General features: G+C 59.0%; 189 protein-coding genes and 53 pseudogenes (1 of these 242 cut by a window edge). 108 read left to right on the top strand and 134 right to left on the bottom strand.

All coding sequences use genetic code 11. The features are described from left to right. The 4 genes and pseudogenes from BA011_RS39455 to BA011_RS39440 all read right to left on the bottom strand — a co-directional run. A protein-coding gene (locus BA011_RS39455; RefSeq protein WP_065284785.1) for a RiPP maturation radical SAM C-methyltransferase crosses the window boundary here: on the bottom strand, positions 1-461 show its 5' portion. Its footprint begins 1,489 nt before the window's first position; the window shows 461 of its 1,950 coding nt (coding positions 1-461); its start codon is at positions 459-461; its stop codon lies beyond the left edge, outside the window. Beyond that, complete coding sequence (locus BA011_RS39450; RefSeq protein ID WP_151343800.1) at positions 458-1,942, bottom strand: radical SAM family RiPP maturation amino acid epimerase; 1,485 nt, start codon at positions 1,940-1,942, stop codon at positions 458-460. Before BA011_RS39450 ends, BA011_RS39455 begins: the two co-directional genes overlap by 4 nt. A 53-nt stretch (positions 1,943-1,995) precedes the next feature. Then, positions 1,996-2,352, bottom strand: coding sequence for a hypothetical protein (locus BA011_RS39445; RefSeq protein ID WP_065284784.1), 357 nt, complete (start codon positions 2,350-2,352; stop codon positions 1,996-1,998). Between the two features lie 1,200 nt (positions 2,353-3,552). Next, positions 3,553-4,522 (bottom strand): annotated as a pseudogene (locus tag BA011_RS39440) (IS5 family transposase). On the opposite strand from BA011_RS39440, the gene BA011_RS39435 reads away from it, so the two are divergent. Continuing rightward, positions 4,490-5,023, top strand: a complete 534-nt coding sequence (locus tag BA011_RS39435; RefSeq protein ID WP_420493459.1) for a UPF0149 family protein — start codon at positions 4,490-4,492, stop codon at positions 5,021-5,023. The pseudogene BA011_RS39440 and the gene BA011_RS39435 sit on opposite strands and share 33 nt — an antisense overlap. Before the next feature lie 137 nt (positions 5,024-5,160). Here BA011_RS39435 and BA011_RS39430 read toward each other — a convergent pair whose 3' ends face one another. Continuing rightward, positions 5,161-5,739, bottom strand: a complete 579-nt coding sequence (locus tag BA011_RS39430; RefSeq protein ID WP_065284782.1) for a helix-turn-helix domain-containing protein — start codon at positions 5,737-5,739, stop codon at positions 5,161-5,163. A gap of 119 nt (positions 5,740-5,858) precedes the next feature. Here BA011_RS39430 and BA011_RS39425 point away from each other — a divergent pair, with 119 nt between their 5' ends. Together BA011_RS39425 and BA011_RS39420 are read left to right on the top strand one after the other, a co-directional pair. Then, a complete protein-coding gene (locus tag BA011_RS39425) occupies positions 5,859-6,590 on the top strand; it encodes a carbonic anhydrase (protein ID WP_065284781.1) in 732 nt (243 codons plus the stop codon). A 175-nt stretch (positions 6,591-6,765) separates the two neighbouring features. Continuing rightward, on the top strand, positions 6,766-8,148 hold the full coding sequence (locus BA011_RS39420; RefSeq protein ID WP_065284780.1) for a transposase: 1,383 nt from the start codon (positions 6,766-6,768) through the stop codon (positions 8,146-8,148). Between the two features lie 140 nt (positions 8,149-8,288). Here BA011_RS39420 and BA011_RS39415 read toward each other — a convergent pair whose 3' ends face one another. The 3 genes and pseudogenes from BA011_RS39415 to BA011_RS39405 form a co-directional block, all read right to left on the bottom strand. Continuing rightward, complete coding sequence (locus tag BA011_RS39415; protein WP_065284779.1) at positions 8,289-9,041, bottom strand: IS6-like element ISRle6 family transposase; 753 nt, start codon at positions 9,039-9,041, stop codon at positions 8,289-8,291. 104 nt (positions 9,042-9,145) lie between these two features. Further along, positions 9,146-9,577: pseudogene (locus BA011_RS39410) on the bottom strand (plasmid maintenance toxin (PemK-like)). After that, positions 9,564-9,839 carry a type II toxin-antitoxin system Phd/YefM family antitoxin gene (locus BA011_RS39405; RefSeq protein ID WP_065284778.1) on the bottom strand — a complete coding sequence of 92 codons (276 nt, stop codon included), beginning with the start codon at positions 9,837-9,839 and terminating at the stop codon, positions 9,564-9,566. Before BA011_RS39405 ends, BA011_RS39410 begins: the two are co-directional and overlap by 14 nt. Before the next feature lie 77 nt (positions 9,840-9,916). Here BA011_RS39405 and BA011_RS39400 point away from each other — a divergent pair. Beyond that, a pseudogene (locus tag BA011_RS39400) lies at positions 9,917-10,702 on the top strand (integrase); the annotation flags it as partial. 89 nt (positions 10,703-10,791) lie between these two features. Here BA011_RS39400 and BA011_RS39395 read toward each other — a convergent pair. The 6 genes from BA011_RS39395 to BA011_RS39370 form a co-directional block, all read right to left on the bottom strand. Then, positions 10,792-11,439 (bottom strand): hypothetical protein, encoded by a 648-nt coding sequence (locus BA011_RS39395; RefSeq protein WP_065284777.1) that lies wholly within the window; start codon positions 11,437-11,439, stop codon positions 10,792-10,794. Between the two features lie 92 nt (positions 11,440-11,531). Beyond that, positions 11,532-12,077 carry a hypothetical protein gene (locus BA011_RS39390; RefSeq protein ID WP_065284776.1) on the bottom strand — a complete coding sequence of 182 codons (546 nt, stop codon included), beginning with the start codon at positions 12,075-12,077 and terminating at the stop codon, positions 11,532-11,534. Between the two features lie 166 nt (positions 12,078-12,243). Next, the gene (locus BA011_RS39385; RefSeq protein ID WP_065284775.1) at positions 12,244-12,885 is read right to left on the bottom strand and encodes a hypothetical protein; all 642 of its coding nucleotides are present in this window, start codon (positions 12,883-12,885) and stop codon (positions 12,244-12,246) included. A gap of 63 nt (positions 12,886-12,948) precedes the next feature. Then, a complete protein-coding gene (locus BA011_RS39380; RefSeq protein ID WP_064244975.1) occupies positions 12,949-13,557 on the bottom strand; it encodes a hypothetical protein in 609 nt (202 codons plus the stop codon). Between the two features lie 164 nt (positions 13,558-13,721). Continuing rightward, a complete protein-coding gene (locus tag BA011_RS39375; RefSeq protein ID WP_151047551.1) occupies positions 13,722-14,408 on the bottom strand; it encodes a hypothetical protein in 687 nt (228 codons plus the stop codon). Between the two features lie 143 nt (positions 14,409-14,551). Further along, positions 14,552-15,631 carry a helix-turn-helix domain-containing protein gene (locus BA011_RS39370; RefSeq protein ID WP_065284774.1) on the bottom strand — a complete coding sequence of 360 codons (1,080 nt, stop codon included), beginning with the start codon at positions 15,629-15,631 and terminating at the stop codon, positions 14,552-14,554. Between the two features lie 250 nt (positions 15,632-15,881). Here BA011_RS39370 and BA011_RS39365 point away from each other — a divergent pair, with 250 nt between their 5' ends. Beyond that, complete coding sequence (locus BA011_RS39365; RefSeq protein ID WP_065284773.1) at positions 15,882-16,868, top strand: IS5 family transposase; 987 nt, start codon at positions 15,882-15,884, stop codon at positions 16,866-16,868. 335 nt (positions 16,869-17,203) lie between these two features. Here the strand turns inward: BA011_RS39365 and BA011_RS39360 are convergent, their stop codons facing one another. From BA011_RS39360 to tnpC (BA011_RS39310), 11 genes and pseudogenes are all read right to left on the bottom strand, one after another. Next, on the bottom strand, positions 17,204-17,485 hold the full coding sequence (locus tag BA011_RS39360; protein ID WP_151047549.1) for a hypothetical protein: 282 nt from the start codon (positions 17,483-17,485) through the stop codon (positions 17,204-17,206). A gap of 198 nt (positions 17,486-17,683) precedes the next feature. Beyond that, positions 17,684-18,352 (bottom strand): annotated as a pseudogene (locus BA011_RS43920) (IS1595 family transposase); the annotation flags it as partial. A gap of 48 nt (positions 18,353-18,400) precedes the next feature. Further along, a pseudogene (locus BA011_RS39350) lies at positions 18,401-19,022 on the bottom strand (IS6 family transposase). Between the two features lie 249 nt (positions 19,023-19,271). After that, entirely contained in the window at positions 19,272-20,840 is a 1,569-nt protein-coding gene (locus tag BA011_RS39345) for a hypothetical protein (RefSeq protein ID WP_065284771.1), read from the bottom strand. Positions 20,841-20,955: 115 nt separating this feature from the next. Continuing rightward, positions 20,956-21,702 (bottom strand): annotated as a pseudogene (locus tag BA011_RS39340) (DUF4158 domain-containing protein); the annotation flags it as partial. 54 nt (positions 21,703-21,756) lie between these two features. Beyond that, positions 21,757-22,458, bottom strand: a complete 702-nt coding sequence (locus BA011_RS39335) for an IS6 family transposase (RefSeq protein ID WP_065284682.1) — start codon at positions 22,456-22,458, stop codon at positions 21,757-21,759. A gap of 9 nt (positions 22,459-22,467) precedes the next feature. Continuing rightward, positions 22,468-22,908, bottom strand: a complete 441-nt coding sequence (locus BA011_RS39330; protein WP_237352869.1) for a hypothetical protein — start codon at positions 22,906-22,908, stop codon at positions 22,468-22,470. Further along, the gene (locus BA011_RS43915; protein WP_237352771.1) at positions 22,905-23,165 is read right to left on the bottom strand and encodes a tyrosine-type recombinase/integrase; all 261 of its coding nucleotides are present in this window, start codon (positions 23,163-23,165) and stop codon (positions 22,905-22,907) included. The genes BA011_RS39330 and BA011_RS43915 overlap by 4 nt, the downstream gene beginning before the upstream one ends. Before the next feature lie 142 nt (positions 23,166-23,307). After that, positions 23,308-24,504, bottom strand: coding sequence for an IS256 family transposase (locus BA011_RS39320; protein ID WP_065279141.1), 1,197 nt, complete (start codon positions 24,502-24,504; stop codon positions 23,308-23,310). A 92-nt stretch (positions 24,505-24,596) separates the two neighbouring features. Next, complete coding sequence (locus tag BA011_RS39315) at positions 24,597-25,493, bottom strand: tyrosine-type recombinase/integrase (RefSeq protein ID WP_237352772.1); 897 nt, start codon at positions 25,491-25,493, stop codon at positions 24,597-24,599. Between the two features lie 51 nt (positions 25,494-25,544). Then, the gene (gene tnpC / locus BA011_RS39310) at positions 25,545-27,122 is read right to left on the bottom strand and encodes an IS66 family transposase (RefSeq protein WP_335727701.1); all 1,578 of its coding nucleotides are present in this window, start codon (positions 27,120-27,122) and stop codon (positions 25,545-25,547) included. A 90-nt stretch (positions 27,123-27,212) separates the two neighbouring features. On the opposite strand from tnpC (BA011_RS39310), the gene BA011_RS39305 reads away from it, so the two are divergent. Next, entirely contained in the window at positions 27,213-28,196 is a 984-nt protein-coding gene (locus BA011_RS39305) for an IS5 family transposase (protein WP_065284677.1), read from the top strand. Between the two features lie 261 nt (positions 28,197-28,457). Here the strand turns inward: BA011_RS39305 and BA011_RS39300 are convergent. Further along, positions 28,458-28,985: pseudogene (locus BA011_RS39300) on the bottom strand (IS6 family transposase); the annotation flags it as partial. 132 nt (positions 28,986-29,117) lie between these two features. Further along, positions 29,118-29,576, bottom strand: a complete 459-nt coding sequence (locus BA011_RS39295) for a nuclear transport factor 2 family protein (protein WP_151343799.1) — start codon at positions 29,574-29,576, stop codon at positions 29,118-29,120. A 310-nt stretch (positions 29,577-29,886) separates the two neighbouring features. Between BA011_RS39295 and BA011_RS43910 the strand changes: the two are divergent. Both BA011_RS43910 and BA011_RS39290 read left to right on the top strand, forming a co-directional pair. Next, positions 29,887-30,012: pseudogene (locus tag BA011_RS43910) on the top strand (IS6 family transposase); the annotation flags it as partial. A 210-nt stretch (positions 30,013-30,222) separates the two neighbouring features. Next, on the top strand, positions 30,223-31,458 hold the full coding sequence (locus tag BA011_RS39290; RefSeq protein WP_151343798.1) for a trans-sulfuration enzyme family protein: 1,236 nt from the start codon (positions 30,223-30,225) through the stop codon (positions 31,456-31,458). 176 nt (positions 31,459-31,634) lie between these two features. Here the strand turns inward: BA011_RS39290 and BA011_RS45915 are convergent. Further along, positions 31,635-31,790 (bottom strand): annotated as a pseudogene (locus tag BA011_RS45915) (IS6 family transposase); the annotation flags it as partial. A gap of 141 nt (positions 31,791-31,931) precedes the next feature. On the opposite strand from BA011_RS45915, the pseudogene BA011_RS39280 reads away from it, so the two are divergent. Next, a pseudogene (locus BA011_RS39280) lies at positions 31,932-32,237 on the top strand (winged helix-turn-helix transcriptional regulator); the annotation flags it as partial. A gap of 421 nt (positions 32,238-32,658) precedes the next feature. Here the strand turns inward: BA011_RS39280 and BA011_RS44785 are convergent. After that, on the bottom strand, positions 32,659-32,850 hold the full coding sequence (locus BA011_RS44785; protein ID WP_065282935.1) for a hypothetical protein: 192 nt from the start codon (positions 32,848-32,850) through the stop codon (positions 32,659-32,661). 13 nt (positions 32,851-32,863) lie between these two features. Continuing rightward, on the bottom strand, positions 32,864-33,061 hold the full coding sequence (locus BA011_RS39270; protein WP_065282934.1) for a hypothetical protein: 198 nt from the start codon (positions 33,059-33,061) through the stop codon (positions 32,864-32,866). Positions 33,062-33,360: 299 nt separating this feature from the next. Here BA011_RS39270 and BA011_RS45910 point away from each other — a divergent pair, with 299 nt between their 5' ends. Both BA011_RS45910 and BA011_RS39265 read left to right on the top strand, forming a co-directional pair. Further along, the gene (locus tag BA011_RS45910; RefSeq protein ID WP_237352868.1) at positions 33,361-33,630 is read left to right on the top strand and encodes a hypothetical protein; all 270 of its coding nucleotides are present in this window, start codon (positions 33,361-33,363) and stop codon (positions 33,628-33,630) included. Further along, positions 33,573-34,145 carry a hypothetical protein gene (locus tag BA011_RS39265; protein WP_237352867.1) on the top strand — a complete coding sequence of 191 codons (573 nt, stop codon included), beginning with the start codon at positions 33,573-33,575 and terminating at the stop codon, positions 34,143-34,145. The genes BA011_RS45910 and BA011_RS39265 overlap by 58 nt, the downstream gene beginning before the upstream one ends. Positions 34,146-34,184: 39 nt before the next feature. On the opposite strand, the gene BA011_RS39260 is transcribed toward BA011_RS39265, so the two are convergent. The 3 genes and pseudogenes from BA011_RS39260 to BA011_RS46765 form a co-directional block, all read right to left on the bottom strand. Further along, positions 34,185-35,507, bottom strand: a complete 1,323-nt coding sequence (locus BA011_RS39260; protein ID WP_065284768.1) for an NtaA/DmoA family FMN-dependent monooxygenase — start codon at positions 35,505-35,507, stop codon at positions 34,185-34,187. A 68-nt stretch (positions 35,508-35,575) separates the two neighbouring features. Continuing rightward, a pseudogene (locus BA011_RS39255) lies at positions 35,576-35,977 on the bottom strand (ATP-binding cassette domain-containing protein); the annotation flags it as partial. Between the two features lie 170 nt (positions 35,978-36,147). Continuing rightward, positions 36,148-36,852 (bottom strand): annotated as a pseudogene (locus BA011_RS46765) (tyrosine-type recombinase/integrase); the annotation flags it as partial. A 410-nt stretch (positions 36,853-37,262) separates the two neighbouring features. Here BA011_RS46765 and BA011_RS43880 point away from each other — a divergent pair. Further along, positions 37,263-37,973: an IS6 family transposase gene (locus tag BA011_RS43880; RefSeq protein ID WP_151343796.1), complete on the top strand. Its 711-nt coding sequence runs from the start codon at positions 37,263-37,265 to the stop codon at positions 37,971-37,973. 150 nt (positions 37,974-38,123) lie between these two features. Here the strand turns inward: BA011_RS43880 and BA011_RS39240 are convergent, their stop codons facing one another. From BA011_RS39240 to BA011_RS43875, 7 genes are all read right to left on the bottom strand, one after another. Then, positions 38,124-38,708, bottom strand: coding sequence for a hypothetical protein (locus BA011_RS39240; RefSeq protein WP_065284764.1), 585 nt, complete (start codon positions 38,706-38,708; stop codon positions 38,124-38,126). Further along, a complete protein-coding gene (locus BA011_RS39235; protein WP_065284763.1) occupies positions 38,705-40,438 on the bottom strand; it encodes an FAD/NAD(P)-binding protein in 1,734 nt (577 codons plus the stop codon). The genes BA011_RS39240 and BA011_RS39235 overlap by 4 nt, the downstream gene beginning before the upstream one ends. Positions 40,439-40,488: 50 nt before the next feature. Further along, positions 40,489-41,085 carry a TetR/AcrR family transcriptional regulator gene (locus BA011_RS39230; RefSeq protein ID WP_065284762.1) on the bottom strand — a complete coding sequence of 199 codons (597 nt, stop codon included), beginning with the start codon at positions 41,083-41,085 and terminating at the stop codon, positions 40,489-40,491. 215 nt (positions 41,086-41,300) lie between these two features. Further along, positions 41,301-42,299 (bottom strand): IS5 family transposase, encoded by a 999-nt coding sequence (locus tag BA011_RS39225; RefSeq protein ID WP_065284761.1) that lies wholly within the window; start codon positions 42,297-42,299, stop codon positions 41,301-41,303. Between the two features lie 167 nt (positions 42,300-42,466). After that, positions 42,467-42,748, bottom strand: coding sequence for a hypothetical protein (locus BA011_RS39220; protein ID WP_064244956.1), 282 nt, complete (start codon positions 42,746-42,748; stop codon positions 42,467-42,469). 259 nt (positions 42,749-43,007) lie between these two features. Beyond that, positions 43,008-43,826 carry an IS5 family transposase gene (locus BA011_RS39215; RefSeq protein ID WP_065284760.1) on the bottom strand — a complete coding sequence of 273 codons (819 nt, stop codon included), beginning with the start codon at positions 43,824-43,826 and terminating at the stop codon, positions 43,008-43,010. A gap of 115 nt (positions 43,827-43,941) precedes the next feature. Beyond that, complete coding sequence (locus BA011_RS43875) at positions 43,942-44,109, bottom strand: ISAzo13-like element transposase-related protein (protein WP_081374304.1); 168 nt, start codon at positions 44,107-44,109, stop codon at positions 43,942-43,944. A gap of 209 nt (positions 44,110-44,318) precedes the next feature. Between BA011_RS43875 and BA011_RS39210 the strand changes: the two genes are divergently transcribed. Next, positions 44,319-45,299, top strand: coding sequence for a LysR family transcriptional regulator (locus BA011_RS39210; RefSeq protein ID WP_065284759.1), 981 nt, complete (start codon positions 44,319-44,321; stop codon positions 45,297-45,299). 55 nt (positions 45,300-45,354) lie between these two features. Here the strand turns inward: BA011_RS39210 and BA011_RS45900 are convergent. Beyond that, positions 45,355-45,654 (bottom strand): annotated as a pseudogene (locus BA011_RS45900) (DDE-type integrase/transposase/recombinase); the annotation flags it as partial. 275 nt (positions 45,655-45,929) lie between these two features. Here BA011_RS45900 and BA011_RS43865 point away from each other — a divergent pair. After that, positions 45,930-46,367 carry an RT0821/Lpp0805 family surface protein gene (locus tag BA011_RS43865; protein WP_237352866.1) on the top strand — a complete coding sequence of 146 codons (438 nt, stop codon included), beginning with the start codon at positions 45,930-45,932 and terminating at the stop codon, positions 46,365-46,367. A 178-nt stretch (positions 46,368-46,545) separates the two neighbouring features. Here BA011_RS43865 and BA011_RS39200 read toward each other — a convergent pair. The 4 genes and pseudogenes from BA011_RS39200 to BA011_RS46430 all read right to left on the bottom strand — a co-directional run bounded on the left by BA011_RS39200 (position 46,546) and on the right by BA011_RS46430 (position 49,173). After that, positions 46,546-47,295, bottom strand: a pseudogene (locus BA011_RS39200) (IS6-like element ISRle7 family transposase). Positions 47,296-47,379: 84 nt separating this feature from the next. Further along, positions 47,380-47,685: pseudogene (locus BA011_RS46760) on the bottom strand (hypothetical protein); the annotation flags it as partial. Beyond that, positions 47,624-48,424 (bottom strand): anti-sigma factor family protein, encoded by an 801-nt coding sequence (locus BA011_RS39190; RefSeq protein ID WP_065284756.1) that lies wholly within the window; start codon positions 48,422-48,424, stop codon positions 47,624-47,626. The gene BA011_RS39190 and the pseudogene BA011_RS46760, both read right to left, overlap by 62 nt. After that, a pseudogene (locus BA011_RS46430) lies at positions 48,421-49,173 on the bottom strand (sigma-70 family RNA polymerase sigma factor). Before BA011_RS46430 ends, BA011_RS39190 begins: the two are co-directional and overlap by 4 nt. Positions 49,174-49,475: 302 nt before the next feature. Here BA011_RS46430 and BA011_RS45890 point away from each other — a divergent pair. The 4 genes and pseudogenes from BA011_RS45890 to BA011_RS45885 form a co-directional block, all read left to right on the top strand. Next, positions 49,476-49,589, top strand: a pseudogene (locus BA011_RS45890) (MBL fold metallo-hydrolase); the annotation flags it as partial. Between the two features lie 74 nt (positions 49,590-49,663). Then, on the top strand, positions 49,664-50,653 hold the full coding sequence (locus BA011_RS39175; RefSeq protein WP_065284754.1) for an IS5-like element ISRm33 family transposase: 990 nt from the start codon (positions 49,664-49,666) through the stop codon (positions 50,651-50,653). Between the two features lie 100 nt (positions 50,654-50,753). Continuing rightward, positions 50,754-51,497, top strand: coding sequence for a 4'-phosphopantetheinyl transferase family protein (locus BA011_RS39170; RefSeq protein ID WP_064246437.1), 744 nt, complete (start codon positions 50,754-50,756; stop codon positions 51,495-51,497). Positions 51,498-51,841: 344 nt separating this feature from the next. After that, positions 51,842-51,943, top strand: a pseudogene (locus BA011_RS45885) (IS5/IS1182 family transposase); the annotation flags it as partial. 273 nt (positions 51,944-52,216) lie between these two features. Here BA011_RS45885 and BA011_RS39165 read toward each other — a convergent pair. From BA011_RS39165 to BA011_RS45880, 3 genes and pseudogenes are all read right to left on the bottom strand, one after another. After that, positions 52,217-52,966, bottom strand: a pseudogene (locus tag BA011_RS39165) (IS6 family transposase). A gap of 213 nt (positions 52,967-53,179) precedes the next feature. Then, complete coding sequence (locus tag BA011_RS39160) at positions 53,180-53,728, bottom strand: hypothetical protein (protein ID WP_064245965.1); 549 nt, start codon at positions 53,726-53,728, stop codon at positions 53,180-53,182. Between the two features lie 751 nt (positions 53,729-54,479). After that, positions 54,480-54,793, bottom strand: a pseudogene (locus BA011_RS45880) (hypothetical protein). A gap of 231 nt (positions 54,794-55,024) precedes the next feature. Here BA011_RS45880 and BA011_RS43840 point away from each other — a divergent pair. Beyond that, a pseudogene (locus BA011_RS43840) lies at positions 55,025-55,951 on the top strand (helicase-related protein); the annotation flags it as partial. After that, positions 55,952-56,361 (top strand): annotated as a pseudogene (locus BA011_RS39140) (transposase); the annotation flags it as partial. Positions 56,362-56,387: 26 nt separating this feature from the next. On the opposite strand, the pseudogene BA011_RS39135 reads toward BA011_RS39140, so the two are convergent. Further along, positions 56,388-60,869 (bottom strand): annotated as a pseudogene (locus BA011_RS39135) (amino acid adenylation domain-containing protein); the annotation flags it as partial. 42 nt (positions 60,870-60,911) lie between these two features. Then, positions 60,912-62,059 (bottom strand): IS3 family transposase gene (locus BA011_RS39130; RefSeq protein ID WP_130718853.1). Its coding sequence is split into 2 segments (ribosomal slippage): positions 60,912-61,810 and positions 61,810-62,059, totalling 1,149 coding nucleotides; the frame shifts between segments, so codons are not numbered across the junction. Between the two features lie 301 nt (positions 62,060-62,360). Between BA011_RS39130 and istA the strand changes: the two genes are divergently transcribed. Beyond that, positions 62,361-63,914: an IS21 family transposase gene (istA, locus tag BA011_RS39120; RefSeq protein WP_065279982.1), complete on the top strand. Its 1,554-nt coding sequence runs from the start codon at positions 62,361-62,363 to the stop codon at positions 63,912-63,914. A 16-nt stretch (positions 63,915-63,930) separates the two neighbouring features. Next, entirely contained in the window at positions 63,931-64,707 is a 777-nt protein-coding gene (istB, locus tag BA011_RS39115; RefSeq protein WP_065279981.1) for an IS21-like element helper ATPase IstB, read from the top strand. 46 nt (positions 64,708-64,753) lie between these two features. Here istB and BA011_RS39110 read toward each other — a convergent pair. From BA011_RS39110 to BA011_RS39095, 4 genes and pseudogenes are all read right to left on the bottom strand, one after another. Then, positions 64,754-70,168: pseudogene (locus BA011_RS39110) on the bottom strand (non-ribosomal peptide synthetase); the annotation flags it as partial. 365 nt (positions 70,169-70,533) lie between these two features. Beyond that, positions 70,534-72,057 (bottom strand): ISNCY family transposase, encoded by a 1,524-nt coding sequence (locus BA011_RS39105; RefSeq protein WP_065279116.1) that lies wholly within the window; start codon positions 72,055-72,057, stop codon positions 70,534-70,536. 116 nt (positions 72,058-72,173) lie between these two features. Then, a pseudogene (locus BA011_RS39100) lies at positions 72,174-72,518 on the bottom strand (phosphopantetheine-binding protein); the annotation flags it as partial. Positions 72,519-72,747: 229 nt separating this feature from the next. Beyond that, positions 72,748-73,341: a TlpA disulfide reductase family protein gene (locus BA011_RS39095; RefSeq protein WP_237352848.1), complete on the bottom strand. Its 594-nt coding sequence runs from the start codon at positions 73,339-73,341 to the stop codon at positions 72,748-72,750. Positions 73,342-74,119: 778 nt separating this feature from the next. On the opposite strand from BA011_RS39095, the pseudogene BA011_RS39090 reads away from it, so the two are divergent. Then, positions 74,120-75,642 (top strand): annotated as a pseudogene (locus BA011_RS39090) (transposase). Between the two features lie 691 nt (positions 75,643-76,333). On the opposite strand, the gene BA011_RS39085 reads toward BA011_RS39090, so the two are convergent. Genes BA011_RS39085 through BA011_RS39075 form a run of 3 tightly spaced genes read right to left on the bottom strand, consistent with a single transcriptional unit; the run spans position 76,334 to position 79,146 of the window. Continuing rightward, a complete protein-coding gene (locus BA011_RS39085) occupies positions 76,334-77,311 on the bottom strand; it encodes a PDR/VanB family oxidoreductase (protein WP_064245951.1) in 978 nt (325 codons plus the stop codon). Positions 77,312-77,349: 38 nt separating this feature from the next. After that, positions 77,350-78,093 (bottom strand): GntR family transcriptional regulator, encoded by a 744-nt coding sequence (locus BA011_RS39080; RefSeq protein WP_065284253.1) that lies wholly within the window; start codon positions 78,091-78,093, stop codon positions 77,350-77,352. Positions 78,094-78,096: 3 nt separating this feature from the next. Beyond that, positions 78,097-79,146: an aromatic ring-hydroxylating dioxygenase subunit alpha gene (locus BA011_RS39075; protein WP_065284254.1), complete on the bottom strand. Its 1,050-nt coding sequence runs from the start codon at positions 79,144-79,146 to the stop codon at positions 78,097-78,099. 277 nt (positions 79,147-79,423) lie between these two features. On the opposite strand from BA011_RS39075, the gene BA011_RS39070 reads away from it, so the two are divergent. The 4 genes and pseudogenes from BA011_RS39070 to BA011_RS39055 form a co-directional block, all read left to right on the top strand. Continuing rightward, entirely contained in the window at positions 79,424-80,128 is a 705-nt protein-coding gene (locus BA011_RS39070; RefSeq protein ID WP_065284751.1) for an IS6 family transposase, read from the top strand. Positions 80,129-80,323: 195 nt separating this feature from the next. After that, positions 80,324-81,307, top strand: coding sequence for an IS5 family transposase (locus BA011_RS39065; RefSeq protein ID WP_065284814.1), 984 nt, complete (start codon positions 80,324-80,326; stop codon positions 81,305-81,307). 278 nt (positions 81,308-81,585) lie between these two features. Beyond that, entirely contained in the window at positions 81,586-82,044 is a 459-nt protein-coding gene (locus BA011_RS39060) for a nuclear transport factor 2 family protein (RefSeq protein ID WP_151343794.1), read from the top strand. A 132-nt stretch (positions 82,045-82,176) separates the two neighbouring features. Next, positions 82,177-82,389, top strand: a pseudogene (locus BA011_RS39055) (DDE-type integrase/transposase/recombinase); the annotation flags it as partial. A gap of 321 nt (positions 82,390-82,710) precedes the next feature. Here the strand turns inward: BA011_RS39055 and BA011_RS39050 are convergent. Together BA011_RS39050 and BA011_RS45875 are read right to left on the bottom strand one after the other, a co-directional pair. Beyond that, positions 82,711-83,699 (bottom strand): annotated as a pseudogene (locus BA011_RS39050) (IS5-like element ISRm33 family transposase). A 169-nt stretch (positions 83,700-83,868) separates the two neighbouring features. Beyond that, positions 83,869-83,931: a hypothetical protein gene (locus BA011_RS45875; RefSeq protein WP_237352885.1), complete on the bottom strand. Its 63-nt coding sequence runs from the start codon at positions 83,929-83,931 to the stop codon at positions 83,869-83,871. A gap of 350 nt (positions 83,932-84,281) precedes the next feature. Between BA011_RS45875 and BA011_RS39040 the strand changes: the two are divergent. From BA011_RS39040 to BA011_RS39030, 3 genes and pseudogenes are all read left to right on the top strand, one after another. Beyond that, positions 84,282-85,753: pseudogene (locus BA011_RS39040) on the top strand (benzaldehyde dehydrogenase). Between the two features lie 73 nt (positions 85,754-85,826). Beyond that, entirely contained in the window at positions 85,827-86,927 is a 1,101-nt protein-coding gene (locus BA011_RS39035; protein ID WP_065284749.1) for an NAD(P)-dependent alcohol dehydrogenase, read from the top strand. Positions 86,928-86,981: 54 nt separating this feature from the next. Further along, on the top strand, positions 86,982-87,896 hold the full coding sequence (locus tag BA011_RS39030) for an alpha/beta hydrolase (RefSeq protein WP_065284748.1): 915 nt from the start codon (positions 86,982-86,984) through the stop codon (positions 87,894-87,896). A gap of 438 nt (positions 87,897-88,334) precedes the next feature. On the opposite strand, the gene BA011_RS39025 is transcribed toward BA011_RS39030, so the two are convergent. Continuing rightward, complete coding sequence (locus BA011_RS39025) at positions 88,335-89,477, bottom strand: hypothetical protein (protein WP_237352879.1); 1,143 nt, start codon at positions 89,475-89,477, stop codon at positions 88,335-88,337. Positions 89,478-89,738: 261 nt separating this feature from the next. On the opposite strand from BA011_RS39025, the gene BA011_RS39020 reads away from it, so the two are divergent. Beyond that, positions 89,739-90,227, top strand: a complete 489-nt coding sequence (locus tag BA011_RS39020) for a DUF488 family protein (RefSeq protein WP_011654721.1) — start codon at positions 89,739-89,741, stop codon at positions 90,225-90,227. A gap of 8 nt (positions 90,228-90,235) precedes the next feature. Here BA011_RS39020 and BA011_RS39015 read toward each other — a convergent pair whose 3' ends face one another. Together BA011_RS39015 and BA011_RS45865 are read right to left on the bottom strand one after the other, a co-directional pair. Then, positions 90,236-91,045, bottom strand: a complete 810-nt coding sequence (locus BA011_RS39015) for a hypothetical protein (RefSeq protein ID WP_011654722.1) — start codon at positions 91,043-91,045, stop codon at positions 90,236-90,238. A 480-nt stretch (positions 91,046-91,525) separates the two neighbouring features. Continuing rightward, the gene (locus BA011_RS45865; protein ID WP_065284746.1) at positions 91,526-92,173 is read right to left on the bottom strand and encodes a GIY-YIG nuclease family protein; all 648 of its coding nucleotides are present in this window, start codon (positions 92,171-92,173) and stop codon (positions 91,526-91,528) included. A gap of 1,206 nt (positions 92,174-93,379) precedes the next feature. On the opposite strand from BA011_RS45865, the gene BA011_RS44775 reads away from it, so the two are divergent. The 4 genes from BA011_RS44775 to BA011_RS38990 all read left to right on the top strand — a co-directional run bounded on the left by BA011_RS44775 (position 93,380) and on the right by BA011_RS38990 (position 100,614). Further along, entirely contained in the window at positions 93,380-93,556 is a 177-nt protein-coding gene (locus BA011_RS44775; RefSeq protein WP_011654724.1) for a hypothetical protein, read from the top strand. A 190-nt stretch (positions 93,557-93,746) separates the two neighbouring features. After that, positions 93,747-94,715 carry a DUF3991 and toprim domain-containing protein gene (locus tag BA011_RS39000; protein WP_065284745.1) on the top strand — a complete coding sequence of 323 codons (969 nt, stop codon included), beginning with the start codon at positions 93,747-93,749 and terminating at the stop codon, positions 94,713-94,715. Positions 94,716-94,848: 133 nt separating this feature from the next. Continuing rightward, a complete protein-coding gene (locus tag BA011_RS38995; RefSeq protein ID WP_420493461.1) occupies positions 94,849-95,433 on the top strand; it encodes a DUF1419 domain-containing protein in 585 nt (194 codons plus the stop codon). A 90-nt stretch (positions 95,434-95,523) separates the two neighbouring features. Next, positions 95,524-100,614: a DEAD/DEAH box helicase family protein gene (locus tag BA011_RS38990; protein WP_065284743.1), complete on the top strand. Its 5,091-nt coding sequence runs from the start codon at positions 95,524-95,526 to the stop codon at positions 100,612-100,614. A gap of 24 nt (positions 100,615-100,638) precedes the next feature. Here BA011_RS38990 and BA011_RS38985 read toward each other — a convergent pair whose 3' ends face one another. After that, positions 100,639-100,881 (bottom strand): hypothetical protein, encoded by a 243-nt coding sequence (locus tag BA011_RS38985; RefSeq protein ID WP_065284742.1) that lies wholly within the window; start codon positions 100,879-100,881, stop codon positions 100,639-100,641. A gap of 317 nt (positions 100,882-101,198) precedes the next feature. Between BA011_RS38985 and BA011_RS38975 the strand changes: the two genes are divergently transcribed. From BA011_RS38975 to BA011_RS44770, 8 genes are all read left to right on the top strand, one after another. Then, the gene (locus tag BA011_RS38975; protein ID WP_027690612.1) at positions 101,199-101,516 is read left to right on the top strand and encodes a hypothetical protein; all 318 of its coding nucleotides are present in this window, start codon (positions 101,199-101,201) and stop codon (positions 101,514-101,516) included. Between the two features lie 358 nt (positions 101,517-101,874). After that, entirely contained in the window at positions 101,875-103,623 is a 1,749-nt protein-coding gene (locus BA011_RS38970) for a ParB N-terminal domain-containing protein (RefSeq protein WP_065284740.1), read from the top strand. A gap of 91 nt (positions 103,624-103,714) precedes the next feature. After that, positions 103,715-104,611 carry a DUF7007 domain-containing protein gene (locus BA011_RS38965; RefSeq protein ID WP_065284739.1) on the top strand — a complete coding sequence of 299 codons (897 nt, stop codon included), beginning with the start codon at positions 103,715-103,717 and terminating at the stop codon, positions 104,609-104,611. Next, positions 104,611-104,934 carry a hypothetical protein gene (locus tag BA011_RS38960; RefSeq protein WP_186806654.1) on the top strand — a complete coding sequence of 108 codons (324 nt, stop codon included), beginning with the start codon at positions 104,611-104,613 and terminating at the stop codon, positions 104,932-104,934. The genes BA011_RS38965 and BA011_RS38960 overlap by 1 nt, the downstream gene beginning before the upstream one ends. 789 nt (positions 104,935-105,723) lie before the next feature. Beyond that, a complete protein-coding gene (locus BA011_RS38950) occupies positions 105,724-106,308 on the top strand; it encodes a hypothetical protein (protein ID WP_011654732.1) in 585 nt (194 codons plus the stop codon). Between the two features lie 287 nt (positions 106,309-106,595). Next, positions 106,596-107,522, top strand: coding sequence for an ArdC family protein (locus tag BA011_RS38945; protein WP_065284737.1), 927 nt, complete (start codon positions 106,596-106,598; stop codon positions 107,520-107,522). Positions 107,523-108,203: 681 nt separating this feature from the next. Further along, positions 108,204-108,515 (top strand): DUF736 domain-containing protein, encoded by a 312-nt coding sequence (locus BA011_RS38940; protein ID WP_011654735.1) that lies wholly within the window; start codon positions 108,204-108,206, stop codon positions 108,513-108,515. Positions 108,516-108,814: 299 nt separating this feature from the next. After that, on the top strand, positions 108,815-108,976 hold the full coding sequence (locus BA011_RS44770) for a hypothetical protein (protein ID WP_186806652.1): 162 nt from the start codon (positions 108,815-108,817) through the stop codon (positions 108,974-108,976). A 586-nt stretch (positions 108,977-109,562) separates the two neighbouring features. Here BA011_RS44770 and BA011_RS38930 read toward each other — a convergent pair. Continuing rightward, complete coding sequence (locus BA011_RS38930) at positions 109,563-109,757, bottom strand: hypothetical protein (protein WP_064710028.1); 195 nt, start codon at positions 109,755-109,757, stop codon at positions 109,563-109,565. 538 nt (positions 109,758-110,295) lie between these two features. After that, positions 110,296-110,613: a hypothetical protein gene (locus tag BA011_RS38925; RefSeq protein WP_065284811.1), complete on the bottom strand. Its 318-nt coding sequence runs from the start codon at positions 110,611-110,613 to the stop codon at positions 110,296-110,298. 520 nt (positions 110,614-111,133) lie between these two features. Here BA011_RS38925 and BA011_RS38915 point away from each other — a divergent pair. From BA011_RS38915 to BA011_RS44765, 3 genes are all read left to right on the top strand, one after another. After that, a complete protein-coding gene (locus tag BA011_RS38915; RefSeq protein WP_151343791.1) occupies positions 111,134-111,526 on the top strand; it encodes a hypothetical protein in 393 nt (130 codons plus the stop codon). 1,448 nt (positions 111,527-112,974) lie between these two features. Further along, a complete protein-coding gene (locus tag BA011_RS38905; RefSeq protein ID WP_011654735.1) occupies positions 112,975-113,286 on the top strand; it encodes a DUF736 domain-containing protein in 312 nt (103 codons plus the stop codon). Positions 113,287-113,603: 317 nt separating this feature from the next. Further along, positions 113,604-113,774 (top strand): hypothetical protein, encoded by a 171-nt coding sequence (locus tag BA011_RS44765; RefSeq protein WP_167379002.1) that lies wholly within the window; start codon positions 113,604-113,606, stop codon positions 113,772-113,774. 483 nt (positions 113,775-114,257) lie between these two features. Here the strand turns inward: BA011_RS44765 and BA011_RS38900 are convergent, their stop codons facing one another. Beyond that, a complete protein-coding gene (locus BA011_RS38900) occupies positions 114,258-114,566 on the bottom strand; it encodes a WGR domain-containing protein (protein WP_065284732.1) in 309 nt (102 codons plus the stop codon). A gap of 437 nt (positions 114,567-115,003) precedes the next feature. Here BA011_RS38900 and BA011_RS38895 point away from each other — a divergent pair, with 437 nt between their 5' ends. Further along, positions 115,004-115,306 (top strand): hypothetical protein, encoded by a 303-nt coding sequence (locus tag BA011_RS38895; RefSeq protein WP_065284731.1) that lies wholly within the window; start codon positions 115,004-115,006, stop codon positions 115,304-115,306. A 237-nt stretch (positions 115,307-115,543) separates the two neighbouring features. Here BA011_RS38895 and BA011_RS43800 read toward each other — a convergent pair. The 4 genes and pseudogenes from BA011_RS43800 to traC form a co-directional block, all read right to left on the bottom strand. Then, positions 115,544-116,042, bottom strand: a pseudogene (locus BA011_RS43800) (thermonuclease family protein). Between the two features lie 351 nt (positions 116,043-116,393). Beyond that, positions 116,394-118,364: a Ti-type conjugative transfer system protein TraG gene (traG, locus tag BA011_RS38880; protein ID WP_065284729.1), complete on the bottom strand. Its 1,971-nt coding sequence runs from the start codon at positions 118,362-118,364 to the stop codon at positions 116,394-116,396. Next, complete coding sequence (traD, locus tag BA011_RS38875) at positions 118,354-118,566, bottom strand: type IV conjugative transfer system coupling protein TraD (protein WP_065284728.1); 213 nt, start codon at positions 118,564-118,566, stop codon at positions 118,354-118,356. The genes traG and traD overlap by 11 nt, the downstream gene beginning before the upstream one ends. 4 nt (positions 118,567-118,570) lie before the next feature. Next, the gene (traC, locus tag BA011_RS38870; RefSeq protein ID WP_065284727.1) at positions 118,571-118,843 is read right to left on the bottom strand and encodes a conjugal transfer protein TraC; all 273 of its coding nucleotides are present in this window, start codon (positions 118,841-118,843) and stop codon (positions 118,571-118,573) included. A gap of 253 nt (positions 118,844-119,096) precedes the next feature. Between traC and traA the strand changes: the two genes are divergently transcribed. Genes traA through BA011_RS38850 form a run of 4 tightly spaced genes read left to right on the top strand, consistent with a single transcriptional unit; the run spans position 119,097 to position 125,030 of the window. After that, on the top strand, positions 119,097-122,678 hold the full coding sequence (traA, locus tag BA011_RS38865) for a Ti-type conjugative transfer relaxase TraA (protein WP_065284726.1): 3,582 nt from the start codon (positions 119,097-119,099) through the stop codon (positions 122,676-122,678). Next, complete coding sequence (gene traF / locus BA011_RS38860; RefSeq protein ID WP_065284725.1) at positions 122,675-123,241, top strand: conjugative transfer signal peptidase TraF; 567 nt, start codon at positions 122,675-122,677, stop codon at positions 123,239-123,241. The genes traA and traF overlap by 4 nt, the downstream gene beginning before the upstream one ends. Further along, entirely contained in the window at positions 123,231-124,397 is a 1,167-nt protein-coding gene (locus BA011_RS38855) for a conjugal transfer protein TraB (RefSeq protein ID WP_065284724.1), read from the top strand. The genes traF and BA011_RS38855 overlap by 11 nt, the downstream gene beginning before the upstream one ends. A 15-nt stretch (positions 124,398-124,412) precedes the next feature. Beyond that, the gene (locus tag BA011_RS38850; protein WP_018010297.1) at positions 124,413-125,030 is read left to right on the top strand and encodes a TraH family protein; all 618 of its coding nucleotides are present in this window, start codon (positions 124,413-124,415) and stop codon (positions 125,028-125,030) included. A 23-nt stretch (positions 125,031-125,053) separates the two neighbouring features. On the opposite strand, the gene BA011_RS38845 is transcribed toward BA011_RS38850, so the two are convergent. The 4 genes from BA011_RS38845 to BA011_RS38830 all read right to left on the bottom strand — a co-directional run bounded on the left by BA011_RS38845 (position 125,054) and on the right by BA011_RS38830 (position 128,597). Beyond that, entirely contained in the window at positions 125,054-125,671 is a 618-nt protein-coding gene (locus tag BA011_RS38845) for a hypothetical protein (protein ID WP_065284723.1), read from the bottom strand. Beyond that, positions 125,668-125,847, bottom strand: a complete 180-nt coding sequence (locus BA011_RS38840; RefSeq protein ID WP_018010295.1) for a hypothetical protein — start codon at positions 125,845-125,847, stop codon at positions 125,668-125,670. The genes BA011_RS38845 and BA011_RS38840 overlap by 4 nt, the downstream gene beginning before the upstream one ends. 148 nt (positions 125,848-125,995) lie before the next feature. Next, a complete protein-coding gene (locus BA011_RS38835) occupies positions 125,996-126,991 on the bottom strand; it encodes an alpha/beta hydrolase (protein WP_065284722.1) in 996 nt (331 codons plus the stop codon). Next, positions 126,981-128,597 carry an RcgA family putative transporter gene (locus tag BA011_RS38830; RefSeq protein WP_065284721.1) on the bottom strand — a complete coding sequence of 539 codons (1,617 nt, stop codon included), beginning with the start codon at positions 128,595-128,597 and terminating at the stop codon, positions 126,981-126,983. The genes BA011_RS38835 and BA011_RS38830 overlap by 11 nt, the downstream gene beginning before the upstream one ends. A gap of 282 nt (positions 128,598-128,879) precedes the next feature. Here BA011_RS38830 and BA011_RS38825 point away from each other — a divergent pair, with 282 nt between their 5' ends. Beyond that, positions 128,880-129,584 carry an autoinducer binding domain-containing protein gene (locus tag BA011_RS38825; RefSeq protein ID WP_027690598.1) on the top strand — a complete coding sequence of 235 codons (705 nt, stop codon included), beginning with the start codon at positions 128,880-128,882 and terminating at the stop codon, positions 129,582-129,584. On the opposite strand, the gene BA011_RS38820 is transcribed toward BA011_RS38825, so the two are convergent. The 5 genes and pseudogenes from BA011_RS38820 to BA011_RS38800 form a co-directional block, all read right to left on the bottom strand. Further along, positions 129,585-129,884: a transcriptional repressor TraM gene (locus BA011_RS38820; protein ID WP_027690597.1), complete on the bottom strand. Its 300-nt coding sequence runs from the start codon at positions 129,882-129,884 to the stop codon at positions 129,585-129,587. A 200-nt stretch (positions 129,885-130,084) separates the two neighbouring features. Beyond that, on the bottom strand, positions 130,085-131,386 hold the full coding sequence (trbI, locus tag BA011_RS38815) for an IncP-type conjugal transfer protein TrbI (RefSeq protein ID WP_065284720.1): 1,302 nt from the start codon (positions 131,384-131,386) through the stop codon (positions 130,085-130,087). Positions 131,387-131,401: 15 nt separating this feature from the next. After that, on the bottom strand, positions 131,402-131,848 hold the full coding sequence (trbH, locus tag BA011_RS38810) for a conjugal transfer protein TrbH (protein WP_028744199.1): 447 nt from the start codon (positions 131,846-131,848) through the stop codon (positions 131,402-131,404). A gap of 3 nt (positions 131,849-131,851) precedes the next feature. Beyond that, positions 131,852-132,682: a P-type conjugative transfer protein TrbG gene (gene trbG, locus BA011_RS38805; RefSeq protein WP_065284719.1), complete on the bottom strand. Its 831-nt coding sequence runs from the start codon at positions 132,680-132,682 to the stop codon at positions 131,852-131,854. Positions 132,683-132,697: 15 nt separating this feature from the next. After that, a pseudogene (locus tag BA011_RS38800) lies at positions 132,698-133,216 on the bottom strand (VirB8/TrbF family protein); the annotation flags it as partial. A gap of 66 nt (positions 133,217-133,282) precedes the next feature. On the opposite strand from BA011_RS38800, the gene BA011_RS38790 reads away from it, so the two are divergent. Further along, positions 133,283-134,430, top strand: a protein-coding gene (locus BA011_RS38790) for an IS3 family transposase (RefSeq protein ID WP_130718853.1) whose coding sequence is annotated in 2 segments (ribosomal slippage) — positions 133,283-133,532 and positions 133,532-134,430 — 1,149 coding nt in all. Because the reading frame shifts where the segments join, the coding sequence is not laid out codon by codon here. 33 nt (positions 134,431-134,463) lie between these two features. Here BA011_RS38790 and BA011_RS43795 read toward each other — a convergent pair. The 8 genes and pseudogenes from BA011_RS43795 to trbB all read right to left on the bottom strand — a co-directional run. After that, a pseudogene (locus BA011_RS43795) lies at positions 134,464-134,604 on the bottom strand (conjugal transfer protein TrbF); the annotation flags it as partial. Positions 134,605-134,625: 21 nt separating this feature from the next. After that, positions 134,626-135,807 (bottom strand): P-type conjugative transfer protein TrbL, encoded by a 1,182-nt coding sequence (trbL, locus tag BA011_RS38785; protein WP_065284718.1) that lies wholly within the window; start codon positions 135,805-135,807, stop codon positions 134,626-134,628. Next, a complete protein-coding gene (gene trbK / locus BA011_RS38780) occupies positions 135,801-136,001 on the bottom strand; it encodes an entry exclusion protein TrbK (protein WP_028744197.1) in 201 nt (66 codons plus the stop codon). Before trbK ends, trbL begins: the two co-directional genes overlap by 7 nt. After that, complete coding sequence (gene trbJ, locus BA011_RS38775) at positions 135,998-136,807, bottom strand: P-type conjugative transfer protein TrbJ (RefSeq protein WP_011654759.1); 810 nt, start codon at positions 136,805-136,807, stop codon at positions 135,998-136,000. Before trbJ ends, trbK begins: the two co-directional genes overlap by 4 nt. Further along, entirely contained in the window at positions 136,800-139,235 is a 2,436-nt protein-coding gene (locus BA011_RS38770; protein WP_028744195.1) for a conjugal transfer protein TrbE, read from the bottom strand. The genes trbJ and BA011_RS38770 overlap by 8 nt, the downstream gene beginning before the upstream one ends. 10 nt (positions 139,236-139,245) lie before the next feature. Then, the gene (locus tag BA011_RS38765; protein ID WP_011654761.1) at positions 139,246-139,545 is read right to left on the bottom strand and encodes a conjugal transfer protein TrbD; all 300 of its coding nucleotides are present in this window, start codon (positions 139,543-139,545) and stop codon (positions 139,246-139,248) included. Continuing rightward, entirely contained in the window at positions 139,538-139,930 is a 393-nt protein-coding gene (locus BA011_RS38760) for a TrbC/VirB2 family protein (RefSeq protein ID WP_011654762.1), read from the bottom strand. The genes BA011_RS38765 and BA011_RS38760 overlap by 8 nt, the downstream gene beginning before the upstream one ends. Beyond that, on the bottom strand, positions 139,920-140,885 hold the full coding sequence (gene trbB, locus BA011_RS38755; protein ID WP_065284717.1) for a P-type conjugative transfer ATPase TrbB: 966 nt from the start codon (positions 140,883-140,885) through the stop codon (positions 139,920-139,922). The genes BA011_RS38760 and trbB overlap by 11 nt, the downstream gene beginning before the upstream one ends. Before the next feature lie 379 nt (positions 140,886-141,264). On the opposite strand from trbB, the gene repA reads away from it, so the two are divergent. From repA to serA, 4 genes are all read left to right on the top strand, one after another. After that, complete coding sequence (repA, locus tag BA011_RS38750; protein ID WP_018009855.1) at positions 141,265-142,455, top strand: plasmid partitioning protein RepA; 1,191 nt, start codon at positions 141,265-141,267, stop codon at positions 142,453-142,455. Between the two features lie 81 nt (positions 142,456-142,536). Further along, positions 142,537-143,529 carry a plasmid partitioning protein RepB gene (gene repB, locus BA011_RS38745; protein WP_028744193.1) on the top strand — a complete coding sequence of 331 codons (993 nt, stop codon included), beginning with the start codon at positions 142,537-142,539 and terminating at the stop codon, positions 143,527-143,529. Positions 143,530-143,686: 157 nt separating this feature from the next. After that, on the top strand, positions 143,687-144,931 hold the full coding sequence (gene repC, locus BA011_RS38740) for a plasmid replication protein RepC (protein ID WP_065284716.1): 1,245 nt from the start codon (positions 143,687-143,689) through the stop codon (positions 144,929-144,931). A gap of 299 nt (positions 144,932-145,230) precedes the next feature. Then, a complete protein-coding gene (gene serA / locus BA011_RS38735; RefSeq protein ID WP_065284715.1) occupies positions 145,231-146,469 on the top strand; it encodes a phosphoglycerate dehydrogenase in 1,239 nt (412 codons plus the stop codon). A gap of 100 nt (positions 146,470-146,569) precedes the next feature. Here serA and BA011_RS38730 read toward each other — a convergent pair whose 3' ends face one another. From BA011_RS38730 to BA011_RS38720, 3 genes are all read right to left on the bottom strand, one after another. Next, positions 146,570-146,812, bottom strand: coding sequence for a hypothetical protein (locus BA011_RS38730; RefSeq protein WP_065284714.1), 243 nt, complete (start codon positions 146,810-146,812; stop codon positions 146,570-146,572). Between the two features lie 135 nt (positions 146,813-146,947). Then, positions 146,948-148,099, bottom strand: coding sequence for a site-specific integrase (locus BA011_RS38725; protein ID WP_065284713.1), 1,152 nt, complete (start codon positions 148,097-148,099; stop codon positions 146,948-146,950). Between the two features lie 358 nt (positions 148,100-148,457). Continuing rightward, positions 148,458-149,636 carry a site-specific integrase gene (locus BA011_RS38720; RefSeq protein WP_065282908.1) on the bottom strand — a complete coding sequence of 393 codons (1,179 nt, stop codon included), beginning with the start codon at positions 149,634-149,636 and terminating at the stop codon, positions 148,458-148,460. 124 nt (positions 149,637-149,760) lie between these two features. Here BA011_RS38720 and BA011_RS38715 point away from each other — a divergent pair, with 124 nt between their 5' ends. After that, complete coding sequence (locus BA011_RS38715; RefSeq protein ID WP_065282909.1) at positions 149,761-150,714, top strand: DUF1403 family protein; 954 nt, start codon at positions 149,761-149,763, stop codon at positions 150,712-150,714. 2 nt (positions 150,715-150,716) lie between these two features. Further along, positions 150,717-151,412, top strand: coding sequence for an SMC-Scp complex subunit ScpB (scpB, locus tag BA011_RS38710; RefSeq protein WP_065282910.1), 696 nt, complete (start codon positions 150,717-150,719; stop codon positions 151,410-151,412). Between the two features lie 4 nt (positions 151,413-151,416). Here scpB and BA011_RS38705 read toward each other — a convergent pair whose 3' ends face one another. Genes BA011_RS38705 through BA011_RS38695 form a run of 3 tightly spaced genes read right to left on the bottom strand, consistent with a single transcriptional unit; the run spans position 151,417 to position 154,999 of the window. Beyond that, a complete protein-coding gene (locus BA011_RS38705) occupies positions 151,417-152,472 on the bottom strand; it encodes a TniQ family protein (protein ID WP_065282911.1) in 1,056 nt (351 codons plus the stop codon). After that, complete coding sequence (locus BA011_RS38700; RefSeq protein ID WP_065283526.1) at positions 152,469-153,347, bottom strand: TniB family NTP-binding protein; 879 nt, start codon at positions 153,345-153,347, stop codon at positions 152,469-152,471. The genes BA011_RS38705 and BA011_RS38700 overlap by 4 nt, the downstream gene beginning before the upstream one ends. 5 nt (positions 153,348-153,352) lie before the next feature. After that, positions 153,353-154,999, bottom strand: coding sequence for a Mu transposase C-terminal domain-containing protein (locus BA011_RS38695; protein WP_065283527.1), 1,647 nt, complete (start codon positions 154,997-154,999; stop codon positions 153,353-153,355). A gap of 105 nt (positions 155,000-155,104) precedes the next feature. Between BA011_RS38695 and BA011_RS38690 the strand changes: the two are divergent. Beyond that, a pseudogene (locus BA011_RS38690) lies at positions 155,105-155,389 on the top strand (helix-turn-helix domain-containing protein); the annotation flags it as partial. Positions 155,390-155,648: 259 nt separating this feature from the next. On the opposite strand, the gene BA011_RS38685 reads toward BA011_RS38690, so the two are convergent. Together BA011_RS38685 and BA011_RS38680 are read right to left on the bottom strand one after the other, a co-directional pair. Next, on the bottom strand, positions 155,649-156,353 hold the full coding sequence (locus BA011_RS38685) for a DarT1-associated NADAR antitoxin family protein (RefSeq protein ID WP_065284711.1): 705 nt from the start codon (positions 156,351-156,353) through the stop codon (positions 155,649-155,651). Then, on the bottom strand, positions 156,353-156,865 hold the full coding sequence (locus BA011_RS38680) for a DarT ssDNA thymidine ADP-ribosyltransferase family protein (RefSeq protein WP_167379008.1): 513 nt from the start codon (positions 156,863-156,865) through the stop codon (positions 156,353-156,355). Before BA011_RS38680 ends, BA011_RS38685 begins: the two co-directional genes overlap by 1 nt. A gap of 233 nt (positions 156,866-157,098) precedes the next feature. Here BA011_RS38680 and BA011_RS38675 point away from each other — a divergent pair, with 233 nt between their 5' ends. Together BA011_RS38675 and BA011_RS38670 are read left to right on the top strand one after the other, a co-directional pair. After that, on the top strand, positions 157,099-158,250 hold the full coding sequence (locus BA011_RS38675; RefSeq protein WP_151343789.1) for a hypothetical protein: 1,152 nt from the start codon (positions 157,099-157,101) through the stop codon (positions 158,248-158,250). After that, positions 158,247-158,858, top strand: a complete 612-nt coding sequence (locus tag BA011_RS38670) for a GTP pyrophosphokinase (protein WP_065284708.1) — start codon at positions 158,247-158,249, stop codon at positions 158,856-158,858. Before BA011_RS38675 ends, BA011_RS38670 begins: the two co-directional genes overlap by 4 nt. Positions 158,859-158,928: 70 nt before the next feature. Here BA011_RS38670 and BA011_RS38665 read toward each other — a convergent pair whose 3' ends face one another. From BA011_RS38665 to BA011_RS38655, 3 genes are all read right to left on the bottom strand, one after another. Continuing rightward, complete coding sequence (locus tag BA011_RS38665) at positions 158,929-159,411, bottom strand: hypothetical protein (RefSeq protein WP_065284707.1); 483 nt, start codon at positions 159,409-159,411, stop codon at positions 158,929-158,931. 306 nt (positions 159,412-159,717) lie between these two features. After that, a complete protein-coding gene (locus BA011_RS38660; protein WP_065284706.1) occupies positions 159,718-162,252 on the bottom strand; it encodes a DEAD/DEAH box helicase in 2,535 nt (844 codons plus the stop codon). Then, positions 162,249-162,602, bottom strand: coding sequence for a Hachiman antiphage defense system protein HamA (locus BA011_RS38655; RefSeq protein ID WP_186806653.1), 354 nt, complete (start codon positions 162,600-162,602; stop codon positions 162,249-162,251). The genes BA011_RS38660 and BA011_RS38655 overlap by 4 nt, the downstream gene beginning before the upstream one ends. On the opposite strand from BA011_RS38655, the gene BA011_RS38650 reads away from it, so the two are divergent. Beyond that, entirely contained in the window at positions 162,594-163,544 is a 951-nt protein-coding gene (locus tag BA011_RS38650; RefSeq protein WP_072637808.1) for an IS481 family transposase, read from the top strand. The two genes, BA011_RS38655 and BA011_RS38650, sit on opposite strands and share 9 nt — an antisense overlap. On the opposite strand, the gene BA011_RS38645 is transcribed toward BA011_RS38650, so the two are convergent. Continuing rightward, complete coding sequence (locus tag BA011_RS38645; protein ID WP_151343788.1) at positions 163,533-164,249, bottom strand: DUF1837 domain-containing protein; 717 nt, start codon at positions 164,247-164,249, stop codon at positions 163,533-163,535. The two genes, BA011_RS38650 and BA011_RS38645, sit on opposite strands and share 12 nt — an antisense overlap. 424 nt (positions 164,250-164,673) lie before the next feature. Between BA011_RS38645 and BA011_RS38640 the strand changes: the two genes are divergently transcribed. From BA011_RS38640 to BA011_RS45855, 4 genes are all read left to right on the top strand, one after another. Beyond that, positions 164,674-166,089, top strand: coding sequence for a protein kinase domain-containing protein (locus BA011_RS38640; protein ID WP_065284703.1), 1,416 nt, complete (start codon positions 164,674-164,676; stop codon positions 166,087-166,089). Then, positions 166,086-167,234 (top strand): ATP-binding domain-containing protein, encoded by a 1,149-nt coding sequence (locus BA011_RS38635; RefSeq protein ID WP_065284702.1) that lies wholly within the window; start codon positions 166,086-166,088, stop codon positions 167,232-167,234. The genes BA011_RS38640 and BA011_RS38635 overlap by 4 nt, the downstream gene beginning before the upstream one ends. A gap of 109 nt (positions 167,235-167,343) precedes the next feature. Further along, positions 167,344-168,603 (top strand): hypothetical protein, encoded by a 1,260-nt coding sequence (locus BA011_RS38630; protein WP_151343787.1) that lies wholly within the window; start codon positions 167,344-167,346, stop codon positions 168,601-168,603. Next, positions 168,599-168,805, top strand: coding sequence for an FRG domain-containing protein (locus BA011_RS45855; RefSeq protein WP_257785336.1), 207 nt, complete (start codon positions 168,599-168,601; stop codon positions 168,803-168,805). Before BA011_RS38630 ends, BA011_RS45855 begins: the two co-directional genes overlap by 5 nt. On the opposite strand, the gene BA011_RS38625 is transcribed toward BA011_RS45855, so the two are convergent. The 3 genes from BA011_RS38625 to BA011_RS38610 all read right to left on the bottom strand — a co-directional run bounded on the left by BA011_RS38625 (position 168,771) and on the right by BA011_RS38610 (position 171,566). Next, positions 168,771-169,909, bottom strand: a protein-coding gene (locus tag BA011_RS38625) for an IS3 family transposase (protein ID WP_186806533.1) whose coding sequence is annotated in 2 segments (ribosomal slippage) — positions 168,771-169,651 and positions 169,651-169,909 — 1,140 coding nt in all. Because the reading frame shifts where the segments join, the coding sequence is not laid out codon by codon here. The two genes, BA011_RS45855 and BA011_RS38625, sit on opposite strands and share 35 nt — an antisense overlap. Before the next feature lie 273 nt (positions 169,910-170,182). Beyond that, positions 170,183-171,019, bottom strand: a complete 837-nt coding sequence (locus BA011_RS38615; RefSeq protein WP_065284700.1) for an oxidoreductase — start codon at positions 171,017-171,019, stop codon at positions 170,183-170,185. 85 nt (positions 171,020-171,104) lie between these two features. Continuing rightward, complete coding sequence (locus BA011_RS38610) at positions 171,105-171,566, bottom strand: VOC family protein (RefSeq protein WP_065284699.1); 462 nt, start codon at positions 171,564-171,566, stop codon at positions 171,105-171,107. Between the two features lie 117 nt (positions 171,567-171,683). On the opposite strand from BA011_RS38610, the gene BA011_RS38605 reads away from it, so the two are divergent. The 3 genes from BA011_RS38605 (at position 171,684) to BA011_RS38595 (ending at position 174,250) form a co-directional block, all read left to right on the top strand. Further along, on the top strand, positions 171,684-172,568 hold the full coding sequence (locus BA011_RS38605) for a LysR family transcriptional regulator (protein WP_065284698.1): 885 nt from the start codon (positions 171,684-171,686) through the stop codon (positions 172,566-172,568). Between the two features lie 386 nt (positions 172,569-172,954). After that, on the top strand, positions 172,955-173,935 hold the full coding sequence (locus BA011_RS38600; RefSeq protein ID WP_065284697.1) for a 3'-5' exonuclease: 981 nt from the start codon (positions 172,955-172,957) through the stop codon (positions 173,933-173,935). A 168-nt stretch (positions 173,936-174,103) separates the two neighbouring features. Then, positions 174,104-174,250 (top strand): DUF1127 domain-containing protein, encoded by a 147-nt coding sequence (locus BA011_RS38595; protein ID WP_065284696.1) that lies wholly within the window; start codon positions 174,104-174,106, stop codon positions 174,248-174,250. A gap of 361 nt (positions 174,251-174,611) precedes the next feature. On the opposite strand, the gene dinB is transcribed toward BA011_RS38595, so the two are convergent. The 3 genes from dinB to BA011_RS43780 all read right to left on the bottom strand — a co-directional run bounded on the left by dinB (position 174,612) and on the right by BA011_RS43780 (position 176,752). Then, positions 174,612-175,694, bottom strand: coding sequence for a DNA polymerase IV (gene dinB / locus BA011_RS38590; RefSeq protein WP_065284695.1), 1,083 nt, complete (start codon positions 175,692-175,694; stop codon positions 174,612-174,614). 77 nt (positions 175,695-175,771) lie between these two features. Beyond that, entirely contained in the window at positions 175,772-176,449 is a 678-nt protein-coding gene (locus BA011_RS38585) for an SOS response-associated peptidase (RefSeq protein WP_065284694.1), read from the bottom strand. Between the two features lie 81 nt (positions 176,450-176,530). Further along, on the bottom strand, positions 176,531-176,752 hold the full coding sequence (locus BA011_RS43780; RefSeq protein WP_237352878.1) for a hypothetical protein: 222 nt from the start codon (positions 176,750-176,752) through the stop codon (positions 176,531-176,533). 247 nt (positions 176,753-176,999) lie between these two features. Here BA011_RS43780 and BA011_RS38580 point away from each other — a divergent pair, with 247 nt between their 5' ends. From BA011_RS38580 to BA011_RS38565, 3 genes are all read left to right on the top strand, one after another. Next, a complete protein-coding gene (locus tag BA011_RS38580; protein ID WP_065284693.1) occupies positions 177,000-177,755 on the top strand; it encodes an ImuA family protein in 756 nt (251 codons plus the stop codon). A 10-nt stretch (positions 177,756-177,765) separates the two neighbouring features. Beyond that, a complete protein-coding gene (locus BA011_RS38575; protein ID WP_210191788.1) occupies positions 177,766-181,842 on the top strand; it encodes an error-prone DNA polymerase in 4,077 nt (1,358 codons plus the stop codon). 680 nt (positions 181,843-182,522) lie between these two features. Then, positions 182,523-182,759, top strand: a complete 237-nt coding sequence (locus tag BA011_RS38565; RefSeq protein ID WP_081374291.1) for an excisionase family DNA-binding protein — start codon at positions 182,523-182,525, stop codon at positions 182,757-182,759. 48 nt (positions 182,760-182,807) lie between these two features. Here the strand turns inward: BA011_RS38565 and BA011_RS38560 are convergent, their stop codons facing one another. Further along, positions 182,808-183,761 carry a hypothetical protein gene (locus BA011_RS38560; protein ID WP_151343785.1) on the bottom strand — a complete coding sequence of 318 codons (954 nt, stop codon included), beginning with the start codon at positions 183,759-183,761 and terminating at the stop codon, positions 182,808-182,810. Between the two features lie 181 nt (positions 183,762-183,942). On the opposite strand from BA011_RS38560, the pseudogene BA011_RS45850 reads away from it, so the two are divergent. The 3 genes and pseudogenes from BA011_RS45850 to BA011_RS45840 form a co-directional block, all read left to right on the top strand. Then, positions 183,943-184,494: pseudogene (locus BA011_RS45850) on the top strand (transposase); the annotation flags it as partial. A gap of 30 nt (positions 184,495-184,524) precedes the next feature. After that, positions 184,525-185,502: an IS4 family transposase gene (locus BA011_RS45845; RefSeq protein ID WP_237352880.1), complete on the top strand. Its 978-nt coding sequence runs from the start codon at positions 184,525-184,527 to the stop codon at positions 185,500-185,502. A gap of 9 nt (positions 185,503-185,511) precedes the next feature. Beyond that, a pseudogene (locus BA011_RS45840) lies at positions 185,512-185,598 on the top strand (AAA family ATPase); the annotation flags it as partial. Between the two features lie 250 nt (positions 185,599-185,848). On the opposite strand, the pseudogene BA011_RS46755 reads toward BA011_RS45840, so the two are convergent. Both BA011_RS46755 and BA011_RS43760 read right to left on the bottom strand, forming a co-directional pair. Beyond that, positions 185,849-186,197 (bottom strand): annotated as a pseudogene (locus BA011_RS46755) (ISAzo13-like element transposase-related protein); the annotation flags it as partial. A gap of 345 nt (positions 186,198-186,542) precedes the next feature. Next, the gene (locus tag BA011_RS43760) at positions 186,543-187,016 is read right to left on the bottom strand and encodes a helix-turn-helix transcriptional regulator (RefSeq protein WP_151343784.1); all 474 of its coding nucleotides are present in this window, start codon (positions 187,014-187,016) and stop codon (positions 186,543-186,545) included. Positions 187,017-187,090: 74 nt separating this feature from the next. Here BA011_RS43760 and BA011_RS44760 point away from each other — a divergent pair, with 74 nt between their 5' ends. Next, the gene (locus tag BA011_RS44760) at positions 187,091-187,231 is read left to right on the top strand and encodes a hypothetical protein (RefSeq protein WP_186806650.1); all 141 of its coding nucleotides are present in this window, start codon (positions 187,091-187,093) and stop codon (positions 187,229-187,231) included. A gap of 535 nt (positions 187,232-187,766) precedes the next feature. Here BA011_RS44760 and BA011_RS38550 read toward each other — a convergent pair. Then, positions 187,767-188,690, bottom strand: a complete 924-nt coding sequence (locus BA011_RS38550; protein WP_151343783.1) for a LysR family transcriptional regulator — start codon at positions 188,688-188,690, stop codon at positions 187,767-187,769. A 190-nt stretch (positions 188,691-188,880) separates the two neighbouring features. On the opposite strand from BA011_RS38550, the gene BA011_RS38545 reads away from it, so the two are divergent. Together BA011_RS38545 and BA011_RS38540 are read left to right on the top strand one after the other, a co-directional pair. Further along, positions 188,881-190,299, top strand: coding sequence for an MFS transporter (locus tag BA011_RS38545; protein ID WP_167377055.1), 1,419 nt, complete (start codon positions 188,881-188,883; stop codon positions 190,297-190,299). Further along, positions 190,296-191,498: a M20 aminoacylase family protein gene (locus tag BA011_RS38540; RefSeq protein WP_065284688.1), complete on the top strand. Its 1,203-nt coding sequence runs from the start codon at positions 190,296-190,298 to the stop codon at positions 191,496-191,498. The genes BA011_RS38545 and BA011_RS38540 overlap by 4 nt, the downstream gene beginning before the upstream one ends. A gap of 159 nt (positions 191,499-191,657) precedes the next feature. Here the strand turns inward: BA011_RS38540 and tnpC (BA011_RS38535) are convergent, their stop codons facing one another. From tnpC (BA011_RS38535) to BA011_RS38485, 11 genes are all read right to left on the bottom strand, one after another. Further along, positions 191,658-193,265: an IS66 family transposase gene (gene tnpC / locus BA011_RS38535; RefSeq protein ID WP_065279183.1), complete on the bottom strand. Its 1,608-nt coding sequence runs from the start codon at positions 193,263-193,265 to the stop codon at positions 191,658-191,660. Between the two features lie 41 nt (positions 193,266-193,306). Then, positions 193,307-193,660 carry an IS66 family insertion sequence element accessory protein TnpB gene (gene tnpB, locus BA011_RS38530; protein ID WP_018240906.1) on the bottom strand — a complete coding sequence of 118 codons (354 nt, stop codon included), beginning with the start codon at positions 193,658-193,660 and terminating at the stop codon, positions 193,307-193,309. Beyond that, a complete protein-coding gene (gene tnpA, locus BA011_RS38525; RefSeq protein WP_065282368.1) occupies positions 193,644-194,084 on the bottom strand; it encodes an IS66-like element accessory protein TnpA in 441 nt (146 codons plus the stop codon). Before tnpA ends, tnpB begins: the two co-directional genes overlap by 17 nt. 268 nt (positions 194,085-194,352) lie before the next feature. Continuing rightward, positions 194,353-194,958, bottom strand: coding sequence for a hypothetical protein (locus BA011_RS38520; protein ID WP_065284687.1), 606 nt, complete (start codon positions 194,956-194,958; stop codon positions 194,353-194,355). 319 nt (positions 194,959-195,277) lie between these two features. Next, positions 195,278-195,766 (bottom strand): hypothetical protein, encoded by a 489-nt coding sequence (locus BA011_RS38515; RefSeq protein ID WP_064697746.1) that lies wholly within the window; start codon positions 195,764-195,766, stop codon positions 195,278-195,280. Between the two features lie 5 nt (positions 195,767-195,771). Continuing rightward, positions 195,772-196,107: a DUF736 family protein gene (locus BA011_RS38510; protein ID WP_064697747.1), complete on the bottom strand. Its 336-nt coding sequence runs from the start codon at positions 196,105-196,107 to the stop codon at positions 195,772-195,774. Positions 196,108-196,152: 45 nt separating this feature from the next. Next, positions 196,153-196,752 (bottom strand): thermonuclease family protein, encoded by a 600-nt coding sequence (locus BA011_RS38505; RefSeq protein ID WP_064697748.1) that lies wholly within the window; start codon positions 196,750-196,752, stop codon positions 196,153-196,155. Then, a complete protein-coding gene (locus tag BA011_RS38500; protein ID WP_065284686.1) occupies positions 196,749-197,435 on the bottom strand; it encodes an acyltransferase in 687 nt (228 codons plus the stop codon). The genes BA011_RS38505 and BA011_RS38500 overlap by 4 nt, the downstream gene beginning before the upstream one ends. Next, a complete protein-coding gene (locus BA011_RS38495; protein ID WP_065284685.1) occupies positions 197,432-197,881 on the bottom strand; it encodes a hypothetical protein in 450 nt (149 codons plus the stop codon). Before BA011_RS38495 ends, BA011_RS38500 begins: the two co-directional genes overlap by 4 nt. A 7-nt stretch (positions 197,882-197,888) precedes the next feature. After that, the gene (locus tag BA011_RS38490; RefSeq protein WP_064697751.1) at positions 197,889-198,350 is read right to left on the bottom strand and encodes a hypothetical protein; all 462 of its coding nucleotides are present in this window, start codon (positions 198,348-198,350) and stop codon (positions 197,889-197,891) included. A gap of 43 nt (positions 198,351-198,393) precedes the next feature. Beyond that, positions 198,394-198,822 carry a hypothetical protein gene (locus BA011_RS38485; protein WP_151343805.1) on the bottom strand — a complete coding sequence of 143 codons (429 nt, stop codon included), beginning with the start codon at positions 198,820-198,822 and terminating at the stop codon, positions 198,394-198,396. A 131-nt stretch (positions 198,823-198,953) separates the two neighbouring features. Between BA011_RS38485 and BA011_RS38480 the strand changes: the two genes are divergently transcribed. From BA011_RS38480 to BA011_RS43750, 10 genes and pseudogenes are all read left to right on the top strand, one after another. Further along, positions 198,954-199,658, top strand: coding sequence for a lytic transglycosylase domain-containing protein (locus BA011_RS38480; protein ID WP_064697753.1), 705 nt, complete (start codon positions 198,954-198,956; stop codon positions 199,656-199,658). Positions 199,659-199,676: 18 nt separating this feature from the next. Next, positions 199,677-200,030: a TrbC/VirB2 family protein gene (locus BA011_RS38475; protein WP_064697754.1), complete on the top strand. Its 354-nt coding sequence runs from the start codon at positions 199,677-199,679 to the stop codon at positions 200,028-200,030. Further along, complete coding sequence (locus BA011_RS38470) at positions 200,030-200,326, top strand: type IV secretion system protein VirB3 (RefSeq protein ID WP_064697755.1); 297 nt, start codon at positions 200,030-200,032, stop codon at positions 200,324-200,326. The genes BA011_RS38475 and BA011_RS38470 overlap by 1 nt, the downstream gene beginning before the upstream one ends. Before the next feature lie 26 nt (positions 200,327-200,352). Further along, entirely contained in the window at positions 200,353-202,788 is a 2,436-nt protein-coding gene (locus BA011_RS38465) for a VirB4 family type IV secretion/conjugal transfer ATPase (protein WP_065284684.1), read from the top strand. Beyond that, the gene (locus BA011_RS38460) at positions 202,785-203,153 is read left to right on the top strand and encodes a hypothetical protein (protein ID WP_151343781.1); all 369 of its coding nucleotides are present in this window, start codon (positions 202,785-202,787) and stop codon (positions 203,151-203,153) included. Before BA011_RS38465 ends, BA011_RS38460 begins: the two co-directional genes overlap by 4 nt. Positions 203,154-203,162: 9 nt before the next feature. Continuing rightward, positions 203,163-203,864, top strand: coding sequence for an IS6 family transposase (locus BA011_RS38455; RefSeq protein WP_065284682.1), 702 nt, complete (start codon positions 203,163-203,165; stop codon positions 203,862-203,864). 54 nt (positions 203,865-203,918) lie between these two features. After that, positions 203,919-204,461, top strand: a pseudogene (locus BA011_RS38450) (tyrosine-type recombinase/integrase); the annotation flags it as partial. Then, the gene (locus BA011_RS38445) at positions 204,458-205,459 is read left to right on the top strand and encodes a tyrosine-type recombinase/integrase (RefSeq protein ID WP_027664909.1); all 1,002 of its coding nucleotides are present in this window, start codon (positions 204,458-204,460) and stop codon (positions 205,457-205,459) included. The pseudogene BA011_RS38450 and the gene BA011_RS38445, both read left to right, overlap by 4 nt. A gap of 114 nt (positions 205,460-205,573) precedes the next feature. Continuing rightward, positions 205,574-205,693 (top strand): annotated as a pseudogene (locus BA011_RS43755) (transposase domain-containing protein); the annotation flags it as partial. A gap of 22 nt (positions 205,694-205,715) precedes the next feature. After that, positions 205,716-206,057, top strand: a pseudogene (locus BA011_RS43750) (IS5/IS1182 family transposase); the annotation flags it as partial. A gap of 27 nt (positions 206,058-206,084) precedes the next feature. Here BA011_RS43750 and BA011_RS46750 read toward each other — a convergent pair. Both BA011_RS46750 and BA011_RS46745 read right to left on the bottom strand, forming a co-directional pair. Then, a complete protein-coding gene (locus tag BA011_RS46750; protein WP_237352875.1) occupies positions 206,085-206,216 on the bottom strand; it encodes a transposase in 132 nt (43 codons plus the stop codon). A 31-nt stretch (positions 206,217-206,247) separates the two neighbouring features. Continuing rightward, a complete protein-coding gene (locus tag BA011_RS46745) occupies positions 206,248-206,418 on the bottom strand; it encodes a hypothetical protein (RefSeq protein ID WP_237352874.1) in 171 nt (56 codons plus the stop codon). Between the two features lie 260 nt (positions 206,419-206,678). On the opposite strand from BA011_RS46745, the gene BA011_RS43740 reads away from it, so the two are divergent. The 3 genes from BA011_RS43740 (at position 206,679) to BA011_RS46740 (ending at position 209,189) form a co-directional block, all read left to right on the top strand. After that, positions 206,679-207,497 (top strand): DUF6088 family protein, encoded by an 819-nt coding sequence (locus BA011_RS43740; RefSeq protein ID WP_072642647.1) that lies wholly within the window; start codon positions 206,679-206,681, stop codon positions 207,495-207,497. After that, positions 207,494-208,552 carry a nucleotidyl transferase AbiEii/AbiGii toxin family protein gene (locus BA011_RS38435; protein ID WP_065284680.1) on the top strand — a complete coding sequence of 353 codons (1,059 nt, stop codon included), beginning with the start codon at positions 207,494-207,496 and terminating at the stop codon, positions 208,550-208,552. The genes BA011_RS43740 and BA011_RS38435 overlap by 4 nt, the downstream gene beginning before the upstream one ends. Before the next feature lie 232 nt (positions 208,553-208,784). Beyond that, a complete protein-coding gene (locus BA011_RS46740) occupies positions 208,785-209,189 on the top strand; it encodes a hypothetical protein (protein WP_420493466.1) in 405 nt (134 codons plus the stop codon). On the opposite strand, the pseudogene BA011_RS38430 reads toward BA011_RS46740, so the two are convergent. Together BA011_RS38430 and BA011_RS43730 are read right to left on the bottom strand one after the other, a co-directional pair. Next, positions 209,094-209,564, bottom strand: a pseudogene (locus BA011_RS38430) (IS6 family transposase); the annotation flags it as partial. The gene BA011_RS46740 and the pseudogene BA011_RS38430 overlap by 96 nt on opposite strands. Before the next feature lie 282 nt (positions 209,565-209,846). Further along, positions 209,847-209,969: pseudogene (locus tag BA011_RS43730) on the bottom strand (IS110 family transposase); the annotation flags it as partial. A gap of 107 nt (positions 209,970-210,076) precedes the next feature. On the opposite strand from BA011_RS43730, the pseudogene BA011_RS38425 reads away from it, so the two are divergent. Further along, positions 210,077-210,622 (top strand): annotated as a pseudogene (locus tag BA011_RS38425) (IS6 family transposase); the annotation flags it as partial. A 60-nt stretch (positions 210,623-210,682) separates the two neighbouring features. Here BA011_RS38425 and BA011_RS45820 read toward each other — a convergent pair. From BA011_RS45820 to BA011_RS43715, 4 genes and pseudogenes are all read right to left on the bottom strand, one after another. Continuing rightward, a pseudogene (locus BA011_RS45820) lies at positions 210,683-210,964 on the bottom strand (AraC family transcriptional regulator); the annotation flags it as partial. Between the two features lie 55 nt (positions 210,965-211,019). Then, entirely contained in the window at positions 211,020-212,003 is a 984-nt protein-coding gene (locus BA011_RS38415; RefSeq protein ID WP_065283479.1) for an IS5 family transposase, read from the bottom strand. Positions 212,004-212,078: 75 nt separating this feature from the next. Further along, positions 212,079-212,384: pseudogene (locus tag BA011_RS43720) on the bottom strand (transposase); the annotation flags it as partial. 22 nt (positions 212,385-212,406) lie between these two features. After that, positions 212,407-212,526: pseudogene (locus BA011_RS43715) on the bottom strand (transposase domain-containing protein); the annotation flags it as partial. A 124-nt stretch (positions 212,527-212,650) separates the two neighbouring features. On the opposite strand from BA011_RS43715, the gene BA011_RS38410 reads away from it, so the two are divergent. The 5 genes from BA011_RS38410 to BA011_RS43705 all read left to right on the top strand — a co-directional run bounded on the left by BA011_RS38410 (position 212,651) and on the right by BA011_RS43705 (position 217,157). After that, on the top strand, positions 212,651-213,547 hold the full coding sequence (locus tag BA011_RS38410) for a tyrosine-type recombinase/integrase (protein WP_237352772.1): 897 nt from the start codon (positions 212,651-212,653) through the stop codon (positions 213,545-213,547). 92 nt (positions 213,548-213,639) lie between these two features. Beyond that, positions 213,640-214,836, top strand: a complete 1,197-nt coding sequence (locus tag BA011_RS38405) for an IS256 family transposase (protein ID WP_065279141.1) — start codon at positions 213,640-213,642, stop codon at positions 214,834-214,836. A 142-nt stretch (positions 214,837-214,978) separates the two neighbouring features. Continuing rightward, the gene (locus tag BA011_RS43710) at positions 214,979-215,239 is read left to right on the top strand and encodes a tyrosine-type recombinase/integrase (protein ID WP_237352771.1); all 261 of its coding nucleotides are present in this window, start codon (positions 214,979-214,981) and stop codon (positions 215,237-215,239) included. Then, positions 215,236-216,159 carry a tyrosine-type recombinase/integrase gene (locus tag BA011_RS38395; protein ID WP_027664908.1) on the top strand — a complete coding sequence of 308 codons (924 nt, stop codon included), beginning with the start codon at positions 215,236-215,238 and terminating at the stop codon, positions 216,157-216,159. The genes BA011_RS43710 and BA011_RS38395 overlap by 4 nt, the downstream gene beginning before the upstream one ends. Continuing rightward, positions 216,156-217,157 carry a tyrosine-type recombinase/integrase gene (locus tag BA011_RS43705; protein ID WP_027664909.1) on the top strand — a complete coding sequence of 334 codons (1,002 nt, stop codon included), beginning with the start codon at positions 216,156-216,158 and terminating at the stop codon, positions 217,155-217,157. Before BA011_RS38395 ends, BA011_RS43705 begins: the two co-directional genes overlap by 4 nt. A gap of 140 nt (positions 217,158-217,297) precedes the next feature. On the opposite strand, the pseudogene tnpC (BA011_RS38385) reads toward BA011_RS43705, so the two are convergent. After that, positions 217,298-218,776 (bottom strand): annotated as a pseudogene (gene tnpC / locus BA011_RS38385) (IS66 family transposase); the annotation flags it as partial. Between the two features lie 90 nt (positions 218,777-218,866). Between tnpC (BA011_RS38385) and BA011_RS38380 the strand changes: the two are divergent. The 5 genes and pseudogenes from BA011_RS38380 to BA011_RS38365 all read left to right on the top strand — a co-directional run bounded on the left by BA011_RS38380 (position 218,867) and on the right by BA011_RS38365 (position 221,772). Next, positions 218,867-219,850, top strand: a complete 984-nt coding sequence (locus BA011_RS38380; RefSeq protein WP_065284677.1) for an IS5 family transposase — start codon at positions 218,867-218,869, stop codon at positions 219,848-219,850. Between the two features lie 154 nt (positions 219,851-220,004). Continuing rightward, positions 220,005-220,410, top strand: a pseudogene (locus tag BA011_RS38375) (transposase); the annotation flags it as partial. A 56-nt stretch (positions 220,411-220,466) separates the two neighbouring features. Next, positions 220,467-220,598: pseudogene (locus tag BA011_RS43700) on the top strand (transposase); the annotation flags it as partial. Between the two features lie 267 nt (positions 220,599-220,865). Then, positions 220,866-221,486 (top strand): hypothetical protein, encoded by a 621-nt coding sequence (locus tag BA011_RS38370; RefSeq protein ID WP_237352872.1) that lies wholly within the window; start codon positions 220,866-220,868, stop codon positions 221,484-221,486. Positions 221,487-221,490: 4 nt separating this feature from the next. After that, positions 221,491-221,772: a type II toxin-antitoxin system RelE/ParE family toxin gene (locus BA011_RS38365; protein WP_065284808.1), complete on the top strand. Its 282-nt coding sequence runs from the start codon at positions 221,491-221,493 to the stop codon at positions 221,770-221,772. Between the two features lie 67 nt (positions 221,773-221,839). On the opposite strand, the pseudogene BA011_RS38360 reads toward BA011_RS38365, so the two are convergent. Further along, a pseudogene (locus tag BA011_RS38360) lies at positions 221,840-222,049 on the bottom strand (IS6 family transposase); the annotation flags it as partial. Between the two features lie 48 nt (positions 222,050-222,097). Beyond that, entirely contained in the window at positions 222,098-223,081 is a 984-nt protein-coding gene (locus BA011_RS38355; protein WP_065283479.1) for an IS5 family transposase, read from the bottom strand. Between the two features lie 239 nt (positions 223,082-223,320). On the opposite strand from BA011_RS38355, the gene BA011_RS43695 reads away from it, so the two are divergent. Further along, positions 223,321-223,560: a hypothetical protein gene (locus tag BA011_RS43695; RefSeq protein WP_420493465.1), complete on the top strand. Its 240-nt coding sequence runs from the start codon at positions 223,321-223,323 to the stop codon at positions 223,558-223,560. On the opposite strand, the gene BA011_RS38350 is transcribed toward BA011_RS43695, so the two are convergent. After that, complete coding sequence (locus BA011_RS38350; protein ID WP_065283479.1) at positions 223,542-224,525, bottom strand: IS5 family transposase; 984 nt, start codon at positions 224,523-224,525, stop codon at positions 223,542-223,544. The two genes, BA011_RS43695 and BA011_RS38350, sit on opposite strands and share 19 nt — an antisense overlap. Positions 224,526-224,928: 403 nt before the next feature. On the opposite strand from BA011_RS38350, the pseudogene BA011_RS43690 reads away from it, so the two are divergent. Next, positions 224,929-225,287: pseudogene (locus tag BA011_RS43690) on the top strand (transposase); the annotation flags it as partial. Between the two features lie 278 nt (positions 225,288-225,565). Here BA011_RS43690 and BA011_RS38345 read toward each other — a convergent pair. Continuing rightward, positions 225,566-226,603: pseudogene (locus BA011_RS38345) on the bottom strand (IS110 family transposase). A 183-nt stretch (positions 226,604-226,786) separates the two neighbouring features. On the opposite strand from BA011_RS38345, the pseudogene BA011_RS45815 reads away from it, so the two are divergent. Beyond that, positions 226,787-227,146, top strand: a pseudogene (locus BA011_RS45815) (transposase family protein); the annotation flags it as partial. 52 nt (positions 227,147-227,198) lie between these two features. Here the strand turns inward: BA011_RS45815 and BA011_RS38340 are convergent. Beyond that, positions 227,199-228,179 (bottom strand): IS5 family transposase, encoded by a 981-nt coding sequence (locus BA011_RS38340; RefSeq protein ID WP_065284172.1) that lies wholly within the window; start codon positions 228,177-228,179, stop codon positions 227,199-227,201. Between BA011_RS38340 and BA011_RS46020 the strand changes: the two genes are divergently transcribed. Both BA011_RS46020 and BA011_RS46735 read left to right on the top strand, forming a co-directional pair. Then, complete coding sequence (locus BA011_RS46020) at positions 228,163-230,040, top strand: non-ribosomal peptide synthetase (protein ID WP_151343780.1); 1,878 nt, start codon at positions 228,163-228,165, stop codon at positions 230,038-230,040. The genes BA011_RS38340 and BA011_RS46020 overlap by 17 nt on opposite strands. Then, positions 230,007-230,588, top strand: a pseudogene (locus BA011_RS46735) (AMP-binding enzyme); the annotation flags it as partial. The gene BA011_RS46020 and the pseudogene BA011_RS46735, both read left to right, overlap by 34 nt. Between the last annotated feature and the right edge of the window lie 98 nt (positions 230,589-230,686).

Below are 230,686 nucleotides of genomic sequence, written 5' to 3'. Positions count from 1 at the left end.
CGGCGCAGCAACGCGAGCGAGGGAACATGCTGATTAAATGTTGAGGTGCAGCCGACCATAGCCGGCCGTTCCTTCAGTATCTTGCCGCATGTCCAATCGATGAAGCCGCCGATGAGCGAACGCAACTTAAGGAAATTAGCACGAAGCTCGGCCTCACGTTTGTGCGGGCACGGATTGCGCCGGAAATACCGGTCGAGGAAGCGGGCGCGGTCCGTTTCGAAGTCGGGAAATGCGACGCCTGCGAACAGCCAGTCAACAAGCGCTTCCTCCGGAGGGGAAGTCTCAAGCAAATTATAGTCGGAGAGGCCAGTGTATTCCAGAAACCAGATATTGGCATACGCTATCCTCGATCTCAGGCCGGCCTGCGTCAGCGCCGACTTCAGCAGACCAAGCGCCAGCGACGGTCGTTCAACTGCTGACATCGGCATGTTCACCAGCACGATCGGCATATCAGCGCTCATGTCGTGCCCTCGTCACTGCGCCAGGCAAAGCGCTCGTCGAGGTCCTCTTCGAGCAACCCTCTTATGTGCAACTGGTCGAGCTCATCGGCGACTGCTATGGCGCTCGCTCCATCCGTTACGATCCGCGCAACCAACTCCGACGCTGTACAATTGCCACCTGCGATCAGATCGCCAACAGAGATCGAAGGGACGTTCTCAGGCACCTGATACTCCCATCCACACGAGCGGAGGAGGAAGTGATGGCGCTTGGCCTCGTACTGCAAGTCCCCGCGGAAGCGGATCGGCCGGTTGGGAGGTGGGCTCTCGTGCATGTGCTCATCAATCATGCTCTGGACTTCGTCCCGGAACTCATCTGGCGTTCCGAAGAAACGTTCATCCACCGTGCGGTAACCGAGAGGCCAGCGCCTGCTCGCCGGTACTGGCGTCACCAGTTGCACGCGCCGTCGCGGCATGTTTACGAGAAAGCCGGAAACGCAGGCGATCGTCGTGTGATCGCTCTCAGATTCCGCGGTTGCATCGCCGTTTTTGACTGCGCTGAGTTTCTCCTTTCGCGCGCGGGCACGGCCAGCGAAAGCTTTCAGACTTCTCATCTCCTTGCCCTGCAGGACGAGTTCAACGCCCATCAGATCCTCGGGCGAAAATGTCGCGTGGATTTGATTAAGTTGATCCGTGCTCAGCACGGAAAAGCGATTGGTCACGCAACGGTAGCGTTTGAACAGCTCGAGCACGCGCTTGGTGAGTGCCAGATTCTTGAGAGGCATAGCCGTCGTTGTTTGCGGCAATGTGCCGGTAATTTGATAGTAGTCGAAGAGAAAGCGGTCGTAGTCGGGATTATCCATCGGATCTGTGGCGCAGTAGCAGAAGCCAGTGCTCGCTGCCGAACCAAACATTTCGCATGCGACGCCGACCACGCCGCGCCAGAGGTAGGCATGCTCTTTGCTATATTCGTAATAGCCTTTGAACCGACCCGCCGACAGGCCGCAAAACCAGCAGCCCCCGGTGCAGCCTTCGCTCAGCTCGAAAGCAATAACGGGGTGCGTGATCGACTGTGCCGATTTGCCCAACACTTCATCGCAGCGGCGCATTTGGCGCTCGCGCCACGCATGGAAACGAGGGGAAGCAACCGACATATTGCCTTGGTCGCGCAGCATGTCGCGATGGCGCACCATCTCGTCCATATACTCACGCCAAGTTACAGCCAATGGCCACGACGCACACTCCGGCTTGCCATAGAATTTCAGGTAGTTTGAATGCCAGAGCGGCAGCATCTCCATTGGGTCGAGTTCAATCCCGCAGCGTGCCGTTACGCTACGGGGGTTGTCGATGTTCTCTGAAAGCGCGCTCTTGAACGCCACGTCGCCGGCGAGGCACTCTAGGAAGCGCTTGATATGGGCCAGCGTGCGGACCTCTCCAGGTGTCCGCCGGTTAAAGATCTGTCGATAGTGTTCACTAGCAGAGTGCGGCACGAGGTTACCTCCCATTTCCACTTTCTCATCGGTCAGGGGCTGAATGCGCGCCCGCCTTGACTGTTTGGTTAGATGAGGACCGCAGCGACCACGACAATCGCTTCGGCGGCTTCGACGACAGTCGTTGCCGCTTGCGCAGCCTCAACAGCGGTGGTGGCGGCTACAATGGTCTGGACTGCTTTGATAGAGGTCTCAACGTCGGAACGGAGCTTGCCGACAGCTGGATCGGTCTGCTTGTCGGTCAAGCCACCCGGGCTTCTGGCTTTTATGTAACTTTTGGCCTCATCGATCGTGAAATCATAGCCGTGCGTCTTTCCGCTTGCCACCAGTGATGCGAGACCGGTAGCATTCTTTTTCACGTATTCCAGCAGGCTGACGTCTTTCCCCAGATCGCCAACGAAACGCTCTAGTTCAATATCAGACATGTTTAATCTCCTTCACGTATTCCAGCAGGCTGACGTCTTTCCCCAGATCACCAACGAAACGCTTAGGTTCAGTTTTGGACATCTTTAATCTCCAGATCGCCTCGAGTTCAGAAAGCCTTGGCCGTGCGTGAAGCATGACACGTCTTCGGCGCCGCTCCGACCTCGACATCCTCCTCGCGGTGCCGGCGAGTACGTCCACCCCTCTTTGGAACTTGCCGACATTCTCGGCGATTTGCCAGTTCCGCCACTTCCCGCCATGGTTTGTGTCCCTTCACGTGTTCGGTCCAATGCGGTTATCCCGCAACGCGGATGCCGCTGCCGTTCCGCTGCCTCGCAATAGCTCTCAAGATTCGTGCCAATCCGGCCGATTGCGCTGAGGAACAATTTATTTGCTGCGATTTCAGCGACGCGGGCGGAAGAGGCGAAGACGAATGCGTGTCGTGAAGCCGACAAAGGTGACGACGATGTCGTAAGTTGATTGTCATCAACAACCTCCCTTGGCCATGCGCTGTTGGCAAGCTGCAAACTTGGATCTCATATTTCCCTCCGTAGTATTAGTTCCGTTGAACGTGCGAGCGACCATGCTAGTCCTCGCAGGTAGTGTCGCTTTGCCTCCTTCAGGTGTTCGGCCCAATGCGGTTTATGCCGCACTATGGATGGCGCTGGCGTTCCGCTGCCTCGCAATAGCTCTCAAGATTCGTGCCAATCAGGCCGATTGCGCTGACGAACAATTATTTGCTGCGATTTCAGCGACGTGGGCGGAAAATACAGGATTGGGCGAAGACGAACGCGTGTCACGAAGCCGACAAAGGTGACGACGATGTCGTAAGTTGATTGTCATCAACAATCGACCTTACTGGAAGACACTGGTAGGCCAGTGCATCGCGCTAAACTCCTTGGAATACGATCCACTTGCCCCACAGCGATGTCTCCGACGGGATCATCGACTGGATCAAGCGCGACGTCGCAATGACGCTTCCCGTTTCAAATGTATCCGGCCCTGAGTGCGTGGAGTGCTGTTGCAGCAGGTCATGCTGACAGGTCCGCACACGCTGTTCCCAATAAAGAGTTCGGGCACGAAGCCGTATTTCCACAGGATTTACGGCATGTTGATCGACCATTTCGTCCATCACTATGCCAGAGCGTGGCGTTGGTGCGCGGATATGAAATCGAGGGCATTTCGATCTTTGATGTAGTTGGTTATGCCTGCGTGACTTGACGCCGGATAGACTCCGGGCGTCCACATGCCAGCATGCGGTTGAGAACGATGCAACCGATGGCAACCTCGGTCTGTTGAGCCGGAAAGGAGCGGGCCCGCAGGCGCAATCCGATCAGCCCCTTGTATCGTCCGATGGCGGTTTCGATCAGCGCACGCTTGCCGTAGCCGGCGGCTGCCTGCCATTTCAGCCGACCGTCGCTTGCGATTGCGGCAATGTGCTTGTCCCTTTGACCAGGCGGTCCGGTATCACCGCTTACGCGGTGGAATGACGATGTTCGCGGTTGCGCTGTGCTGCAGGATAGACCGATAGGTTGGTTTGCCGTCATAGGCTCCGTCGGCCGTGAACTGGTCGATCTCGCCGTCGATCTGATCGAGCAGCGGTGCCACCTGGGAAGGATCATCCGTTTTCTGGTCTGTCAGCCCATGGGCAATGATCGCGCCACTTTTGGCATCCACTGCCAGATGCAGCTTGCGCCAGGTGCGACGTGATCTGGCGCCATGTTTTTGCTCCAGCCACTGCCCGGCGCCGTAGACTTTCAATCCCGTGCTATCGACAAGCACATGCAGCGGGCCGTCCGGCAGCGGCGGGTTTCGTCGGGCTGATGGCTCCCACTTCTGTGCCCGACGGCTCAGCGTCGTATGATCTGGAACTGGGACTTTCAGCCCCATGAGATCCAGCAGCGAGTGGAGCAATCCCTCGGTCTGGCGCAGCCGCATTGCGAAGACGCAACCCAGCGTCAGCGCAGTCTCAATGGCGAGATCGGAATACTGGGCTTGGCCGCCGCGGGTCTTGCGTCGCGGAGCGCGCCATCCTGCCAGTGCCTCCGGCGTTACCCATAAGGTCAGGCTACCACGCCGGCGCAGACCTGCTTCGTAGTCACGCCAATTCGTCACCCTGAATTTCATCTTTCCGACGTGATGACGACGATCGGCGTTGTGTTTGTACGGCATGGCACTCGGATCAAACTGATTTCGATCCTGCCTGCCTATCGCCAAACCGTTGACAAAGGATCCATGCACCAACGCTTCATCGGGCCGAAGTTCATCAACCCCTATCAATGGATTCCCCTGTTCGCCGGCGAGGGCGCCATGGCCTTGCCGATGGAAACCACAGAGCACCAGGCCGTGCAAACGATCGTCGCCGAATATAACCGCATATCGGCCACGCTTGGGGAAAGGCCGGAAGAATATCGGCCACGCTTCAGTCACATCACCTATTCCCACGACAGCTTCGATTGGCACACCGGCTTCCTCCTCGGAACGGAATTCGCCCCCAGGCTATGGAGCCCGGTCATCCGTGGCCATGCTGTGACCGGTGATATCATCGCTCCTATTCGCGCCCTCTGCGACGCCAAAAAGATAACCCCGCCGGCGGAGATCATCCAGATTGCTGGTGCCGTCATTAAAATTCGCGACTACTTCATGCCGCGGCGCTCAAGGCAGAAGTTCTAAAGCCGACCGGTCTCGGAACCCTGCAAATGTCAACGGAAATACCCCGTGGGCCACTCGTAGCGCTTACTGTTGATCGTGTGGTGCCAAAGGCCTTGTTCCCTTGCGTGCCCATCGCCGGGTGATCTTGTTCTTTTGGCCTATCCGAGCTTCGTCGGCCCACCAGAGCTCAATCTCGACGTTCTTCGGGAGCCTGCCTTTGATTGCTGCCAGTGTGGCGGGGAAGTTTTTTTAAAACTCTCCAGGTCGCCTTCGTTCTGGGCGTAATGGCGCGGGCGGGCAGACAGCTTTGCAAAGCCGAGCGCCTTCAATTCGCGGCCAATGGTCGTTTCATCGACGGATATCCGATATTCTTGGAACAGCCATTGAACAAGATCCTTGCGCCGCCAGCGCACAACGCCATGCACCGCCGGTATCGGGCCACTTTCGACGATCTTTGCCAAAGCCTGGCGATGCACGTCGGAAAGCTTTCCTTGATTGCCGGGTGCTTTGCCATTGATGAGCCCTGACGGGCCACGCGCATTGAAGCGAATAACCCAGTCGCGGACAATTTGCAGGGTCACGCCTCCGATCCTGGCCGCATCGCTGCGGGAATGGCCATCATAGATTTCGGCAAGGGCAAGAAGCCGCCGAGCCTGTGCCGCATCCTTCGTGCCTTTGGCCAACGCCCGAAGAGCCAAGCCGTCGAAGTCATCGCGCAGTGGAAGTCCTGATGTCATCCGCAAACCTCCGTTTGCGGTATTGATTCAGAACTCAACTGATTTGGAAACCTCAAAAAGAGTCACAGATCGCTCACGCTGGTATAAGCTTACCAACCCACCACAAAAGGATCGTGACTATGTGCCTTGCATGCAATTCCACCCGCCTCAACCGCCGCTCCTTCATCACGCTTGCCGGTCTCGCCGGCATTGCGGCAATGGCCGGCAGCTTTGCGATGACAACGAGGGCGTTGGCGTCGGACGCCGCCCCTGCCGTTTCGCCCGAAGAAGCGTTGGCAAAACTTCAGGAAGGCAACGGGAAATTCGTTGCCGATGCCGAAGCCTGCGCGGCGGATTTCGGCAAGCGTAGGCAGGATGTCGCAAAAGGTCAGGCGCCTTGGGCAATCGTGCTCACCTGTTCCGACAGTCGCGTCGTGCCGGAACTAATCTTCGGCGGCGTGACGCTCGGTGAATTGTTCGTGGCACGCAATGCCGGCAACGTGGTCGACACCGATGTGCTTGGCACAATTGAATATGGCACAGAACACTTGCACGCGCCGCTGATCGTGGTCATGGGGCACAAGCGTTGCGGTGCGGTTTCCGCTGCCTGCGACGTGGTTGCCCACGGCACAAAACTCGACGGTTCGATCGGCAAAATGATCCAGCCGATCCTGGCGGTGGCGCTTGCAGAAACTGACCGAGGCGAGGCGTTCATCGACAAGACCGTGCACGCCAACGCATTGAATGGTGCAGAGCGCATCCTGGCGGAAAGCCCGATCGTCGCGCGTCTCGTGGATGAGGGCAAGGTCAAGATCGTCTCCGCCTATTACGATCTCGATACGGGCGTCGTCGAATTCATGCACAAGGCCTGATCTCGACTTTGTACAAAATTCCTCGGGAATTTGGATTTGTTGGTGGCGCAGATATGCGGCGTCCGGCCAGAATAGTGCGTTCGGCAGTCTCATTTTCCATCATCTGACCGGGGTGATTCAATTCGCCGCAGTCGCCTGCCTTGCCTCTTTCGTGTGATCGGATTCGAACCCATGGATGACCGATCACAATGACAATCGCGTCGGACCGGGAGATGCCGTTCCGCACATCCTTCGCCAATGGCTGTCGCCGTTTCGTTTCTGGTTCACTGCACCCAGTTGGGACCATTTGCTGGTTCTGGTGATGGGAGCGATCTTGTCTCCGGGCAAGCGTACGGTGACTGCCTGTTTGCGGATCACCGGTCGCGCCGAGGCGAGCAACTTTGCCGTCTACCATCAGCTTCTCAATCGCGCGCGCTGGAACCCGCGCACGCTGGCTTCGCGGCTGTTGTCGATTGTTGTCGCCAGCCTCGTGCCCGATGGTCCCATTGTGATCGGCATGGACGACACCATCGAACGCCGATGGGGCCCGCGCATTGCCGCCCGTGGCATCTATCGCGATCCGGTGCGCTCCAGTCACGGACACTTCGTCAAGGCCAGCGGCTTGCGCTGGTTGAGCTTCATGATCCTGGCCCCGGTCCCATGGGCAAAGTGTATCAAGGCCTTGCCGGTGCTGACGTTATTGTGCCCCTCGGAGCGATACGACCAGAAGAAAGGACAAAAGCATAAACTGCTGACAGACTGGGCGCGACAGGGCCTGTTGCAGCTCTGCCGCTGGGTGCCTGGACGCGATCTGATCTTTGTCGGCGACAGCAGTTTTGCTGTTCACGCATTGGCGGCGGCACTGCCCGACCGGGCCACTCTCATCACACGCCTGCGCCTTGATGCCAGTCTCTTTGCTCCGCCAGATCAGCGACACGAACACACTCTTGGGCGGCCTGCACAAAAAGGCATGCCATTGCCCAAACTCAGGTCGGTGCTTAACAACCCCAGGACCTCCTGGCAGCGCGTCATCGCGTCAATCTGGTATGGCCGACAAACCGATAAATGCCTCGATATCACGTCAGGTACTGGCTTGTGGTATCGACGGGGAACGCCGCCAAGGCCAATTCGCTGGGTGCTGGTTCGAGACCCGAAAGGCCGCCGGGAACCCCAGGCGTTTATGAGCACCAATACCGACCTTGACCCGACCAAGATCATCGCCTTCTTTGTTCGACGCTGGCAAATTGAAGTGACGTTCGGCGAGACACGCGCTCATCTTGGGGTGGAGACCCAACGCCAGTGGAATGATAACGCCATCATGCGCACGACGCCTTCGCTCCTGGCGCTCTATAGTCTCGTGACACTGTGGGCCGGTGATCTCCTCGGCCAAAACACGCAGCCCTATGCAGCCGCATGGTACAAGAAAACAGAATTCACATTCTCAGACGCGATCGGCGCAGTGCGCCTCGTTCTGTGGAGCGATGATCTTTATCGACACTGCCCGTCAAACCCGGACATGCATAAAATACCTCCCAGCCGTCTGTTCCGAATGGCCGAGGCCCTTTGCTTCGCCGCATAATGTACAAAGTCGAGCTGATCGGCCGACCAATAAGGGGCCTGGAGTAACGCCAGGCCCTCGACGTTCATTGAAGAAGCGGCGGGAGGGGCTTGTCGCAAACTTCCACAGAGGCCTCGGCTATCCCCTGAAGGATGCTATTTTCATGTTTTGTTAACCTTTGTAAGTCCGAAGAGGCGCGCAACCAAATCGTTTTGATCGTCGATCGTCCAGCCGCCGGAAAAGCCGAAGCCTTTTCTCAACGACAGCATCGCCTCGAAACCGGCAATCGTTCGCCGCGCCGTGTTGAAGGATTGGAAGCCGCCGATCTTCGGCATGTTCTTTTTCACACGGAAATGATCGCTCTCAATGCCTTGTTGCAGGTGCTTGGTCACATAGTGCACGGGGTCGGGCTGTAGAAGCCCGTCTTCAACCGAAGCTTTGATCGCCGACGGGAAGGTATTGGCACCATCTGCGCAGATCTTGTTCGGCGACAGTAAGGGTTGATCTTTCAGCGTCTTGCGGAAGAACCGCTTGGCGGCTTCGAGATCTCGCTTTGCAGAAAGCAGGAAATCCACCGGGTTGCCATGCTTATCGATGGCTCGGTACAGATAGCGCCATTTGCCGCGGATCTTAACGTAGGTCTTGTCAATCCGAACCGATCCGCAATGCGGCCGGCGAAACTGGCGAAGACGCTTCTCGATCATCGGCGCATAGCTCAATACCCAGCGGTTGATCGTGCTATGATCGACCTCGAAGCCGCGCTCTTCGAACATTTCTTCCAGATCTCGATAGCTCAGGGGATATCTCAAATACCAGGTGACCGCCTGTACGATCAGCCATGCCTCGAAATGCCTGCCTTTGAAATCATCCTTCGACTGCCGCTTCAGCTTTTCGGCAATAGCATTCAGAATCATCCGTACGCTCCTCAACATTTGGAGCGGAAATTTCTCCTCCGAGGGTCAACATACCGTTAAGCGCAAAAATTTGCGACAGGCCCGACCCTTTCATAGCGCGACCATCATTCGCTGCGTGCCGTCGCCCGGTGACGTTGGTCTCGCGCCAGCGCGACAAACCGGCGTTTGATTTCGTCAAACAGCGCCGGCGGCAGAGGACCGAAGTAACCAGCCTCGGTGTCGATCGGTCTGACATCCGGTCCCGGTCAGACAAACCGGTTGCTTTCCGTCAAAACGATAAAGGATCGCTCGTCGTCCAGTCCGAGGCGCCGTTTCGTCGCTGCAGGGATTTCGATTGCGTCGCCTGGATCAGCGGGCGGCGAATGCGTGATCGGCAGCACCCGCACCACAGGCGTTCCATCATCTTGGGTCGCGACGATCGCCAAGACGAGGGCCGGGCGATCCTTGTCGCCCTCCTCCCGGCCTTCGAGATGCTGCCAATGCCAGAGATAGGAATAGCAGAAAACCCAGCCGACCTTCGGCTCAATCGGCAGCATGCTTGCCCGTCAGTTCGACATTGAGATGATCAAGATCACGCTCCATGTTCGAGGCTTCGATGGCGGCAAGCTCTTCGTCGCCAAGTGCCGTCGTCAGTTCGACGTGACGATCGCGTTTCGCCAGGCGGAGATAATCTTCGTAGGCGATCAAAACCGTGCGGGGCCTGCCGTTCTTGGTGATGATGACAGGCTCGCGCACAGCCGCATCCTGATAGGCTCCGAAATTCTTCGAAACCGCTGCAGCGGTCACCGTGGATGTCATGGCAGAACTCCTTTGTTCAGGAATATACGGGATTTCCGTAACATTTGCAAACGCACCTTGGAATTGGGGCAAACCAGATGACCAAGAAATCCCTAACGACACCGGCGGGCAGCCGGGTCGGTCTGTCCCGCGCCGAACAACTGGACGCACTTGATGCTATCCTGCCGTTCGATCGCCGCGACCAGCTGGCAGAGTTGCTCACCGACGACGATGTCGCCACCCCCAAACATCTGGCTCGCGAGGGCATGGGCGACAACACCATGCGGGCGCTGGCCTCCGATCTTGGCTATCTCGAAGCCTGGTGCAGTGTTACGACCGGCACTCCCCTCCCCTGGCCCGCGCCCGAAAGCTTGCTGCTGAAATTCGTCGCCCATCACCTTTGGGATACGGCCGAGCGCGAAAATAATCCCGATCACGGCATGCCCGAAGACGTGGCGATTGCTCTTCGCGTCAAAGGCCTACTGCGAAGCACCGGGCCGCACGCGCCGGCCACCGTCCGAAGACGGTTGACGAGCTGGTCGATCCTGACGCGCTGGCGGGGATTGACGGGCGCGTTCTCGGCGCCTTCACTGAAGAGCGCTCTGCGGCTGGCCGTCAAAGCCAGCGACCGGCCACGACAGCGAAAAAGCAAGAAGGCGGTGACCGGCGACATTCTTACCAAGCTGCTCGCGACCTGCGCTGGCGACAAGCTGGTCGATCTGCGCGATCGGGCGCTACTGCTGCTGGCCTTTGCTTCCGGCGGTCGGCGGCGCTCGGAAGTCGCAAGTCTGCGGTTCGAGGATTTGACAGACGAGGACCCGGTGCACGCAACGTCCGGCGACCCCACCTCCCCTCTCCTGCCCTGCCTCACCCTCCGGCTCGGCTATCGGTTTGCGAATGCGCACAGCGAATATCTCCTCATTGTACCGTTGACCAGCTCGGAATGAAGCTTTCCACCTTCTAAGCGGCATCCTCAGTGGGTGAGGGCCATCACCAGCCAGTCGTCGTCGGTGAGCGGGTTAAGCATCGCGCGCGCATCTTGCAAGGCATTGCTTTCGTTGAGTTTGCTCCACGCTACCAGCGCCGCTTCGTTGGCTTGCGAAGGCGGGCCGAAGGCAAGCCTGTCGAGGCGCGTGCACAGCGTTCGCGCCATCCGCCCAGGGGTCCAGCCGCCGGTGTGCCGAAACCCTCCTTGCTTGAGCCGAAAGGCACAGCCGGCGGAGCCCTGCAGCATTGCCTCGATCGGCTGCCCGCGGATCAGACAGTCGATCTCGTCGGTCGCCCAGCCGAGCGCCGGAAGTTGGGTCGCTAGCTGGTAGTGGTTCGTATCGCTGCTGGCGCTCAAAGTCGGCAGGGGAACGAAGCCCTTGGCGAGCACCACCAAAGCGGCGAGCCCGGGGCTGATGAATTGCGGCTGCAGCCAGGACGGCGCGGCGCCGTCGGGGCCGAGATAAAAGGCGGCATGAATGTCTTTGCGCTCCGCCAGCGCCGTATACCGGGCAAGCGCCATGTCTGAAAGCCTTTCGCGGTCACCGGTCTCCCATGCCGCCAACAGGTTCGCAATCTCTCGTTCCAAGGCTGGCGTGACAGCACAGCGAAAGGCGTGATGAAGCACTGCCATGTCGAATTCTCCCGTGAAAAGCCGCCGGACATGAAGGCCCGGCGGTGAAAGCTATTGCGTCCGTTGACTCTAAGACCTTGTCGAAGAACCGTCTATTGGGCGCGGCAATTAAGCAGTGTTCCGTTGATGACGGTAACGCCGGAGTTGTCTGTGGTTGCGAGGCTCCGGAAGCCGGCGGCGGCCACCCTGCTAGCCGCGGCATTGGTGACTGCGTTTGTAATTTGAGGTCTTGCGATGCTCCAATGGCCGGGCGGATTGTTGTCGAACCCGATCATCCAGGGAAAAGGCCTCGGCTGATCGGCTGGGGCGGCGTTGACCGGAATGTCCGCGTTGCCGACAGCCGCCTGGGCACCCTCTTGCGGATTGATGAGGTCACCGAGATCGACCTTGACGAAGCATTGAGCCTCCTGCATTGCGGCGCGCGCCGCACCATCGTCCGGATAGTAGAAGAACGACAGGGTGGGCGGGTTACCGCTGACGCCGAAGTTTGCCGCCGTCCATACGACAATCCCCGTCATGGCATCGGCCGTTACCCGGCGATAGACGGAATAAGCGTGGGCGGGGCTTATCGCGCCGAGCGAAACCAGGACGGTAAATGTCACCGCCAGGATGCGGGACCGTAGTTTGCTAATGAGCATGACGTCTTCCTCTTCACGATAGGGAGGGGCGAACGTTCCCCGCGGCATGCCGGGAGCGCTGACCGGAGGCGCATGCCGCCGGACCTGGTATGACGGTGGGCGAAGTCGCGCCGTCCGCCTATTCTTTTGGGGGGGGGGTTAAACGGGCCCAGCTCGCTTCCGGGGTTCAGCCGAAAGGCGGATCGGCGTTCGGCGCTGCTGCCTGCTGCAGAATGTTCTCCGGTGTCAGCACGACGCGCTGCGAGGGCGAGGTCTGACTGAAATCAACGATCTGGATGTTGGTGAGCGCTTCCAGGTCGATCGTCTCACCGACGGAGTAACTGCCGAAGACAACCCAGCAGCGATGACGATGCGGAGTGAATGCGCTCAAGACATTCGCATTGAAATCAACGGTGTAGATGGGCGATTTGCCGACTGCGATGCCGAGGTGAATCGGGAAATCGAACGACCCGCTGAGCTGGCGGATGCTCATCGTCCCTTGAGCACCGCCGGTGCGCAGATTCTGGAACGTCGGCGCTCCGAACGAGTCCGAGGTGAAGTCGATGACGTTTTCGCGATCGGGGTCTGCGGCGATATACTGGTAGGAGGTAAAGGCCGTTCGGCCCCCAAAGGTGCCGCGTTCACCCCAGATGAAACCGACTTCCGTGGACCAGGAGAAGCGCACCTGGGTGCCGGGCGCCGCCGGCCGCGCAAGCCATGCCAGGCTGGTCAGCCGCGACGGCGCAGACGTCTGGGGCGGCACCTGGTAAAGCGCGAAACTGCCATGCAGATTTGAGTTGTTGATGCAGGTGAGTCTGTACTCCGGCATTGCCGTCTCCTGTGGTGTTGGGGAGAAGGGGACGGCGGCTGGAGCAGCCGCCGTCGAAGGGCGTCAGGAAACCGTGATTAGGTTATCCAGACCGAGTGCCGCGGTCCGCGAGGTCAGTGCTCCGCCGTAGGTAACCTCGACGGCTCCGGTCACGTCCTCGATGTCGATGACGTCACCTGTCTCGAAATTGCCGAACATCACCCAGTAGTTGGGATGCGGGGTGAAGACTGCCGTCATGTTCGGAGCAGCCTGGACGGCGAAGGTGCCCGAGCCGGCCATGCCTATGCCGACAGAGGTCCGACTTGGCACGACGTTGGACAGCTGCTGGATAGTCAGCGAGCCCAGGGCGCCGCTGACGGTGGGATTGGCAAAGGTCGTCGCACCCCAGTTGTCCTGCGTGAGCTGAACCAGGTTCTGGCCGTTCGGATCAGCAGAGATCACCTGGGTCGCTGAGAAGTTGATGCCAGGCTGAAGCAGTCCTGTTTCCGACCATACGAAGCTATAGTCGAGGCTCCAGGTGAATTTCACACTGCTACCCGGAGCGGCCGGGCGGGTAAACCAGGCCAGTGAAAACACGTTCCCGGGGACCGTCATAGGCGGAGCCTTCTGGAACACGGCGAAGCTGCCGTGCAGCTGTGAGTTATTGAGGCATGTCAGAGAGTAATTCGTCATTTGCTTTGCCTTTTGTTGGAGCCCGGAATTGCAGGGTGGTAGCCGGCACCGCCTCCGGGGCTGAAGCGGTGCCGGCCCGCCCTCGCCGCCCGGTGGGAGGAATTAGAGCGGCGGGGGAAATGCCCGGCCTGGGAAGGCGGATGCCGGGCAAGCTCGTTGAGCGATCAGCCGACTTGGGTGATCTTATTGTCCAGATCGACTTCGATATGTGCGATGGCCGTGGGGCTGGCCTCGGTCGTGGCATCCTGTTTGAAAGTGGTGGTCGCTGACTGGCTGACGTCCGATTCATTGGCTTCGGGAAACTGGAAGGCGGTGCCGAAGACCACCGTGACGGTCGGTGACAGGTCGGGCTCGAGGGTCAACGACGACAGGCCGGCAGGGATCGCAACAAGGATCGGCGCGGGACCGACAACCAAGCCGATCTGACCGCCCGGTGGGACACCGGGAGCGAATGTCACCTCGATCGCGTTGGCAGGGCCGCCAGCGGTGGCGGTAAGAGTAAACGCACCATCGACCAAAGCCACCGCAACCGTATCCCCCAGCGCGACCGGAGTCCTGTGGGCATTGTTGGGGCTTGTGCCTTCAAGGAGCGCAAACAGGGCCAGCGCGCCGCTTCCACCGTTCCACGTCAAAGTCGTTGTGCCTGCCTGATCTGTCGCATCCGACACCAAGGCGGTGAGGACCTGCGATTTGGGCGGAGGGTTTTTCAATGCAGGCGGAAAGACGCTGAAATACTGAAATCCCGGCACGCTCGACCCATTGGTGGCGGTCAGCTCGAAAGGAACCGCGGCGGCCGATGGCGTGCTGCTTGTCGCAGGACCGGAACTTGTCTTTGCCTTCGTCGTCGACATCAGCATGTTTCCTTTCGGTGGGCTGAGCTGTAGTGCGCTTTTCTCTCTTTATTTGTATTGACGATATCGTTGCCCCTTGCAGTTGTCCCTGGATGAGCGTTCCTAAAACTTGGACGACCGTTCCAAGAAACGCATGCGCAACCTCAACTGGTCCCGAGCATGGCAAGCCAGTCCCCAAAGGAAGCACCGTCGGCGGGTGGACGGAACAGGCCACCCAGACCGGGGTCATCTTGTCGGGCGGCGGAGCGGGCGCCCCGGGGCGACAGTCCGAAGGCGCGTCGGAATAGCCGGCTGAAATGGGCCTCGTCGGCGAAACCCATCTCATAGGCGATATCGCCGATCCGCCGGTCGGCATAACGGGAATCGCAGAGGGTGAGCAGGCAGCGTCGGAGACGGCGCCGGCGGATATAGGCTTCAACACCGCCGCTCGTCGCGAATTGCCGGTAGAGCTGACTGCGCGAAACATGAAGGTCATGCGTCAGGCGAGAAGGGGTCAGGTCGTTGCGATGCAGGTTCTCCTCGATGTGGCGACGCAGGCGTCGTCCGAGATCGCCCTTGGCCTCCGTTGAAGTCGCCGCAGCGGCCGGTCCCAGGCAGGAGGCGAGCAGCTCGGGCACCGATGCTCCGAGAGCCATCATCTCGCCCGGGCTCAGGCGCAGCGCCGCTTCGGCGAGGGCCCCGATTACCCCTCGGACAAAGATTGCCATGGCGGTATCCTGGGCCAGGATGCGACCGGTAACCGGATGCACCGGCGCCATCGAGGCTGGCAGCAACGTGCGCGGCACGATAAGGTGCATGCCCTCGGCGGCCGTCATTGCAAAAGCCATCGGTGCGGATAGATCGAGCACCGCAACGTCGCCCGGCCGCAATCGCCGCGTGGCGGCACCGGCCACTGCGATGCCACCACGCAGGAGGCATGAGATAACGATGTGATCGAGATCGTTCCAAGCGAGGCGCGTTTTGGTGCGCCGATACCGGCCGCCTACCGCGCCGCTCCGGCATAGCAGGAAGGTGCCGAAGTGATGAACTATGAGATTCGCTTGAAAGATACTCGAGGGAGGCTTTTTGGGAGGAGAGCTGTCGAACAGGATATCCAGGAGGGAACGCCATGCATCGAAGGGGGACGCAATGCCGGTCGTGGTGAAGTGGAAACTAGTGATCGCGCCCTGCCCACCCGCCGGACGCGCCAAATCATCGGTTAGCTCTTCCTCGGCGCCCGCCATGATTGTATTTGAATGGTATTACACGACTTTTGCTATACGTATAGAAATTGGAGGACGAGAGTGTTTGCAGTAACCCTAACGCTTCGCAGCTATCGGCCTTTCGCCCATTCCGTTACGTTTCAACTTGGATCATGACGCATCGGCGGCGCGCTCGGGCCCCCCTTGCATGCCGGGCGGCTTTGGTGCATGAATAGTTTCTGAACGGTTCGGCGATAGGCAAACAGGATCGCAATCAGCTTGATCCGAGTGCATGCCGTACAAACACAACGCCGATCGTCGTCATCACATCGCAAAGATGAACTTCAGGGTGACGAATTGGCCGGAGTACGAGGCAGGCCTGCGTCGGCGTGGCAGTCTTACACTATGGATGACGCCGGAAGCATTGGCCGGATGGCATGCACCACGGCGAAAAACGCGAGGTGGTCAACCCCGCTATTCCGATCTTGCCATCGAAACGGCCCTGACCCTGGGCTGTGTGTTCGGAATGCGGCTGCGCCAGAGCGAAGGGCTCATGAATTCGGTGTTCGATCTTATGGGACTTGAGATACCCGTCCCCGATCATACGACGCTGAGCCGTCGGGCACAAACGTGGAAGCTGCCGGCCCAACGAAACCCGCCTCTGCCGGACGGCCCGCTGCATGTGCTGGTCGACAGCACGGGGTTAAAGGTGTACGGCGCCGGGCAATGGCTTGAGGAGAAACATGGCGCCAGATCACGCCGCAACTGGCGCAAATTCCATCTGGCAGTGGATGCCAATAGTGGCGAGATCATTGCCCATAGGCTGACCGATCAGGGCACGGATGATCCTTCCCAGGTGGAGCCGTTGCTCAGCCAGATCGACGGCGAGATTGACCAGTTCGCAGCCGACGGAGCCTATGATGGCAAGCCAACCTATCAGACGGTCCTGCAGCACAGCGCAACCGCGAACGTCGTCATTCCACCGCGTTCGACGGCGGTGGAAAGCAATGGTGATACAGGGCCACCTGATCAAAGAGACAAGCACATAGCGGCGATCGCAAAAGACGGTCGGCTGCAATGGCAGGCGGCCACCGGCTACGGCAAGCGTGCACTGATCGAAACCGCCATCGGGCGATACAAGAGGCTGATCGGGCGACGTGTGCGGGCTCGTTCGTTCGCCACCCAGCAGACAGAGGTCGCCATCGGTTGCATCGTTCTCAACCGCATGCTGGCATGTGGACGCCCGGAGTCTGTCCGGCGTCAAGTCAGGCAGGCATAACCGACAACATCAAAGGCCGAAATGCGTTCGATTTCATATCCGCGCACCAACGCCGATAATCACCCATGCCGAAGATCGGCGGCGGCGCGAGCCTCTTTCAAGAGGTCATCCATGCTGCGGGTGCCAACCTGTGAAGAAGCCGGAGCCGCAAAACTGGCCCGCAAGCGGCTTAACTGCTCGTCGCGGGGCAGGGCTTCCCATGCGGCAAGCTCGGCCTCGGTCGGGGTTGCCGACGGCATAACATCGGGGAAAAAGTCTGTCGTTGTTGTCATTATGAGAGTTTAACACAAGTGACGAAAAGCTTCTACCTGTTCCATGTGGTGCCGCGAGGGCGATCAATCCGGACGCAAAACCTCAAACCGAACCACACCGTCAACATCGCGTGGCGCTTCAAAGTTCTTACATAATTCACCTGCGAGCAACGGCTTTCCATTACTCGAAACAATGGCAACATTCATAACTGTGGCGAACGTCTGAGCCTCGCCGCCATGCCAAAAAACAACATGGGGTCTACCGCCAACGCTGGTTATACCATCCAAGCCGCAACTTATCTCATCCCCCTCATGGTCGATGTCCACGACTTGAAGAGGAAAAGCTTGCTCCGAGTAGCCTGCCATGGAGTCTTCAATGAGCGTAAGCGTAACATCATTAAATCGCATATTTGTCGGCCTCAAAGTAACCAACGCCAGACAACCAACTTGCCCGGTGTAACCTCCTATAGCGGAGGTTCCCGCAAAATGCGGGCTAGAATCCTGTCGCGTTGTGCGGTCATGGGCGCAGCGGCAACATATTCGTCCGCCAATTGACTGTCAACGGCGCTGGGACCAGCGGAAGCCGATTTCATGGAAATACAGGTCGGCGAGCTGCGGGCTAATGTGATGAAAGACGCCTGTTATGGTTCGGCGAACACGGTCATTGAACCCTTCGACTGAATTGACGTGGACGGCATCGCGAACATATTCGCGGCTGGAATGATTGACTGTTTCGTGTGTGGCAAAGCTCTCGCCCATGGCAACGAACGCCTTTGCCTCGTCACTCATCAAATGTGCCCGAAGCTCTACCTGCGGAGCAACGGCGCGCACGGCGGTGCTCAAGGAGAGGTCGCGGACGACAGTGGCACGGGCATCGCCCGCGGGAGAGCCGGGAGTGATTTCCGCCGGACGCTGCACAATCGCCATGACCGGTGTCTTTTGTGTCTTTGCCTGCCCCTTGCGGCCTCTTCCGGGTGATGGGGCATCGGGCTGCCGCTCAGGCTTGCCACCGAGATAGAAATGATCAAGCTCAATCGTGCCGTCGAGCATGTGTTCACGCGCTACCATGAGGCGCAATGCATGACCGATCCTCCAGGCCGTTGGCTGGCTCACCCCGAGAGCCTCGGCCAGACGTACCGAGGATAAGCCCTTATCAGACTGCAGCAATAGCCACATCGCCTTGAGCCATGTGCGTAAAGGAAGCTTCGTGGCATGCAGGGGTGTGTGTGGTGTTGTCACGTTAAGTTTCTCTGGCTGGAAAGGTCAGCGGCTCGTGGATATTCAGGCGACACAGGCCGCAATTTTCCATGCATCGAAAGCTTCGAGCCGATGGTAGCGAATTGTTTGCGCGGCGCGGCGACGGGACGGAACTGAGCTGAAAAGCAATTGCGGGTCGCTGAGTGCATGGAGACGAACCGTTGCAACGTGCCTGGTGATCGGTGGCCTTGCATGGTTCGTTCCCGTTTTCGAAACGGCAGAAGGCTGTTCTCGGCCCGATTATTGAGGCCCTTGTGCGACCAATGGTCAAGGCCGGGTGCCACTTCCGCCTTTGCTGCACCGTAGGAGCGGAGCTTATCGGTGATGATCCGTTTGGGAGCAAAGCCATAGCGCTTCATTAACGCCACCAGCACGCGCGTCGCTGCCCTTTTATCACGACGACTTCGTCCAGATACCAAATATCGCCGGGGCGCGCCTGCCGCCGCCGCAAGTTGCGTGCGATCTGGGGTCCGAACTTGGCGATCCAGCGGCGGACTGTCTCGTATGACACGTCGATTCCACGCTCGAGCAGCATTTCCTCAACTTCACGCAGACTAAGGTTGAACCGCAAATAAAGCCAGACCGCGTGAGAAACGATCCGTGGCGGAAAACGGTGACGCTTGAAGCTGATATCTCGTGAATGCATCGCCGAAATCTACGCCCAACCCGTCAGGCAGGCAACCGCAGCCCAGTTAACGTGACAATACCATTCGCCGCACTCGCTGCATAACTGTGTCCAGCGATGGCCGCTTCTGCGGCCTTTTAAAAAGTTTGCGACAAAACCCCTAACTGTTCAATTTGGGTGTGCTGTCATGCCGAGTTGTTCAATATCTCGTTTCCGACCCAAAATAAACAGGATTCAACGGCCGCAACCCGTTCATTGACGATGTAATGCTCACCACGGAGATCCGCCGCCTGCGTCCAGTGTGGTCATAACGATGTCTTCCATAAGCGGGATGTCCTGTAGAGGATGCTTGTGCATCAGCGCGAAGGCTGCGGCTGCCAATGCTTTTGACATCCGCTCCTTCTTAGCCGATTTGAGAATGATCGCGGTTTGCAGAAATCGTCTCGCCCAAATGTCTCGCCGGCCCTCGAGAAAGGCCCAGATCCTTTTTTCAACAGTCCGCACTGAGCGAGAGCCCTGGATGATGCCGCGTGTTTCTCCTGTGTCTTCAAACCAGCTGTCGGTGAACGGGACAAGCGCATCCAGTGCGGACGCATTGCGGAACATCCGATCCAGTTGTGCCACTGTCGCATTCTGGATTTCCTTTTGCGGATCGACGTGATCCAGCAAAGCCTGCAGATCCCTTTCCTGGGGCCGCAATTGGCTCAGGCTGCAAGCCTCCATGACGTCAATGAAACCTGGCGCTGGTGGGTGGCCGTTTTCCATCCCATCCGCCAGAGCCGCCTCCAGCAGCAGTTCGGCAGTCATTCGATCTATTCGAACGCTGTTTGCTTCCTGGCGGGCATAGGAGATAATGTTGGTTGCTTCGCGCTTTGAACGGCAACGAATGACAAAGGCATCCTTGATGCCGTATCCGGTCTTTAACAGGATCATCGCGACAAATGTCCGGGCTTGCAGTTTTCCGACAATCGTCAGGCCTTGTGCTCCGACACCGTCAGCGGTGGTCGCCATGATGTCGCTGACTATCGGCTCCGCTCTGTTTTGATTGGAAGCATCTGCAAAACCTTGTCGGCGAGCCAGCTTGCCGATGTCATCGATAACCGCCCGGGCGGCACTCGCCGGCAGCCAGCCACGAATAATCGGCAAATAGGATGCTGTTTCAGGCTGCAGCTCCCCGCGCATGAGCCTTTCTCGTAGGCCGGCAGCCACGGCCTCCCGGGTCAATGCTGCACCAGACACCAGCCAATAGAGCGCGCAGCGTTCCAAAAAGGGATTGTCGAGGCCCATAAGATGATGAATAAACCCAGCTTTGGCCTCCTCCGGCATTCCTGCCGTCATCTCATCCAGGCCACTGAAGAACTCATACGCGCCACCGCCTTCAGCTTCAACTTCTGCCGCTAAAACGGCAAGCGCGCCATCAAGATCCGGCATCGGGATCTCGTCGGCGGCACTTTCGCCCTCCGGATCGAGCATCAGTATGTCTGGCACGGGCAGACCGGCACGCCGATACAAGCCAGCGATTTTCAAACGGTGAAGCGGTTCGAAAGCGTCGGCGGCAATGCGAGCCTTGATCGCCTTCTGCGCATTTTCCAGGAAGGCCTTTCCATATGGGCTGTCATTCTCGATGCCCATTCGCGCCTCATCCAGCAGCAATCCGAACAAGGTTGCCGCATCCGGACGATCGTCCATGGACTGCATAACCTCCGCAACGATGGCGTCGCAGGCCATGTCATCGGCCAGGAGATCATTCTTTGCTCTCTCGAAATAAAACTGGAACTGTGCCGACGACAACCCGTGCTGGTAGAGAACATTCAGGCATGATTCAGCAATTTTAACCATTGGCATCTCCAAACATTATGCCGCCAGCCGATCAAAATCGATCCGACTATTCAAGTCGAGATCGAAACGGCCATAAGGATTGACGTGACTGTAGATCAGAGGCGTGAGGCCGCGATAGTCTTCCGGCGCCATTGACCCGCTCGATATCCTTGGCGATATCGCCGACCACCTTACGTTTCGAACGCGTCCCGATCTTGTGGACCGTCTCGATCAGCAGATCGACCATCGCGTCCGTGAGCTGCGCTTGCCGTGACGAAAGATAAATTGCGTACAGTCCGATTTGTTTGGCCGAAGGGTGCCGCCGCATCTCCCAGGCCTTTTCGCCGGCGACACGGCGAACGATCTGTTCCACCCATGCCTTCCCCGTCGTTGTCAGGATATCTCCGGGCAGCGCGAGCGTCTGAATGAAGGCGAGCTTCTCCGTTATGCCGAGGATGTTATCGAGTGAGGCTTGGCCGGCATCACCTCTCATCGTATTGAAACCGGTCATGCCGTCCGCATCAGCAATCGACGCTTCCATCAAGGCCACCGTGCTTCCCGAAAGACGATCGCCTGTCCCGGTCAAGCAGCTATCGAGATAGTGCTGCCGTCGCGAAAGGACAAGGCGTTCCAGTTCTTTCGGCGACGGACCATAGATGCATCTGTCCCGGCACCACAGAAAAACCTGCTCGAGCATGGCGCCAACCGATTGCCCGGTCGGGCACAGTTCGCCCGCGATCCACGATGTCAGCTCTTCACGATCGGTGCGCTTCAGCCGTCGAAAGCCAAGATGCTGTAAAATCTCGGCGCAGTGCCGGCGAGCAGTCCGGCCGAAGAAATCATACTGGTTCACGGCGTCACATTCGACGCCAAGCTGTTCGGACGGTGTTGTCACGTTAAGTTTCTCTGGCTGGAAAGGTCAGCGGCTCGTGGATATTCAGGCGACGCAGGCCGCAATTTTCCATGCATCGAAAGCTTCGAGCCGATGGTAGCGAATTGTTTGCGCGGCGCGGCGACGGGACGGAACTGAAAAGCAATTGCGGGTCGCTGAGTGCATGGAGACGAACCGTTGCAACGTGCCTGGTGATCGGTGGCCTTGCATGGTTCGTTCCCGTTTTCGAAACGGCAGATGGCTGTTCTCGGCCCGATTATTGAGACCCTTGTGCGACCAATGGTCAAGGCCGGGTGCCACTTCCGCCTTTGCTGCACCGTAGGAGCGGAGCTTATCGGTGATGATCCGTTTGGGAGCAAAGCCATAGCGCTTCATTAACGCCACCAGCACGCGCTTCGCTGCCCTTTTATCACGCCGCTTCTGCAATATCTCTTCGAGAACGGTGCCATGTTGATCGACCGCACGCCAGAGCCAGAATTTCTCTCCAGCGCATTTCACGACGACTTCGTCCAGATACCAAATATCGCCGGGGCGCGCCTGCCGCCGCCGCAAGTTGCGTGCGATCTGGGGTCCGAACTTGGCGATCCAGCGGCGGACTGTCTCGTATGACACGTCGATTCCACGCTCGAGCAGCATTTCCTCAACTTCTCGCAGACTAAGGTTGAACCGCAAATAAAGCCAGACCGCGTGAGAAACGATCCGTGGCGGAAAACGGTGACGCTTGAAGCTGATATCTCGTGAATGCATCGCCGAAATCTACGCCCAACCCGTCAGGCAGGCAACCGCAGCCCGGTTAACGTGACAATACCAGTGATATGTCCAGCGCCGCAGAGCGTTGGCCGGCGGCAACGACAGTGCCGCCGCCAAAAGTGTCTGAATCTCGATCTCGCTATAGATGTAGGGCTTTGTCCGCCGTGCCGGTGCTACAGCGTCGCTTGGTAGCACTTCTGTCAAAGGATCGAAATAACTGAGGTGCTGTGCAAAGCAGCGCACATCAGACAGGCGGATGGACCAGCTTGGCTGCCGGCCCATCGAGGTGACCCACTCCATTGCCAGATCATTCGTGATGGTCTCGGCGCCGCGGGATTCCATGAAAGCGACGAACTCCGACAATCGTTTTGCCGGACCGTCATATTTGTATCCCAGCCCTTGGCGCATGCCGATGTAGCGCTCAAACGCGGTGCCAAGCCGGCTCATTGGACACCTCCCGGCCAGGGTAGGCTCAGTTCACGCAGCTTATCAATATCGAGCTTGGCATAGATTCTTGTACTGTCGATGCTTCGATGGCGGAGCAGTTGGCCGATCTCAGCAAAGCTGGCGCCCGATCGCAAAAGGTCAGTCGCAAGGCTGTGGCGGAAAAGATGGGCGCCGTGATGCGCATAGCCTTCAATGTCGGCCTGTTCGAGTGCTTGCTTAGCGATCCACGTGATGGCGCTGCCAGATGTAAAACCCACGTGCGGGGCGAGTGTTCGTAGGAAAAGTCGTCGACATGCCGAGGCTGGACGCCCATGTCGGATATAAGCGACGAGTGCTGTTCCGACGTCGTGACGCGGTTATGTGCGTCAAGTTCAGCAAAAAGGGCGGTCATGAGACTGGTCATGCGGCATTGCGGAGAGCGAGTTTCTTATGCTCTCTGAGATCGTCCATGTTGATGTATCGATTGGCCTCCATCCAGTTTTCGTGGGTTTCGACGGCAAGGGCCCTGACCAGGCGCAGGCAGCTTTCGGTGTTGGGAAAGATGCGCACGACGTAGGTTCTACGACGGATTTCCTCGTTGAGGCGCTCGAGCATGTTGGTGCTCTTGAGATGCTTGTGGTGAGTGCGCGGTAGCCGGAAGAAAGTGAGCGTCTGCTCGATGGCTTCCTCGACCCAGCCGGTCAGCCGTGGATATTTTCCCGACCATTTGCCAAGCCAGGCGGAAAGATCGGTTTTCGCCTCGGCGAGATCGCGCCGGTCGTAGATCCATCGCAGTTCCTGCAGGCAATCGTCGCCGTGCTTGCGTGGCAGATGGTCGAGCGCATTGCGCAGGAAGTGCACATAGCAGCGCTGCCAGGCGGCTTCCGGAATGACTTCGCCGATCGCCGCGACGAGGCCGGCATGATCGTCGGAGACGACGAACTCGACACCCTTGAGGCCGCGGGCTTTCAATCCCAACAGGAAGTCCTTCCAGGCCGAGCGGCTCTCGCGGCCGGCCATCTCGACGGACAGGATTTGCCGCCGGCCGTCCCAGTCGATGCCGACGGCGATCAGCACCGCCTGGCTCCTGACGACGCCGCCCTCTCTGACCTTCTCATAACGGGCATCGAGGATGAGATAGGGAAAGGGCTCTTGAAGCGGGCGGCAGGCAAAGGCCTTTAGGCTTTCATCGAGCCGCTTGTTGATCGCCGAGATCGATGAGGCCGAGAACGCATGCCCGCACAGTTCTTCGGTGATCGCCTTGACCTTGCGCGTCGACACCCCCTGCACATACATCTCGGCCAGCGTGGCGACCAGCGCCCGCTCCGAGCGCTGGTAGCGTTCGAACAGCTCGGTGGAGAAGTGTCCCGAGCGGTCCTGCGGCACCCTGAGTTCCAACTTGCCCACCCGCGTTATCAGCGTGCGGCCGTAATGGCCGGAGCGGTAGCCGAGCCGCTCGGGCGTGCGTTCGCCTTTCGCGGCTCCCAAAGCCTCGTCCATCTCGGCTTCAAGGACCTCCTGCATCACCGCGCGCAGCACCTCGTGCAGCCCATCGGGGTTCGAAAGCAGAATGTCTTTGACGGTAGCAACAGCAGTCTTATCTTCTGTCTTGGTCATGGTGGCGTTCCTTCCAGGGAATCAGGTGACGTTGAACATCACCAGCCTGCCATGACCGCCCCTCTCAGTGAATTTGCAGAACCTTCCGCACACTACCCGTGACGCAGCGGCATAGTCGCTTGGCGTCGTCCCTTTCCGTGTACGAGGATCGTGCCCGACTGCCAGTCGATATCGTCAAGATTGAGGTTGGAAACTTCGCTGGCGCGCAAACCGAGCTTGGCGAGGATCATCAGAACCGCGTAGTCCCGACGACCCATTGCCGTCGTCCGATCACAGGCATCGAGAACCTTCTGGACTTTCTCGGGCGGGAGAAATGTTGGAAGGCCGGCAAGTCGCCAGCGGCGGATGGACGGCACACAGCCAGCGAGCGGCATCGAGATGAAACCCTTCAGATGCAAATAGCGCAGGAAGGCACGCACAACCCCGCACATGGCTTTGCCACTGTCGGCGGAACCATCGAGCGCATGTCGCTCGACATAACCGATCACGGTCTGCGGGGTGAGCGCTGCAAACCCGTCTACGCCTAAAGGGCACACCTCCCGGAGAAATCGAAGCGACAGAAGCTTGTGGCTCCCCATAGTCGCGGCGGCGAGCCCTCTCTCAGTCGAGAGATATTGCCCGAATACATCGACGATCTTCTCGTGCTCACTGCGCAGAATCGGAAGTGCGGCTGGTATTAAGCCTTTCTCCCGTAACGCCAAAAGCAAGCGGCGGAGTGCCGATCGATCGCCCGAGTCGGGCTTCCAGTGCTTGAAACGATGCTCAAGAAAGCGGTCGACGTGAACCTCGCTTAAATCCTGCGGAGCATGTCCATTGCCAACATGCCAGTCCATCAGATCCCGAAACAGGCTCAGCGAGCGCCACGTGCAATGCCGACCCAAACCTTCGTTCGACATTTTGGCGGCGTAAACGCCCGCAAACTCCCGATACGGACCATAGACCAGCTTCCGGTATAGGGCGCTGCGATTCAAATAGTCAGTTGCGTTCATGTGTCCTCTCCTTCGCGTCAACTGCGACGGAGAGACCCTAAACTATGCCGACTAGCTGCCCGCTATGATGCCGGAAACGTTGGCAAAAAGTTGATTAATCGGCATAGTTCGACGGTCGGCATAAACGGCGTTATGCCGCGCGCGGCATAAGCAGGTCTGAAGGAGCGTGGCGATTGTCGCCCAGGTCCTGCCCCCGCCGTCGCTGCCGGCGAAGAGGGAGTTCTTTCGCGTAATTGTCTGGGGCCCGATCGCGCGCTCAACGATGTTGGAGTCGAGCTCGATGCGACCGTCGGTGAGGAAGCGTTCGAAGATGGAGCGACGCGAGGTAGCATAGCGGATCGCCTCGGCAAGCTTCGATTTGCCGGAGATCCGCGGCAGGGTTCTTTGCCAAAGGTCGAAGAGCTCATTGACGACGGCAGCAGATGTCTGCTGACGCGCCGCGGCACGAGCGTCAGGGCTTTGCCCGCGGGCAGTTTCTTCGACCTGCCAGAGCTTTGCCATCAGCTCCACCGTTTCGGTGGCGATCTTTGAGCTTTCCGAGGCGTGGAGCTCGTAGAACTTGCGTCTGCTATGGGACCAGCAGCCGGCCAATATCACTCCGTCATTGCCGCCGTCAGATCGGGCAAGCTTGTTGTAGGCGCCATACCCGTCGACCTGAAGGATGCCACGATAGCCATTCAGATGCCGGGCGACACGATCGCCAGCGCGGCTATCTTCGAAGCGATAGGCGACCATCGGCGGGCCACTGCCGCCAAAGGGTCTGTCATCCCTGGCATAGGCCCACAGCCAGGCCGTCTTTGCCGATCCGGATCCCGGCGCGAGCGTTGGCAACGTCGTCTCATCAGCGAAGATACGCTCGGCCTTCTTGACCTCGGCGAGGATGTAATCGGCCAGAATGTCGAGCTCGAAGCCGAGCTTGCCCATCCATTGCGCCATCAGTTTGCGATCGAGATCGACCTTGTCGCGGGCATAGATTGCCTCCTGCCGATAGAGCGGAAGGCCATCGGCATACTTCGAGACCGCGATCTGGGCCAGAAGTGCTTCCGTCGGAATGCCACCCTCGATGATGTGCGCGGGCGCCGATGCCTGGACGACACCGTCTTCGTTTTTGAAGGCATACTTCGGCCGCCGGGTGACGATGACCCGGAACTTCGCCGGCACGACATCTAGCCGTTCAGAGATGTCTTCTCCGATCAGCACCTTCTGCTTGCCGGCATGCTCAGGCAGTTCATCCGGCTCGATCACCACTTCGACCCGCTCCAGATGAGGTGCGAAGCCCTTGCGCGGCCGCGGCTGACGTTTGCCATCCGGATGGGCTGCGCCCTTGGTGACCTGGGCCCGGATCGCGGCGATGCCGGTCTCAATCTCCTCAAAGACAAATGCCTGCTGTTCATCGTCGATGCCTGAAGGTCCAAGCTTTTCCGATCGTCGGCCAAAGCGAGCACGATCGAAGGCTTTCAGGATCTGGGTCAGTCGTTCGATGCGTTCATCAGCATCGGCGTTTCGCGCCTTCAGATCTGCGACCTCGCTCTCAAGAGCATCAGTCCGCGCCGCCTTGTCAGCCATGGCAAGGACCATAGCCTTCAGTGTCTCTACATCATCCGGGAGCTGCAGATCGGGCGGCGTCATGAGGCCTACCAGAGAGCGTTGGTGCATGGATCCTTTGTCAACGGTTTGGCGATAGGCAGGCAGGATCGAAATCAGTTTGATCCGAGTGCCATGCCGTACAAACACAACGCCGATCGTCGTCATCGCGTCGGAAAGATGAAATTCAGGGTGACGAATTGGCGTGACTACGAAGCAGGTCTGCGCCGGCGTGGTAGCCTGACCTTATGGGTAACGCCGGAGGCACTGGCAGGATGGCGCGCTCCGCGACGCAAGACCCGCGGCGGCCAAGCCCAGTATTCCGATCTCGCCATTGAGACTGCGCTGACGCTGGGTTGCGTCTTCGCAATGCGGCTGCGCCAGACCGAGGGATTGCTCCACTCGCTGCTGGATCTCATGGGGCTGAAAGTCCCAGTTCCAGATCATACGACGCTGAGCCGTCGGGCACAGAAGTGGGAGCCATCAGCCCGACGAAACCCGCCGCTGCCGGACGGCCCGCTGCATGTGCTTGTCGATAGCACGGGATTGAAAGTCTACGGCGCCGGGCAGTGGCTGGAGAAAAAACATGGCGCCAGATCACGTCGCAACTGGCGCAAGCTGCATCTGGCAGTGGATGCCAAAAGTGGCGCGATCATTGCCCATGGGCTGACAGACCAGAAAACGGATGATCCTTCCCAGGTGGCACCGCTGCTCGATCAGATCGACGGCGAGATCGACCAGTTCACGGCCGACGGAGCCTATGACGGCAAACCAACCTATCGGTCTATCCTGCAGCACAGCGCAACCGCGAACATCGTCATTCCACCGCGTTCCACGGCGGTGGAAAGCGGTGATACCGGACCGCCTGGTCAAAGGGACAAGCACATTGCCGCAATCGCAAGCGACGGTCGGCTGAAATGGCAGGCAGCCGCCGGCTACGGCAAGCGTGCGCTGATCGAAACCGCCATCGGACGATACAAGGGGCTGATCGGATTGCGCCTGCGGGCCCGCTCCTTTCCGGCTCAACAGACCGAGGTTGCCATCGGTTGCATCGTTCTCAACCGCATGCTGGCATGTGGACGCCCGGAGTCTGTCCGGCGTCAAGTCACGCAGGCATAACCAACTACATCAAAGATCGAAATGCCCTCGATTTCATATCCGCGCACCAACGCCGGATTGGCCACGATGGGCCTGGGTTATGCCGCAGTCGACAGGGTGATTTCCCGCCACGTGCTCATGGCGGCGTTTTGCAGTTTTCGATATTCGGCAGTGGTCGTCTTCTTGCGTTGAAGATGGAACAGGTTTGCGATCGGGCCATGCATGGAGATGAAGCGCGGGCATGCCCTGCCGACTTGAACCGGGCGTGTCGCAAAGCGGTCGGCCGAACGCGTTGAGCTGAAATACGTTCTGATCATTGACGGTCCACTCTCCGGAGAAACCAAACCCTTTTCGCAGCCACAGCATCGCTTCGAACCCTGCGACAGTTCGACGCGCGGTTTTGAAGGATTGGAATCCGCCGATCTCCGGCATGTTCTTCTTCACGCGGAAATGGTCACTCTCAATGCCTTGTTGGAGATGTTTGGTGACATAATGAACCGGATCCGGATGCAGGTGCCCATCGTCGACTGACGTCTTGATCGCCGACGGAAAGGTGTTGGCGCCGTCCGTGCCGATCTTTGCCGGTGACAACAAAGGCTCGTCCTTCAGCATCTTGCGGAAGAAGCGCTTGGCGCCATCGAGACCGCGCTTTGCAGTCAGAAGGAAGTCGATTGGGTTTCCGTGCTTGTCGATGGCACGGTACAGGTAACGCCACTTGCCGCGGATCTTGACGTAGGTCTCGTCGATCCTGACCGAACCACAATGCGGGCGCCGAAACTGGCGCAGCCGCTTCTCGATCATCGGAGCATATCTCCCGGAGCGAACGGGATAAGTCGCAACCCGAAAGAGCATGGGTGGCTGATCAACGCAAAAAGCCGACACCATCGCTCCTGACGACAAAAACGAGAAGGTCAGGTAGATTCCACCGGACCCTCGTTCATTTTACATCCCCGGAACGAACATCGGGTTGCCGCTTTTGGTTTGGCTGGCTGGAACCTCCTCCTGAAGCACGTCCCAGTGTTCGATGATCTTGCCTTTTTCAACGCGGAACATATCGACCGCGATCATCGGTTTGGGACCAAAACCTGTGTACCGACCGCGCACCATGACAATGTTGCCGTCGGCGACAACGGCACCCATTTCATATTTGAAGCCCGGCGGAGTGTTGGATACAAATCCCTTGATGACGTCCCTGCCGTTGGGAAACATGGGATTGTGTTGGATATATTTCTGGCTCCAGTATTTGTCGACGACCGCCGGATCATGATCAATGAAGACGCCGGCAACAGCCTTGATGACCAGTTCCTTGTTTTGCGCAGGACCCGCTTGTGCAGCGCCTGTAAGGCTTACGACGGCGACAGCCGCACATACGCCAGCGCGCATGAAGTTCTTCAAAGACATAGGTTCTCCAATCAGTTGACTATCGAAATGCAGCTCTCCTCAGCTGTGTCGGATCGCCGGGATGAACCCCCACAAATCCTGAGACCTTAGTTAGAGATTTGGCCATCTCGTTGTAAGAAGGCAGTTTTTAATACGTTGGTTACATGTGGGGAACCATGCGTGTCGGACGTGCTCTAATACGGCATCTTGCTGAATTCGACTCACGGGCTTCCCAAAACGCGATGAATCTGAATCTCTGGTGCAAATCGGAGGTGTGCGATGAGCACCGTAAAGTTAACCGACGGCTGATGAAGATGTGCGTACATAGACCATGTCAGAAGTTGCTCGTGATCCGCTTTATCGTCGCCACCGCTTTCCCGCTGAGATCATTGCGCACGCGGTATGGCTCTACTTTCGCTTTCCGCTCAGCCTGCGCATGGTTGAGGACATGCTGGCCAAGGCCTGTGTACACACTCCCATTGGACGGGTCTCCGATCAGTGCGAACTCCCCAACACCAGGAGAAGTGGCATGGCGACGCGGAACAGCTTCCCATGCGGCTCACGACGCCGTTGTGACTGGACCATTTAATTTTCCACTAACTGGCAGTGTCCAATGATCCAGTCAGCCCTTAGCATCCCCACAACTTAAAAAAGACTGGATGAAGAGATGACCAGTAAAAGCGAACGGCATGAGACGAAGTCTCAGGAAAAATGGCATGGCCCCGGCGGGCTCGGATTTGCCACGCGCGCCATTCACCATGGCTTCGATCGGAGGGAGTTTTCGGATGCGGGTCAGCCGCCGGTCTTTCTAACCTCCACTTACGGCTTTGAGAGCGTGGAGGCGAACGAGGCGGCGGCGGCGCTTGGCGGCAAGCTCTATGGCCGTGAGCACAATCCGACGACGGAAATATTGGAGGCGAGGCTCGCCAATCTCGAAGGAGCTGAGGCCGGCCTCGTCGTTGCCTCCGGCATGGCCGCCTTTGGTGCGCTCACATTGTCGCTTCTTTCGCAGGGCGACGAATTGATCGTCCACAAGACACTCTACGTCAATACGGTGACGATGGTGGAGCAGGGGCTGCCGCGCTTCGGCATCAAGGTCGTTCCGGTTGATCTTTCAAACCCGGCCAACCTCGACGCGGCGATCACCGAACGCACGCGCTTGGTCTATTTTGAGACGCCGGTCAATCCGCTGAGCGCGATTCTCGACATTGCCGCGATCGCCGAGCGCGCCCATGCGCGCGGCGTGAAGGTTGCCGTGGACAGCACCTTCGCCTCCCCGGCGGTGCAGAGGCCGATCGAGCATGGCGCCGACATCGTGCTGCACTCGCTGACCAAATACATCAATGGCCATGGCGACACCCTCGGCGGCGCTCTGCTCGGCAATGCGGAGACTTTGCACACTCTGCACGAGACAGGCCTGCGCTACATCACGGGGGCTGCGATCTCGCCGCTTTCCTCTTTCCTGATCCTGCGCGGCCTTAAGACGCTTACCCTCCGCATGGAACGCCACAGCCTCTCAGCGCTTACCGTCGCCCGCGCGCTAGAAGTCCATCCGGCGGTAGCTTGGGTGAGCTACCCGTTCCTCGAATCGCACCCCGGCCATGCCATCGCCCGCAAGCAAATGTCGAACGGCTCGGGAATGCTGGCCTTCGGTTTGCACGCCGGATACGAGGGAGCGCGCAGCATGATGAACCGATTGGGTCTCATCACCCGGGCCGTCAGCCTCGGCGATGCCGACAGCCTCATCTGCCATCCGGCAAGCCTCATCCGCGCCCGACAGCCAATCCGCAAGGATGCCCATCTGGTCGAGGGCGTCGGCGACGATCTCATCCGCCTCTCGGTCGGTCTTGAGGACGCCGAGGACATCATCGCCGATCTCCGGCAGGCTCTGGAGGAACTGTGATGGAGACCCAACCAATGGCGCCCGAATGGCGCACCATCGAATGGTTCAACACGTCGGAACCGCTGACGCTCGCCGCTCTGCGCGGCCGGGTCGTGATGGTGTGCGCCTTCCAGATGCTGTGCCGGTGTTGTCACGTTAAGTTTCTCTGGCTGGAAAGGTCAGCGGCTCGTGGATATTCAGGCGACACAGGCCGCAATCCTCCATGCATCGAAAGCTTCGAGCCGATGGTAGCGAATTGTTTGCGCGGCGCGGCGACGGGACGGAACTGAAAAGCAATTGCGGGTGGCGGAGTGCATGGAGACGAACCGTTGCAACGTGCCTGGTCCGCGGTTAGTGGCATGTTGGACCATCTGAAGACAAATATTGGTTTCCACGCAGAACTGAGCCGGTTAGGCGCATAATTTCCATTGAGAATTGAGCCATGTGAACCTTCCCCCAACGCGGATAGCGACGGGGGCAACGGAGTGATCCACATGGGACTTTTAAACATCATCCGTCGGATGGCGCAGCGTGGAAAGCTGTCGGTGCGCGAGATCAGCCGGCGCACCGGGCTGTCACGCAACACGATCGCAAAGTATCTGAGCGCTGGTACGATCGAGCCGACGTTCACGGTACCGGAACGACCGAGCAAGCTTGATCCTTTTGCCGACAAACTTTCTGGCTGGTTGAAGACCGAGGCCGGAAGGTCGCGCAAGCAGCGCCGAACGCTGAAGCAACTTCATGCTGATCTGATGGCTCTGGGCTTTACCGGCTCCTATGGCCGTGTCGCCGCCTTGGCCGTTATGATTTTCGGCACGATCTCTTTGAGCACTTCGGCTGAAAATCCAGCTCGGTCGTCATAGCTGGCCTGGGCCAGGCGCGGCAGATGGAAACCTGCGGAAGGCGTTGCCTCGTAGGACAGAAGCACCTTTTGCTCTGCCTGCGCCGTATTCTGGAATGCGAACGGGATGATGGCGGCCAGAACGGCTGCTCTCAATGCGGTTCGTAGTGCGAGAGCTTTTGGGATCAAAAATCTATCGGGCATGCATTATGGTCCTGTTGAACGTTGAGACTTCTTGTTGTCGATCCCGTCGACGGTTGCTGGCGCTCTGAGATTGGACTCATGGATGTTCGTAGAGCCTGTGGCCGAATGCCTGATCGAGTTGCCGTGTGTAGTGCAACGGACAGGAGGACTTGCGGACGCCACCTCGGCGTCCTCTTTCAATGGCGGTGCCTGTAGTGGTGCGACGAGATTTCGATTGTGAGCTCCGCGCATTTCGATTGAAGTTCCTTGTCCGTGCCGTCTTCGAAATGGTCATCGAGGAGCAGGGAGCGATACTCTTGAGCAAGCAACCTCGTTTCCAGATCATCGCGCAGCGCCGAGAGGCGGAAAAATTGGCGCAGTCTGCCCATGAGGTCTCTTCAATCACGCCGCGCGAGGGACGTTGGTGCGGGATGCCGACATGAGTTTATGGATTGCCCGCAGCACGTCAGAGGGCGAGGCAAAGTGCTGGCCGTCGAGATCGTGAACATGAAACTTCACGGCGATGAACTTCAGCAAGTCCTTGTCCGGAACGACGATGCCGACGGGAACGCCGGCGTATTCGATCACCTGTTTGACCATTGCAACCATCCGATAAATCGGCCTTTTTGCGAAGCGCACTCGGCCAGGGCATAGATATAGTCTATCAACTTAATAGACTATATCTATGAGCGATGGGGAGGACCATTCCGATCGATGCTAAATGAACCCCGCAATTGGAGAAAATAATTCTAATATACACGCAGGGCGACCGCATCCCGCGTCGACGTCTTCCTACGGGATCGGCAAGGTTGCGCTCAGCGTCTTCGTCATCGCGCAGCCGAAAGCCTCCGTCGCGGCGACCTGAGTGTCAGTCCCGGGTCTGCGCGGGCGCGTCTTGGTTGGCCGGGAGATTCGACAGGGCGCTGGGACTGCTGGCGGACGCGAAGATTTCCCATGTCACGTTGATTTCGGAATCGGGCTTCCTGCCTCAGTCGCATGCTGCCGCCGCCGTCGGAGCTGTTCTCACCGACCAACCCGTGCCGGGTACGCTGCGCGGCGCATTCCGCTTCCTGCGTGAGGCTGCGAGTAAAGCAGATCTGGAAGGTACGGGATGGCAAGGCATCATGAACGGCTTTCGTTCACGCGCGCGCGACCTTGGGCGGGACTGACACCGCAAGAGCGGGCACGGTTCAAACGCCACGTGAAGGCCATTTACGACAGCCATCGCAACCGCTTGCCGCCTGAGCACTATCAGCGCCTTCATCATGCGATCGCCAGCGGCGCGATTACCGTGAGGAAGGGAAAAGTGGATCGTATCGCCACGAACGGCGTGCTGTTTTCGGCCCCGGCCGGGCTCGAGGTCCTTCCCGCAGATCTGACGATCGACTGCCGCTTCCGGCCGTCCGGCACCGATAGCCCGCTGGTCCGCTCGCTGATCGTTGCAGGTCTTGCAACGCGGGACGAACTCGAGATCGGTATCGTCGTGGACGAAAGCGGGCGGACAAAGTCGGCCGCGCTGCATGGGCTGTTCGCAATGGGGCCGCTCGGCTTGGGCAGCCTCCCGGATATCGATCTGGTGCCTCAGATCGTGTCGCAAAGCCATGCGGCTGCGTCATTGCTCAACAGCTGGATTGGTGAGGTGGCCAAAGTCCACGACGTCGTCAAAGTCTTTGACGACGTGTGAAAGTGACCCGTTTATTCCCGAGCTGGGAACGGCCTGCCGTCAGGCCGTTCGCGATGCCTGGCTGACCGTCGGCGGCGCAAGCGGCGGCAGTTCCAGATTGGAACGGAAATCATCTCCGACATAATCGGTATCGATCAGTTGACGGCGCCGGAGTTCCGGAAGCAATCCCTTCAACAGAAGGTCCTCCTGGTCGGGATTGCCCAGGCCGTGCAGCGACAAGACATCGAGAACGCCTGACTTGACGCGCTCTTCGATCGCATCCGCCAGCTGTTCCGGCGTGCCGGCGACCGACCAGTGGCCGGTTTCCTTGGCCTGAATGATCAGCTCGCGCAGCGTCAGCCCCTGGCGGGCGTAGCGACGAAAGATTTCCACCCTGCCGCGCCTGCCGTTGATGCTGGTCACGTCAGGCAGCAATGTTTCCGGCAGCGGCCTGTCCAGCGGCAGGCCGGAGAGATCGAGATCGCCGCCCAACATGTCGGCGAGCTTCAGCCGACCCTGCTCATAATCGATGCGCTCGTGTTTTTCCCTGAGCCGCCGTGCCACGTCGGCGTCGGACTCGCCGATCACCGAATGGAAGGAATTCATGATGAAGGGCAGGTTGTTGCCACGGCCGAAACTCGCCGCGCGCCGCCGCAGATCGGTCGCGAAGGCGATGGCATCCTTGAGCTTGGGCTGCGAGGTGTAGACGACCTCTGCATAGCGGGCTCCCACCGTCACCCCGGCTTCGGATTGACCGGCCTGAAACTGGACGGGGCGGCGCTGCGGCAAAGGCGGCACGTTCAACGGGCCGGCGACGCTGAAATACCTGCCGCGATAATCGATGCGATGGAACTTGGCAGGATCGATGCCGACGGCTCCGGAACCCTTGCGCCGAGCCGCGTCCCGTTCATTGGCATCATAAAGCGCGTTGACGATCTCGATGAATTCGGCGGCGCGCTCATAACGTTCTTCCGGGCTCGGCAGCGTCTCTCCGAAATTCTCTTCGCCGACGGAGGATGTCACCGCATTCCAACCGGCGCGGCCGCCGCTGGCATGATCCAGCGTACCGATCTGGCGCGCCAGATTGTAGGGGTGATGAAAGGTGGTCGAGACGGTGGCGATCAGGCCGATCTCAGACGTCGCCTGGCTGAGCGCCGCAAGTGCGATGATCGGCTCCTGGATGCCGGCGGTGCCGGCAAGGCCGGCCGGATCGATATGCAGGAGATCGGCGGTGAACAGGCCGGTGATCTTCTGGGCTTCGGCTTTGCGGGCGAGCTCGACGGCACGCTTTGCACCGGCCGAAGGCGTGGTGTCATTCGACGCGGAGATGACGCTGCTGGCGCCGGTCAGGGTCTTCAGGCGACGTTTGCGGGTAGGGGTCATGACGGGTTTCTCGCAGATGAAATTTCATGTCTCCGGCAAGCGCTTGCCGGACGTTGTTGCAAGCGCGATCAGGCGATCGCCGGAACCGCCTCCAGCAGAGCGCGGGTGTAGCGGTGCTGCGGCGCGGAAAAGACGTGCTCGACGCCGCCCGCCTCGACGATCCGGCCGTCCTTCATCACCAGCACGCGATCGGTGAGGTGGTTGATGACGCCGAGATCATGGGAGATGAAGAGAAGCGCCGTACCGGAGGCGGCCTGCAGTTCGGCGAGCAGATCGAGAACCTGGGCCTGCACCGAAACGTCGAGCGCGCTGACCGGTTCGTCCGCCACCAGAAGCCGCGGCCGCGGCGCGAAGGCGCGAGCGATTGCCACCCGCTGGCGCTGGCCACCGGAAAGCTCCCGCGGATGACGGTGGAGATAGGCCGACCCCAGGCGGACGGCATCCAGCACTTCGAGCACACGGTCGCGGCGGGCCCACTATTCGATTTCGCAAGCTCTTGTTTTTCCTGCCGATCTTTCACTTCAAGGTCCCACTCTTTGGAGCTTGATCCACCAAGTGGGACACTTTTGTTCTCGTTCCGGTCCGGCAGAAGCAGTTTTGCGCTAGCTCCGGCCAGTTTCTTGCGGCGAGCTGCCCGGGTGTACAAATCTGCCTGTTGACTTGTGGTCCAACCGAATATGGCCTTGAGCTGGTCGGATGTTGCACCGTTTTCTGCAGCGATCGACGCGCCTGCCTTTCGAAGGCCATGTGCCGAGCAGTGAAAAAGCCCAGCCTCGTCGCACCACTGGCGCATCTTGTTGCCGAGGCCTTTGTCAGAAAACGGCTTCCCATATTCGGTGACGAGAAATGTCATCTGGCCCGCTGGAACTCGATCGAGCTCCACGGCGAGATCAGGAAGGATCGGAACGTTGACCTCTACCCCGCTCGACCTGCGCGTCTTTCCTGGCCGGATGCGAATCCATCCATTTTCCAAGTGCTGCCGGCCCAAGATCGCGGCGTCGGAAAGGCGGAGTCCGGTGAACATAAACACGGCCAGCGCGCGGCGCGCCGTCGAGCCAGGCACATGCGTTGCTTCGAACTGCTCGATCTCCTCCAACGTCCAGGTGTGCCATCCGTCGCCCGACTTGAGCCGCTTTATCCCGTTGCAGGGATTGACCTTCGCTTCGCCGACTTCGATTGCCCAAGCGAATAGCGCACTGATCGCCTTGACGATGTTGTTTGCCGCACCAGGGCTGTCGATCCGCTTATCGCGGATGGCAGTCACATGCTTGCGCTCGAGAAGCTCGAAAGGTTTGTCGCCGTGCTTGACGCAGATGCCCTCAAGGATGCGGCGCCGGCGGCTCATCGTGTCAGGCGTCACGGACTTCGCTGCTCGCTTGAAATACTGCTGGCATAACCATCGGAACGAGCGAGCCACGACCGGACTAACCGACGCGGGCGCCGCAGTCGCCTCGCCGTAAGGGATGCCCTTTTCGGCGCACTCATACTCACGCAGAAACGCTGCAGTCCCAGGTTTTTCCCGAAGTCGGACCTTCTTCTTGCCTTTGACGCGAAAATATATGCGGACGTTGCCGTGCCGGTCGGTGTCCTCGACGATGCCGCGCAGATGGAGCTTCATGCAGCCCCGATATCATCCCAAGGATTGTTAGGCCGCTGTGTCGCAGGGACACGAGCGCCGTCGCGTGGCAGAGCCTCAAAGGCTTCATCCGGTATTGCCAAATTGTTTGACCGCCGCTTTTCGGGTATCGAGAGGGGATGAAATTACCGAGCACTTTTCCCCGTCTGAAGGGGTTTCGTTTTCCGCGTGAGGTTATCGCCCATGCGGTTTTGGTCTATCACCGATTTGCGTTAAGCACGGCCGATGTTGAAGACCTCCTTGCTGAACGCGGTGTTTTCGTCAGCCGGGATACTGTTCGTCTCTGGATCAAGCGCTTTGGCCGCCATTTTGCCGACTGCATTCGAAGGGACCGACCGAATCCAAACGACAAGTGGCACATCGATGAGGCTGTCATCACGATCGGCGGAAAGAAATTCTGGCTCTGGCGGGCAATTGACGCCGACGGCGATGTTCTCGACATCCTGGTTCAGACTCGCCGTAACACCAAGGCTGCCAAGCGTTTTTTCTTCAGGCTGGTCAAGCAATTTGGTGAGCCACGTGTCGTCGTAACGGACAAACTGCGCAGCTACGTCAAACTGATACAAGACCTGGCGCCAGATGCAGACCATCGGGCCCATAAAGGCCTGAACAACAGAATTGAAAACTCACACCGCCAGACCAGGAAGCGGGAGAAGATCATGGGGCGGTTCAAATCGCCTCGTCAAGCGCAACGCTTTCTGTCAGCCCACGATCAAATCAATACGATCTTTCGTCCACGCCGGTGCAACCTCTCAGCTCTCTCATACCGCCACGCAAGGGCAGATGCCTTCTGCCTGTGGGCCGACTATACTGCAGAAATGGTGGCTTGAAAAACGGCCGCCTCGCCAACCTCCAACCAAAGACAAACAACTTGGCAATGCCGACATGGCCCATGTACGCACATCTTCATCAGCCGTCGGTTAACTTTACGGTGCCCCTTTCAGTCCTGGACTTGGCTTGGCAAACGAGCCGCGTCTGCCCTATGCGCTTTTCGTATTCACCGCGATTCTGTTTATCCACATCGCGAATATCACGGATACGGCGCACGCGATCAGTACCACCGGATTCAAAAGCGTCGTGAGGTTGAAAACATCGGTGGCAAAAATAGAAAGGACGTATTGGATAGCGGCGACAGCATAGAAGAGGATACTATCTTCTTCCGGATGCGCGAGGGCCTTGTTGAAAATCATGTAGAACGCGGCGATGTCGATCACCGTAATCACGATGACGGCGAATAGTGGATCTTTCGTAAAGTACCAGATGGGAAGCGCGCCTAAGGCCGCGAGAAATGTCCAGACGTCCGTTTTTGTGACGTATTTGGCACCCCCACGCAGTGAAAGGGCAACAACGGCAAAACACAGCAGTGCCACCAAGGCCATTGCCCATGCCCCCGGCCCAGCACCAGCCGACCACTGCGCGCCTGCCACGATTGCCGCCCCGAGCCCCCAAATGACGTAGGAAAAAACGTGAGGTCTCAACTTTCCCGAATAGGTTTTCCAGCAGTAGGGCGCGTATTGGATAAGCGTGACCACCAAAGATGCGATCCCGAAAAGCTCACTCGTCATTGGATTGCCTCCTTGGTGTCGAATAGGGCACGCGCCACAATTTTGGTCGCTTCATTGCAGAAGGGAAGGCCGGAATGATACGGGTAGAGGCCATGGATATGAGGTGCTGCGAGGACGAAGAGAGACTTGTTGACCTCCCCACCTTCTCCGATCGTATGGAATCGATCGTCGACATCAACGCCGCCGACCAGAGCGTTTTCCTGACCTGACCGACCTTGGGTCAGCCGGCTGGCGCCAATCTTGGCGGGGGAAACCGTACCCTGACGCGCCAAGGACGGAAACGGAAACTTCTCAAAGGCCGCCGGCCGTTGCCCGCGGCAGTCAACGATGAGGTCATAGTTGAGGGAAATTTTGGCCTCGGTATCCGGATCAATATACGACAGCGATATTTGGTGGCCGCCATCTTCCGTCGTCGACCAGTCGCCGCTGATCGTTGCTTGAGTGAGGTGTCCGGCGTCATTCAATGCTAAAAGCTGCTCGCAGGACTGTTGCGGAAGAAAAGCGACGACGTGAGAGACCAGCGGCATCAGCCAATTTCGCGTGCGGTCGAAGTCGACCTTATTCAAATATTTGGCATAGAAGTTTAACGTGTAGGCGACGTCGTCCAGGATTTCCTTCCAAAATATTGGCTCTCTATTTCTAAGCGACGCAAAGGATGTCGTGTATTCTTGGCGCAGAAAGCCGAACTGGTCATGGTGTTGTCGCCGCTCGTACATGAAGCCGATGAATTGCTCGAGATCCATGTGCGCAATCTGTGCGTAAAGCGACACGGATTTTTGTGCCACGGCCTGTTTCAGCGATCGCTCAAAAATGAAATCCAGCGACAGGAAGCCACCGTTGCCAGCAATGTGATCGCGAATTTCGTCTTCACTGATATATTGATGGACTTGAATCCGCGGATATTCGAAATGGAAGCGCAAGCTCGGGAGGAGGCCGCGCCGTGAATGCAATACGATCTTGAGATCGCGTGATAGAACATCTGGGACATATTCGAGCCTGCCGTCAAAGTCTCGGATAAACTCGCCGTTCATCCGGGCGATCGTAAGGCACACATCGACGGCGGATAGTGAGCTGCCGATGATGCCAACCGATTTCGCCAGTGTGCTCGTGAGCCGTGAAATTGGCCATGGCGATGTCAGAAACTTCGTGTTCGGCTGAGGGTCCGAGGGCCACTCATGACCAGTGGCAATCACGACCTTGTCGAAATCGAGACGCTGAGCATCGAAGCCCCCAACCCCCTCAAAGATCACCCCAAAACGTCGATCGCCAATTGCTTCAATATCCTTCACCTTCACGGTGTTCAGATACTGGACAGCAATGCCGTGGGATGCGGCCCTCGCGGCAAGCGCGGTAAATTGGGCGTTAAGGTATTCGCCAAGCACCCAACGGGTCGGGATGAAGCTCGGGCCGATTTGTGCCCGCCGAATGTTGTGATCCGCGAGCCAACCATCTGGCTGACTTGCCAGCCATTCGTGGGGGGACTGCTCAAGGTCGGGAATCTCTTCGCAGGCGATATTGGCAAGATGCTCCTTGGCAACCCAGCTGGGACTGTAGGGCATTCCAGGCCCGAGCTGCTCTGCCGAACTAAAGAATGTGAGAACCGTGTTTTCGAGGGGCGCATCCACGACATGCTTGAGAAAGTACAAGGCGGTGGGTCCACCGCCGATGATAGCTATATTGTGACCGAAGATATTTGCACGTTGGGTTTGACCACGACGGGAATGAAACATAGGCGTCTCCATACCAATGGTATGGAGGCAACCATGCCGTCGGTATGTTGTCAACGGCGCATTAGCGCGTGTAACATCTGAAGTAGAAGCTTTTCTCCGTCAGCAACCCGTTGGCCGGTCTCGTCATCCCATCCCCACTCGAGCGTCTGGTAGATGGCGCCTGTGATTATGCGTATCAGCGCATCGGGGCTGAGCTCCTCAGACAGCAGTTTTTCCTGTTGCGCGCGCCTAATCGCGCGGCCGAGGACAGCTCCCATATATTGTTCATCGATCTGACCGCACTCTTCCGAGGTCAGGATTGAGCCAGCATCTCTGCAGATGATCCGCATGACGTCGCCCCTCTGCAGCTGCGAATAGAAGCTGCGACAGATGGCTGTGAGCTCTTTCTCCGCCGATTCTGCTCCTTTGCCGGCGAGCTCTGCATTCGTGGCAACATCCTGTTGAACCTCTGCGACAACCGCCTTGAACAAGGCTTTTTTGTCCTCGAAGTGGTGGTAGAACGATCCCTTGGTCAGGTTCAGCTTCAGCAGTATTCGGTCGATACTGGCGGACGAATACCCACTGGAAAACAGGAGCCGAGCCTCTCGAATGATCGACTGCCTCGAGAACTCGCCAGCGGGTGAAAGATCGTTCGTCTTCTGAACCATTTCCTACATTCCCATTTTATATTCGATCTTCCCTGACCGGATGCAGTGCTGCCTTGCGGGCGAATGTGAGCTTCTCCACGAACGCCCGGCATGTGCATCCATGGTTCGATAAGGCAGACTATAGGAACTGGTGCCGCTGAGAAAGCCAGATGACGATGAGATGGGCGTTGGTGCACCGCTCAGCGACGGGTCATCATTCGGTCTTTGATGCGTACTTATTTCGTTGCTGCCGTCGGTGCCTCGCAACGAACGGATTTCGGGCGTCCGCAGGCGAGCATTGGGTTCAGTATGGTGACCCCGATCGCAGCCTCTGTCTGCTGCGACCGGAATGAACGAGCGTGCAAACGCGGCCCGATGATGCCCTTGTATCTGCCCATCGCCGTTTCGATCAGCGCCCGTTTGCCATAGCCGGTGGACGTCTGCCATTTCAGCCGGCCATCTGCCTGCATGGATGATATGTGGTCGTCTCTCTGGCAGGATGCTTGGACGTTGGGCCGTTCAACCGCGTTCGAGCGCGGTGGAATGACGACCCTTGCGCCTGCGCTGTGACGGAGAACTGCGTCGTAGGTTGGATAGCCATCATAGGCTCCATCGGCAGTGAACTGGTCGATCTCATCGTCGATCTGATCCAGCAACGGCTCCAGCTGCGAGGCATCGCCGGTTTCCTGATCTGTCAGACTATGTGCAATGATCTCGCCACTGTCGGCATCAACAGCCAGATGCAGCTTTCGCCAGCTGCGCCGGGACTTTACGCCGTGTTTTTCTTCCAGCCATTGGCCCGCGCCATAGACCTTCAATCCCGTGCTATCGATCAAGACGTGAACCGGCCCGTCCGCCACAGGTTGGCGGTCATTGCTTTTGCTCAATGGCTTCCAGGTTCTGGCCCTCCGGCTCAACGTGGTGTGATCGGGCACAGGCAGATCCAATCCCATCATGTCGAGCACCGAACTCAAAAGCCCTTCGCTCTGGCGCAAACGCAGCCCAAACACCATGCCCAGCATCAGAGTAGTTTCGATCGCCAGATCCGAATAGAGAGGCTGGCCACCACGCGTCCTGCGACGTGGGGCAGCCCAACCGATCAAAGCTTCCGGCGTTATCCAAACGGTCAAACTGCCACGGCGGCGAAGCGCCGCCTCATACTCCGCCCAGTTCGTCACTTTGAACTTCATTTTTCCGATGTGATGGCGGCGGGCGGCGTTATGTTTGTGCGGCATGCTGGATCAATCAACCTATTTTCGATCCGGCCGCATAGATGAAAAATGTTGAAATTTGATCCCTGCACCAATTCCTAAAAAAATCAGACCCACAGCAGGCAACTCGCCAACCCAGAGTGAATTTCAGCAGCCTGCCTCAGGCTCTCTGGCAGTCTAAATTCAACGGCCTAACGGCGCGGTCCGGCGGAAACAAGGGTCAAATTTGGGCGTCGACCCTCGGCGGTTGGCGGGGAGAGGACCTTGTGCAAGAATTCGAAGGCGGAGAGATCGAAATGTTCGTCGCTGCCCACTACCGCGACCGTCCAGAACTCGGAGGCTGCGCCGAAAACGGTCGAGATCTGGACAACCTCGATCTCACTGGGGCCGGGGATCGATGCACCCTTTGCCGGCAGGCGGCGAGCCCAGTAGAAGCGGTTGGATTCTAGGTGGTCGGTGCCGATCGTGTCCATGCCCTTTCTCCCCTCAGACGTTAATGGAAGGTTAGCTTATAATTTCGCAAGAGTCCCGGGACGCAGGGGGAATTCACAGGAATTGGTTACTGCCGAAGCTGTATCGAGGCTTCGTAAACTTAGCGGCACGAGCCAGTCGTAGCCCGTTAAGTTGCGCTAGTAGCGCTTCTGTAATGGGCCTTTGTTCGTCAAGTCCCTCAGTACCAAAATCTCGTCACCAGGATCATTGAACCCAGTGCCAAGCTCTCTTAGAGTCTATTCAAGAAAGGGGATATCGAGCGAGCCTTCTGGTCATGAGCTTGATCATTGCGGTTTGGATGAAGGCGAGGCTTGTGGCTGAGAAGCGCTCGAAATCCTTTGCCATTCGGCGGTTTATGCCGAGCCAAGCCAGCGTTCGTTCGACGATCCATCGCTTCGGCAGCATCTGGAAACCGGCTTGATTGCGTTTGATAATCTCCATCGGTCGCGGGCTTGTCTCTTCGACCGTTGGGCCCTGATAGCCGCCATCGCCGCAGATTTTTTCGATGAATGGAAAGCGGTTGGCCAGCTTGTCGAAGACAAGTGCCGCTCCGTCGCGATCCTGAATGCCCGCCGAGTGGACCTCTGCTTTCAGAAGCATGCCCAGGGTATCGACCAGAATGTGCCGCTTGCGACCCTTGATCTTTTTGCCCGCGTCATAGCCGATATCAGAACGGGCGTCCAGGCCTGTCTTCACCGACTGGCTATCGATGATGGCAAATGATGGCTGCTCTTCGCGCCCCTCAAGCTGCCGCGTTCGGCAATAGAGCGCGTCATGAATACGACGCCACGTCCCGTCCCGGCAGAACCGCTTGAAATAATGATAGACCGTACTCTTCGGTGGAAAATCATGCGGTAGCAATGCCCATTGGCAGCCCGACTGCAGCAGATAAAAAATCGCGTCCATCACCGCCCGAAGGGACGTCTTGCGTCTGCGGCCAAGTCGGGGCTGCCTTGGCATGAAGGGGTCGATCAAGCTCCACTCACGGTCAGTCAGATCGCTTGCGTAGCGCATGCGGCTTCTGTCATGATGACGCCGGGTGAAGGGTGTCCAGGCCATTCGATGTCTCCGTATTTGTCGCAAAATACAAAGAATCTGATTGCCGCCCTTCACTCAACCCCGCGCCCGCAAGCCATTCTTGAACAGACACTTAGGATAGTTCGCAGAATAACCGCTACACGTTTCTTGGGGTGATGGTGTAGTTCCACTCTGGATGGAAAGCGTCACCGCTGATGTTGAGTTTTGCCATCTGGGCATCGGAGACCTTGACGCCTTTGTGGTAGGTGCGGGTGTCGAGGGCACATTCGACCTTGAGGCCGGTGTTGGTTTCCACGCGTACCACGACTTCATCGAGGTGTCAGACAGAGAGCCCGCGCAAGTTTGACTTGCGGTTGATGGTATACCATAATACGAGAAGATAAGGTGGAACGGCGGTCAAGTCCGCGGTTATCCAGTGGAGACAGTTCTCATTGAAGGCGTCACATTCGCCTCCACACTCGTTAGGAGGGAGATCGTGCCCCGATATTGATCGGACCATCAAGGTGTGGTGGAATGCGTTTTAAGGGCCTGGACCTAAATCTTCTCGTCGCTCTCAATGCTTTGATGACAGAGCGAAGGCTCACGGCAGCAGCGCGCAGCATTAACCTCAGTCAACCGGCCATGAGCGCAGCCATTGGCAGGCTTCGCGCCTATTTCAACGACGAGCTATTTGTGATGCAGCAACGCAAGCTCGTCTTCACGCCGCGAGCCGAAGCGCTTGCCCCTGCAGTTCGCGATGCTCTTCTGCATATTAAGTCTTCTATCCTTGCTTGGGACCCACTAGTTCCGGCAGAGTCGGACCGGCGTTTCAGGATCATCCTTTCCGATTTCATGGCACTCGTATTCTTCGAAAAGGTCATAAAGCGGGTGGCGCGCGAAGCACCCGGCGTCAGCTTCGAGTTGCTCTCCCTCGATGATGATCCGGACGAACTTCTCCGCAGTGGCGATGTGGATTTCTTGATCCTTCCAGATTTGTTCATGTTAGCCGCCCATCCCAAGGCTAAGCTGTTTGACGAGAAACTGGTATGTGTCGGCTGCCCTACCAACCAGCAGCTGCGAGGAAAGCTTTCCCTTGAGCAATTCATGTCCATCGGACATGTTGCGGCCAAGTTCGGTCGGACGCTGAAGCCATCCGTTGAACAATGGCTGTTGCTTGAGCACGGTTTTAAGCGGCGTATCGATATCGTGGTGCCCGGCTTCAACTTAATCCCATCATTGCTATTGGGGACAAACCGAATAGCAACGCTGCCCTTGCGGCTCGTCAGACATTTCGAACCCACCATCCGCCTCCAGATCGTCGATCATCCGCTGCCTTCCCTCTGGTTCACGGAGGCTGTGCAGTGGCCCTTGCTTCACAATTCCGACCCCGGAAGCATCTGGATGCGCGAGATAATGTTCCAGGAGGTTTCGCGCATGGAGGCCCCGGCGGAAAGCTCGGCAGACATCGACACGCCTATGTTTGACAGCGTCGCTGCCGAATGGTGTGCAGCTTGAGCCTGAAGATGCGGATACGCAGTTTTGTCAGCGGTGCTCGAAACCCGGGACGTTACTATGTTCCGGCTGGGTGAAGATCTGCGTGTCTGCTGATCCGGTCGTGGATGGAAACGAAAACGCTGAAGCTGTCGCGATACTTTGAAGCGCTTCATGATCCTCTCCCGTCGTCGGACGGGTTGATGAGGATTCTCCGCCCTATTATTCAGTCGGTTGTGAGAACGATGATCGAGGCCTGGTATGCTCTCTCGTTTCGCCGCACCATAGGACGCAGCTTGTCGGTGATCATTACACGGGGCGGACGGTCTTGTGTTTTCAGGAGCTTGCGCATCAAGCGCTTTGCCGCCCGGTTCTTCCGAAGTGGTGGGCCCTTGTCCTAAGAGACAGCATGCTAGCATTCAGAGGTCCGCTACTTCAACCGAAATGCTGGCGAAAACTCGTCAGTCACTCTGCCCCACACCGACCCCGTTTAAGGATCGCCAGGACTCCTCACGGAGTAATGGCGGTAGCCATTGGCGCACCGCCACCGATTTCCTGAAGATGGGGCAATTTGCGAGCCAGCCTATTGGGTCTTTGAGAATTTGAACCATTATTGTTCGAGATTTTCGTCGTTGTCCGCGAAATGAGCAGTCAATGGCGCCCGCATCTGGTCACAATATGATGTCATCTGCAGCGTCCGAAAGGATGGTTTATCACTCAATGCTTTCAAAACTGATCCAGATTGCCATCGTGTTCCCTGCGCTGATGCTTACCGCTTGCTCAAACACCGAACCGCTCCAGACGTCCACAGTTGCTCCGGTTGCTGCGGCGGCAGTTCCGATCACTGACCAAACGGTGATCGCCGAAACCGTGGGACGGGCGACGATCGGTTCTGATCCGCTAGCGTGGGCCAACCCGTCAACTGGCAGCGCCGGGGTGATCGAGCAGGTCCGGCCGGGTACAAACAATCCAAATGGATGCCGCGACTTCGTCACAAGCAAGCAAAGTCTCGAGGGCGTGACTCGGTTCAATGGTGTCGCTTGTCCATCAGATGGATCTTGGAAGATAAACGGCTCGTCTGGCTTGCATTAGGAACCAAGTTCGGCGATCAGCGATTGCTCTTGAACTCAATCTCCTTCGCGGAACTCAATCAGAATTTCGGCCTGTCGCAAATTTTCTGGTTAACCGCATGTCGCCCATCGGCAGAGATTTTCGGGGCCTGTCGCAAACATTTTCGGAGCGCGCGATTATCCCTTGAGCATCTTCAGTTTCATGCTTTGTTAACTTTCTGCAGTCCGAAGAGGCGCGCAAGCAGATCGTTCTGATCGTTGATGGTCCAACTGCCCGAGAGGCCGAAGCCTTTCCTCAGCCACAGCATCGCCTCGAAACCCGCGATGGTTCGCCGCGCCGTGTTGAAAGATTGGAAGCCACCGATTTTTGGCATGTTCTTCTTTACCCGGAAATGGTCACTTTCGATTTTGCTGGAGGTGCTTGGTGACATAGTGGACGGGGTCCGGATGTAGAAGCCCATCATCAACCGACGTTTTGATCGTTGACGGGAAGGTGTTGGCCCCGTCCGTCCCGATCTTATTCGGCGACAACAAGGGCTCGTCTTTGAGCATCTTGCGGAAGAACCGTTTGGCGGCGTCGAGATCGCGCTTCGCCGTCAACAGGAAGTCCATCGGATTGCCGTGTTGTCGATGGCCCGATATAGGTATCGCCATTTGCCGCGGATCTTGACATAGGTCTCATCAACGCGAACAGAGCCGCAATGTGGCCGGCGGAACTGACGCAGCCGCTTCTCAATCATCGGCGCGTAGGCCAATACCCACCGATTAATTGTGCTGTGATCGACCACGAAGCCGCGTTCCCCGAACATCTCCTCGATATCCCGATAGCTGAGCGGATAACGAAGGTACCAAGCGACCGCCTGTACAATCAGCCAGGCCTCGAAATGCCTGCCTTTGAAATCATCCTTCGACTGGCGCTTCAGCTTTTCGGCAATGGCATTCAGAATCATCGGTTCGCTCCGCAACTTTCGGAGCGGCAAATTCTCTGCGGATGGTCAACATAGGGTTAAGCGGAAAAATTTGCGACAGGCCCGTTCTTCGAGATCGAAAGGTTTGCCCTTGGCCGCCAGTTTCTCGGCCTTGGCTTTGGCCGCCTTCTCAAATGCGAAGCGCGGCGAGGGCAATCCCCAGCGCGCATGGACCAGTCGCTTCTTTCCGTCGGCGGTGTTGCGGACGATCGGCCCCATCTGATCGGGGTTCATCTGGTAGGCTGGCATCAGATTGATCAGGCTCTCAGCGTCCTGGGCCCATTTGGCAACCCGGTCTCTGTCTTCACATCTAGCCTTGCGCCGCCGCCCTGAAGAAGGCCTCGAACTCGGCCAGGTCGCCCGCGGCGACATCCGAAATCGCCCAGAACACGAGCTCGCCATCCGACCATTGCGTCATGTTGTAGCCGTCATGCACCGTCGTCGTCTGCGCGGCCGATGCCGCCGGCCAGATGAACAGGTTGATGACATGGCCATGGCGCCGGTAGACGAGCGCCGCAACGGCGCGACCACCGATATAGTCGACACGTCCGCCGACCAGCGGAAAGCCATCCTTGGCGAGATCGCTGACCGGTGGCGAAAAATCGATCTTGCCGTTGAACCAAGGTTTTACTGTATGCTGATCCGAGGTCAGCACGTCGGTCAGATGATCGGCCATCATCGACCTAACATGGCTTGCCATGATCTGGTCCTGCAAAAGCACGGTCTGCGACGGCGCGTTGACAAATAGGATGGCGCCTGCCGCCAGAACCGCGAGCGAAGGCACGAAGCTCCATTGCCGAATGAAATCCAAGGCGCGGCGCCAGACAGGCGCCTGGCGTGGCGGGGGCAGGCTGGCCGCCGCCGCTTCCTGTTCGAATGACAACATCGACAGGACCTGCGAACGCAGGGCCTCCGGCGGTCGCCACTTGACGCCATCCTGATCGATGATCTCTCTCACGGCACGGACCCTTTCCATCTCCGCCCTGCAATGCGCGCAGGTGGCGAGATGATCCTCGAATTGCGCTGCATGGGCGGAATCCAGCTCGCCATCGACAAAGCCGTGCAGCATGACGCGCCATTCCGGGCAGCCTTTCCGTTGGGCTTCACTCATCCTGCGGTCTCGCTTTTGTTGCATGCATCCCAGGCTTCGCCAAAGTCACGCCGTGCCCTTGCAAGCCGCGACATGACAGTGCCAATCGGCGCATCGATGATCTCGGCGATCTGCCGGTAGGAGAGATCCTCAAGCTCGCGCAAGACAAGAATTTCCCGCATCGCCTCAGGCAGCCGGCTGATAACAGCGCGCACGCGCTGCTGCTCGCTTCGCCGGATCGTTTCTGTCTCCGGCGAATCCTCTTCCGAGGCGATCTGGTACTCACCACCCTCATCAGGGTCAGCGTAGCCATCATTGCCCATAGGCTGCTCGAACCGCGCTTTGCGGCGATCCCGCTGGCGCCAGACATGGCAGCAGTTCCTGACGATGGCAAAGAGCCAGGCGCGCGGATCGCCACCGCGATAGGTTTCGAAATTGCGGTAGGCGCGCAAGAACGCCTCCTGGACGATGTCCTGCGCGCATCCGCATCGCGGCTGAGGAAGCGGGCAAAATTATAGGCCGCGTCGAGATGTGGAAGGATCAAGTGCTGAAAGCGCTGCATTAACTCGTGCTGCACGGTCGCGTCCGCCGTCGAAGCAATCGGATCGCCGCTCGATTTCTCCGAGACCATGAGGAGCAATAGTCGGCCCACGCCGCCGAGAAACACCGCTAGCGGTGATGGTCGAATGCGGGTCCTTGACGCGTGCCGGGCCAACAGCAGCATCCAATCGGTCGATCCCGACGGGATAGGCGATCTGATCGTTTGTCACATCCTCCCTGCCTCAACAGCAGCCGAATTTAGGCGTGAGACCGGCAGGCATGCAATGCGGTCCCTTGCCGTCTAGACCGATCGGCGCGCGGTTTTATTCCACGCCGGCGCCGATTTTTCTGCATGCAGCGGGATACTGGTCGCGCGCGATAGAAATCACGCTTGTTTTTCAATCAATTGAAGAAATGACGCTCAAGATCGGGAATAAGCGTTCCTTGCCGGCGATCTAGTTCGTCAGCGAGGACGTCTGAGCAATAGCCGTCTTCGCCACCATAAATGCCATCAACAAGAGGAGGCATATTCATGTTTACCATGTCACGTCGCGCCGTCCTGGGGTCGGCTGCTGCGGCTGCTGCATTCGGGCTGTCGTCGAAGCTTGAATTCGTCATGCCGGCATTTGCTGCAACACCGCTGGAGCGCGTTGGTGCACGGATCGTTTAGCGGTCGTGGTGTAGGCGATCGGCAACCTCAATAACCGATCTGTGACCTTGATGCCTTTCAAACATAACGCCGCCCGCCGCCATCGCATCGGCAGGATGAAATTCAAGGTGACGAACTGGCCGGAATATGAGGCGGGGTTACGGCGACGTGGCAGCTTGACCCTGTGGCTGACACCGGAGGCGCTTGCCATGTGGCTTGCTCCACGCCGAACGACGCGTGGTGGCCAGCCTCGTTATTCCGATCTAGCCATCGAGACCGCCTTGACGCTGGGCCTGGTGTTCGGCTTGCGGCTGCGTCAGGTCGAAGGATTATTAGGATCGGTGCTGCCCTTGATGGGCTTGGCGCTCGCTGTCCCCGATCATACCACCCTGAGCCGTCGGGCGCGAACAGGGCAATCGCCCAACAAGGCGCATGACCTCCAGGGTCGACCGGACGGGCCAGTGCATATTCTTGTCGACAGCACTGGACTGCAGGTCTACGGCGCGGGCCAATGGTTGGAGGAGAAGCATGGCGCCAGATCCCGCCGTGGTTGGCGAAAGCTGCATGTGGCACTGGATGCCGATAGCAGCGAGATCATTGCACATACGATGACCGACCAGGACGCGGGCGACGCATCGCAGGTGGAGCCGTTGCTCAACCAGATCGATGGTCGGATCGGGCAGTTCACAGCCGACGGCGCCTATGACGGGAAGCCCACCTACGACGCGGTCACCGACCACAGTGCGGCTGCCGTCATCGTCATTCCCCCGCGCGCCAACGCGACCGAACCAGCCGGCGATCAATCTCCCGGACAAAGGGATCAGCAGATCGCTGCAATCAGCAGAGACGGGCGAATGAAATGGCAGGCCTCCACCGGCTACGGCAAGCGCTCGCTGGTCGAGACTGCCATCGGCCGATACAAGTCCATCATCGGGCGGCGTCTGCGGGCTCGGTCGTTTCACGCTCAGCAGACGGAAGTGGCCATCGGCTGCGCCGCCCTCAATCGTATGCTTGCATGCGCACGCCCTAAATCCATCCGCCGCAATGGACCGACCACATAGATAGCCCCATCACAGATCCAGATCCGCTCAAGTCCCGATCCATGCACCAACGCCCAACAATTGCCGATTTGGTCGACTGGTCAGCCGTGGAACACCAGCAATGAGCATGGCGGGCGACCTGGATCCATGGCAGGTGAGCAGTGAACTGCGGGTCGATATTTTTCTGAGCCAGCCGAGGGAAGCAAGCGTCAGGCTGTGGAATGCGGCCCGTGACGTTCTGAACGAGGAGGAGCGCCAGCGTGCCCGACGCTTTGTCTTCGACCGCGACCGCGACATGTACGTCTTCAGCCATGGCCTGCTCAGGCTGTTGCTTGCCCGCTATATGGTCGCTGATCCGCGTGAACTGACTTTTGCTTCTGCACCCGGGGGACGGCCCGAACTCGTCTCGCCGTCCTCTGCTCCGATCCGCTTCAACCTGTCTCATACCGATGGATTGGTGGGCTGCATCCTCACGCAAAAAGCCGATTGCGGCCTGGATGTCGAGCAGATCGGCAGGGTCGACTACCGGCATCTGGTGCCGACTGCGCTTGCTCCAGAGGAGCGTTCGGCGCTGCTGAGGCTGGCGGAAGCGGATCGACCGGATCGCTTTTGTGAGATCTGGACACTGAAGGAAGCTTATCTCAAGGGGCGAGGGCTGGGCATATCCTATCCCATCCGTAATATCTCGTTTTCCGGTTTCGACGGTAATCGCCGATGTCGCGTCGTCGGTGACGAACGAGATGACGGCAGCACATGGCACTTCTGGAGCAGGACGTTTGCGGGTGCATATTCTGCCGCGGCGGCTGTGCGAACGCAGCGCGACGACGTAAAATTCTCCGCGACCTTTATCGAAGACCTGCCGTGAGTGCGGCCGGAAGGCTGGCCTTCGGGCGCGAAGCGACGACCACGGGCTCCGCGCCGGCGCTGGATTGAAGCCGTCGACTCCGCACGCCACTCGGTTACGATCAGCGTTAGGCCGGCATCAGATCGCGAACCACTGCCGTCGTGCATCATCGGGCCATGACACCAAAAAAGAAGGTGTTCTGAACATAGAGCATTATTCGGACTTCACGGACACGAGAGCAACCGGCGTTGTTGCGTGGATCACCCGTCGACTGATATTGAGCGGTTGTTTTCAGTCTCAAGTTTTCAGTCTCCTGATCGGGATTTCGAATTCTGCACACGTTCAATGCCGCTCGGCGGGACAAGATTGCCAAGCAGAAATATCAAGTGACGAATTGGCCGGCATATAATGAAAGCCTGCGTCAACGTGGTGATTTGACCATCTGGGTGAAGGATGAGGCGCTGTCTTTAGTCGGCCCTGAACAACGCTTAAGCGATTGAAGCTTTTAGGTATCGAGATGGCGGCGAAGTATCCGATTTTGCAATGCGCGTTGCGGCTGTGGTGATCGCAGGGCACCTTAAAGTTAACCGACGGCTGATGAAGATGTGCGTACATGGGCCATGTCAGAAGTTGCTCGTGATCCGCTTTATCGTCGCCACCGCTTTCCCGCTGAGATCATTGCGCAGCGGGCGATGTCACGTTGTTTGATCAAGGTCGGAACAGGGCGCTTGTCTGAGACGTCAGGCGGTTGCGCCGGTCACGGCTTTCCACTGCGCCATGCGCGGATCCGATGGATGTGGATGGCGAGAGCTGCGCTTTTCTGGTGCGGGGGGACGAAGAGATTTCGGAGTGCCGAAAAGATCGATATGAACCGTTGCAAGCCGCCGACCGATCGAAATCCCTGCATCATCCGCTCCCGTTTTCGAAGCGGCACGTGAGAATTCTCGGCCCGATTGTTCAGGCCCTTGTGCGATCGATGTTCGACGGCGGGCATCACCTCCCGTCTTGCAGCACCATATGAGCGCAATTTGTCGGTGACGATCCGCTTCGGCGTCAGGCCTTGCTTCTTCAGCAGCCTGACCAGCAATCGCCTGGCGGCTTGGGTATCGCGGCGGGCTTGAACGATCTCGTCGAGAACGTAACCGTCCTGGTCAACGGCACGCCAGAGCCAATGTTTGCGGCCGCCGATGGAAATCACCACCTCATCCAGAGGCCAGATATCCTTTCGCGAAGGCCTCTTTCTGCACAACTGCTTGGCATAAGCCGTTCCGAATTTGCGACCCCATCTCCGGATCGTCTCATGGGAGACGACGATACCGCGCTCCAACAGCATCTCCTCGACCATCCTTAGGCTCAAAGGGAACCGAAAATACAGCCAGACCGCACGGGCGATGATCTGCGGTGGAAAGCGGTGGTTCTTGTAGCTTACGGTCGGACTGTTCATCCCAACCCGTTATCCCACAATCGTTAAGCCGCAGACAACGTGACATCGTCCTCGCGCGTTATTACCATGATCGCGCCTTACACCGCAGGTCAGGCCGCCGCTCGAATGGCGCCGGCCCGATCCTGTTGAACACATCTTCGACGCCGAGGTCTTCCGCTACTCCTCAGGACCCTCCGGTATCCGCGTGGTCGCCTTTACAACGGGAGGATGGGGCGACGTCTCCCGGAACTGTACGAATGTATTCGCCGCAAGCCGAGTCTCATTCTGATTGATCCTCATCCTGCGACGTTTTGGGCGGAGCCGGATAGCGCTTGCACTGCCCGATGTAGAAATTGGCGGTTTCCGCGTTGAGTCTGTTCTTGAGGAAGGCTTCTTGGAAACTGACCTCGCACTTTGAAATAATTTCGGGCAGGGCATTCAACCTGTCCAGGTAATCGCCCTCTTTTTCGTCGACGATTTTGACGTTGCATACCTTTTTCGGCTGGCCGGGGGCGAGCTTAAGGTTGTCGGGCCATTCGCCATCCAAGACCGAGTTTCCTTCACAGCTCGGCGTCCTCACCGTAATGTGCAATGCCGTGTCAGCGTTGAAAGTCAGGTGTATGTCGGGATTGTCGGATAGCTCGCAGACCCATAGTCTGTTCGTGCTCAGATGTCTGCACAACCCGGTCAGTGCGGCGTTTCCGTAAAGTGTGAGGGCTTGGCGCGTTGCAACGTTTGCCAGGGTTTCGCTGGCATAGCTGCAAGAGAAAGCGGAGAACAGCAAAACCAAATCGCTGATCTTTTTCATGCGCGACAAAGAAAACTTCATCGGAATGTCCTCTCGTTTTCGCACGACTGCGGAAGCAGTGTGGATGCGGCTGCCTTTCCGCCGCCTCTCATTAGCTTCAAGAGTGGTGCCAAGCAGGCCGATTGAGCTGACGAGCTGCTATTTCAGCGATGTGGGCGAAAAATACGGGGTTGAGGAGTAGAACGCCTGTCAGGGACTGTCACGTAACCGACAAAGGTGACGACGATGTCGTAAGTTGATTGTGACCAACAACCCGACCCCACCGGAAAACACTGGTGGCTGCCGGACATGATCCAACTCTGTCCAAATATCGCTGTCCCGGTTAGATCATGGACGATGATCAAGCGCCACACCGAGTGATCCCATCCATCAGGACGAGTATCCGCGGGTGTACTTCTCGCAGCAGAAGCCTACGTTCGCTGTATCGTCGGCAACCGAAAACGTAGGCGCTGGCGACTGAGGGTTCCCACGTGCCTCCGCCTGCAAACAGTGGTGTGCACCTATGGACAAGCGCCCCTTCGCGGCTGCGATTTCGTCGTCCCTTTTTCTGATTCGGCGATCATACGACCTGCTGAGGTCAACCGAAGGGTCTGAGGGCCTGTACCCTCAGGGGTCTACGAAAAGGGATCCCCCGTCGTCGTCGAGACAACGTGATGACTCTCCTGAAAAGTGATCGTTTCAGACTGTTTGCAGCAAGGAAAGGTCGTCCTGCCGGGTAAGCGCCGATCGCACGACGTGTCGAGTCGCGGGAGGGCCGGGTTGTCGGTATCGCTCATCTTTCCTCCTGGAGTTGCCAGCCCGCTTTCGGCTTGGGCCATCCCTTCTTTGCTGCCCGGAGATCCGCCTCCATTTCGGCCTTCCCCTTCGCTGCCGTAGGGCCAATTGCCCAGACTGTGATCCGCATGCGGCCCGCCCTGAAGACGAAGCGGCGTTCGGTGGCGTTCTTGCGGCGCTATATCCTGCGCGAAAGCACGCGCGTGCAGCCGACGGGGTAACGCTGTCTCGGAAAGACGATGGTTGCGACCGCCACCAGTCGTTAAATGCCACTTCGAAGGCGACGGTTTTGGGTTGCTCATGGTCAAGCATATCAATCTCGCTCGTATCTCGGCCGCCACGCGCGCGTGACGCCACGGCCCGTGGCGCCTTCGTCAATACTCGCAGCTAGCGAAGGTAGCGATTGCAGCATCGATGCCAGCGCAGATTGCACATCGCCTTTGTAATAAGCAAGAGCCTCTGCAATTTCCTCATCGCCACAGCTCCGCCAATGGCGCGTATCCGTGCGCGAAGTCTTCGGTTTTCAGATTGGCCGCGACGCCGACCTGCGGCTTTTCCGCCTATCGCTGGATCCGTGACGAGTTGGTCGGGCACGGGGTGCCGGCGGCGGAAATTGCCTTCATGCAGGATTACAAGAAGACCGAGGCCAAGCAGCGGCTGTTCGCCAACGTGCGCGCCGGGAAGGTCCGGGTCCTGCTTGGTTCGTCCGAGACCATGGCACCGGCGTCAATGCGCAGCTTCGCCTTAAGGTAATGCATCATCTCGACGTGCCGTGGCTGCCATCACACATCGAACAGCGCGAGGGCCGGATCATGCGTCAGGGCAACCAGCATGATGAGGTCGATATCTTTGCCTATGCCACGCAAGGATCCTTGGATGCGTCGATGTGGCAGAACAATGAGCGCAAGGCGCGCTTCATTGCAGCGGCGCTCTCCGGCGACACGTCTATCCGCCGGCTCGAAGATCTCGGTGAGGGTGCGGCCAACCAGTTCGCGATGGCGAAAGCCATTGCGAGCGGTGACGAGCGGCTGATGCAGAAGGCCGGGCTTGAAGCCGATATTGCCCTCGAAAGGCTGCGGGCCGCGCACGACGACGACCTCTTCGCGGTTCGCCGACAGATACCAGACGCTGAACGCGATATCGAAACGTCGACCCGGCGCATCAGCGACATTGGCGAGGACATTGCCCGTCTCGTGCCGACTGCAGGCGATGCATTTTCGATGGCCGTGCTCGATGCCGTCGAGAGGGATCACAAAACCGCCGGCCGTAACCTGATGAAGGAAATCCTCAACCTCGTCCAACTGCAGCAGGAGGACGAGATCGAACCCACCGATGCGCGCGAGCGGGATCTTAACGAGGGTGAACGGTTCGGACGTGGCGACCGCTATCACTATACGAACCGTGCTCCAGCCCACCGGCACCGATTACGAAATCGATCTTGCCGTCACCGTCACTCCCCTCGGTGCCGTATTGCTCAACCAGATCGATAGTCGGATCGGGCAGTTCACAGCCGACGGCGCCTATGACGGGAAGCCCACCTACGACGCGGTCGCCGACCACAGTGCGGCTGCCGTCATCGTCATTCCCCCGCGCGCCAACGCGATCGAACCAGCCGGCGATCAATCTCCCGGACAAAGGGATCAGCATATCCTGCAATCAGCAGAGACGGGCGAATGAAATGGCAGGTCTCCACCGGCTACAGCAAGCGCTCGCTGGTCGAGACTGCCATCGGCCGATACAAGTCCATCATCGGGCGGCGTCTGCGGGCTCGGTCGTTTCACACTCAGCAGACGGAAGTGGCCATCGGCTGCGCCGCCCTCAATCGTATGCTTGCATGCGCACGCCCTAAATCCATCCGCCGCAATGGGCCGACCACATAGATAGCCCCATCACAGATCAGATCCGCTCAAGTCCCGATCCATGCACCAACGCCAGAAGAAAGCAGTTTCTGAAGTTGGTGGCTATCAAATTCTTGAATAATCAAGCTGATGGAAGATTCACGGGCTAGCTCGGCCAATGTTGGCTTGGCGAACAGGATCGCCAGCGGCAGCTCCACTGCCAAGGCCTCTGTCAGCCGGACGAGCAGGCGCACCGCCAACAATGAGTGGCCGCCGAGCTCGAAGAAGTTGTCGTGGCGCCCGACCCGCTCGACGCCGAGAAGCTCGGCCCAGATCCCGGCCAGCAGCGTCTCGATCTCGCCCTGCGGCGCCTCATAGGCCCGACGCGCATAGGCATCGTCGTCGGGGACCGGCAGCGCCTTGCGGTCGAGCTTGCCGTTCACCGTCAGCGGCAGTGCTTCCAGCCGCACGAAGGCCGACGGCACCATGTAGTCCGGCAGCAGGCCACCCAGATGCGCCCGCAACGACGCAGCAAGCCCGGCGCCATCGGCTTCGGCCGAACCGTCCGTCGTCTTCACAACCACGTAGGCGACAAGCCGCTTGTCGCCCCCCGCATCCGCGTGCGCCACCACCGCGGCATCGCCGACAAGCTCATGCTCCAGCAGCCGGGCGGCGATCTCGCCCGGCTCGATGCGGAAGCCGCGGATCTTCACCTGGTCGTCGTTGCGGCCCAGAAACTCGAGATTGCCGTCCGGCAGGTAGCGCGCAAGGTCGCCGCTCCGGTACATCCGGGCATCCGCCTTGCCGCTGAACGGATCCGCCAGGAACCGCTCCGCCGTCAGATCCGGACGGTTCAGGTAGCCGCGCGCCACCCCCGCCCCGCCGATATAAAGCTCGCCAACCGCACCAAACGGAACCGGCTGACCATGGTCGTCAAGCACATAAAGCCGCGTGTTCGAGATCGGACGCCCGATCGGCACATTCGTCGATGCGGAAAGGTCTGCAGGGATGTCATGGAAAGCACAACCGACAACCGCTTCCGTCGGGCCATACTCGTTGACCATTCTAGCAGCCGGCTGGATCTGACGCCATAGCTCGACCGTCGAAGACGACAATGCCTCACCGCCAATGACGAGCACCTCCACCTGACTGGAACCTCCAGCCGACTGCAGCTGCTGTCCCAGAACATCCAGAAGGATCGGGGTGACATTGACCAGCCCGCACGGTGTGCCGACCCTCGACCTGATCCCCTCGACCTCGTCCCCCTCTTTCGTAAGCAATGCATGGCCGCCAGAGACCAAAGGCGCAAACAGGCTGTTGACCGTGGCATCGAAGGCGAGCGAAGAGGAGACGACGGAGGAGGATGTGGGAGCGTAGCTCTCACGAGCCCAGCTTAGATAATTGGTCATCCCGCGATGCTCGACCATGACGCCCTTAGGGGTGCCGGTGGATCCCGATGTGTAGATGACATAGGCGAGATGGCGCGCTGTCAGGCCGAGGGCATGCGGGTCGGGATCGTCAGCGGACTGGTCGGCCCAGGCGGGCGTGGCCGCATTGAGATCGACCACGCTCAGATCGGCGATTGCCTCGGCGCCGAGTGCGGCGCGTCCGGCGGCATCGCAAAGCAGCCGCCGCGGTGCGGCATCCTCGACAATCTGCCGCAGCCGCGCCGACGGATAGGCCGGGTCGAGCGGCACATAGGCGCCGCCGGCCTTGAGGATCGCCAGCAGTCCCACCACCATCGCCGGGCTGCGTTCCAGGCAGATCGCCACCGGCTGATCCGGCCTCACCCCGAGCCCGATCAGATGATGGGCCAGCCGGTTGGCATCGGCATTGAGCGCGCCATAGGAGATCGACTGCTCTTCGAAGACCAGTGCGACCGCGTCGGGCGCCCGGCGCACCTGCGCCTCGAACAGCGCATGCACGCAAAGATCCGACGGATAGTCCGCTTCCGTCCGGTTCAACTCCTCCAGCAGGTAGCTGCGCTCCTCAGCCGGAAGAATGTCGAGCTCGCGCACCGGCCTATCGGGCGCTTGCTCCAGCGCGTCGACCAGTTGCTCGAGCGCCCGCTGCATGTAGCCGCAGATCCGATCGGCGGAGATCGGTTCGACCGCATCCGCCGTGAGCCCCAGCTCCTGACCAAAATCATCCACCGACAATGTCAGCGGGTAGTTGGTCCGTTCCTCGTCCCCCAGCCATTCCATGCCGGACAGCACGTCGCTTGTTCCCTCGCCGGCCATGGCCGGCGTGTTGTGGCGATAGTTCAGCAGCGCACTGAACAGTGGCGCTGGTGCGGCAATATCGCTGCAGCGTTGCGCCAATGCCAGCGAGGCATGCTCGTGTGAGAGCAATTCGGCCAGACGGGCGTGGGCGATACGCACACTTTCCTCGACCCCGGTCTCATCCAGATCCAGCCGCAACGGCAAGGTATTCATGAACAAGCCCATGGTACGGTCGGCGCCGGCACCCGCATGCATGCGGCCGAACAGCACCGTGCCGAACACCACCTGCTCGCGCCCGCTGCTCAGCGCCATCACCTGGGCCCAGGCCAGATGGCAAAGGCTAGCCAGACTCACCCCCAGCCGCCGCGCCTGGTGGCGCAGCCGATCGTTGAGCGCCTCCGGCAGCATCCGCCGTGCCTCGCGGGATCCGCGGCCGTCGCCGTAGACCTCGCTCAGACCGAACGGCAGCGTCGGCTCGTCGATGTCGGCCAGCATCTCCCGGAAGAACGCTTCATGCGCTTTGGCATCCATGCCAAGCCGCGCCTGCGCCACCAGGTTGCGGAACGGCTGCGGCGTTGCAAGCTCATGCGCGCGCCCCTGCAGCACGGCCCGGACCTCGGCATACATCACTTCGGCCGTCGTATGATCGCCGATCAGATGGTGCTGCAACACCAAAAGCAGCCAGCGCCCACTGCCCGGTTCGCGCGCGATCACGAACCGCATCAGCGGCGCCCGGCCAAGGTCGAGACGGTACTGGCGCGGATCGAACCGCCGCCTGAGCTCATCGGCGCCGGAACCATCACAGCCCTCCAGCTCGACCTCGAGCACATCCAAGGACGCCTTGCGCCAGACAACCTGCGCCGGGCTCGACAGACCCTCCCAGACAAAGGCCGTGCGCAGAATGTCGTGGCGGTCGACCACCTGTTGAACCGCAGCAAGGTAGCGATCGAGCACACCCCGCTCGGCAAAGGCCATCTGCGACACCAGGAGATAGGGGTCACCCTGGGTTGCCAGCAAATGATGGAACAGAATGCCGTCCTGCAGCGGCGACAGGCCATAGATATCCTGGATATTGCCGACGCCGCCGGGCACCGTCGACACGATCCGGTCGATCTCCGGTTGGGTAAGATCGATCAGCGGCAGCATCTGCGGCGTGATCGCCGTACTCTGTTCCGTGATCGGGTTGGCAGGCACCGCCACCTCCCGGTGGCTGCCAAGATTGGCCGCCAGATCGGCAAGCATCGGCTTTGCAAATACGGTGCGAACCTCGACCCCGAGCGACAGCCGCCGCAGACGCTCCATCATTTGAACCGCCAACAATGAGTGGCCGCCGAGCTCGAAGAAGTTGTCGTGGCGCCCGACCCGCTCAACGCCGAGAAGCTCGGCCCAGATCCCGGCCAGCAGCGTCTCGATCTCGCCCTGCGGCGCCTCATAGGCCCGACGCGCATAGGCATCGTCGTCGGGGACCGGCAGCGCCTTGCGGTCGAGCTTGCCGTTCACCGTCAGCGGCAGTGCTTCCAGCCGCACGAAGGCCGACGGCACCATGTAGTCCGGCAGCAGGCCACCCAGATGCGCCCGCAACGACGCAGCAAGCCCGGCGCCATCGGCTTCGGCCGAACCGTCCGTCGTCTTCACAACCACGTAGGCGACAAGCCGCTTGTCGCCCCCCGCATCCGCGTGCGCCACCACCGCGGCATCGCCGACAAGCTCATGCTCCAGCAGCCGGGCGGCGATCTCGCCCGGCTCGATGCGGAAGCCGCGGATCTTCACCTGGTCGTCGTTGCGGCCCAGAAACTCGAGATTGCCGTCCGGCAGGTAGCGCGCAAGGTCGCCGCTCCGGTACATCCGGGCATCCGCCTTGCCGCTGAACGGATCCGCCAGGAACCGCTCCGCCGTCAGATCCGGACGGTTCAGGTAGCCGCGAGCCACCCCCGCCCCGCCGATATAAAGCTCGCCAACCGCACCAAACGGAACGGGTGCGCCATGACCGTCCAGAAGATAGATCCGCGTGTTCGCAATCGGACGGCCGATCGGCACATACCGGTGAGGCGCCTCAATTCTCGTGTCGGTAGGAAAGGTGGTCGCCCAAATTGTAGTCTCCGTCGGACCATAAAGATTTCTGAGAGATTTTACCCTTCTGCCGAGGTTCGAGGCCAGTTCTGAAGGCAACGCTTCGCCGCCACACAACGCACGTAAATCGGGCGCACCCTCCCATCCGGCGTCGAAGAGCATACGCCACGCTGCCGGGGTCGCCTGCATCACAGTTATCTTCTGATGGGATAGATACCGCTGCAATCCAATAGCACTGGTCCCGTGAGCAACAACGACGTTAGCTCCCACTGGCCTGCTGCCGGTTTATCGGACACGAGGTTAAGCTAATCCCACCTTTGTTTCAAAGTCATTGGGGCTGAGATAGCCCAGTGTCGAGTGGCGACGCTTCGGGTTGTAGAAGCGCTCGATGTAATCGAACACATCGGCTCTGGCGTCATTCCTCGTGCGATAAACCTTCCGTGCCGTTCTCTCCGTTTTCAGTGAGGAGAAGAAGCTCTCCATTGCAGCGTTGTCCCAGACATTTCCAGAGCGGCTCATCGAGCAGGTGATGCCGTGATCTCCCATGAGGCGCTGGAACTGCTCGCTGGTATATTGGCTGCCCTGGTCGGAGTGATGCAGCAGAGCATCTGGTTTTCCTCGACGCCATATCGCCATGATCAGCGCATCTGTGACGAGTTGGGCTGTCATGTTGGCATTCATCGACCAGCCGACGACACGGCGTGAGAACAGGTCGATGACGGCTGCGACATACAGCCAGCCTTCCGCGGTCCAGATATAGGTGAAGTCAGCCACCCATTTCTGGTTCGGACGGTCTGCCACGAACTGGCGGTCCAGCACGTTAGGCATGATGACGGCACGGTCACCGGCATCCTTTGGCAAGCCACGCCGCCTCGGTCTTGCCCTGAGCGCATTCAAGCGCATCAGCCGCTCAATACGATGGAGGCCACAGGATAACCCTTCCTCCAGCACATCGTGCCAGACCCGTCGGGCACCATAGGTGCGGTCGCTGGACTGGAAACTCTGCTTGATCCTTTCCAGCAGGACCTCGTCATGGCGTGCATGTTCGCTCGGAGAACGATTGAACCAGGCGTGGAAACCTGAACGAGAAACTCCCAGCGCTTCACAGAGCCATGCCACCGGCCAGATCGAGCGGTGCTTTGCAACGAACGCGAACTTCATATCGCGTCCCTGGCAAAGTAGGCTGCGGCCTTTTTTAGGATATCGCGCTCTGCCTTCAGCTTTGCGACTTCACGACGGAGCCGCTCGATCTCAAGCTGCTCCGGCTTCATTTGCCCTTTTCCAGGAAAGGATTGGCTGGGATCGTCGCCGTATTCCCGAACCCATTTGCGCAACACATTCTCGTGGACATCAAGATCACGGGCAGCCTGCGCAACGGCAACCCCACGCTCCCTGACCAGCTTCACCGCCTCAAGCTTGTACTCGCGGCTGAATATTCGTCTTTGCATTCATGCTCTCCGGTTTCAGGAGGAACACCTTAACCTCGTGTCCATGAAACCGGCAGCAGGCCACACGGCCAGTGGCAGACAGAGTTCGAGCCCCGCAATGTCGAAAGAGATCGTCGTGATCGCGAGGTGCGTGTTTCACTAATTTCGGGACAGCGATTCCGGTAATTCGCGGACAGCGATTTCAGTAAATACGGGACAGCGATTCCGCTAATTCCGGGACAGTCTCGGACGTGGATTTAAGGTCGATTTTCGCAAGCGCCGTTCTGGCAGATTGCCTCCTCATCATCGGTTGAGAGGGGCCATGCCAAGACGGAAGCAAGCGAGACGAACGACAGTGAAAGACATTCGATCGATACTGCGACTGACGCACGAGCAGGGCCTTTCGGTTCGCGCCGTTTCGGAACGCCTGAAGATCAGCAAAACCTCTGTGGCGACGTATCTGTTGCGAGCGAGGGAGACCGGACTTTCGGTCTGGCCGTTGCCTGCGGGCCTGGACGATGATGCCGCGCTGGAGCGACATCTTTTCCGGCGCGTTGGCCGGCCGCCACAGGACTTGGTCGAGCCGGATTGGCGGTCCGTTTCCGCCGAGCTGAAGCGCAAGGGTGTAACGCTGACGCTGCTCTGGCAGGAATACAGGGCGAGCCATCCCGACGGCTACGGCTACACATGGTTTTGCGACCGTTTTGCCGTCTTCGAACGCCGCGCTCACGCGACGTTCCGCAACCGTCATGAGGCGGGCGCGGTGATGCAGACGGATTATGCCGGCCACACCATCCCCATCATCGACCCTTCGACCGGCGTCATCCATTCGGCACAAATCTTTGTGGCGATGCTTCCCGCCTCGTCGTTGACATTCGCCTGTGCCAGCTTCAGCCAGAAACTGCCGGACTGGATCGAGGGCCAGGAACGCGCGCTGAGCTTCTTCGGCGGCGTCACGAAGGCGATCGTGTGCGACAACCTGAAGGCAGGCGTCGCCAAGGCGCTGTGGTTCGAGCCGACGCTCAACGCCACCTTCGCTGCTATGGCCGAACATTACGATACGACCATCCTGCCGACCAGAAGCCGCAAGCCGCGTGACAAAGCCAAGGTCGAAGGTGCAGTGCTGATCGTCGAGCGCTGGATATTGGCTCGCCTCAGAAACCGACGCTTCTTCAGTCTGGCTGATCTGAATGCCGCGATCTCGGTTCTGCTTGACGACTTGAACAACCGCCCGATGCGCCACATCGGAAAGTCGCGCCGAGACCTGTTCGAGGAGGTAGAGAGAAAGGCGCTTGCGCCGCTGCCAGCAACGCCGTTCGACTATGCGGAATGGAAATCGGCGAAGGTCCATCCCGATTACCATGTCGAGGTCGACAAGACCTTCTACTCTGTGCCGCACCGCTTGATCGGCCGACAGGTTGATGTGCGTCTGACCCACCGGGTGGTCGAGGTATTTCTCGATCACAAGCGGATTGCCAGCCATATCAGGCGTTCTCAGCGATCCGGGCATGTGACGGTCAACGAGCATATGCCCAAATCCCACCAGCGTTATGCCAACACGACGCCGGCATCGCTTTTGAACCAGGCGGCAAGGATCGGGGTGAACACCGCCATTCTGGTCGAGCGGATGATGCGCGATCGTCCTCATCCCGAACAAGGATATCGCTCGGCCTTCGGCATTCTGTCCCTTGCCCGCCGTTACGAGACGGATCGCCTGGAAGCGGCGTGCGAGCGGGCGCTGGTCATCAACTCCATCACCTATTCCTCTGTCGCCGCCATTCTCAAATCCGGTCTCGATCGAACCAAACCCCAGACAGACCCGGCAAAACCCACCCCGCCGCACACCAACATCCGCGGCGGCTCCTATTACCAGTGAAGGAAAGGAAAGACCCATGCTGACACATCCAACCCTCGATCAGATGCAGGCCCTTGGCCTTGCCGGAATGGCAACGGCCTATCGCGAACTTGCCGCTCAGAACAACAGCAGCGATCTCAGCCGCGACGAGTGGCTCGGCCTGATGCTCGATCGGGAAACGGCTCTGCGATCCGACAAGCGCCTGACCAACCGGCTTGCAGCTTCAAAGCTCCGCTTTCCCGACGCCTGCATCGAGAACATCGACTTTGCCGCTCATCGTGGTCTCGACCGCCGCAACACTCTGTCGCTTGCGCAAGGGGCGTGGTTGAAGGCACATGAGAATATGATCATCACCGGCCAGACCGGCACGGGAAAAACCTGGCTCGCCTGCGCCTTCGGCCGTCAGGCTGCCCGGCTCGATCATTCCATCCTCTACCTGCGTATGCCGCGTCTGTTCGAAGATCTGGGCCTTGCCAGGCTTGACGGCCGCTTTCCACGCCTGGTCGACAAACTCGCCCGCGTCCAGTTGCTGATCCTCGACGACTGGGGAACGCACACGCTCACAGATCAACAACGCCTCGACCTGCTGGAAATCTTCGAGGAACGCTATCGCCGGAAATCAACGCTCATCACCGCGCAGCTTCCTGTCGCCCAGTGGCATGACATGATCGGAGAACCGACCATCGCAGACGCAATCCTCGATCGGATCATCCACAATGCGCACCGCATTGCCCTTGAAGGCGACAGCATGCGACGGCAAAAAACACCATCCCACTTGACCGGCGCTGAAAACGGCGAAATCAATCGCTCATGACTTCAACCAGGCAGGCGAAAATCGACCACACCATGCTGTCCCGGAATTAGTGAAACCACTGTCCGCGATTTAGTGAAACGACTGTCCCGTTCTTCCGAAATACGCACGCGAGGAGTGAATCGCGCTCTGTGAGGCCCGATACATCTAAAAGAGCGCGTAGAACATTGAGAACACTTGCATGCTCGACCATGACGCCCTTCGGCGTGCCGGTGGATCCCGATGTGTAGATGACATAGGCGAGGTGGCGCGCTGTCAGGCCGAGGGCATGCGGGTCGGGATCGTCAGCGGACTGGTCGGCCCAGGCGGGCGTGGCCGCATTGAGATCGACCACGCTCAGATTGGCGATTGCCTCGGCGCCCAACGCCGCGCGGCCGGCTGCGTCGCAAAGCAGCAGCCGCGGGCCGGCATCGTCGAGCAACTGCCGCAGCCGTTCGCTGGGATAGGCCGGGTCGAGCGGCACATAGGCGCCGCCGGCCTTGAGGATCGCCAGCAGTCCCACCACCATCGCCGGGCTGCGCTCGACGCAGATCGCCACTGGCTGGTCCGGCCTCACCCCGAGCCCGATCAGATGATGGGCCAGCTGGTTGGCATCGGCATTGAGCGCGCCATAGGAGATCGACTGCTCTTCGAAGACCAGTGCGACCGCGTCGGGCGCCCGGCGCACCTGCGCCTCGAACAGCGCATGCACGCAAAGATCCGACGGATAGTCCGCTTCCGTCCGGTTCAACTCCTCCAGCAGGTAGCTGCGCTCCTCAGCCGGAAGAATGTCGAGCTCGCGCACCGGCCTATCGGGCGCTTGCTCCAGCGCGTCGACCAGTTGCTCGAGCGCCCGCTGCATGTAGCCGCAGATCCGATCGGCGGAGATCGGTTCGACCGCATCCGCCGTGAGCCCCAGCTCCTGACCAAAATCATCCACCGACAATGTCAGCGGGTAGTTGGTCCGTTCCTCGTCCCCCAGCCATTCCATGCCGGACAGCACGTCGCTTGTTCCCTCGCCGGCCATGGCCGGCGTGTTGTGGCGATAGTTCAGCAGCGCACTGAACAGTGGCGCTGGTGCGGCAATATCGCTGCAGCGTTGCGCCAATGCCAGCGAGGCATGCTCGTGTGAGAGCAATTCGGCCAGACGGGCGTGGGCGATACGCACACTTTCCTCGACCCCGGTCTCATCCAGATCCAGCCGCAACGGCAAGGTATTCATGAACAAGCCCATGGTACGGTCGGCGCCGGCACCCGCATGCATGCGGCCGAACAGCACCGTGCCGAACACCACCTGCTCGCGCCCGCTGCTCAGCGCCATCACCTGGGCCCAGGCCAGATGGCAAAGGCTAGCCAGACTCACCCCCAGCCGCCGCGCCTGGTGGCGCAGCCGATCGTTGAGCGCCTCCGGCAGCATCCGCCGTGCCTCGCGGGATCCGCGGCCGTCGCCGTAGACCTCGCTCAGACCGAACGGCAGCGTCGGCTCGTCGATGTCGGCCAGCATCTCCCGGAAGAACGCTTCATGCGCTTTGGCATCCATGCCAAGCCGCGCCTGCGCCACCAGGTTGCGGAACGGCTGCGGCGTTGCAAGCTCATGCGCGCGCCCCTGCAGCACGGCCCGGACCTCGGCATACATCACTTCGGCCGTCGTATGATCGCCGATCAGATGGTGCTGCAACACCAAAAGCAGCCAGCGCCCACTGCCCGGTTCGCGCGCGATCACGAACCGCATCAGCGGCGCCCGGCCAAGGTCGAGACGGTACTGGCGCGGATCGAACCGCCGCCTGAGCTCATCGGCGCCGGAACCATCACAGCCCTCCAGCTCGACCTCGAGCACATCCAAGGACGCCTTGCGCCAGACAACCTGCGCCGGGCTCGACAGACCCTCCCAGACAAAGGCCGTGCGCAGAATGTCGTGGCGGTCGACCACCTGTTGAACCGCAGCAAGGTAGCGATCGAGCACACCCCGCTCGGCAAAGGCCATCTGCGACACCAGGAGATAGGGGTCACCCTGGGTTGCCAGCAAATGATGGAACAGAATGCCGTCCTGCAGCGGCGACAGGCCATAGATATCCTGGATATTGCCGACGCCGCCGGGCACCGTCGACACGATCCGGTCGATCTCCGGTTGGGTAAGATCGATCAGCGGCAGCATCTGCGGCGTGATCGCCGTACTCTGTTCCGTGATCGGGTTGGCAGGCACCGCCACCTCCCGGTGGCTGCCAAGATTGGCCGCCAGATCGGCAAGCATCGGCTTTGCAAATACGGTGCGAACCTCGACCCCGAGCGACAGCCGCCGCAGACGCTCCATCATTTGAACCGCCAACAATGAGTGGCCGCCGAGCTCGAAGAAGTTGTCGTGGCGCCCGACCCGCTCAACGCCGAGAAGCTCGGCCCAGATCCCGGCCAGCAGCGTCTCGATCTCGCCCTGCGGCGCCTCATAGGCCCGACGCGCATAGGCATCGTCGTCGGGGACCGGCAGCGCCTTGCGGTCGAGCTTGCCGTTCACCGTCAGCGGCAGTGCTTCCAGCCGCACGAAGGCCGACGGCACCATGTAGTCCGGCAGCAGGCCACCCAGATGCGCCCGCAACGACGCAGCAAGCCCGGCGCCATCGGCTTCGGCCGAACCGTCCGTCGTCTTCACAACCACGTAGGCGACAAGCCGCTTGTCGCCCCCCGCATCCGCGTGCGCCACCACCGCGGCATCGCCGACAAGCTCATGCTCCAGCAGCCGGGCGGCGATCTCGCCCGGCTCGATGCGGAAGCCGCGGATCTTCACCTGGTCGTCGTTGCGGCCCAGAAACTCGAGATTGCCGTCCGGCAGGTAGCGCGCAAGGTCGCCGCTCCGGTACATCCGGGCGCCGGCCTTGCCGCTGAACGGATCCGCCAGGAACCGCTCCGCCGTCAGATCCGGACGGTTCAGGTAGCCGCGAGCCACCCCCGCCCCGCCGATATAAAGCTCGCCAACCGCACCAAACGGAACGGGTGCGCCATGACCGTCCAGAAGATAGATCCGCGTGTTCGCAATCGGACGGCCGATCGTTTCGACAACAGCCTGTCCCCTCGGCATGCAAATCCAAGTCGAGTACGTCGTTGTCTCCGAAGGGGCGTACAGAGTGCAAATCTTCTGGACGCGCGTGCTCTCGAATATCCTCTCGATTAGGTCTGCCTTCACCCGCTCGCCCGCCAAATTGATGACGCTTGCCGATGCCGGCACGGCTTTCTGGTTGACCAGAGCGGTAATCGCCGAGGGGACCGTGTTGATCAAGGAGGCATCCACGGACGTTCGGGCCAGCTTCAGTGCATCCTCGACGAGGTACAGCTTGCTTCCCTGCGAAAGCGGAAGGAAACACTCGTAAACGGACAGATCAAAACAGACCGAGGTCGAGAATAGCGTGCGCCTGATCTCTGATTCGGCAAACACGCCGCCACTCCAATGCAGCAGGTTCACTGTGTTCCGATGCTCGACCATGACGCCCTTCGGCGTGCCGGTGGATCCCGATGTGTAGATGACATAGGCGAGGTGGCGCGCTGTCAGGCCGAGGGCATGCGGGTCGGGATCGTCAGCGGACTGGTCGGCCCAGGCGGGCGTGGCCGCATTGAGATCGACCACGCTCAGATTGGCGATTGCCTCGGCGCCCAACGCCGCGCGGCCGGCTGCGTCGCAAAGCAGCAGCCGCGGGCCGGCATCGTCGAGCAACTGCCGCAGCCGTTCGCTGGGATAGGCCGGGTCGAGCGGCACATAGGCGCCGCCGGCCTTGAGGATCGCCAGCAGTCCCACCACCATCGCCGGGCTGCGCTCGACGCAGATCGCCACTGGCTGGTCCGGCCTCACCCCGAGCCCGATCAGATGATGGGCCAGCTGGTTGGCATCGGCATTGAGCGCGCCATAGGAGATCGACTGCTCTTCGAAGACCAGTGCGACCGCGTCGGGCGCCCGGCGCACCTGCGCCTCGAACAGCTCATGCACGCAAAGATCCAACGGATAGTCCGCTTCCGTCCGGTTCAACTCCTCCAGCAGGTAACTACGCTCCTCAGCCGGAAGAATGTCGAGCTCGCGCACCGGCCTATCGGCATCGGCAACCATCGCCCGCAGCAGCGCCAGCAGATACCCACATTGCCGCTCGATCGTCGCCCGGTCGAACAACGCCGTCGCATAACCCAGAGTCCCATCGATGACCTCGCCTTGCTCTCCCAGGTTCAGTTCCAGTTCGAACTTGACCTGATCAAGCCCCTCGCCCGCAGCCTCTACCCGCAGCCCCGGCAGGTCCAATGACCCGACGGTGTTGTTCTGCCAGGCCAGTCCCACCTGGAACAACGGCGTGCGATCGAGAGCCCGGGGCGGCTGAACGATCTCCACCACCTGCTCGAACGGCAGGTCCTGATGATCCTGTGCAGTCAAGGCCGCGCGCCGCGCCCGTTCCAGGAGATCTGATACACTCGGCTCGCCGGACAGATCGATTCGAACCGCCAGCGTGTTGACGAAGAAACCGATCAGATCCTCGAGCTCGCGGTGACGACGATTGGCCGTTGGCACACCGATCACGATATCGTCCTGCCCGGACAGGCGCGACAGCACCGCAGCCCAGGCCGCCAGCACCGTCATGAACAACGTCGTGCCATGCTGCCGGCTCAGCCGCCTGAGCCCGCGCGTCAGAGCCCGATCGATGACAACCGGCACGCTGGCTCCGGCAAACGACTGCTGTGCCGGCCGCGGTCGGTCCGTCGGCAGCGCCAGACGGGCCGGGGCGCCAGACAGGGTGTCGCGCCAATACTGCGCCTGACGCTGCAGCCGCTCGCCGGACAACCATTGCCGTTGCCAGGCGGCATAATCCGGATACTGGATCGCCAGCGGCGGCAAAGGATCGTCCTCTCCAGCCTCAAACGCGCGGTAAAGGCTGCTGAGCTCGCGCACCAGCACTCCCATCGACCAGCCGTCCGAGACTATGTGATGCTGCGTCAGCAGAAAGACGTGCTCCTCATCCGCCAGCCGGATCAGCCGGCCGCGGATCAGCGGCTCGCGCGCCAGATCGAAAGGCGTGCGCGCCTCTTCTTGGCACAGATCCAAAAGCGCGGCTTGCGCATCCGGCCTCTCCCGCAGATCGTGCTCGACCAACGGCAATCCCCTGTCCCCGGACAAAATCTGGACCTGCGGTTCATCCTCTCCGGCAACGAACGTGCAGCGCAGCGCCTCGTGACGGGCAAACAGGCGGTCAAGGCTGCGCCGCCAGGCGACACCGTCGAGCCTGCCCTGCAGTCGCCACCCCAGGGGAATGTTATAGTTCGTGCTGTCTTCGTCCAACTGTGACAAGAACCAGAGACGCTGCTGCGAATAGGACAGCGGAAGCGCACCATCACGGCTGATTTTCGGGATCAGTGTGGCTTTTAGGTTGCTGCCTCGACTTCGCGCTCTGGCCAGGGAAAAGAGCTTAGCTAAGCCGTCTGAATCCAGTTCTTCTAATTGGTCGATGACAAAATGCGTCATTTCAGACTCCTGGAAGAAAGCAGTTTCCGAAGTTGGTGGCTATCAAATTCTTGAGTAATCAAGCTGATGGAAGATTCACGGGCTAGCTCGGCCAATGTTGGCTTGGCTGCGCGGCGACAAACAAGGTGAGACTCGTATTGCCTCACCCAAGAGTGTTCCCGGAGAATAATGCCGTTGCCTCACTCGGATGTTCTCGAATGCCTCACGGGTTGTTACGATCTTGTCCCCGCACCTGGTGCAAGGTGACGGAGGTAGCGAAGCCGCTCGCGAGCGCGCCCTCAATAGCGCTGTAGCGAGCGGGCGGCTTCGCGGGCGTTCATCATGTTTTCCGCGGGTTGTCGAAGGCCAACCTGGCGGTAAGAGCCTCACTGCACGACCTCTACGTTTTGCGTCTGCCGCGCGGCATCGGCGAATGGCCCGAACACCAGCGCATTGGCCTGTGTACTGCGCCAGATCTTCATTCGACGCTGCACGGTCCGAATGAGGCCGTCGGGATACACGCCGGGGTATTTGACCTGCAAGCGTTCAAGCAACTCTCGCGAAGTTCGCCAAGGCTCCGCCTCGAACCAATCCTCGAGTTCGGCAGTGACGGCGAGTAGAGGATCGGGCCTCCGCCGCTCTCGCTTGGCCGCTGGCTTGGAGCGGGCAGTCGGTTTCACTTCACCACCACGCCAAGCAATCCGTAAGCCAGACAGAAAGTCTTCGAGCGGTAATGCCTCGCCGTCGGTGGCAGGCGGACCATCAGGCTTGTCAGCAATTTCGACCAATCTCTCTTGTGCCAGCCGTATGTCGCGGAGCAGCCGAACCGGATCGAGCGTCAGGTACATCGCCTTGAGCCGAAGGCATGTATCCTCCGGCGTGCGTGCGTCGTCAAGCAGCCGCTGATAAGGCGTGGCGGGACGATGATAGCGCTTGATCACCTTGGCTCCGTCACGGTGCTTTTCTTTCAGCTTGAATGATGGCTGAAAGAAATTCACGAACAACCGCATTGAGGAATAAAGCTTGGCCAGCTCCCGGGTGGCTCGCAGCCCCTCGAAGCGTCGGTATCCAACGATCTTGCGCACGATCGCGCCATTCTTCTGCTCGACAAATGCCTGGTCGTTCTTTCGGTAGGGGCGGCAACGGGTGAGTTCGATATTATCTCGCAAGCAATACTCATGAACGCTCTCGTTCATGAACACACTGTCGTTGTCGGTGTCGAAGCCCAGCAGCGGGAACGGCAGCAACTTGCGCAGTTCGGTCAACGCAGTGATCAGTACCGTTTGCTCGCGAACCAGCAGCGGCGCGCATTCCGTCCAGCCCGTGGCTATATCGGTCAACACCAGCGTTTGCGAGAAGGCACCTCTCGCGTACGGGCCGGAATGAGAAACGAGATCAGCCTCGACAAAGCCGGGTGCGGGGTCATCCCAATCCGAGAACGTTCGAACGGGAACACTACGCCGAATCGCCGTTGATCCTTTCCGGCGCCGCGGACCCGTGGCGCTCGCTTTAATCTCCTTGAGGACTCGATCAATCGTCGCTGGGCTCATCGTCAAGAGTTGCCGGCGCGTCTCGCTATTCATATCGCCATGTCCATGACGTTCCATCGCTTCGATCAGTGTTGGCAACAGGGGGTGTAGTCGCTTGCCGCAAATTCGATCCGACGCCTCCCAAACAACGACGAGCGCCGCCCGCACGTCATCGCCGTAAACCCGGCGCCCTGGCCGAGGACCACCCTTCGCCGGTTCGCGTTCTCCTCGCAGCAGTCGCATCGCATGCTTGCGATGAAAGCCCGTGAGCGCCACGAACTCGTCCAACATCCTCGCCTTCTCGGCCCGCCCGCCTAACACATAGCGACAACTGATCGCCGCCACCAATTCCACACGTGTCGCCATGCTTACCTTCCTCATCAAAGCTCCCGAGGTTGATTCGTCGGGAGCAATTTAGATGAGGCAATAACCCATTCTCAGGGAGCAGTTCAGGCGAGGCAATGCGGCGTCTCATCCTGATCGTCGCGCTATAGCTTGGCGAACAGGATCGCCAGCGGCAGCTCCACTGCCAAGGCCTCGGTCAGCCGGACGAGCAGGCGAACCGCCAACAATGAGTGGCCGCCGAGCTCGAAGAAGTTGTCGTGGCGCCCGACCCGCTCGACGCCGAGAAGCTCGGCCCAGATCCCGGCCAGCAGCGTCTCGATCTCGCCCTGCGGCGCCTCGTAGGCCCGACGCGCATAGGCATCGTCGTCGGGGACCGGCAGCGCCTTGCGGTCGAGCTTGCCGTTCATCGTCAGCGGCAGTGCTTCAAGCCGCACGAAGGCCGACGGCACCATGTAGTCCGGCAGCAGGCCACCGAGATGCGCCCGCAACGACGCAGCAGTCTCTCCCGATGAGGGGTTGCTCTTCCGCTTCTTTGGCGTTTGCACAAATACGGCTTGGTCGCCACTGTCCTCCTTCCTCTGATGTCAATAACAGTCGTTTAGCCGGCATAACTGACAGCAGCCTGAAGAGCTCGGCATTATTTCCGTCCCGCGCGAAGTTTGCTTGCCGGGCATGGAGGCGCCAGCGTCCACCTCCGTTACTCGTTCAGCAGCAAAGCCGATCATCTCACTTAATCTCTATCGCCGCCGAGATTCGATCACGGAACGCTATCTCCGCAGCATAAGTCTCGCCTTCAGCAATCCGCTCCTTGTCGGCCTTTTTCGCTTTCGCGCTGGTGCGCCAACTGCCGTCAATCACTTTTGGCAGAACGTCCTCGAGTGAGTTCGAATCTTCGATAAAGGCGATGCTACCGTCTCGGTCGACAATGAACGCCTGTGGAACATGGAAAATCAGGCTGGCTTCCAGCCAATGCTTAGCCATTTCGCCTGAGTGTTCGAACGCGATCCGTATGTTCGTATTCGGGAGCCATTTGGTTACCCATGCGTCCACCTGAGCTCGGGCCTCGTCAGCCGTAGCAGCTTCCTCATTTGCTGCGACCCCGATGACCTCAACTCCCATGTCGCTGTATTCCTCCTGCAGCTGCGCCGCGTCGGACAGCGCCGGCCCGCAAGGTCCACAGGTAGTCGAAAAGAACTCAAGGATGTATATCTTGCCGGGCTGGAAGTTGGAAAGCGGATCGCCGCGCAGCCAGTCCTGCACGTCGATCAACGGGGCTGGAGAGCCGCTATTCAAACTAGAGGTCATGTTCTTCTTCTCCACAGTGTTTCCCCCCGCTTCGTGCGCCAGGAATGAGCGTGTTAAGGATCAAGTCGAGTTGCTTCGATTTCACAACGCGGCGCGTGTTCCATCTGTTGGACAATAAACGCTGGTGATCTCGTCTTCTGAAATGGCTTCTGCGGGTGCGGGCCGACAGTATCCTTCTTTTGGGAGAGCGCCGATGTCCCCGTCGTGACAGGACGACGCCCACTTGATGCAGATGGAGCAGGAGCGACGACGTTGAGGGTTTACTCGCCGGAGACGCCGAAGATGTCCTCGACCCCCTCGTTCTCAATCGCCGAGCAAGGAGGTCGGACCCCTTGACCATGCGCAGATTCTCAAAATGTCCCACAATTGCCACCTGACGGTTTTCTATATGTATGACGTCCGTATTCTGTCAGGACGATATAGACGCGTTATTCAGGCCGGTCAATAGTCAATATGCTGCCGCGCGGAAGGCCTTTCGTGCCTCATTGAATTTTCTCTTAGTGAAAGGCGCAGCGAGACAATTTCCTCAGCGATCCGCTCCGCGGTCCGGCGTGGGCTCGTCCTTCGGCCGGGACGAACGATCCCCCATGTCGGCGGGCAATTCGTGGTCCTTGCCACCATCCTCATGGTCTTGGCCAGCCACTCGGCCAGCTTCGCGTCATCGGGCGCGAAGAGGGCAGACGGCGTTGTCACGTTGTTTGAATGTGGCGCATTGCCTCGCCTGAACTGCTCCCTGAGAATGGGTTATTGCCTCATCTAAATTGCTCCCGACGAATCAACCTCGGGAGCTGTGATGAGGAAGGTAAGCATGGCGACACGTGCGGAATTGGTGGCAGCGATCAGTTGTCGCTATGTGTTAGGCGGGCGGGCCGAGAAGGCGAGGATGTTAGACGAGTTCGTGGCGCTCACGGGCTTTCATCGCAAGCATGCGATGCGACTGCTGCGAGGAGAACGCGAACCGGCGAAGGGTGGTCCTCGGCCAGGGCGCCGGGTTTACGGCGACGACGTGCGGGCAGCGCTCGTCGTTGTTTGGGAGGCGTCGGATCGAATTTGCGGCAAGCGACTACACCCCCTGTTGCCAACACTGATCGAAGCGATGGAACGTCATGGACACGGCGATATGAATAGCGAGACGCGCCGGCGACTCTTGGCGATGAGCCCAGCGACGATTGATCGGGTCCTCAAGGAGATTAAAGCGAGCGCCACAGGTCCGCGGCGCCGGAAAGGATCAACAGCGATTCGGCGTAGTGTTCCCGTTCGAACCTTCTCGGATTGGGATGACCCCGCACCCGGCTTTGTCGAGGCTGATCTCGTTTTTCATTCCGGCCCGTACGCGAGGGGTGCCTTCTCGCAAACGCTGGTGTTGACCGATATAGCCACGGGCTGGACGGAATGCGCGCCGCTGCTGGTTCGCGAGCAAACGGTACTGATCACTGCGTTGGCCGAACTGCGCAAGTTGCTGCCGTTCCCGCTGCTGGGCTTCGACACCGACAACGACAGTGTGTTCATGAACGAGAGTGTTCATGAGTATTGCTTGCGCGATAATATCGAACTTACCCGTTGCCGCCCTTACCGAAAGAATGATCAGGCATTTGTCGAGCAGAAGAATGGCGCGATCGTGCGCAAGATCGTTGGATACCGACGCTTCGAGGGGCTGCGAGCCACCCGGGAGCTGGCCAAGCTTTATTCCTCAATGCGGTTGTTCGTGAATTTCTTTCAGCGATCATTCAAGCTGAAAGAAAAGCACCGTGACGGAGCCAAGGTGATCAAGCGCTATCATCGTCCCGCCACACCCTTTCAGCGGCTGCTTGACGACCCACGCACGCCGGAGGATACATGCCTTTGGCTCAAGGCGATGTACCTGAGCTCGATCCGGTCCGGCTGCTCCGCGACATACGCCTGGCACAAGAGAGATTGGTCGAAATTGCTGACAAGCCTGATGGTTCGCCTGCCACCGACGGCGAGGCCTTACCGCTCGAAGACTTTCTTTCTGGCTTACGGATTGCTTGGCGTGGTGGTGAAGTGAAACCGACTGCCCGCTCCAAGCCAGCGGCCAAGCGAGAGCGGCGGAGGCCCGATCCTCTACTCGCCGTCACTGCCGAACTCGAGGAATGGTTCGAGGCGGAGCCTTGGCGAACTTCGCGAGAGTTGCTTGAACGCTTGCAGGTCAAATACCCCGGCGTGTATCCCGACGGCCTCATTCGGACCGTGCAGCGCCGAATGAAAATCTGGCGCAGTACACAGGCCAATGCGCTGGTGTTCGGGCCATTCGCCGATGCCGCGCGGCAGACGGAAATTATAGAGGTCGTGCAGTGAGATCATTACCGAACAATACAGGATCGGCATCCGCGCTCTTACCGCCAGGTTGGCCTTCGACAACCGACCCCACCGGAAAACATGATGACCGCCCGCGAAGCCGCCCGCTCGCTACAGCGCTATTGAGGGGCGCGCTCGCGAGCGGCTTCGCTACCTCCGTCACCTGCACCAGGTGCGGGGACACGATCGGAACAACCCGTGAGGCATTCGAGAACATCCGAGTGAGGCAACGGCATTATTCTCCGGGAACACTCTTGGGTGAGGCAATACGAATCTCACCTTGTTTGCCGCTACGCATTCAGGAAGCCGAACTCGACTACCTCACCCATTCTCGTGCGGCCGAGACGGTGCTGGCGGAAAACTACGTGGGCCTGCTATTGAGCGGCCGCGACTGCGTCCGCACGTCTTGGGTTGCCTCCGGATCCTCATTGTTTTCCGCCAACTGAGCCCGGATTGAAGTTTGCCGCACCCTCCCGCAGATATGCAAAAAACAAATCTGCAAGAAGGGACCGCCCGTCTGACGTAGAAAGACATAGCATATGAAATCACGTCTTTCGGACGGCGAGTACCCTTGAAATCGATCGTGATCGGGGAAATCAACCGCCTGCGATCTTCAACGTTGATTGATGCCATGATCAATCAGGCCGCAAACGGTCCGAAAAGCCTGCGACAGAACCCAATTTAAGCTCAATCAAAGTGGTGCGCTTTGATATCCAGTATCGATCGAGATCGTGCCGCCCGGCGCCCTCGAAACGCAAGCGCACATTCTGACATTTTGTGCCCGCTCGGTTGGAGAGAAGAACACGTCGCGATGGTCAATCGTCGCCTCATGATCAAGGACGCCGACGGCGCAGAGGCCACATTCGCCGCGCTGGCAGTCATAGACCATGTCGACGCCGGATTGCAGAAGCGCCTCGAGCATACTCTGGTCTGGGCGCACCTCGACGGTCTTTCGCAGGGCCGGGATTTCCACCCAGAACGCGCTTTCGCCATAGTGGCCGCTGTCTCCGAATACCTCGAAGCGGAGCCTGCTCATCGGCCGCCCCGCCCGCTGCCATGCAGCCTTCGACGCATTCAACAGGCCGATCGGGCCGCAAACATAGCTTTCGGCGTCCAAGGGCAGGCGGGAAAATTCCGCATCGAGATCGAAACTGCGCCCTTCTTCCTCGACAAACAGTTCCAGATCGCCACCGAGCAATGTTTCCAGCTCATCACGGAACGCCAGCTGCGCCTGGCTCCTGCCGCCATAGATCATCCGCACGCTCTGGCCGCCGCTGATGAGCGCGGGTGCCATGCCGAAGATCGGCGTGACGCCGATCCCGCCGGCGATCAGCAGATAGTGGGAGGCTCGCCAGGACAACTCAAAACGGTTCTCCGGCGTGGTCATCTCCGTCACGTCGCCGGGGTTCAACGACCACACCCATGCCGAGCCTCCCCGGCTGTTGGGGTGCAGTTTCACGGCAATCTTCAGCGTGCCCGGCGCGCTGGGCAGGACCGTGTAGGTCCGTATTGCCGGCGCATCGTGGATCATGACGCGGATATTGGTGTGCGAGCCCGGATCGAAAGCCGACAGCGGCCCATTCACCGCGAAGGTCACGGCGCGCACGTCCTCGGTCGGATGGGCGATGTCGATGACGCGGGCCTGCCGCCATTCCTGCCTCGAACGCATGTATTCCTCCATTGATCGGGCCGAACCCGAAGATGCAGTCAACCGGCCATCAGAGCGAGTGCCGCGACCCGGTGGCGCAATTGGGATGTGTCGAACAGCACAATATCGAGATTCTGGCGGGCCAGCCGCGCGTGTTCCCGCGCAAGCGCCTCGGCGCGCGCGCCTTCGCGTCCCTCGATCGCCGACAGGATGGCCTTGTGCTGAACCTGGCCGAGCAGCAATGACTGGCGAAAGGCGGGAATGTCGACCTGATCGTTGACGAAGGCATTGGGGCTCGCGAAAGGCAGCCCGGTGACACGTGCGATCTCCCGCCTGATGATATCGCTGCCGCTCAGCGCGGCGAGCGTCGCATGAAAATCGCCGTTCAATTCCTCATAGCGGCCAAAATCCAGGTTTTCCGGGCCCGGCGCGACCACTGCATCGAGTGCCGCCACGACACCCGCGAGTTGGCGAAGTCCCGCGGATGGCGCGCCACGTTCCGCCGCAAGACGGGCTGCGGTGCCTTCGAGAACGCCACGCAACTCGATTGCGTCGATTACGTCGTTCCGGCTGAAGCGGCGAACCGCAAAGCCGCCGGATGCGATCGCCTCGACAAGCCCTTCCTGTTCGAGCCGCTGCAGCGCCGTTCGAAGCGGGGTGCGCGAAACGTCGAGCCGCGTCGAAAGCGCCACCTCCGAGAGGCGCTCGCCCGCCTCGACCTCGCCCTTCAGCACTATGTCCCGCAACCCTTGCAACGCCTTGAGCGTTTGCTGCCGAGGGCCAGTATCGATAGCATCGGCCATGATCTACTCCGCGGCCGCGCGCGTGGGCTGAGACTCCGCGTCAATCATCCGGTCGATCAGCTTGCGCGCCCACATCGAGCCCGCATCGATGTTGAGATTGTAGAAGACGTGGTCGGAATTGGTCTCGATAGCCCTTTGCTGGGCTTCGAGCACGGCTTCGTCCTCGCTGAACACGCCGGCGACTCCTTCTCGCAATTCATGGGTGCGCGCCTGATTACGAATGTCGTAGTTACGGGCGAACGCCCAGAAATAAAGACAGGTCCGGTCCGTCGCGGGCGTTATCGTATTGAGCACATAGCCGTTGACGCCCCGGGAGCGATCACCTTGCGGCGCCCCTGTGCCCGCCGCCGCGACCCCGACGTCGATGGCTATGGTGCAGGGCGCTTCGAAGCGAATGATCTGCCAGCGATCGACCTTGCCCGGTTTTCCATATTGCTTCTTCCAGAAGGGCGGCGGATCGATCCTTTCCATCCATCGCGTCACCACGGCAAATTTTTCGTTGTGGGTAGCAACAAACGGCGCTTCCGCGACCGCCCTGTCACCGATCGAGGTGCCATGCACGAAGGTCTCGTGGGTCAGATCCATGAGATTGTCCACGACCAGCCTGTAGTCGCAATTCACTTCGATCAGCTTTCCGTCGGCTACCCAATCGGGATCGTCGTTCCAGTGAAGGTCGGGAATGAGCGCAGGGTCGGCAAGCGCCGGATCGCCCGGCCAGATCCAGATGAAGCGGTGCTTCTCCGCGATCGGGTAGGATTTCACGCAGGCCGACGGATTGATGGTGTGCTGCGACGGCATGTATACACAGCGGCCCGTATCGTCGAATTCCAGGCCGTGATAGCCGCAGATCACCTTGTCGCCCTCGAGCCGGCCGAGCGACAGCGGCACCAGACGGTGCCAACATGCATCCGCTAATGCCGCCGCAGTGCCATCCTCCTTGCGATACAGGACGATCGGCTTGTTGCAGATGCGCCGCGCGAGCAGGACGCGCCTGACTTCGACGTCATGGGCAGCGGCGTACCAGGCGTTGAGCGGAAAAGTCGACCTCTCCATGAACCATCCTCCTCTTTTGAGAAAGAGACCATAATGTATACATTGCGTCAAGCGAGTAGCAGAAAAATGAAACCAATTGTCTTAAAACGCGCTTAGAAGCGGCTGTATCCGTATACATCGCCGCTGATCGGGCAATATCAGAGATGGCGCGAATGTATGTGACTGATTTCAAGTGCGGCGAGTCGAGCATCCGTCCGTTGAATTCGATAACGTCAGCGCCGTGGGTGGTGATGTCAGATTAACTTTCCTTGAAGGCGTTCGCTATTAGCTCGGCGCCATGAACCTGAATGCTGTCAGCTACAAACGGCATCGCTTTCCGCCCTCTTTGATCGCCCATGCGGTCTGGCTCTACACCCGATTTCCGCTGAGCCTGCGACGGGTCGAAGAAATGCTGCTGGAGCGCGGCATCGTGGTTTCCTATGAGACGATCCGGTGTTGGGCGAGGAAGTTCGGCCCGGATTATGCGCGCCGCTTGCGGCGGAAGGCGCCAAGCCCAGATGATGTGTGGCATCTGGACGAGGTGGTCGTGACGATCGGCGGACGCAAACACTGGCTCTGGCGCGCCGTCAATCAGGACGGCTACGTTCTCGACGAGATCGTCCAGACCCGCCGCAACACCAAGGCTGCCAAGCGTCTGCTAACGCGGTTGATGAAGAAGCAGGGATGTCTGCCGAAGCGGATCGTCACCGACAAGCTTCGCTCTTATGGCGCAGCACGGCGGCATGTGATGCCCACCGTCGAGCATCGATCACACAAGGGGCTGAACAACCGCGCCGAAAACTCGCATCTTCCTCTGCGGAAACGGGAGCGGATCATGCAGCGATTTCGCTCGCCGGGTTCGCTGCAACGTTTCGTCAGTGTGTTCTCCGCGATCCGAAATCTCTTCGTCCCCGCACGCTCCAACCACTCTGCCACCGCTGTTCATCTGCATCGCCTCACGGCGATGGCACATTTGAAGGCGGTCACCGCGACAGCGGCCTGATCCAACCAGCATGCCGAAAGCTTACTTGATCGAGTTAACCTGACATCACCGCAAGGAGTGCTGATGCTGCACCGCGCCCGAGAGCTGCTTGTTCGTCAAAGAACGATGCTGATCAATGCAGCGTTGGTGCATGGATCCTTTGTCAACGGTTTGGCGATAGGCAGGCAGGATCGAAATCAGTTTGATCCGAGTGCCATGCCGTACAAACACAACGCCGATCGTCGTCATCACGTCGGAAAGATGAAATTCAGGGTGACGAATTGGCGTGACTACGAAGCAGGTCTGCGCCGGCGTGGTAGCCCGACCTTATGGGTAACGCCGGAGGCACTGGCAGGATGGCGCGCTCCGCGACGCAAGACCCGCGGCGGCCAAGCCCAGTATTCCGATCTCGCCATTGAGACTGCGCTGACGCTGGGTTGCGTCTTCGCAATGCGGCTGCGCCAGACCGAGGGATTGCTCCACTCGCTGCTGGATCTCATGGGGCTGAAAGTCCCAGTTCCAGATCATACGACGCTGAGCCGTCGGGCACAGAAGTGGGAGCCATCAGCCCGACGAAACCCGCCGCTGCCGGACGGCCCGCTGCATGTGCTTGTCGATAGCACGGGATTGAAAGTCTACGGCGCCGGGCAGTGGCTGGAGAAAAAACATGGCGCCAGATCACGTCGCAACTGGCGCAAGCTGCATCTGGCAGTGGATGCCAAAAGTGGCGCGATCATTGCCCATGGGCTGACAGACCAGAAAACGGATGATCCTTCCCAGGTGGCACCGCTGCTCGATCAGATCGACGGCGAGATCGACCAGTTCACGGCCGACGGAGCCTATGACGGCAAACCAACCTATCGGTCTATCCTGCAGCACAGCGCAACCGCGAACATCGTCATTCCACCGCGTTCCACGGCGGTGGAAAGCGGTGATACCGGACCGCCTGGTCAAAGGGACAAGCACATTGCCGCAATCGCAAGCGACGGTCGGCTGAAATGGCAGGCAGCCGCCGGCTACGGCAAGCGTGCGCTGATCGAAACCGCCATCGGACGATACAAGGGGCTGATCGGATCGCGCCTGCGGGCCCGCTCCTTTCCGGCTCAACAGACCGAGGTTGCCATCGGTTGCATCGTTCTCAACCGCATGCTGGCATGTGGACGCCCGGAGTCTATCCGGCGTCAAGTCACGCAGGCATAACCAACTACATCAAAGATCGAAATGCCCTCGATTTCATATCCGCGCACCAACGCCTCGCGTTTTGGGAAGCCCGTGAGTCGAATTCAGCAAGATGCCGTATTAGAGCACGTCCGACACGCATGGTTCCTTACATGTAACCAACGAATTAAAAACTGCCTTCTTACAACGAGATGGCCAATTCTCTAACTAAGGTCTCAGGATTTGTGGGGGTTCATCCCCGGCGATCCGACACAGCTGAGGAGAGCTGCATTTCGATAGTCAACTGAATTGGAGAACCTATGTCTTTGAAGAACTTCATGCGCGCTGGCGTATTTGCGGCTGTCGCCGTCGTAAGCCTTACAGGCGCTGCACAAGCGGGTCCTGCGCAAAACAAGGAACTGGTCATCAAGGCTGTTGCCGGCGTCTTCATTGATCATGATCCGGCGGTCGTCGACAAATACTGGAGCCAGAAATATATCCAACACAATCCCATGTTTCCCAACGGCAGGGACGTCATCAAGGGATTTGTATCCAACACTCCGCCGGGCTTCAAATATGAAATGGGTGCCGTTGTCGCCGACGGCAACATTGTCATGGTGCGCGGTCGGTACACAGGTTTTGGTCCCAAACCGATGATCGCGGTCGATATGTTCCGCGTTGAAAAAGGCAAGATCATCGAACACTGGGACGTGCTTCAGGAGGAGGTTCCAGCCAGCCAAACCAAAAGCGGCAACCTGATGTTCGTTCCGGGGATGTAAAATGAACGAGGGTCCGGTGGAATCTACCTGACCTTCTCGTTTTTGTCGTCAGGAGCGATGGTGTCGGCTTTTTGCGTTGATCAGCCACCCATGCTCTTTCGGGTTGCGACTTATCCCGTTCGCTCCGGGAGATATGCTCCGATGATCGAGAAGCGGCTGCGCCAGTTTCGGCGCCCGCATTGTGGTTCGGTCAGGATCGACGAGACCTACGTCAAGATCCGCGGCAAGTGGCGTTACCTGTACCGTGCCATCGACAAGCACGGAAACCCAATCGACTTCCTTCTGACTGCAAAGCGCGATCTCGATGCCGCCAAGCGCTTCTTCCGCAAGACCGTCAATGATCAGAACGATCTGCTCGCGCGTCTCTTCGGACTTCAAATGGTTAATCAGGCGTGAAGAGCAGAACGTATTTCAGCTCAACGCGTTCGGCCGACCGCTTTGCGACACGCCCGGTTCAAGTCGGCAGGGCATGCCCGCGTTTCATCTCCATGCATGGCCCGATCGCAAACCTGTTCCATCTTCAACGCAAGAAGACGACCACTGCCGAATATCGAAAACTGCAAAACGCCGCCATGAGCACGTGGCGGGAAATCACCCTGTCGACTGCGGCATGGCGTTGGTGCATGGATCGGGACTTGAGCGGATCTGGATCTGCGATGGGGCTATCTATGTGGTCGGTCCATTGCGGCGGATGGATTTAGGGCGTGCGCATGCAAGCATACGATTGAGGGCGGCGCAGCCGATGGCCACTTCCGTCTGCTGAGCGTGAAACGACCGAGCCCGCAGACGCCGCCCGATGGTGGACTTGTATCGGCCGATGGCAGTCTCGACCAGCGAGCGCTTGCCGTAGCCGGTGGAGGCCTGCCATTTCATTCGCCCGTCTCTGCTGATTGCAGCGATATGCTGATCCCTTTGTCCGGGAGATTGATCGCCGGCTGGTTCGATCGCGTTGGCGCGCGGGGGAATGACGATGACGGCAGCTGCACTGTGGTCGGTGACCGCGTCGTAGGTGGGCTTCCCGTCATAGGCGCCGTCGGCTGTGAACTGCCCGATCCGACCATCGATCTGGTTGAGCAACGGCTCCACCTGCGATGCGTCGCCCGCGTCCTGGTCGGTCATCGTATGTGCAATGATCTCGCTGCTATCGGCATCCAGTGCCACATGCAGCTTTCGCCAACCACGGCGGGATCTGGCGCCATGCTTCTCCTCCAACCATTGGCCCGCGCCGTAGACCTGCAGTCCAGTGCTGTCGACAAGAATATGCACTGGCCCGTCCGGTCGACCCTGGAGGTCATGCGCCTTGTTGGGCGATTGCCCTGTTCGCGCCCGACGGCTCAGGGTGGTATGATCGGGGACAGCGAGCGCCAAGCCCATCAAGGGCAGCACCGATCCTAATAATCCTTCGACCTGACGCAGCCGCAAGCCGAACACCAGGCCCAGCGTCAAGGCGGTCTCGATGGCTAGATCGGAATAACGAGGCTGGCCACCAGCGTCGTTCGGCGTGGAGCAAGCCACATGGCAAGCGCCTCCGGTGTCAGCCACAGGGTCAAGCTGCCACGTCGCCGTAACCCCGCCTCATATTCCGGCCAGTTCGTCACCTTGAATTTCATCCTGCCGATGCGATGGCGGCGGGCGGCGTTATGTTTGAAAGGCATCAAGGTCACAGATCGGTTATTGAGGTTGCCGATCCCCTACACCACGACCGCTAAACGATCCGTGCACCAAGGCTCTCCTGGATCAGTTCGGCATCGCGAACGCCCTGCATATAGCCCACGCCCATGAAGAGGCCTTGGCGGTCTCTGTGCCGAATGCGTCGATGATCTCCTACCTGAGCCTTCCGAGCACGAGGGACTGGATCAGCACCATCCGCTGGTCGTTGAGCCATATCCGGCCGCCGTCGCCGAGCGCGAAGTGAAGCGCTTCGGTGAGTTCGGTGAGGGTGGGCGCAGCGCCGGTATCGACTTCGCTAAAGGCGCTGCGCGTGAGGATCTTGCCTTAAAAATGACACCCGCTCAAGGCCTTAGGATCTATCTCGGACGGCTGCCTAGCTCGCCGTAAATTCTGGCACGGCCTTTGCGACTTTAACCTCGAACCGCGTGAAGAGGCGGCAGGAGGACATCGACAGACAGCCATGTGACGGCAATGCGGCAAGTCTGGACAAAAGCGCTCGATCTTGCGACGGCGAAGCTGTGCCCGCACCTGCAAACGGCCGACGGATATTTTTGAGGAGGAAGATGATGAACAATCAGAACCAGAATTTCCTGGACACCGAACGCTGGCAGGGGCGTGCCTTCTTTGCCGACTGGCAGACGACGGCAGCGGGCGTCATGGATGTGACCGATCCGGCGACCGGCGCGGTGATCGCCTCGGTTGGCGTTGGTGGCGCCGCCGATATCGCCCGTGCTGCCACCGAGGCACGCGCCGCGCAAAAAATCTGGGCCAAGACATTGCCGACCGAGCGGGCGCGCATCCTGTTCAAAGCCGCCGACCTGCTCGAGCAGAATGGCACGGAACTGATCCCCTGGATCATGCGCGAATCCGGCTCGATAATCCGAAGGCCAGCATCGAGATCGAGCATGGCGCACTCTTCATCCGCCATGCAGCATCGCTGGCCACAGCACCGATGGGGATGATGATCCCGTCGATGGACGGCCGGGCCAACTATGCTAAGCGTGTGCCACATGGCATCGTCGGCGTGATCTCGCCCTTCAATTTCCCGCTCGTGCTTTCGATCCGCTCGATTGCCGCAGCGCTGGCATTCGGCAATGCCGTGGTCCACAAGCCCGATCCGCGCACGCCGATTTCGGGCGGCATCATCATCGCCCGCATCTTCGAGGAAGCCGGTCTGCCCAAGGGCGTGCTGCAGGTGGTGCCCGGTGGAGCTGACGCCGGCGAGGCGATGTGCACCGATGCCAATATCGCGATGATCTCCTTCACCGGATCTGCCAGGGCCGGCTCGAAGGTCGCCGAGATTGCCGGCAAGCACTTCAAGAAGATTCAGCTAGAGCTTGGCGGCAAGAACTCGCTTATCGTGCTCGACGACGCCGATCTCGACATCGCTGCTTCCAATTCGGCCTGGGGCGCCTTTCTGCATCAGGGCCAGATTTGCATGGCGACGGGCCTAATCCTCGCCGATGAAAAGATCGCCGAAGCCTTAACAGCCAAACTGGTTATGAAGGCGTCACACCTCCCCGCCGGTGATCCCTCCACCAATCAGGTCGCGCTCGGCCCGATCATTTCGGACAGTCAGGTGGCGAGCATTCAGGCGATCGTAGAAGATGCGGTGGCCAAGGGCGCGAAGCTGCTGATTGGTGGCACCCATGACGGTCGCTTCTATGCTGCCACCGTGCTGTCTGGGGTCAAGCCCGGCATGCGGGCCTTCGATGAGGAAGTCTTCGGCCCGGTCGCCTGCATTGTAACCTTCGCAACCGAAGCAGAGGCGATCGAACTCACCAATAACAGCGACTACGGCCTCGCCGCCGGGGTAATTTCCGCCAATACCGGCCGTGCAGTGCGGATCGCCGACGAACTCGATGTCGGCATGGTCCATGTCAACGACCAGACGGTCAATGGCGGCCCCTTCGCTCCCTTCGGCGGCCCGCGCAAATCCGGCAACGGGACTCGCATCGGCGGGCCGGCCGACATCGAGGAATTCACCACCTGGAAGTGGATCTCGGTCAAGGACGCAGCGACCCCCTATCCCTTCTGATCACTCCCAGGACCGGGATGCGAGCGTCGTGGCCCGCATCCCCCGCGCTTGCCAGTTCATGTCGGAGATTGCCATGCAGATAGAAGCTGCGATTGCCCGCGCGCAAGGCGCCAGCCTCAGCCTCGAAACCATCGATATCGAGGAGCCGAGGGATAACGAAATCCTCGTGAAGGTCGTGGCAACGGGTGTTTGCCATACCGATATCGTCGTGCGTGATGGCATGCTGCCGACGCCGCTGCCGGTGGTACTCGGCCATGAGGGGGCCGGCATTGTCGAGAAAGTCGGTCGCGCCGTCTCGAAGGTGAAGGCCGGGGACAAAGTGGTTATGACCTTCAATTCCTGCGGCCACTGCCCGAGTTGCCTGGATCACCACATCAGCTATTGCCACGAATTTTTCCCGCGCAATTTCTTTGCCGCACGCACGGATGGCTCGAGCGCGCTTTCGGCAGGCGGCGAGCGTATTCACGGTAACTTCTTCGGCCAGTCATCCTTCGCCACCCACGCCATCTGCCATGAGGTGAATGTCGTGAAGGTACCGGATACGGCGCCGCTCGAATTGCTGGGACCGCTCGCCTGCGGTATCCAGACCGGTGCGGGCGCAGTCATGAACGCGCTCAAGGTTTCGGCGGGCAAATCCTTCGCCGTATTCGGCTCCGGTTCGGTCGGCCTCTCCGCCCTGATGGCCGCCAAGGTCGTCGGCGCGACAACCATCGTCGCGGTGGACATGAATGACGAGCGGCTGGCCATGGCGCGCGAACTCGGCGCCACTTACACGATCAATCCCGGCAAGGTGGATGCGACAGCTGAGATCATAGCGATCACGAGCTACGGGTTGAATTTCGCGCTCGATACGACGGGGATTTCTAGCGTTATCCGCAGCGCGGTGATGGCGCTGGCGCCGATGGGCGCCTGCGGCATTCTCGGCGCGTCGGCCATGGGCACCGAGATCAATCTCGACGAAGTGCACTTCATGAGCGGCGGTCGCCGTCTGATCGGGATCGTCGAGGGCGAATCCAACCCGGACACCTTCATTCCGATATTGGCCGAGCTCTACGCCCAGGGCCGGTTCCCGTTCGACAAGCTCGTGAAATTCTACGACTTCGACGAGATCAACCAGGCAATCCACGATTCCGAGAGCGGCAAGACCATCAAGCCGATCGTGCGCATGCCGTAGCCGGTGCGGATGGCCGCGCCGGCCCTTCCCATCCGGCATTTCAGGTAAGAAACCATGTCAAAAGCCCAACTCGATTTCATACTCAATATCAGCGCCCAAAACCCGCCGCCCAAAAACGCTTCGCCTGCCATGATGCGGGAGTGGTTCGAGGGCATCAACGCAGAAACGCCGATCGCCGACGGCTCGATGATCGAGCGGGTGCCGGCCGGCCCCTGCGGCGGTGACCTGATCCGGCGTGACGAGACTGACGAAAGCAGACTGGTCATCTACTATCACGGCGGCGGTTTCTTCTTCGGATCGAGCCGATCGCATCGGGTGATCGCAACCCATCTCGCCCGGACGTCGGGCACTGCTGTGCTGGCAGCCGACTATCGGCTGGCGCCCGAAAACCCGGCGCCGGCTGCACATGACGACGCGTTCGCCGTCTACAAATGGGCATTGGCACAGGGCTACGATCCTGCGGCGATTGCACTGATCGGAGACAGCGCCGGTGGCAATCTCGCGCTCTCGGTCGCCGTCCGGGCGAAGAAGGAAGGCCTGCCGCAGCCCGACGCTCTTGTGCTGATGTCGCCTGCGCTCGACCTCGCAGGTGAAGGCGACTCTCATCATTCCGTCACCGATGCGCCGCTGCTGACACCGCAGCTCATGGAACTTTTCAACGTGGTCTATGTCGGCACCGGCGACCGCAAGTCGGAGACGGTGACTCCCTTCTACAGCGATTTTACCGGCCTGCCGCCGACGCTCGTCCAAATCGGGTCCTGGGAGATCCTGCGCGAAGACTCGGTGACCGTCGTCGAAAGGCTCAAGGCCGCAGGCGTGTCCGCCGAACTCAATATCTTCGAGGGGATGGTGCATTCCTGGCAGCTTTTCGCGCCGATGCTCGACGAGGGCATGCAGTCGATCGAGGAAGCCGGCGGCTTTCTCCGCAACCGCCTGCGATCCCGCATGGAGAGAGAGGTCGCGGTCTGACGATTTATCCAACGCTCTTGGTCTGGGATGACAATTTGGGCAAGCATCTGGATATCACACGGCGCGGTCTCTGCGCGTCACCGCCAGCATCGCGGGAGGCGCCGCTGCAGCATTTGCCATACCGGCGAGCGTCCGCAATTCCTTCGCCTCGGGTGTCAATACGATCAATGTCGCCTGGGCGAACGCCCGATCCAGGCCGCTGAGCCCATTTTCCGAAGCAGACGAATTTCGGCCTGGTCAGCGACGCGCTCAAGGCTGGATATCGGCGGCAAAAAATATGCCGTCAACTTTATCCTCAAGGACAACAGTCCGGTCCTGGGACGTTGATACCGTCTTAGCAGAAGCGCAAGTGTCGCGTTTCTAACTGGCCGGCGACGTCGCAGCACTAATCAGCTTTGACATATTACATTACCAATTGATTCGTAATGTCGGAAGCTGCTATTCGTCGTCGGGAGTCTGCGGTTTGACTGCCGCCAGAAGGCATTCCTCGCAGTCGTTCCTGAACCTCGTCGCCTGCAGGTGCTTGCCGTATTCCTCTCGAGTTTTTTCACCCGCAATGACCTGCTCCGATGTCACCCCATCCGGATCGCCCAGTATTGTCGCAAGAGCCATCCGGAATATTGCGGCCGGGAAGGACAGGATCAACGTCCCGTTTTTGAGTCGGAAGTCCTCTGGTTCGACGGCATTTCCATGAAGGAAGTTGTTCCTCAGGTCATTCATCTTCATATAGAGCGCATTCGCGAGCCGGAGGTCGAAGGTCTTTCCGCCGCCGAAGTCAGCCGAATGTGTCTCCTCCCTCGCCATCTCGCTCTGCCATGGAATGGACTTCAGCAGGTCGAGCACCCTCTGACGGGTCGCCTTGCCGGTCGCTCCGGAATGCACGAGGATCTCGAACGCGCTGACCCACAGGGACAGGACGCGACCGTAGTCGTAGAAGGATTCGGTGGAACCGGTAGGAGACGACAGGCGCATCGCGGACGCAGCCATTTTCAGAGACCGTAGAATAGCGCGCGACGTCCAATCGTTGTGCCCGTCGATGAACCGGGACTTCCATAGCGCGAGGAGCTGCTTGAAGAACCGGGGATGCGCCGGCTCGTTTCCGACGTCCTGGACCGGAACGGCCGCCGACGCCGCGCCGCGGAACTTGTCGAGTTCGTGGATTGCCCACAGCGCGGCGTTACCGGCGACGAGTCTCTTGCCCTGCGGGTCGATCATCCACGGGTAGATCTCGAAGGCATCGGTATGAAACGGGCCGACGTTCCTGCGCCATGTCACCGCCCTCACTCTGGCATCAAGCACGACACAGGCGACAACTATATCCATGAAGCTCGAAATTGCCTCCGAGTTCGGGCGATCCGGATAGGCATCCGATCTCACCAGCAGGCTCGGTCTTAGCCGCTGACCGTGGTTGCCTTCGAATTTCGAGAGAAAGGTCTGGAGGTTTGGACCGTTGGCGAGGGCATCTAGGAAGCGATCATCCTGGAAGCCCACCAGCGCCATGTGCTCGCCTGCAAAGACGTCCGACATCATGTTAATGTTCGGCAGGACACCAAGCGCGGTCCACTTCAGTGCCATCTCCATCTCTCCTGTAACGTTTAGCGACCGGGAAGGTACAAGGCTGGCCAAGATTCCTGCAAACGCGCGATGCGGGCCGTCCACAGAAACTCGGGCTAGAAGGTCTTCGGCATTGCAAGTCAATAGCGGCGGCCAGGTTACCCGCCCTCGCGGAAATCGGCGTTTCCCTCTGGCGGCCCCCTCCCCGATGCAGTATCGAGGCGCGTTCGCGCTAGGCAAGCGTCAGGCCAGCGACGCTCGCTATCACGAGCGAAGAAGGAGCATCGCATGAAGACAGTCTACACCATCGGCTACGAGGGCACCGACATCGAGCGTTTCGTGAAGACGCTGACCGCCGTCGGAATCGAAGCGGTAGCAGATGTCCGGGCAGTTCCCCTGTCACGCAAGAAGGGATTCTCCAAGAACGCTTTGCGGGAGCATCTTGAAAAAGCCGGCATCAAGTATCTCGCGATGCAGCAGCTTGGCGATCCGAAAGAAGGCCGTGAAGCGGCGAAGGCGGGCGACTACGATCGGTTCCGCTCGATCTATTCCGGGCATGTTGACCTTCCCGAAGTAGCCGCGGCAATTGAAGAGCTCGCGACCGCCTCCGAGGAGCAGGCGGTCTGCCTCCTCTGCTTCGAACGCGATCCGAAAACCTGCCACCGATTCATAGTCGGCGAACGCATGGGCGCTTTCGGATACGAGATGACGCATCTCTTCGGCGACGATCCTGCACGGTACATCCGAAACCAGGACCGGCTTCCGAAGCGGTCGTAGCTCTTTAGCTATAGCAGCAGCCCCTGGGCAAGATGTGGCGGATAGATGAGGCTGATGATCAACCACTGGTCCTGAAACCGGTGCTGGTTGCCCATGAGAAACATCAGGTCCTTCGCTGGAATCTTATTTTCGAGTTGGTCCCGGAAGTATTTTTCCCAGTCGGCTCCATGGGAGCGATGACAGTTCAAATAGAGAGCACCCACCTCCCAGTCCACAAGCTTGTGCCTGAACATTTTCGCGCCTGGACCTTCGCCGCACTGGTAGCGGTAGTAAAAGTCGAAGGGAAGCTTCTGCAGGGTCCTGATCGATGGCTTGTCTTCATCATCGAAGAGACCGCCCTGCTTTTGCTCTTGCACTAGCTTCGCCAGTTCCTCTTCGGTCCATTCGGGATTCGAGACTGGCTCGATATCCAGACCAAGGATCCGCGCCGGCTTCAACATGGCGAGCGACATACCGCTGGCCCGCTGCTCGGCATCTATCTTATCGAAATGATCGTAGACATGGATGGGCGAGATCAGGTGTCTTCGTTCGGCCCAATCCTTGCCCGGCTGAACGACGGCTTCGCCTTCGATCGTGTCGACCTTGATGGTCAAGCTTTCCTGCCGATGATCTTTGCGCGCTTTTTCAACCTTCGCACGGATCCACTGCCACTTCTTAAACTGTTGACCCGTGGCAATAAGACGAAAAGGAACCGGGAAGAGGCGGACCAGCTTGCCACTCTCGTCCATCCCAGCAACACACGTCGTCTCCGCATACTTTCCGCTCGGCGACGGGTAGGTCTTGCAGAGAATAAGAATTCGAGCATCGACGACGGCCATGGATCTCTCCGGGGCGAATCAACCCAGCTTCAAGGAGTTGCGCAATAGCGCCTGTAGCCAGTGCATTGGTCAATCCTGCGTTGCTTCGATCTGAGCTAGAACGCACAACCTTGTGTCTATGCGCCCGTGGCCACGCCCAACCGCGTAGGCTTTTTTGTTTGACGAGATCGATTAAGAAGGAGACGGCCTCGGCCCTCTTATCGAAGCGATGGTCATCGACTGGCCCCGATCCGCCCCAACGATGCGTCAAGGAGGCTCCGCCAAAAAGACTGGGAGTCTTCGACGGCTTGAGGGAATATGTCTCGGACGACCAGGCAGCAGCCTGAAGCGGAACGCCCCCGCCGGGCGCAGTCGGTCCCGGCTTCCGCTGACCGGCGCTATGCTAAGCCTCCTGCGGCTGCGCTACTTCCGGCAGTGCCGTGTCGAGAATTCCCGAAATCCCGGCCGAGCGGCCGTCGCTATGCTGATTTCTCCGATGTTCTACATTTTTTGTCCCGGATCTCGGCCTAACGCCGGTTGACTCGGGCCGGCTATGGCTTCGAGCGCAGTGGCGCCGCGGATATTCCACGGAAGCGAGTATTTCTCGATCAATCCGAGTTCAAGGCCCGCACTTCCGTTGACCGGCAGGCCATTCCATTCGAGATCTGGAGGCATGGCTATGAAGATCTCAATGGCCTCAGGGCCTGACAGCTCTGCCATGATGATGGCTTCGAGGCGCTGGTTGGTTCGCTGCGAGATCCCCGGGCGCCCATATGAATAGAGCCTGCCCGCGAGCCCTTTTGTTGCGACGCCGACATAGAGCGCGACGCCGGCTTTTACGAAGGCATAGACACCCTTGGACTTCGGCGCAGGCGTTTCGACAGCAAGGCTGTCCCCCGAGATGATCCAGCGTCCGACCCGTGTAAAGCCGCCGCTGATCAGGATGTCGGTCGTGAGCGCGGGTTTGCTTTGTGGGCGCGTTTCCGGTCGACCGATGGGGGACGGCTTGGTCGCCGCTTCCAACGTCCGACGCGGACCGGCATTGATGACATTGTAGGCATGCTGATAGCGGATCCCCAATCGAGCAGCGATGTCCGCCGCCTTCAGGCCATCCGCCGCTAATGAGCGTATCTGATCTGCTTTTGTCATGTCAGTTCCTGTTAAGGCCCATTTCCCGGCTCTGCAGCTTGTCCTTCCAGCGTCGTTCGAGCTCCCCGAGGTCCGCGGTCGTCGCGGTCGAGCCGACCGTTTAAGGATCGATAGCTGGTAGTCGCTGGGGTCGCGACTCTTAAGCCCGACATTACCGCCGTGGCCCGTTGCAAAGTATTCGCGCCACCTGCCGATGAAGCCGTCGACACCCGACGCCATGCCGACATATTGCTCGCGCGTTCTCGGGCAGGTCAGAAGATAGATGCCGCTCGTCGCAGACAGAGGTGCCTGCCAGGTCGCGGGAAGGCTCTCGATATCGGAGAGATTGGCGATAAAGGCCGCAAAGCCGGGGAATGGAGGATCGCCTAGAGTTCGCCGCAGTTCGATTAGGCGCTTCGCCTTACCGTCACCGCGCTGGATCCAGGACCTATAGCTATCGCCCCAGTCGATCCAGAGCCGGCCGGCGTATTCGGAAAGCGAAGGCAGGCGATCAACTTCGTAAACGTTGCAGCTTCCGGCGGGCTCTATGCCGCCGGTGATCGGGTGCTGGCGATCGGCCGGCAATGGGCCGAGAAGCCGGGCTGCGTATAGCCCAACGAACAACGTTTCCCGCTCGGGAACGCCGACGAAAGAGGCCCAGTAGGTCGCGCGCAGTTTCGGCTCACTGGCGAAGGATTGGGTCGCCTGGTATGCCTCGAAGCGTTCGCGATGGTCACGCCATAAAGCATAGGGTGTCGGGAACCCGGCATGCCGGTTGTCCTGATGTCGAAGCAGCCGACCGTGCTTCGTTCAATTCCCGCCAGGTCCAACATGTTTCCGAATGCCAGCATTGTTCGCCCTCACCTCCTCCATGACATGGCTTATCGTCGAGCGGTTTGCAAACACATGCGTGTGCATACACGCCTCTCCCTTTCGTCTGTGAAGGACATCCGCAAATGTCCCGAATGTCTGGCTTGTACGCGGCTGAGTGTCCAACTCCATTCGAATTCGGCTGTGGCTGGGCGGCACCATTCGGAAGCACGCCAAACCCGCTCTCTTGCGATGGCGTCCTGGCCCAGATCCGGATCTTCCACGATCAACCCGCAAGGGGTCCGCTAGCAAGCTGCGGCCACTCGGGCTGCTCCCTCGCGGTGATCGCGCCCGTCCCAGGGCCTTTTGAGGAGCCATCGAGCGGGAATTGGCCCGCTCCCAAATGGAGCCTCTCACATGTCGCACGATCTTTCTCTCGCACAGTCCCACGCCTTCCAGCTCTCCCGCGACCTGATGGTCCCCGTCACCGTCTTCGAAGTCGACGGGGAGTATGGCGTCCTGCCCTCTGACGAGATCGACGCCGATGATGACCTTTCGGTCATCCATGAATTTCATCCGTGGCCGGCTCACTGAGCCGGCAATTGCCGTTCCGAGTGCCGCTGGCGACCTATCGGCGGCAAGGGAAGCTTCGCCGCGGGCGGTGCAACCTTGCACCTTGCTTCCCGCGCCCTTGCCCCCTCTGCTCTTCGCGGCGGCTGGAAGATGTCCCGCCGATCATGCGGGGAGTTAAATTGAGGAACGATCGCAGGCGATCGGAAAAATCATGAAAAGAGAAGAAATCGAGAAACTACGCGAGGCGGTGAGTTGTGCTGCCGTCCTCGAACAGGCTGGGTTCGCGGTCGATGTGAAGGAAAGCACGCGCCGGGCGGTGAAGTTTCGTCGCGGAGCGGAAATCATCATCGTCACCCACGAAGGTCGCGGCTGGTTTGATCCCTTGAGCGACGACAAAGGCGACGTTTTCGCTCTTACTTGCTTGCTTCAGCATTTAGGATTTTCAGAGGCTGTCGACCGTGTTGGCGATCTCATCGGCTTCACAGCTGCACCCGTCATCTGGAAGAAGCCGCCGTCCAAGGTCGAGCCTGCGGATATTCTGACACGATGGCAAGGTCGCGGTCTTCCAGCTACTGGAGCCGGCGTCTGGAGGTATCTCTGCTGGTCGCGTGCGATCCCGATCTCCATCCTGCGCTCGGCCATCAATCAAGGGATCGTTCGAGAAGGTCCATTCGGCAGCATGTGGGCCGCCCATAGCGATGGCGCCGGATTGGTGGTTGGATGGGAAGAGCGCGGACCTGACTGGCGCGGCTTTTCGACGGGTGGCAGCAAAGTTCTGTTTCGCCTGGGTGCGCCTGACGCTCTCCGTCTCTGCGTGACGGAGGCTGCCATCGACGCGATGAGCCTCGCCACGATCGAAGATCTGCAGGACGGAAGTCTATACCTCAGTACCGGTGGCGGATGGTCGCCCAGAACCGAAGCGGCGCTGGTCGACCTTCTCGCTTGCCCTGGCACTCACCTCGTCTGTGCCACCGATGCCAATAGCCAAGGCGATGCGTTCGCACGTCGTCTTCAGGCACTGGCCGCACAGGTCGATCGCCCTTCGGTCCGTCTCCGGCCGCCGGCGGAGGATTGGAATGAAGTCCTGCAGGAGAGAAGGAGAGAGAAATTGAAGAGCGAAGGAAGAGAGAGGCGTGCCGCATCGCCGCCGACCGCATCAAGGGAGGCTTCGCCCGGCTAAAGCCGGCCCTTGACGCGGCCGATCGGGATGCCGGCGGCCCGGAAGGTGTCATGAGGGACTAAAACAGAGGTGATGGAGTGGCCATCGCCAGGTCCCGAAACCTGAAGGAGCCAGAGATGAACACCCCTGCCCCATCCGCAAGATTTTCGAGGGCGTCGCAACGCGCCCGCAAATGTTCCGGCTTTTCGATCGCCATAGTCAGCGCCCCGACCGGTGGCAGAGCGATGCTGCTCCGCTTTACAGCGGAGAAAGGTTCGAAATTGATGAGGCACTCTACGATTACATGCTCAATATCCTGCCGCCATTGTGGATGTGCGGGCCGATCTTCGCGTTGCGCGAATTCCTAACGGGCTCGACCACCAGCATCTTCCTTGCGCTGCGGATCGACGGAAAGCCTCGGTACTTCCACGGCTATTGCGACCTGTCCGATCCCACTTCGGTCGAGACGATGCGGGCGACGATCTTCGAGCGCGAAACCCAGCCGGTTCGCGCCATGTCCCGTGAAGAGCTACTAGAACATATCTGGAGCAGCACTGCGAATGCCTATCGCGGCTATGCCGGCGATCGGTTTCCACCGGTGATGCAGGGGCAGCGCATGGTCATGCTGTGGAGCGGCACCAATGGCACGCTTCTGAAGCTGCTGGACGACCTTACCGATGATGAGATCGCCGCCAAACTGCCCGTTCATATGCGGCATCTGCCTGACATCGCGGCCTAGGCGTCATCAATCCCTTCAATCCATCAGGCGCTTCCAGCCCGCTATTGCGGCGGGCGAGCGATGGCGCGCATCCGAAAAGGAAAACTCCCGATGAGCAACGATCCTTTCACTCTCGACATGTTCGGTAGCTCTGCGCTCTCTTCAGGCCTTGCGCTAGGTGTCACCGCATTTGGCGGCTTCGACACAGTGGCGGCCAATGACGACGATCCCGATCCCACTCCGCCGGCGCCCGCCCCGGCTTTGCCAGTTGTGACTTCGGCGGCGTGCCCGAACAGTCAGCGCCAGAATTTCTATCTGGACGGCGACCGCGGTCTCGGTGCCTCATGGAAGGATCGTGCTCGCGTCAACGTGGCGGCAATCCTGGTCACGGAGGGCATAGTGAAGCAGGAGCGGCCGGCGACCGCCAAGGAGCAGGCACAGATGGTCCGCTTCACTGGCTTCGGTGCTGGCGAGCTTGCCAATGGCATGTTCCGCCGGCCGGGCGAGGTCGATTTTCGTGATGGCTGGGACGCGCTCGGTTCTTCGCTCGAAACCGCCGTGTCGGAGGCTGATTATGCCTCGCTTGCCCGCTGCACCCAATATGCCCATTTCACGCCGGAACTGATCGTCCGGGCGATCTGGGCTGGGATCCAGCGTCTCGGCTGGCGCGGGGGCCGGGTGCTTGAGCCCGGTATCGGGACAGGGCTCTTCCCTGCCCTCATCCCACCAGAGTACCGCGACACCGCCTATGTCACCGGGATCGAGCTCGATCCGGTCACGGCGCGCATCGTGCGCCTTCTTCAGCCGCGGTCTCGCATCATTGAAGGCGACTTCGCCCGCACGGATCTGGCGCCGATCTACGATCTCGCCATCGGCAATCCGCCCTTTTCCGATCGCACCGTCCGCTCCGACCGGGCCTACCGGTCGCTTGGCTTGCGGCTCCACGATTATTTCATTGCGCGCTCGATCGACTTGTTGAAGCCGGGCGCACTGGCCGCCTTCGTCACCTCGCATGGCACGTTGGACAAGGCCGCTACGACCGCACGCGAGCATATCGCCAAAACCGCCGACCTGATCGCGGCGATCCGCCTGCCAGAAGGCAGCTTTCGGCGCGACGCCGGCACCGATGTCGTCGTTGACATCCTCTTCTTCCGCAAGCGCAAGGCAGGAGAACCGGAAGGCGATCAGATCTGGCTTGATGTTGATGAGGTGCGGCCTGCTGTCGACGATGAGGGTGCGATCCGCGTGAACCGCTGGTTTGCACGCCATCCCGACTTCGTGCTCGGCACCCATGCCCTCACCTCTGGGCCGTTTGGCGAGACGTACACCTGCGTCGCCCGCGACGGAGCCGATCTCGACACCATCCTCGACGCCGCCATCGAACTTCTTCCGGCCGACGTCTATGACGGCGAGCCGACCCCGATTGATATCGATCTGGAAGATGAGCTCGCCGAGATCGTCGACCTCAGGCCGAAGGATAGCCCGGTCCGCGAAGGCAGCTTCTTCGTTGACCGGGCGAAGGGGCTGATGCAGATGCTCGACGGCACGGCGGTAGCGGTGACCGTCCGGAAGGGCCGCCCCGGTGACGGGATCTCTGAAAAGCATGTTCGGATCATCTCGAAACTGGTCCCGATCCGCGATGCCGTCCGTGAGATACTGAAGGCCCAGGAGACGGACCGGCCGTGGCGCGACCTGCAGGTGCGGCTCCGCCTCGCCTGGTCGGCATTCGTCCGCGACTTCGGTCCGATCAACCACACAACCGTCTCGATCCAGGAGGATCCAGAGACCGGCGAGGTGAAGGAGACCCATCGTCAGCCGAACTTGTTGCCCTTCCGCGATGATCCCGATTGCTGGCTGGTTGCATCGATCGAGGACTATGATCTGGAGACCGACACGGCGAAGCCGGGTCCGATCTTCGCCACCCGTGTGATCGCTCCGCCGATGTCGCCTGTCATCACTAATGCGGCTGATGCGCTGGCGGTCGTACTCAACGAGCGCGGCCATGTCGATCTCGATCATATCGCCGAGCTCCTCCATCGCGAAATCTCCGCAGTCATCGATGACCTCCGTGACACGGTGTTTCAAGATCCGGCTGATGGTTCCTGGAAGACTGCCGATGCCTATCTCTCCGGATCGGTCCGCACCAAGCTGGCGGCCGCGCAGGCAGCAGAGGAACTTGATCCGGTCTACGAGCGCAATGTTCGTGCCCTTCAGGCGGTCCAACCGGCCGACCTGCGTCCGTCGGACATCACGGCACGCCTCGGCGCGCCTTGGATCCCGGCCGCGGATGTCGTCGCCTTCGTCAAGGAAAGGATGGAAAGCGATATCCGCATCCACCACATGCCGGAGCTTGGCTCCTGGACGGTGGAAGCGCGCCAGCTCGGCTATTCTGCAGCCGGCACATCCGAATGGGGCACGGGCCGCCGGCATGCCGGCGAGCTGCTCGCCGATGCGTTAAACAGCCGCGTCCCGCAGATCTTCGATGTGTTCAAGGATGTCGATGGCGAGCGCCGGGTGCTGAACGTCGTCGATACCGAGGCGGCGCGCGACAAGTTGCAGAAGATCAAGCAGGCGTTTCAAGACTGGGTTTGGACCGATCCGGACCGCACCGACCGGTTGGCCCGCGATTACAACGACCGCTTCAGCAACATTGCGCCGCGCAAATTCGACGGCTCCCATCTGAAACTTCCCGGCGCCTCTGGCGCCTTCGTTCTTTATGGGCACCAGAAACGCGGCATCTGGCGGATCATCGCCGATGGCTCGACCTATCTCGCCCACGCCGTCGGCGCCGGCAAGACGATGACGATGGCGGCCGCGATCATGGAGCAACGCCGGCTGGGGCTGATCGCCAAGGCGATGCTGGTTGTCCCCGGCCATTGCCTGGCGCAGGCGGCGCGCGAATTCCTGGCTCTTTACCCCAACGCGCGCATTCTCGTGGCCGACGAGACCAATTTCACCAAGGACAAGCGCGCTCGCTTCCTGTCGCGGGCAGCGACCGCCACTTGGGACGCGATCATCATCACCCATTCGGCGTTTCGCTTCATCGCCGTGCCGTCGGCCTTCGAGCAGGAGATGATCCAGGACGAGCTGCAGCTATACGAGGATCTGCTGACCAAGGTCGACAGCGAGGACCGCGTCTCGCGTAAGCGGCTTGAGCGGTTGAAAGAAGGAATGAAGGAGCGGCTCGAAGGTCTCGCTACCCGCAAGGACGATCTTCTTACGATCTCGGAGATCGGTGTGGATCAGATCGTCGTCGACGAGGCGCAGGAATTCCGCAAGCTCTCCTTCGCCACCAATATGTCGACGCTGAAGGGCATCGATCCGAACGGCTCGCAGCGCGCCTGGGATCTCTATGTGAAGTCCCGCTACATCGAGACGAAAAATCCCGGCCGGGCGCTGGTGCTGGCCTCCGGCACGCCGATCACCAACACGCTAGGCGAAATGTTCTCGATCCAGAGACTGCTTGGCCACGCGGCTCTTTTCGAGCGCGGTCTGCATGAATTCGATGCCTGGGCGTCCTGCTTCGGCGATACGACGACCGAACTGGAAATCCAACCATCCGGCAAATACAAGCCGGTCAGTCGCTTTGCGTCGTTCGTCAACGTCCCCGAGCTGATCGCGATGTTCCGCTCGTTTGCCGATGTGGTCATGCCGGATGACCTTCGGCAGTATGTGAGGGTGCCCGACATCTCGACCGGCCGGCGGCAGATCCTGACCGCGAAGCCGACGGCGCTGTTCAAGACCTATCAGCAGACGCTCGGCAGCAGGATCAAGATGATCGAACAGCGCGAGGGTCCGGCCAAACCCGGTGACGACATTCTTCTATCCGTCATCACTGACGGCCGCCACGCCGCTATCGATCTGCGGTTCGTCATGCCGGCGGCTGGGAACGAGGACGATAACAAGCTGAATCTCCTGGTCCGCAATGCGCACCGGATCTGGAAGGAGACCGGTGATGCGGTCTACCGGCGCCCCGATGGCAAGGATTTCGAACTGCCGGGGGCCGCGCAGATGATCTTCTCCGATCTCGGCACTATGAATGTCGAGAAGACCCGGGGGTTTTCGGCCTACCGGTTCATCCGCGACGAGCTGATCCGGCTCGGCGTACCCGCGGCGGAGATCGCCTTCATGCAGGACTACAAGAAGACCGAGGCCAAGCAACGGCTGTTCGGCGATGTCCGCGCCGGCAAGGTGCGTTTCCTGATTGGATCCTCCGAGACCATGGGCACCGGCGTCAATGCCCAGCTCCGGCTGAAAGCGCTCCACCATCTCGATGTCCCGTGGCTGCCGTCGCAGATCGAACAGCGCGAAGGACGCATCGTTCGACAGGGAAACCAGCATGACGAGGTCGACATCTTCGCCTATGCCACCGAGGGAAGTCTCGACGCTTCCATGTGGCAGAACAACGAACGCAAGGCGCGGTTTATCGCCGCTGCCCTTTCAGGCGACACGTCGATCCGCAGGCTCGAAGATGTAGGCGAAGGCGCCGCCAACCAGTTCGCCATGGCCAAGGCCATCGCGTCCGGCGACGAGCGATTGATGCAGAAAGCCGGCCTGGAAGCCGACATTGCCCGGCTCGAACGGCTCCGCGCCGCCCACGAAGACGATCAGTATGCCGTCCGCCGGCAGATGCGCGATGCCGAACGCGAGATCGAGATCTCGACCCGCCGCATCGGTGAGGTCGGCCAGGACCTCGAGCGGCTCCAGCCCACGTCAGGCGACGCCTTTACGATGACGGTGCTGGGAGAGAGCCATACCGAGCGCAAGGAGGCCGGCCGCTCACTGATGAAAGAGATCCTCACGCTTCTGCAGCTCCAGCACGAGGGCGAGGTTCATCTGGCGACGATCGGCGGGTTCGATCTCGTCTATGAGGGCGAGCGGTTCGGCAGGGGCGATGGCTATCGCTACAAGACGCTCATCCAGCGCAGCGGCGCCGACTACGAGATCGAGCTTGCTATCACTGTCACCCCACTTGGAGCGATCTCCCGGCTTGAGCATGGGCTCGACGGGTTCGAGGAGGAACAACGGCGCTATCGCCAGCGCCTGGATGACGCCGAGCGACGCCTGACGTCCTATCGAACCCGCACGGGCGGAACCTTCCAGTTCGCCGATGAGCTCTCCGAGAAGCGCCGTCTTCTCCGTGGGATCGAAGACGAACTGGCGGCCGCCGCCGTGGATGACGGTGCCCAGGAGGCCGCTTGAAACTGCGGCCGGAACCGGAGGTCTTCAGGTCTCGCCTGGTTCCGGTCGTGCTCGCCTGCGCGCGAGGCGGCCGCGTTGCTCGGCCTCCTGCAGGGCGAGTCTGCCGAGGTAGCGCTCCCGCATCTGCTTCATATCGATCTCGCCGCGAACCCATTCGTCGAGAAGCGCGATGAAGGCCGGATCTTCATCGATGGGCACGCCATGGCCTTTCGCCCTGTCGATGGCCCGCTGCGCGATGGATTTCCGGGTGTTGGGGTCCGTGCTCATCTTGCCTCGACTTGGGAGTTATCGGATGGGCGGCGACATCTATCAGGGGGTCGCTCACGCCGCGACTTGAAATCTGTGGCTATCAACAATATCTGAGCATCACTTCCCGTTTCGATGATGTCCTGCCGCCGGGCAACCGCCGCGGCTTTCGATATCGTCCGGGATCAGAGAAAAGGGCGCTCCCCGCACGGGTCGAGCGCCCTTTTCGCTTCGGCCGCTAAGTCGATGTGGATACAAGATACGGATTTCGTTTTCGCTTTTGGCGCCTTGACCGATGCGCGCGCGATGAGACCTGAAGAATAACACTGCGGGAACCCATGCCTTTTTATCTTGTAATCCAGACCTCTCTCATTGAAGCCGACGACGAGGAGGCCGCTGCTCGAATTGCGGTCGACCAGATCCGATCCGGCAACAAAGTCGCCGTCACTGTGAAGTCCGACGAAACGACCGTCTCGCACATCGTCGTTGCTGCGAAACCGGCTATCTCACTCGCAGATCCGGTTGCGGATCCTGAGGATGGCGGGCCGGTTCCGGCCACTCACCCTGCCCCAACGTCCGCGGTCGAGGCCGATCGAAAGGCGACGCTGAAGAGGATAGTGGCTGATGCGTTCTCGCTTCTGAAACGGCGCCCCTAAGTCTTTCAGACGGGCCGCGTCTATACGCAGATCTGGCGCTGCATGATGAACCTCCGCGCCATTTGGCGGGGTAATCGCTGCGATGTAAATTAGAAAAGGGGCGAAGTATAGGGAAAGAAAATGGAACCGGTCGCAGATCGGTCCTCCTGCCGCCGCTTCCGCTCAACCGCCGCCTGTGCGATCCCGGCCGGTTGTCCTTCGCAGGGCAGATGCCCCGCTCGTCCTGCCCAGCAGGGATGCTCGGCCGCAGTTGCGGCAGTTCGGCCGACCCCGCGGTCCCGGAGGTGTCTTCGAGAAAAATGAAGACAGGAAGGGCTGGCAAGGCGCCGGCTCGTAACCCTCCCGAAAGGACAGTCCCATGCAGATCAAGACGATCGATCCCCGCGCTCTGAAGGAAAACCCCGACCGCATGCGTCAGACGAAATCGTCGCCACAGGCCGATGCGCTGATGCTGGCGACGATCAAAGCCGTCGGTATCGTCCAGCCGCCCATCGTTGCGCCCGAAGCGGATGGTGGCAATGGCTACATCATCGATGCCGGCCATCGCCGAGTGCGCCTCGCGATCGCTGCGGGCCTCGGGGAAATCGAGATCCTCGTGGTGGATGCTGCGAACGACAACGGCGCCATGCGCTCGATGGTCGAAAACAGCGTACGCGAAGCGCTAAACCCGGTCGACCAATGGCGGGGTATCGAGCGGCTCGTCGCACTCGGCTGGACCGAGGAAGCGATCGCCGTCGCGCTGGCGCTCCCCGTTCGCCAGATCCGCAAGCTACGCCTGCTTGCAAACGTTCTGCCGGCGATGCTCGAGCAGATGGCGCTGGGCGATATGCCCTCCGAGCAGCAGTTGCGGATCATTGCTGCCGCCGGTGAGGTCGAACAGAAGGAAGTCTGGAAGGCGCACAAGCCGAAGAAGGGCGACACCGCTGCCTGGTGGTCGATCGCCAATGCCCTGACCAAGAAGCGCATGTATGCCAAGGATGCCAGCTTCGGCGATGATCTGCGCGAGGCCTATGGCATCGAATGGGTCGAAGATCTGTTCGCGCCGGCCGACCAGGACAGCCGCTACACCACCAACGTCGAAGGTTTTCTCGGCGCCCAGCACGAATGGATGACGTCCAATCTGCCGAAGCGCGGCGCGATCGTCGAGGTCAACAGCTGGGGTCAGCCGGAACTGCCGAAGAAGGCAAGCCAGGTCTACGGCAAGCCCTCGAAATCCGACAACACAGGCCTTTATCTCAATCGCGACGGCAAGGTTCAGACCGTCTACTACCGCATGCCCGAGGCGGCGAAGCCGAAGGGCGACAGTGCAAATGGTGCCGAGGGCGCCATCAATGACGATACCGGCTCAACACCGAAGGCACGCCCGGATGTTACCCAGAAGGGTCAGGATATGATTGGCGATTTCCGCACCGACGCCCTGCACGATGCCCTCGGCCGCGCTCTGATCGAAGACGATATGCTGATGGCGCTGCTCGTGCTTGCCTTCGCGGGACAGAACGTTCGCGTCGACTCCGGCGCGGGCGGCAACCTTTACGGCGGTGCGCGCTTCGGCCGCCATGCCGCTCGCCTCTTCACCGAGGATGGCAAGCTGTCTTTCGACATGGATACAGTTCGCGGCGCTGCACGTGCAGCCCTGATCGACGTGCTCTCATGCCGTCGCGGCATGTCGAACAGCGGCGTCGTGTCCCGTGTCGCCGGCCAGGCGATCGGTGCGGACAGCTACCTGCCGAACATGGGCATGGCGGATTTCCTCGCATCCCTATCGCGTCGGGCCCTTGAAACCGTCGCCAAGGATGCCGGTGTCGAGCCGCGTGCGCGTGTCCGCGAGACCCGCTCAGCTCTCGTCACCCACTTCGAAGGCGATACGAACCTCGTCCATCCGTCTGCTCTGTTCGCGCCGGAGCCGACGGAGGTTCTCGCCCTCCTCAAGCATCTTGATCACGAAGCGACCCCGCAGGACGAGGGCGAGACCGACGATGGCACTGACGGCGGTATCGTCGCCAATGACGGGCATGGAGAGGTTGATGTCTCCGACATGGTCGAAGCGGATGAGGGTCCGGGCACGCTCGACGACCACGAAACGGCCTACGGGATCGCGGCCGAGTAATCCCACCAGTCCTTTCCAAATCTTCCGCTCCGCCGCCGGTCATCCCGGCGGCGGTTTGCTTTTCAGGACCTTCAAACAAAGGAGCCCGACCATGAACGGAGCATCATTTACCTCCGCCACAGACCCAGTATCCATCTCCTCAGCCGCCGATGGCGTCGAGTTCGGGACAAGCGCCGACGGATTTCCTGTTGCACGCATCGGCGAAATCCTCCTCGGCCTGATCTCCAACGGAAGCGGCGACTTCTTTCTGGCCAGTGCTTGGCGCATCACCAAGCCGTTAGCCGAAGTGCGGCGTCACCATTTTTATCGCCACGATGGGCGCGTGAAGGACGAAGCGGCGTTCCGTCTCCGCGCAATCGAGACCGCGGAGCACATGCGGGAACTTTCAGCCTTCTCCCGCATCCAGACACGCATGTCGGCAAGCACGCCATGGGGCGGCTCGCAGCTGGCGACGATCTATGCCGAGGGAATTGTCAGCCACTCGACCTCAGGACATGGCGGCTTTCATCTTTCTCCCGATCGAAATCTTCAGGTCGATGCCTCGGTTCGCAGCGCGGGCGGTTGGTACGAGGAAGATAGCGAATGGGCGATCGTCGCCTTGACGTTCCCGGATCTCTTCACCGGCTACGAGCGCCAGTGCGCCAATGGGGCCGCGCGCAACACCTTCCCGGATTATTGGGAGAAGCTTCGCGGCCGTCAGCTCAGCGCCGGGGAATCCTGGTTGAAGGATCGCGCTGAGTTTGATCGCGTGCATGCTGACGACTGGATCGTCATCTCTGCAATCATCTCCTCTCACCACTCCGGCATGACTGAGGTGTTCGCCAAGAGAGGCGGCAATCGCGAATCCCAGCGAGAGGAGCGTCGCTTTCTCGTTCCTCATGAAGAATATGGTAGGCGCGGTCGCTTTGGCTTTGTCATCGATCTCGCGCGTCATGCCGCCTATGATGGTCCGTCGAGCTTCGTCGGTTGGAGCGCGAGGGCGGCATGATGGCACCGGTAATGTCACCCGAAACCCAGCTCTCTCGCATGGAGGACGCCCGCCGTCAGACCCAGAGGCAGTTGGAACTCATTGACAGGCAGATCACCCGCCGGATGACGGCAATCCTGCCGAAGCTTGCGAGGCGCCAGACTGGCTACCATCGCGGAAAGGCGCCCGATGGCCGCACCCTGCTCGAGCGCTATCGCGCCAACCTAGCCGGCCTCACAGCAGAGCGTCAGCCAGAGGCCGAAGCCCTATCAAGAAAGCTGGCTCGACAGGACGCTGCGATCGCAGCGCTACGCGACCGTTTATCTTCTGCCGGCCCACACTAGAGTCCGGAGGGCTGATGACATGGCAACAATAGGTGACCTCGAGCGGAACGCCGGGATCGGATCTTCCAATGCTGAGCGAACTGCGTTCTGGCTGCGGTTTCATCATCTCGAAGGGAAAGCATGCCTTGACGCGGGCGTGGCCGAGCTCAAGCGCATGATCGCAGAGCGCAACGGGACCGAATTGCGTGCTGCCAAACACAGGCGCCAGCAATGGCCAGCCCCGAGCGACGATCAGGAAGCTGCACTACAAGCGTATGCCGCCAGGCATGGACGACGCTGGAAGAGCATCCTCAGCGATGTCTAGATGGGGGGTGGACCGCCTTATGACGATGGCGGGATCTTGCGCGGTCTCCGTAACACCCATGGTCCCACATGGCTTCAATCCTACCGGTTGCCGAAGGCAGTATTGCGGAGCCAGTCCGACGGGAACGCAGCGGTCTCGCATGTGGGCATCGGCAAAAGCGAGGAGTAGAACGGGCTGGAGCCATATCCTTGTCGTGTCCGGTGATGGCACCGTGACGGTTTGTCCTTCGGTTTTGCTGCGGTCTGAGCCAGCGGCCGTCCACTTCAAGGCCGCTATCGCGCCGCGGGGCGGCCGGAACCCGCCGTCCTGCGCGGAGCAGTTCCGCTCGGCCTCGCAGGGCGGTTGCCCTGCTGGCTCGCAGATCGGCTCCGCTTGGCCTGGCACGCCCGGACCTTGAAGCGCCCGTCTTCCGCCGGTTCGGGTCGACCGCACCGAAGGGCAAGCCGGCACGGGGCCGGAACCACTTCGGCTCGAAAGGAAGAGACATGGCCAAGCCCGTAACCACTCGCCAGACCGCCCGGGTCGTCCAGCTCCGCAAGGGCGCCACCGTCGAAATGGTCCGCCTCACCTGCCCAGACAGCGCCCAGGCGATCAAGATCGCCGAAAGCTTCGGGACCGCCGTCATCGACAGCGAGGGGATCCGCGACCTCCACGAACGGCTCATCACCGAGACCGCGGATGCTCTCAGCGAAGGCCTCGGTGACCGGGCCATGCAGATCCACCTGCAGCGCATCGTCGGCGCCTATGTCGGCTCCGCCCACGGCGCCGGCCAATTCTACAGCAATGCCGTCACCCAGGCACGCGATGCCACGGCCAAGGCGGCAAACGATGCCCGCGACGAAGACCTCGACGGTCCCGTCGGCTACGATAGCGCCGCCCACCGCAAGCGGGAATTCGCCGCCGACATGGGCATCCAGGCTCACGCGTTACGGATGGCAGCCGAAGGTGCCGTCGCCGCCTACAAGCATATCGTCGGTGAGAGCTGGAAGCCGTTCGATCGCCCAGTCGAAAACCCCGGACATTCTGTGGATCGCAAGGCGGCCGCGGCCCAGATGTCCGCTTTCGACTGACACCATGCGGCGGGGCCCGCCCCCCTTATCGTTAGAGGCCGTCTCTTTGGGGCGGCCTTTTTTCATGCCGGCTCTCGATGGAGGGAAAGCGGAAATAGGAATTTGATCGGGCCGTTGCGGCCCGTCTCGTGCGTCGGACCTGCAGGAGCCGCCCACGTCAGGCAACGGCTTCGCCGTCCTCCACTTCGTTTCGGCCGTTCCGGTGCAAGCCGTCGGCTCATGGCTCCTGACCTTGGCCTGCGCGACGGGGCCGCGATTGGCGCGGCTCCGAATAGCGGAGATGAGAAATGAGCAAGAAGGTCGAAAGCCAGCGCACCGACATCTATTCCCGCGTTACCGATCGGATCCTCGAGGACCTCGCAAGCGGGGTCCGCCCCTGGATGAAGCCCTGGAATGCGGCGAATACGGATGGCCGGATCACCCGCCCGCTCCGCCACAACGGCCAGCCCTATTCGGGCATGAACGTTCTCCTGCTCTGGTCAGAGCAGATGTCGCGTGGCTTTGCTTCGTCGATGTGGATGACGTTCAAGCAGGCGTTGGAACTCGAGGCCGCCGTTCGAAAGGGCGAGACCGGATCGACGATCGTGTTCGCGAGCCGGTTCACCAAATCCGAAGCGGACGGAAAAGGTGGTGAGGTCGATCGGGAAATTCCCTTCCTGAAGGCCTATTCCGTGTTCAACGTCGAACAGATCGATGGTCTGCCCGACCACTATTATTACCGGCCGGCGCCAGCCCAGGACCATGTTGAGCGTATCGAGCAGGCGGACCGGTTCTTCCGGAATACCGGCGCGGTGATCCTCCATGGTGGCAATCAGGCATTCTATGCGCCAGGTCCTGATCTCATCCAGATGCCGCCCTTCGAGACGTTTAAGGATGCGGCGAGCTATTATGCTACGCTCAGCCACGAGGCGACGCACTGGACTGCCGCCGAGAACCGCGTCGGCCGAGACCTGTCACGTTATGCCAAAGACAGGAGCGAACGTGCCCGCGAAGAGCTGATTGCCGAGCTTGGCAGTTGTTTCCTTTGCGCGGACCTCGGGATAGCCCCTGAACTCGAGCCGCGGCCTGATCACGCGTCGTACCTTCAGTCCTGGTTGAAGGTGCTGGCCGACGACAAGCGGGCGATCTTCCAGGCGGCTGCCCATGCGCAGCGCGCAACGGTCTTCCTTCACGGGCTACAGCCGGAGGCGGCCAACTTTCGGGACGCTGCTTGAGTGCTTGAACGCTTCAGGTAGGCTTACGGTCGGTCGCCGCTCTCGGTGCTGGCCGGCTCTGTCAACGGGTCAGCGGGAGCCAGATCTTCCGTAGTGCTCAAGTCTAACCTTCCCCAGATCGACGGCTTAGGAGCGGAAGGCTTCAGCTTCCGGGACTGCTTGATTTCGACGATAAACGGTTTCGTCTGCTTTGCCATAAATCCTCCAGGCGATGATTCGCGGGGCAACTCTATCGCGGCAAGTTCGTCTCGCAAGCGGACCTTGATCGGACGTCATGCGAAGAATGTGCATATCGTTGTCGTAGCTATGTCAGATTGCTGACCAGCTGTGGCAGTTCACCTCGATTCCCCGGTGCGGGCCCGCCATTGCCATATCCCTTTCCCTTGACGACAGGCTCCATTCGCGGGCTCGATGAGGCATGTCTGGCCGGAGAGCGGCTACGCCTCGCTCGTACTCCCGCAACGGCGCTCCGAAACTTTCATCCCCTGCCGGAACCCACCCCACTCGACAGGTCGAGTGGGGACCCCAGGTCGCCGTCATTCCTCGCGAAACAAGAAAGTCTCTCCACGCCGCCCTTCACGATGTTTCGGCCCTACGGGTGCGGTCCGATCGTCCCCGGCCTTTGCGACTGCCATCGAGGCCGCAATGGAGCGGCCCGAAACAGCGAAAAGGAATACGACAATGGCTACCATCGGCACCTTCACCTCTACCGAAAACGGCTTCACCGGCTCGATCCGCACCCTCGCCCTCAACGTCAAGGCCCGCATCGCCCGCATCGAAAATCCCTCCGATAAGGGCCCGCAGTTCCGCATCTTCGCGGGAGCCGTTGAACTCGGCGCCGCCTGGCAGAAGCGCTCGGAACAGACCGACCGCGACTATCTCTCGGTCAAGCTCGACGACCCGAGCTTCCCGGCTCCCATCTACGCAACGCTCTCCGAGGTCGAAGGCGAAGACGGCTACCAGCTGATCTGGTCCCGGCCGAACCGGGACTAAGAACTCCGGCCCCGCCCGAAAGGGCGGGGTCTTCCCTTCGGCAAGTATCTAAAGCCGGATCAGGCTTCGAGCCTGGTCCGGCTTTTAATTGGTGGCACACGGGAGGGAGGTGGCTTCCTCGTGCCCAAAGCATTGACAAAGGGCATCAGAGCGGTGTTCTGATGGTACCCGCAACAAACACATTGCGGCGCGTCCGGTACTCCAGTACCTAATCCTTCAAGTGCCGAGCGGTTCGACTCGCTGTTCGGGCGCGCCTCCGACGCGACTGATTTCGCCTCAACGGGCACATCGGGGATATCATGAAAACCAATCTAGTCATTGCCATTTCCGCGCTACTCCTTGGCGGAGCTGCCGCGACGAATGCGGCAGATTACGGCATCAACGGAATGGCACTGGGTAGTGATCGCCGAGTGTTGAAGCTCGGCTACGTTACCGTTTTCCTTTTTAGGTCGGCAATGTGAAACTCGCCATCCATTGCGACCAGACGAACTTCCTGTCATTCGATCGGGAACACGTTCTTCCATGCCCGATGCCATTCGATGCGATTATCCCCAGGTCGTCTCGGTCAAAAGCTGAGGCGACCGCCGAAATACGAACAAGGTGCGTGACGTAACCCCCCAATCGGAGAAGCGACATCCTGTCCCTATTAGGCTTCCTCGCTGCCTCGTATCGGATTTCGTGTGCGGTGGGATTCGAGATGTTCCCAGTGCGGCGGATCGATTAATGGAGGGCAGCGGGCGCAGGCGCGATCAGGGGAAACCGCGCGATTAATATACTGGTGAGTTCCTCCTGGGTACGATGGCCGCGATTGAAAAGGTCGATTGCCGCGCTGCAGATTATTTCCGATGTCTTGTCGTCCGGTTTGGCCTTGTAGTGCCTAAACCAAGATTGAACGGACAGCGAGAGCACGGCCCATTCAGTTTCTTGGACGCTCGTGACTAACATTTCTCATCTCCCCACAAGTTGAAACGCGGCAGCTTTGCAGGGTTTCATAAGTGAGCCTGCAATCCCAGTTGTGCCGTAACGTTGAAGAATATCTCCTGCCATTCAGTGCGAGATGATCGCACGACCGCTGGAGGCCAGATGCTCTGTAATCGCCCTCCGGATTTCGATAACTGTGTCGAAGAGCCTGTTATCCAGGTCGATGACATTGAAACGGACAGCGATGAATTTGAGGCGGTTTTCGACAGGGACGGCGATCCCGACTTCCTGCCCGTTAAATACGACAGCTTGCTTTTGCATAACAAACCTCGGGCGCGCCACACGGGGGGCACCATCTTAGAATAGTGGAACAAAGGGTTTACGACGCGTCAGCTTGTCGTCGCAGGTCGGTATCGGATCGAGACGAGATCACGCAATCGCTGCATCCCGAAGAAACGAAGTCGGACAAACAACGTCATCATCCTCCTCACGCGAGGTCAAACGACCGCTGAGTATCGCCGGCAAGGGCGGATATTTCGGAACTCTTCTTGTAAAAAAACGTAGTCGAGAAACTTTGAGTAAGCAACTGATTTTTGTTATTATTTAGCACTTTGAATCGTATGACAATTACCGCAGGTGCGAAGTAATAAATGATGTACGTTCGTCCGAACCCACCCCGAGGGCCCACCGGCGAGACCGAAGCATTGGCGATGGGGCCTTACTAGAACTGGAAGGTATTGTCGAACGCCCTGCACGGCGGTAACGGGCATAGGGCCAACGCTCGTGCGGGCTAACCCCGAATGGCGCGATGTTCCGCTCCCACGTGGCCTTTCCAGACAGTAGCGATAGCGCTGAAGGTTCAGAAGTACCTGATTACGATATGACCAGCTATATATCCGAGAGGGAACATTACTGCCACAATGTAGGCCGGTTGATAGTTCGACGTCATGGCAATGACGCTGGTTACTAGCCCGGCTGCAATTCCAACCGCGAGGACAACTGGAAGGGCATCCGCCGCGAACGCGCCAGGGCCATCCCCTGATCCTATGGAGAAGAAATAGACAACAATCATTGCGACGGTTGCCGCCGTAAGCGTCCACCCCTGTCGCCAGAACGCAAGCGCGAGGAAACCGACGATGTACGGCAAAACAAAAACGATAATGAACAAGGTAGGCATATCAACCACTATCCGTAGAACTCGGCCCTTGCGGACCGTCATACCATCGCCCCGTATGGAGCGTAAAATACTTCATTCGGCGATCTTAGCAGGGCGAGGCCGATCGGGAGATCAGACGTGCTCCTGCCTTAGGCGGAGCCACGAAAATGTCTCTAAACCTCCTAAATCTTCCGGAACTCTCCGAGCGGCACATAGAGATGCTCGCGAAGGTCATAGCCGACTGGTGCGGCGCGAATGCCATCGACGCAGATGGGGATTGCGCGCAAGCCGCATACGCTGCCGCGGTTGATCTTTTGAGTGCGAACATAGACCTGTCAGCGTGCCAGTTGCGACAGGCACTGGACCTCAGGATGGCTGAAAACAAGCGTGAGGAACCTTCGTCGTAGAGGGAAGTTGGTCGGGTTGTTGCCCGCTGGCGATGGAGCGTATGTCTTGTGGAAAGGTGTCGTTATTTTACACCTGCGAACGTCGATCACCGTGAGATCGGCAAGGCCGTGTTCTCGTTCAGGCAACGCAGCGAGTGAGAATCGTTGATCCATATATGGATTCAAGGGCGCTGACTGACTTCGCTATCCTTGCGAATGAGGGAATCGAGATAGAACTGTTGACTGACGAGAAGTCCGTAAAGCCGACGTTCGAACCAGCTCTTGCACGGTTCCGACAACAGTACGGTTCCAAACGGCCCGCACATGCGCGGTTGGCGGCACCAAAATCACTGCATGATCGCCTCATCGTCGGTGATGAAAAGACCGTCTACACGGTTACTCAGTCTCTAAACGCTCTGGCAGACCGGTCTCCCGCCTCGATAGTGCGGGTGGACGGAGAATCTGCTCAGCTCAAGATTGATGCATATGATCAGTTCTGGGTGACTGCCAGGGCGGTGCGCCATAGCCCGATCGGTGCCCTTGGATAATCAATTGCCCGATATGCCGATGATCTTGCTAGTTTGATCCGGGGCCTTCACCCGACGATCCGTCAAGTTGATAACTTGCGGGCGGGCATGCCGCAAAGACCGGGCCGCATCGACTTACCACGTTCTCGGGGGAACAATGGTGCTACGGATCGGGGACTAACCCAGCCCCGATCCGTCAATCCCAGTTGACGTGAGAATAATCGATGCCTGTAACCGCGCTCGCACCGGCGCCCGCGTCGGACACCGCGAAGTCGCAGCAGTATCGGCTGCTACTCTCCCGTTTGGGGGTTTCTTGCAATTCGTTCGCCGGTTTGGGGGTTTCTTGCCCGTTAGCCCCGCGCTTTCCCCGAGCCTGTCGGACCACTCTCCTTGGAGCCAGGCGCTTCGGCTCCGTTTTGCGGCCCGCCCAACCAATCATCGGTCTCGCCGGGACGCTGCTCATTCCATTTAAGCTGGCCCCGAAGATCTTGAGGTACTGGCTCGGGAGGCTTTCCCCTGCCAGACCAGTTGGAAGGAGCGGCTTCGCTGGGCGTTACGGCGGACTGCCCGTTGTGTTGATAGCCGGCTTGGTCCTCGTGGCCCTTCAACTTATTGACAGCTGCGTATTCGGGGGGGTCTTGGATTGTCTTCTTGGCGGGAGGAGTCTTGGAATTATCGGTCATGACGATCTCCACTGTTGCGCCTTGTTGGATTGGTAAGGCGGACCAACGAAAATTATCAGACCAATGAATTGAAAACTACCCTAGGATTTAATAGCAGATTTTACGGTTAAAGGTTGTATAATTCTAAGGTCCACCAGCGACATCGATGCGCGTTGCCGAGCGCTATGGTGACGAGGACAAAAACCGAATCGTTCGGGATTTGCGGCCGACGGTCTTCCTACGCGCTCGCAGCTCCATCGATGCCTGCCGAGGTTCTTGTCGATGCCGGCTTCGGCAAGAGTGGAGGAGAGTTAGGCGGGGTTTTTCGCACCCGCCTAAAGTTGGTCGCCCCGCGCCAGCGGTTCCCGTTGCCAGCCCGACCGTTTCCTTTTACGCCTGCCGCATTTGAGCAAGGCGCCGGGTGGCCCGCATACGGATTGATTGCTGACCAGCTGGTGCGGTTCGCCGGGATTTCCCGGTGCGGGCCGCCATTGCCATGTCCCTTTCCCTTGACGACGGGCTCCATTCGCGGGCTCGATGAGGCATGTCTGGCCGGAGAGCGGCTACGCCTCGCTCGTACTCCCGCAACGGCGCTCCGAAACTTTCATCCCCTGCCGGAACCCACCCCACTCGACAGGTCGAGTGGGGACCCCAGGTCGCCGTCATTCCTCGCGAAACAAGAAAGTCTCTCCACGCCGCCCTTCACGATGTTTCGGCCCTACGGGTGCGGTCCGATCGTCCCCGGCCTTTGCGACTGCCATCGAGGCCGCAATGGAGCGGCCCGAAACAGCGAAAAGGAATACGACAATGGCTACCATCGGCACCTTCACCTCTACCGAAAACGGCTTCACCGGCTCGATCCGCACCCTCGCCCTCAACGTCAAGGCCCGCATCGCCCGCATCGAAAATCCCTCCGATAAGGGCCCGCAGTTCCGCATCTTCGCGGGAGCCGTTGAACTCGGCGCCGCCTGGCAGAAGCGCTCGGAACAGACCGACCGCGACTATCTCTCGGTCAAGCTCGACGACCCGAGCTTCCCGGCTCCCATCTACGCAACGCTCTCCGAGGTCGAAGGCGAAGACGGCTACCAGCTGATCTGGTCCCGGCCGAACCGGGACTAAGAACTCCGGCCCCGCCCGAAAGGGCGGGGTCTTCCCTTCGGCAAGTATCTAAAGCCGGATCAGGCTTCGAGCCTGGTCCGGCTTTTAATTGGTGGCACACGGGAGGGAGGGATAGCTGCTCAGAAACCGGGAGTGTTCCGCTCGCGCATGCCGGCCTCAAGGATGAGCGGTTCCCCCAATTTTCTCCAACCGCCTGTGGCGCCTTCCGAAAATCGGCTCCCCCACTCCCCGGCCCTGCCGGTCGCTTGCGCGATCCCTGACCCCGCCATCCCCTCCCGGCCGCTGTCGTCGTCTTTCACACCCAAGGAGATCAGACGATGACCTACGACATTGAAATCCAGATCGAGGAACTGTGGGCCGAACTCAGGGAGTGCATCGATCCCGACGAACGTCGCGAGATCGAGGTTGAACTCGAGCTGGCGCGCTCCGAGCTCGCTGTCATCATTGCCGAGAACAATGGTTGGCTCAAGGCGGAGCCTCCCTTCTGAAGGGGCTTTTGCCGCATCCGTCAGCTTGGTCAGTCGGATCGCTCGGCCGACCAAGCTGTCAGGGATTTCACCCCTCGACACTCCCCGCCGGCTCACGCCCGATGTTGACCGAGGACGAGCTCGGCTCGCTGGCGCCGATCATCAAGTATCACACTGGAAACTGGGATCGCCGTACATGCGGCATGTGCCGGCGGCGCTCGATCCGGGGATCCTGATCAGGATCCTCGGCGCAGTCTCGGGCAAAAGCGCTCTCGATGTGCCTTAGTCGGTAGCGCCAGCATTGACGGATCCGCCAGACCGAGACGCCAAGGCAAGTGATCAGCCACTTCTTCCGCAAGGGAAGTTCGGCCTGGAGCTCGCGGTCCCGTTTTTCGAGGAGATCGAGGCTCCTTCGAAACCAACTGGGACCGGCGCAAATGAGCGCCAGGGGCGGACGATGCGGCCCCTTCTTCAGCAGATTGAAAAACCAGGGGGTGCTGGGGATCAGCGCAGCAAATGGCGCCGTGTCGTTTTGGGCCGATAGCCACGAGCGCGCTTTTGCTTCAACAGATCGAGGAACAACAGAACCGCTTCCTCCTCCCGTTCGAAAACCTGCTGCTTCTCTTGCCCTCGCCTTCCGATCCGTCCCCAACGCCGGATCAGGCAAGCCTCTCCGAACATCGTCTGCTCGATCTGCATGGCATAGTACCGCGCCATGTTCTGCGTCGGATCGGTCCGTTCGATGTAGAGTTGGTAGGGCTGCGAAATCATGCCGGTATCATCGCCACGCGCGATCGGTACGTCCAACGACATATGTGAATCCTACAAGTGCAACCGATTCATTTTCGTGAAGAATGGTGCATGGGCGAGGCGCCGATGGCGCACGGCTCTAATCGCGCTGCGACCGGAACCCGCACGCGGTCTCCGCCCAGTCGGGTTACGATCCTCTCGCAGCAAGGCGCTGAGCCAAATTTCATTATCCGGAGACAGCCGGGAGGCCCCATGGCCATCGGAGATGGCAAGCGGTCGCGTCCTTTCAGGACGCGGTTCTATCTCTCTCTGACGTCCTATTTTGCACCCGCCGTTCCGGCGTCAAGGCCATCGCGGCCCCTCCAATTTTCCCGGCACCGCAAGCGGCACCAACAAAATCGGTTCCTCCGCTCGCCGCACGGCGGCCGCGTTCCGCGGTCCCTGACCCCTCACGGACTACGGTGCGGACACCTTTCGTCAGAAACGAAAAGGAGACCCCGATGACAAAGCATCAAATCACTGAAGATCAGAAGCTGGCACATCAACAGCCGGATTGGCTTGAAACTCTGCGCGGAAGTTTCGATACGGAAGTGCATCTTCCCGCCGACATCTCGCGCGAGTTTCTGTCCGCGGCGCTGCTTTGGGCAATCGAGAGCAAAGTTGATTTCGGTTTGTTCCACGAGGCTGGCAAGATCATCATTGCTCACTTCGGCGGTGACGAGATCTACCTCCCATCCCGGTGGTCCGACAAAAGATGGCACATCGGCCTTGAGGACAGAGAGCCTTTTGACCCCGGTGATTGAACTCAAGACCAGGGGTGGCTTGCCGCCTCTGGTCTTGGCGTTTCGCGTGAGCCTTTCCTTCCGGATCGACCGGCCGGAGCGGCTACGAAAGGGGGGCTTTGCCTCCCCTCTCAGCCTCACCCCAGGAAGGAAGGGCGAGCCCCTCCTTCAAACTTCTACCCATGGGGAAAGGGGACGGTTCCCTCCTCCCTGTCCCCAACCCCTATCCCTCTCCCGTGCACAAAAGCGATGATGTCTTCACTGGCCCTGGCACCATCCATGACGCGCGCCATCCCATGATCGGGCGAGACCTTCCTGGATCAAAACAGCCCCCAGCGAATTGCCGGCACGAGTTACGGTTCGAAGCTTGCGACCATACTTGTCCTCGTCGCGAGCCCCGGCTGACAGCGAGAACGTCCCGGCGTTCAGCAGGACCAGCAGCCGAGTTCTCGCGGCCTCCCCCTTTATCCGTTCAGCCTCGCACCGGGGCGGGCTGAGTTCAGGCGTGTCGATATCGGCGACGCGGATTTTCTGGCTGTCGAACCAGAATGTGTCGCCATCGACCACGCAGTTCACCCGATGGCTATCGCCGCAGATCGAAAATGCGGCCGAATGAATCCGTCGTTGGTATCTTGGCCAGAGTGGCGAGGCCGGGGAGCGTGTCGACCCCGCCATAGGCAAGCCAGCTGCCGACAGCAATGATCGTGGTCGCTAGGATTGCCGCGGAGCGTCTACGCCGTCTGTACTGCCCAGACATTGGCGGTCCTCCATGCGGGCGCTGCCCATCGCGACCACCTCCGGTCTTCGGCGGTTTTCTGAACTGAACCACATTCGATTTCGCCATATCCGATCTCTTCGTTTCGCCTCAGCTTATGTCGGACTCGGTTTCATCTGCGTTTATGATCAACCTCAGCTGCTGAGGCGGCCGTGGGCCGAAAAGGCGGTGTGCGAGGCGCGGGGCGCAGTCGATCCCGCCTCCCCTTCGGGCCACTATGTTGAGGCTCCTGCGGCTGCTCTGTTCCCACGCCTTACACGACGAGAATTCCCGAAATCCCGCCCGTTGGGCGACCGCTATGCTGATTTCTCCGATACTCTTCATTGTCCTGGATCAGCCTTGCTCGTTGCACTCCGCGTCGGCTCGATCTGATGTGCTTCCGGCGGGGCCTCCGATCTTGTGAAACCTGTTCGTGCCGACACAGGCCTTCATATCATCCCGCCGGAACCAGATCGCTCGGCCGCACCGAAGTGGCGGATTGCCGGCCGTGAACACGATCTGCTCGTCGGCACGCATGCGCAGCACTTCATGCGGCTGGATCAGCGGCCTGGCAGCAAGCTGCTTCGACCGCGTTCGCGACGATCCCTTCGACTGGAAACTTCGGCTGACCTGGTCGATCTCGACCGTGGTCATCCCGCAGCGCTTCGAGATGTAGTCGGCGGTGTCAGGGTCGTTGATCGCAGCAAACGAGATCCAGCTGACACTCTCGAACCACTTGCTTGCCGCGTCGCGGCCGCCATAGCTTTCGCGCATCTGGCCGATCGACTGGTAGATCATGGTGAGCGTGATGCCGTACTTGCGGCCGGCATCGCGCGCGGTCTCCAGAATGCGCATGTAGCCGAGGCGGGCAACCTCATCGAGAAGGAAGAGCGCCCTGCCTTTCACCTCGCCGTCGCGATTGTAGATCGCGTTGAGGAACGAGCCGATAATCACGCGCGCCAGACCGGAATGCGTTTCGAGCGTCTTCAGGTCGATGTTGATGAATACGTCGGTCTCGCCGTCCGCAAGCGCGTCGGTCGAGAAGGTCGAGCCCGACACGAGTGCGGCATAATTGGTATAGGACAGCCAGTGCGTCTCCTTGACCGCATTGGCGTAGACGCCGGAGAAGGTTTCCGGCGTCATGTTGACGAACGCGGCGACATTTTCCTTTACGAAGTCGGAAGCGGAGCTGTCGTAGATCTCTTGCAAGCGTGCGCGAAGCTTTGGTTCCGGCTCCGACAGATTGGCGCGGACCTGCCGCAAGGTCTGGTGCTTCGCGTCCGTATGCCCGGAAAGGCAAACGTCGGCGATCATCGCAGTCAGTAGCTGCAGACCGGATGCGCGGAAGAAGTCATCGCGGACGCCGGTCGCGCGACCGCTGTCGCTCATGATCCATGACGCGACGGCTGCGATGTCCTCTTCCTTGGTGCCGCCGTGGCGACCGATCCAGTCGAGCGCGTTGAAGCCGGAGCCGGCGTTTTTCGGGTCGAGGACGATTACGCGCCGGCCCGCTTTGCGCCGGTGCTCCATCACCATCGGCGCCACTTCGTTGGACGGGTCGAGCACGACGAGCGAGCCGCCCCATTTCAGCGCAGTCGGTATCGTGACAGACGTGGTCTTGTAACCACCTGAACCGGCGAAAACGATCCCATGCGATGAGCCGAATGAGCCATCGAAGCACAACAACGGTGCGGAACCTCCCCTTCCCCAGGTCGTCGGCTCACCGGCTCGAAACCCCGCGGCGGCGGGATCGTCGCGATCGACACGATATCGCTCGCCAATGACGATGCCTCCTGTTTCCGGAAAGAGCTTCTCCGACCCTTGCATCGTCATCCAGTCAGCTTCTCCGTGCAGGGCACGTTTGCCCCGGATGCGTCTCGGCTCGCTTCGCGCAAAGGCCGCATTGCCCGTTCTGGCAACGCGCAGAGCGAAGAACACCGAGAGGAGCGTGACGGCCGCGCCTGCAATGGTCGACGGGTCGGCATAGGATAGAAGCGCCCTGTCTGCCGGCACCCGACCGGCAAAGGCCAACAACCGCGATCCCTCGCGAAGAGCTGCGACAATGATCACAACGAGACCACCCGCGGCAACGCTCCAACCTGATGTCTTGACGTTGATTGATCCCTTGGTTCCGAACAGAAACATGACACCACAGGCCCCGGCGAGTGCATAGGGCAATGCGAGCCCGATCCGTCCAAGCACAAGCTTCGCCTGATCCGTCGTTCCGAATGCCGAGAGCCAGCGTTCGATGCCCGGGACCGTCAATGCGATTGCCAACATGGCTACGGCCGGAATACCAGCGACAAGGATCCTCTTAGGTGTCATCGGCGAATGCCTTCGCACCGAGTTCACTCAGACGTGTTCGCTCCGCCTCGTCAGCCTTGATCCGCGCGCTGGCATCGATCAGTAGCCCGAGCAACAGCGCGCGTTTCTCGTAGCGCAGGCCTGCCTTTACGATCAGGCCACCAAGCTCGATCTTTTCCCGCGCGTCCTTTTTCCGAGCCTCGACCGTCGACATCTTCTGCATCCGCTCAAGCCTCCGCAGATTGGCCCGCAGCCTCGCCAGCACTGTTCGGCGGCGTGGTCGCAGGCTTGCGTCCCTGAGCGGGTTTCGCCTGTGCCCGAAACCGAGCTGCGACCTCTTCGAACGCCGACAGAAGTTCACCCTCCTCTATCCCGATCTCCCCGATCCCCGCACGTAGCGCGATACGCCCGATGCGCTCGGCATCGCGTGTTTCTGCCTGCTTGAGTTGCTCCTGCAAGCGAGCAATCTCTTCACGGATTTTGGCGGTTGGCTTCTTCATGGGCGTCGCTTCCTCGTCGCTTATGGTCCGATGAAGACGAACCTTGCCCCGAATTTTCTCCCGCTGGAAAGGTGCAATGTTGCACCTCGCCAAAGCGTCAGCATTTGGCGAATGATCCCGCCGTTCCGAAGGAGCGGATCCAAGGGCGCAATTATACGTCGCTGACGCGACGCCCTGCTCAAAGGCCCTGGCGGGGCCAACCGCTCCCGAGGAACACATTGAAAATGTTCGATCTTAGGAGCTCGTTCTCGTCGTGGCCGTCCCGCATTTCTCAGTCAGCATCGTTGCCCGCGGCTCAGGCCGCAGCGCTGTGCTATCGGCGGCCTACCGGCACTGCGCCAAGATGGAGTTCGAGCGGGAAGCCCGGACGATCGACTACAGCCGCAAGCAAGGGCTGCTGCACGAGGAGTTCGTCATTCCGGAAGACGCACCCGACTGGCTACGGTCGATGTTGGCCGATCGATCGGTCTCAGGCGCATCAGAAGCCTTCTGGAACAAGGTCGAGGCATTCGAGAAGCGTAGTGATGCGCAGCTTGCCAAGGATGTGACCATCGCCCTGCCGATCGAGCTGTCCGCCGATCAGAACATCGCCCTCGTCCGCGATTTCGTCGAGCGACACATTACCGCCAAGGGCGTGGTCGCAGACTGGGTGTTTCACGATGCTCCAGGCAATCCGCACATCCATCTGATGACAACCTTGCGGCCACTGACCGAGGACGGTTTTGGCGCGAAGAAGGTCGCGGTGCTGGGGCCGGACGGCAATCCTGTCCGCAACGATGCCGGCAAGATCGTCTACGAACTTTGGGCGGGTAGCGCCGACGACTTCAACGCGTTTCGCGATGGCTGGTTCGCCTGCCAGAACCGGCATCTGGCGCTCGCGGGTTTCGACATCCGCATTGACGGCCGGTCCTTCGAGAAACAGGGGATCGAGCTGACGCCGACGATTCATCTCGGCGTTGGGACGAAAGCGATCGAACGGAAAGGCGACAGCGGGGAGGAGAAGGTCGCGCTCGAGCGGTTGGAGCTGCAGGAAGAACGCCGCGCCGAAAACGCCCGGCGTATCCAGCGGAATCCGGAGATCGTGGTAGACCTCATCACCCGCGAGAAGAGCGTCTTCGACGAGCGCGATATCGCCAAGGTCCTCTACCGCTACATCGATGATGCGGCGCTCTTCCAAAACCTGATGGCGCGGCTCCTGCAGAGCCCGCAAACGCTGCGGCTCGACCGGGAGCGGATGGATCTCGTCACCGGTGTCAGGGCACCGGCCAAATACACGACGCGGGAGCTGATCCGGCTTGAAGCGCAGATGGCCAATCAGGCGATCTGGCTGTCGCAGCGATCTTCTCATCGCGTAAATCGAACGGTTCTGAGCGGTATCGTTTCGCGGCATGACCGTCTATCGGATGAGCAGAAAACCGCGATCGAACATGTCGCAGGTCCGGAAAGGATTGCTGCCGTGATCGGCCGCGCCGGCGCCGGCAAAACAACGATGATGAAAGCGGCGCGCGAAGCCTGGGAAGCAGCCGGTTATAGGGTCGTCGGTGGCGCGCTTGCGGGCAAAGCGGCAGACGGGTTGGAGAAGGAAGCGGGCATTGCCTCCCGCACGCTGTCTGCCTGGGAACTAAGATGGGATCAGGAGCGAGACCGGCTTGATGAAAAGTCTGTCTTCGTCCTCGACGAGGCAGGAATGGTCTCTTCCCGGCAGATGGCGCGCTTCGTCGAAGCGGTAACCTTGTCTGGTGCCAAGCTCGTCCTGGTCGGCGATCCCGAGCAGCTGCAGCCGATCGAAGCCGGCGCTGCCTTCCGCGCCATTGCCGAGCGGATCGGCTATGCGGAACTCGAGACAATCTATCGTCAGCGCGAACAGTGGATGCGCGATGCCTCCCTCGATTTGGCGCGTGGAAACGTGTCGGCTGCGCTCGACGCTTACGCCCAGCGGGATTTGGTGCGGACCGGTTGGACCAGGGACGAGGCGATCACTGCTTTGATCGCCGAATGGGACCACGAATACGATCCGGCCAAGTCGACTCTGATCCTCGCTCATCGCCGTGTCGATGTGCGTTTGCTGAACGAGATGGCGCGCAGCAAACTCGTCGAGCGTGGGCTGATCGAGGCCGGCCATGCGTTCAAGACGGAAGACGGGACGAGGCAGTTTGCGGCCGGTGATCAGATCGTCTTTCTGAAGAATGAAGGGTCGCTCGGCGTCAAGAACGGTATGTTGGCGCTTGTCGTCGACGCCCAGCCCGGGCGGATTGTCGCTGAGATCGGCAATGGCGAAGACCGGCGTCGGGTCGTGGTCGAACAGCGGTTCTACGCCAATGTCGATCACGGCTACGCCACCACGGTGCACAAGAGCCAAGGCGCCACCGTCGATCGCGTCAAGGTGTTGGCGTCGAGCACGCTGGACCGGCATCTATCTTACGTCGCCATGACTCGCCACCGCGAGACGGCGGAGCTCTATGTCGGGCTGGAAGAGTTTGCGCAACGGCGCGGCGGCGTGCTGATAGCCCATGGCGAAGCGCCTTACGAGCATAAGCCGGGCAACCGGGACAGCTACTATGTTACACTCGGCTTTGCCAATGGCCAGGAACGAACCGTCTGGGGTGTCGATCTCGCGCGGGCGATGGATGCGTCGGACTCCAGGATCGGTGATCGCATCGGTCTCAAACACGTCGGATCGCAGCGCGTCACGCTCCCTAATGGCACGGAGGTTGACCGCAATTCCTGGAAAGTCGTGCCGATCCAGGAACTGGCGATGGCCCGGCTCCATGAGCGGCTCTCGCGTGCCGGATCAAAGGAAACGACGCTCGACTATCAGGACGCTTCGCACTATCGCGCTGCGCTGCGGTTCGCTGAGGCGCGTGGCCTCCATCTGATGAATGTCGCCCGCACCATCGCACACGACCAGCTCCAATGGACCGTCCGCCAATCGTCGAAACTCGCCGAGCTCGGCGCGCGCCTTGTCGCCGTCGCGGCAAAGCTCGGCCTTGGCGGAGCAAAGTCGACTGTATCGACAACATCTGTAATCAAGGAGGCAAAACCCATGGTCTTTGGCACGACGACCTTCCCCAGATCGATTGGTCAGGCGGTCGAAGACAAGCTCTCGGCCGACCCCGGCCTGAAGGCTAGCTGGCAGGAGGTTTCCGCTCGCTTCCATCACGTCTTTGCGGATCCACAAGCCGCCTTCAAGGCAGTCAATGTCGACGCCATGCTGGCGAATGGGACGGTAGCGGCAACGACGATTGTGCGGATTGCCGAGCAACCGGAAAGCTTCGGTGCGCTGAAGGGGAAGACCGGTCTTTTTGCAGGGAGCGCCGAGAAGCAGGCTCGCGATACTGCGCTTGTCAACGCACCCGCACTTGCCCGCGATCTGCAGGGCTTCATTGCGAAACGCGCGGCGGCGGCCAGGCGCTATGAGGACGAGGAACGCGCGGTCCGCGCCCAGCTCTCGCTCGATATTCCTGCTCTCTCCGCATCCGGAAAGCAGGTGCTTGAGCGCGTGCGCGATGCCATCGATCGAAACGATATCCCCGCCGGTCTCGAGTTCGCTCTGGCGGACAAAATGGTGAAGGCCGAGCTCGAAGGTTTTGCCAAGGCCGTGTCGGAGCGCTTCGGGGAAAGAACCTTCCTTCCGCTTGCGGCAAAAACTGCAGACGGGAAGGCGTTCGAGGTAGCGTCCGCAGGTATGCAGCCTGCCCAGAAGAACGAGCTGCGATCTGCCTGGGACACGATCCGCACCGTCCAGCAATTGGCTGCGCATGAGCGAACAGCTGTGGCACTCAAACAGGCGGAAGCCATACGGCAGACCCAGACGAAAGGGTTGTCGCTGAAATGATGTCTCATGTCCCCCCGACCTCTGCCGTTGCGCGCCAAAGGCGCCCGGCTCTCGCCCTCCTCGCAGTGTCGTGTGGCGTCACGCTCGCGGTGATTGTCGGCGGGGCCGTCGGCGGCCTGCGGATCAACACCACGCCCAGCGAGCCGCTCGGGCTCTGGCGTGTCGCACCCCTCGATCGCCCAGTGCTGGTAGGCGACATGGTGTTCGTCTGCCCGCCGGAGAACGACGCTGTTTCCGAGGGATTTGAGAGAGGCTACCTTCGCTCGGGCCTGTGCCCTGGCGGCTTTGGCCCCCTCATCAAAACGGTGGCTGCAGTCGGCGGGCAGCGCATCGCGATCGCCGGCAATGTCACGATCGATGGACGGCCGATCGCAAACTCGAGGCTCGTGTCTCAGGACGGCCAGGGGCGGCCATTGCGCCCCTACGCAGGAGGGACGATTCCGGCCGGCTTCCTGTTCCTCCATTCGCCATTTCCCGGATCCTGGGACTCTCGATATTTCGGGCCGGTCCCAGGATCCGGTGTTCTCGGCCTCGCAGAACAGGTGCTTACCTATGCGCCCTGATTGGCTTCAACCTTTTACCCTCGCTCTGGCTGCTGCCACGACTGGATATATCTCCTGGAGCGGACATGCCCTGGCGCTTCCCGCAGCGATCGCATTTCCGGCGCTTTGGTCGCTGGCGCACAGTCGTCGGGCCGCAAGTGTCGTTTCGGCCGCCTATTTTCTGGCGGCGTCGCGCGGTCTGCCGCAAGGCGTGGCTGCCTTCTATCAATCCGATATCTGGCCGGGACTGATCTTGTGGCTCGTCGCCTCAAGCGGCTTCGTTTTCGTTCACGTCGCACTCTGGTCGCGTCAGTCCGGCGGCTGGAAAGCCCTGCGATATACGATCGCGATGGTCCTCATGGCCCTTCCACCCTTCGGCATTGTTGGCTGGGCACATCCGATCACGGCGGCAGGCGTTCTCTTTCCAGGATGGGGCTGGGCCGGACTTGCGGCAGTGACAGCCGGTCTCGCGCTCATGACGACGCAATATCGACCGGCTGTAGCCATAACCTTTGCAGGCTTCTGGCTCTGGTCCGCCGCATTCTGGACAGCACCGGACATAGGGCGGCATTGGCAGGGGGTCGACCTGCAGCTCGGAAATAGACTCGGTCGCGATAACAGTCTTGCTCGGCATAGTGATCTTGTTGCAACGCTGCGCTCTGAGCGTCGCCCCGGCTCCACTTTCATGCTCTTGCCTGAAAGTGCTCTCGGGTTTTGGACGCCATCGGTCGAACGCGTGTGGCGGCAGCAACTGGCCGAGGCCGATCTGAGCGTCATCGCCGGCGCGGCTGTCGTCGATCGGGAAGGATATGACAATGTGCTGGTTCGCGTCTCGGCCACCGACAGTGAGATCCTCTATCGGGAACGCATGCCAGTGCCTGGCTCGATGTGGCAGCCCTGGTTGGCACCGATCGGAAAGAGCGGCGGAGCCAGAGCGGACTTCTTTGCTAATCCGGTCGTGTCCGTTGGCGGCCAGCGCGTGGCCCCACTCATTTGCTACGAGCAACTCATCATCTGGCCCGTCCTGCAGTCGATGCTTCATGATCCAGACCTCGTCGTCGCCGTCGGAAACGACTGGTGGACCAAAGGGACCGCAATCATCGGCATACAGCGCGCCAGCGCCGAGGCTTGGGCGCGGCTGTTCAACAAACCTCTCGTGATGTCTTTCAACACCTGATCTGGAACAAAGACCATGGACGCTGCCCTCATTGCGAAATGCGCCGATCCAAGCCTTCCCCCCGCTATCGTGGAACAGTTCATTTCGGCCGTCGGTTCCGACGATCCACTCGCCGTCACCGTGAATGCTGATGGTCGGCTGGTTCTCATCCCCAAACCTCGCTCGCCCGACGAGGCCATGGGTGTGGTCAAAGACTATGTCGGTCATGCCATCGTGCGGGTCGGCATCACCCAGTTTCCGGCGGATGTTGGCGTCGACGACGCATCGCAGCTTCAATCAGATATGTTCGAGGCCTGCGCGAATTTGCGCACAGGGACAGGCATATTCGCAAAGGTCGCCCGCATCGTCACCAAATGGTACGGCCGCCCCACGAATAAAGAGCTTCTTCCGCAGTTGGTGGACGATACGATCTACGCTTGGAAGACGGGCAGCTTCGAGGGCGACAACGTGTTCCGTGCCTCAGATCCTGGTGGCCCGACTTTCTTTGGTACACGCTCAGAAAAGCGTGCCGAAGGTACGGATCCCGTGGCGCCTCCCATGGAAAGTGAAGATGCCTCACAATCGGCCGAGCCGGATAAGGCTACGGAGGCAGGAATGAGGATCGATCTTTCGAGGATCGGCGGACAAAAATAACAAGCGTTGCGGATGGGTGAGCGTTAGGGCGAAACCGGAGAAGTGAGCGCTGGCGTTTCGCCTCGCGGCAGGAAGAAGCCCTTGATACATGCGTCATTGCGAACGGCGATCTGCGTGTGGGTACGCTCGTGAAAGCGAGCGCCATCGTAGATCTCATTACCTTCGGGAAACAGCCCTCGAACCGTGTCGAATGCCGGAAGGGCGGCTTCCTTCGCTATCTCGTGGAGGTAATTGATAACGGCGCAATCCAGCTTCCGAACGAGTTTGTCGGAATTCTTGTCACCCTTGGCATCGGAATTCACCGGCATTTTGCCGCCGGTGGCTTCAATCTGGCTTTTCAGCATGAGATAGCTGGTCTGGATCAGCGGGACATACTTGCGGGTAATGAGGTCCAAGCAGTTGCCGAGATCGATAATTGCGCCGAGCACGAAGGGCTCTTTATAAGCGCCAGATTCGGCTTTCAGCGTCGCCCATTCGAGCGCACGCCCGGGATCGTTTTCCCAAAAGTAGATTCCAGAACCAAGCCAGTCATACGCCTTTTCGCTCGGAAGAAGGGGCGACGCACCAGTTAGCGCAGCCATACCCACGGCCTTGTCACAGCCGTGGTAGCCGAGAACGTATGCAGGATAATTGGAACTCAAGCGGCAGCCGCTTCCTCAGCGTCGTCGTCGCGCGCATATTCTGGGGCAAGTTTGCCATCAGCAGACACAATGCCGGCGTCCATCAGATGACGGCGTGCATCATCTGGGGACTTGGCGGCGTCTTCAGCCCGCTTTTCCATGAGCGCGATGAGCGCCTCCAGCTGGATGTCTGTCATCGTCGAGGCCCTCCTGAGCCAACTTCTTGCAGTTTATTACATGGATTCCCGCAAAAGAGCAACTTGGACGGGGCATGGCGCCAAGCACGAGATTGTAACGCGGACACGCTGCAAACGTTCATTTTTGTCTGCCCGATACTCGGTCTCCTCAAGACAGAAACCGTTTCAACCCCAAGCCGGCGTACAAAATGTATGGCAACTTACCGAGAGAATAGTGGCCACAGTTTAATCTCAGAATCTGCGGCCGGCCGCCGGCGTTCTTCAAACTGCGTAACAAGCTCTCCGACAGCTCCGGCATCACAACCGTGTCTCTCTTGGCCAGCACCATCTGGATATCGAGATCCGGCCGCGCCAAACGATGCGCGTAGTTTTCGAGATTGAGCGGACCCCATGCTCTCCTGAGATCAGCCAGCTTGATCTCTGACTCGAGGCTGCTCCGGATAGATCGTGTAGCGCGACCCGTCCAAACCATATCCGCAAGGCTTCCACCAGTCAGAAACAGCGAAGCCTTAGAAACGTTCGGATCATGTGCGGCAATCAATCCTGCGACCCAGGAACCGAGGCTCATGCCGAGGACCGAGATTTCTCGATAGCCCTCACTTTTCAGCCAGCGGATGAGTTTTCTTCCATCACATACGGCCTCCCTGACGGCTTGGATCGTTCTTCCAAGGTTGGCGCTCAGCATGTAATCCGCGTGCAATGAACCGGGACGGCTACGCTCGAAGTGATAAGGCATCGCGATCTCGACGACTGTGATGCCGCGCCGTGACAAAAAGCCGGCAATTTGAGCGTTTCGAGTCCGTGCGTTCCAATGGTGAAAAACCACCAGTGCTTTGTTGAGTGATCCACTTTTGGTAATTTTCGCCCAGACGATATTGTTCTCTGCGACATCGGTCGAAATATCCGATGGAAACTTAACCCAATGCTCTCGCACTTCGAATCGTTGATCGCCGCCGTTCTGCTCATCGAAAAACGTCGGGTCAATCGAAGCTTCATCTGCGCGAGCACAAAATGCGCGGATACTGCCGATTTCCTCACCTGGAAAGGCACGGTCTGCATTAAGGATGAAGCTCGTCGTCTCCTTCCCGTCCTCACCGAGACGAGCCCGCTGTTCGTCCCACCGATCAAGCCAGCTAAGATACAATTTGTTCGCTTCCTATTTCATTCGATCGCCGACTGCCGAGGCCAGGATCAACCAGGCTGAACACCGCGACCAGAACACCGATGCCCAAAACGATCGAGAATCCCACGAATGCATCGACCAGCAGGTAGGTAGCAAACAGCAATGTCACGACCGCCGCCATCTTCCAGAGAGGCACATGAAATCGCGTGCCCATAGCTCGCAGGCAGATCGAACCGTAGACAAAGACAACGATGGTCGAAAGTGCAACGAGCAGGCTGCTGTAATGGGTAGGCATCCGATAATGGAACCCATTGCTGGCACCATCACGTCCAGCCAGCGCTGAAGACAAATCCCCGGCCAACCAGTCGAGGATGTTTTTGGCGTTCGATGTCAGATAGGAGCTCTGAGCCTTCATGCACGACGCGACCAGGAGGCCCAGAATTGTGCAACGAAAAATCCCACGCATTAATCTCAAGCAAAGCTCATAGACTTCGTCTTGAGATCCAACCTGCTGAAGGATCTTTGCTTCAAGGTCAATTTTCCTGAGATCATGGATCATGGTGTGTAGCAAAATGAGCCCAGCAAAAAAAAGGTAAAAGCAGAGGCACATATAGAGGTAAGCGAGGGCAGTGAACGCGATCGACACCGGGACCGATATAACCTCCGGTCGCACAATAGCCAGCGTGCCCCAACTAGTCGCGTAGTCTGCACCGCCTTCCAGCAATGGGATCAGACAAACACCAATCCATTGAAAAACACCGGCGAACAACACACAGATCAGGAATACCGCCCAATAAGAAGAGGAGGACGCCTCCACATTGCGGGCCCAATCATCCTCGCTTGTCGTCGTGTCGTTCCACGCCCATAGCCTCACACGCCCTTCCTTCGTCCAAAAAGCGAGTAGCTCTGTGACGAGCGCGAAAAACAGTGGCAAGAGCACCATGAAAAGGAAGGTCCAATTCGGCGCCCAGAGAAATCCAACCTCTTTCGCAAAGTTATCCGCCCGGAGGTAGACCGCGCTGTGGATCCCTACAATATAGGACAGAAAGCCGAGAGCGGAAGCGCCGGCAAACACAGCTGCGGGCAAGTTCAGCGGCGAACCGCCGCTAAAAAGGGCCTCCGATTTTCGCGCTAGACTGAAGCGCTGCTTCTTTCGATCGACTTCGGGCTCGCCATCGGGTGAAACCTCTAGTGACGACTGTTCCTCGTCAATTGCTGGGCGCGGCGACACATCTGGACGTTCTGACGCAAGGCTGTCTGCCTTTTTCGCCTCCCGTCTCTTGGCTTGCAGTCGCGTCTGGGCCGCGCTTAGCTCGACTTGCCAATCGGCTGTGGCCTCCGGATCATCACACCCAAAAACCCTCGCGAGCCAACGAATGTTCGCCGCGCTAACTCCCCGGTCATTTTCCTGAAACCAAAGCTGAACCGTCCGCAGATCAACCCCAGTGCGGTTCGAATCGATCTGTGAGATTGCCTCGGCAAGCAGTTCGGGCGTCCACGGGCCTGCGGGAAATCCGTCTTCACCGAGTGTTCTGCCGGCGCCCGCCGCAGCCAGTTTCTTGAACAATTCCTTCCAATCGCTGCCGTCATTTGGCGGCGGCAGAAATAATTTTCTGTTCTGAAACAATCGATTACCAGCTCTGATTTCGTTTCGTTTCGCTGCACTTCATACTACATCGTGCCAAATCACTCAATCGCCGGTTATCGAATTCCGGTTGGATAATTTTATGACGAACGCATAGCGAGTAGGCGACGTGATCGAATGAATGAATCAACCTAAAGCGGAGTTGGCGCGTTGCGCTCGCTAGCGTTGTCAGAGGAGGTCGGGCAGGACCCGGTCCACGTTTCGCGGCTGTCGTCATGAGCCGCTCCGGGACGGGAGGAGCAGCACCGAATGAAGGGGATTTGGATGAACCAACTTGTCGCGGGGCTTTTAGAAATCAGCGCTGTCGCGCATGACGATGCAACGCTGAAAGCCGCCTTAGCGGATTTGGCAGAACGGTTCGAATTTTCCGGCTACGATTATGCCAAACTGCTGCCGGGCGACTTTTACGTGATATCGAACCTTCATCCCGATTGGCTGAAGCGAAGCCGAAGGTTGGACCTGGACCGACGAAATCCGATTGTAAAGCGTGCCCAACAATCACGGCGCGCCTTTATCTGGTCTGGAACCCCACAGACGGGGACGCCGCTGGAGGAAGACCAGACTTTCTATGAAACTGCAGCGCAGTTCGGGATCCGTTCAGGCATCACCATTCCAATTGCTATTTCCAGTGGCGCCATCTCAGTCCTCACCTTCGTCTCTCCAAAGTCCGTTGTGACCGCGCACGACGAAATCGATCCGATCGCCGCATCCTCCGCGGTTGGGCAGCTACATGCCCGCATTGAGCAGCTAAAGATAGCTCCTTCAATCCAGGAACCCTTTTACCTCTCTCCGAAGGAGGGGACCTACACGCGGTGGCTTTCACTCGGCAAAACGGTGGAAGACACGGCCGATATCGAGCAGGTCAAATATAATACCGTCCGTATTGCGCTCGCCGAGGCACGACGGCGATATGACCTCTGCAACAACACGCAGCTCGTGGCTCTGGCAATTCGGCGTGGCCTGATTTGATCAGACTTTCGGTGTTCGGCCCAGAATGTTGAGAAGTGTCGTGAGCGCAGACATCTGCGCATGCATTTCGATCGTTGCTTCCAGATAGGCTAGGTGAGCGTCACCAGGCTCTTTCTCGCCGCCTCGGTCTCCGGCATGAGCGACCTGGAACATTCTCTCGGCGCGGTCGACAAGCTTGCGATGTTTCTTGATCGCGCCGACCGTCAGGATTTCGACAACTTGCTCGGGCTCGTTGGAGAGCAATCCGATGATCGGCCGCAGGTCGATGTCCGTGGCAGTGTCATTTCTCTCGTAACCCATAAGATCTCCCGACGCTCAGGCTCAGCCTGCGGTGTACGCCTTGTTTGCTCGTCTGAGAATCGAGCAACGTAGCGCGTACGGCCTTGGGAGTTAATTTAGCGATTGGCTCGGGACTCATCCACTGCAGTTTTGCAGCGACTTTTTTGGTTGACGGAACCGGTGTCCGTCGCCTGAACGTCGCCCGCCATCCTGCTCATATCTCAGTTGCTGTAATTGCCCGGAAAAATGATGTCCTGATCAACGAGCACATTGAAACTGTAACCTGGCCTTATCTTGATCGTTGGCTGGACATTGAGATTTTTCGAGATGGTCTGCTCGGCGACCCGTCCAAAAGTTTCTGCAAAATTCCGCCGCGCCGCGTCTGAGGCCGTGTCCTGCGTGGCAAGAGTTGAGCTCTCAGGCATCGACATGTCGATCCCTGTCCCGATAAGCGCGACGAGCGCGGCCGAACCGAAGGTCCGGAGATAGTGGTTATCGACTTTATCGCTGAAACCGCCATAACCTTCCGAGTCGGTCCCGGCCATACCGCCGATCTGCAGGGTCGAGCCATTCGGGAAGATGATATCGGTCCAGACGACGAGGACGCGGTTCTGGCCGAATGAGACCTTGCTGTCATAGCGACCAAGGAGCTTCGTCCCTTGCGGCACCAGCGTGAAGTGGCCGGTCGCGCTATCATAAACATTCTGGCTGATCTGGGCAGTGATGCGGCCCGGCAAGTCGGAATTGATGCCGGTGATCAGTGTCGCGGGGATCACCGATCCACGTTTGAGTTCGTAGCGTGACTGCTGAGGTACGACCTGATTGGGCAAGTAGCCGAGATCCTTGATGTCCGCGTTGAAGAAATCTTCCTTGGAAGTTTGTCCGTTCTGATCGACCTGACCCGCAGCGCCCGCTCTCAACGCCGCGGCATAGAGATCCTGTGAGCCGTTCGTCGCGCTGTTCGATTGACGCGGTCCGGCAGAAGCAGCGCCCGGCGCTTGCGCCGAGACATCGGTGATGTCGACTTTCAGCGGCGAGTCTAGGGCCGCCCCTTTTGCCTGTAGGCTTGCCATGCGCTGGCGCTGCTGTTCGCGAAAGATCTGTTCCCGCTGTTCGCGAAACATCCGAGCATTCCACTCCTCGTCCGACTCCATGCGGGACCTGCGTGGCTCACGTGGTTCAACCTTTGGTTCTGCCTCCAGCGGGCGTGCAGCTTCCTGCTGCTGCGGGACCGGGGTGGGCTGAAATACCGGCTGCTGTTGTTCCTGCCGGTCGCCGATAATTCCATCTTTAATACCCCGCTTCAACTGATCGGCGAAGGTCGAAGCCGGCGTACCAGACCCGTTTTCGTTCGGATCCTGCTGACCAAACCTCAGCCCACGTGAGGAGAGGCCGTAAACGAGAACGGCGAGGAACAGAACCAGAATACCGATCCCGACGAACAGGGGCACGCGATTGAGGCGCTTCATCCCTTTCTCGTCAGCAGACTGATTTGACGTTCCCAGTTGCAGCGATTGGACCATGATCGTCTCCGCCTGTCAGTTTCGCTTCATAAGGGAAAGGGGGCTCGCCGGCGTCGCCACGCCATTGCCAATCGAGTAGGCTCGGCCGAACTCCATTGTGTCAGTCGAAAGGCGCGCCAGCACTTGTCCGTCGGCCGCAACGATCGAGTAGGACAGCTCGACGGGCTTTGCTGCACCCTTCGCGTTTGCGCTCTTGTCATCGGTGACGACAGCAAAGCCCCAACCTTTCAAAGCAGCTTCGAGCGCGACGGCGAATTCGGATGTGTCGTTGTGCAGTTTGATAGGGGTGGTCGTCGATCCGGCTTGCTCGGCGAACCGTCCTGCCATGTCGCCGGCAATAGCACCGGCGGCGGGCCCTGTGACGTCAGCGGGTGCAGCGCTGGTGGACAGTCCGTCGGTTGCGGTCTGGCATCCGACTAGGCAGAGGGTCAGGACAATCGGAATGAGGCGATAGAGCTGCATGGATCACCCTCCCCGCCGGATCGTGATCTCCTGCTGTTTCCAGCCAACCCCAGAAATCAGGATCGCCTTGTCGATATTGTAATCGACGATCATCATGTCTTTCTTCATCCGATAATTGACGATGCGGTTTTGTCCGCCCGAGACGACGAAGAGAACCGGCGCATCCTGACCGGAGATCGCACGCGGAAACTGGATGTAGGTCTTCTGCCCATCGGAATAGACCCGCTTCGGCCGCCAAGGTGCGCTTCCACTCAAGGAATAGGAGAAGGCAAGCTGTTCGGGAGCGACACCGCCGTCTGGTCCGGTCATAGCCTGGATGCGGGCATTGATATCGGAGAGCTTTGTGGCGGCGTCTTCGGGATATTCGAAGCCGACCCGCGCCATGTATTGAGTCGGATGCGATTTCAGCTGGATATGGTAGGTGCGGCGTGAGGTCGTCACCACCATGGAAGTGACGAGCCCCGGCTCGGACGGCTTGACGATCAGATGGATCGCCTGTCCACCGGCGGCGCCCGACGTTGCTGGCTCCACCTTCCAGCGCACGGTATCACCGACAAGGACGTCGCGGACAATTTCGCCGCCCTGCAGCTCGATATCGCAGACCTGCAAAGGGGAGCAGACGACGGAGGGCTGCGTCTCACCAAAAAGGAAGATCACCTTGCCGTCCGGTCCGCGTGTGACCAGTCCGGTCTGCCCTCGCCATTTGCCCGAGAGGTTTGTCCCTTTGGCCTCATTGCCCGTCAGGCTTTGCGCGATGGCCATCGGTGAAACTGCGGTCGATACGGCAAGCGCCAGCATGCAGCGAAGAGCGACGCGTTTGTGTTTGATACTCATTGCAGATCCCTGCCCTTAAAGTTGCGCGGTCCAGTCGAAATCGGTCACGTACACGCCGATCGGATTGAGCCGGATTGTTGCTTCGTCTTGTGGTGATGTGATCGACACGGTCGCGATGCCCCGGAAACGTCGGGTCGCGACCTCCTTGCCTTTCCGATCGCGCTCGTACTCGGTCCAGTCGATCTGGTAGGTCTGGTTCGAAAGCGCGACGATGTTGTTCACCTCGATCGCGACGGTCGCGTTGACCGCCTTTTCGAACGGCGAGTTGCCGCGGAACCATGCATTGACCTTTTGCGTCGAGGGATCGCTCGTCCGCAGGAGGGCATAGGTGCGGTCGATATATTGCTTCTGGACCACCGCATCTGGTGTGATCGAACGGAAGCTGGTCACGAAGTTCCCGAGCGTCGCGCGCACGACCCGCGTGTCCGCATACTCGATCTGCTGCGGGAGGCCCCCGGAAACCGTGTTCCCGAGCTTATCAACCTCGACGATATACGGGACGAGTTTGACCTGCGTACTGAGGTAAAGCGCGTAGCCTGGCCTGCTGCCGGTTTCATGGACACGAGGTTAAGGTGTTCCTCCTGAAACCGGAGAGCATGAATGCAAAGACGAATATTCAGCCGCGAGTACAAGCTTGAGGCGGTGAAGCTGGTCAGGGAGCGTGGGGTTGCCGTTGCGCAGGCTGCCCGTGATCTTGATGTCCACGAGAATGTGTTGCGCAAATGGGTTCGGGAATACGGCGACGATCCCAGCCAATCCTTTCCTGGAAAAGGGCAAATGAAGCCGGAGCAGCTTGAGATCGAGCGGCTCCGTCGTGAAGTCGCAAAGCTGAAGGCAGAGCGCGATATCCTAAAAAAGGCCGCAGCCTACTTTGCCAGGGACGCGATATGAAGTTCGCGTTCGTTGCAAAGCACCGCTCGATCTGGCCGGTGGCATGGCTCTGTGAAGCGCTGGGAGTTTCTCGTTCAGGTTTCCACGCCTGGTTCAATCGTTCTCCGAGCGAACATGCACGCCATGACGAGGTCCTGCTGGAAAGGATCAAGCAGAGTTTCCAGTCCAGCGACCGCACCTATGGTGCCCGACGGGTCTGGCACGATGTGCTGGAGGAAGGGTTATCCTGTGGCCTCCATCGTATTGAGCGGCTGATGCGCTTGAATGCGCTCAGGGCAAGACCGAGGCGGCGTGGCTTGCCAAAGGATGCCGGTGACCGTGCCGTCATCATGCCTAACGTGCTGGACCGCCAGTTCGTGGCAGACCGTCCGAACCAGAAATGGGTGGCTGACTTCACCTATATCTGGACCGCGGAAGGCTGGCTGTATGTCGCAGCCGTCATCGACCTGTTCTCACGCCGTGTCGTCGGCTGGTCGATGAATGCCAACATGACAGCCCAACTCGTCACAGATGCGCTGATCATGGCGATATGGCGTCGAGGAAAACCAGATGCTCTGCTGCATCACTCCGACCAGGGCAGCCAATATACCAGCGAGCAGTTCCAGCGCCTCATGGGAGATCACGGCATCACCTGCTCGATGAGCCGCTCTGGAAATGTCTGGGACAACGCTGCAATGGAGAGCTTCTTCTCCTCACTGAAAACGGAGAGAACGGCACGGAAGGTTTATCGCACGAGGAATGACGCCAGAGCCGATGTGTTCGATTACATCGAGCGCTTCTACAACCCGAAGCGTCGCCACTCGACACTGGGCTATCTCAGCCCCAATGACTTTGAAACAAAGGTGGGATTAGCTTAACCTCGTGTCCGATAAACCGGCAGCAGGCCAGCCAAAGCCAATCACGGCCATTCCCAGGCTCAAGATTCCAACGACCTTCCAGGCGGACGCCGCCCTGACGTAGGAGCCGTAACGTTCTGACCATTCCTGCCTTGCAGCAAGATACGGGTTCTCAGGTGCGGGATGCCCTGCCATTTGTGTGATCCTGTCCGTGAATTATGGTTTGTCCGGTTTTTCCGGAGGGGGCGTCGGAGCTGAGGAATTGCCCCTAGCCTGATCGAGCTTTGCGTTGGCCAGGCCGAGAAGGGAACCGGCATAAGCGCCGGGTGACCCGATTGCCTTCTCCTTGGCTGCGGATCCGGCAGCCATGGCACCGGAGCTGAAACTTGCGCCCATGCCCCGAAGTACCGAAGCTGCGGCCGAGGAACCGCCGGCCCGCGCTGCCTGCGCGGCGGCAAAACCGGCGCCGACGGCGCCAGCTCCAAGGAATGCGCCGCCCGCTGCGAACGAGGCCGCCTGTCCGCCGTGGCGAATTGTCTCCATGCCGCCGGAGACCGACGCCCCTTGCACGACGCCCTGGATGATGTTCGGGACGTACATCGCGATGATGAAGACGACGACCGAAATGCCAGCGATCGCGAGTGTGGTGATGAACTGGTCGCTTTCGGCTGTCGGGGCCTGCGCCAGTCCAAGCAGGACGTTCGAGCCGATCTTGGCGATCATGACCAAGGCCATCAGCTTCATCCCAACGCCGAAAGCATAGACGAGATAGCGGATCGCAAAGTCCTTGGTGAAGGAGGAGCCGCCAAGCCCGAGCATGATCATGCCTGCCAGCAGGCCGACATACATCTCGACCATGACCGATACGAAGATTGCCGCGACAAGCGAGAAGCAGATGACGACGATGCCCATCGCAAGCACGGCGGCGATAGCCAGGGCATTGTCTTCGAAGACGCCGAACTTCGCCTGTTCCGACATCTGGGACGCTACGCGAATTCCGGCGTCGAAGACTTCGGCTGGAGACGCAGAGCCGCCACCGGCGCCGATTTGGAAAAGACTGTCGACGGCAGCCCTGGCGAAGGTCGGGCCCTGCGTCAAAGCGAAGGCAAAAAAGCCGATGAACATGATGCGACGGACGAGCTCGGCAAACCAACTGTCCAGCGATGCTGCCTGGATCGCGAGCCACACCGCAGCAATGCCGACCTCGATGCCTGCGAGGATCCAGAACAGCGATTTCGCCGCATCCATGACGGTGGTTTCCCACCCTTTGGCGGCAGTCGAGACCTGGTTTTCCAACTCCGTCAGCACTTGGCCTTGTTGGGCGAAGGCTGGTGCCGCCAAAGCAAGGAAGGCGATTCCCGCGACGAGGATGGTGCTTCTCCGATTGCGCTTCACCATCTCGGGCGCATCTCCTGGCCCTTTTCGATCGGCGGCAGCGCCTTGCCCGTGCCAAAGAACTTCTCGCGTTTTGCTCGTTGCTCTTCACTCATCTGCGGCGCGGCGGAGCTTTCGCCACGAACCAGAACGACTGAGGTGACGGCAATCACTGTGATCACGACGCACACGGAGGCGATCAGTACGGGGCGGGTCACCAGCGGGGCTCCATTTTCTGACCGGAGGGAATGGATTGGACGTCCGCATTGAAGAATTTCTCTCGACGAGCCTGCGCCAGATCCTTGTCCGTCTGTTCGCTCTGCAGCCAGGTCCCCATCATCGTGGTCTGCTGGGAGACAATTCCGCGTAGCTTCTGTATCTGGGCGACCTGCTGAGCGGCGATCTGGTGGCCGACCTGAAGTGCCTTCATCTGGCCGTCCGCTGATTGCGACATTGATTGCAGTTGGCCCATCGTATCCTCTTCGCTGTCGAACTGATCGGCGGTGAGGCTTGCGGCCTTGAGAGTGCTGGAAATCGTGTCGCGGTTCGTGTTCGACCACGTCTGATAGGTGGACGAAAAGCTCTCGGCGTTTGGCAGGCTTGTCTTCAAGTCCGCATAGCTTTTGAAGCGTTGCTTCAGAAGATCGTCAGCGTTGCCCATGGAAAAGGCGATGCCCTGACCCTGATTGACGATATCGCGCAGCTGGTTCAGGTCACCTTCAACCTGGCCCCAGATATGGTTCGGAAGCTGGGCCGTATTCTGCAGCATGTTTTGATAGATATTGAGCTGGTTTTGGATCTGCTCGGCAAGCTGGGTAATCTGGGTGATCTGATTTGCGATCTGCTCGCTCGATTGCCCGACCAAAGATATCAGCTCGCCGTTGTTCAAGAGCTGCGTCATTTCGGTCGCGCCGGTAACTGCGCCTCCTGCATAGGAAACAGTGGGCGTGGCGGTAAGGCCGGCGGCGACCAATCCCACCACCAATGATTTGCCGAGCTTCAAGAACTGGATTGCTTCACTCATTGCGGTTGATCCCCCTTTCGATGAGCCACTGACCCGGCCATTCGAGGCCGTGGGTGGACGAGAGTGCCCTGATGCGGGCTAGATCGGCTTTGCCAGAGGCGCCGACGAAGGAGAGCGTGACCGGTCCGAGAGACATGTCGAAAAGCCTGCGGCCATCGGGTGAGGTCACGTAATATTCGCGTTTCGGGATGGCGTTCGCGACAATCTCGATCTGCCGCGCATTGAAGCCGATCCGCTCGTAGAATTCGCGGGTGCCGGTTTCCCGGGCTGCGCCGTTCGGAAGGCAAATCTTGGTCGGGCAAGATTCCTTCAGGACGTCGATAATGCCCGAGCGCTCAGCGTCGGAGATCGACTGCGTCGCGAGAATGACGGCGCAGTTCGCCTTGCGTAGCACCTTGAGCCATTCCCTGATCTTGTCGCGGAACACAGGATGGCCGAGCATCAGCCATGCCTCGTCCAGAACGATGAGGCTTGGCGAGCCATCGAGCCGCTTCTCAATCCGTCGAAAGAGATAGGTCAGAACAGGGACGAGATTACGCTCGCCCATATTCATCAGCTGCTCGATCTCAAAGCACTGGAAGCGCCCAAGCGTCAGGCCATCCTCTTCCGCATCAAGGAGCAGACCCATCGGGCCATCAACCGTGTAATGGTGCAGCGCATCTTTGATCTCCCGCATCTGGACGCCGCTGACAAAATCCGACAGCGAACGGCCGGGCGCCGACGCCATCAACCCTATTTGCCTCGAGATTGCATTGCGATGGTCCGGCGCAATCGTGACTCCTTGAAGCGAAACGAGGGTCTCGATCCATTCGGAAGCCCATGCTCGATCGGCGTCAGTCGAAAGCTCCGACAATGGGCAGAAGGCAAGACTGGCCCCCTCTCCGCTCTCGCCGCCGATCTCGTAGTGGTCACCGCCGACACCGAGCGTCAGCGTCAGCATCGAATTGCCTTTGTCGAAGGCGAAGACTTGCGCCTTCTCGTAGCGGCAGAATTGGGCGGCAATCAGCGCGAGGAGCGTGGATTTGCCGGAACCAGTCGGACCGAAAATCAAGGTATGGCCGACATCGTCGACATGCAGGTTCAGTCGGAAGGGGGTCGAGCCAGATGCAACCTGCATGAGTGGGGGCGCATCGGGAGGATAGAACGGACACGGGGCGAACGGCTGACCCGACCAGACGGAGTTGAGCGGGACGAGGTCGGCAAGATTGCGCGTGTTGATGAGCGGTTCGCGGATGTTGCAATACCAGTTGCCCGGCAGGCTGCCAAGAAACGCGTCTGTCGCATTCAGCGTCTCGATGCGAGCTCCGAAGCCTTCCGCCTGGATGAGGCGACGAACCGCCTCCGCCTTCTCCTGCAGCGCCGAGCGGCTTTCGTCGAAGAGAACGATGACCGGGGTATAATAGCCGTAGGCCACCAATTGCGATGAGGCTTCGGCGATCGCATCCTCAGTCTCGGCGACCATTGCCATGGCATCCTGATCGACCGACCGGGATTGCGTCTGGAACAGCTGGTCGAAAAACGGCCGCACTTTCTGCTGCCACTTCTTGCGGGTCCTCTCAAGGCGCTGCTTTGCTTCCTCCGCATCGAGGAAGATGAAGCGCGACGACCACCGATAAGTCAGCGGCATGAGGTTCAGGCTGTTCAAAATCCCTGGCCAGCTCTCGGCCGGAAGCCCATCGATCGCGATCACACCAAGAAACCGACCCTCGACCCGCGGCGTCAGGCCATGTTCCAGCTCCGCCGTTGCGAGCCAGTCTAGGTACATGGGGATTTCTGGTAGGCGAACGGGATGGTTCTCGCCGGTGATGGCAAATCGAATGAACTGGAAAAGCTCGTCGTAGCGTGCAACGCGAGCACCATCCCGCTCGGAAACCTCTCGGGTTTGCATGCGCTGCACCGAGAGAACATTGCCGAGATACTGCTCAATCTCCCGGATCGAGCGGCGAAACGCATCAAGAGCGGTATCGGCATATTTCGCTGAGCGGCTTTCGTTGTCCGAGTAGATATAACGCGTGAGACCCGATCGCCGCCGCTCGGGCGGCCGATAGGTCAGAATGAGCGCATGACGGCTTTCGAAGTGCCCGCGCTCCTGTCCAAAATGTCTACGGCGCTCGTGGTCGATCAGCAGGGTGACGGCATCGGGAAAATGGCTGCGTTCAGCAGACGGGTATTCGGTCGTCGGCACGCGCACTGCCTCGACCTGGATCATCCAGCCCGTACCCAGTCGCGAGAGGATCGAGTTGATCTGGCGGGAAAGCTCGTTTCGCTCGAAATCCGTAGCGCTTTCGGAATCCGGACCGGCAAAATACCACCCGGCCATCAGACTACCGTCCTTCAGCAGGAGAATGCCGTTATCGACAAGGCCAGCATACGGAACGAGGTCCGCGAATGACGGACCGGTCGATCGAAATGTGCGTAAAGCGACCATTGTAGCCTCCTCAGTACCGGCGCCAGGGCGCGGAGGTCGGGAGGTAGTGCGCCCGGTACCGCATATGGCGTGCATAGACTTTGCGCATCATGGGGTCCGCCTTCGCCATCATGCGGAGCGCGCCGACGACCACGATCCAGATCGCGATGCCGAAAAGTGCCGAGTAGATGGTCAGGACGACGAAGATGAGGATGATCGCGGCGAGCCCGGTCAGCAGCACGAGTTCTCGATCCGCTCCCATCAAGAGGTTCGGTCGCGAGAGAGCACGGTGAATACGGTTGCGATGGAGTCCGACGCCGGCGTCAGCCATGACGCCCCTCCCCTCCCCCTAACGGAGTTGAAGAAGGAGTTGGGGGTTGCTCGGCGACAAACGAGCTACCGATCGAGGCACCGGTCGAGCCGAAGAGGCCGACAATTGTTGTGGCACCAAGCAGGATCCCCGCGACGAGTACCACATACATCAGTCGCCGCGCGAAATCGTTGAGCTCGCCGCCGAAGATCAGCATGCCGCCGGCAATCGCGACGGCGGCCAGTGCAATATAGCCGGCGACCGGTCCCGTGATGGACTGCTGGATCTGCTCGAGCGGACCTTCCCACGGCAGGCTTCCGCCTGAACCTGCAAGTGCTGGCCCGGCAAGCGAGGCGCAAAGCAATGCGCCGATAATTCCCAAACGGAGAAAGCGATTATGCTGCATGACTGTCCTCATCGATCTGCGGATAGTGTTCTGTCTGGTAACGCGAGCCGTTGAACCCCTCGACATGGAGGACCTCCCTCACCCGGCGGCCTCGCCCGGCGCGTTCGATCGAGATGACGAGATCGACCGCTTCGCCAATCACGGCTTGCATTGGCTGTTGACTGGCTTCCGATGTCAGTTGCTCGAGGCGCCGAAGCGCCGACATTGCGGAATTGGAATGGATCGTCGTGACGCCTCCTGGGTGTCCTGTGTTCCAGGCTTTCAGCAGGGTCAGTGCCGCCCCGTCACGAACCTCGCCAACGATGATGCGGTCGGGACGCAGGCGCATCGTGCTCTTGAGAAGCCTGGCCATGTCGACAGCGTCGCTCGTGTGGAGGCAGACGGCATTTTCCGCTGCGCATTGGATTTCGGACGTGTCCTCGAGGATCACCATCCTGTCCTCAGGCGCGGAGGAAACGATTTCAGCGATGACCGCGTTCGCGAGTGTTGTCTTACCTGAGCCCGTCCCGCCAGCGATGACGATGTTCAGCCGGTTGGTGATGGCACTGCGGATGATCGAAGCCTGAGCTTCGGTCATGATCTTTGCGGTCATATAGTCATCGAGTGGAATGAGCCGTGAAGCGCGCCTGCGGATCGTAAACGTTGGCGAGTTGACGACGGGAGGCAGGAGGCCTTCGAAGCGGTGGCCGCCAATCGGTAGTTCGCCGGAGATGATCGGTCGTTCTCCGTCGGCTTCGGACTGGAGAGCGTGCGCTACCGATCCGATAACAGTCTCGGCGGCGGTCGCCTGCATTTCGCCGGCTGGCGCGACGCCGTGACCCAAGCGCTCGATGAAAAGCTTGCCGTCTGGATTGAGCATAATCTCGACGACTGTCGGGTCTTCAAGGGCAAAGCAAAGGCGCTCGCCGAGGGCGTCCTGGAGTTTGCGGACAAGGCGGGAGTGCGACTGAAGCATGGGGAAGATCGTCTCCTCGTTTGAGTGCGTGAGAGACAGACCTCGGTGGCCGCGGGAAGTCCATGTGCAATTTTGCACCTCGCGAGTCGCGGTCGATTCCGTCAGTTTCGCCTCGATTCGAGAGCCGGAGAGCCATGCTGTCTGTAATTTAGGCGGTTGAGTCACAGGAAAGATGAAAGGCCGGATACGACAAATTTGGGCCTAACGTGAGGAATTGTCACGCTTATTTGGCGAACCGAAGAAAATGCGCACGATCGACTTAAGACTTTGTTAACTTTAAATTCCTTGCCGCGCAGGCGGAATCGCATGATAGTTGCGCAAATGATGGCTATGTGGCCATGTTTTCGAAAGTGTGGCCACCAAGGAAATAGTTCGCAAAATGAGCCAGCCGCTGCCTAACCGTTTTGATCTTGAGATCGCCGAGCAGGGATCAAAGATCTCTAGCGCGTTGCATATGCTGCGCAGCCAGCAGTATCCGCCTGATGCTCGAAAGGGTTTGCGAAAATTCCAGATTGGTGAAGTCGCGGATTTCATGGGCGTCACGCAAAGTCATCTGCGACAGATCCATTCCGAAGGCAAAGGTCCAGAGATCGAATCGGTCGGTGGTCGCCGATATTATACGGCCGATCAAATGCTCGAACTGAGAGAGTATCTCGAGACCAACAAGAAATCGGACAAGCGATATTACCTTCCCAAACGCCGGCAGGGCGAACCTCTGCAGGTCGTGTCTGTCGTGAACTTCAAGGGTGGTAGCGGAAAGACAACGACGGCGGCTCATCTTGCCCAGTATCTCGCGCTAACCGGCCACCGCGTCCTTGCCGTCGACCTTGACCCGCAAGCATCGCTAACATCCTTGTTTGGTATCCAGCCAGAGCTTGACGAAACCTCGTCGCTGTACGAAGCGCTCCGCTTCGATGATGAGCGTAAGCCGATCGCTGATGTCATCCAATCGACCAACATCCCCGGCCTCGATGTCGTGCCCGCCAACCTAATTTTGCAGGAGTACGAATACGACGTGCCGCTCGCCATCTCTTCAAAGAAGGGGGGTGAGGGACGTCTATTTCATATGCGGATCGTCAATGCGCTTAAGGATGTCGATGACCGATACGATGTGGTGGTCATCGATTGCCCACCACAGCTTGGCTATCTGACGATAACCGCGCTGATGGCCTCCACCGGCATCCTGATCACCATCCATCCCCAGATGCTGGACGTCATGTCGATGAGCCAGTTCCTGATGATGCTCGGCGGTATCATGACGCCGGTTGCCGAGGCCGGCGCCGAGATCCGGGTGGAATGGTTTCGTTATTTGGTAACGCGTTTCGAACCGACGGACATACCGCAGGCGCAAATGGTCGGCTTCATGCAGTCGATGTTTGCCCAGCACATGCTTCGAAATCATGTGTTGAAGTCGACAGCGATCTCGGACGCCTCGATCAAGAAGCAGACCTTGTACGAGGTTGAGCGAGGCGACTTCGTCCGGTCAACATATGATCGCGCTATCGAAAGCCTGAATTCCGCAAATGGCGAGATCATGGAATTGATGCACAGTGCATGGGGGCGGAAATGACCTTGTCAGCCGTTTTTTTCCCGCTTTTCGCAAAGGATAGCAAGACCTTATCGAAGTTGACAGGGTATATGGAGACGAGCCATGTCGCGTGAAAACCCTTTTGCAAAGTTGGACATAGCTTCTCTCTCCGCTAGCAGAGCGCCAACCAAGCCTGGCTACGCGATGACCGGGGCTGCGAAGACGGTTGTTCGGTCCATTGAGGATCTTGCGGAGAACACCAAGAAGCTGATGGAAGGTGAAGTGATTGTGGAGTTGGATCCACAGTCGCTCGACGCCTCCTCTATCTCCGATCGTCTCTCCGATGACGGCGAGGAGTATCAGGAACTGAAGCAGGCAATCCAGGAGTCCGGGCAGTCGACTCCCATCCTGGTGCGGCCGAGTTCGGATGGGCAGCGATATACGGTCGTTTTCGGCCACCGGCGCCTGAAAGTCGCACGCGAGCTCGGAATTCCGGTTAAGGCGATCGTCAAGAAACTCGACGATATCGCCTCGGCTATTGCACAAGGCCAGGAAAACTCGGCCCGGTCCAATCTGTCGTTTATCGAGCGTGCCTACTTTGCTCAGAACCTACTTGCCACGGGACTGACCAAGGACGTAGTTCGAACATCCCTGGCCATCGATGAAGCGATGCTGTCCAAGATGCTCGGCGTTGTCGAAGTCGTCCCTGCTCCAGTCATCAAGGCGGTTGGCGCCGCGAAGAAGATAGGGCGGGATAAATGGCTGAGCCTCAGGCAACTGGTGCTTACCCCTGCCCTACTACGAGCTTCGACCGATCGCGTGGCTAACGCTGAGTTCCTTGAACTTTCCGAGGACAAGAGATTTGACGACCTCCACGATTATCTCAAGCGGTACAAGACCAAATCAGATGCAAAGAAGCCGAAAGCGACGGCATCTGCGAAAGAGTGGGTATCGCGCGATAGCTCGTTGAGTTTTTCGATGAACGCCAAGTCCAAGAAGGTGGCTATCGAGCTTTCGAACACAGAAGCCAAGCCATTTAGTGATTGGCTCTCCAGCCGAATGGACCAGCTGTACGACGAATACAGGCGTTCTAAACCTGAAGACAACGGAGATTAAACCGCAAAAGAAAAAGGCCCCCGAACGGTACCCCGTGGAAGCCTCTCTCGTTATCCGTAGCAAGATCGAGAATCGCATTTCCCGGAATCACAGTCAAGAGTCTTTGGCACCGATTTGGTGAGCGGATTTCCTTTGCCCGAAGAAAGGTGAAAGAAAAATGCAAACGGGACATGTCTCGACGCCCTTTGGGCGGCGATCGATGACGCTCGCCCTGGTGAAAGGGCAGCTCTCCGTCGCAGAATCAAAAACGGATAAGTGTGTCGATAAGTGGAAGGTCTTCCGCGACATCAGTGAGGCGCGAGAACGCTTGGCCCTCCAGGATAGAGCGCTTGCAGTGCTCGATGCTCTGTTGACGTTTTATCCTGACAATGAACTCGATAGAGAGCGCGGCCCGATCGTCTTTCCATCGAACGCCCAGCTGTCGCTCCGCGCTCATGGTATCGCGGGAACGACGCTGCGTAGGCACTTAGCTGCGCTCGTCGATGCGGGTCTTATCCAGAGACGCGACAGTCCCAACGGAAAGCGCTACGCTCATCGAGATCGCGATGGCGAGATAGAACAAGCATACGGCTTCGACTTGACTCCATTGGTCGTTCGCGCGGCCGAACTGGCTCAGCTCGCGCAGGACGTCGTTGCCGAACGAATTCGTTTCCGTAGGATCAAGGAAGCTTTGACCATCTGCCGGCGGGATGTTCGCAAGCTTATCACAGCTGCCTTCGAAGAAGGAGCCAGCGGCAATTGGGAAGCCGTTGAAGACGCCTATGTTGGCATCCTCGACCGGCTTCCGCGATATCCCTCCCGTCAGCAGGTGGAGGCTACACTCGACGAGATGGAGCTTCTTCGTGAGGAAGTGCTCAACCAGCTGGAAATTCAGATAAAAGATGAAAAAACGGATGGCAATGCTATCCAAAATGGATGCCACATACAGAATTCAAAACCCGAATCCATCTATGAACTTGAACCTAGCTCTCGAAACGAGCAGGGCGAGAAGTTGGAGGCTGTAGCTGAAACGAGGGCGGAGGGTCAGGTAAGCGGCCAACGCACCACCCAACATATCAAGGCGTTCCCGCTTGGCATGGTACTTCGAGCCTGCCCTCAGATTAGCGATTACGGGCCGGGAGGTAGAGTAGGCCATTGGCGCGAGCTGATGAGCGCGGCAGTCGTCGTTCGGTCGATGCTGGGGGTCAGCCCGTCCGCATACGAGGAAGCTTGTGGCGTTATGGGACCGGAGAATGCCGCGGCGGCCATGGCGTGTATCCTGGAAAGGTCGAACATGATTAGTTCGGCCGGTGGCTATCTACGAGATCTCACAAAGCGATCGGAGCGCGGCGAGTTTTCGCTTGGCCCGATGCTGATGGCACTTCTCAAGGCCAATGGGGCAGGGGGAAAGCTCGCGGGATGAGAAATCGACGAATGAGCTGAGATCCGTTACCGCTAGGTCAATTGTCAGCCGTTTTTTTGGGCCGTTAGTATCGCTAAATCAATGGCTTATTGCTCTTGAACCTCGATTTTCAGTCGGTTGGGAGGGACGGCGAAGCCGATGTCATCGTTTCCGATCCTTGGGTGAGGAGGCATTCGCAACCGTGCTACGTTGAGATCTATTCGCGCTACCAAGGTATTGGTATTAGCTCTCGTGCGGCCGCTTAGAGATTCATAAGCGACTGAAACCATATCGGCCTTTCGGAAATCGGAGCAACATCTATGACCCGTCAACTTTCTCTCCCACGCGACCGAATTTCCGTGCTTCTGCTGGAAGGCATCAGCCAGACCGCCGCGGACTATTTTTTGTCATCTGGCTACACCAACCTTGTCCATCTACCGAAAGCGCTCGATGATAGCGATCTCAAAAGCCATATCGCCGACGCCCATATCATCGGCATTCGTTCCCGCACGCAGTTAACGGAGGAGATTTTCGAATCCGCCAAGAAGCTGATCGCCGTCGGCTGTTTTTCTGTCGGTACGAATCAGGTCGATCTGGATGCGGCGCGGCGCCGTGGCATTCCGGTCTTCAACGCACCCTATTCGAATACGCGCTCAGTGGCGGAACTCGTGATCGGCGAAATCATCATGCTGACTCGGCAGATATTTCCCCGTTCGGCTTCCGCCCATGAGGGCGGCTGGGAGAAGTCCGCTGTCGGCAGCCGCGAAGTCCGCGGCAAAACGCTCGGCATTGTCGGCTACGGCAATATCGGATCGCAGCTCAGCGCGCTTGCCGAAAGCATGGGCATGGTGGTGCGCTATTTCGATCTTTCCGACAGACTGCGCCGGGGCAATTCGGAATCGATGGCTTCGCTCGGCGAGCTTCTCGAAATCTCCGACTATGTGACGATGCACGTCCCCGAAACGCCTTCGACGCATAACATGATCACCGAAGCCGAGCTGCGCCGCATGAAGAAGGGAGCCATCTTCATCAACAATTCCCGCGGCACAGTGGTCGATCTCGATGCGCTTGCGAAAGTCCTGAAAGAAGGCCATCTGGCGGGCGCCGCCATCGACGTGTTCCCCAAAGAGCCGGCTTCGAACAACGAGCGTTTTGAGACGCCGTTGCAGGGCTTGAGCAATGTAATTCTGACGCCGCATATCGGCGGCTCGACGGAAGAAGCGCAGGAGCGCATCGGCGGAGAAGTCTCTAGAAAGCTGGTCGAATATTCCGATATCGGATCGACCATGGGCGCCGTCAACTTTCCGCAGGTTCAGCTGCCCGAGCGCCCGAACGGCACGCGTTTCATCCACGTGCATGAAAACCGCCCTGGCATGCTCATCCAACTCAACGAGATCTTCTCGTCGCGCGGGCTGAACATCGTCGCTGAGTTCCTTCAGACCCACGGCGATACGGGCTACGTGGTGGTCGAGGCCGAAGGGATTTCCGCAAATGCCGACGAGATCCTTCAGGCGTTACGCGAAATTCCGGGAACGATACGCACGCGATTGGTCTACTGACACCTGACCAGGGCTTAGCGCACCAGGGAATGACCACATTTGGTTCGGACGACCTGGGAACGTGCTTCACGTTCTCGATGCCTGTATCGCAATAGAGGTGCTACCTCGCTGGAATGGGCAATGGGTCCTTGAGGTCTGCCAAGCCCCTGTGCATAGCCGCGGCGGCCGTCAGGGACTCGTGAGTGTCGTGTCCTTCGCGGAAGAGATTGATCACAGCCCGCGCGGCAAGCTCGGCCTCCGGCATCTCTTTCGTGATGCCACTTTCCGCAAGCCACGCTTTGAAAACAGCATCGACGACCGACAACTCTGCTGGCCCGAACGTCTTCTCGAAAAACTCGCGCATACTCTCCTCACCGGTTGTGCGGCGGGGATGTGGGGAATGAGGTAGAGGCATTCAAGAGCCAAAGTCGCAAGTGGGCCTGCGCGCCAAACGGCTGCGGCTGCGCCCTCATGCGCCGTTCATAGCGGCGCCATAAGCTCAAGAGAGCAACCGCGCGGCCTTCCCACTGCGCCGCGTGGCATTGTTGTAATAACTCGAGGCTTGCTGAACCGAGCGATGCCGCGATTGCTCCATCGCTTCGGGGAGGGGAATGCCGCGGTTTGCGGCCTCCGTCAGGTAGCCAGATCGCAGCCCATGCGCCGAAAACTCCCCACTATCCAACCCGGCCATCTGCGCCCGCTGCTTGAGGATGGCATTGACGGACTGCGGATCGAGCGCCCGCCGAGACACCGTCCCCCAGCGCCCGATCCCCCGAAACACGCTCCCTTTGTCGATCTTCGCCGCTGTCATCCAGGTATTCAGCGCCTCGACGGGTCGGCCGGTCAGATAGACGATGTCGTCCTGTTCGCCGGTCGTGGTTTTCGTCCGACCAAGATGGATGGCGAGAGAGGGGAGGGGAGGGCCATTCTCAAGTGTTATTGGCGGCTCGACGGTTAACTGCTCGCGGCGCAGCCCGGCGATCTCGCTGCGCCTCCGGCCACCGGAGGCAAACGCGACCATCAGGATCGCCCGGTCACGCAGATCGCGCAGACTGTCGCTCGCGCAGGTCGCCAGCAGTTTTGCCAGCACGTCCCCGGTGACGGCCTTGGCGCTCTTGCGAAGACGTTGTCTTGGCGCGGCTCGGATCGCCAGCCGAATGGCTGACTTGAGGGCAGGGGAGGCGAAGGCGCCGTCAAAACCGCGCCACTTCGTCAACGTCGACCAGTTCGCCAGTCGGCGGCGCACCGTGGCGGGCGCGTGCGGACCGAGAGATTTGAGAAAACCCTGGCTCCGGAGGTTTTCGTCGACCTCGGCCGGCATGCCATGATCCTGATCGGTCTCGCGGTGTTGCGGGTCCCAGAGATGATGGGCGACGAATTTGAGTAGCAGGGCTTCCGGCGCCGGCCAGGGGAGGGATCGTCCGGTCGCCGCCAATCCCCAGGCTTCGAGATAGGTCAGATCGGAGGTCAGCGCCCGCAGTGTGTTGTCGCCCATGCCCTGGTTGACGAGATGGCGCAGCGTCTCGACATCCTGGTCGGTCAGCAGTTCGGCGAGTTCGTCGCGGCGCTCGATCGGCAGTACGGCGGCGATGGTGTCGAGCTCTTCGGCGCGCCGCTCGACGGCGGTCAGTGATGTCTTGGGTTTGGCCACGGACCCTCCAAATGGCAGGTTTCGGCGGCCGTGTCGGCCCTGCTTTGCTGCGATCCTTGCTGATTTGCGGCGCCAAATCAATCTACCATCGATAACCAGTACTTATCGATGGTTAGAACGCCAACCAGCAATCATACCATGTGAGGAACCGCAATATTGTAATAGAGTTCTTTTAGCAAATCATTTACCATAATTTCAATGACTTATGATCTCGCGAAAATCAGCATGACAGCCCTGATGCGACCGGCTTTCGACGCCAGCTGTGGCTTTTACTTCCCGATTTCAATTGAAGCGCTAAGCTAAAAATCCAGCCCACGATTTTGACCTAACGATTTCATCATCGGGGCAGGGGAGGGAGTCAAAGCCCGGACGCCTTGGTGAGGTTCACCCGAAACCGGTCCCGCCGCCGCTGATATTTTCGGGTCATCTCGGCGGACGCGTGCCCGAGCTGGTTCTGCACGTAGCGCTCATCGACCTCGGCCGAAGAGGCCAAGCCGGCGCGCAGTGAGTGGCCAGAAAACTTTTCCGCGCGCTCTGCCTCGGTGAGGTCGGGGCGCACGCCCGCAGCCAATGCCACCTTCTTGACGAGCCGTGCCACTTCCTGATCGAGCAACCGGTCCGATCCGACATCCTTGCCTTGACCGGTGACCCGCCGGAAGAGCGGGCCGTGCGCGATCCTTGCAAGGTTCAGCCAGGTCCGCAGCGCAACGACAGGGCAGGTCGCGTCCGACGAACCACGGCCGATTTCCACTTCGCGCCAACCTCGTTTTCCCCGGACCGTGACCACCATGCCCTTGTCGAGGATCTCGACCCAGCCGCGGCTGTCCTTCGTCTGGTCACGGCCGACGTCGAGCCCGACAATCTCGGAGCGCCGCAGCCCACCGGCAAAGCCGATCAGCAGCATGGCGCGGTCGCGAAGGCCTCGCAAGGTACCGCGGGGAAGCGTCTCCAGCATGGCGATCAGGTGTTCGGGCAGCACCGCTTCCTTCTGCCGGGGAGGGGCAGCATGGGTGTTGCGAATGCCGGCAAGAACCGTCGCGATATGGCGGTCCCTGCGGTCGAGCGGCGTGCCACGTTGGGCATAGTTCCAGGTGATGGCAGACAGCCGCCGTTCGATCGTCGTCACCGAATTCGGCTTGCGGCCGGCGATTGCCGCACCCGAGGCGGTGACCGCGTCACTGCCACCGGCGCAGGCGGTGATGTAGAGGCCGACGGTGTGCGGGTTGGGTGGCAGGATCTCCAGCCCTTGCCGGCGGCACCATCCGGAAAAATGCTTCCAGTCCGAGGCATAGGCCTTGCGGGTGTTGGCGGAACTGGAGGCCTCGACATAACCGCGCGCTCGATCGGCAAGCTGCTCCAGGTGGGCGGGCAAGGCAGTGCTTGCTTCCGGAAGAGGGGAGGGGAGGGTGGCGTTGTGCATCGGGATGCCGGCCGACGGCTGCGACGCGGAAATATCGTCCGGAACCGGCGTGCCGAGAGACGGAGCAGAGCTCGCCTCGCCATGATTTTCGCTGTTTTGCTCGATGATTTGGCTCATTTCCTTATAATGACAGAAATGAACGATAATGGAAGTTTATCGTTCGTTTTATATGATCGACGGCACGTGCGGTTTGATACAATGTTGCTGGCCAAAACTGCGCACTTGATTTATGCTCTCGTGCATGGATTCGCCCGCATCAGCCCCACCACCTGCCCCGATCTGGTCGCAGGCCCGGCCAACCTGGGCACTGCCGCGCGGCCACGAAACGAACGAGGCCGACGCGGCCTTTGCCGCCGGTATCGCTCTGAAATCCCTTGACGATCTGATCCGCGCCGACCCTCAGTGGCTCGGCTGCTGGCGTGATCGCCTCGCCCTGAAGTCCGCCGCGATCGCTGCCAGAATGCTTGGCCGCAACGAAGAAGAAGGCGCGCTCCGTGACGCGCTTTTGCTGACGGCACCCGGGGACGATCCGGGGCCGGCCGGAAAGCTGTTTCTGGCCACACGATCGCTGACCCGCCGATCCGGCACGCCGGGGTCGCCCTTCGTCAAGGAGCTCGCCGATTTAATGGACCTGCGTTGGGACGATGGTCTTGCCTCGATCCTGGATACGGTCGATTCTGCGATCCAGTCCGGGCGAGCAGCACCTTTCGCAGTGGCGGACCTGATAACGGCGATCTTTGCCGTTCGCCCGGATGCCGAGGTGCTTGCCCTGGGCCTGGCCGATGTCGTGCTCTCCCAAAAGCTGAAATGGCCAAGACCCGTGCCGCTGCTGCTGTCCGAGCGCTACGGCGCCGCCTTCCGTACGAACGGCGGACGCGGGCGTGTGCGACCAGGCGATCCGGCTTATCCGCGCGCGGTCTGCCTGGCGTTGGTCGAGGGTGTCGAGGCGGCGCTTCGCTCTGCTGCCGATATCGATCGGCGGGCCAGCCGGCTGCTGGCTGTCGCGCCGAAGCTGCGCACCAAGGGTGCCGGATCGGTGATCCGCAGGCTGTTGAACGAGGATGCAGTGCCAGCCTCGGCGCCCGGCAGCAACCTGTCGCGCTGGGCGGCCACGCGGCTGTTCGAGCGGCTCGAGAGTTTCGACGCGGTGCGCGAACAGTCCGGCCGGTCATCGTTCCGGATTTTTGGGTTGTGATGATGGGTGCAACGAGCGCAGCGAAAACCAGCGGCCGGCGTCAGGCGAAAGATCGACAGCAGGAGGTCTTGTTCGACCGCGAACTCGAAGACCTGCCGGCCGAACTGCGCTGGCGGGAATGGATGCTGCGCGTCGAGGCGGTGATCTTTGCTTCCGCCGAGCCGGTCAGCCGCGAGACGCTGGCGCGGGTGATCGGCAAGGATTGCAGTATTGACCTGCTGATCGACGATCTGAGCGAGGAACTCAGTTCCCGGCCCTATGAGCTCGTATCGGTCGCCGGCGGCTGGCAGCATCGAACGCGTTCGCGTTACGCGGACGCGATACGATCTTCGTCGGCGCCGACAAGGAGCGGGGCGGCGGCGCTGTCGGAGTTCGAGGCGATGGTGCTGATGGCGGTGGGATATTATCAGCCAGTCACCCGTGGCGAGCTTTCAAAGATCTTCGGCAAGGAAGTCAGTCGCGATACGATCGCCGCGCTCCGTAGTGCTGGCTTCCTCGCCTCTGGACCACGCAGTCCGACGCCCGGCGCACCCTATACCTACGTCACGACCCGACATTTTCTATCGGCCTTCGGCATGGAGACATTGCGCGACCTCCCGAACATCGAGGCGCTGGAGGATGCGGGGCTGCTCAGCCGGCAGGTATTGCAGCAAGCCGCGGCAACTGATCTTGAGAATGAGGCGTCGGAAGACGAGTGAGCTTTTAGCACTGGCAGCGACCGGCTGGAACTGAGCGTCTTGCGCGCTGGTCGGCCATAGTTGAGATATTACGCATCTGTTCATAGGCGCTGAGCACACCCGAAAGATCGATCATTGGTCGGTCAATGTCCGCCGCGGGAGGCCGACCTAACTTACAGGCGAGCGCTTCCGCAAACTGTCCGATCAGCACACCAGGGCCACCATCCGGCGGAAGCACGAATCGGGCCTCAGCACCGGCCAGGGCATCCTGCTCTTCGATACCCTCGTCGCCTGGGTGACCGACAAGGCGTTCGAAGCAGCGTGTGCGCGCTGATGCGGATAGGCCAGTCAGGATCGTCCGTGGATAAATTCCGGCAGGCCGAGGTATGTTCAGAAGACGCCGAATGAGCACGCCGCCTGCGGACGAACTGCTGGTCGATCCATAGCTGCAGAGTTCATCAATGCACCGGTCTAGTCTTCTCGCCACCGGGCATAGGTCGATGGCCGATGCGCGGCGCAAGTCGTAACCACACAGGGCACAATAATGTTGCGGCACGAGCTCGCTCTGGTCAAAGGCGGCAACGTGGCTGCGGCAGGAAGGGCATCGGTCACGCAATCTGCTGCCATGCGTGTCGCATGCAACACGGGTTGCCAACCGCCATCGCCGCCGAAAATACGGATGTGCGTCGTCGGCGAGGCATTGCGAGCAGAACTGAAGCCAGGTCGAACGATCCCGCCGCCGGCTGTTGCGAAGCGGTAGCAAGAGTTGATTCGGCAGAGTGTGTGACAGTGTCATTGTAGTCAGCTGATGGAGCGAAACACCGGCGTATGTTTGAAGCTGGTTCGCCACATCGATCGGGAGCCTGAGATCCAATGCGGCTGACCACATTCCCGAATTGAGCCCCAGCACCCGGGCGAAAGCGCGCGCGGGCACGCCATTGGAATAGGCAAGCCTGTGAAGCCAGCTCGACAGCAACTCGTCCGGCTGTGGTGTGGTGATTATCGGCCATCGCTCCGAAACGATATCTCGATATCGCTCGCGAATGCTGATGACCGGCGCCTGGCCGTCGATCGCCGTCATACAAGGCTTTCGCGTAGCGCGGCATTGCGCCGATGCGAGATCGGCATGTGACGCAGTTCTTCTATACCAGCCTTGGTGATGCGTTCCACGCCGGATCTGATTGCCAGGACGGCTGCCTTTGTGACGATGGTGACGACCTCGCCGATCAACCCTTCTGACAGACTGAATATCCGGCGCGCCAACGGTTCGTTCGACAGGTCGGAGGCTTTGGCTATGGGCAAGGCCGCTTCGAGACTGTCGAGAAGCATGAGATAGCTTTCGTCGTATTGCCACCGAGGGACCGCCATCAGGTCGAACCGGCTCGCCATCTCGCTGGTGGCGTTGACGAAATCGTAGATGGCCACCTCACCGATCAAAACTGGTGAGATGTCGTATTGCCGGCCGATCCGCCGCAAGAAAGCAAAGACCGCCTCTACATCGCGGGGGCGGCCCCGCAGCGCATTGTGAAATTCGTCGAAAATCAGCACCCTCGGTTTGAGGTTCGCCAGCAAATGATCCAACTGCTCGGCCTTCCGGCCGACGTCCCACATCTCGCCGCCAGGCGCGCGGAGGCCTTGGAGAATGCTGGCATAGAAGTGGCCGAGTCCGGCCCCTTCGCGTGTCTGGACTATCCATATCCTTTGCTCAGGCGATGTCCGAAGGTGTTCGACGGCAAACCGCTCTGCGATCATCGTCTTGCCATTTGCATAGGGGCCGACCAGCATCAGTCCCTGGGTTCGCAATGACGCAGGTCGTGACAGCAGCTCGGCCAGGCGCTGATGGCTGTCCTTTGCAACCTGGTGCCCAATCCACCGCGGCGCACGAACATAGGCGACCCGTTCCTCATTGCTACGATCGAGAAGAGGTCGGACATGGTCAAATAGATGATCCGACATGCCGGTCACCAGTCTTCCACGGGTAGCCGGTTCTTCTGTCGCATTGGATGTGCTTTGTGATCCGGTGCTTGCGCCTCGGTGGCAGCGTAAGGTTTCTGTGCTGCGGCAGCATGTGCTCTGCGCACCGCATCGCGCAGCTCGCGTTTAGAAGGCTTTGCAGCAGCGGCGATGGCTGCGATCTCACGACGAAACGCCACCTTGTCGACGCTCGAGCGCAGGTTGATCGCGCGTCGGCGCCCGCGCTCCGCATCATGTTCCCACAGGGTCAGCGGCACGAAGTGGCCGTCACGTCGCTCGACCGGGCGAAACAATCGGGTTTCCGGGTCACGGACGTAGACATGGCTGATGTCACGGGGATCGTATCGCACCTCCAACTTTCCAAGCCGATCTCGCTCTGGAACGAGGGAACCGAGCCATGGCGAATAATAGTGCAAGGCGAACATGCTGATCCCTTGGGCCGACAATTGCCGTTCGGTCCCGGGCAAAAACGACAACAGCACCTGCTGCGGCTCATCGTTGCAATCAGGCAGGGCCATATTGTCGCGCTGCCATTCGATAATCGGCACCTTCAGCGTCTTGGGATTTTCCTGGAGGTTGTGATCGATGATTGCCAGCGCTACGCAGCGCTCCAGATCGGCGAAACTCAGGCAAGCGCGTCGTTCTGACGGGTATTCGTCGCGATCGGCCACCGAGCGGCCTGAGGAGCCGGGATATGTGCCAAGAACTCCGTTGAGTTTGCCCAGCAGTCGCTCGACAACGCCCCCTTGATGGACCCGGCCACGATCGCGATAGCGGATACGGATGCCGTAATCGTCGCAGCCGCGTTGGAAGGCGTGTCCCTTGAACTCCTTGGCCGAGTCGGTAACGAGCAGCTTCGGCCGACCGAACATTGGCCAGGCATAGTTGAGATTGCGCGTGGCGAGCCACGTATCTTTCCGGCATATCGCCTGCGCGAGACAAAGCGCGACGGACAGGACTGACGGCTTTTCCAGGGTGAGACAGAAACCAAGAATGGCACGTGTCGCTACATCGGTGACGATTGTGAGGTACGGGCGGCCGACGAAAACTCCGGCCCCGTCGACAACCTCCACGAAATTTATGTCGGTCGGCGTATGGTCGATCTGGCAGACGTCGAGCGGGTTTGGTGCATGGATATAGCCCGGTCGCGGCTTGAGCCGCAGCACGTGCTTCGGGTTGGCCGAGCGCTTCTTCGCAATCTCTTCAACCGAGAACAACGACGGGATACGCCGTGCGACTGATACATAGGACGGCAATGGATGGCCGGCTTCCTCACATCGAGCGCGGATCTCGGCGACGACAGGTGCGAGAGGCGGCGCCTCGAGCGTAAGCCACTGCTCGCGCAGCGTCGCGCTGATGACTTCTTCGACCGCTTCCGGCAGTCGTTTGCGCCGATCGGAGCCAGTGCGAGGCAGCAGTGCAGTTACTTTCCGCTCTGCGCGATAACGGGCCAGGAGGTTATAGACTTGTCGCGATGTCAGCCGGAGTTCGGCTGCCGCTCGAGCTATAGCGTCCTTTCGCGATCCGCCCGCTTCCAAAATACGGTCCAGCTCGCGAGCGGTCCGGCGTGCAGTAAGCCATTGGACATCAGAAGAGTCATGGCCTGGTCCACGATCTTGAAATGGCTTTGGCATGCTCAGCCCCATCGAAATCGTTAGCGAAAACCTGCCCTATTTTTGCCGCCTAAGCTTAACAAGCGCATGACATTTGGCCGATTGAAATTGCAAACTAAAAGCCACATCGCCATCGCCCATGGGCTTCTGGCGGCCGCCGAGATCGGCCTCAAGGAGCATGACCGGCTGACGCTGGCGAAGACGATGATGGACCGAAAACTTGAAGGACGGCGAACCTCCTCGAAATTGCCGGAGCTGGTCGAGCTGGTGATGGCAAGGCCGCTGTTGTCGGCCGGGATGGTGGCGAAGACGCTGGACGTCACGCCGCAGGCGGCGCGGCGGATTGTTTTGGAGCTGGGTCTGCGGGAGATGACGGGAAGGGGGAGGTTTCGCGCGTGGAGTATTCTCTAGACCAATTGATCATCGCCACGAACCGCTAGCGTTTTCGACCGCCGTGGAACCCTGGGGCTGAGCCTCGTCATCCGGACCTCATTTCAAGGAAGACGTGGACCATTCCGTCATTTCCAAGGGCCAACAGGTTCGCACCGATAAAGCGTGTTTGGCTGGTGCAGGCGCGGGCACTGGCGGATACTGTCGCGCGTCGTTGGCGTGACGACTGCTCCGCATACGCTGCGAACGGCGATGTCTTCCTTGGCTCAAATTTGGTGCATTAAAAATGCAACTGATTGGCTCGTTCAGGCTGTGAGCGCCTTAATTGAATTTGCTCTGACATGAACGCGATGAACCCCTCTGCTGAGTTCATGGCTTTATCAAGAAGGCCGGCGCGCGTTAAAGACACAAACAGAGCGCAGGATTTTGCTTGGCAATTGATCGACTTATTTGGGTTGAATTCGATATCGGTATATCCCGCGTAACGCATGCTACCGTCGATCCTTTCCCTCAGCCATTCCCGGTGCGGGTAGATGGCGTTGAGATAAAGCCAGTCATAGAAAACCGTAGACGGCTGGAGCGGAAATTCGTTTCCGTCGAGCTCGAAAGCTACCAAGCGGCCAGAGTCCTTCAATCTGGGATCTCGCTTCGCGCTGCGCGGATCGGTCTGGTAAAGATCGATATATGGTCCACCGTGTTCAAATACCTTGCTGCCCTGAAAGGCGTTTTCAAGAGGTATCAATCCCGAGGCAGTGTCCACTTTGAGATGAAATGCGCTCAGGTGGCGGCCTGCCTTTTCCTGGGATTTTGAAGAAATTTCAAGGAGTGGGCTATATCCGTCATGCGCGGCGGCAGCGTGCAGCGAGCGGACGTTTTTCTGCTTTTGAACGGGCGCGAAACCCGTCGCAAACGGGATGTCGAAGCTCACGACTTTGACGAAACCAGGGGAATCGACCGACGGTATGAAAATGGGACGTTCGGCCATTAAATGTTTCCGATTAATTCGAGAGGTATCTGGCTTGGAACCAGGACCTCGTATTTCTCTGCATGCAAGAGCCGCTGCTGGATCGCCGGATCTTTCCAATCCGTCCGCGTGTACAGAACCTCAAAATCAACAAGAGCGGCTGCCTGCTCAATCGGAACCGATTCTACACCACTTTTGTTTGAAACGTCATTCGTAAATCGTACGCCGGCGAAGTCGAGCACAGCCGGATGGATGCGGAGGAAAATCGAGTCTGTGATACGACCGTCTCTCCGTGCAACGAATTCCATGGGATGGCTGTTCCGGAAACATAGATGCACGTAGTTGCCCATTCCCTTCAGTGCATCGGCGTCTCGGCTCCATTCGTTCCCACCTGGGGCAGGAACAGCGATCCCTCCTGCGACGAGCTGCGCGATCGGGAACAGCCCTCCGTGCTGACGAATGAGATCTAGATTTCTCCGGTCGGTAAAATGGTACAGAAAGGGGACTTTCTTTAACGGGCTATTTGGATCCATGGGGGCCTCCTCCAAAGGCATTGCTACCATGTCGTGTATTGGCTAAATCCTCAATCCCCTACTTTTGAGTTCGAACTTTCTTTAGTCGCGTCCCGTCAAGATAATGAAGCAATCAGTTGTCACCTCCCGAATTCATGACGTTCGTTCTTGTGGGAACTTTGAGACTTGCAGAAGACATCTAACGCGACGAACGTCGGCAAAGTATGCGTCCACCTTCAGGATCGCCAGCCGAAGTGATCATCCGCGATTTTGCAGATTCTCAGTTAGGTTGTGATGCGGTACAAAGATTCGCGTCTGCTTGTGCTGGACAGGTATTCTATGTAGCTGTTGTAAAATCAAAGTATTTGGCGGCGAGGGGGAATAGCTTGCCTATCGAGAGCATCCATACATACCTTGTGTATCCCAATAAGGGGGTAGCCGAGCCATCAGCCATCGTCGGAAGCCAAGTGCCGCATGAAGGCGACATGTTCGCGCTAATGAGGAACGTGTACGAAAAAGCTGATACCGAATGCAACATTGGTATCGCCTTCAACAAGGGCAACGACGGCGCTCAAGCGAACGCGCGTCGAGACATGTTGATTGCCTACGCGTCAGCGCCAGGGGTCGATCTGGGCCGTATGCTTGCCGGGGAACTGGCGACAGTAACGACACGTCGCTCGGGGCTCGGGCTTCTATTCCTGATTAAGGGAACCGAAGGCGCCGAGCACAAGGTGGTGATATCCCGCTTTCGTGCCAACAACGGCGTGGTCGTAAACGAGGCTGCCGACATGCTGACGGTCGAATTCATCGACCGCGTATTCATGAAAAATGCCCATTCTTACAAAGCTGTCGTATACAAACACCAGTCATTTCAAGGCGGCTTCTGGAGTGGAATGGCCGTCGACAAGCAGATTAACAGTCAGGATCTGGACTCGTCGGACTACTGGGTTAAGGACTTCCTGCTGTCAGACTTCATGACCAGTCCCGCGTTTGGCACGCGTCGTCTCGCCGTTGCACTGAAGAAAGCCATCAAGGCTACGGATGATCTAGAAGTAAAGCGCCAGATCACCGCCGCGGCTACGCTTGCCAGTGGGCTTGGTGCGGCGACGTTAAGCGTTGAGGCGTTCTGTAATCGCTACGGATTTACCGACGGCGCAAAGGCCGCCGTGGTGAAGCAGCTTGAACGACCTGACTTGGCCAATGATAATTTTCAATTCGATGCTACCGAGTTCACGAAACAATTGCCTTACCGGACTGTGGAGCTGGACAACGGGGCTATGCTGACGGCCGATGCTGCTTCCTTCGATAAGGTATTTCAACACACGCCCGTTGAGGAAGGAGCCGACAGGATCCGATTCAGTACAGTCGGCTCGGTGGTTAGTGAAAAACTGGAGAAAGGTAGATGACAGTAGAAGTTCGATATCGAGCGCGATACGAAACCGTGCTCTTTCCCATCGCCGATAAGCTTTCCAACTTATTGCAAGGCATCTTCGCTGGTCAGCCACGGATCGATCGAATCTCGACGCGCCCGAAGTCCGTGGAGCGCTTCGTGGGCAAAGCCGCTGCGTTGAGGGATGGCAAAGCCAAGTACGATGATCCGCTTCATCAGATTCAGGATCAGATCGGCGCGCGGATCGTTACCTTCTACAAGGATGATGTGCGTAGGATTTCGGAGGAAGTTCAGCGCTATTTTCACGCTATCGAGTCGAAAGATATGTTGCCAGAAAACGAGTGGGAATTCGGGTATTTTGGAAACCACCATATCCTGATGCTGCAGCAAGATTTAATCGACCCGGGTTTCAACAAGGACCTCGTGCCCTATTGTTTCGAATTGCAAATCAAGACACTTTTTCAGCATGCTTGGTCCGAGGCAAACCATGATCTCGGCTATAAGCCTGGACAGCAGCCGCTCGCCAGCGACGAGTTGCGGCAGCTTGCCTTTACGTCCGCTCAGGCATGGGGAGCTGATCGGGTATTCAACGATCTTTTCATAAAGCGAAACGCGCAGCATTGAAAACAAATGCTGCGTTAGGATTGCCTATCGTATTGCGCACGTCGTGACGCGCGGAGTTGCGTTCTACGTGTCAAGCCGGCTCGGCCGCGACCACTTTCGGAGGCTCCTTCATCGCGTGGGCCTCCTCCAAGGAGGCTTTATTGGCCACGTATTCCTCTAACTCAACAGCGTGGTTTTCGCAGCCTTTAGCTTGCTTGCGTAGAAGTAATATGTGGCCAGAGAGTTCTTGCGGAGTGCAAAGGCTTATCGGAACCAAAGCCCTTTCACCGTTTCTACTCACAGGATACGATTTAACCAATCGAGTATGGCCTGGAAAGACCATTTGAGGGGATGCAGGATCATCGCTCATGCCAATGCGCTTCACCATTCGCGTAACTACGCTCACCAATTCCTTCTTGGCAAATGCCTTGTAGAAATCGGCATGCGGACCCGTCAAAGGCTTGTTCTTGAATATTTCTTCAACAATCTGGCTTGGCTGTGCGATGTGGCCAGCGTCCATTCGCTGTCCGATCAACTTATGCAACTCAGACAGCAATGCGACGTCTTTGGCCATGGGCTCAATCCTATCAATTGTTTTGCAGAAAAAGCGGCGATCCCGTGGTCGTTTCCGACCCACAAAAACGCTAACGGCATTCACTGGAGTCAGGCTGGCAGCCAAGCCTGGCCAGCGATAATCCACGGGATTCGGCGAATTGTCAAAGCTGATGTTCTGATTTTGTTCGAATGGGGCAGTGCCCCGAACATATCGCAGATAACTCGACGCCCTCGTGCTTGACAGGCGGAGCGTTTCGTCGCTGACAATCTGGTTTCGAACAACCGCCTCGACAGGGTCAAGTATGCGTTAAACCTATCGACCTCTCTAGGCCGTCACAATGGCTCGCACCTCGGCAAGCAAGAGAGGCGAAAGTCCCAGCGCCTCAAGCGGACGAGTCCGCAACCACTGCAGCGCTCCGACGGTATCAAGGTCTTTACGTGCGGACATTTCGTTCAGCTTCATCGCGGTGACCCGTGATAATCCTAGAGAGATGAAGCTGATCATCGTTTTATCGGATGCGCCGATCTCCAAGTAGAGTGGCAGAGACGGAATGCTGGATACCATGTCCAACAAGCCCGCGCTGTCGAGCGCGTAGACAAGAAGTGCGCTGTAGCAACCAAACAGACGGACAGCTTGGAAACGGATATCGCCTTCGATTAGGTCCAAGGTGCTTCTGATCGTCGTTCGAACAGGCTTCGAGGCATTTCGAGAAATTTGCTCGTCGATGATCTGGGGAAGCGGGAAGCCAAGCATCCAGCGTCGCGCGATCAAGGCATGGAATCGATGTAGATTTTTCGAGGTGTCGATACCGAGAATGACCTCGTGGCACAGCTCCAAAACATCTGCGTAGGACTGAAACGCTTCGCTCTCCCGGGGATGCGAAGGAATGAGGGTTCGCGCGACATCGGTACCTAGCGCTATCTTCGCGGTCAGCCGGTCATAAAGGCGCTGCTGTTTGTGGGCAGAAATGTTCGGAGTTCGGCGGAGAACAGCAGCTGGCAGGGTGAGTTTCTCGCTGGCCGATGCAAGCGCGGTTTCTAACAGACCGGACTGGATATCACCGACCGCGAGGCCAGCCCGTTCAAATGTCTGATTTAGATCGCCACCTTTGAAATCGGTATAGAGGCGAACGAAAATTGTCTCGAGATCAGTCTCATCGCGGCGGCCCTCTGTCGGCGCCCCAGCAATCACAGTCATTAACTGGTCATGATGTTCGTTGAGGCTGCTCTCAATCGCTGGGGTGACGACTGAATCTTTTGGGCCGTCGAGCGGCTTCTTCTTCCACTTGTCATAGTCGATGAGGAAGATGTTGCCCTGAAACTCCCGCTTGAGCCTTCCTGCGCGACCAGCAAGATTCCAGAAGTCTGTTGATTCCAGCGCTCTGGTCCGACCTTTTTCCGGAGCGAACATAAAAATGTTCTTGGCAGGAAGGTTGACACCTTGAAGCAACGTGCTCGTGCAGACGAGATAATCGATCTCACCAGACGACACGGCTGCTTCAATTGCACGTCGGAGCTGGGTCGGAATATTGGAATAGTGAAATGCTACGCCGTGTTTGACGCATTCGACCAACGCGTAATTGGCGTGCACCGCTTCTTTCGCCAAATCGGATAGAGCGAGGCGTGCTTCGGTTGGTTCGCGATCTGACATCAATTCCGCGAGTTGGAGCGCGACGCTTTCCGCTTCAGCCGCACCATTCGCGTAGATGATATTTGAATGCCCGTGTCCAAGCACCGCAGGGATATGGACGAGCTTCTCTGTCCGGCTCGCTACCGTCCGCCCCAGCTGCAGCGTAGCGACTTGCCGCAACGTTCTCGATCCGTCGCCAGCGGTGTGGATCACCAGCTTCCCCTTGGTGGCGGACTCGACGGTCGTGACCAAGAAATTTTGGGCAACGGTAGGCTCTACGGACGAGAACTCGACCACATCGTCCAAGCCAAACAGCCGTCCAAAGACATCCAGGTTACGGATCGCTGGGCTGGCGAAAAGGATTTGTGATGCCGGGTTGCGAATTAGTAAATCATCGATGACCCATTGCAGCAGTACGCCGCGTGATCCGTCCGCGATCGAATGCGCTTCATCGACGATAATGACGCTGGCGCTGAAGTCGGGGTGAGCTCCAAGGGCGAGTTGTACCCTCTCTTGAGTCATTACGTAGATGGCGCGCTGGGCGAGGGTCGTTTCGGCATCGACCGGGACCGTCACGATGTCGGGGACATCTTGGTGCATTCCCTGAAACTGGACCTTCAGATCTTCAGCTACCTGGGCGATCAGGGCACGGGTCGGGACGAGATAGACAACTGACTTTGGTTGCTCGTTGTCGAAGAGCGCCGACAGATATCCCTGCAAGACAAATGATTTTCCGGCGGATGTAGGTGCAGCCAACGCGATGCGGCGACTTTGGATGAGGTTCAGCCACAGATTCTGCTGGAAATCTGTCAGCAGCACTGTTTGTCCGTTGATCATCACCTCATGAGCATCAGCCGATGCGATTTCTTCTGCCGCAAGCATGAGCGGTAGACTTGCCCGCGCGGACGCCACGTCCGCACGGGTGCCGATTGAAGGAAAGTTGCCGAGACGCGTGAGCACAACACGTAGGGCTTGGTCTAAAGGTACTTGGCCGGTCCCGAACAAGTCATATGCGCAGGTTGCCACCCGAAACGCCGCGCGCCGATGATCTGCAGTCTCGGAGCAGGCCAATATGGCCGCCGAGCGGATCAACCGCGTGGCATCCGTGATGTCGGCGTGACTATCGTCAATACCGCTGATCTCTTTGGTTAGCCACGCGAGTTCAATTCGATTTGCCGCGTCGTGGAAACCGGGGTTCTCCCAAATTTTGTCCGCCAGTTCCTGCATCATGGCAGCCAACCAATCCTAGCTTGAAAGAGATCCCGGAATTCCTGGACGGCGGGGAGCGGAAAGAAGAACAGTTCCACGTCTTGGGAATACAGTCCGGCCGTTTTGAGCGCGGCTGAGACCTTCGGTGCCACGTCAGCAAGCTTCTCTTTCGCCAATGCCCTGAAAGAGTCTTCAGCACCTTGATCACCAGCAGCACCGGCCTTTTGGAAGCCGTCGAAATCGAAGCCAATCAAACAGGTGATAACATCCTTACGTTCGTTGTATTCCTCTTCATGGGGATCTAGGTGTTTAGTCCCGGCATTTGATGGTGCATTATTTTCCTTAGAATGGAGGGAGGCACTATGGGCCAGGTTCTACACGGGAGCGCCACAACGACAGAGGCAATCCGTCGAGCAATACAAAATAGTGAAGAGAGCCTGAGAGCGCTTTCAAAGCGGTATGGGGTCAATCAGAAGACAATAGCCAAATGGAAGAGACGGACATCATTGGCCGATCTTCCGACAGGCCCGAAGGACCCGCATTCGACAATCCTCTCCCTTGAAGAAGAAGCCGTCATCGTCGCCTTTCGCAGGCATACATTGCTGCCTCTTGATGACTGCCTCTATGCCCTTCAACCGACGATCCCGCATCTGACACGTTCGTCCCTGCACAGGTGTCTGCAGCGCCACGGCATTTCACGCCTGCCGGAAGTGAAAGGCGACAAAGAACCGAAGAAAAAGTTCAAAAGCTACCCGATCGGCTACTTCCACGTCGATATTGCCGAGGTGCAGACGGCTGAGGGCAAGCTCTATCTCTTCGTGGCGATTGATCGCACGTCCAAGTTCGCCTTCGCTGAGCTCTATGCCAAAGCTGGCAAGATGAATGCCGCCCAGTTCCTGCGCAACCTGATCGCGGCGGTGCCCTACACCATCCATACTATCCTGACCGATAATGGCATCCAGTTCACCAACCGGGCCTGTGACCAAAATGCCTTCCAGCACATCTTCGACCGAGTCTGTGAGGAATACGAGATCGAGCATCGCCTGACAAAGGTTAAGCACCCATGGACCAATGGGCAGGTCGAGCGGATGAACCGGACGATCAAGGAAGCGACTGTCAAGCGCTTCCACTACGACGATCACGCACAACTGAAAAAGCATCTCGCCGACTTCATCGACGCCTACAATTTTGGGCGCAGGCTCAAGACACTAAAGGGCCTCACCCCCTACGAGTTCATCTGCAAAAGGTGGACTTCCGAGCCAGATCGATTCATCATCGATCCTATCCATCAAATGCCGGGACTAAACATCTAGGTATCGCAGAAGCGCTGCTTTTCCATCTGCCCCTAATCCCGTGAAATCGATATTTCGCTGCACAAGCTGGAGCTCGTGGTCCAGCTCATTAGGCTGTAACGATTTCGCGATCGATGTCGCGGCGGCGGTGATAGCTGCGCCGACATCGCCATACATTTTCGACTCGCCCCAATAGAGGAAGAGCCGAGCGGTCTCCGGACAGTAACGAACATGGACCCCGTCCGCACCGTGGACTGGCATCTGCGAATTGGTTTTCAATGTCATTTTAGCGATGAACTGCGGTGCACCTAGTATCCATTCGGTGAGCAGGTACAGCAGCAGTTCTCCAGCTTCACCATTTCGATTTGTCGCTTTGTGTGCCTTTATGAAAAGCTTGGCCGCCGCATCATTGAGCTGCGTTGTTTTTATCAAAAAATCATCAAACGGAAGTGTCGACTGAAGTGCCCTCACCGCGTCGATTTCTTTTCGCGTGAGCGCAAATGGCGTGAGGTGAAGCCATGCCAGCTCCACCAGTTCTTGGACAGTGGTCTTGCCTTGTCTGAAGGCGGGAAAATGCAGACGAAGGGTGACTCCCGCGCATTCGCATGTCACCTCGTGCTGCAGCTCCCTTATCCTCGGTCCCAGTTTTGAATAGTCGCGGCGAAGTGCTGCCAGGACCATATCCAAATCGGGGCTCTCGGTCTGATCTACGCTTTCCTGGCTCAACTCACCCCCGGTCAATCTGGTCGATAAATAATTCTAGCGCTAGGAAATGCGAGTCTAAGTAGAATTTGCGTGAGCCGACCTAGAATAGCAACGCGTGATCTTCTTACGACACCGAAATCCTTGGCCACATGCGAGGATCAAGATTTCTAAGATCTTGCATCCGTCCCATTAAGTTTTGCAAACCGTAATCTTCGTCGATATTCGTGCAATCTAAATGATTTTGTCAGCGGCAGGAGACACGCGGTATGATTCTCCCTTCATGGCAACGAGCGTCCAGGAGGGATTAGCGACGGATACTAAGTTTATTACAGTCTCGGCGTGCGACAATCTTGCCGAGACCCCGAATTTATTTGATACAAGCATAGCGTTAAATTGAGATTCCTGAGGCACTGATTCGTGCGTCTGTGGGTGGGGAAGTAATCCGATGGACAGTGCACAGGCGAAAATCTTCGCCGAAGGAATTATTGGGACCAGCGTTAGCGGTTGGGCTATCGATGGCATTCTAGGAAACGGCAAGTCTGCCGTTGTGCTTTCAGGTGTCAGAGACGGTGTCGAAGGCGCCGTAAAAATATTTCATCCCGAGCTAATCGAACGCTACGGGAGGGCTGTTCAGCTGGAGCGTATCAACCGCGAACGACAGCTAATTGGCAAAAGGCATCCTCACCTGGTCAGGATATTGGAAGGTGGAGAGTGCGCTGCCACCGGCCACCTATTCGTGGTGATGGAACGACTGCCTTTCAAAAACTTTCATCAGGTTGGGTCATTAATTCCGCCTGAGAATTACGGAACCCTTATCTCACAGATAGCTTCCGCGGCTCGGTTTCTCGAAGACCTTGGCTTGGCTCACCGGGATGTCAAACCAGAGAACATAGCGATCAGTGGTGACTTCAGTCGCGCCATTCTCCTCGATCTAGGTGTACTACTTCCGATAGGGGTCTCCAACCTGACAGATGCAGATCAACGGCCATTCATTGGTACCCTGCGCTACAGCTCCCCGGAATTCCTGGATCGCAAGGAGAAAGATACGATAGAGGGTTGGCGGGCCGTCACCTTTTATCAGATGGGGGCGGTGCTGCACGACCTGCTGATGAAGAAGCCGATTTTCGCGGAAGTGAGCGAACCCTTTACTTTGCTGGTTGATGCGGTACGCGGAACGACGCCTACCATCAGTGGAGGCGAACCCCGCCTGATGTTCTTGGCTCGGCGGGCTTTGGTCAAGAAACCTGAAGTTCGTCTGGAGATGCTAAGTTGGAGCGACTTCGAGGACGCCGCTAAACTGGAGGATGTCAACGCCGAGGCACGCAAACTTTCCATTCTGGAACGGCAGAAGCTCGCACGGGCGAACATGTCGACCGCTAGCCTGGCTGACGCGGAGAGGCGACGCTTGTTCTTGCAGAGGATGGACCAGTTCACTCAGCAGCTCGACACCCGCTTGGCTTCGATCCTTGCGGAGGCTGCATGCTTCCCTCTTCGGAGATCGGATATCTTTGAAGCTGAAAACGACAGTCGTGAGATAATGCTTTCATTCAGTGCGGATGAAGCCAAGGGTATGGAGTTCCAGCTGGCCCTGAAATTCGTGATTTTGAACTTGGACGACAACGAAGGCACTCCGCAGTATGTCATTCGTTACAGCGACGCGCTTTCGTCCCGAGCTATCGAAGCATCGGAATTAAATCACCAGCGCACAATTTTCAAAGGTTCTGAAGAGGATTTGTACAGCAGCTCACTGCTTCAGGCCGTGCTTCTCGGGACGTTGGAGAGCTATTACACAAAAATTGAGACGGGATCGGTTGCTGGCGATGCGACCCACTTTCTATCAACGGAAGAGAACAGCATATGAGCACTTGGTGGAAAGACGACACGGACCTGATCGACGAGCAGATGGCTATTCTCGACATCGCCGCCGATCAGAGCATTCTAATTCAAGGTCCACCAGGTAGCGGCAAAACCAATCTTCTGCTGCTCCGCGCGAATTATCTGGCGTTGGGTGCGTTCCCGAACCTGCAGGTCGTTGTGTTCGGATCGCTGTTGAAAAGCTTCATTCAAATCGGCGGCGCTCAATATAAATTTCCTGTCGATAGGATCACCACGCATGCACGCATGTTCAACGAAATCCTGCGCGAGAATGGTAAGGGTTTCGATGCAAGTGGCATGGCGTTGGAACAGGCTCGTCAGTTGAGAGCAGATGGCGTCCAGGCATTGATCAGCAGCGGTAAGGTCGCGAAGCTGTTTGATGCACTTTTGCTAGACGAGGCACAGGATTATACTCCTCAGGAGATCAAGATATTCGCCGCCTTGACGAAGGTCCTGGTTGCGGCAGCTGATGAGCACCAGCAGGTATTCGAGGTTGCCAGCTGCTTTGCTGAGCTTGAGGCAGCCACCAATATAAGGCATAGTCTTAACTATCATTTTCGGAATGGGCGCGATATCTGCAGGATCGCAGACGCCATCCTGGCAGGTTATCCATCACACAATGCCTTGACACCCAACGCGCAGTACGACGAACTGGCCTATCCCGTGAAGGTCACCTCTAAATCGGGCCTTTCGATTGCGGACCAGGCACAAGCCATCGCAGACCAGATCCCCGATCAGCTGGTGGCGTATCCGGGAGAGAAGATCGGCGTTCTCTGCCCGAAGAATGAAGACGTTCTGCTCATCGCGGATCATCTTGCAGACTTGGGTTTTGCGTCCCAGCTCACTCTTTGCAAAAGTGAAGAATTTGATCCCCATGCCCCGATCTGGCTGTCTTCCATGTCGGCGGCCAAAGGTCTTGAATTTCGATGCGTGCACATTGCCGGGCTCGATAGCCTCTCGCGTATGGGTGGAGTACAGAAGCGATTAGCCTACACCGGCGTGACACGTGCCAAAACAGCGGTGAGCTTTTACTGCGATAAAAAAATACCGCCTTATCTCGACGGCGCTATCAGTGTCGTAATTCCTCGTAGTAAGATCGTTACAAAGGCTCGCATTTTTGGCAAGGAATGAGACAATGTGGACAGCGTCCCTATCTAGACGAGAGTTTCTGGAGGTTTTTTCCTCTGGATGCTCCGACGCCGTCATTAGTAGAACGCGACGTCAGGACATCAAGGCGGTTATGCAAGAGGAGACTGGCAGTGTCACGGTCGTCTGGGGGCAGCAGCCGTTAAATCAGATGTCGTTTCCAAATCTGGCAATCGCACGCGAAAGCGAAATTAACGACTTGCTGGCGGCGCTCAATGCCAATCCAAATGCTGTCTCTCCTTTCTCCGCCTTTTGTCGGCTTGTCCCGCTCGAGGCCTCAAGGGCGTTTCTCGATGCACCACGCGGCGATTCTCATTTAGTTACTTCCGTCGTCATCGACGCGGTCGCGATGCTTTCCCTCGTCGAAGTCCAGCTCCATTCAGAAGGAATAATGAAATTGCGTCAGGCAAGCCCCGCCGCTTGCCGCCGCACGCTCAGCTATGTTTGGGCGAGGGCGCTGAGTGCGGGAACCCCGGAAAGCCAGTTGCCATCGCTTCCAGACAAATGGCTCAACATATATGAAGTTTTGAGCGGTGGTGTCCTGGGTGATTTGGTACCCTCCGTATCGAAGCATGCACTCACGGTGCTTCGGGTGGCGGCAAGCGTATTCCACGAAAAGCAGTCGACTTCGGGGGTGCAGAAGCTCACCGAAGCTCTTGTCCGTTCGGATCGTGTCGAACTCGATCGGGCCTGGAGAGACATTTCCGCCAAGGTCGGCATTGATGTTTCGTTGGAAGGAATTTCAAAAGCTCCTAGGGAGGAGCGAGGTTCCTTGCTGCAGAAGTCTTTGCAGGATCAGGGTTTGAGTGCGAGCATAGAAGACCGCGACGCAGCGCGGGGTTTTCTGGCAACTCAAGTGGCACCGAACTCCCTTGATCATATCGATATCCTCATGACAAGAAGCGGTCCGGGAGCCGCATTTTGGTACGTATTTTTCGCGACTTTGCAGAGCCCTCTCGCATTACTGAGTGCGTTTGGCGGAATCGGACGTCGACTTAGCCGCGACATATACGATGTCGAAAGCTTCGACATGCCTCCCAAGGCAGATATCGGTTTTGAAGAGTTTAAGGTTCTTTCCCGATTTGGAATGGACGACCTTGGCCGCAAGATCGGCCACTCTAACCAGATCGAAGTCGAGTTGCTACCGTTGGTCACTGCAGCATTTCGATTTGGTCGCACGCAATCTGCAAAGCCAGCATCAGCGAGCGAGCTATTCGATAACCCGGTACCAGAAGAAGTGATCTCAAATCTGCAGCTGATTTCCTCGATCGTCAATGAGACGATGGCCAGCCTTAAGTCGAAACCAAATTTAGAAAAAACTTCCAAGCCGAGGCGAAACCGCAAACCTTATTAATGAGGATGTCGAACCATCGACGGACTGGGAATGGCTGGCGCTCGTTCACGCCACGGCGCCCCGACCGCTTCTCGATTGGTCTGAGTCACCCTGTGTTTCCTTATTCAGAGCTGGCTCGGTTTGTCTGAACAGTTCCGGGCGTTTTGCTAAGTGGATTTCCGCCTCGATTATGCTGCCACCATCATCGGCGTCAGCGCATTGAAGTAAGCCCGATCCGGCGTCTGCCGGTCAAGGGATGAATGTGGGCGTCGGGTGTTGTAAAAGCTCAGATATCGGCCGATGGCAGCGCGGGCCTCGGAAACGCTCTTGTAGGCGTGGAGATAGATCTCCTCGTATTTGATCGACCGCCAGAGCCGTTCGACGAAGACATTGTCTCGCCACGCGCCTTTGCCATCCATGGAGATGGCGATGTCGGCGTTCTTCAGAACGGCGGTGAAGTCGACGGAGGTGAACTGCGACCCCTGATCGGTGTTGAAGATGTCGGGCTTGCCATAGCGGGCAAGCGCTTCTTCGACCGCTTCTATGCAGAAGGCTGCTTCCATCGTGATCGACAGCCGCCACGATAGGACCTTCCGGCTGAACCAGTCCACGACAGCGCAGAGATAGACGAAGCCCCGTGCCATCGGAATGTAGGTCAGGTCCATCGCCCAGACCTGATTGGGTCTGGTGACCGCCAGCTTGCGAAGGAGATAGGGATAGACCTTGTGTCCTGGTGCCGGTTTCGAGGTGTTCGGGCGACGGTAAATCGCCTCGATGCCCATCTTCTTCATCAGGGTGGCGACGTGCAGCCGTCCGGTTTGCAGCCCTTCTGCCTTCAAAAGCCCTTGCAACATCCGGCTTCCGGCAAACGGGTAATCGAGATGCAGTTCGTCGATCCGGCGCATCAAAGCCAGATCGACGTCCGACACGGGACGTGGAGAATAATAGACGCTGCCACGGCTGAAGCCGAGAAGCTTCGCCTGGCGCACGACCGACAGTTTGTGCTCGCGGTCGATCATTTCTTTCCGCCCGGCAATCCCGCCTTTCCGAGCGCACCGGACAAAAAATCGTTCTCCAGCGTCAGTTCGCCGATCTTGGCGTGCAGCGTTTTGACATCGACGGTTGGACCCGCCGGCTCCGCCTTGGCTTCATCGCCGAAAACGCCCGTCGCCCCCTCAAGGAGCTGGTCTTTCCACTGCTTGATCTGATTGGCGTGCACGTCGAACTGCTGGGACAGTTCCACCAGCGTCTGTTCGCCCCTGATCGCGGCGAGCGCCACCTTTGCCTTGAAAGCCGGGCTATGGTTCCGGCGCGGTCGTCTCGTCATGGTATCTCCTGTTCCCGGCATCTAAGCCGAAGTCAGGCAGAAATTCCACTTATCCTGGCTGTTCAGATTTCCCGAGCCAGCTCTTTCTTTGCAGTATGAGTGCGGATGCCATGATGCGAAAGGATTGCTGAATAGTGGCTTCCCATTTCGATCTTCTCACCTTTACGAGCATCTAGACTGATTTGGCGGGGAGCCGAGGGTTCGATTCCTTTCAAGGCGGTGGGAGGCCCGAAGCGGCCTCCCGTCGGACGAAGTTTAACTGCACGAGCGCCGTCATTCGTCAGCGGTGAAGTCAGTCGACACCGAGACGCTGCGCCATTCGGCGAGGATGGCAGCGTCTTGTGCGTGCTTTTTCTCGATCGCGGCGACTGTGTCGCTCCCGAGCGGCAGGCGGACCGGCGGATTGGGGGCTTCAGTGAAGGCGATGAGCGCCTTTGCCAGCTTTTGAGGGTCGCCGGGTTGGTTATGGCTGAGACCGGCGGCTATTGCGCGCACCTTGCCGACAGTGTCTGCGTAATCGCCGATGATATTGCCGCTGACCGACAAGGACGAGCTGTCGAGGAAGTCGGTGCGGAAATAGCCTGGCTCGATGACCGTGACATGGATGCCAAGGGGTGCCAGTTCGTCATGCAGGGCTTCGCTCAGCCCTTCGACGGCAAATTTCGTCGAGGAGTAGACACCGAAGCCAGCGGCGCCGCGATAGCCGCCGATCGATGAGATATTCAGGATGCGGCCGGAGCGCGCCTGCCGCATGAAGGGTAGGACGGCGCGGGTCACGTTGAGGAGACCAAAGACGTTGGTGCGGTAGACAGCCTCGACCTCAGCCACGGTTGCTTCTTCGACGGCACCCATCAATCCGAACCCAGCATTGTTGAGCAGGATATCGATGCGACCGAAGTGCTCGATGGCGGCTTTCACTGCTGCGGTCGCCTGGCTTTCGTCGGTCACATCGAGGGCGACCGGAAGCAGGTTGGGATGTTCGCCGAACCGCTCGGTGATCGCCTTTGGATTGCGGGCGGTGGCGACGACGGCGTCGCCCTGTGCAAGAGCGCGCGTAGTGATGAGGGCGCCAAAGCCGCGCGAGGCGCCGGTGATGAACCAGATTTTCATGGAGATGTTCCTTGATTTTCGATGAGATGAGCGAGAGGGCGTCTGGCCACCGCGATGTCGGGATGGCCAGCCGGGTTGGAAAGGGTCACGGCAGGATTTCTGCCAGCTCGATCAGATTGCCGAAGGGATCGCAGAAGAAGGCAAGGCGCCGGCTGATTGCCAAAAGCTCGAACGGCTCGGTGACGATGGTGACGCCGCGTGCGCGTAGTGCCTCGACGGTGGCGTCAACGCTTGCGACATTCAGGCAGAAATGGTGGTAGCCGGCATATTTGAGACTGTCGCCAAGATCGGTGTAGGGGCGGACGTCTGCGGGCGACGGATCGCCGCCACCAAGGATTTCCACGTAGAAATGGTCGTCCGTGGCGGGCGCGAGATAGGCCAGTTGCTCGTCGGCATAGTCCCACTCGGCAACGACACGAAAGTCGAGCTTCTCAACATACCAGCGCTTGGCGGTTTCGAGGTCCGGCGTGCGGACGGCGACGTGATGACCGCGCATGTCAGAGAAGGGCGATGCAGTGTTGTGGGCGGGAGGATTGAAGTCGGTCATTGTCTTGTCTCCTGTGTGGTCCGGCACCAGCGCCGGTTTGCGAGGAGAAATCTGGACCTTTTCGACGATAAGAATTAGAGAGTTAATCTTCCTCTCAATGATGAGTGAGATTTGACAATGCGCAGCACGGATCTCTCGGAACTGGCCGCGTTCGATGCGGTTGCCCGTCACCGCAACTTTCGCCGGGCCGGCGAAGAGCGCGGGGTGACGGCTTCAGCGATCAGCCATGCGGTGGGCAATCTCGAGGCACGCGTGGGCATTCGTCTGCTCAACCGGACGACCCGCAGCGTGGCCCTGACCGATGCCGGCGCGATGTTGTTTGCGCAACTGTCGCCGGCCTTCGGCGAAATCGGCTCGGCGCTCGATGCCCTCAACCAGTTTCGCGATACGCCGTTCGGCAAGGTCCGCATCAATGCGCCCAATTCAGTCGCACCGTTCGTGTTCCGATCGGTCATTGGTCCGCTCATCGGAAAAAATCCTGGTCTCCAGCTGGAAATCGTCGCCACCGACCGTCTTGTCGACATTGTGGAGGAGGGGTTCGATGCTGGCATCCGTCTCGGCGAAAGCCTGCGCGATGGCATGACGGCTGTGAAGATCAAGCCGCGGCTACGGTTTGCCGTCGTCGGTTCGACGTCCTATTTTGAGCGTCATCCGATCCCCAAAACCCCGGATGATCTGCGTCAGCATGTCTGTATCCGCAATATCTATCCAAGCGGCAAGCCGTATGCCTGGGAGTTCAGCCGCGCTGGCAAGATCATCGAGTTCGAGCCGACCGGGTCTCTGTCGCTCGATGACCATGAGCTGATGGTCGAGGCCGCACTTTCGGGCGTGGGGCTGGCTTATGTGTGGGAGGAACGGGCGCGCCCCTATATCCAGAATGGCAGCCTGGTCGAATGCTTGGCGTCCTGGAGTGCGCCGGAGGACTGGCTGTATCTCTATTACCCGACGCGGAAATACCTGTCGGCCGGCTTGCGCGCCGTCATCGATGCGCTTCGTGTTTGAATGCAGGGGTGCATCGAACGTTCGTTCTTAACAGCGCCAATAGAATATCTGCGAACATCGGTACGGCAGACCTCTTTAAGCGCCCCCGCGCGCCGGGGGCTGTCGGTCCCGGTTTTCATCGTTGCCGTCGCTATGCTAAACCTCCTGCGGCACCCCTTTTAACCGGTCTTGCGGGAGGCGAACGGCTTTCGCGCCACTCGCTAAAGCTGGTATGCCCATTTCCAGTTTGGGCGCTTTCATGACATCCGCGGGCAGTCACAACGACCTGCGCCGTATCGCCGATGACCGCCCGGCTTTCTGATGATGCCTGGTGCCAACATGGTTGATCTAACAATCCTGCCGTGTTTTGAAGGGTGGGAACCGGCGGCAGGATGATGACAGTAAGAATGGCAGAACAGTTCGATATGTTTTCGGAAGAGGTTTCGCGCGACCGGGTGGTCAAGCGTGACATTTCCAAACACGCCAAGCCCGAACAACCTACCGTCTCCATGAGTGAAGAGGAGATGGTCCGGCATCTCTCACAGACGGGCCGCTATCGCATCCTCACGAAACTCGTGCCGCGGGCGATTGCGCCATTCCCACGTCCGGAATTCCCCCTCAAGGGCATCATTCTCGACACCGAGACAACCGGCCTCAATGCGCGCAAGGATGAGATCATCGAGATTAGCGTGATCGCTTTCACCTTCGATGCGACAGGAAGCATTGGTGACGTGACCGGCATCTATGGTGGGCTTCAACAGCCAAGCGTTTCCATTCCCACTGAGATCACCAGGCTCACCGGGATCAGCAACGACATGGTCGCCGGGCAGTCAATTGATATGGCTGCGTTGCAGGCGCTGATTGAGCCGGCTGACCTGCTGATCGCCCACAATGCCGGTTTCGACCGGCCATTCTGCGAGGCGTTTTCCCATCTGTTTTCTGGCAAGGCCTGGGCCTGCTCCAACTCCGAGGTCGACTGGTCGTCGCGGGGATATGAAGGCACCAAGCTCGGATATCTGATCGGGCAGGCGGGCTACTTCCATGATGGCCATCGGGCGGTCGATGACTGTTTCGCGCTGTTGGAGGTTCTCGCTCGGGAAGTCGATGGATCGGCTTCCACCGCTTTCGCCGAACTCTATGAAGCAAGCCAGAGGTCGCGTGTCCGGATATTTGCCGAGAACAGCCCCTTCGACATGAAGGACCACCTGAAGGCGCGAGGCTATCGCTGGTCCGACGGAAGCGACGGCCGCCCGAAATCCTGGTGGATCGAGGTGGGTGAAGATGCGCTTGACGATGAACTCCGCTATCTCAGAGCCGAAATCTATCGTTATCCAGACGCCGATCCTCCAATCAAACGCCTCACTGCCTTCGACCGGTTCCGGGCCTGATGCCCCCTCAGCCTATCTCTGATCGGACCCATGCTTTGAGCGCATGGCCGACCTGAGACCTTGTGCCTTATCGACGGGTGTCCAAGGGCCTATATCTCAATCATCGAAACGACGTTGGAACCAAAGCAGGGTTGCTGGCGTCAAGAGACCTCACGAAAGGGGATCATCATGAACGTAGCACGCTCCTTCAACAACTGGCGCAAGTACCGTCAGACCGTTACCGAACTTGGCCGCATGAGCTCGCGCGAACTGCAGGACCTCGGTATCAATCGTGCCGACATCCACAGCGTTGCTCGCCAGTCGCTCGCTCGCTAAGCGGCTTTTTCCTGCCCATCCTGAATGACACTACGCCCGCTGATGACGCGGGCGTTTCCGTGCCTGGCCTGCCACGAAGCCCCGAGTTGGAGATCGCTCTCATCAGAATTAGGCCGTGCATTTCCCGCATAGCTGCACTGCAGCAAAGTCTATTTAATGTGCGGAGAGAATGGGTATCTTGGTTTCATCGAAGTGATGCACCTCCTCCCGCAAAGCTTCGATTTCAGACGGCCCAATCCTCCTCCCAAGGGGCGTCTGTCGGAACAGCGGCACTCCTCCTCCCAGCCGTTGTTCGGTTCTTTTCGGAAAGCCTGCCGCACCTCCTCCCGCGGCAGGCTTTTTCGTTTTGCGGACTTGCTGATCAGAGCCCGAGAGCTAGCTGCGGTTCTTGCCCGCTTTCTTCCGTGTTAAGGGACGACAGGGTGATCCCCAGGAGCCGCACTGGACGTTTGAACGGGAACACCGAGGCAAGTAGGTACTCCGCAATTTCCAGCATCTGGTCGATGCCCGAGACGGCTCCCGACACTGTCTGGCTGCGTGTCGCCTGGCTGAAATCCGAATATTTGATTTTGACCGTCACGGTCTTTCCCATGATGTCGTGCGCCTCGCAATACCTCCAGACTTTCTCGGCCAATGGCCGCAGGTCGGCTTTAGCCCGATCGAGATCGTCGATGTCCTCAACGAAGGTGTCTTCCGCTCCGACGGACTTACGGATGCGATCAGGTCTAACCTGCCGTTCATCGATCCCACGGGCAATGCCGTAGAAATAAGGACCGGCCTTCCCGAAATTCTGCTGAAGGAACGCGAGGGACTTCGACTTGAGATCAAGCCCCGTCTCGATTCCATGCCGTTTCATCCGCTCGGCCGTGGCCGGCCCAATCCCATGGAATTTCTTGACGGGGAGGGCTTCGACAAAACCCGGGCCGTTCTTCGGCGTGATGACAGCCTGTCCATTCGGCTTGTTCAGATCGCTCGCCATCTTGGCGAGAAACTTGTTGTAAGAAATGCCTGCCGAGGCATTGAGGCCTGTGACCGCCTTGATCTTCGCTCGGATCTCCAGCGCAATCTCCGTGGCGATCTCCATGCCCTTCAGGTTCTCGGTGACATCGAGATAGGCTTCGTCCAGCGACAGCGGCTCGATCAGCGGCGTATATTCGGCGAAGATCTCGCGGATCTGCTGCGATACCGCCTTGTAGACGTCGAAGCGCGGCGGCACAAAGATCAAGTCCGGACATTTGCGCTTGGCGGTGACCGACGGCATGGCCGAATGCACGCCGAAGACACGGGCCTCGTAACTTGCGGCCGCTACGACACCGCGTGCCGCCGACCCGCCGACGGCCAGTGGCAGGCCACGCAGCTCCGGATTGTCACGTTGCTCGACCGAGGCATAAAAGGCATCCATGTCGACATGGATGATTTTGCGCACGGGTTGCACGACACCCATTCCGTCAGTTCCCAGACGGTAAGCCGGCATGTCGTGAACGGGCATCTGACTGCTCTGGTCGTGCATGGTGTTGGTGATCAAAGCAACAGACCTTCCTCGTCCGGCTTTAGTTTGGCCTGCGGCGGCACGATCACAAGCATGTTGCCCGGGAGCGGACGCTGTAGATGGCGGGCTTCATCCCAAGGTGCTGTCAGCCAGGTCTCGACTTCTTCAGGCGTGGTCAGAATGGAGGGCATGGCCTTTTGATGAACCGGCGAGACGATTTCGTTGGGTGAGGTCGTCAAAAAACCGAACAGTTCGTATTCCTGTTCGCCATCCCTGACCTTCCGCACGCCTTTCCAGGGCGTCCAGAAGCCCGCGAAAAACATCAGCGGCCGATCTTCATTGCCGGCGAACCAAGCGTTCGGCACGCGTCCGCCCTCGACTTTGCTGGCAGGATCAGGTTCGGCAAAAGACGTGAACGGCACGACGCAGCGGCTGGTAGGCCCGAGCCACCGGCGCCAATGTGGGGAGTTTACATTGCGGATATTGGTGACGCCGGGATCGTAATTTTTTACATAAGCCGGCGGCGACGGCATTCCCCAGGTCGCCCGGGCAATCTCGCGCTGGCCGTCCTCGGCAATGCGGACGATCGGCGCCTGATAGCCTGGATAAACATCGAAAGAGGCTTCATTCCAACCGGCTCGATCTCGGAACGCCTTTGTAAACTGCAGAACCGCGTCGCGCGTGGTCGTCACATTATAGAGATTACACATTGCCGTCCTCCTATCCAATGCGGCTCAAGGCGAAATTTCCGATCCTTTCGGAACGCAATCAAGCTTTGAAAGCTCCAGCGATCACGTGGGCTTTTGCGGCTCAAAAACCAAGGCCGCCTCCAGTAAACAGGGAAATCCCGTCCCGCATCTATCCTGCCCGTCCGGACAATGCATCTTGTCGCAACCCATCGCCATGCGACGGCGCAGATCCACAAAACGCATGCTGGCGCCAAACTGTTTCACCAGCGCCTTGCGATCAAGCTCGCCCTGTTGCCCGCACGGCTTGCATTGGACGGTAATCACCCGGTCCCTTGAAATCTCTGAGCGTCAGCAGGCCGGGCATATCTCTATTTTCTCATCCACGAAATTTTTCAAGACATTCAGCATCGAGTTGAATCTGCTTGATGAATCGATTGAGCAACAGCTGTCTCGTGATGCTCACTGCTGTCCACCCGATTCTTGCCCGTTGACTCATTGCTGTTTAAAGAACAAAAACAGAACATATCAGCTTTTTGTGGCTATGCAAATGCACTCTTGATGTTGGAAACCGATGCCAATCACAGCCGCCAACCCCGTCATTTCCGAACTTCAGGACCGCATCCGGCGGCTTGAAGGCGGAGCTGCGCGCAAGGGCGAGGTGTTGTCGTTCGGAATTGCCGAGATCGACGCCAAGCTACCCGGTGGTGGGCTGGCCCGCGGCGCCTTGCACGAAGTGGCTGGTGGTGGCGCCGACGCGGTGCATGGCGCGGCGGCCGCTCTGTTCGTCGCCGGGATTGTCGCGCGCACGAAAGGCGAGGTCCTCTGGTGCCTGACACGGCCGGATCTGTTTGCACCAGCATTGGCGCAGGCGGGCCTCCATCATGATCGGGTGATCTATGTCGAGGCCGACCGGGAAGAGGATGTGCTCACCAATTTCGAAGAGGGCCTGCGTTTTGGCGGGCTTGGCGCCGTCGTTGCCGAGCTTGTGCGCCTGCCGATGACCGCCTCGCGGCGCCTGCAGCTGGCGGCCGAGGCTTCCGGAACGATCGGCATTGCGCTGCGACGATGGCGGCGTCCGACGGAGGCAGCTGATTTCGGGCAGCCGACGGCCGCGACGACACGCTGGCGCATCAGCGTCCTGCCTTCCGAGCCGCTTCCCGTGCCGGGCATCGGGCGGGCGCGGTGGCTGGCGGAATTGATCAGAGCAAGAGCGGGAGAAGCCGCGGAATTTGAAATAGGTGCCTGCGATGCCACGGGTCGTATCAGTCTTTCTCCCCACGCTCGCGACGGACAGGATCAGACGCGCCGATCCTGGAATTTTGCCTGAAACACCTGTCGTGGTCGTTGCGCGCAGTGGATCGAAACGCACCGTCGCCGCGGTCGACGCTGCGGCCTTCAAGTCCGGCGTTCGGGTCGGCATGCCTGCCGCGAAAGCCCAGGCGATGATATCCGGCCAGCATCTCGTCGATGCCGACCCCATCGGTGATGCCGCGGCGGTTGAGCGCCTGGCGCTGTGGATGCTGCGCCAATATACGCCGGTGGTGGCGATCGACAGGCCCGACGGCATCGTCATGGACACCGAGGGGGCGGACCATCTGCGCGGCGGCGAGTTGCCGATGCTGACCGGCCTCGTCAACGCTTTAAGAGGCCACGGTCTTCAGGCCCGAGGCGCCATCGCCGACACCTGGGGCGGCGCCCACGCCATTGCCCGCGCCACGCGGCGGCAGGTGATCATCGCGCCGGTTGGAGAAACGGCCAAGGCCGTCGTCAACCTGCCGATTTCCAGCCTTCGTCTGCCTTCCGACATCGTCAGCGGTCTGGGGGTACTTGGGTTTCGCACCGTCGGCGAGCTTTCCGCAACGCCGCGGGCGCCTCTGACACTGCGCTTCGGGCCGGAGGTCGGCCGTCGGCTCGATCAAATGTTCGGGCGACTTGCCGAACCGATCGACCCCATTCGCACAGCGGACCTGATCGAAGTGATCAGATCCTTTTCTGAGCCGATCGGGGCCGCCGAAACCATCGCCAAATATATCGGCAAGCTCGTGGTCGAACTCTGCGCCGCATTGGAGACGCGCGGGCAGGGCGTTCGCCGCGCCGATCTGATCATCTATCGCGTCGACAACACATTGCAGTCGCTGCGTGCCGGCACTGCCAAGCCGGTGCGTGACATCCCCCGTCTGACAAAGCTTCTCTGTGCCAGCATCGAGAAGATCGATCCCGGTTTCGGTATCGAAAAGCTGTCTCTGGCCGCGACGATGATCGAACCGTTTGAAGAAAAGCAGTCCGTCTCCTCGCTGGTCGAAGAGATGATCGTCGACGTCACGCCCCGGCTCGTCGTCGGCTGCAGGCTCGATCTGACAGATGGCATCTCGATGCTGCTGTATCCGACGGACCGGGCCGCCTATTCGGGGCTTTGCCGGCTTCTGTCACTCGGCAAGGAGCGGGACGGCAAAGGCAAGTGCGTTCTCGATCTGACGGATGTGGCCCTTTATGCAGAGGGCCTGCTCGCCATCCTGATCCCCGACGAGGCCGATGACGCATGCGCTGTCCATCTGCGCAAAGTGAAGGAGATATTTGGCGACCGCGCCTATATGGCCCTGACCTTGCGCCGGCGGCCGAACGATCAATTGCGCCTGCACGAGCTCAACACCCTGGCGATCCAGCACAAGGTTCGGCCGGTCGTCACCAATGACGTGCTGTTTCACGAGCCGGGCAGGCGACAGTTGCAGGATGTCGTCACCTGCATTCGCCATCGCACCACCATCGATCAGGCCGGTTTCTTGCGCGAACGGCACGCCGATCGGTTTTTGAAACCGCCGGAGGAAATGTACCGGCTATTCGGCCGATACCCCGAGGCTCTTGCCCGCACCCGCGAGATTGTCGACCGCTGTCGCTTCGACATGAGCGAACTGACCTATCAATATCCCGAGGAAGCGATCATCCCCGGACTGACGGCGCAGCAGACGCTGGAAAAATTCACCTGGGAGGGCGTGCGCGATCGCTATCCCGAGGGTGTACCGGACGATGTGGTGAAGACCCTCAATCACGAGCTCGACTTGATCCGCAAACTCGATTACGCGCCTTACTTTCTGACGGTCTATAGCATCGTCCGCTACGCGCGCTCGCAGAGCATCCTGTGCCAGGGTCGGGGCAGCGCCGCCAATTCCGCCGTCTGTTATGTGCTGGGGATTACCGCGATCGATCCGGCCGCAAACGATCTGCTGTTCGAACGCTTTATCTCAGCCGAGCGCAACGAGCCGCCCGACATCGACGTCGATTTCGAACACTCCAGACGCGAAGAGGTGATCCAGTGGATCTACAAGACCTATGGCCGGCAGAAGGCTGCCCTTTGCGCGACCGTTACGCGCTACCGCGCCAAGGGTGCGCTTCGCGATGTCGGTAAGGTGCTCGGCCTGCCCGAAGACATGATCACGGCGCTGTCGGCCGGTGTCTGGGGCTGGAGCAAGGAGGGCGTCGGCGAAAAGCAGGTCAACGAGCTGAACATGAACATGTCCGACCGCCGCCTGCGGCTGACATTGGAACTGGCGCAGCAGCTGATGGGCGCGCCGCGTCATCTGGGCCAGCATCCGGGCGGATTCGTCCTGACCAATGACCGCCTCGACGAATTGGTGCCGATCGAACAGGCGCGCATGCAGGACCGCCAGACCATTGAGTGGGACAAGGACGATATCGAGGCGCTCAAGTTCATGAAGGTCGACGTGTTGGCGCTCGGGATGCTCACCTGCATGGCACGAAGTTTCGCCTTCCTGCAGGAGCACAAGGGAAGAGTGCTCGATCTCGCCACTATCGAGCAGGAAGATCCAGCGACCTATGCGATGATCCGCAAAGCCGACACGCTCGGGACCTTCCAGATCGAATCCCGCGCACAGATGTCGATGCTGCCGCGGCTGAAACCCCAGACCTATTATGATCTGGTCATTCAGGTGGCCATCGTTCGCCCCGGTCCGATCCAGGGGGATATGGTGCATCCTTATCTGAGAAGGCGCGAAGGCAAGGAAGCGGTCGTCTATCCAAAGCCGGAACTGGAGGCCGTGCTCGGCAAGACGCTGGGCGTGCCACTGTTTCAGGAAAGCGCCATGAAGGTGGCGATCGTCTGCGCGGGCTTTACCGCCGGCGAGGCCGATGCGCTCAGACGCTCCATGGCGACATTCAAGTTCACCGGCGGCGTCAGCAAGTTCAAGGACAAGCTTGTCCGGGGCATGGTGAAAAACGGCTACACCGAGGAATTCGCCGAAAAGACTTTCTCCCAGCTCGAGGGTTTCGGCTCTTATGGCTTTCCCGAAAGCCATGCCGCGTCCTTCGCTCTGATCGCCTACGCCTCCGCCTTTGTGAAATGCCACTATCCGGATGTGTTCTGTGCCGCCCTCATCAATGCGCAACCGATGGGCTTCTATGCGCCGGCGCAGATCGTCACGGATGCCCGCGCGCACGGTGTTGCAATCCGGCCGATCTGCATCAATCGTTCGCGGTGGGATTGCACGCTGGAAGAGATCGCCGGGACCGACGACCATGCCGTGCGTCTGGGAATGCGCCTGGTAAAGGGACTACCCGAACAGGATGCGGCAAAAATCGCGGTGACGCGCGGCGACGATCCCTTCGTTTCCATCGACGACATGTGGCGGCGCGCCGGCGTGTCGTCGGCCTCCCTGGTCAAGCTTGCCGAAGCCGATGCATTCCGGCCGTCCCTGAAACTTGAAAGACGCGATGCGCTGTGGGCGATCAAGGCCTTGCGCGATGAACCCCTTCCGCTATTCGCGGCAGCTGCCGATCGCGAGCGGGCGGTGATTGCCGAACAGCAGGAGCCGGGTGTGACGCTTCGGCAGATGACCGAAGGCGCCAATGTCGTCGAGGACTATGGCCATACCGGCGTGACGCTGCGTGCCCATCCTGTCAGCTTCCTGCGAGAGGATCTCGTTCGGCGAAACATCGTCACCTGCGCTGAGTCAACCTCGGCGCGCGATGGGCGATGGTTGATGACCGCTGGCCTTGTCCTCGTCCGGCAGAAACCGGGCAGTGCCAAGGGCGTGATGTTCATGACCATCGAGGACGAGACAGGCGTCGCCAATGTCGTCGTCTGGCCAAGCTTGTTCGAAAAGCAGCGCCGCATCGTGCTTGGATCCTCAATGATGGCGATCAACGGCAAGATCCAGCGCGAAGGTGGCGTGGTGCATCTGGTGGCGCAACGGATGTTCGATCTGACCACCGATCTGTCGAGCCTGGGCGAGCGGGACAACTTCAGGGTGCCGACAGGGCGAGGGGATGAGTTCGCGCATGGACCACCGGGCAGCCCGGACAGTCGCGAGCGGCCGCCGATGGGCGTCAAGGCTCGGGAAATTTATATACCTGACTTGCACATCGATACGTTGAAGGTGAAGAGCAGGAATTTTCAGTGAGTTCGGTGGGCGGCTACAGAGGAGATGCGGTCAAAAGCAAGGCGATAGGGATACTAAGCGCTGACGCGGTCATTGCCCACACAGATGCCAGCTTAATCATGCGCATTTTTCGTGCAAGGCCTTGGTCCCACTCGTATGCCATGCCCAGTCCTCCGAGCAGCAATCAAGCATTGCGAGGGATTTGAGTCGAGTCCGGAAAAATGGATGAAAGCTGTTCGTTTCCCATTATGGCGTAAGATTCTGAGCCGCCCTTGTCTCGTGCGGAAATAATTTCCGCTTAGCCCGGTGGTCGCGCGAGTTGGATCGCCATTAAGGCGAGCACTTGCAAAGCCCGCTCCGTCATTGTCGCTTCAGGCATCAAGTAGGGACCCTGTCGACAGGCAAATCCCGGTAGTTTACGACAATCTGCTCTTGCGCGTGGATGATTACGCCATAACCCGGCGGCTCGTCGCTGCGCATGAGCTTTGGACCGATCATGTCCAGAGCGAACTGAACATGTGTACTTTTAAGTGTTGCAAAGGAATGTCCTGCCCATTGTCCCGAGACATTGCGGTGCACATGTCCGCTAAACAGGTGCGTAAGGCCGCGACGCTTTTGGAGCAGACCGCCCAGAGCTTCACTGTCGAGAATTAACGCTCCTCGCAGACGGAAGACCGGTAACGGTTTTGCCCGACGAAGAGATGCTGTCAACGCAGGCGGCGGCCGATATCCTCAACGTCTCGAGGCAATATCTCGTGCGTTTGGTCGATACAGGTGAGATTGCTGGCGAAAAAGTGGGAAGTCACCGGCGTTTGAGAGCAGCGGATGTCGCAGCGTTCAAGGCTGTGCGTGACGCCAAGCGAACATCGGCGCTGGATCGGTTGAGTTCATTGAGCGAAGACGCTGGCGGCTATGAGCTCGAAATCAAGCGGCGCTGAAGGAACTATATGGCGCGCCGGGCTCGAATGCGCGGGTGCGCCGTTTGTTCAATGATCTCTCAGAAGGGAGCCGAGCGTGGACCTGCACGTTTTGGTTTCCTCATCAAATACGGCGGACCTGTCAAATCGCGTGTAGGCCGCCAGGGCGTAGCTCAGCGCTTCCTCGTCCCATTCTTTGAAGATGCGCAACTCGTCGCTGCCCGGAATCAGGCCTGAATATGACTCAACATGCATTTGCTCAACCTGCATAAACTCATCGTTCTCGGACGTGATATAAAAATGCGTCGCATCCCTCAGTGTGGCTTTGTAGTGAACACGAGCCGCCAGTTCGCTGAATTGGGCGCCGGTAACAGCGGATCCGGAGAGCGCATAAGGTCCTCCTGGACCAACGTGCATTTGAAGCCCGCCGTCGCCAACAAATATCACGCCAAGCCGGCCGACTCTGATCGCTACGGACTGTCCGAAAATGTTTGTCGAGAGGTCGAACTCTTGATCTCCTCCGGTATCAGCGACTTCATAGAAATACAGTGAAAAAGGCAAGTCGCCGTGGAGGCATCGGAATGTGGTGGGTTTACGCGCGCTTTGGAGTACGAAATGGCAATGCTGCAGTTCCTCGATGAATTGCGCAGGGACCATCGGCCCACTATCTGGTCGCTTGCGATCAAGTAAAAGGCCGGTCTCTTTCACGAGAAAGCCGATCAGGATTTTAGACAACCATCGGCCAAGGAGTAGTTTTTCATCCTGAGTCTCTACTGTGCCACGCTCAATGATGGGCTGCACGGCGTTTTCGATCTGGGAGAGGAAACCGTTATTGCAAGCTTCGCAACAAGGAACGGTCAGATTTCGATATGGAATAAGTGTCCCATTCAGTAGGGTGAGCCGCTCATTGAAGAGATTGGACTTATGTTGAAGCCATTTGGGAATCACGTGTTCGCCGGCGCCTGTGCTGGGCGGACCGCCGCACGCAAAGCACATTCTTTGTGAAATGCTGTTTTCCGACACTGCCCTTGCCGATAGCTCCAATATTCTCATTTTTCTCGTTTTCGGTTGGGCATTCAACGGTTCACGCTGGCCTGACGATCATGCAAGAATCTCATTCGTCCTAACCCAGAATACCAAGCCACCGCTGCCTTGGACACCCGGCCATCAGGCTGCAAGCCAACGCGGACTCCGAAGGCCTGCCGGCATCGCCTATCTGTTTGGGTTCTCCGGCAACAAAATTCTCAAGCGTCTCGTCGAAGAGACTGCCGACGATATCCGCACCCGCCGGGCCCTTGAACAGAAGCCGGTGCTGCGCGGCTACGCAGAAACCCGATATGGGGCGACATCCTGGAAGGAGGAACGCCGCGTCTGCGCCCGGATCGAGGCGACGACGATGGGCCTCGACATCCGTTTCGTCGTCACCAACCTTTGTGAGGGCTCCGCCGAGCACATCTACGACGCCATTTACTGTGCCCGCGGTCAGGCCGAGAACCTGATCAAGATGCACAAGAGCCAGCTTGCCTCCGACCGGACCTCCTGCCGATCACCGATCGCCAACCAGGTCCGCCTCGTCATGCACACCGCCGCCTACTGGCTGATGCTAACGCTGCGCGACATCGTGCCCGCGACAGATTGCATGCGCAAAGCCGAGTTCGCCACACTCAGGCTGCGCCTCCTCAAGCTCGGCGCCCGCGTTACCGAAACCGCCTCACGCATCCGCATGGCCTTCGCCGCTGCATGCCCCGAGGCTGAGCACACGGGGGCCTGGTTCGGGGCGTGGCGTCTGGTCAGCCTCGACGGCAGCACGTTCGACGTCGCCGACGATCCGGCCCTTGAGGCCGCCTTCGGTCGGCCCGGCGCGGGTCATGGCGAAAGCGCCTTCCCGCAAGTCCGCTTCGTCTCCTTGGGGGAGAACGGCACGCATGTCTTGTTCGGCACGAAGATGGCTGGCTGCACCACCAGCGAGATCGCCTTGACCAAAGAGGTTCTGCCAGCCCTGCGCCAAGACATGCTTTGCTTGGCGGATCGCAATTTCTTTGGCTACGCGATGTGGACCCAGGCCAGCGCCACCGGAGCCGACCTGCTCTGGAGGATCAAGCAGAATGCGCGCCTGAAAGACGAGCAACGGCTGCCCGACGGCTCCTATCTGAGCCACATCTATCCGTCCGAGACCGATCGCCGGCGCAAGACCAAGGGCGTCGCAGTTCGCGTCATCGATTACCGCCTGGACGGCGTCGAGGGTGGCGAGCCCATCTATCGCCTGGCCACCACGGTTCTCGACCACGCCAAGGCCGGCGCCGAAGACCTGGCCGCGCTCTATCACGAGCGTTGGGAAATCGAGACCGCCCTGGGCGAACTCAAGACCCACCTGCGCGGCGCCAAGATCGTCTTGCGCAGCAAAACCCCCGACCTGGTGCGCCAGGAGGTCTTCGGCCTGTTGATGGCCCACTTCGCCATTCGCGGTCTCATGCATGAAGCCGCCCTCCAGGCCGACGAGGACCCCGATCGGCTCTCCTTTCTGCATACAGTTCGCGTCATCCGCCGAAAGCTCCCCGCCTTCGGCGCTATTCCCCCTCGGCGTCGAGCCGCCCTGCATAGCGCCATCCTCGCCGAGATCCTCCAGGAGCGCGTCCCACCCCGCGCTCACCGCCGAAACAAACGCGGCGTCAAACGCAAGATGAGCAACTTCCCTGTCCGACGAAAAGCCGACAGGCCACCACCGCCCATCAACATCAAAAACGCCATCAGAGTCGTTATGTGAACCGTATTGGTGTTAGACCGCCTTGTTCATAACGCCTACCGCATCGAACTATCAGGCGAGAGCTTGCGCAAACAAAGAACGTTGTCGGCGTGTTAATGGCTGTCGAAAAACGCGGCTATTTGGTGCCGAGGCTGTTACGGACGATTTGCTCCGCCATGACCAAATGGTTTGGATTGGTCGCAGTGATGAGGCTGGTAAGGCTTCTCTGACCTATGGTGGGGGGTACTCTTCCATTGATCGCGTGGGAAGCAATGGGCGCGTTCCCGTCCGGAATTTACCACGACGGCGCACGGGCTTGCGTGGTGGGAGAGTATCAAGCCTGACAAATTCTGAAACTGCACAAGCGCGGTTGGCGCTTGGCCTGGGCTGCAATCACCTTCGCGTTGATGTGCTCGAACTGGGCGTTGCGATCGGGGTGGTGCGAGCCTTCGTCCGCCTTGCGGTTGCGCTGACGGGAAAAAGCCAAGCTTCACCAATTCCTTGGCCACCGTGTCGGCGCTGATCGGGTGGCCCATCGCTGTCAGCGTGTCGGCGAGTTTATCCATGCTCTTCGACACCCAGAGCAAGGGCCGCTCGGGACCGCCCAGCGTGGCCGGCTCCACCAGTCGCTTCAACTGCGGAACAAGCCCAGGATCAAGCGCGCTCACCGCCTTGCGCCCGCCGCCAGCACGCCGAACCTGCCCCGGCCCCAGAGGCTGCCATCCTCGTCGATCATGCCATCGATATACGTCTATCTGGTCCCGCCGGGAATCCCCGACCTTAAGTCAATCAGACGCACCCTCGACAAATCACGATGCAGTTATTGTTCGGAGCGGACTTACTGTCGATCGCCGCAGCCAGCCTGGTGCCCGATCGCCCCATTGTGGTCGGCATGGATGACGCCATCGAACGTCGACAATGACCAAAGATCGCCGCCCGTAGCGTCTATCGGCGGTCCGATGCGCTCCGGTCACTGAACGCGGATTTCCCACAGGCTTTTTTCAAAAGCCAATTTGGGGGCTATCCAGCCTGTAAGAATGGTTGTTTTGCGTGTTCGGACTTCAGCCGGAAGATGGTTTGCGGATAGCTAACCGCTGTAAGCGGCCCGTAGGGCCATCCTTCGGCTGTTCAGAAGGCCTTCCGCCTTTATTATTTGATCCGTAGGTATCTGTGGATGCTGGTTTTTTGACACCCTTGAAACCAGATCCGAGATTGGGTCGAAAGCGCTTCAACCATCCGAGCCATGTTTTGCAGATGATCGTAATGACATTCGCGAGCCATTTGTTGCGCCATTGTGGCCGATGCTCCACCTTGAGTAATTCTCGATCTCTCGCCTTCCTGATGGCGTTGCGAACTGTCGTCTGGCCAATACCCGCACGAGCGGCAATCTCTGCGACCGTGCATTTGCAACCGCCCGTTTCGCGCATATCGGCCGCGATGATGTAGAGCACGGCTCGTTCGCCCTCGGTGAAACCCGCATGAAGGTCCGTCGGGGGAGGGCGGCCAAGCCGCCCAGGCGCTGCTTTCTTGCCCATCGCTCAGGGTCGCGCCTTCCGCTTGCCGCCTGTTGGCGCGATTGATCCGACTTTGGGCGAATGGGAAAGTAGCTTTGGGTAGGTGGTTGGCGCTTGAGGCGAGCTTCGAGCAATTCGGCGGCGCGCTTGTCGGCCATGGCCTGGAGGTCTTCGATCTGACTGGCATCAAGTGGGCCGCCGGCCTCTTGCCAGAGACGGGCGAAAAGGGTCTTTGACTTGAATTGGTCAATTTGCGCCGTGGCAGTGAAACTGGCCAATCGAGCGCGCCACAGCTCGACGATCGCGCTAGCGATGGTGGCAAGGACGTCGTGATTCTGCGCGTGCGGTAGTACTCTGCTTGAGGGGTGCAAGGCAGAATCTTGAGTGGGATACGGCTGATCTGGAAAGGCATCTGGTGCCACGGGATGTCTCCTAAAAGAGAGTACAGAAATCCGTGGCGCGAAAGCGCAAAAGCCTTGCAATATCAGGAGAGGTGCTTATAGTCCGAGTTAGTTGATGCTCGGGCTAAAGGAATTGGAGTTCCTTGGTCGCGTAAAGTAACCTAATATCACCAATCTCAATTTGAAGACCGGCGTCCGCGCCGGTTTTTCGTTTATGGCGTAATGCAAACCTCCTGCGGATCGTAGGCGTGTTGGGCGACGGACAACGGCTAATCATCGCCCGCTTTGGTATATAGCGAATCATAAGGCATGACAATGTTTTATGGGGAGACTCTAGCCGAGTGTGGAGCAACGCCTGCGATCGAAGACTTTACAAAGTCTGCGGCCAAAGTGCATTCGCCTGAATATTCGACGTATTAGGCAACGTGTCCTCGACTGCGCGTTTAAAGAGCTCAGCAGCCGGAGAACGCTGGAAGTGTTTTGACCACAGCAATCCCATGGGGGCGACTTTCGCAGATATTACAAGGGGCAGGATTTTGATGTGTCCCCTCCTGTGCCACTGCTGCGCGACGCCTCCTTGCGCCAATGAGATGATGTTCATCTGTTGATGCAGCATGAGTGTGGTGATGAGTGAATTGCATTCGATAGCTGCCTTGGGCAGGGTAAGATTATTGGCCACCAACATGCTTGAGAGTTTTTCGCGGATGGGTGTCCCTGGAAGAGGGAGACACCAGTGCTCGGCGACGACTGCAGCCCAGTCCAGTGAGGTCTCAAAAACAAGTCTGTTGTTGTTGCTGGCTATGACGCAGTACGGTTCCTCGATCATGGCGAGATGGTTCATCCCCAATGCCAGGATATTGGGAGTAATGCGCCCGAGACCGAAGTCGAGCATGTTGCGCGATAGTTGGTCAACCATCTGATCAATGGGAAGATCTGTGAGCTGAAAACGAACGTCGGGGCATTTGTCGTTCATGATGGCGATGGCTTCGACCATGAGCGGTTGAGCAGCGATAGATTGTACGCCGATACGAACCAATCCCTGCATTCCTCTTGAAAGAGACTGCACACTGTCTTCGAGGATTCGAAGATTGTTGATGACCTGGCGCGCCGCCTGGATATAGGCTGACCCGGCCTCTGTTGGTAGCAATGTTTTACCACTTGGATAAAATATTGGCATGCCGATCCTCTTCTCGATTTCCTTAATCGCCTTCGAGACGGCACTTTGTGATAGGTGAAGCCGCTTGCCCGCCATAGTCATACTTCCAGTTTCTGCCACCGCGAGTGTAATCCGCATAAAGCGGTTGTTGACCGAACTCAGGAAGTAGTTGGTGTGTATGCCGAGCGGCCATGAGCTCTGGTCGAGAGCAGAAGGGGGGGCATGGGGTTCGCTCCTTGCATTTTGTCCGTCATCATCAATCCCTGAAGCGATGCACAGTGCCGCTCTTGTTAGAGCCCGCCGGACTTACATACACGGTTTCCTAGATATGATTATTTTGTCATACTACTACGAGCAAAAATTCGTGCCGGAAAGTTGCCTGGCTATGTTATTCGGTACCGCACAACGAATAGGCGAGGCGCTAGATTCCAGGACGGCAGCTTTGATTTCGAATGGCATCCCCCCTCACAGAGCTACATTTTTCGGGTTGAAACTCAGCGGGATAGAGAGGCGAAAAGTCGCCTGTGCGATCGCGGGAACGTGGCTCGAATATTACGATTTCACGGCTTTCGGCTTTTTTGCGATCTCGATCGGCCGACAATTTTTTCCAGGAACTCAAGACGTCCAGTTGCTGCTGACGCTTGGTACCTTTGCAGCCGGGTTTATTATGCGGCCGATCGGTGCAGGTGTTTTAGGTATCGTTGGGGACAGATATGGACGAAAGACAGCGTTGACACTGACAATTGCCCTTATGTTCCTCGGGACGGCAATCCTGATAGTGACGCCATCCTATGCACAGATAGGGATTGCAGCACCCATTTGTGTAATCATTGGGCGGTTCATCCAGGGCTTTTCCGCGGGCGGCGAAATCGGGACGGCGACCACATACCTTCTGGCATCCGTTCCGAAGGATAAGGCAGCCACTTATGGCAGCTTTCAAACAGCGGTCCAGGGCATGGCGGGAATAACCGCGAGCTTTCTTGGCTACTGCGCGGCGCGCTATCTGCCTGCCGAGCAAATGGATCAATATGGTTGGCGCATCGCGCTGGCGTTTGGTCTGCTGATCGGGCCGGTTGGATTGTATCTGAGAACACAAATCCAAGATGACGTGGTGAGCGCCAGGCAGCCCGTCATGGCAATCCTCAAGGCAGTTTTCGTGAGCCATTCTTCGCGCGTCGTTGTTGGTCTGCTGGTCGTTCTAGGTGGCACGACAGGAGCCTACATCATCACAAACTACCTGACGACTTTTGCCATCAACACATTGAAGATGCCGAGCGACATTGCATTTCTGATTAGCATTGTAAGCAACACCGCGACCGTCGGAGGTGCAATTGCAGGAGGTAGGCTTGCCGACCGTTACGGAAAACTACTGTTGATGGCGCTGCCGCAAGGCCTGTTCGTTTTGATGACTTATCCAGCCCTTCTTGTGATCACCGGTAACCCTAGTGACCAAACCCTATTGCTTCTTGTTGGAGCGCTTGCGGTATTGCGTTCGATGAGTGGCGCTGTCGCTTTTGTCGCTCTTGCCGAATGCTTCCTTGTGTCGGTGCGCGCAACTGGATTGTCACTGACATTCTCGATCGGCGTAGCGCTGTTCGGCGGGACTGCACAACTGATCGCCACATGGCTGCTACATGCCACGGGCAACCCGATGTCGCTCGCCTGGTATCTGATCGCGACAAACTCGGTGACGTTTTGCGCGCTATTTTTCCTTTATCCAGTTACCCTCTATAGGACAGCACCATGACCGACGATCCTGTCTTGCATGCGATCCAGGGCTATGAGCCCGAAATGGTCGCAATCCGCAGGGATATCCATGCGCATCCAGAAACCGGCTTCGAGGAGTTCCGTACGGCAAGTTTGATAGGCCGAACCCTCGAACAGTTCGGGATAAAGACGCACGTTGGCATCGGAAAAACGGGTGTAGTGGGCGTTTTGAAAGGTACGCGACCGGGACAGCAAGCAATATCGTTGCGGGCGGACATGGATGCACTTCTTATCGACGAAAAGACCGATCTGCCTTATCAGTCGCGACACGCTGGCAAGATGCATGCATGCGGGCATGATGGCCATATGGCGATGCTGTTGAGCGCCGCGAGATACTTATCTGAGCATCGTGATTTTGCCGGAACCGTAAACTTTATTTTCCAACCGGCAGAGGAAGGATTGGGCGGCGCCAGGGCTATGCTGGAGGATGGGCTGTTCGAACGCTTCCCAGCAGACGCCATTTACGGGCTTCACAACCAACCGGGGCGTGCCGTCGGAGAATTCGCGATCCGCCCTGGTCCAATGCTGGCAGCCAGCGATCGTTGGTCTGTGACTTTTCGCGGAACCGGAGGGCATGGCGGAGGTAAGGTTCATCTGGCCACTGACCCTACCATCACCTTGGGCCATTTTATCCTGGCGCTTCAGACTATCGTCGGACGAAACGTTCCGGCGGTCGAGCCAGCAGTGATCAGCATCGGGCACATTGCAGCCGGAGCGCCCGGAGTGACGAATGTGATCCCTAGCGAAATCGTCGTCGTTGGCACGGCAAGGAGCTTTTCTCCAAATGTGCGCGATACATTGGAGCGCCGGTTAGGCGAGACAGCGCACGGCTTGGCGGCAGTTCAAGGCTGCTTGGCAGAGGTCAACTACCGTCGTGGATGTCCGGCGTTGGTGAACCATCCGGAGCAAACCGCACTTGCTGCCGAAGTCGCGGCTATTCTTGTCGGCGACGAGAAGGTTGAGGCACAGACGACCATGAGCACGGGCGGCGAGGACTTTGCTTATATGTTGCAGAAAAAGGCGGGTGCTTTCATGCGAATTGGCAATGGTGTCGGATCCGATGGCCATTTTCACGGCCTTCACACACCACACTATGATTTTAATGACGCCATATTATCACTTGGTGCGCGTTATTGGGTCGGCCTGGTTGAAAGAGAGCTTGGAGGAGAGGTCGTATGAATTCCAATGCTTTTGAACAGACCTCACCGAACGCTGACATGTATGACGAGATACGTTCGAATTATATTGAGCTTGTCCACGGGCGCGTACTGCTCTCGTTGTTCGTAAGCGCTCATTTCGCTGCGCGTTGACGCAGTGGATTGTGACGCCCGCAGCGGCTTATGCGGCAGTGGATTTGGCGAAGTTAAATGGGAGCAGATCGTCGATATTGGCGCCGTCCGGACGCTGCGGCGATTCGGTAAAGACGTGTCGCAACCAGGTGAATGGCTCGACGCCACAGGCGCGACAGGTCAGCATAAGGCTGTAGATGACAGCGCTTGCCTTGGCCCCGTCGACAGTGTCGCAAAATAGCCAGCTCTTCCTTCCAGTGGCAAAAACTCTGATATCGCGTTCCAATAAATTGTTGTCGATCGGCATCCTGCCGTCTTCGGTGTAGCGGGTCAGATATTGCCACTGGTTTCGCGTATAGGAGATCGCATCGCCGAGCTTGGTGTCGGGCACGACCTTGGGGGCCATCCTGTCGAGCCACTCCTTCAGGGCATCAAGGACTGGAACGCTATGCTTCTGGCGCAAGCGCCGGATGCAATCGGCCTGCGTTTCGCCGTCATCCGGCTTTTCGTCCCGCACCTGCCTTTCAATCCGATAGAGCTGGTCGAAGAACTTCAATGCCTGCGCGGGCGGCCCGCTTTGTTTCTTCCCGGCCTTGAAGGCGTTGACGAAGCGTCGCCTGGCGTGAGCCATACACCCGACATGCGTTGCGCCCTTCAGGGTGCGCCAGCCCTGATAGCCGTCGCTCATCAGGATGCCGCGATAGTCACCAAGGAAAGTCTGCGGATGCACCTGCCCACGACCGGGCTGATATTCGAGCAGCACAACCGGTTCGACACTATCCTGCCCGCTGCGATAGGCCCAGATGTAGGACTCGTCAGTTGCTTTCCTGTCCTTTTCCTTCAGCACCTGCACCGTGGTCTCGTCACCGTGAATGACGTTCTGCGACAAGAGCCGCTGCTTCAGTGCATCGTAGATGCGAACGAGGTGCTTTTCGCTGGACCCGATCACCCAATGGCCAAGAGCGCCACGGCTGACAGGGACGCCAGCGCGCTCGAAGGCCTGTGCCAGGCGATAGAGCGGTGTGCCGTCGACATATTTATGAACAAGAGCAAAGGCCAGCGTCGAGGCCGTGGCAATGCTCCCCGGCAAGGGCTGTGCGGGCATCGGCGCGATGATAACGGGAGTGCTGATATCGGTGCGCTCGCAGTTGCGGCAAGCATACTTGGCCCGGGCATTCTGCAGCACCGTGGCCTTCACCTCGATATGCAGCTGCTCGGTGACGAGTTCGCCCATGCGATGCAACGGATGGCGGCAGCACGGACAGGTCTTCTGATCGTCGGCAAGGTCATATTCAACGCGTTGGCGGGGCAAATTTGCCGGAAGAGGTTTACGCCCGCGCTTGCGGCCTTCGGGCTTTTCCACCTCTGGCAATCCCGTGTCGGGAAGCTCAGTGGCGTCGGTCTCGTCACAGTCGGCCAAGCCCTCATCAGCATCGGCCTCGAGAGCGGCGTTCTCGGCTTCATTGAAGACGCGATCCATATGCTTTTCGCTGCGCGGCGCAAAACGATGCAGTTGTGCAAGCGCCAGTTCTTCCTCGAGCTTGAAGACACGCTGCTCAAGGGCGTCTCTCTCAGCCCGCAGCGCGACGTTCTCGGCAGCATTCGCCGCCAGAAGCGCCATCAGTTCCGCAACGGTCGGGGTGCCGGCTCGTGTCATCGTAGCTTTGAATCTGAGCCGCCCCGCTCCGTCAACAGCCTTCAGCCGACAAACTCATATTGCCGAACAGGATGGCGCACCATCGCGTCGAGATCGATGCCGTCAAGCAGCCAGCGCAACTGTTCGGTATCGAGCGTCACGACCGGCGCCTCGCGGCGGGGCCAGCGAAACCGGTCTTCGGACAAGGCTTTCAATACAAGCACGAACCCTGACCGCTCGAAGAACAGGAGCTTCATCCGGGTGCGCCGGCGGTTGCAAAAGACAAAGACAGCACGCTCGAACGGGCTCAGGCCCATCGACTGCTCGACCAGGATCGCCAGGCTGTTGATCCCCGCACGAAAGTCGATCGGGTCCCGGTGAAGATAGACGCGAAGATCGTCAGCCAGCCGGAACATTGCACCGCCCCAGAATTTCGATCATCGCCGAAAGAGCCCGCTCATCCACATCCTCAAGCTCAAGCCGCACACCATTTGGCAAAGACGCCATCAGCCGCATTCCTGCCGATGATGGCCGGGCCGGCATGTCGGGCTGCCGCGCAATCGGCGACGCTGCAACCACAGGAACAAAGGCCGACGTTTCCTGCCCTGCAGCAGCCGTCAAACTACCCTGGGCCTGCCGATCTCGGCGAAGCTTCACCCAGTTGCGTAACTGATTGGCGTTGACGCCGTGCGCCAGTGCCAGACGGGCAACCGATACGCCGGGCTTCATTGCGGCGTCGATCAGCCGGTCTTTCTCGACCGGATCGAAACGCCGCTTCCCGTTGGGAAGAACCTTCACTGCCCGAAGACCCCCTGAGCCCTTCAAGTTATCCAATGTCATTGTGTCCACAGTCTCCCTTGTGGACACAGACTCCCTCATTCGCCGTTCAGTGAACAGGTGCGGGGAATTGTGCGCTTACCGTTGTTCTGGCTTTTTAAAGAGGGCGAGACGGCTGTCGCTTTACGCAGGTTGGTGTTTCACAGCTTTTCGATGAGCAGAAATTCCGCCCGGAACCTGGCTGACCGCGAGATTGTGAAGAATGCTCTTCTGCAGCGGCATAAAGAAGGCGGCGTGCCTTATCGCGAAGATGTGGGAAAGGCGTTAGAGGCTATTCAGGCTCTAGGACAGGAACAATAGAAGATCCAATCGCCCGAACATGGCTCTTGTTCAGAGCGTTGGCGGCATCTGGATTAAGATACAATACCTTACCCGATACGCCAGGGCGAATATTGGGAGTGTGGACCCGGTCGATCACACCGCGTTCTTCCAGGGCACGCGCCATCAAATCAATCTGGGAAACGTGGGAGTCGATAATCCTTCCGACACTTGACGCCGTTGGTTTTCTGCCTTGTGCGTGTTCATGAGCAAGAGTAGTTACCAAAGCGATCTGACGGAAACGGCTTGCCCCTGTATCATCAGGGAAGCGTGACCAGGAGAGCAGCTGACAAAGCTGCTCAAGTTGACTCTGATCCGGCATCTTTCGTGTCGCTTTTGGTATCGGCGGCTTGATCTCCATTTGGCCGCTTTCGACGGCTTCGAAATAGTCGACGATCAGTTTTCCTAGCAGGATAGGAATACGTTCCTCAAGATCGGTAGCAATACGAACGAGCTTCGCATAGTGTTCCTTCGGCATGACAACGCGAGCTTCGGCTAGCTCGCTGCCGAGCGTCTGCGCCCACCATCGCCGGTGTTGTTCAAGATACTTTGACGTCATTTTTCCGATACACAAACAACTCGATCACGGCTGGCATTTTTGCCAGCATGTAGACAGGATTCGTTCCTCTTGCCAAGTTAAAGATTTTGGACACTTTCACGCCGACTGGTCTTAAAGGCGTTGTTGGCAGGAGGGCAGAATGACACCCTTCGATGAGCGATTCGGGTTTTCCCCATGTGTTTGCACTACTTCACGTAAGCAATATTGGTCAAGTGACGCAATCTATGAACGGTGCTGGAGATTAGGACCGAATGGCTAATATGCTCTCATCCCGGGTTTTCATCGTCTGACCGGCTGTGCCGGCTAAGTTCGTCTGCGACTAGCACCACGAACGATGTCTCGGCTCCCATGGCCAGACGACATGCTCGCGAGACAGGATGTGGCCAACGTCGTGCCGATCTACGGAGACAACGGCGATGGTTCCGGAAGGATCAGCATGAAGGCGAGCCATCGTGAACGTTGCGCCGTTCAGAACCCGAGCCAGCCGCTCGATGGCCAATTGGGCGCTTTGCTGCTCACGCACGCATTTTGCACTGACCGATGGTGCGTCGATATTAGCGAGACGAACCTTCTCGCGATGATCGCCCCATCGGTACATGATGAAACCGTCGCCGCTTGCAATGCTCAAGGATACCGGCTCGCAGGCGCTGTTCTCACAATAGGTAGCATGAACACTGTATGAGTTGATCTCGATGTGGCGAACGGCGGCCGGGCGCGTTTTCGCGTCGACCGTCGTTGCGGATATGACGGAGAATAGGGTTGCAAGGAGGATGCCGGCAAGGACGAGATTGGTCGTGAGCTGACGCATTGCGATCAATCCCAAGGTATGACGGCCATGAGGTCTTCATCGTCCTGGCCTGGATAGCGGCCGAGGTTCGCACTGAGCTTGCCGTATCCGGTATTGACCGTCAGCGTATGGTACTTGCCACCGTTCTGGTTCTGCTTCTTCCAAATGCCACCGATCTCGATGCGTTTACCGCGGGGGCTTTTGGCGAAGAGCCGATAGACGGGAGCCTTGGCATTGTCGCTGGTGTAGGCCTCGCCAACAATGTCAAAATCGTAGGCGATCGATGCAATATTGCCCTTCAGTGTGACGCCTTCGCGAGTGATCTGGATATAGTTTGTCAGTTCCGATGCACTTGTCGGCATTTAGGTCATCCTTTCATCGAAAGCGTTGCTGTCAGAAACGGGACGTTATTGGCGCCCCGATGTGTGCGAGATGAGTGACTGGTTGGGGTGCGGCATGTCCGGAAAGGCCCAGAGGCCGACGCGGGCATTATGCGCGATGGCTTCTTCAGCAATATAGGGCGCATAGACCGGCTGTCCGGTATTGGTGATGGCGGCGAAGGCAAAGCCCTGAGTAATGAGGATGGTTCCAAGATCGAGCACGTTGCTGCCGACATGGGCCGAGCATATGACAAGGATTGTCGAGGTCGGAGCACCGGTTGACGACGATGCTCGTAAGGAGAGTTGCGCGACCGGTGCGCAGGTTGGCCTGGTGTCGCGGACAATCGCTGCAAGCATCGCAAGCGAAACCGCGCCACAATCTTGGCTCTTGCCAGCCTTGTCCGTATAGGTGGTCCCGCGAAGACAGGCTTGGACACCATAGAGTCGTATGGTCTTTGCCGCCTGCAGCCAGCTGTCTCCGGTCAGAAAGGTCAAGCCGATCTGAGGGACGGTGAACGTGCGGGCGCTTTGTTGCGCGGTCTGGGCATAGGCCTTCTGTGGCGCGATTGGTATCGCAGCGACCGCAGTAAACAGGACGGCGACTACCATAAGGGCATGCGGGCTCATTTTGGTGCCTCGCCCGTGGTCTCGGCGCTGCAATCGACGCCATCATTCGAGTTGGTGATGCAGCCGACATTGTAACCAGCGCCCGAGATTAGATAGGAGCAAACACTGGTGCCGGCGCCATCCCGGGTTCCAGCAGCGTTGCAGTCAAGATCGGATTGGGCCAGGTTGTATAGCTTTGACTTTTTGCCTGCACACCCGAACTGACATGCCTTGAGAATAGAGGACTCGGTGATGGTCGCGCAAGTCCCCTGATAGCAGACCTGTTGACCGACCAGATTTGTTAAACCATTCGTCTGTGCAGGAGACCATTGGTCTTGTTCATATTGTTGCCAGGCGGCAACTTGCGCTGAGGGATTCGCCAAAAAGTCGGCCCGACTGCCGGTCCAATACTGCTGAAGAGTCCCGCTGTCGCAGAACTGAAACGCCCCATAGCATCGCGTACCGTTGACAGAGGGAGATATGCTGCTGAAGTTACCTTCACTGTGGCTGACATTGGCGGCATATTCGGCGCAGTCAGCCGGCATTCCGGCATTTAGAAGACTGACGGCGCTTTCGCCGGCAAAACCGAAGGTGGCGATCATCCCGAGCGCAATGCCGATCTGGGCGAAGAGGTCCTTATAGTTGGGTCGCCAGACCGGCGCCGGACGATGCAAGTTGCGGAAAGCGATGGCGGCCGTCGTCATTTGAATTCCTCGACATCGTATGAGCCGACGAATGGCTGGGCGCTGTCGTTGATCTCCTCGGTAAAGACCTTGCGGTAATTGAGCGACAAAGTGACCGGATGGCCAAGCAGTCCGTTTCCGGATGCAACGACCTTGACTGAGCCATCCGGCTTTTTGAGCGCCAAGACAAACTGACAATCGCCCTGCATAGAGCAGGCATTGTCCAACTGCGATACGATCCACTCCCCCTTTGGCGTCGTAGTGCGGCCGATGTAGATGCTGGGCAGGTGACGTGGGTGTCCGAATTCGGTGAGATCACTGTCGTCCCACAGTCCTTCTGGATCATGACTGATGTTCTTATAGGTCAGGACAGGTGTGAGCTTGTACCCCTCCTGCGCGAATGCCGGAGCCTGACTGCCGGTGCACAGCAATGCTGCCGCCAGAATTGTGTAAGTGAGTTTTCTCATCGGTGACCTACCGTGACAAGCTATGGGAAAGAAGCCTGAAGGCGGAACGATAGCCGGTTACGGCGAGCACAACAGCGCGACGGCCAGCGATAATTACGGCGACCACCGCGAAATAACCGATCAACACCAGTCGGACCGGCTGTTTCAGCAGGAACAATGACAGGCCGAATGCGGTGCGCAACGTGACAAATGCAGCGTAGAGGAGCCCGATCCCAAAGGTGCAAACGGCGCAGAAGTTGAGCCCGATCACGATCGCGTAGAGGGCAAGGATCAAGGCTGTGTAACCGAGACTGTCCCGCGGGTGAGCAAGGACAGCATTTGCTTGGACGGAAAGAGCGAACCCTAGCAGCGCGTCGGTGAACACCAAGCCGACGGCGATGGGAAGTACGGTCCTTACCCCCGCGTCAAATGCTCCCGCATTTGCGCTGAGATCGGCTACAAAGAATAGCCGCGGTTCCTGTTGTGCCATGATGGGCTGTTCCTTTCTGGCTCCAGTGACGTGAGGGCATTGGCTAGAGATGCAAGTCGAACCAGAATCTCGACTTTGCGCCGTCCGAGCCGCTGATGTCGAAGTAGTACGGCGCTTGTTTCATGGGACGCGGTATGCGGTCGACCTCGACCCTATTGTTGCCATGTCCGCCGGAGCCATCGGCATATTTGACGCACGAGGTTTGCGTGCTTCCTCCGTGGCCTGACTCATCTTCAGCAATCGAATAGCCGGTTGGACAATCATCATATTGTTGAAAACCCGGGGCTCCGGTTCCGGCACCTGGACAAATCGGCCAGGTAAAGCCCGGCAGCTTCATTGCCGCGATCAGCTTTGTCATTGGCGGCACGCAATACGGCACCCCATGCCAGCTTGGGCTCTGAGAGGCTGCGCAAAGCAGGACCTGGCAACCCCATTCAGCATCGTCGGCCGACGCAACCTGAACGCCGCCCATGAGGAAGAGCAGCGCGCTCAAACCTGTGCGAGCGATTGATCGAAATGACGGCATATTTTTTATCTCACCATCTTAACTCCGTTGACATTGTGCTTCGTTATATAAATATATGCAAGCAAAATGGAGCAACCATGGCGATCAAGTCGATGAAGACGATGTCGATCCTGTTAGTCCTCAGCCAATCCTGCCTGGGATTAGCCGTCCCGTCGTTTGTGATGGCGGAACCGAAAATTGAAGTCGGCTCCGCCACCTGCATCGACGGCGCCACGCCGCCTGATGAGATCAAGCGGCTGATCCTGAAAGAGGCGACACGACAGCAGTTCGACGAAAAGCTTGTCCTTGCGATTGCCGGCCAGGAGTCCCGCTTTGGGCAGCGGGTCAATTCGAAGACAGGCGCGCGCGGCCCGATGCAGCTGATGCCCACTACGGCTGTCAGGTACGGCGTTACGGACATCTGCGACGCTAGACAGAACATCCGCGGGGGTGTCAGCTATTTGAAGGATCTGACGGCGATGTTTGGCGGCAACATCATGCTGGTGATTGCCGCCTACAATGCTGGCGAGAACCGCATCATCACCGCCCGCGGCATACCCTCGATCGGCGAAACCGTTTCCTACACGGCGCTGGTGACCAACGCCTACTTCGGGCTCGACAAGGTCTTTGCATCAGGGAACAAGACTGGCCGGGCGGCTGGCCCGGGCACAGGCAGTACCGCTTCAGGTGTCGATCTGCTGGCGTCGATGCCATCATCCGACGAGCCGCTTCCGATCAATCGCACCACAACGCAAAGCCGCCATAGCGACTGGATCGACGGCTCGGTTCTCTATGTGCAATAGCCTAGGAAGGAGCCCCCAATGAAGGCAAAATTGTATGATCTCGTTCGATCCGCAATCCCTTTGCGGCCGATCAACGCCAACGTTGTCGCAATGGCCGGGATTGTCATTGCTGTCGTGATCGGCAATGTCGATATGGCTTATGCCGCCGGCGATATTTTCCAGCCGATCAATTCCGTCTTCACGACGCTCCTCAACTTCATGACTGGAACGTTTGCGACGACAGCGGCGACCATCGCATGCGCGGCGGTGGGATATATGGCGCTGACAAGCCGTATCCCGTGGAGCTGGTGCTTCTCCATCATCGTTGGCATCGCCTTCATCTTTGGCGGCTCACAACTGGTGCAGTCCATGTCTTCTGGATTGGGCGGCTGATGAGCGAGGCCCAAGTCAAGGCGGAAGTGGCACCCCTTGTTCTCGGTCTCACCCGACCGAGAATGTTCTGGGGAGTGCCGATTGGTCTCTTCGTCGGCGAGTTGATGATCGTCGTCATGACGTTCCTCAACACGAAGAACCTCGCAATGTTTCTCCTCTTCCTGCCCCTGCATGCCGCGGCTTACGTCATCACGGTGCGCGATCCGCACCTGGCGAACGTCATTCGGGTGCGGATCGCCAAATGCCCCTGGACGAAGAACCGTCATTTCTGGGGCGGCAATTCCTATGAACCATAACGCTTGTGCACTGTAAGGGAACGGCGATGCAAAAGGCAGTTCGTAGGGATTTTCGATTTGGCGCCGAGATTGGCCGCGAACAGCCGATCTCGGCCCATGTTCCCTATCTCAGGCATGTCGACGAGGAAACGCTGCGGACCAAGGACGGGATGCTGCTGACGATAATCAAGGTCGATGGTTTTTGTCACCAGACCGCCGATCAACGGATCATCGATGTCGAGGCGACGGCGCGCAATACCTTGGTTCGAGCACTCGCCGATAGCCGGTTTGCAATTTACTCCCACATTGTCCGACGCCGGATACCGCCTGATATCGGCGGCGCGTTCGATATTCCGTTCTGCAGGGATCTCGACGAGCGCTATATGCTGAGCCTCGGCAACAGCCGCATGTACACCAACGAACTTTACCTGACGATCATCCGACGCGGCTTCCAGGGCAAGGTCGGACTGGCGGATGGGCTATTGTCCCGCTTCCGCAAGGCGGCCGGTGTGTCGGAGCGGGCGCTGGATCGCGAGGCGCGGCAGGAACTGCGCCAGCACGTCGCCAACATCGTCAAGGGAATGGAACACTATGGCGCCCGGAGCCTGAAAGCGGTGCTTCGGGAGCGAAGCGTCGCCTCTGAACCGCTTGAGTTCCTGGCCATGCTTTTGAATGGCGGCCAATCCGTCAACATGGCACTGCCGCGCATGCCGCTCGACGGATATCTGCCGACACGCCGGATAACATTCGGGCGGCGTCTGTTCGAAATGCGCGGAGGTAGCGACATCGAGACCCGGTTCGGCGCGATGCTGTCGATCCGCGAATACCCGCCTTATACGGCAGCCGGCATGATCGACGGGCTGTTAAAAGTCCCCGGTGAGTTCATCCTATCGCAGAGTTTTGCCCTGCAGGATCGTGCGCCAATCCTTTCCGAGATGGATCGGATCGAACGTCAGATCAGCGTGTCGGACGAACGCGGCACCAGCCTTGAAAGCGCAATCTCGATTGCCAGGGATGAACTTGTCAATGGCCGCGCTGTCATGGGCTATCACCATCTGTCGGTCATGGCGCTTGGGCATTCGATCAAGGAGGCTGAGTTCAGCTCCCAGGCAATTACCAAGGAGCTGCAGAATTCCGGCATGGTGGTGGTGCGCGAGGATCTGAATGCCGAACCGGTCTTTTACGCCCAGCTCCCGGGCAACTTTTCCTATATCGCCAGGCGCGCGCTGATCTCGTCACGGAACTTCTGCGGTCTGGCGTCCTATCATAATTTCGCGCTCGGCAAGCCCAGCGGCAATCACTGGGGACCGGCAGTGTCGTTGCTGCAGACAACGTCGATGACGCCGTATTTCTTCAACTTCCATAAGGGCGAAGTCGGCAACTTCATCGTCACCGGTCCGACGGGTTCGGGCAAGACGGTGGCGCTGCTGTTTCTATTGTCGCAGGCGATGCGCGCGAGACCGCAGCCGCGCTGCGCTTTCTTCGACAAGGACCGTGGCGGCGAGATTTTTATTCGTGCCTGCGGCGGTCAGTACGAAGTGCTGCAGCCGGGTATTCCAACTGGTTTCAATCCGCTGCAGCTCGAAGACAGTCCTGACAACAGGACATTCGTCTATGATCTCTTGAGCTATTTGGTTCGCCCGAAGGACGAGACCGAAAAGCTTGGTCCCGAGCAAGAGAAAATCCTGGCCCGCGCCGTCGAGCATATCTTCAATGTACCGATCCGCGAGCGGCTGTTCTCAGACGTCATCCACTTGTTGCGGGGTGGCGAGGCCGCCGGGCGCGACGATCTGGCATCGCGTTTTGAAGCCTGGTGCGACACCCGCGGATGGCTGTTCAACAATCCCATCGATCTTTGGGATGCGGATCGAGGCGTCTTCGGCTTCGATCTGACCGCAGTCCTCGACGACCCTGAGATTCGCACCGCGGCGCTCGGCTACATCTTCTTCCGGATCGGCCAGATGCTGGATGGCGAGCGCCCGATGATGCTGTTCGTCGACGAGGGCTGGAAGCTCTTGGGTGACGACAAGGCCGGCGCCTTTATCAACGACCAGCTGAAAACCATCCGTAAGAAGAACGGCATCGTCGGAATTGGCACGCAATCGGCTCGTGACATCACGACATCGCGGATCGCCCATACACTTCTTGAGCAAAGCCCGACGAACATCTTCTTTCCCAACCCGAAAGCCGATCGGGACAGCTATGTCAGAGGCTTTGGGCTTTCAGAAATTGAATTCGAATGGGTCAAATCGACCTCTTCGACAAGCCGTCAATTCCTGGTCAAACATGACCACGACAGCGTGATTGCGCGTTTGGATCTGTCGGCATTGCCCGAGTTCATCAAGGTCCTATCCGGCCGAGCCGAAACGGTGGCCGAATGTGAGCACCTGCGTCGGCGCTATGGCGATGCCCCGGAAAACTGGCTTGCTTCCTTCTGCGGCTGGAGCCAAGAGCCGGCCGTGCCAACGGAGTCTCGTTCATGACAGAAGCAACGATGAAGCGGCGAGCACACTTCTCCATATGTATGGCATTGCTCTCAGCCGCTTGTTTTGCTTTTCCGGCGCTGGCTGAGGTGCCGGTCAACGATGCGGCGAGGACCGTCAAGGAACAAAAAACCGCCGTTTGCATGCAGCGCGCTCGCACCTTTCGCCAAGCGACGGTCGCGCCGTCACGCGGCATGACGAATAGCGTTGCGACGAAGAACGATCTCGGCGGCATGCAGCAAGTGAATGGCAATGCCGTCTCCGGGTCGCCATTGTCCGGAAGTTCGATCGGCAATAGCGATCTGTCGATCCGGTATTGTCACGTTAACCGGGCTGCGGTTGCCTGCCTGACGGGTTGGGCGTAGATTTCGGCGATGCATTCACGAGATATCAGCTTCAAGCGTCACCGTTTTCCGCCACGGATCGTTTCTCACGCGGTCTGGCTTTATTTGCGGTTCAACCTTAGTCTGCGAGAAGTTGAGGAAATGCTGCTCGAGCGTGGAATCGACGTGTCATACGAGACAGTCCGCCGCTGGATCGCCAAGTTCGGACCCCAGATCGCACGCAACTTGCGGCGGCGGCAGGCGCGCCCCGGCGATATTTGGTATCTGGACGAAGTCGTCGTGAAATGCGCTGGAGAGAAATTCTGGCTCTGGCGTGCGGTCGATCAACATGGCACCGTTCTCGAAGAGATATTGCAGAAGCGGCGTGATAAAAGGGCAGCGAAGCGCGTGCTGGTGGCGTTAATGAAGCGCTATGGCTTTGCTCCCAAACGGATCATCACCGATAAGCTCCGCTCCTACGGTGCAGCAAAGGCGGAAGTGGCACCCGGCCTTGACCATTGGTCGCACAAGGGTCTCAATAATCGGGCCGAGAACAGCCATCTGCCGTTTCGAAAACGGGAACGAACCATGCAAGGCCACCGATCACCAGGCACGTTGCAACGGTTCGTCTCCATGCACTCAGCGACCCGCAATTGCTTTTCAGTTCCGTCCCGTCGCCGCGCCGCGCAAACAATTCGCTACCATCGGCTCGAAGCTTTCGATGCATGGAAAATTGCGGCCTGCGTCGCCTGAATATCCACGAGCCGCTGACCTTTCCAGCCAGAGAAACTTAACGTGACAACACCATATCACTGCCTGTTCGGGCTGATAGCAGTGGCCGGACTGCGCCATTCCGAAGCGCTCAGCCTGCTCCGGGCCGATGTCGATCTCGACCAGGGCGTCCTCACCATCCGAGAGACAAAGTTTGGCAAGTCACGGCTGGTCCCGCTGCATGCCACGACAATTGCTGTCCTTTCGGGCTACGCCGCCCGACGCGATGCACACCTTGGTACGCCGCGCAGTCCCTATTTCTTCGTCGCCGAACAAGGCGGCAGATTGCTGCATCAATACGTGCATCGCGTGTTCTGGCGACTATCCCGGCAAATCGGATTACGACAGGAGGGGAATCGAGATGGCCCACGGATTCATGATCTTCGTCACCGTTTCGCCGTCCAGACCCTGATCAACTGGCATCGCGCCGGCGAAGATGTGGAACGCGAGCTGCCCGTTCTCTCAACCTTCCTCGGCCATGCCAATGTTCGCGACACCTATTGGTATCTGTCGGCCACGCCGGAACTGATGAACCATGCCGTACGGCGATTGGATAAGCGTTGGGAGGTCCGGTCATGAGACACACGAACGACCTGCCCGTGCTAATCGAGCGGTGGTTTACGGATCGGCTTATGAAGCATCGAGGTGTAAGTTCCAATACCATCGCCTCCTATCGCGACACCTTCAGGCTCCTGTTTGCTTTCGCACAGACGCGCATTGGGAGATCCCCATCCCAGTTGACGCTGCGGGATTTGGACGCTCCTTTCATCGGCGCATTCCTGGAGGATCTTGAGACGCAGAGATCCGCCTCGGTGCGGACCCGGAATCTCCGCCTCACAGCCATCCGCTCTTTCTTCCGATATGCGGCGTTTGAGGAGCCGGCACACAGCGCCCACATTCAGCGTGTGCTCGCGATCCCCAGCAAGCGATGCGACAAGCGGCAGCTTCAGTTCCTAACCAGGCCCGAGATTGAAGCGATCCTGGACTGTACGGATCGAAACACGTGGCTGGGACGCCGCGATTACACTCTGCTATTGCTGGCCGCGCAAACGGGGCTGCGGGTCTCGGAGATCATCGACCTCGACCGAGACTCGGTAGTGCTCGGCCGCGGTGCGCATGTGCAATGCGTCGGCAAGGGCCGCAAAGAGCGAAGTACGCCGCTCACGAAGGTTGCACAGCAAGCCCTCCAGCGGTGGCTCAGGGAGCCAGGGAAGCGGGGCGCAACGGCTCTCTTTCCGAATATGCACGGTGGCAGGCTCAGCGCGGACGGCGTGCAGGCGCTGCTGAACAAATATGTCGCCAAAGCACGTGAGCACTGCATCTCCCTTCGCTCAAAGCGGGTCTCGCCCCATGTCTTGCGGCACTCTGCTGCCATGGAGTTGCTGCAGGCGGGCGTCGACTGCTCCGTAATTGCCCTGTGGTTGGGCCACGAAGCGATGGAAACGACGTTGACCTATCTTCATGCACATCTCGAACTGAAGGAATCTGCACTCGCAAAGCTGAAGCCGTACGAACGCGCCAAGGCCGAGCGATTTCGACCAAGCGACCGGCTTCTGGAATTCCTGAACGCCCTCTGAGCATGAGAACTATGCCGAGTGCCAAACAACAGCGACCCGCCGAACGGGCCGGGAACGCACGGTTTGCTGCAAACAATAGAAGAGACACTCGGCATAGTTCGACGGTCGGCATAAACAGCAAAGATGAACAACGTCGATCCGCAGGCCTGGCTCACCCAGACCCTCGAGCGCATAGCCAACAGCTGGCCCAGCAGCGAAATCGATGCACTCATGCCGTGGAACTACACAGGCTGAACGGCCTCGGCTTGCCGCTTACTACGACGCGGTCACCGACCACAGTGCAGCTGCCGTCATCGTCATTCCCCCGCGCGCCAACGCGATCGAACCAGCCGGCGATCAATCTCCCGGACAAAGGGATCAGCATATCGCTGCAATCAGCAGAGACGGGCGAATGAAATGGCAGGCCTCCACCGGCTACGGCAAGCGCTCGCTGGTCGAGACTGCCATCGGCCGATACAAGTCCACCATCGGGCGGCGTCTGCGGGCTCGGTCGTTTCACGCTCAGCAGACGGAAGTGGCCATCGGGTGCGCCGCCCTCAATCGTATGCTTGCATGCGCACGCCCTAAATCCATCCGCCGCAATGGACCGACCACATAGATAGCCCCATCGCAGATCCAGATCCGCTCAAGTCCCGATCCATGCACCAACGCCGTCAGGCACGGCAATATCGAACCCCATCAGCGCCGCGACACTGCGCATCAAGCCTTGGGTCTGGCGTAGCGCCAGCCCGTAGACGACGCGCAGGGTCAAGCACAACGTAATCGCCAGATCCGAGTATTTCGGCTGATCACCCCGCGATGTCCGCCTCCGCCGTCCATAAAGACAGGGCCTCATCCTTCACCCAGATGGTCAAATCACCACGTTGACGCAGGCTTTCATTATATGCCGGCCAATTCGTCACTTGATATTTCTGCTTGGCAATCTTGTCCCGCCGATCGGCATTGAACTTGTGCGGCATCGTCGAAATCCACATCAGGAGACTGAAAACTTGAGACTGAAAACCACCGCTCAATATCAGTCGACGGGTGATCCACGCAACAACGCCGCTCCAATCATGGGCATAAGATCAAAGTTCCTAGCGCGCCTTGTCTCCGGACAAGATAGGAGGCCATTTCCGTCGAAGCTCATCGTCAGGATTCGTCAATAACACGCTGTCCGAAATTTGTATATGTATTTCGGACTCGCAATTGGTCCGAAATACATATACAAATTTCGGACATGACAGACTCGACCGATCTAAAGGCAGCAATCTTACAACGAGTGCGTTCTGACGCGCCTCGCAAGGTATGGACTCCCAGCGATTTTATCGATCTTGCAAGCCGTGACGCCATCGACAAATCATTGCAGCGCCTAACAATAGCGGGAACTCTTAGGCGGATTGAGCGTGGCCTCTACGACCAGCCTGGCTTCAACCAGCTGACCCAGAAACCCAACCCACCTGATCCTCGCTCGGTCATTGATGCCTTCGGGCGTCGCGACCAGACTCGGATGCTTGTAGATGGCATGACGGCAGCAAACGACCTGGGGCTGACTGACGCTGTCCCAGCAAAAATCGTTGTTCATACTGATGCACGTCGGCGGCCAATTAAGCTTGGTAATGTTACGGTCACCTTTCGTCCGACCGCCGCCAGCAAGTTATTCTGGGCTGGGCGCCCTGCGATGCGCGTCGTTCAAGCGCTGCACTGGCTTCGCGATCTTTTAGACCGCGAAGGAGAGAGTGAACACGTGAAGAGCAAACTTGCCAAGCTTTTTAAGAATCCCGCTGTGGGAGCGGCTATCAAAGCCGATTTAACAACAGGGATTACGGCGCTTCCGACATGGATGTGGATGTTTCTCAAGCCGCTCATCGAAGATGAAGCCGGCGATAATGATCGGCATGTCAGCACCAATCGCAATGATGATAACGATGCCGACGATCATCGCCACGACGACGATGATGGACATCGCGCTGAGCATAATCGTCCGAAAAGCAAGCTAGTCCCGACACGAATACCAAGCAACAAACGTGGTCATCCATCCCAGGCGACAAAGAAATGAATACAGCTTATGACGAGGTTCTCGCGGCCGGCGAGGCTGCGATGTTGAGCGCCTTCGATACAACGGCGCAACGCCTTGGCACAGCCGCCCAGAACATAGAAAAAGACTTTTGGGTCTGCTGGACTCTCGATGTCTTGTTCAACGTTCTGAAAGACGGCGGCCCCCGCCTGCTGTTCAAAGGCGGGACCTCGTTATCCAAGGGCTATGGTCTGATCAGCCGCTTCTCCGAGGACATAGATGTCACAGTGTTTAGAGACGACATTGGTGAGCCGGCAACGATCAAGGAACTTGAGGATCTCAGCGGAAAGAAACGCAAAGCGCGCCTGGAGGCGATTAAGGACGCATGCAAAGCCTATATTAACGGACCACTTCGCGACGAGTTAACCGTGGTTCTCGCTGACCGCCTCAAGGCAGCCGGTGTTGATGCCGCAAAAGCGCGGATCGAAGCCGACGACTCCGACCCTGACGGGCAGACATTGTTGATTTGGTATCCAGCGGCAACGCCACATTCGGATTATGTGAGGGCAGCCATAAAGATCGAGTCGGGAGCGAAATCTGCGCTCGATCCGAACAGCGAAGTGTCGATAAAACCCTATGTCGATGACGATCTTCCCGCACTCGATCTGACGGTGCCAGCCGTCCGGACGGTCGACCCTGAACGCACGTTCTGGGACAAAGTCGTTATTCTCCATGGGCTGCGGCGCTGGTTCGATACGCGTAGTGAATTGAAAGGTGGCGGCCAGCGGGTGTCGCGGCATTATTACGACCTGCACCGGCTCGTCGCGACACCCGTTGGGGCCGCCGCCATCAAAGAGAATGCGCTGGGCGAAGACTGCGTCGCGCATGCCCGCATGTTCTTCAATCGGCCCGACTTCGATCTCGCCAGCGCTGTCCCAGGCTCCTTTGCGCTTGCGCCGCACGACGCGATGATCGAACAACTTCGCGTTGATTATCGGGCTATGCAGGGCATGATCTTCGGCGACCCGCCCTCATTCGAAGCCGTAATCGACAGCATCGCCTCGCTTGAGGCAAGCCTGAACAAGAGCGCTGACTAAGCGGTGCGGCCATGAGGAGTTGCAGTGAACAATAAGGTCGACTGGAGCCGCAGCCTATTCGCCGCCCAATGATGAGGGAGATCTACTACATGAATGGAAATGAAGGTTCATTTTCTGACCGCTTTGGATAAGAGCGCCGGATGCTGAAATAACTATACGTGAGGAGGCGCCTGAAGTGCTTCGGGAGGCGATCACCGTGCTTGGGTTTGCGACGGAAATTGGACCTAACGGGATGCGCGACATTATCTGTGAGGTGCTGCTTAAACGCGGCGTTGTTGCGTGGATCACCCGTCGACTGATATTGAGCGTTGGTTTTCAGTCTCAAGTTTTCAGTCTCCTGATCGGAATTTCGACGATGCCGCACAAGTTCAATGCCGATCGGCGGGACAAGATTGCCAAGCAGAAATATCAAGTGACGAATTGGCCGGCATATAATGAAAGCCTGCGTCAACGTGGTGATTTGACCATCTGCGTGAAGGATGAGGGCCTCGTAAACTTAACGGATGAAAGGCCAGCGAAAGACGCCATCCGCAGATATCTCTCATGCTCGGGCAATTTTCGCCCACAGGCTCATCGCCGCCGTGCGCAATTCGCGATGGTGGCCGGAGGAGATGTCGTGGCGCGGGATTTGAAATAGGTTGGCGATCGGATCATGGATGGAGACGAAGCGTTGTAGATGTCGCTGTGACTTGAAGCGCTTCATGATCCGCTCTCGCCGCCGGACTGGTTGGTGAGAATTCTCCGCCCGATTATTCAACCCTTTGTGGGAGCGATGCTCTACACCCGGCATGATCTCTCGCTTTGCTGCGCCGTAGGACCCCAGCTTGTCGGTGATCAACACACGCGGCAACCGTCCCTGACCCTTCAAGAGCTTGCGCATCAGGCGCTTGGCGGCCTTTGCATTGCGGCGGCTTTGTACGAGAACCTCCAAGACGAAACCGTCCTGATCAACTGCGTGCCACAGCCAATGCTTCTTGCCGCGGATTGAGACAACGGCTTCATCGAGATGCCATATGTGGACGGCCCCTCCTTGCAAGAACTCTTTGATGATTTGATCGGATCTCTTGCGTTCATATGTCCGGCCTTTTGTTGCGTTCACACATGAACGCTGGCCAAGATGGGTTCCGCGACGTGGGTTCCAAACACTTGATCGGCCTCGTTGGGCCACTGGCATCTACGGAGTGTACCGCGTCTCGGATCGATCGATCACACCATCTAATCGTTTCCTGCAAGTTCACGCATCAGCTCAGCACGGTAGCGTCTGTATCCTGCTCACCGTGACCGACTGATCTCTTCACGCCGCGCAGGCCAGAGCCGGGCGCGCAGCATTGCCCTTGTAAGCCTCGCCGGTCACCATCATTTTCCAGGCGATCCTGGCGATCTTGTTGGCCAACGCGACAGCCGCGAGTTTTGGGGGGCCTGTCGCAAATTTTTCCGCTTAACCCTATGTTGACCATCCGCAGAGAATTTGCCGCTCCGAAAGTTGCGGAGCGAACCGATGATTCTGAATGCCATGGCCGAAAAGCTGAAGTGATTGAGAAGCGGCTGCGTCAGTTCCGCCGGCCACATTGCGGCTCTGTTCGCGTCGATGAGACCTATGTCAAGATCCGCGGCAAATGGCGATACCTATATCGGGCCATCGACAACACGGCAATCCGATGGACTTCCTGTTGACGGCGAAGCGCGATCTCGACGCCGCCAAACGGTTCTTCCGCAAGATGCTCAAAGACGAGCCCTTGTTGTCGCCGAATAAGATCGGGACGGACGGGGCCAACACCTTCCCGTCAACGATCAAAACGTCGGTTGATGATGGGCTTCTACATCCGGACCCCGTCCACTATGTCACCAAGCACCTCCAGCAAAATCGAAAGTGACCATTTCCGGGTAAAGAAGAACATGCCAAAAATCGGTGGCTTCCAATCTTTCAACACGGCGCGGCGAACCATCGCGGGTTTCGAGGCGATGCTGTGGCTGAGGAAAGGCTTCGGCCTCTCGGGCAGTTGGACCATCAACGATCAGAACGATCTGCTTGCGCGCCTCTTCGGACTGCAGAAAGTTAACAAAGCATGAAACTGAAGATGCTCAAGGGATAATCGCGCGCTCCGAAAATGTTTGCGACAGGCCCGCATCAGCGATTGAATCGGTCATCCGCCAGCGGTAAGGATAACCAAGAGACCTGAAAAATACCTCACCTGGGCCGGTCGCCGTTACATGCCGATTGGCCTCGGTCCACGCCCAGTCGCTGCGCATTACGCCGACGTTCCAGTGATCAATTGGGCTCGATCGCAGCATGGCCCGATCGCGAATATAGCTGCATGCCTGCGCGCGCTGCTGAACGATGAGGATATCGCCGAGATGTCACCCGGTCTGTTCCGCAAGAAAACCGTCGCCCTCTGATTTTCCATCCGGCAGAGGCGTTGGTGCGCGGATATGAAATCGAGGGCATTTCGATCTTTGATGTAGTTGGTTATGCCTGCGTGACTTGACGCCGGACAGACTCCGGGCGTCCACATGCCAGCATGCGGTTGAGAACGATGCAACCGATGGCAACCTCGGTCTGTTGAGCCGGAAAGGAGCGGGCCCGCAGGCGCAATCCGATCAGCCCCTTGTATCGTCCGATGGCGGTTTCGATCAGCGCACGCTTGCCGTAGCCGGCGGCTGCCTGCCATTTCAGCCGACCGTCGCTTGCGATTGCGGCAATGTGCTTGTCCCTTTGACCAGGCGGTCCGGTATCACCGCTTTCCACCGCCGTGGAACGCGGTGGAATGACGATGTTCGCGGTTGCGCTGTGCTGCAGGATAGACCGATAGGTTGGTTTGCCGTCATAGGCTCCGTCGGCCGTGAACTGGTCGATCTCGCCGTCGATCTGATCGAGCAGCGGTGCCACCTGGGAAGGATCATCCGTTTTCTGGTCTGTCAGCCCATGGGCAATGATCGCGCCACTTTTGGCATCCACTGCCAGATGCAGCTTGCGCCAGGTGCGACGTGATCTGGCGCCATGTTTTTGCTCCAGCCACTGCCCGGCGCCGTAGACTTTCAATCCCGTGCTATCGACAAGCACATGCAGCGGGCCGTCCGGCAGCGGCGGGTTTCGTCGGGCTGATGGCTCCCACTTCTGTGCCCGACGGCTCAGCGTCGTATGATCTGGAACTGGGACTTTCAGCCCCATGAGATCCAGCAGCGAGTGGAGCAATCCCTCGGTCTGGCGCAGCCGCATTGCGAAGACGCAACCCAGCGTCAGCGCAGTCTCAATGGCGAGATCGGAATACTGGGCTTGGCCGCCGCGGGTCTTGCGTCGCGGAGCGCGCCATCCTGCCAGTGCCTCCGGCGTTACCCATAAGGTCAGGCTACCACGCCGGCGCAGACCTGCTTCGTAGTCACGCCAATTCGTCACCCTGAATTTCATCTTTCCGACGTGATGACGACGATCGGCGTTGTGTTTGTACGGCATGGCACTCGGATCAAACTGATTTCGATCCTGCCTGCCTATCGCCAAACCGTTGACAAAGGATCCATGCACCAACGCTCGTGCGCATGCAAGCATACGATTGAGGGCGGCGCACCCGATGGCCACTTCCGTCTGCTGAGCGTGAAACGACCGAGCCCGCAGACGCCGCCCGATGGTGGACTTGTATCGGCCGATGGCAGTCTCGACCAGCGAGCGCTTGCCGTAGCCGGTGGAGGCCTGCCATTTCATTCGCCCGTCTCTGCTGATTGCAGCGATATGCTGATCCCTTTGTCCGGGAGATTGATCGCCGGCTGGTTCGATCGCGTTGGCGCGCGGGGGAATGACGATGACGGCAGCTGCACTGTGGTCGGTGACCGCGTCGTAGTAAGCGGCAAGCCGAGGCCGTTCAGCCTGTGTAGTTCCACGGCATGAGTGCATCGATTTCGCTGCTGGGCCAGCTGTTGGCTATGCGCTCGAGGGTCTGGGTGAGCCAGGCCTGCGGATCGACGTTGTTCATCTTTGCTGTTTATGCCGACCGTCGAACTATGCCGATTAATCAACTTTTTGCCAACGTTTCCGGCATCATAGCGGGCAGCTAGTCGGCATAGTTTAGGGTCTCTCCGTCGCAGTTGACGCGAAGGAGAGGACACATGAACGCAACTGACTATTTGAATCGCAGCGCCCTATACCGGAAGCTGGTCTATGGTCCGTATCGGGAGTTTGCGGGCGTTTACGCCGCCAAAATGTCGAACGAAGGTTTGGGTCGGCATTGCACGTGGCGCTCGCTGAGCCTGTTTCGGGATCTGATGGACTGGCATGTTGGCAATGGACATGCTCCGCAGGATTTAAGCGAGGTTCACGTCGACCGCTTTCTTGAGCATCGTTTCAAGCACTGGAAGCCCGACTCGGGCGATCGATCGGCACTCCGCCGCTTGCTTTTGGCGTTACGGGAGAAAGGCTTAATACCAGCCGCACTTCCGATTCTGCGCAGTGAGCACGAGAAGATCGTCGATGTATTCGGGCAATATCTCTCGACTGAGAGAGGGCTCGCCGCCGCGACTATGGGGAGCCACAAGCTTCTGTCGCTTCGATTTCTCCGGGAGGTGTGCCCTTTAGGCGTAGACGGGTTTGCAGCGCTCACCCCGCAGACCGTGATCGGTTATGTCGAGCGACATGCGCTCGATGGTTCCGCCGACAGTGGCAAAGCCATGTGCGGGGTTGTGCGTGCCTTCCTGCGCTATTTGCATCTGAAGGGTTTCATCTCGATGCCGCTCGCTGGCTGTGTGCCGTCCATCCGCCGCTGGCGACTTGCCGGCCTTCCAACATTTCTCCCGCCCGAGAAAGTCCAGAAGGTTCTCGATGCCTGTGATCGGACGACGGCAATGGGTCGTCGGGACTACGCGGTTCTGATGATCCTCGCCAAGCTCGGTTTGCGCGCCAGCGAAGTTTCCAACCTCAATCTTGACGATATCGACTGGCAGTCGGGCACGATCCTCGTACACGGAAAGGGACGACGCCAAGCGACTATGCCGCTGCGTCACGGGTAGTGTGCGGAAGGTTCTGCAAATTCACTGAGAGGGGCGGTCATGGCAGGCTGGTGATGTTCAACGTCACCTGATTCCCTGGAAGGAACGCCACCATGACCAAGACAGAAGATAAGACTGCTGTTGCTACCGTCAAAGACATTCTGCTTTCGAACCCCGATGGGCTGCACGAGGTGCTGCGCGCGGTGATGCAGGAGGTCCTTGAAGCCGAGATGGACGAGGCTTTGGGAGCCGCGAAAGGCGAACGCACGCCCGAGCGGCTCGGCTACCGCTCCGGCCATTACGGCCGCACGCTGATAACGCGGGTGGGCAAGTTGGAACTCAGGGTGCCGCAGGACCGCTCGGGACACTTCTCCACCGAGCTGTTCGAACGCTACCAGCGCTCGGAGCGGGCGCTGGTCGCCACGCTGGCCGAGATGTATGTGCAGGGGGTGTCGACGCGCAAGGTCAAGGCGATCACCGAAGAACTGTGCGGGCATGCGTTCTCGGCCTCATCGATCTCGGCGATCAACAAGCGGCTCGATGAAAGCCTAAAGGCCTTTGCCTGCCGCCCGCTTCAAGAGCCCTTTCCCTATCTCATCCTCGATGCCCGTTATGAGAAGGTCAGAGAGGGCGGCGTCGTCAGGAGCCAGGCGGTGCTGATCGCCGTCGGCATCGACTGGGACGGCCGGCGGCAAATCCTGTCCGTCGAGATGGCCGGCCGCGAGAGCCGCTCGGCCTGGAAGGACTTCCTGTTGGGATTGAAAGCCCGCGGCCTCAAGGGTGTCGAGTTCGTCGTCTCCGACGATCATGCCGGCCTCGTCGCGGCGATCGGCGAAGTCATTCCGGAAGCCGCCTGGCAGCGCTGCTATGTGCACTTCCTGCGCAATGCGCTCGACCATCTGCCACGCAAGCACGGCGACGATTGCCTGCAGGAACTGCGATGGATCTACGACCGGCGCGATCTCGCCGAGGCGAAAACCGATCTTTCCGCCTGGCTTGGCAAATGGTCGGGAAAATATCCACGGCTGACCGGCTGGGTCGAGGAAGCCATCGAGCAGACGCTCACTTTCTTCCGGCTACCGCGCACTCACCACAAGCATCTCAAGAGCACCAACATGCTCGAGCGCCTCAACGAGGAAATCCGTCGTAGAACCTACGTCGTGCGCATCTTTCCCAACACCGAAAGCTGCCTGCGCCTGGTCAGGGCCCTTGCCGTCGAAACCCACGAAAACTGGATGGAGGCCAATCGATACATCAACATGGACGATCTCAGAGAGCATAAGAAACTCGCTCTCCGCAATGCCGCATGACCAGTCTCATGACCGCCCTTTTTGCTGAACTTGACGCACATAACCGCGTCACGACGTCGGAACAGCACTCGTCGCTTATATCCGACATGGGCGTCCAGCCTCGGCATGTCGACGACTTTTCCTACGAACACTCGCCCCGCACGTGGGTTTTACATCTGGCAGCGCCATCACGTGGATCGCTAAGCAAGCACTCGAACAGGCCGACATTGAAGGCTATGCGCATCACGGCGCCCATCTTTTCCGCCACAGCCTTGCGACTGACCTTTTGCGATCGGGCGCCAGCTTTGCTGAGATCGGCCAACTGCTCCGCCATCGAAGCATCGACAGTACAAGAATCTATGCCAAGCTCGATATTGATAAGCTGCGTGAACTGAGCCTACCCTGGCCGGGAGGTGTCCAATGAGCCGGCTTGGCACCGCGTTTGAGCGCTACATCGGCATGCGCCAAGGGCTGGGATACAAATATGACGGTCCGGCAAAACGATTGTCGGAGTTCGTCGCTTTCATGGAATCCCGCGGCGCCGAGACCATCACGAATGATCTGGCAATGGAGTGGGTCACCTCGATGGGCCGGCAGCCAAGCTGGTCCATCCGCCTGTCTGATGTGCGCTGCTTTGCACAGCACCTCAGTTATTTCGATCCTTTGACAGAAGTGCTACCAAGCGACGCTGTAGCACCGGCACGGCGGACAAAGCCCTACATCTATAGCGAGATCGAGATTCAGACACTTTTGGCGGCGGCACTGTCGTTGCCGCCGGCCAACGCTCTGCGGCGCTGGACATATCACTGCCTGTTCGGGCTGATAGCAGTGGCCGGACTGCGCCATTCCGAAGCGCTCAGCCTGCTCCGGGCCGATGTCGATCTCGACCAGGGCGTCCTCACCATCCGAGAGACAAAGTTTGGCAAGTCACGGCTGGTCCCGCTGCATGCCACGACAATTGCTGTCCTTTCGGGCTACGCCGCCCGACGCGATGCACACCTTGGTACGCCGCGCAGTCCCTATTTCTTCGTCGCCGAACAAGGCGGCAGATTGCTGCATCAATACGTGCATCGCGTGTTCTGGCGACTATCCCGGCAAATCGGATTACGACAGGAGGGGAATCGAGATGGCCCACGGATTCATGATCTTCGTCACCGTTTCGCCGTCCAGACCCTGATCAACTGGCATCGCGCCGGCGAAGATGTGGAACGCGAGCTGCCCGTTCTCTCAACCTTCCTCGGCCATGCCAATGTTCGCGACACCTATTGGTATCTGTCGGCCACGCCGGAACTGATGAACCATGCCGTACGGCGATTGGATAAGCGTTGGGAGGTCCGGTCATGAGACACACGAACGACCTGCCCGTGCTAATCGAGCGGTGGTTTACGGATCGGCTTATGAAGCATCGAGGTGTAAGTTCCAATACCATCGCCTCCTATCGCGACACCTTCAGGCTCCTGTTTGCTTTCGCACAGACGCGCATTGGGAGATCCCCATCCCAGTTGACGCTGCGGGATTTGGACGCTCCTTTCATCGGCGCATTCCTGGAGGATCTTGAGACGCAGAGATCCGCCTCGGTGCGGACCCGGAATCTCCGCCTCACAGCCATCCGCTCTTTCTTCCGATATGCGGCGTTTGAGGAGCCGGCACACAGCGCCCACATTCAGCGTGTGCTCGCGATCCCCAGCAAGCGATGCGACAAGCGGCAGCTTCAGTTCCTAACCAGGCCCGAGATTGAAGCGATCCTGGACTGTACGGATCGAAACACGTGGCTGGGACGCCGCGATTACACTCTGCTATTGCTGGCCGCGCAAACGGGGCTGCGGGTCTCGGAGATCATCGACCTCGACCGAGACTCGGTAGTGCTCGGCCGCGGTGCGCATGTGCAATGCGTCGGCAAGGGCCGCAAAGAGCGAAGTACGCCGCTCACGAAGGTTGCACAGCAAGCCCTCCAGCGGTGGCTCAGGGAGCCAGGGAAGCGGGGCGCAACGGCTCTCTTTCCGAATATGCACGGTGGCAGGCTCAGCGCGGACGGCGTGCAGGCGCTGCTGAACAAATATGTCGCCAAAGCACGTGAGCACTGCATCTCCCTTCGCTCAAAGCGGGTCTCGCCCCATGTCTTGCGGCACTCTGCTGCCATGGAGTTGCTGCAGGCGGGCGTCGACTGCTCCGTAATTGCCCTGTGGTTGGGCCACGAAGCGATGGAAACGACGTTGACCTATCTTCATGCACATCTCGAACTGAAGGAATCTGCACTCGCAAAGCTGAAGCCGTACGAACGCGCCAAGGCCGAGCGATTTCGACCAAGCGACCGGCTTCTGGAATTCCTGAACGCCCTCTGAGCATGAGAACTATGCCGAGTGCCAAACAACAGCGACCCGCCGAACGGGCCGGGAACGCACGGTTTGCTGCAAACAATAGAAGAGACACTCGGCATAGTTCGACGGTCGGCATAAACAGCATTATGCCGCGCGCGGCATAACGCCGTCTGAAGGAGCGTGGCGATTGTCGCCCAGGTCCTGCCCCCGCCGTCGCTGCCGGCGAAGAGGGAGTTCTTTCGCGTAATTGTCTGGGGCCCGATCGCGCGCTCAACGATGTTGGAGTCGAGCTCGATGCGACCGTCGGTGAGGAAGCGTTCGAAGATGGAGCGACGCGAGGTAGCATAGCGGATCGCCTCGGCAAGCTTCGATTTGCCGGAGATCCGCGGCAGGGTTCTTTGCCAAAGGTCGAAGAGCTCATTGACGACGGCAGCAGATGTCTGCTGACGCGCCGCGGCACGAGCGTCAGGGCTTTGCCCGCGGGCAGTTTCTTCGACCTGCCAGAGCTTTGCCATCAGCTCCACCGTTTCGGTGGCGATCTTTGAGCTTTCCGAGGCGTGGAGCTCGTAGAACTTGCGTCTGCTATGGGACCAGCAGCCGGCCAATATCACTCCGTCATTGCCGCCGTCAGATCGGGCAAGCTTGTTGTAGGCGCCATACCCGTCGACCTGAAGGATGCCACGATAGCCATTCAGATGCCGGGCGACACGATCGCCAGCGCGGCTATCTTCGAAGCGATAGGCGACCATCGGCGGGCCACTGCCGCCAAAGGGTCTGTCATCCCTGGCATAGGCCCACAGCCAGGCCGTCTTTGCCGATCCGGATCCCGGCGCGAGCGTTGGCAACGTCGTCTCATCAGCGAAGATACGCTCGGCCTTCTTGACCTCGGCGAGGATGTAATCGGCCAGAATGTCGAGCTCGAAGCCGAGCTTGCCCATCCATTGCGCCATCAGTTTGCGATCGAGATCGACCTTGTCGCGGGCATAGATTGCCTCCTGCCGATAGAGCGGAAGGCCATCGGCATACTTCGAGACCGCGATCTGGGCCAGAAGTGCTTCCGTCGGAATGCCACCCTCGATGATGTGCGCGGGCGCCGATGCCTGGACGACACCGTCTTCGTTTTTGAAGGCATACTTCGGCCGCCGGGTGACGATGACCCGGAACTTCGCCGGCACGACATCTAGCCGTTCAGAGATGTCTTCTCCGATCAGCACCTTCTGCTTGCCGGCATGCTCAGGCAGTTCATCCGGCTCGATCACCACTTCGACCCGCTCCAGATGAGGTGCGAAGCCCTTGCGCGGCCGCGGCTGACGTTTGCCATCCGGATGGGCTGCGCCCTTGGTGACCTGGGCCCGGATCGCGGCGATGCCGGTCTCAATCTCCTCAAAGACAAATGCCTGCTGTTCATCGTCGATGCCTGAAGGTCCAAGCTTTTCCGATCGTCGGCCAAAGCGAGCACGATCGAAGGCTTTCAGGATCTGGGTCAGTCGTTCGATGCGTTCATCAGCATCGGCGTTTCGCGCCTTCAGATCTGCGACCTCGCTCTCAAGAGCATCAGTCCGCGCCGCCTTGTCAGCCATGGCAAGGACCATAGCCTTCAGTGTCTCTACATCATCCGGGAGCTGCAGATCGGGCGGCGTCATGAGGCCTACCAGAGAGCGTTGGTGCATGGATCCTTTGTCAACGGTTTGGCGATAGGCAGGCAGGATCGAAATCAGTTTGATCCGAGTGCCATGCCGTACAAACACAACGCCGATCGTCGTCATCGCGTCGGAAAGATGAAATTCAGGGTGACGAATTGGCGTGACTACGAAGCAGGTCTGCGCCGGCGTGGTAGCCTGACCTTATGGGTAACGCCGGAGGCACTGGCAGGATGGCGCGCTCCGCGACGCAAGACCCGCGGCGGCCAAGCCCAGTATTCCGATCTCGCCATTGAGACTGCGCTGACGCTGGGTTGCGTCTTCGCAATGCGGCTGCGCCAGACCGAGGGATTGCTCCACTCGCTGCTGGATCTCATGGGGCTGAAAGTCCCAGTTCCAGATCATACGACGCTGAGCCGTCGGGCACAGAAGTGGGAGCCATCAGCCCGACGAAACCCGCCGCTGCCGGACGGCCCGCTGCATGTGCTTGTCGATAGCACGGGATTGAAAGTCTACGGCGCCGGGCAGTGGCTGGAGAAAAAACATGGCGCCAGATCACGTCGCAACTGGCGCAAGCTGCATCTGGCAGTGGATGCCAAAAGTGGCGCGATCATTGCCCATGGGCTGACAGACCAGAAAACGGATGATCCTTCCCAGGTGGCACCGCTGCTCGATCAGATCGACGGCGAGATCGACCAGTTCACGGCCGACGGAGCCTATGACGGCAAACCAACCTATCGGTCTATCCTGCAGCACAGCGCAACCGCGAACATCGTCATTCCACCGCGTTCCACGGCGGTGGAAAGCGGTGATACCGGACCGCCTGGTCAAAGGGACAAGCACATTGCCGCAATCGCAAGCGACGGTCGGCTGAAATGGCAGGCAGCCGCCGGCTACGGCAAGCGTGCGCTGATCGAAACCGCCATCGGACGATACAAGGGGCTGATCGGATTGCGCCTGCGGGCCCGCTCCTTTCCGGCTCAACAGACCGAGGTTGCCATCGGTTGCATCGTTCTCAACCGCATGCTGGCATGTGGACGCCCGGAGTCTGTCCGGCGTCAAGTCACGCAGGCATAACCAACTACATCAAAGATCGAAATGCCCTCGATTTCATATCCGCGCACCAACGCCATGCGCACGCCCTAAATCCATCCGCCGCAATGGACCGACCACATAGATAGCCCCATCGCAGATCCAGATCCGCTCAAGTCCCGATCCATGCACCAACGCCCTTCTGGACCAGATCGGTGGCCCCGTCGAGAAGTTCATTGCCGACGGCGCCTATGATGGAACGCCAACCCGAGATCCTTCTGGCGACACGCTTTGGTGAGATCGTGGAGGTCATTATCCCACCTCCCAAGACTGCCGTTGCCAGCCCTCAATCGGTGCTGGTTCCATCTGTCCGCGATCGCCATATTGCAGAAATCCAGACCAAAGGGCGGATGGCATGGCAGAAATCCGCCGGCTACAACAAGCGCAGTCGCGCTGAGACCCAGATGGGTCGATGGAAGGCTGTGATCGGGCCCAAACTCAAAGCACGACATTTTGACAATCAGAAGACTGAAGCGAAGATTGGCGTCCGTGTTCTTAACCGGATGACAGAACTTGGCCGGCCCAAGTTCGAGCGCGTTGCATGAAAAATGCAGTGGATAGGGTTGCCTCGTCCAAAGTCTGATCCATGCAACAGTGCTGATTGAAGCTGTTGAAGATCGGCGCCCAGGTCCGCGTCTCAGTCCGCCGCATCAAGGTGGCGATGGCTTCGGCCTGCCCCTATGCCGAGGAGTTTGCTCTGGCTCACGCCCGAATATGCGCTGCGGCCCGATGATGCCGCCGGACCTGAACCCACCCACCAACGAAAAAGGATACATCACCGGCCCAGACAAAACGCCCCACATCGCGGCGACGGCCGCGCGCGTCTTCGGCTGCGAGCCCGGCCCCGACCGCCGCCAACAGCCCAACGTCAACCAAAGCCACAGGCGCTGTGAGAGATGCGGGCTAGTTCTATTAAAGATAGAGAAAGATAAGCGGACGTCGCCGTTCGGGCTGCTCACGCATCCCTGCGACGGTTCCGGCCCGCGCAAACTGCGGGCCGGTGTGGCACAAACTTAACAAAAACCGCACCACCCACACTCGCGGAAAGCTCCCTTATGGCTTTAGAAATGAAGAAGGTGGCGAAGCCGTTGCCAAAATGGTAAATTCGTGCAAACATCTGATAAACGCATCGCTTTTATTAGAAGGGATTGCCATGCAGCCGGATACTATCGATGGCAAAGCCGTCAAAAACCTGGCGATCGCTCACGCACTCAACGGCGCCGTTATTTTTGGGCAGCCGGGCGGGTTTGCCGTTCTCGTGAAATATGGAGCGAACGAAAGAGCTGTGGCCGCTCAACGATCGCGCCGGATGCGAATCTGGCGGAATCTGAACACGGCTGCTGCTTATGTTCGTGACGAGCTTGGACTTGAACGGTTCGAAATCGACATGACCGAACATGATCCGGCTGCCGTGGAACGCAAGCGGCCTGATACGGCGGAACGTCAGCGACAACTCCATACAGCGGGGGAACATGATGCGTGGTTCCGAAGCCAGGTGCAAAAGGCAATGGATGGGATTGAGGATGGCTCGAATCGTGCAATTTCCGAGGACGAATGGGCGGATAAGGCGCAGTTGAAGCGGGCGGACCTACAGCGCCGTATTGGCGCGCAAGGTCGCTGAGTACATGCGGATCGTCAGGCGTGATTCATATGCCATCGATCTCGACAAGATCGTTGACCATATTGCATTGGACAATCCTTTGGCAGCGCTCAATATGTGGGATGAAATTGAGCGACAGGTTGAGCGGTTGCGTGACTTTCCTCGCTCCGGCCGCACAGGCCGAATGCCGGAAACAAGGGAATTGGTTGTGTCCGGGACGCCCTTCATCGTGGTCTATGTAGTATCCGACGATGTGGAGTTAGTTCGTGTCCTGCATGGCGCGCAGCAATGGCCGCCCGAAAATTAGACACCGGCTTGGCCTCGTAAACTTAACGGATGAAAGGCCAGCGAAAGACGCCATCCGCAGATATCTCTCATGCTCGGGCAATTTTCGCCCACAGGCTCATCGCCGCCGTGCGCAATTCGCGATGGTGGCCGGAGGAGATGTCGTGGCGCGGGATTTGAAATAGGTTGGCGATCGGATCATGGATGGAGACGAAGCGTTGTAGATGTCGCTGTGACTTGAAGCGCTTCATGATCCGCTCTCGCCGCCGGACTGGTTGGTGAGAATTCTCCGCGGCGTTGGTGCGCGGATATGAAATCGAGGGCATTTCGATCTTTGATGTAGTTGGTTATGCCTGCGTGACTTGACGCCGGACAGACTCCGGGCGTCCACATGCCAGCATGCGGTTGAGAACGATGCAACCGATGGCAACCTCGGTCTGTTGAGCCGGAAAGGAGCGGGCCCGCAGGCGCAATCCGATCAGCCCCTTGTATCGTCCGATGGCGGTTTCGATCAGCGCACGCTTGCCGTAGCCGGCGGCTGCCTGCCATTTCAGCCGACCGTCGCTTGCGATTGCGGCAATGTGCTTGTCCCTTTGACCAGGCGGTCCGGTATCACCGCTTTCCACCGCCGTGGAACGCGGTGGAATGACGATGTTCGCGGTTGCGCTGTGCTGCAGGATAGACCGATAGGTTGGTTTGCCGTCATAGGCTCCGTCGGCCGTGAACTGGTCGATCTCGCCGTCGATCTGATCGAGCAGCGGTGCCACCTGGGAAGGATCATCCGTTTTCTGGTCTGTCAGCCCATGGGCAATGATCGCGCCACTTTTGGCATCCACTGCCAGATGCAGCTTGCGCCAGGTGCGACGTGATCTGGCGCCATGTTTTTGCTCCAGCCACTGCCCGGCGCCGTAGACTTTCAATCCCGTGCTATCGACAAGCACATGCAGCGGGCCGTCCGGCAGCGGCGGGTTTCGTCGGGCTGATGGCTCCCACTTCTGTGCCCGACGGCTCAGCGTCGTATGATCTGGAACTGGGACTTTCAGCCCCATGAGATCCAGCAGCGAGTGGAGCAATCCCTCGGTCTGGCGCAGCCGCATTGCGAAGACGCAACCCAGCGTCAGCGCAGTCTCAATGGCGAGATCGGAATACTGGGCTTGGCCGCCGCGGGTCTTGCGTCGCGGAGCGCGCCATCCTGCCAGTGCCTCCGGCGTTACCCATAAGGTCAGGCTACCACGCCGGCGCAGACCTGCTTCGTAGTCACGCCAATTCGTCACCCTGAATTTCATCTTTCCGACGTGATGACGACGATCGGCGTTGTGTTTGTACGGCATGGCACTCGGATCAAACTGATTTCGATCCTGCCTGCCTATCGCCAAACCGTTGACAAAGGATCCATGCACCAACGCTTCGGTCCGTCCATTTCTGCTCGCCAGGGAATATGATAAGTAGCTTATGCACGTAAAGCTTTAGCCAATTCGGCTTTTGTCGGATGGCTGCGCGGTTCAGCCGCGAAAACGATTGTTTGCTTCAGTTTCAGCAGCCCGGATCGGCTATGTGCTGGAGGAATTGGATGGTTACGGAGTCTGGAGATGACCCCGCTGCGGGACAGGAATGGCCGGCGCACCTGGAGCGGCGGCGCTGGTGCTCTTGCGATTTTCGACGCATGACCTCACCGAAAGAACAGTTCCAGTCCTGGCGATCACATATGGCGCCGCTTGTGGATGTTCATCTGCCGGAGGCGTTGGTGCGCGGATATGAAATCGAGGGCATTTCGATCTTTGATGTAGTTGGTTATGCCTGCGTGACTTGACGCCGGACAGACTCCGGGCGTCCACATGCCAGCATGCGGTTGAGAACGATGCAACCGATGGCAACCTCGGTCTGTTGAGCCGGAAAGGAGCGGGCCCGCAGGCGCAATCCGATCAGCCCCTTGTATCGTCCGATGGCGGTTTCGATCAGCGCACGCTTGCCGTAGCCGGCGGCTGCCTGCCATTTCAGCCGACCGTCGCTTGCGATTGCGGCAATGTGCTTGTCCCTTTGACCAGGCGGTCCGGTATCACCGCTTTCCACCGCCGTGGAACGCGGTGGAATGACGATGTTCGCGGTTGCGCTGTGCTGCAGGATAGACCGATAGGTTGGTTTGCCGTCATAGGCTCCGTCGGCCGTGAACTGGTCGATCTCGCCGTCGATCTGATCGAGCAGCGGTGCCACCTGGGAAGGATCATCCGTTTTCTGGTCTGTCAGCCCATGGGCAATGATCGCGCCACTTTTGGCATCCACTGCCAGATGCAGCTTGCGCCAGGTGCGACGTGATCTGGCGCCATGTTTTTGCTCCAGCCACTGCCCGGCGCCGTAGACTTTCAATCCCGTGCTATCGACAAGCACATGCAGCGGGCCGTCCGGCAGCGGCGGGTTTCGTCGGGCTGATGGCTCCCACTTCTGTGCCCGACGGCTCAGCGTCGTATGATCTGGAACTGGGACTTTCAGCCCCATGAGATCCAGCAGCGAGTGGAGCAATCCCTCGGTCTGGCGCAGCCGCATTGCGAAGACGCAACCCAGCGTCAGCGCAGTCTCAATGGCGAGATCGGAATACTGGGCTTGGCCGCCGCGGGTCTTGCGTCGCGGAGCGCGCCATCCTGCCAGTGCCTCCGGCGTTACCCATAAGGTCAGGCTACCACGCCGGCGCAGACCTGCTTCGTAGTCACGCCAATTCGTCACCCTGAATTTCATCTTTCCGACGTGATGACGACGATCGGCGTTGTGTTTGTACGGCATGGCACTCGGATCAAACTGATTTCGATCCTGCCTGCCTATCGCCAAACCGTTGACAAAGGATCCATGCACCAACGCTTGGCAATGTTGCTCTCGCTTTCGTCGAGAAGGCGCGCGTCCGAGCGATCTCGAGCTGGCCGAGCGTGGTTGTAGGATCGGGACGGGATCATGGCCTCGCTGTCGGCTCACGTCCGTGGCCAAGGACATCCCAAAAGGCATTATCCTCGCTATCCGAACATCTATTAGCGCGTAAGCCGACGCTGCAGCCTGGGCGGATGTCTGCGAATTCCGAGATTGAACCGGACAGGATTCCGATCAAAAAGCCGGACGGCATTCCGCTTAATTTCTGGACAGTTTGAACCGCCCCGCCTTTGCCGGAGACCCCAACTCGTGAGAAGTAGGCTCTATGACAAGCAAGACGACGAACAAATTCTCCCCTGAAGTCCGTGGCCGAGCCGTTCGAGTTGGGATGGAGCATCAGCCGAACATGCCTCGCGCTGGGCAGCGGTATCTTCCATAGCTGCCAAGATCGGCTGCTCGGCGCACACGCTCAACGAGAAGAAGGCCGAGGTCGACAGCGGCAAGCGGGCAGGTCTGCCGAGCGTCGTTGCGGAAAAGATGAAGGCTCTGGAGCGCGAGAACCGTTAACTTCGTCAGGCGAACGAGATTTTGCGCAAGGCGTCCGCCTATTTGCGATGGCGAGCTCGACCGCCCACTGAAGCGATGATTTCCTTCATTGTGTTTCGGCGTGCAAATTTGGGTCTTCTCTATTCGGCGTAGTTGCGTCAAGCACTTTTGAAGCTTTCCATCTGCCGGCCTTTGATGTCCTTTAACGGGCCCTTGCTTCTCTTCGGGATAGGCTTCCTGGCCTTCCCATCATGGGATCAGAAGAACGAGGCGGTGCAATCTGACTCACGTCCTAACCGTCGTAACAACCGGTACAAGACCCAAAGCGCACTCACCTCATCCGTCGTCCCGCAAAGGACATCGTTCCGCCGGTCAGCGGAATTCCAAAGCTTTACTTGGTCGGTTGCGACGCCGGATCAGACGGGTATTACTTCATTTTCCCTTGTCCACCGGAATTCAGAGCTGTCACTCCACATGCGATGCATGATCACCGCCAATCGCCTTGCCAGCGCTACGATCGCCTTCGATCGACCGCGCCTCCGGGCAATATTCATTGCCCAGGCCTTTAGCCATGACCATTTCTTCACACGGCTCAGCATGACCTGCGCCGCTTCATAGAGAAGGGCACGCATCATGTCATCGCCGCATAAAGAAACGCGTCCGACACGATGACTCTCCCCTGACTGATTGAGCACCGGGGTCAACCCGAGTGCTGGCCCGACTGCACGGGAGTTTTTAAAGCGAGCTGGGACGTCGATGGTACTGACGAAGGCAAGCGAGGTGACGGGGCCAACTCCGGGGATTGTCATAAGGCGTCGGCAGGTGTCGTCGTCGCGCACCAGATCCAGGACTTTCCGATGCAACTTCGCGAACTCGGCGCGCAGCTTCTCTCTGGCGGCAAGCAGAGGCGAGATGATTTCGCCAAGATCAGGCGTGCCGTCGATAAGCTCGTGAATGCGAGCTTCGAAACCGATCGTTCCGATGAACCCTACCTTTAGGCCGAAGTTGCGTAACAATCCCCGGATATCATTCTCTATGGCAATCGCCTTCTCCTGCAGAAGCTTACGTGCTGTCAGCAAAGCGCGGCGTTTCTGGCTCGTCAACGTCTTCACGTGAACGGGTCGAAACAGATTGACCCGCATCATCTGCGCGATGCCGCGGGCATCGTTGCGATCGGTCTTGTTCACCTGCGCTTTCAAGAAAGCCTTGGTGTGGCGGGTCTAAATACAAACCGCAGGCAACCCGGCTTCAGCCAAACCGCTGAATAACCATTGAGACAGAGGACCAGCTTCAAGCCCTATCCGAACAAGGTTATATGCCCGGTTGTTAAGAGTCGAAACGAGATCGTCTGGGTGGCTCGTAACCTTCAACTCGCGGCAAATTTTCCCCGTTTCGTCGATAATGCAGATCGCCGTCTCTTTCACAGAAACGTCCCGTCCGGCATAATACTTCATGCTGCGCTTCCTTTCCTGATGCTTGTGGCTGCTCATACAGACCACGTTCTATCATCAGCTCGAAGCGCAGCACCTCAGTCGCTGCTGCCAAATGTAGGGCTCAAGCCGAATATCCCCTCTGACTCAGTTTTGATGCAGTTGTAACGATGCTGCTTCGCTGGTTTCCACAAAGGAATCAGCCTGATGAGCACCAAGTTTCGCCCCTCTGATTTGGTACCGGCTGGTTTCATCGCCGAACGCATCACCCACATTGACGATGAGACCTGCATCTTGCTTACTCGAGCCGGCGCTACCGCGTCATGCCCGGCATGCGGACGAATGTCGCGAACGGTTCGAAGCCGCTATTGCCGCCAAGTCGCGGACCTCCCCCTGTCGGGAAGGCGCGTCAGACTTCTCGTCCGCACGCGGAGGTTCACCTGTGATGCGGTGCTCTGCGGCAGGCAGATATTCGCCGAGCGGTTCGGGGATGTGCTACCTCCCTACGCCCGACGAACCGGGCGTCTCGAGCATCTCGTCCACCATCTGGCCCTCGCGCTTGGAGGGACGTGTTGCAGGGATCAGATTCTGTACGAGATAACCCCACCCTTGGGATTTTTCATACAACACGCCGGAATTCTGGACGGCCAAGTTCAGTCATCCGGTTGAGAACGTGGACGCCGATCTTGGCTTCTGTTTTCTGATTGTCGAAGTTCCTCGCTTTGAGTTTTGGCCCAATGACCGTCTTCCATCTACCCATCTGGGTCTCCACCCGGCTGCGCTGGTTATAGCCGGTGGATTTCTGCCAAGCCATCCGGCCCTTGTTTTCGATTTCGGCGATATGGCGGTCCCGTACCGTTGGATTGAACGCCGATTGCGGACTTTCAACTGCTGTCTTGGGAGGCGGGATAATGATCTCCACGATCTCGCCGAAGCGTGTCTCCAGAAGATCACGGGTCGGCGCTCCGTCATAGGCGCCATCAGCGATAAACTTGGCAACTGGGCCATCAATCTGATCCAGAAGACCTGGCAAAGCGGTCGGATCGCCAACATCATCCGTGGTTAGATCCGCGCAGACAATCTCACCACTAGCAAGATCAAGACCAATGTGAAGCTTGCGCCATCTTTTACGTTTCACCTTGATTGTGTGCTTGTTTTCCAGCCACTCGCCCTCACCGAAGACTTTTAACCCCGTGCTATCGACCACCAGATAAACAGGACCGGACGCTCTGGCTCCGGACTTTGTCGACGGCAACGCCAGCCCTTTGCTCCGGCGCGACAGGGTGGAGAAGTCAGGCACGGCAATATCGAACTCCATCAGCGCCGCAACGCTGCGCATCAGACCTTGGGTCTGGCGTAGCGCCAGCCCGTAGACGACGCGTAGGGTCAAGCACAATGTGATCGCCAGATCCGAGTATTTCGGCTGACCGCCCCGCGATCTCCGCCTCGGCGCCGTCCATAAAGCAAGGGCCTCATCACTCACCCACACGGTCAAATCACCACGTTGACGCAGGCTTTCATTATAGGCCGCCCAATTCGTCACCTTAAACTTCTGCTTGGCTATCTTGTCCCGTCGGTCGGCATTGAACTTATGCGGCATCATCAAAACCCCGATCAGGAGACTGAAAACCAAAGCCCAATATCAGTCGCCGGGTGATCCGCGCAACAACGCCCTGCCGCAGGCGCTCAACGATCGGCTGCGGCAACAGGCGCGGCGGCTGGGGGTGAGCCTGGCGAGCCTTTGCCATCTGGCCTGGGGGCAGGTGATGGCGCTGAGCAGCGGGCGCGAGCAGGTGGTGTTCGGCACGGTGCTGTTCGGCCGCATGCATGCCGGTGCCGGCGCCGACCGGGCGCTGGGCCTGTTCATCAACACCCTGCCTGTGCGGCTTGACCTCGACGGGACCGGGGTCGAGGCGAGCGTGCGGACCACGCATGCGCGGCTTTCCGAGCTGCTGGCGCACGAGCATGCCTCGCTGGCGCTGGCGCAACGCTGCAGCGGGGTGGCGGCGCCGGCGCCGCTGTTCAGCGCGCTGTTGAACTACCGTCACAACACGCCGGCCATGGCCGGCGTGGGAACAAGCGACGTGCTGTCCGGCCTGGAATGGCTGGGCAGCGAGGAGCGCACCAACTATCCACTGACCCTGTCGGTGGAGGATTCTGGCGAGGCGCTCGGCCTGACGGCGCAGGTGGTGGAGCCGATCTCCGCCGATCGGATCTGCGGCTACATGCAGCAGGTGCTCGAGCAACTGGCCGAGGCGCTGGAGCATGCCCCCAATAGGCCGGTGCGCGACCTCGACATCCTGCCGGCCGCCGAGCGCACCTATCTGCTGGAGGATCTGAACCGGACGGCGGCGGATTATCCGTCGGAGCGGTGCATCCATGAACTGTTCGAGGCACAGGTGCAAAAGGCGCCGGAGGCGGTGGCGGTGGTCCATGAGGAGGAGCGCCTAAGCTATGGCGAGCTCAACGCGCGGGCCAACCGGCTGGCCCATCATCTGATCGCCCTTGGGGTCAGGCCGGATCAGCCGGTGGCGATCTGCCTGGAGCGCAGCCCGGCGATGGTGGTGGGTCTTTTGGCGATCCTCAAGGCGGGTGGCGCCTATCTGCCGCTGGATCCGGCCTATCCGTCGGCGCGGCTGCGGCAGATTGTCGAGGATGCCGCACCGCGGCTGCTGCTTTGCGATGCCGCCGGACGCGCCGCACTCGGCCCCGAGGCGCTTGTCGATCTGACGGTGGTCGATCTGGAGACGGCCACCCCGGCCTGGGCCGAACTGCCGGCCTCGAACCCGGACCCGCGCGCCCTTGGCCTGAGCCCGCGCCATCTCGCCTATGTCATCTACACCTCAGGCTCCACCGGAACCCCAAAGGGCGTCATGGTCGAGCATCGGGGGTTGGTGCGTCTGGTGGCGGGCAACGATTTCGTCGAAATCTCGCCGCAGGACATCTTTCTCAATGCCTCCTCGCCGACATTCGACGCGACCACGTTCGAGGTCTGGGGTGCCTTGGCGAACGGCGCCAGGGTTGTGCTCTATCCTGGACGTCACCTCTCGAGCGCAACGCTGGCCCAGATCATCCAGGACCAAGGCGTCACCATCGCCTGGATGACTGCCCGGTTGTTCGACGTCTATATCGCGGAGGGGCGGAGCACCAATCGGCTACAGCAACTGCTGGTCGGGGGCGAGGAGGTCTCCATCGCTTCCATCAGGGCATGCCAGAAGCGACATCCGACGCTGCGAATCTCAAATGGCTACGGCCCGACAGAGAACACCACCTTTAGTCTTTGTTATCCGGTGCCTGCTGAGTTCGATGGCCGGCAACGAGTGCCGCTGGGTCGACCAATTCGCAATTCGGTGGCCTATCTGTTGGATCGGTTTGCCCAGCCGGTGCCGTTCGGGGCGGTGGGTGAGCTTTACATCGGCGGGGCGGGGTGGCGCGTGGCTACCTCAACCGTCCCGAGCTGACGGCGGCGCGGTTCATCGCCAGCCCGTTTGTGGAGGGCGACCGTCTGTACCGGAGCGGCGACCTTGGGCGTTATCTGCCGGACGGCAATCTGGAGTTTTTGGGCCGCAACGACGATCAGGTGAAGATCCGCGGCTTCCGCATCGAGCCGGGCGAGATCGCCGCACGGCTTTGCGAGCACGAGCTTGTCGGCGATGCGGTGGTGGTGGCGCGCGCCGACCGCGCCGGCGACCAGCACCTTGTCGCCTATGTCGTGTGTGGACCCGAGGCAGGATCGGACGACGAGGATGGAAGCGGGCTGGCCGGCGCCTTGCGCGCCCATCTGGGCGGGCGGCTGCCCGACTACATGGTGCCGGCTGCCTTCGTGCGGCTCGAGGCGCTGCCCTTGACGGCGAACGGCAAGCTCGACCGCCAGGCGCTGCCGGCCCCCGACGACGATGCCTATGCGCGGGCGGCCTATGAAGCGCCGCAGGGCGCGGTCGAGACGGCGCTGGCCGGGATCTGGCAAGAGCTCCTCGGTGTCGAGCGGGTCGGACGCAACGACAACTTCTTCGAGCTCGGCGGCCACTCGCTCCTGGCGGTGCAGCTGATGGAGCGGCTGCGGCTGCTGTCGCTGGGGTGGAGGTGCGCACCCTGTTTGCCAGGCCG

It is taken from the genome of Rhizobium leguminosarum (assembly GCF_001679785.1).
Taxonomy (GTDB): Bacteria; Pseudomonadota; Alphaproteobacteria; order Rhizobiales; family Rhizobiaceae; genus Rhizobium; species Rhizobium leguminosarum_R.
The sequence above is the reverse complement of the archived record's forward strand: the minus strand, read 5'-3'. Positions and strand labels throughout refer to the sequence as shown.

Excerpts from the sequence above, each read along its gene's own strand:
- BA011_RS39450 (WP_151343800.1), bottom strand. The coding sequence starts at position 1,942 with ATGGGAGGTAACCTCGTGCCGCACTCTGCTAGTGAACACTATCGACAG.
- BA011_RS39445 (WP_065284784.1), bottom strand. The coding sequence starts at position 2,352 with ATGTCTGATATTGAACTAGAGCGTTTCGTTGGCGATCTGGGGAAAGAC.
- BA011_RS39435 (WP_420493459.1), top strand. The coding sequence starts at position 4,490 with ATGACGACGATCGGCGTTGTGTTTGTACGGCATGGCACTCGGATCAAA.
- BA011_RS39430 (WP_065284782.1), bottom strand. The coding sequence starts at position 5,739 with ATGACATCAGGACTTCCACTGCGCGATGACTTCGACGGCTTGGCTCTT.
- BA011_RS39425 (WP_065284781.1), top strand. The coding sequence starts at position 5,859 with ATGTGCCTTGCATGCAATTCCACCCGCCTCAACCGCCGCTCCTTCATC.
- BA011_RS39420 (WP_065284780.1), top strand. The coding sequence starts at position 6,766 with ATGACCGATCACAATGACAATCGCGTCGGACCGGGAGATGCCGTTCCG.
- BA011_RS39415 (WP_065284779.1), bottom strand. The coding sequence starts at position 9,041 with ATGATTCTGAATGCTATTGCCGAAAAGCTGAAGCGGCAGTCGAAGGAT.
- BA011_RS39405 (WP_065284778.1), bottom strand. The coding sequence starts at position 9,839 with ATGACATCCACGGTGACCGCTGCAGCGGTTTCGAAGAATTTCGGAGCC.
- BA011_RS39395 (WP_065284777.1), bottom strand. The coding sequence starts at position 11,439 with ATGGCAGTGCTTCATCACGCCTTTCGCTGTGCTGTCACGCCAGCCTTG.
- BA011_RS39390 (WP_065284776.1), bottom strand. The coding sequence starts at position 12,077 with ATGCTCATTAGCAAACTACGGTCCCGCATCCTGGCGGTGACATTTACC.
- BA011_RS39385 (WP_065284775.1), bottom strand. The coding sequence starts at position 12,885 with ATGCCGGAGTACAGACTCACCTGCATCAACAACTCAAATCTGCATGGC.
- BA011_RS39380 (WP_064244975.1), bottom strand. The coding sequence starts at position 13,557 with ATGACGAATTACTCTCTGACATGCCTCAATAACTCACAGCTGCACGGC.
- BA011_RS39375 (WP_151047551.1), bottom strand. The coding sequence starts at position 14,408 with ATGTCGACGACGAAGGCAAAGACAAGTTCCGGTCCTGCGACAAGCAGC.
- BA011_RS39370 (WP_065284774.1), bottom strand. The coding sequence starts at position 15,631 with ATGGCGGGCGCCGAGGAAGAGCTAACCGATGATTTGGCGCGTCCGGCG.
- BA011_RS39365 (WP_065284773.1), top strand. The coding sequence starts at position 15,882 with ATGCCGTACAAACACAACGCCGATCGTCGTCATCACATCGCAAAGATG.
- BA011_RS39360 (WP_151047549.1), bottom strand. The coding sequence starts at position 17,485 with ATGGCAGGCTACTCGGAGCAAGCTTTTCCTCTTCAAGTCGTGGACATC.
- BA011_RS39345 (WP_065284771.1), bottom strand. The coding sequence starts at position 20,840 with ATGGTTAAAATTGCTGAATCATGCCTGAATGTTCTCTACCAGCACGGG.
- BA011_RS39335 (WP_065284682.1), bottom strand. The coding sequence starts at position 22,458 with ATGCATTCACGAGATATCAGCTTCAAGCGTCACCGTTTTCCGCCACGG.
- BA011_RS39330 (WP_237352869.1), bottom strand. The coding sequence starts at position 22,908 with ATGAGCCGGCTTGGCACCGCGTTTGAGCGCTACATCGGCATGCGCCAA.
- BA011_RS39320 (WP_065279141.1), bottom strand. The coding sequence starts at position 24,504 with ATGACCAAGACAGAAGATAAGACTGCTGTTGCTACCGTCAAAGACATT.
- BA011_RS39315 (WP_237352772.1), bottom strand. The coding sequence starts at position 25,493 with ATGAACGCAACTGACTATTTGAATCGCAGCGCCCTATACCGGAAGCTG.
- tnpC (WP_335727701.1), bottom strand. The coding sequence starts at position 27,122 with ATGACGCCGCCCGATCTGCAGCTCCCGGATGATGTAGAGACACTGAAG.
- BA011_RS39305 (WP_065284677.1), top strand. The coding sequence starts at position 27,213 with ATGCCGTACAAACACAACGCCGATCGTCGTCATCGCGTCGGAAAGATG.
- BA011_RS39295 (WP_151343799.1), bottom strand. The coding sequence starts at position 29,576 with ATGTCTTTGAAGAACTTCATGCGCGCTGGCGTATGTGCGGCTGTCGCC.
- BA011_RS39290 (WP_151343798.1), top strand. The coding sequence starts at position 30,223 with ATGACCAGTAAAAGCGAACGGCATGAGACGAAGTCTCAGGAAAAATGG.
- BA011_RS44785 (WP_065282935.1), bottom strand. The coding sequence starts at position 32,850 with ATGGGCAGACTGCGCCAATTTTTCCGCCTCTCGGCGCTGCGCGATGAT.
- BA011_RS39270 (WP_065282934.1), bottom strand. The coding sequence starts at position 33,061 with ATGGTCAAACAGGTGATCGAATACGCCGGCGTTCCCGTCGGCATCGTC.
- BA011_RS39265 (WP_237352867.1), top strand. The coding sequence starts at position 33,573 with ATGGCAAGGCATCATGAACGGCTTTCGTTCACGCGCGCGCGACCTTGG.
- BA011_RS39260 (WP_065284768.1), bottom strand. The coding sequence starts at position 35,507 with ATGACCCCTACCCGCAAACGTCGCCTGAAGACCCTGACCGGCGCCAGC.
- BA011_RS43880 (WP_151343796.1), top strand. The coding sequence starts at position 37,263 with ATGAAATTACCGAGCACTTTTCCCCGTCTGAAGGGGTTTCGTTTTCCG.
- BA011_RS39240 (WP_065284764.1), bottom strand. The coding sequence starts at position 38,708 with ATGACGAGTGAGCTTTTCGGGATCGCATCTTTGGTGGTCACGCTTATC.
- BA011_RS39235 (WP_065284763.1), bottom strand. The coding sequence starts at position 40,438 with ATGTTTCATTCCCGTCGTGGTCAAACCCAACGTGCAAATATCTTCGGT.
- BA011_RS39230 (WP_065284762.1), bottom strand. The coding sequence starts at position 41,085 with ATGGTTCAGAAGACGAACGATCTTTCACCCGCTGGCGAGTTCTCGAGG.
- BA011_RS39225 (WP_065284761.1), bottom strand. The coding sequence starts at position 42,299 with ATGCCGCACAAACATAACGCCGCCCGCCGCCATCACATCGGAAAAATG.
- BA011_RS39220 (WP_064244956.1), bottom strand. The coding sequence starts at position 42,748 with ATGGACACGATCGGCACCGACCACCTAGAATCCAACCGCTTCTACTGG.
- BA011_RS39215 (WP_065284760.1), bottom strand. The coding sequence starts at position 43,826 with ATGGCCTGGACACCCTTCACCCGGCGTCATCATGACAGAAGCCGCATG.
- BA011_RS39210 (WP_065284759.1), top strand. The coding sequence starts at position 44,319 with ATGCGTTTTAAGGGCCTGGACCTAAATCTTCTCGTCGCTCTCAATGCT.
- BA011_RS43865 (WP_237352866.1), top strand. The coding sequence starts at position 45,930 with ATGGCGCCCGCATCTGGTCACAATATGATGTCATCTGCAGCGTCCGAA.
- BA011_RS39190 (WP_065284756.1), bottom strand. The coding sequence starts at position 48,424 with ATGAGTGAAGCCCAACGGAAAGGCTGCCCGGAATGGCGCGTCATGCTG.
- BA011_RS39175 (WP_065284754.1), top strand. The coding sequence starts at position 49,664 with ATGCCTTTCAAACATAACGCCGCCCGCCGCCATCGCATCGGCAGGATG.
- BA011_RS39170 (WP_064246437.1), top strand. The coding sequence starts at position 50,754 with ATGAGCATGGCGGGCGACCTGGATCCATGGCAGGTGAGCAGTGAACTG.
- BA011_RS39160 (WP_064245965.1), bottom strand. The coding sequence starts at position 53,728 with ATGAAGTTTTCTTTGTCGCGCATGAAAAAGATCAGCGATTTGGTTTTG.
- istA (WP_065279982.1), top strand. The coding sequence starts at position 62,361 with ATGCCAAGACGGAAGCAAGCGAGACGAACGACAGTGAAAGACATTCGA.
- istB (WP_065279981.1), top strand. The coding sequence starts at position 63,931 with ATGCTGACACATCCAACCCTCGATCAGATGCAGGCCCTTGGCCTTGCC.
- BA011_RS39105 (WP_065279116.1), bottom strand. The coding sequence starts at position 72,057 with ATGAGGAAGGTAAGCATGGCGACACGTGTGGAATTGGTGGCGGCGATC.
- BA011_RS39085 (WP_064245951.1), bottom strand. The coding sequence starts at position 77,311 with ATGCGTTCGAGGCAGGAATGGCGGCAGGCCCGCGTCATCGACATCGCC.
- BA011_RS39080 (WP_065284253.1), bottom strand. The coding sequence starts at position 78,093 with ATGGCCGATGCTATCGATACTGGCCCTCGGCAGCAAACGCTCAAGGCG.
- BA011_RS39075 (WP_065284254.1), bottom strand. The coding sequence starts at position 79,146 with ATGGAGAGGTCGACTTTTCCGCTCAACGCCTGGTACGCCGCTGCCCAT.
- BA011_RS39070 (WP_065284751.1), top strand. The coding sequence starts at position 79,424 with ATGAACCTGAATGCTGTCAGCTACAAACGGCATCGCTTTCCGCCCTCT.
- BA011_RS39065 (WP_065284814.1), top strand. The coding sequence starts at position 80,324 with ATGCCGTACAAACACAACGCCGATCGTCGTCATCACGTCGGAAAGATG.
- BA011_RS39060 (WP_151343794.1), top strand. The coding sequence starts at position 81,586 with ATGTCTTTGAAGAACTTCATGCGCGCTGGCGTATTTGCGGCTGTCGCC.
- BA011_RS39035 (WP_065284749.1), top strand. The coding sequence starts at position 85,827 with ATGCAGATAGAAGCTGCGATTGCCCGCGCGCAAGGCGCCAGCCTCAGC.
- BA011_RS39030 (WP_065284748.1), top strand. The coding sequence starts at position 86,982 with ATGTCAAAAGCCCAACTCGATTTCATACTCAATATCAGCGCCCAAAAC.
- BA011_RS39025 (WP_237352879.1), bottom strand. The coding sequence starts at position 89,477 with ATGGAGATGGCACTGAAGTGGACCGCGCTTGGTGTCCTGCCGAACATT.
- BA011_RS39020 (WP_011654721.1), top strand. The coding sequence starts at position 89,739 with ATGAAGACAGTCTACACCATCGGCTACGAGGGCACCGACATCGAGCGT.
- BA011_RS39015 (WP_011654722.1), bottom strand. The coding sequence starts at position 91,045 with ATGGCCGTCGTCGATGCTCGAATTCTTATTCTCTGCAAGACCTACCCG.
- BA011_RS45865 (WP_065284746.1), bottom strand. The coding sequence starts at position 92,173 with ATGACAAAAGCAGATCAGATACGCTCATTAGCGGCGGATGGCCTGAAG.
- BA011_RS44775 (WP_011654724.1), top strand. The coding sequence starts at position 93,380 with ATGTCGCACGATCTTTCTCTCGCACAGTCCCACGCCTTCCAGCTCTCC.
- BA011_RS39000 (WP_065284745.1), top strand. The coding sequence starts at position 93,747 with ATGAAAAGAGAAGAAATCGAGAAACTACGCGAGGCGGTGAGTTGTGCT.
- BA011_RS38990 (WP_065284743.1), top strand. The coding sequence starts at position 95,524 with ATGAGCAACGATCCTTTCACTCTCGACATGTTCGGTAGCTCTGCGCTC.
- BA011_RS38985 (WP_065284742.1), bottom strand. The coding sequence starts at position 100,881 with ATGAGCACGGACCCCAACACCCGGAAATCCATCGCGCAGCGGGCCATC.
- BA011_RS38975 (WP_027690612.1), top strand. The coding sequence starts at position 101,199 with ATGCCTTTTTATCTTGTAATCCAGACCTCTCTCATTGAAGCCGACGAC.
- BA011_RS38970 (WP_065284740.1), top strand. The coding sequence starts at position 101,875 with ATGCAGATCAAGACGATCGATCCCCGCGCTCTGAAGGAAAACCCCGAC.
- BA011_RS38965 (WP_065284739.1), top strand. The coding sequence starts at position 103,715 with ATGAACGGAGCATCATTTACCTCCGCCACAGACCCAGTATCCATCTCC.
- BA011_RS38960 (WP_186806654.1), top strand. The coding sequence starts at position 104,611 with ATGGCACCGGTAATGTCACCCGAAACCCAGCTCTCTCGCATGGAGGAC.
- BA011_RS38950 (WP_011654732.1), top strand. The coding sequence starts at position 105,724 with ATGGCCAAGCCCGTAACCACTCGCCAGACCGCCCGGGTCGTCCAGCTC.
- BA011_RS38945 (WP_065284737.1), top strand. The coding sequence starts at position 106,596 with ATGAGCAAGAAGGTCGAAAGCCAGCGCACCGACATCTATTCCCGCGTT.
- BA011_RS38940 (WP_011654735.1), top strand. The coding sequence starts at position 108,204 with ATGGCTACCATCGGCACCTTCACCTCTACCGAAAACGGCTTCACCGGC.
- BA011_RS44770 (WP_186806652.1), top strand. The coding sequence starts at position 108,815 with ATGAAAACCAATCTAGTCATTGCCATTTCCGCGCTACTCCTTGGCGGA.
- BA011_RS38930 (WP_064710028.1), bottom strand. The coding sequence starts at position 109,757 with ATGCAAAAGCAAGCTGTCGTATTTAACGGGCAGGAAGTCGGGATCGCC.
- BA011_RS38925 (WP_065284811.1), bottom strand. The coding sequence starts at position 110,613 with ATGCCTACCTTGTTCATTATCGTTTTTGTTTTGCCGTACATCGTCGGT.
- BA011_RS38905 (WP_011654735.1), top strand. The coding sequence starts at position 112,975 with ATGGCTACCATCGGCACCTTCACCTCTACCGAAAACGGCTTCACCGGC.
- BA011_RS44765 (WP_167379002.1), top strand. The coding sequence starts at position 113,604 with ATGACCTACGACATTGAAATCCAGATCGAGGAACTGTGGGCCGAACTC.
- BA011_RS38900 (WP_065284732.1), bottom strand. The coding sequence starts at position 114,566 with ATGTCGTTGGACGTACCGATCGCGCGTGGCGATGATACCGGCATGATT.
- BA011_RS38895 (WP_065284731.1), top strand. The coding sequence starts at position 115,004 with ATGACAAAGCATCAAATCACTGAAGATCAGAAGCTGGCACATCAACAG.
- traG (WP_065284729.1), bottom strand. The coding sequence starts at position 118,364 with ATGACACCTAAGAGGATCCTTGTCGCTGGTATTCCGGCCGTAGCCATG.
- traD (WP_065284728.1), bottom strand. The coding sequence starts at position 118,566 with ATGCAGAAGATGTCGACGGTCGAGGCTCGGAAAAAGGACGCGCGGGAA.
- traC (WP_065284727.1), bottom strand. The coding sequence starts at position 118,843 with ATGAAGAAGCCAACCGCCAAAATCCGTGAAGAGATTGCTCGCTTGCAG.
- traF (WP_065284725.1), top strand. The coding sequence starts at position 122,675 with ATGATGTCTCATGTCCCCCCGACCTCTGCCGTTGCGCGCCAAAGGCGC.
- BA011_RS38855 (WP_065284724.1), top strand. The coding sequence starts at position 123,231 with ATGCGCCCTGATTGGCTTCAACCTTTTACCCTCGCTCTGGCTGCTGCC.
- BA011_RS38850 (WP_018010297.1), top strand. The coding sequence starts at position 124,413 with ATGGACGCTGCCCTCATTGCGAAATGCGCCGATCCAAGCCTTCCCCCC.
- BA011_RS38840 (WP_018010295.1), bottom strand. The coding sequence starts at position 125,847 with ATGACAGACATCCAGCTGGAGGCGCTCATCGCGCTCATGGAAAAGCGG.
- BA011_RS38825 (WP_027690598.1), top strand. The coding sequence starts at position 128,880 with ATGAACCAACTTGTCGCGGGGCTTTTAGAAATCAGCGCTGTCGCGCAT.
- BA011_RS38820 (WP_027690597.1), bottom strand. The coding sequence starts at position 129,884 with ATGGGTTACGAGAGAAATGACACTGCCACGGACATCGACCTGCGGCCG.
- trbI (WP_065284720.1), bottom strand. The coding sequence starts at position 131,386 with ATGGTCCAATCGCTGCAACTGGGAACGTCAAATCAGTCTGCTGACGAG.
- trbH (WP_028744199.1), bottom strand. The coding sequence starts at position 131,848 with ATGCAGCTCTATCGCCTCATTCCGATTGTCCTGACCCTCTGCCTAGTC.
- trbG (WP_065284719.1), bottom strand. The coding sequence starts at position 132,682 with ATGAGTATCAAACACAAACGCGTCGCTCTTCGCTGCATGCTGGCGCTT.
- trbL (WP_065284718.1), bottom strand. The coding sequence starts at position 135,807 with ATGGTGAAGCGCAATCGGAGAAGCACCATCCTCGTCGCGGGAATCGCC.
- trbJ (WP_011654759.1), bottom strand. The coding sequence starts at position 136,807 with ATGAGTGAAGCAATCCAGTTCTTGAAGCTCGGCAAATCATTGGTGGTG.
- BA011_RS38770 (WP_028744195.1), bottom strand. The coding sequence starts at position 139,235 with ATGGTCGCTTTACGCACATTTCGATCGACCGGTCCGTCATTCGCGGAC.
- BA011_RS38765 (WP_011654761.1), bottom strand. The coding sequence starts at position 139,545 with ATGGCTGACGCCGGCGTCGGACTCCATCGCAACCGTATTCACCGTGCT.
- BA011_RS38760 (WP_011654762.1), bottom strand. The coding sequence starts at position 139,930 with ATGCAGCATAATCGCTTTCTCCGTTTGGGAATTATCGGCGCATTGCTT.
- trbB (WP_065284717.1), bottom strand. The coding sequence starts at position 140,885 with ATGCTTCAGTCGCACTCCCGCCTTGTCCGCAAACTCCAGGACGCCCTC.
- repA (WP_018009855.1), top strand. The coding sequence starts at position 141,265 with ATGAGCCAGCCGCTGCCTAACCGTTTTGATCTTGAGATCGCCGAGCAG.
- repB (WP_028744193.1), top strand. The coding sequence starts at position 142,537 with ATGTCGCGTGAAAACCCTTTTGCAAAGTTGGACATAGCTTCTCTCTCC.
- repC (WP_065284716.1), top strand. The coding sequence starts at position 143,687 with ATGCAAACGGGACATGTCTCGACGCCCTTTGGGCGGCGATCGATGACG.
- serA (WP_065284715.1), top strand. The coding sequence starts at position 145,231 with ATGACCCGTCAACTTTCTCTCCCACGCGACCGAATTTCCGTGCTTCTG.
- BA011_RS38730 (WP_065284714.1), bottom strand. The coding sequence starts at position 146,812 with ATGCGCGAGTTTTTCGAGAAGACGTTCGGGCCAGCAGAGTTGTCGGTC.
- BA011_RS38720 (WP_065282908.1), bottom strand. The coding sequence starts at position 149,636 with ATGAGCCAAATCATCGAGCAAAACAGCGAAAATCATGGCGAGGCGAGC.
- BA011_RS38715 (WP_065282909.1), top strand. The coding sequence starts at position 149,761 with ATGGATTCGCCCGCATCAGCCCCACCACCTGCCCCGATCTGGTCGCAG.
- scpB (WP_065282910.1), top strand. The coding sequence starts at position 150,717 with ATGGGTGCAACGAGCGCAGCGAAAACCAGCGGCCGGCGTCAGGCGAAA.
- BA011_RS38705 (WP_065282911.1), bottom strand. The coding sequence starts at position 152,472 with ATGACGGCGATCGACGGCCAGGCGCCGGTCATCAGCATTCGCGAGCGA.
- BA011_RS38700 (WP_065283526.1), bottom strand. The coding sequence starts at position 153,347 with ATGTCGGATCATCTATTTGACCATGTCCGACCTCTTCTCGATCGTAGC.
- BA011_RS38695 (WP_065283527.1), bottom strand. The coding sequence starts at position 154,999 with ATGCCAAAGCCATTTCAAGATCGTGGACCAGGCCATGACTCTTCTGAT.
- BA011_RS38685 (WP_065284711.1), bottom strand. The coding sequence starts at position 156,353 with ATGGCCGAACGTCCCATTTTCATACCGTCGGTCGATTCCCCTGGTTTC.
- BA011_RS38680 (WP_167379008.1), bottom strand. The coding sequence starts at position 156,865 with ATGGATCCAAATAGCCCGTTAAAGAAAGTCCCCTTTCTGTACCATTTT.
- BA011_RS38670 (WP_065284708.1), top strand. The coding sequence starts at position 158,247 with ATGACAGTAGAAGTTCGATATCGAGCGCGATACGAAACCGTGCTCTTT.
- BA011_RS38665 (WP_065284707.1), bottom strand. The coding sequence starts at position 159,411 with ATGGCCAAAGACGTCGCATTGCTGTCTGAGTTGCATAAGTTGATCGGA.
- BA011_RS38660 (WP_065284706.1), bottom strand. The coding sequence starts at position 162,252 with ATGATGCAGGAACTGGCGGACAAAATTTGGGAGAACCCCGGTTTCCAC.
- BA011_RS38650 (WP_072637808.1), top strand. The coding sequence starts at position 162,594 with ATGGGCCAGGTTCTACACGGGAGCGCCACAACGACAGAGGCAATCCGT.
- BA011_RS38640 (WP_065284703.1), top strand. The coding sequence starts at position 164,674 with ATGGACAGTGCACAGGCGAAAATCTTCGCCGAAGGAATTATTGGGACC.
- BA011_RS38635 (WP_065284702.1), top strand. The coding sequence starts at position 166,086 with ATGAGCACTTGGTGGAAAGACGACACGGACCTGATCGACGAGCAGATG.
- BA011_RS38630 (WP_151343787.1), top strand. The coding sequence starts at position 167,344 with ATGCAAGAGGAGACTGGCAGTGTCACGGTCGTCTGGGGGCAGCAGCCG.
- BA011_RS38615 (WP_065284700.1), bottom strand. The coding sequence starts at position 171,019 with ATGAAAATCTGGTTCATCACCGGCGCCTCGCGCGGCTTTGGCGCCCTC.
- BA011_RS38610 (WP_065284699.1), bottom strand. The coding sequence starts at position 171,566 with ATGACCGACTTCAATCCTCCCGCCCACAACACTGCATCGCCCTTCTCT.
- BA011_RS38605 (WP_065284698.1), top strand. The coding sequence starts at position 171,684 with ATGCGCAGCACGGATCTCTCGGAACTGGCCGCGTTCGATGCGGTTGCC.
- BA011_RS38600 (WP_065284697.1), top strand. The coding sequence starts at position 172,955 with ATGGCAGAACAGTTCGATATGTTTTCGGAAGAGGTTTCGCGCGACCGG.
- BA011_RS38595 (WP_065284696.1), top strand. The coding sequence starts at position 174,104 with ATGAACGTAGCACGCTCCTTCAACAACTGGCGCAAGTACCGTCAGACC.
- dinB (WP_065284695.1), bottom strand. The coding sequence starts at position 175,694 with ATGGGTGTCGTGCAACCCGTGCGCAAAATCATCCATGTCGACATGGAT.
- BA011_RS38585 (WP_065284694.1), bottom strand. The coding sequence starts at position 176,449 with ATGTGTAATCTCTATAATGTGACGACCACGCGCGACGCGGTTCTGCAG.
- BA011_RS38580 (WP_065284693.1), top strand. The coding sequence starts at position 177,000 with ATGCCAATCACAGCCGCCAACCCCGTCATTTCCGAACTTCAGGACCGC.
- BA011_RS38565 (WP_081374291.1), top strand. The coding sequence starts at position 182,523 with ATGCTGTCAACGCAGGCGGCGGCCGATATCCTCAACGTCTCGAGGCAA.
- BA011_RS43760 (WP_151343784.1), bottom strand. The coding sequence starts at position 187,016 with ATGGGCAAGAAAGCAGCGCCTGGGCGGCTTGGCCGCCCTCCCCCGACG.
- BA011_RS38550 (WP_151343783.1), bottom strand. The coding sequence starts at position 188,690 with ATGCGGATTACACTCGCGGTGGCAGAAACTGGAAGTATGACTATGGCG.
- BA011_RS38545 (WP_167377055.1), top strand. The coding sequence starts at position 188,881 with ATGATTATTTTGTCATACTACTACGAGCAAAAATTCGTGCCGGAAAGT.
- BA011_RS38540 (WP_065284688.1), top strand. The coding sequence starts at position 190,296 with ATGACCGACGATCCTGTCTTGCATGCGATCCAGGGCTATGAGCCCGAA.
- tnpC (WP_065279183.1), bottom strand. The coding sequence starts at position 193,265 with ATGACACGAGCCGGCACCCCGACCGTTGCGGAACTGATGGCGCTTCTG.
- tnpB (WP_018240906.1), bottom strand. The coding sequence starts at position 193,660 with ATGTTCCGGCTGGCTGACGATCTTCGCGTCTATCTTCACCGGGACCCG.
- tnpA (WP_065282368.1), bottom strand. The coding sequence starts at position 194,084 with ATGACATTGGATAACTTGAAGGGCTCAGGGGGTCTTCGGGCAGTGAAG.
- BA011_RS38520 (WP_065284687.1), bottom strand. The coding sequence starts at position 194,958 with ATGACGTCAAAGTATCTTGAACAACACCGGCGATGGTGGGCGCAGACG.
- BA011_RS38515 (WP_064697746.1), bottom strand. The coding sequence starts at position 195,766 with ATGCGTCAGCTCACGACCAATCTCGTCCTTGCCGGCATCCTCCTTGCA.
- BA011_RS38510 (WP_064697747.1), bottom strand. The coding sequence starts at position 196,107 with ATGCCGACAAGTGCATCGGAACTGACAAACTATATCCAGATCACTCGC.
- BA011_RS38505 (WP_064697748.1), bottom strand. The coding sequence starts at position 196,752 with ATGAGCCCGCATGCCCTTATGGTAGTCGCCGTCCTGTTTACTGCGGTC.
- BA011_RS38500 (WP_065284686.1), bottom strand. The coding sequence starts at position 197,435 with ATGACGACGGCCGCCATCGCTTTCCGCAACTTGCATCGTCCGGCGCCG.
- BA011_RS38495 (WP_065284685.1), bottom strand. The coding sequence starts at position 197,881 with ATGAGAAAACTCACTTACACAATTCTGGCGGCAGCATTGCTGTGCACC.
- BA011_RS38490 (WP_064697751.1), bottom strand. The coding sequence starts at position 198,350 with ATGGCACAACAGGAACCGCGGCTATTCTTTGTAGCCGATCTCAGCGCA.
- BA011_RS38485 (WP_151343805.1), bottom strand. The coding sequence starts at position 198,822 with ATGGGCGGCGTTCAGGTTGCGTCGGCCGACGATGCTGAATGGGGTTGC.
- BA011_RS38480 (WP_064697753.1), top strand. The coding sequence starts at position 198,954 with ATGGCGATCAAGTCGATGAAGACGATGTCGATCCTGTTAGTCCTCAGC.
- BA011_RS38475 (WP_064697754.1), top strand. The coding sequence starts at position 199,677 with ATGAAGGCAAAATTGTATGATCTCGTTCGATCCGCAATCCCTTTGCGG.
- BA011_RS38470 (WP_064697755.1), top strand. The coding sequence starts at position 200,030 with ATGAGCGAGGCCCAAGTCAAGGCGGAAGTGGCACCCCTTGTTCTCGGT.
- BA011_RS38465 (WP_065284684.1), top strand. The coding sequence starts at position 200,353 with ATGCAAAAGGCAGTTCGTAGGGATTTTCGATTTGGCGCCGAGATTGGC.
- BA011_RS38460 (WP_151343781.1), top strand. The coding sequence starts at position 202,785 with ATGACAGAAGCAACGATGAAGCGGCGAGCACACTTCTCCATATGTATG.
- BA011_RS38455 (WP_065284682.1), top strand. The coding sequence starts at position 203,163 with ATGCATTCACGAGATATCAGCTTCAAGCGTCACCGTTTTCCGCCACGG.
- BA011_RS38445 (WP_027664909.1), top strand. The coding sequence starts at position 204,458 with ATGAGACACACGAACGACCTGCCCGTGCTAATCGAGCGGTGGTTTACG.
- BA011_RS46745 (WP_237352874.1), bottom strand. The coding sequence starts at position 206,418 with ATGCCGCACAAGTTCAATGCCGATCGGCGGGACAAGATTGCCAAGCAG.
- BA011_RS43740 (WP_072642647.1), top strand. The coding sequence starts at position 206,679 with ATGACAGACTCGACCGATCTAAAGGCAGCAATCTTACAACGAGTGCGT.
- BA011_RS38435 (WP_065284680.1), top strand. The coding sequence starts at position 207,494 with ATGAATACAGCTTATGACGAGGTTCTCGCGGCCGGCGAGGCTGCGATG.
- BA011_RS46740 (WP_420493466.1), top strand. The coding sequence starts at position 208,785 with ATGCGCGACATTATCTGTGAGGTGCTGCTTAAACGCGGCGTTGTTGCG.
- BA011_RS38415 (WP_065283479.1), bottom strand. The coding sequence starts at position 212,003 with ATGCCGTACAAACACAACGCCGATCGTCGTCATCACGTCGGAAAGATG.
- BA011_RS38410 (WP_237352772.1), top strand. The coding sequence starts at position 212,651 with ATGAACGCAACTGACTATTTGAATCGCAGCGCCCTATACCGGAAGCTG.
- BA011_RS38405 (WP_065279141.1), top strand. The coding sequence starts at position 213,640 with ATGACCAAGACAGAAGATAAGACTGCTGTTGCTACCGTCAAAGACATT.
- BA011_RS38395 (WP_027664908.1), top strand. The coding sequence starts at position 215,236 with ATGAGCCGGCTTGGCACCGCGTTTGAGCGCTACATCGGCATGCGCCAA.
- BA011_RS43705 (WP_027664909.1), top strand. The coding sequence starts at position 216,156 with ATGAGACACACGAACGACCTGCCCGTGCTAATCGAGCGGTGGTTTACG.
- BA011_RS38380 (WP_065284677.1), top strand. The coding sequence starts at position 218,867 with ATGCCGTACAAACACAACGCCGATCGTCGTCATCGCGTCGGAAAGATG.
- BA011_RS38365 (WP_065284808.1), top strand. The coding sequence starts at position 221,491 with ATGCGGATCGTCAGGCGTGATTCATATGCCATCGATCTCGACAAGATC.
- BA011_RS38355 (WP_065283479.1), bottom strand. The coding sequence starts at position 223,081 with ATGCCGTACAAACACAACGCCGATCGTCGTCATCACGTCGGAAAGATG.
- BA011_RS43695 (WP_420493465.1), top strand. The coding sequence starts at position 223,321 with ATGGTTACGGAGTCTGGAGATGACCCCGCTGCGGGACAGGAATGGCCG.
- BA011_RS38350 (WP_065283479.1), bottom strand. The coding sequence starts at position 224,525 with ATGCCGTACAAACACAACGCCGATCGTCGTCATCACGTCGGAAAGATG.
- BA011_RS38340 (WP_065284172.1), bottom strand. The coding sequence starts at position 228,179 with ATGCCGCATAAGTTCAATGCCGACCGACGGGACAAGATAGCCAAGCAG.